The organism is Brevundimonas sp. Leaf363 (assembly GCF_001424025.1).
In the GTDB taxonomy this organism is placed as follows: Bacteria; Pseudomonadota; Alphaproteobacteria; order Caulobacterales; family Caulobacteraceae; genus Brevundimonas.
In genome coordinates, this window is sequence record NZ_LMPZ01000002.1 from 723,155 (window position 1) to 942,269 (window position 219,115).

Genomic DNA, 219,115 nt, shown 5'->3' on the forward strand with positions numbered 1-219,115 from the left:
GGGCTTCCAGACCGGCGGCGCCAACAAGCCCTCGGGCCCGCGTGAAAACTACGACCTGAACGACGATATTCCGTTCTAGGCCGGCTGACGGCCAAGCGAGCGCCACGCGTTCTGTACGGTCGCGTGCCTTGGATTGTTGTTTGACTACGCGCGCTTAGTCGCGGTTGTACGCCTCGCATACCGGTGACATAAGGACGGCGGCGGCCCCTAGGGACCGCCGCCGTTTCCTTGTGCGAAAGCGCCGTCATGGCCGACACCGACACCGCGATGGAGAAGGCCGCCCGCGCGGTCCACGAAACCTACAAGGGCAAGGGCACCTGGTCGGCCGCCACCCCCGCCGAGCGCAGCAAGGCGCGCCATGCGGTCCGGCTGGCGCAGAGTGCGCTGGGCGCTGACGGTGGTCGATCTTCTGCGGGGGCGGCGAAAAAGTATTGGTGATGCAGGAGGGCTAGACTGTTTTCTCTATAGAATGCCGCAACATAGAACGGGATGGTTTTCTAGTTTCTATAAGTCTTAAAATATGCAGATCCGTCCTGTCCGAGTGAGCGTGTAGATATGGGCTATTTTATCAAGGCGTTCGTCAATATGCCGAACTCTGCCCTTATAGTTTCAACCGAAGCTGGTTACAGCGTATCAGATTAATATTATGGACCGGGAGACAATCCAACCCAAATCGGAGATGTCTCTCCTGACTGTTTCCTTGTTTGTGCTTCGCAAAATGATTATACTTTTACCTTTTATGGCACGACGACTAACGCAGGCGGTGTCGTTGGCTAATCTGGACAATACGTCTACATATATTCTCAGTACAGTCACACTATTGGTGACACAGTCAACTTCACTGCGGGCGGCGTCTACGACATCGCCTGCTATCTGACCGGCACGGCCATCCGCACGGCCTCCGGCGACGTCGCCGTCGAGGCGCTGAGCATCGGCGACCGAGTGATCACCGCCTCGGGCCAGTCCTGCCCCATCAAGTGGATCGGCCGGCGCAGTTGCGCGGGCCGCTTCGCCAGCGGCAACGCCGACGTCCTGCCGGTCTGCTTCAAGGCCGGATCGATCAGCGATGACGTCCCCGCGCGCGACCTCCATGTCTCGCCCAAGCACGCCATGTATCTGGACGGCGTGCTGATCGCCGCCGAGCGGCTGGTCAACGGCGTGACCATCACCCAGGCGACCGAGGTGGACGAGGTCACTTACTGGCACATCGAGCTGGACAGCCACGACGTGCTGATCGCCGAGGGCGCCGCGTCCGAGAGCTTCGTCGACGACAACTCGCGCGCCATGTTCCACAACGCCGCCGAGTTCGCCGAGCTGTACCCCGACAGCGACCAGAAGCCCGCGATCTACTGCGCTCCCCGTGTCCAGGACGGCCACGACCTGCAGGCCGTCTGGACCCGCCTGGCCCAGCGCGCCGGCATCGAGGTCGTGGCGGCCGACGATTTGGGCGTGCTGACCGGTGAGGTCTCCATCCAGGACGGCCTCATCACCGGCTGGGCCCGCAACGGGACGCATCCCAAGGCGCCGGTCTGTCTCGATCTGGTCGCCGACGGCCTGCTGGTCGGGCGGGCGCTGGCGCGGGGCGCGGCCGCACATGGACAGACCTTCAGCGTGCCGGTTCCGCAGGCCGCGGCCGGGGCGTCCTGCCTCACGCTGCGGCGCTCGGCCGACGGCGCCGTGCTGGGCGAGGCGTTTCTGATCGACGTCGTCGCCGCCTGAACGACAGAGCCGGCTTGTCGATCATCCTCTAGCTTGGCGGTTGCGTGGCGTTTCGTGGGGGCATCAACAGCCTGACCCTTCAGGGGGTGACGGGCTGGGCGTGGGATGACGAACGGCCGGGCGTTCCGGTCACGCTGCTCGTCTCGGTGGACGGGGCGCTGGTCGGGCGGGTCCTGGCCAACCGGCTCCGGCAGGACCTGGTCAAGCTGGAGTTCGGCGACGGACGCCACGCGTTCGACCTGCCGTTCGCGCCGCCCCTGTCGCCGGATCGGGAGTATGTCGTCGAGGTTCTGCGCGAGAGCGACGGGCTGCCCCTGAAGAACGCGCCGATGACGTTGCGCCCCACGGCCGACTTCGACGAGGCCAAGCGGCGCCTGCTGACCGACGTGCTGGGCGCGCCCACCGACGAGGACGCGGTGCGCGACCGCCTGGTCTTTCTGGAGCGCGAGGCGGCCCGTCTGCGCCGGCTCTACGCCAACATCCGCGACGACGTCTGGGCGTCGGAGGCCGAGCGCCGGCTCAGCCGCGCGGATCCGGAGGCGATGGCCGGCGTGGCGGCGCCCCAACCGTCCGCCGACGCCCGCCGCCGCGCCCTGGTTATCGACAAGCGTCCTCCCCAGCCCGAACGCGACGGCGGCTCCAACGCCCTGCTGTCCCACATCGGCTCGCTGAAGCGGCTGGGGTACGACGTCACCTTCGCGCCTCTGACGCTGTCCGGCGACATGACGCATCTGGAGGCCGGCGGCGTCCGCACCTGTTCGGCGCCGATGTATCCGACCGTCGAGGACGTGCTGCTGGCCCATCGCAACCGGTTCGACGTCGTCTATCTGCATCGTCTGGACGCCGCGTCGCGCTACACGGCGCTGGTCCGCCATCACCAGCCGCGGGCCCGCATCGTCTTCAGCGTCGCCGACCTGGCCTTCCTGCGCATGAAGCGGCAGGCCGAGATCGAGCAACTGCCGGAACTGGAGGCGAGGGCGGGGCGCATGCGGATCAGCGAGCTGTCCGCCTGCTGGGCCGCCGACAGCGTCATCACGCACTCGCCGGCCGAGGCCGAGGTGCTGCGCACGAACATGCGGCCCGGCAAGGTTCACGTCGTCCCGCCGGCGGTCGCCGCCGCCCCGACGCATAAGCCGTTCGCCGAGCGCTCGGGCGTCGCCTTCATCGGCTCCTATGGGCATCAGCCGAATGTCGATGCGGCCCATCTGATCGCGCGGTCGCTGGCGCCGGCCTTGCGCGCCGAGGCGCCCGAAATCCGCATCTTCCTGGTCGGCAGCGACATGCCCGACAGCGTCGCCCGGCTGGAGCAGGACAATCTGAGCCCGATCGGCCACGTGCCCGAACTGTCCGGGGTGTTCGAGCGGGTGCGTCTGACCCTCGCACCCTTGGCCTACGGCGCGGGGATCAAGATCAAGGTGCTCGACAGCCTGTCCGAAGGCGTGCCGTGCGTCTGCACGCCGATGGCGGCCGAAGGCCTGGATCTGCCCCCGATCCTGCGGCGGCACACCGTGGGCGAGATCGACGACCTGCCCCGGCTGATCCGCGCCCTGCACGACGATGAAGCGCTCAACCCGAGGTCCAGCAGATGGTCCAGGCGCAGAAGTCGGCGTTCCGCCGAGACGTGGTCGACCTGTTGCCGCGCGCCGGCGTGCGGGACGACGTGGCACAGCCGATCTTCATCCTGGGCTTCCCGCGGTCCGGGACGACGCTGCTGGAGCAGACCCTGTCCGGCAGTCCATTGATCTCGGCCGGGGACGAACTGCCCCTGATCCATGTCCTGGCCGCCGTGATGCCCCAGCTGTTCGATAGCCCGACGCCCTACCCATCGGCCCTGTCGGAGCTATGGATGGGCGATCATCTGGAGGGACTGGATGAACTGCGCGACGTCTATCTGAAACGCGCCAAACAGCTGGGCGTCATGACGCCGGGCGCGCGCTGGTTCACCGACAAGATGCCGCTCAACGAGATGCATATGGGGTTGATCGGCCTGGTGTTTCCTCAGGCGCCCCTGCTGCACGTCATCCGGCATCCGCTCGACATCATGGTCTCGGCCATGTCGAACATCTTCACGCACGGCGGCTTTTGCGGATCGTCTCTGGAGACGGCGGCGAAACACCTGGCGACCTCGGCGGACATGGTCCAGCACTATCGCGACCAGATGACGCTTCACTATCGGACGGTCCGATACGAAGACATGGTCGATGATCAGGAGACGACGATACGCGGGGTGTTCCAGTTCATCGGCGCGCCGTACCAGCCCGAGGTCCTGTCTTTCCAAGACAATGCGCGATACGCGCGCACCGCCAGCTACCAACAGGTCACGGAGCGGCTGTATGATCGATCCCGCTACCGTTATCGAAACTACCTCGATCATCTGCAGCCCGCGATCCCCATTCTGGAACCGTTGATGGAAAAGCTCGGTTACTCGATCTGACGGACGTTTAACCGCGTTGCAGCCTTGCTACCGCAGCGTCGCCGCGCGAAGAATGTACTCCACATGGAGAAATCTCGCGTCGCCATGCCTGTCGCCCGCAAGCGTAAAAGCCCGCTGAGCATCGAGAACCTCCGGTTCCGGCAGGGCAGCCTTCGCGGCAAGCTGGTCAGCAGCGACGGCCCGATTCCCCGCTCGGTGACGATCCGCTTCGACGGGCACGATGTGGGATCGGTGCGTGTGCGGGGCCGCGAACCGCTGGAAGGCCCCTTCACCTGGTTCGTTCCGGCGCGGCACTACGACGGCGGGGCGCACACCTTCGAGGTTGCGGTCGCGACCGACGACGAGGTGCCGGTCGTGCTCGACAGCCTGGAACGTCAGATGGACGTTGGCGCCGCTCCGCTGCTGCACGCCGCCGCCGGCGTGAATGACAGGGGCCAGATCGAGGGCTTCGCCTGGAACTCGGTACAACCCAACGAACCTCTGGCGATCGAGCTTTGGGAGCGCGGTGCGCTGGTCCGGACGATTCGCGCCGATCAGTCCGTGCCGGCGATCCCGGCCGATACGGCGCCCGACGCCTGCGGCTTTGCCTTCGCGCCGCAGGATCTGGGCAGCTGGATCAACGGCCGTGCGAGGCTGATCGCGCCCAAGTTCGGCGAGGCGATCCCGGTCGACTTCTCCACGGTGCTGGCCGAGGTTGCGGTCGAGCAGGTGTTCGTCGATGAGGAACTGGCCGTCACCGTGACGCGACCGGCGCTGCTGGCGCCCTGCGACGTCACGGTCAGCATCGACGGCCTGGCCCGCCCGTCGCGTCTTCGCGAGCGGGCCGACAGCATTCAGTTGTTCGTCGCGCGCCCGCTGGCGGAGGACGCCGACGATCACCGGCTGCAGGTCGCCTTCGTCTTCGAGGGCGAGACCCTGGCCAGCGCGGAGCAGACCTTCCGCTGGAGCCCGCCCGGCGGCCTTCTGGCCAATCCCGACTTCCGCGACTGGCAAGGCGACCGCCTGGCCGTCTGGGCGCTGGAAGACGGGTATTCGGCCATGCCCTCGACACCCGGCGACGGTGTCTCCGCGCCCTTCGCGCCGGCCCTGGTCAGCCTGGGGGCGCTGGGTGCGGCGGGCGGCCCGCTGCGGCTGGCGCAGCCCGTCGATCTGTCCGACGCGGACGTTGTCGATCTGGAGTTCGTCGCGCGCTTCGAGGGCGCGGCCGAGGTTCAGGTCTTCGACGACGAAGGCGTGCTGGCCGGCGTCATCATAGACGGCGAGGGGGTGTGGGCCCGCCACCGGCGTACGCTGACGCTGGATCGTCCGGCCGGGCCCGGCGCGCATGTCGCCTTGCTGGCCGCCGATGCGGATGCGGTCGAGCTGGCCTATCTCGACGTCGGCCCGCCGGGGTTCCAGCGGGTTCAGTCCGACGGTCAGGACACGCTGAAGCAGGGCCTCGCCAACGGCGATTTCCAGCGCTGGTCGCGCGGCCTGACCTTCCAGTCCACGGGAGCCAGCATCGAGACAGCCGACGGCTGGCTGCTGTCGGCGCCCAAGGGCCTGAAGGGCGTTCGCGCCGCCCTGGTTCAGATCGAGAGCGACGACGGCGCGATCGATTACGGCTTTGGCCTGAGGGCGGACGCGCCAACCGGTCTGGTCACCCTGTCGACCCAGGTGCATCCGGCGGCCGTTCGCCGAGGCGGTGACTGGACGCTGGAACTGACAGTGCAGCGGCACCCGGGCAGCGGCAGGGGCGTGGCCCGTCTCGGTCGCATCCTGCTGAGCGATAGTCCGCTCGGCGGTCCAAAGGCCGCCGTCCTGGGCCGTGACGTCCTGCTGTCGCCCGACGCCCGCCGCGTTCGGTTGTCGGTTGACGCCGCCGCCTGGGGCGCCGCCGGCGTGGATGGCCGGCGCGCCATGGACGAACAGCCGGCGGTCTTCCTGGTCATAGAGTTCCAGGATCGGGCGCTGGACGCCGTCCTGACCCGAGCCGTCCTGACGCAGAACGCCGCGCCCGAGCCTCAGCGCGACGCATTCGCCGGGTTCGAGGACTTCAACCTGATGTCCCAGATCGGCCGCACCGTGGGACTGGAGGGATGGGCGCGCGAGACCGTGCCGGTCGAGGGGCCTTCGACGCTGACAGAGGCGCCGCCGGCCGCGCCGCCGGCCACCTGGTCGAACTGGGCCTATCCGGCGGTCGATATCGTGGTGCCCGTCTACAACGCCGAGATCCACACCCTGGGCTGCCTCAGGGCCCTGGTCGAGGTGACGGACATCCCCTACCGCCTGATCGTGGTCGACGACGGCTCGGCGCCCTCGACGCGCCGGGCCTTGGACGACTTCGCCGTCGAACGGCCGTGGATCGAGGTGATCCACAACGCGACCAACCTTGGCTACACGCGCGCCGCGAACGTGGGCCTGAAGGCCGGACGCGCGCCCTGGGTCGTGCTGCTGAACAGCGACACGGTGGTGACGCCGGGATGGCTGGAGGGCCTTCTGGACATCGGGTTGTCGGACAGCGCCATCGGCATGGTCGGACCGTTGTCCAACGCCGCCACCTGGCAGTCAGTCCCTGCGGTGCGCGACGCGCACGGCCAATGGGCGATCAACCGCATTCCGGGCGACCTGACGCTGGAGGCCTGGTCCGACGCCATCCGTCGCTCGTCCCAGCGCGCCCATCCGTCCGTGCCCCTGCTGAACGGGTTCTGCACCCTGATGCGCCGCGCCGCGCTTCAGGCCGTCAACTTCCTGGACGAGGAGACCTTCCCCGTCGGCTACGGCGAAGAGGTCGATCTGTGCATCCGCATCGGCAAGGCGGGATACCGGATGCACGTGGCCGACGACGTCTTCGTCTTCCATCACAAGTCCTCCAGCTTCGGGAAGGAACGCCGCGCGGTCCTGTCCAAGCAAGGCGGCGCCGCCGTGCGCAAGAAGCACCGTGACGTGAACCTGGCGGGTCTGGAGGAACAACTGGCGACGCTGGTCCCGCTGCTGCAGCTGCGCCAGGACCTGAAGACCAAGGTGCTGGAGGCCGCCCAGTGATCGCGGCGCTTTTTGTGCTGCCGACGCGCGGTGGAAACGGTGGCGCCAACTCGGTGATCCAGGAGGCTACGGCCCTGGCCCGCATGGGCTGCCACATCGGCATCACCGTTCAGAAGAAGCAGCTGGCGGACTTCCGCAGCAGCTATCCGGAGCTGGCCAGCGCCGGCATCCGCCTGCACAGCTTCGGCGACACGGCGGACCTGGCCAAGGATCTGGCCGCCTACGACATCGTCATCGCCACCATCTATACGTCCGTCGCCCTGATCGCCGAAGCCGTCGCCTCGGTGAAGTCGCCGATCAAGGTCGCCTATTATGTCCAGGACTACGAGCCGCTGTTCCATGAGGCGGACACGGACGCTTGGCGCGCGGCGCGCGACAGCTACCGCCTGATCCCCAGCGCCACCCTGTTCGCCAAGACCGAGTGGCTGCAAGACATGGTCGAGCGCAATCACGGCATACGGCCGGAAAAGGTTGCGCCCAGCATCGACCACGGCATCTATTACCCCGACATCGCCGCGCCCCGGAACGAATTGACCGTCGCGGCCATGCTGCGCCCTTCGACGCCGCGCCGGGCGCCGCACCGAACTCTGCGGGTCATGGCGCGCCTGGCCCAGCAGATCCCATCCGCCCGCTTCACCGTCTTCGGCTGCGACGACGACGCCCTGGCCGCCGCCAATCTGGAGCTGCCGGCGGGGGTGGAGAACATCGGGCGCCTGCGCCGGACCGAGGTGCCGGACCTGCTGCGCCGCGCCGACGTCTTCATCGACGCCTCGGACTATCAGGCCTTCGGCCGGACCGGACTGGAGGCGATGGCCAGCGGTTGCGTGCCGGTGCTGCCCACTTTCGGCGGCGCCCACGAATATGCGGTGCACGAACGCAACGCCTATCTGGTCGACAGCCGCTCGGATCAGTCCTTCATCGACGCCGTCGTCGCCTTCGACGACCTGCAGCCCGGCTACCGCGCCGAGATGCGCCGCGAGGCCCTGTCGACGGCCGCGACCTACAGCGTCACCGCCGCCGCGCTCAGCGAACTGGCGCTGTTCCAGCGGATGCTCGGCCAATAGGGAAGGGCAGGCTGGCCCCCGGGCCGCCCGCCCTGTAGCGAGGCGCCATGTCGCCCCGCTCGCAACGCCTGACCTCGCTGGAGATCGCCGCCATCGTGGCGGTGATCGTCATCTGGGGCGTGAACAACGCCGCGGCGAAGGCGGCCACGGAGGTCATGCCGCCGCTGATGGTCGGGGCGATCCGGTTCCTGATCGCGGCCCTGTGCCTGGCGCCCTTCGTGCGGCCGCCGTTCCCGGACTGGAAGAGCCTGCTGCTGATCGTACTGGTGGGCGGACCGATCCATTACGGCCTGCTGTATCTGGCCTTCTGGATGGCGCATGACGTCAGCCCGGTGACGGTGGCGACCCAGATGTGGGTGCCCTTCACGGCCGTCGCCGCCTTTCTGTTGCTGGGCGAGCGGCTGAACCGCATTGCGGTCGCCGGCATCGGCGTGGCCTTTCTGGGCGTGGCGTGGATGGCGCTGGACGCCCATGCGATCCAGGACTGGCGCGCGATCCTGCTGGGCGTCGCGGCCAGCGCGGCCTGGGCCCTGGTCACCGTGGTGGCGCGGCGCACCACCTCCATTCCGCCGGTCAAGATGCAGGGCCTGCTGGCCGCCTTCGCCCTGCCGGTGCTGGCGGGCGCCTCGGCGATTTTCGAGCGGGGGCAGGTCGAGGCCCTCGCCCGCGCCACGCCGTTGATCTGGCTGTGCCTGATCTGGGCGGGGCTGGTGTCGTCGGTCTTCGCGACCAGCCTGGTCTTCTGGCTGGTGCAGCGGCGCGAGGCGGGGCGGGTGACGCCCTACCTGCTGGCCACGCCGGTGGTCTCCATCGCCATCGGCTGGGGGCTGATGGGCGATGTGCTGACGGTGCAGATCCTGACCGGCGCCGCCCTGACCATGGCCGGCGTCGGGCTGGTCGCCCTGGCCGAACGCCGGCTGAGAGCCGGCGCCGGCGGGGGCGCCTAGCGGGTCTAGCCCTCGGCGACCACGCCGCAGGCCACGCGGTCGCCCGCGCCGCCGATCGGCTGGCTGGTCTGATCGTCGGCGTTGGCGTGGATGACGATGGACGAGCCGTCCGCATCCAGCAGCGGCTGGCCCGGGCCCTCGGCCGCCAGACGCACAAGCGGCGTGAATATCTGGGCCTTCACCACGCCGTCCGAGCCGGCATAGATGTTCGGCATATCCCCGTCATCCGGACCGCCGGCGTTCAGCAGGCCGTGCGGCGCCTTCGGATCGTGGTGGTTCACGTGGCCGCCGGCGGAGGTGAAGGGCGCGGCGCACTGGCCGGTCGCGTGGATGTGCACCCCGTGCCAGCCCGGCGTCAGGCCCGTGGCCTCGATCTGGACCAGCACGCCGGTCGGGCCCTGGGTGAAGGCCGCCGTGCCGATGGACGCGCCCGCCGCGTTCATCAGCCCCGCCGTCGCCGTGGCGCCGGCCGGCGCGCGCATGCCCGCCATCATGGCCGCATGGTCGTGATCCTGGGCCGTCGCGCAGGCGGCGACCGAGGCGCTGGCCAGGGCGGCGGCGGCGATGAGCAGTCGTGTGGCGATCATGGGAACGATCCTTATCTGTGAGGGCCGCCGCGGCGGGCGTTTCTTTGCCACCGCAGGCCCGGAATGCTAGAAATCGGCAGACGGGACACTGTTCCGATTCCTGGCCGCCGACCGGCCGATAGAGCCTGAATTTCTTGACCGACGACAGCGACTTCAACGCCGCAGCCTCCTCCAATGGCGGCGCCGTTCCCGGCGGCGACATCGCCACCATCACGATCGAGGACGAGCTGCGCCGCAGCTACCTCGACTACGCCATGAGCGTGATCGTCAGCCGCGCCCTGCCGGACGCGCGCGACGGCCTGAAGCCGGTTCACCGCCGCATCCTGTATTCGATGCACGACCTGAACATGACGCCCGAGCGGTCGTATTCGAAGTGCGCCCGCGTCGTCGGCGACGTTCTGGGCCGCTTCCACCCGCACGGCGACGCCTCGGTCTATATGGCCTTGGTCCGCATGGCCCAGCCCTTCTCGATGGGTCTGATGCTGGTTGACGGCCAGGGCAACTTCGGCTCGGTCGACGGCGATATGCCCGCGTCGATGCGATACACCGAGGCCAAGATGGCCCCGGCCGCCGTCGCTCTGATGGCCGATATCGACAAGGACACGGTCGATTTCCAGCCGAACTACGATGAGAAGGAGCTGGAGCCGGTCGTCCTGCCGACGCGGATTCCCAACCTGCTGGTCAACGGCGCCGGCGGCATCGCCGTCGGCATGGCCACCAACATCCCGCCGCACAATCTGGGCGAGGTGATCGACGCGGCGGTGACCCTGCTGGACGATCCCGAGGTCTCCGACGACGCCCTGCTGGACCTGGTGCCCGGCCCCGACTTCCCGACCGGCGGCGAGATCATGGGCCGCACCGCGCCCCGCAACGCCCTGCGCGACGGTCGCGGCTCGGTCATCGTGCGCGGCAAGGCCTCCATCGAGACCATCCGCAAGGACCGCGAGGCCATCGTCGTCACCGAACTGCCGTTCCAGGTGAACAAGCAGACGCTGATCGAACGCATCGCCGAAATGGTCCGCGAGAAGCGGCTGGAAGGCATCTCCGACGTCCGCGACGAGAGCGACCGCCAGGGCATGCGCATCGTGGTCGAGCTGAAGCGCGACGCGTCCGGCGATGTCATCCTGAACCAGCTGTGGCGCTATACGGCCATGCAGTCGTCGTTCGGCGTCAACATGCTGGCCCTGAACCACGGCCGCCCGGAGCAGATGGGCCTGCGCATGCTGCTGCAGGTCTTCCTCGATCACCGCGAGGAAGTCGTCGTCCGGCGCATAAAGTTCGAACTGGCCAAGGCACGCGACCGCGGCCACGTCCTGGTCGGCCTGGCCGTCGCTGTCGCCAACATCGACGAGGTCATCCACATCATCCGCTCCTCGGCCGATCCGACCGAGGCGCGCGAGCGGCTGCAGGCCAAGTCCTGGCCCGTCGGCGACATGATGGCCCTGGTCGAGCTGATCGCCGATCCGCGCAGCGTCGTGGTCGACGGCGACAAGCTGAACCTGACGGATGAACAGGCCCGCGCCATCCTGGCCCTGACCCTGTCCCGCCTGACCGGCCTGGGCCGTGACGACATCTTCGGCGAGGCGCGCGGCCTGGCCGACACCATCCAGGGCCACCTGACCCTGCTGAGCGACCGCGCCAACATCGTGAAGGTCATTCGCGACGACCTGCTGGCCGTGAAGGCTCAGTTCGCCGTGCCGCGCCGCACCGTGATCGGCGAAGGCGATCATGAGATGGAGGACGAGGACCTGATCCCGCGCGAGGACATGGTCGTCACCGTCACCCACGGCGGCTACGTCAAGCGCGTCGCGCTCAACGCCTATCGGACCCAGCATCGCGGCGGCAAGGGCAAGTCGGGCATGACGATGAAGGACGAGGACGCCATCACCGGCGTCTTTTCCGCCTCGACCCACACGCCGGTCCTGTTCTTCGCCACCAACGGCAAGGCCTACAAGCTCAAGGTCTGGCGCCTGCCGCTGGGCGCGCCCACGTCGCGCGGCAAGGCCTTCGTGAACCTGCTGCCCATCGAGCCGGGCGACAGCATCATGAACGTGCTGCCCTTGCCCGAGGACGAGGCGACCTGGGGCGACTACGACATCATGTTCGCCACCAAGTCGGGCGATGTGCGCCGCAACAAGCTCAGCGACTTCGCCACGGTCAACCGCGCCGGCAAGATCGCCATGAAGCTGGAAGGCGACGACCACATGGTCGGCGTCGCCCTGTGCACCGCCGAGGACGACGTCCTGCTGACCACGGCGCTGGGCCGCGCCATCCGCTTCAAGGCCGACGACGTCCGCGTCTTCAAGGGCCGGGATTCGACCGGGGTGCGCGGCGTTCGCCTGCAGTCCGGCGACGAGGTCATCTCCATGGCCGTCCTCGGCCGCGTCGACGCCACGCCGGAGGAACGCGCCGCCTACGTCAAACACGCCAACGCCATGCGCAAGGCGGTCTTGGGCGAGACCGAGGACGACGCGGCGGTGGTCGAGGCCGAGGACGACGGCGCGGAGGAGGGCGGCGACGCCGCACTGACCCTGGAACGCATCGCCCAGCTGGGCGCCGCCGAACAGTTCATCCTGACCGTCACGGAGACGGGCTTCGGCAAGCGGTCCTCGGCCTATGAATACCGCCGCACCGGTCGCGGCGGGCAGGGGCTGACGGCCCACGGCCTGGGCGGCCGCGCCGGCAAGGGCCTGGCGGCGGCCTTCCCGGTCGAGGAGACCGACGATCTGCTTATGGTCACCTCCAGTGGCCAGATGATCCGCACCCGCGTCGGCCAGGTCCGCATCGTTGGCCGCTCCAGCCAGGGCGTCACCATCTTCCGCACGGCGGACGGCGAGAAGGTCGTCTCGGTCGAGCGTCTGGCGGAAACGGGCGGGGATGATGGAACCGAGGTCGAGGGTGACGGCGAGGCCTAATCCCTCTTTCTCTCCCTCTCCCAGAGGGAGAGGGCTTGAGCGCACGGCGGCGCAGCCGTCGTCCTGGCGCGAAAGGGTGAGGGGTGGGCGATCAACAGGTGAGGGCGGTCCCCTCACCCTTTCGGCTTACCCAATCGCTTCGCTCTTGGAGCCTCAAGCCCTCTCCCTCTGGGAGAGGGAAGCGTGACCCTCTTCATCGACGGCGCGCCCGCCACGCCGGAGCAACTGGCCCACGCCGCCTTGGTCAACTACGGCGCCTACACCTCCTTCCGCGTCGAGGACGGCAAGGTGCGGGGACTGGACCTGCATATCGCTCGGCTCCAGGCCTCGGCCGCCGAACTGTTTGGTGTCGCGGTCGAGGAAGACCGCCTGCGCGGATGGATGCGTCAGGCGCTGGGCGAGCGCACCGACGCATGGCTGCGGGTCAGCCTGTCCTCCCCCCACATCAGCGCGCGCGACCCCAGCTGGACCGGCGCCCCCAGCGTCATGATCGCCGTCTCCGATCCGCCGTCGAGCCTGGCGGACCGGCCGTGGCGTCTCCAGCCCCAGACGCACCAGCATTTCCGTCCGCACCTGAAACATGCGGCGACCATGGACCTATTGCTGGCCCGCCGTACCGCACGGGCCGCCGGCTTCGACGACGCCCTTTTCCTGACCGACGCCGGTCTGATCTCCGAAGGCACGACCTGGAACATCGGCTTCTGGTGCGGCGACGCGGTGATCTGGCCGGAGGCGCCCATGCTGGTGGGCGTCACCCAGGCCCTTCTCGGACAAGCCGTTCCGGCGCGCACCTTGCCGATAAGGCTTGCGGACCTGCCCGACATTGAGGGCGCCTTCCTGTGCAACAGCTCGACACCGGCGGCGCCCATCGTCGCCATCGGCGACCATGTCTTCGCTCCGCGAGCCGATCTCATCGATCGACTGAACATTGCCTGGAAGGCCACGCCTGGGTTTGCGCCCTGATTCGCCCAATCGACCTGGCGCCCCTTCGACCCGTGGTATGATGCAGGCGCGTCATCGTTCGCCATGCCGGCGGACGCAGCGCTCGTCGGGAGCCGATCCGGACGGTTCGCACTGATCGGACGGTTCGGACGCATCGGACGGTTCGCACGCATCGCACGCTTCGAACGGTGTTTCTTGCATCCGACCCGTCGGGCTAGGCCGCTCCGGCCACCGCTGCTAGAGGGAGGCGACGGCGAGGGGAGACACCGCTCATGCGTATCGGCCTTTATCCAGGCACCTTCGACCCGATCACCAACGGGCACCTCGACATCATCGGCCGGGCCGTGAAGCTGGTCGACAAACTGGTCATCGGCGTCGCCCAGAACGACGACAAGGGCCCACTATTCGCCACCAGCGAGCGGGTCGAGATGCTGAAGACCGAGGTGCGCCGCTTCGGCGACCGGATCGAGGTTCGGCCCTTCTCCAGCCTGCTGATGCATTTCGCGGAAGAGCTGGAGGCCCAGATGATCATCCGGGGCCTGCGCGCCGTGGCCGACTTCGAATACGAGTTCCAGATGACGGCGATGAACCAGCGCCTCAATAGCGACATCGAAACCGTCTTCCTGATGGCCGACCCGCGCCACCAGGCGATCGCCTCGCGGCTGGTCAAGGAGATCGCCCGCCTCGGCGGCGATATCCATAGTTTTGTCAGTCCTGCGATCGCCGCGCGCGTCCAGGCCAAGGTGAAGGCGAACTGATGCGACTTGCGATCCTGGGGGCGATCGCCGCCTCCGCCCTGCTGGCGGCTTCGGTCGGCCACGGAGCCCCGGCTCAGGCGCAGGCGGCCGCCCCGTCGGCCGACTGGCGCACCGTCGCGCCGGAAAACCTGTTGGTCATCGAAACGGCCAAGGGCCGCATCCTGGTGGAGCTGTCGCCCCAGGCGGCGCCACAGCACGTCGCCCGCATCCGCACCCTGGCGGCGCGCGGCTTCTATGACGGGCTGAAGTTCCACCGCGTCATCGCCAACTTCATGGCCCAGACGGGCGATCCCCTGGGCACCGGCCTGGGAGGCAGCGACCTGCCGGACGTGCCGGGCGAGTTCAGCTTCCGCCGCGGCGCGGAGGGCTTCGCCCAGGTCGCGATCCCGGGATCGGCCGTCTACGGTCTGTACGGCTCGCTGCCGATCCAGACCCAGCCCGACGCCCAGATGATGGTCACGGCGGACTTCAAGGTCGATGCCCACGGCCTGTTCTGCCCCGGCGTGCTGGGCATGGCGCGCGCGGGCGACCCGAACAGCGCCAACAGCCAGTTCTTTCTGATGAGCGGACGCAACGCCAGCCTGGACGGCGGCTACACGGCGTTCGGCCGGATCCTGCAGGGACTGGACGTGGTCAAGACCCTGAAGACCGGCGCGGCCGGCGGCGACGGCGCCGTGACCGATCCCGATGTCATGACCCGTGTCCGCATCGCCTCGGACCTGCCGGCCGGTCAGGCGCCGGTGGTGCGGGTGGCGACGCCGCAGTCCCCGGCCTTCACGGCCGCCCTGGCGACCCTGACGCGCGACCGCGCCGCCCGACTGTCGATCTGCGACGTCGAGCCAATCGTCGAGGTGCAGGGCTGATGGTGCGGGGCGCGGTCTTCGCCCTGGCGCTGGGCCTTCTGGCCTCGCCCTGCCTCGCGCAGACGGCGCCGTCCGCCGCCGACGATTGGCGCACCGTGTCGGCCGACAACCTGCTGGTGCTCGACACATCCCGAGGGCGGGTTCTGGTCGAGATGTCGCCCGAGGCCGCGCCGCTGCACGTCGAGCGGATGCGGCTGCTGGCCGGCCGGGGCTTCTTCGACGGCCTGACCTTTCACCGCGTCATCGACTGGTTCATGGCCCAGACCGGCGATCCGCTGGGCACCGGCGAGGGCCAGAGCGCCTATCCCGATCTGACGGCGGAGTTCACATTCCGGCGCGGCCCCCAGACCCCCTTTGTGCCTGTGGCCCAGCCGCAGGGGTCCATGACCGGCTTCATGAACGCCCTGCCCATCGAGACACAGCCCGACGCCCTGATGGGCCGCACGCCGGATGGCAAGGTGCACGCCTGGGGCATCTATTGCCCCGGCGTGGCCGGCATGGCCCGGGGCGACGCGAACGACAGCGCCAACAGCCAGTTCTTCCTGATGCGCCAGGCCTATCCATCGCTGGACAAGCGCTACACCGCCTGGGGCCGCGTCATCGACGGCCTGTCCGTCATACGCGCCCTGAAGGCCAGCGGAACGCCGGACGGTCTGGTCGCCGACAGCCCCGACCGACTGACCCGGGTCCGCGTCGCCGCCGATATCCCCGAGGCCGAGCGCCCGACGGCGCAGATGCTCAGCACCGCGTCCGCCCGTTTCCAGGCGCTGGTCGCGGAAACGCGCCAGTCGCGCGGGGCCGACTTCTCGGTGTGCGACATCGACCTGCCGGTCCAGGTCTCGGGCGCTCAGGCCGCGCCGGCCGCCTGACGCCGGCCCCGCCGGGGGCGGCGTCGACGCGACGGCCTGTCCCGCTGCATCCGCTGCAGCAACAGCCCTTCGCGCAGGCCCCGGTCGGCCACCCGCACCCGCTGGCACGGCCAGGCGCGCTGGACCGCCTCCAGGATGGCGGCGCCGGCCAGGACCAGGTCGGCCCGGTCCGGCCCGATGCAGGCCTCGGCCGCCCGGCCCGCCGGCCCCATGGCCACCAGCCGGTCCACCGCAGCCTCGCACTCGCCCCGCGTCATCCATAGGCCATCCACGCGATCACGCTGGTATCGCGGCAAATTCAGGTGGATGCCGGCCAGGCTGGTGATGGCGCCGGAGGTGCCGATCATGTGGCCGCGACCCTCGGCGAACAGGGGCTTCAGGCCATGCGCCGCCTCGTCCGCCTTGTTCAGGGCCTCGGCCATGTCGCCGACCATCGCCTCGTACCAGTCGGTCAGAGCGCCGTTCGGTTCCGGGTGGCGCTCCGCCAGGGTGACGACCCCCATCGGCGCGGACATCCAGCCCACCGACCGGAACCGCCCGTTCTCGCTCCTCAGCCAGGACAGTTCCGTCGACCCGCCGCCCACGTCCACGACCAGTACCGCTTGGCTGGTCCGATCGAACAGGGTGGCGCAGCCTTGCACGGCCAGGTCCGCCTCCTCGGCGGGATCTATGATGCGCAGGACCAGACCGGTCCCGGTGCGCACCCGCGACACGAACTCGGAGCCGTTGTCCGCCATGCGGCAGGCCTGGGTCGCCACGGCCGCCAGCCGATCCGCCGCCACGCCGCGCTTGGCCAGCCGTTCGGCGCAGATGGCCAAGGCGTCGTAGGCGCGGTCCATGGCGGCGTCCTGCAGCCGCCCGGTTGCGGTCAGCCCTTCGCCCAGGCGTACGATCCGGCTGAAGCTGTCGACCACGCGGAAGCCGTCGCGCGCCGGACGGGCGATCAGCAGCCGACAGTTGTTGGTCCCGAGATCGAGCGCGGCGTACAGCGGCGCGTCGCGGCCCGACGCGTCCCGGCTGACGCCAGCGCCCCCTCCGGACCGTCCGTCGCGCCGGTGTGGCGCGGCAGGGGTCTCCGGCATGGGCCGAACATCCTAGTGAGGCGCCCAGGCGGCGCCCGTCGCAACCAGCCTAGACCGCAGGTTGAGCCAGCGCCAAGCGAAACTGTCACGAAGATGAACGGGCCGTGCCGCATCCGCTCATGCTTCACGCCGTATCTTGCTGACATGACACAGGTTTCAACAGCCCTGTTCCGCCTCGGCCAGATCGTCCGTCATCGTGACGGCGCGTTCCGCGGTGTGGTGATCGACGCCGACCCCGCCTATGCCGGGCCGCCGGCTGAGACGGGCGCCGTCGCCTCGAACCAGCCCTTCTATCAGGTCTACGCCCTGGGTCAGGACGGCGGCTTTATCGCCTATGCCGCCGAATCGGCGATCGAGGCCGACCCCCAGCAGGCGGCTCTGAGCGGGCGGGAGGAGCGCACCTGGTTCACCGTCGACGCCGGCGGCCATCACGCACCGCGCACCACGGCCCTGCATTAGGCGCGGGGTGACGGCCGGATCGCCCGCGCCTAGATAAGCGTTGAGGGAGCCGCCATGTCCGACTTCGAACACGTCTTCGACCAGCCCCCCGAGGGCGCCGCCGCCGACTGGACCATTCCCCAGTCGTGGGACGCCTACACGCCTGTCGAGCATCAGACCTGGGACACGCTTTATGCCCGCCAGACGGCGTTGCTGCCCGGCCGGGCCTGCGACGCCTTCATCCACGGGCTGAAGGCGCTGGACCTGGGCGCCGGGGGCATCCCGGACTTCGCGGTCATCAATCCCAAGCTCCAGTCCCTGACCGGCTGGACGGTGGTCTGCGTGCCGGGCCTGGTGCCGGACGAGGTCTTCTTCGACCACCTGGCCAACCGCCGCTTCGTGTCGGGCCAGTTCATCCGCAAGCCGGACCAGCTGGACTACCTGCAGGAACCGGACATCTTCCACGACGTCTTCGGCCACGTGCCGATGCTGACCGACCCGGATTTCGCCGCCTATATGGAGGCTTACGGCAAGGGCGGGCAGCGGGCGGCGAGCCTGGGCGTCCTGCCGAACCTGGCGCGGCTGTATTGGTACACGGTCGAGTTCGGCTTGGTGCGGGAGGCGGACGCCCTTCGGATCTACGGCGCCGGCATCGTCTCCTCGGCGACCGAGAGCGTCTTCGCTCTGGACGACCCCTCGCCGAACCGGCTGGGATTCGATCTGGAGCGGGTCATGAAGACGCCGTACCGGATCGACGACTTCCAGCAGGTCTATTTCGTGATCGACTCGATCGACCAGCTGAAGCGCGAGACGCTGAAGGACTTTGGCCCCGTCTATGACGCCGTGAAGGGCGCCGAGGACGTGGCGATCGAGGCGGTGCTGCCGACCGACGCCGTCTTCACGCGCGGGACGCAGGCCTATGCCGGACGCGGTGGGCGGTTCGCCGCCTAGTGCGGTTCGATCAGCGTCCGGTTCCTGGTGTCGCGCATGAACAGGACCGTCAGCAGGCTGACGCCGATCATGGCGGTGACGTACCAGAAATACAGGCTCTCCACCCCCACGTCCTTCAGCCATAGGGCCACATATTCGGCCGAGCCGCCGAACACGGCATTGGCGATGGCGTAGGGCAGGGCGACGCCCAGGGCGCGGATGTGGGCGGGGAATAGCTCGGCCTTCACCACGGCGTTGATGGCGGTGTAGCCCGAGACGATCAGCAGGGCGGCGAGGGCCAGCAGGAAGGCCACCACGGGGCTGTCGACCGCCGCCAGTGACGTCATGATCGGCACGGTGCAGATGACGCCCAGCACGCCGAAGCCGATCAGCACGGGCCTGCGCCCCACCCGGTCCGACAAGGCGCCGACCGCCGGTTGGACGGCCATGAAGACCAGCAGGGCCAGGGCGCTGATCTCGGTGGCGGCTGTCTTGGAGAAGCCGGAGGTGTTGACCAGGAACTTCTGCAGGTAGGTCGTGTAGGTATAGAAGGCGAGCGTCCCGCCGGCAGTCATTCCGATGACCATCAGGGCCTCGCGCGGGTGCTTCAGGGCCAGCAGCAGGGCGCTGGAGCGCGGCGCCTTTTCGGCGGCGATGCCGGTGAAGGCGCGGGTCTCGTCCAGCCGCCGTCGCAGCCAGAAGACGATCACCGCCAGGCCCGCGCCGACAAAGAAGGGGATGCGCCAGCCCCAGGCGGCCAGATCCGTCTCGCTGAGGGTGTTCTGCAGGAGGATCAGCAGGGCCAGGGCCAGTAGCTGGCCCGAGATCAGGGTGACGTACTGGAAGCTGGACCAGAAGCCGCGGTTCTTCGCCGTCGCCATCTCGGACAGATAGGTGGCGGAGGAGCCGTATTCGCCGCCGACGCTGAGGCCCTGCATCAGGCGGGCGAGCAGCAGCAGGGCGGGCGCCGCGACGCCGATGGTCGCGTATCCGGGCGTGACGCCGATCAGCAGGCTGCCGGCGCACATCAGGCTGACCGACAGGGTCAGGCCGGCCTTGCGGCCCTTGCGGTCGGCGTAGATGCCCATGATCCAGGCCCCGATCGGCCGCATCAGGAAGCCGACCGCGAAGATGGCGGCGGCGCTGAGCAGTTGGGCGGTGTCGTCGCCCTTGGGGAAGAAGACCGGCGCGAAATAGAGGGTGAAGGCCGCGTAGGCGTACCAGTCGAACCACTCGACCAGATTGCCGGCCGATCCGCCGACGATGTTCATCAGCCGGCGGCGCGGGGACATGGGGGAATCGGTCACGGGCGGTTCCTTGTTTCGAGGATCTTACCCGCATCAGTCATGCCTCTCCCAGAGGGACAGGGCTTGAGCGCCTGAGAGCGCAGCGATCAGTCTTGCGCGAAAGGGTGAGGGGACCGCCCCATCCTGTTGGCCGCCCACCCCTCACCCTTTCGGCATGGCCAATCGCCTTCGGCTCTTGGAGCCTCAAGCCCTCTCCCTCTGGGAGAGGGAAAGGCTGTCAGCGCTGGAACGGGTAGAAGCCCGAACCCAGGCCCAGGATGCCGGTCAGTTCGTCCAGCGCCCCCCGGCTTTCGTTTAGCAACGCCGGGTCGGCCAGGTCCGCCGGGCGTAGTTCGTCGCGATACCAGCGGGCGGCCCAGACGCCGAGGGCGCCGTGGAGATCGTCGGTGATCCGCATGCGGGGATTGGTCGCCGCCTCTTCGGTCTCGGTCAGGACGACGCGGAGGCGCAGGCAGGCGGGGCCGCCGCCGTTGCGCATCGACTGGCGGACGTCGACGTATTCGACGCGGCCGATCGGGCCGTTGGAGGCGACCAGGCCCCGGGCGACCGCATGGCTGCGCGGGTTGTCGCGGGTTTCGGTTGGGCAGATCAGGGTCAGGCGGCTCTGGCCCGGCAGTTGCACCAGCATGGAGTTGAACAGGTAGCTGGAGATGGCGTCGGCGAGCGGCAGGTCGTCGGAGGACACCTCGACGAAGATGGGGTCGAACAGGCCGTCCGCCTGCTGACGAATGGCCGCCTGGACAGCGTCGGTGTCTTCGAAGGCCAGGTCGTGGAAGAACAGGGTCTGGAGCGCGCCCACGCAGACGACGTCGTTGTGGAAGGTCCCGCCGGCGATGGCGGCCGAGCCCTGGCGGGCGTGGACGGGGCGGGCGCAAGCATGGCGGCGCTCGACGGCCTCGAACGCCTGGCGGGTCTGGCGGGCGGGAAAGGGACCGTCCCAGGCCTCGAAGGCGTCGCGGCCGTGGACGAACAGATTGACGCCCGGCGCGCCATGCTCCGCACACAGACGAATGTGGTTGGCGGCGCCCTCGTCGGCCAGGTGCGCGACCGGCGACAGGGCGTCGTGGACGGCGAACCGGGCGGTGTCGGGGAACAGGGCATCCAGCGCGCGGCGGGTCTGTTGATGTTCCAGCGAGCGGTGCAGGTTGGTGACGAGGTTGGCGGGCGTGAAGTGGACGCGGCCGTCGGCGGCGTCGGCGCTGGGGGTCACCGTGGCGGCGTTGGCGCCCCACATGGGCGAGGCCGAACAGGCGGCGGCGGCGAAGCTGGGCGCGTCCTTCCAGGCCTGTTCGAGAACGCGGGCGTCGGAGCCGGTGAAGCCCAGCGAGCGCAGGAAGGGGATGTTCGGGCGCTCATGCGGCGGCAGCACGAACTGGGGCAGGCCGAGGTCGGCCAGCCGCTTCATCTTGTCGAGGCCCTGGAGGACGGCGGCGCGGGGGTTGGACGCCTCGCCCTTGTTCAGGCTGGAGGCGAGGTTGCCGGGCGAGAGGCCGGCGTAGGAGTGGGTGGGGCCGATCAGCCCGTCGGCGTTGGCTTCGACGGCGGTCATTCTCCCTCCCCTTCAGGGGAGGGGGGCGGAGCGAAGCGGAGCCGGGTGGGGAGGGCCAGACGGCCTTGCGGGGCCGCCCCCACCCCGTCGCTGCGCGACGTCGCAGGCCGGGCGTACACGCCCGGACCAGCACCCCGGGATGGGGAGGGAGAGGCGCGGTGGATGCTCACGCCCGCAGCCCCTTGATCTCGCCCTCGATGTTGGCGACCGCATCCGCCTCAAAACTCGCGACCGGATAGGCGCAGTAGTCGGCGGCGTAGTAGGCGCTGGGGCGGTGGTTGCCGCTGGCGCCGAGGCCGCCGAAGGGCATGTCGCCGGCGGCGCCGGTGGTGGGGCGGTTGAAGTTGACCACGCCGGCGCGGATGCGGCGGATGAAGTGGTCCCAGTTCTTCGGGTCGTCGCTGACCAGACCGGCAGAGAGGCCGTAGCGGGTGTTGTTGGCGGCCTGGATCGCAACGTCGAAGGTTGGGACGCGGATGACCTGGAGGAAGGGGGCGAACATCTCTTCGTCCAAGACGTTCAGGCCGGTCACGTCGATGATGGCGGGCTTGACGAAGGCGCCCGGCAGATTGTCGACGGGCCCCGAGCGGCGGATGACGGTGGCGCCCAGATCGATGCGTTGTTGCAGGGCCTGGAGGGCGGCCTGGGCGGCGCGAGCCGAGATCAGCGGGCCGGCGTAGGGCTCCGGGTCGCTGTCCCAGGGGGCGAAGGTCAGGCGGTCGCTGAGGGCCGTGACGGCTTCTACGATGGCGTCGCCCTGCGCGCCTTCGGGCACGATCAGGCGGCGGGCGCAGGAGCAGCGCTGGCCGGTGGTGATGAAGGCGGACTGGACCACGATGCCGGCGACCGCCTCGGCGTCGGCGGCGTCCCAGACAACGAGCGGATTGTTGCCGCCCAGCTCCAGCGCCAGGATGACGTGAGGATCGTCGGCGAACTTCTTGCGGAAATAGGCCCCGGCCGCGCCCGAGCCGGTGAACATCAGGGCGTCGATGCCGGCGTCCAGCAGGGCCGCGCCGGTCTCGCGCCCGCCCTGGACGACATTGACCACGCCGGTCGGCAGGTCGGCGGCGGCGAAGGCCTCGGCCATGACCTGACCGACCAGGGGCGTCTCCTCGGACGGCTTGAAGACAACGGTGTCGCCGGCCAGCAAGGCCGGGACGATATGGCCATTGGGCAGGTGTCCAGGGAAGTTGAACGGGCCCAGCACCGCCGCCACGCCGTGCGGACGATGGCGCAGCGTCGCGCGGCCGAACGCCATGTCCGCCGTGCGCTCGCCGGTGCGTTCATCATAGGCGCGGATCGAGATGTCGACCTTGCCGATCATGGCGGCGGCTTCGGTCTTGGTCTCCCACAGGGGCTTGCCGGTCTCGCGGCTGATGGCCTCGGCGATCTGCGGCGCACGGTCCTTGAGGACGGCCTGATAGCGGCGGACGGCGTCGATCCGGTCCTGGCGCGGACGGTCCGCCCAGTCCGGGAAGGCCGCGCGAGCGGCGTCGGCGGCAGCCTGGACCTGGGCCGGGGAGGCGGCCTCGCCCTGCCAGTTTGTGGCGCCGGTGGCCGGGTCGGTGGAGGTGAAGGTGGTCATGTCAGCTATCAATATCCGCTCATCCCGGCGGAAGCCGGGATCCAGTGAGAGCGACGCGCTCCACGCTGGTTCGTCTCGCCAGATAGGCGTCGCTCGCGCTTCTGGCCAAAGAACTGGGTCCCGGCTTCCGCCGGGATGAGCGGGAATGGAGGGATCACGATTTTACCCGCACCACGCCGCCCGCCTTCACCTTCAGCGCCGCCGCCGTCTCGGCGGTCAGGCGCACGGCGTCGCCTTTGATATCCGCCTTGGCGCGGACAGCGCGGAAGGTGGCGATGCTGTCGGTGGAGATGAGCGCCGGCAGGTCGGTCTCGATGTCCTCGGCGATCTCGACGGTCAGGACGCGGGCGTCGCGGACGGTGCGGATGTCGTCGCGGCGGCAGCTGACGGTGGGGCCGGCGTCGAAGATGTCGACCAGGCCGTTGGGGCGGAAGCCTTCGCTTTCCAGCAACGCCATCGCCGGAACGCCCTGAGGGTGGACCTTGCCGATCACGGCGCGGGCGGGCTCGGGCAACAGGTCGATGTAGATGGGGTGGCGCGGAGCCAGATCGACGATGAACTGCTTGTCGGTCGAACCCGTCATGCGGTCGGCGTCGTCGAACGGCATGGGGAAGAATTTGTGCGCCACATGGTCCCAGAAAGGGCAGGCGCCGTCGGGGGTGAAGACGCCGCGCAGCTCGGCCAGCACCGTCTCGTCGAACAGGTCCGGCTGGGCGCCGATCAGCATGTAGCGGGACTGGCTGAGCAGGCGCCCGGCGCCGCCCTTGCGACGGTCGGCCTTGAGGAAGAGGGACCCGACCTCGGACCAGCCCCTGCATTCGTTGACCAGCACCAGGGTCTGGTGCTCGTGCGCGATCTTCAGTGACGGCGAGGAGACCGCGTGGCTGACGATGCGGAAGGAGAAGAAGGGCCGCTTCAGGCCCACCGCCGCCTTGACCGAGCCGACGCCGTCGATGTCGCCTGTATCGCCGTCCTCCAGCATCAGGGTGTACCAGGCCTCCTGCGGCGCGACCTGGCCCAAGAAGCTGGCGGCGCTGAGGACCAGGCGGTCCGACAGGGCATCGGGGTCCTCGGGCAGGCTGGTGAAGCCGGGGCCGGACAGGATGGCCAGCTCCAGCAGGCTGTCGAGATCGGCGGGACCGGCGGGGCGGACGACCAGCATCAGAGAGTTTCCATCCGCAGGCGTTTCAGGTGGGCCGCGTCGATCTCGCCCGAGGCGATCTTGCACAGGATGAGCGCGCTGAGCTGGGCGCGGTCGACGAAGCTGTCGGGCCAGGCGAACTCCTGGTCCGAATGAATGTCGCCGCCCAGGACGCCGAGGGTGTCGATATTGGGCAGGCCGGCGGCGTGCAGGTTGTTGCCCTCGCAGACGCCGCCCGACGGCTTCCAGGCGATGGCCTGGTTCAGCAGGGCGCCGGTCTGTTTCACCGCGTCGAACAGGGCTGTCTGGCTGGCGTCCATCGGCTTGGGCGCGCGGGTCATGCCGCCATGCAGGTCGAGGGTCATGCCGTCGAAGGGGGGCATGGCGACGATCTCGGCGATGGCGTCGGTGATCCAGGCGGCGGATTGGGCGTCCGGGACGCGGACGTTGAAGCGGACCACGGCGTTGTCAGCGACGACGTTCAGGGCGCCGCCGCCCGAGATCTTGGCGACATTGACGGTGACGCCCTCGCGCCGGCCGTTCAGGGCGTGCAGGGCGGCGGCGATGATGGCGGCGCCGGCCACGGCGTTGCGGCCTTCGTCGAAGGCGCGACCGGCGTGGGCCGCCTTGCCGGTGACGATAAGGTGGAAGTTGCCGCTGCCCTTGCGCGCCCCGGCCAGCGTGCCGTCGGAAAGGGCTGGCTCATAGGTCAGGCCGACGTGGCCGCGCGCGCCAAGCTCGGCCAGCAGCGGCGCCGAGGCGGGCGAGCCGATCTCCTCGTCGGGGCTGAGCAGGACGGTCCAGCCGACGCCGTGGCGGTCGGGGTGGGTCTCGAAGGCCTCCAGCGCGGCCAGAAGCACGCTGATGCCGCCTTTCATGTCCGCGATCCCGGGCCCGTTCAGGGCGCCGTCGGGGCGGGTGACCACGCTCTGGAAGCGGCTGTCGGCGGGGAAGACGGTGTCGTAGTGGCCGGTCAGGACGACCTGTATCGGCGCGTCCGGGCGGGCGGTGATCTTGAGGGCGTCGGCGTGGGCTTCCCCGCGCACCCGTCCGTCGTCGGCGACGGTGGTCGAGCCCTGTGTGGGGATGCGCTCGACCGTGGCGGGCAGGGCGCGCGCCGTGGCCTCCAGCGCCGCCAGGACGGCGTTCAATCCCTCGGCGTTGCGGCTGCCCGAGTTGACCTCGGCCCACGCGACCGCCCGGTCGATGATGACGTCGCGCCGGCCCCGGATGTGGTCGAGCACGGTCTGATCTGGCGCCAGAATCCGCATGCGGGCGGACCCTAGACGGGCCGGATCGAAAGGTGAAGGCGGGGGTGTCGCCACGCGTGTCGCCAAGCTAGGCTGACGGCCGAAAACAGGGAGAGCGACATGTCCGACTGGCTGAAGGCCTTCAACCCCACCGCCCCAATCCATGGCGAGGCGGAGGCCCAGTGCGCTGCGCGGGCCAGCGCGGTGTCGATCTTCATCGGCGTAGCGGTCGGCCTCGTCAGCCTGGTGTGGAGCCTGGCCAATCCCGCCGACATCCAGGCCGCGGTCGCCCAGGCCAGCGGGAACGATGCGACCGTGGCCGCGGCCGCCGAGATGGGCGTGCAGATGGGCCTGTGGATGGGGGGCGTCCTGACGGTAGTGCAGCTGGTGTTCGGCGTGGTGCAGTGGCGCGACCCGAAAAGCTTCATCGCCATTCTGTTCCTGGTGCTGCTGGGGCTGGGCATCGTCTCGGCGCTGGCCGCGCCGATGATGGGCGGCATGAGCGGCGTCATCACTCCGATCTGGCAGGTGATCCTGTCGCTGGCGATCATGGCCGTGCAGACGGTGCTGCACGTCGCGGGCCTGCGCGGGATCAAGGCGCTGGATCGCATCCAGATGGCCGCAGCGCACTAGATCGACGCGCATGACCGTCACCATCTGGCACAACCCGCGCTGCGGGACGTCTCGCAATACTTTGGCGATGATCGAGGCGGCCGGCGTCGCGCCGGTCGTGATCGAGTATCTGACGTCCGGCTGGGACGCCGAGACCCTGACCCGCCTGGCGGACGCCACGGGCGAGGGCCTGAGGGGTCTGCTGCGCGCCAAGGAGCCGGAGGCCGCGGGGCTGGCGGACGCCGGCGATGACGTGTTGCTGGCGGCGATGTTGGCCGAGCCGATTCTGGTGAACCGGCCGATCGTCGAGACATCGAAGGGCGCGCGGCTATGCCGGCCTTCGGAGCGGGTGCTCGACCTGCTAGACCGCCCGCCGCCTCGGTTCGTGAAGGAGGACGGCGAGGTGGTCGAGCGCTAGTTCCCGCGGTTCGGCCGGCTGTCAGCGTTGCGGGCGCCCGGCGGTCTCGACTGGCGGCGCCAGCGGATGGACAGGCTGGCGTCGCCCTGGCCGCCGAACTTGGAACTGATGGCCAGGTTGCGACGGACCTGCCATTCGACGTTGACCGCCGCACCGCCCTCGCCGCCGCCGATGATCTCCAGATAGACGTCGTCGGTGATGTAGCGGCCGCCGGCGACCGTCAGGCTGGACGCCTCGCCGCCGAACGACAGGCGGTCTAGCCCGGCCAGCTCGCGCAGGTTGCCGATGACGTCGAAGCCGCCGCCGCCCGCCAACGAGGCGACGCCGGCCGCCAGTTGGGCCGCCTCAAAGCCTGACAACTGGGACGCCGAGCGGCCGAACAGGACCTGGGCGAGGATCTCGTCCTGCGGCAGGGACGGCGTGGAGGTCAGGGCGATCTCAGGCCGCGCGGCCATGCCGGTGACGCGGATGGTGGCGGTCAGGGCGGGGTCCTCGCGCGTGGCCGACAGGTTGAGGCGGATCCGCGCCGGGTCGGTCGACAGGCTGACCGTGCCGCGGTCATCGAAGATGAAGCGCTTGCCCGCGAATTCGTAGTCGCCGCGCACGACACGGGCGGTGCCTGTCAGCTGGGGCTGGGCGATGGAGCCCTGCACCCGCGCATTCACGCCCATCTCGACGTTCAGGCCGCGCCCGACGATCCGAATGTCGCCGCCGGGCGAGCGGATCTGGATGTCCATGCCGATGATCGGACCCCGCGCCGGGCGGGCGACGTCTTCGGCCTCTGCGTCGTCGCCGCCGGGCTTGTTCACCTCGATCACGTCCATGCCGACGATTCCGGTGGAGCCGGGCGGGTTGGCGCGAATGGTCGCCTCGTCGATGTCGATCTGACCGACCAGGCGGATGTCGCCGGCCGCTGCGCGGGTGACGGTGATCGGGCCCGAGGCACGCGCCTCGGCCAAGTCGTTGTCGATGATGCGGAAGCGGGTCAGGTTCAGCTGGAAGCTGGAGCCCGAGCCCTGCCGCAGGCCGATGCGCCCGTCGCCGGCGATCGAGCCCCCCGCGCCGTCCTTGGCGGTAAAGGTCTGGATCAAGGCGGTGGTGTCGTCGAAGCGGCTGTTCAGCGTGACCTCGGTCAGGCGCAGCCCGGTGGCGTTGTCGCGGAACGCGCCCTGGGCGATGTTCAGCCGGCCGTTGATGCGCGGTGCGTTCAGCGTGCCGGCCAGGGTCGCCTGCCCGTCCACCTGACCCGACAGCGAGCGCTCGCCGCCCAGGAAGAGGTCCCAGATCGGCTGAACCTGCCCCTGGATCGAGACGGTCCCCGCCATGTTGCGCGTGCGGGCGATGGCCAGGCGGAAAGGCGCGGCCGAGGCTTCGACCGGCAGGGTGACGTCGGCGTTGGCCGAGGCGGCGACCGTGCCGTCCGTGTGGGTGTTGGCCTGGATGCGCAACTGGTCGCCGACGAGCATGGCGTTGATCACGCCATCGACGGCCAGGCCCTGCGGCGCGTCGACGCTGCGGACGTTTTCCAGGGTGACGTTGGCCGAACCGGACAGATCGGCGCCGGCGCCGCGCAGGGCGACCTTGCCGGTGACGCGGCCGCGAAGGTCCGGCGCGACGGAGCCCAGATCGACGCTGGTCAGGTCGGCCTGGAGCAATGTCGCGCGGCTATCCTGGCGCAGTTCCCCCAGCAGCACGCCGCCGCCGACCGCCAGGTCCAGGCGGACGACACGGCCATCGCCGCTCAGAGCCACGACTGCGGGATTGCGAGTGGAGAAGGCGACCTCGCGCACGCGGCCGGCGCCGTTCAGGGTGACGGAGTTGGCCTGACCCTGGCGCGAATAGACGCCGTCGCCGTTGAACTGGACGGGGGTGGCGCCGCCGACGTCCAGCGTCAGGTCGAAGGGCAGGCGCTCCAGCGTGCCGCGACCCTGAAGCTCGAGATTGCGCACGATGACGGTCGAGCCGGCGAAACGCAGGTTGCGGCCGTTGACGGCCAGGATGGCGGCTTCGCTGCCGCCGCCCTCGGTCAGGCGGATGCGCCCCTGCGCCGTGCCGGCCGTGAGGAAGGCGCCGGGGCGGGCCGTGAAGCTGAGATCGGCGCTGGACGGGATGCGGTCCGACAGGGCGACGGCGCCTTGGGCGGTCACGCCGCCCGCGTCCAGGTCCAGGTCGCTGATGCGGATGCGCGGTCCGCCGAGGAAGAAGTTCCCCGAGGCGCGGGCCGGCCCGTAGTTGGAGGCGCTGGTGATCGCGATGCGGCCGTCCGAGCTGTCGGCGCCCTTGCGGAAGCTAAGGACCAGATCGGCCTGGGTCAGCTGCAGGGCGGCGATGTCGATGCGGTCGAAGTTGGCCCGCAGGTCGGCGCGCGGCTGGGCCAGGGTGCCGGTCAGGGCGCCGTTGCCCTTCATATTCCCCGCGATTTCGACAGGCCCGACGGCGAACGGGCCGCGCGCATTCCAGTCGAGCGCCAGGCGAAGGCGACCTTCGGGTTCGATCAGACCCTTGGCGGACGCACGACCCTGCGCGCCGGTCAGCTCGCCGCGCTCGACTTCGATCCGACCGTTGTTCAGGGCGCCGGCGAGTTGCAGGCGAGGCGACTTGCCCAGCAGGCGGTCCAGCTCCGCCATGCCGATCTGGAGGTTTCGGCCTCTACCGTCGAGACGCAGCCGCCACGGCGCCCCGGTGCGGGCGGACGAGGCGTCGAGCGAGGCGGCGAAGGCCCCCTTGGCGCCGGGGCGAATGCGTGCGGCGTCGGTGATCTCTGCGCGGCCGCGGAAGTTCAGGCCGCCCAGCAGGGTGCGGCCGCCCGAGCCCTGAACCCGCAGCGCCTGCCCGTCGGCCTCGATGTGGCGCAACAGATAGGCGCCGTCTTTCTGGCGGCTGGCCTCGATCTGGACGCGCGGCTGGGCGCCCAGCAGCCCGCCGATGATGCCGGCCGCCGAGCCGCCCGAGGCGCGGATGTCGGCCTGCACGTCGAACCGGCCGTCCTGGGCGGCGAAGTTGAGTGGCCCGGCGATGCGGGTGGCGCGGTAGCTGGCCAGTGTGGCGTTCAGCAGCGTGACCTGGCCGTCCAGCGTCCAGACCTTCGCATCGCCCTTGAACAGGCCGGCGTAGCTGGCGGGGCCGGCAATGTCCTGGCCAGTCAGCCGGTTCAACGAGGGGGTGTTGATCTCCAGCCGGATCCCGTCGGGTGAGGTGCGGTCCTTGGTGCGGATCAGACCCTGGGCGTGGCTTTCGACATTGTCCGCGATCAGCCGCCACGCCACGCCCTGAACGTCCTTGTCCTTGGACGGCACGGTGGCGAAGCCGAAGCGGGCGGTGCGGCCGACGCGTTCGACGAAGGGCGCCAGCAGGTCCGACCCGCTGAAGTCCGCATAGCCGGTGACGCGCGAGCCTGCGTCGCTGAAGCGGCCCTTGACCGTCAGGGGGGTGAAGGATCCGGTGCGCACCACGGCGTCCACCACCTCGCCCGTAACGACGGCGCGCGCCATGAAAGGCTGGTCCGGAGAGTATCCGAGCGAGCCGGCGAGCGGTCCGCCGCGAGCTTCCTGAGCGTTCAGGTTGAGGCGCAGCGTCTCCAGCGGGCCGCCGAACTTTCCGGCGATGCGCAGGAAGTCGCCGGGGCGGCTGACGCTGTCGGCGTTCAGGGTCGCGGACTTGGGCCCGACGCGCGGGATGGACGCATCGCCGGCCAGACGCCAGTGGCCGTATTCCTTGGAGAAGCCTTCCAGCAGTTCGACCTCGGCGGCGAATTTGTCGATGTCTATCGAGAGGGGCGGAGGGCTGGGCGGCTTGCCGTCCGGCGGTTCGACCTCTGGTCGGCGCAGGACGCGGATGCGGCCCGCCTCAATCTCTGTGGCGTGGAAACGGCGGAAGACGAGGGGCAGGTAGCTCCAGTCGACGTGGACGTCGGTCGCCTCCAGCCAGACGCCCTTGGCGTCGGTGACGGTGACCCGCTCCAGCGTGAAGTCGTCGAACAGATCGCCCTTCAGTCCATAGACGTTGATTCGCCCGTATCGCCCGATCTTCTTGCCGGCGATGAAGGTGCTGACCAGGTCGCGGCCGGGGCCGGAGATCAGATACATCCGGCCGCCGACGAACAGAGTCAGGGCCAGGACAGCCAGCACCGCCGCGGTCACGCCCCCGATGAAGAGCGTCCATTGCAGGCGCGTGCGTCGCCGCTTCGCGCGCTTGGCGGGCGTATCGGGCGCGCTGCTTTCGGGCGGCGTGTCGGTCAAAACGCCTGACCGATGCTGATGTAGATCTGGAAGGCCGCATCGCCCTCGCGCGGGCTCAGCGGCACGGCGATGTCGGCGCGGACGGGTCCGAACGGCAGCTTGTAGCGGACGCCCAGGCCGGCGCCGTAGCGCATGTTCGAGAAGTTCGGCGTCTCCTGGAAGCCGATGGCGCCGGCGTCGAGGAAGGCCACGGCCTGGAAGTTACGGCCCACATCCTGGCGCGCCTCGATCGAGGTTTCGAACAGGCTGAGGCCGCCGCGCGGCGTGTTGTCGGGCAGGCGCGGGCCGACGCCCTGATATTCGTACCCGCGAACCGACCCGCCGCCGCCCGAATAGAACAGGCGATCCGACGGCACCGTCAGTTCCTCGCCGCCGATGATCGAGCCGATGCGGATGCGGCCGGCCAGGATGGTCTTGCCCTGGCGCAGGGGCAGGTAGCCGGTGGCCTGGGTCTCGGTACGCAGGAACAGGACGGTGTCTTCGCCCGCCACGGCGGTGGGCTGGATCGCCGCGGTCAGACGCCAGCCCTCGGTCGGGTTCAACGGGTCGTCCGAGCGGTCGATGTAGGCGGCCGAGCGACCGGTGGCGATGATCAGGTCGCGGTTCAGGGTGATCGGCGCCTGGGTGACCGGGTCGAAGCGACGCTCGGTATACGAACCGGCGTCCAGACCCAGGCCGTAGCTGAAGTAGCTGGTCTTGCCGATGCGCTGCTGCAGGTCGGCGCTGGAGGTCAGGGCGATCCGGTCGTAGGCGTCGGTCTCTTCGTTCACCGCCGCCAGCGACAGCTTCAGCGTCTGGCCCGGCCTGCGCCAGTGCGGCAGGCTGAGGTCCGCGCCGATGCGGCTGTCGATGTTTGCCAGGCGGGCCTGGAACCGCAGGGTGTCGGCGCGGCGCAGGCGGTTGAATAGGGTGTAGATCACATCGACACCGGCGCCCTCGGCCGTCGAATAGGTCGCGCCCGCCTCAAGGATGCGGCGCGAGCGGTCCGACAGGCTGACGATGATCGGCCGGTGGCCGTCTTCATTGCTCTGATCGGCCGGAGCCAGGGCCACGCCCACGCCGTCGTAGACGCCCGTCTCCAGCAGGCGACGTTCCAGTTCGGCCACGTCTTCGGGATCGTAGCGGTCGCCCTCTGACCAGGGCGCCAGGCCCGCGACCCAGTTCGGATTGGTCGGCCCGGCGGTCTCGACCCGTACGCCGTCCAGCAGGACCAACGGACCCGACACGATGTTGTAGGTCGGCTGAACGGTCCGGTCGGCGTGGTCCACGACGACGCGGCGCGGCTGGGCGGCTGCGTCGGCGTATCCATTGATCGACAGGCTGGCCACGACCCGGCCCTCGGCGGCGATGATCTCGACCGCCCGGCCCGGCGAGCCGGGGCTCAGGTTCATGGCGGAGATCGCCGCGGCGGCGCTGACGCCGTCCGGCTCGGGCGCGACCCACGCCACGGCGGGCGCGTCGATCAGGAAACGGGGACCGGGGGTGACCTGGACGGCGGCGACAGGCGTCTGTTCGCCCTCGACCACATCCTCGACCGTCGACTGATAGTACCCTTCGGAGCGGAGCAGGGCGGTGGCGGCCTCGACGGCGCCGCGGGCGCGTCTGCGGGCTTCGAACCGGTTGGCGGGCGCGCCGTCGACCTGGCCGACCGCGCGCTCCAGCTGGGCGCGCAGGTCGCCGTCCATGTCGCCACGAATCTGCGCGCGCGGGTCCGCATGCGCGGCAGACGCCGCAAGCGCGACGCCCGCGAAGATCGCCAGGGCGATACGTACCGTCAAACCGTCTCTCTGGAAGGATCCGCCGAAGCGAGGACAGCCTCCGTTCCCAGACCCATGTGGCGTGGAAATGGCGCCGCTCAGTAGAACAGAGTCTCGCTCTCCGGCTTCACGGATTCCTCTGAGCTGCGCTGCTCGGGCGGAAGGGCCGAGTTGTCGACCGGCGGGGCGTCCACGGCGGAGGGGGCCGAAACCGGTGCGCCGGCGTCCGGCGCGGCGGGCGCGATCGGCTCCATGGGGGCCTCAGGCAAGGGCATGGGCTCTTCCGGCGCCGGCTGGTCGCACGCGGCGAGCGCCAGCGCGAGCGAACCCGCGACGAGAATGGTGCGTATCATCATGCGATCCCCCTGTGCGGGCCATAACGGCCCGGGTGCGCCCCTGTTCCCCGTGCATAGCGGTCAAGCGGGTCGCCGTCATCATCAGCAACCTTTCATTCGCCATTTGGGCGGATGCTACCGGAGATATGGGGGGACGCATCATGCCTGCGCCCGGCTACGCGCTCGTCGCGCAAATCCGCTTTCGCGAACTGAAAACCCGCCTGGGCCTGGCCGTCATCCTGACCGCCATCGGCTGGGCTGTCGCGCCATCGCCTTGGCCGCTGGTCTGGTTCGGCGCAGTCGTGGCTACCCAGGTGATCGACTGGGCCGCATTTCGCTCCATCAGGCTGCGCCCTGACCATGTCGTCACGCGTCGCCACGAGATTCTGTATTGCGTCGTCGTGGCGCTGAATGTCGTCGTCTACTCGGCACTGGCGGCCTACCTCTGGTTCATGGGCGGTGAGGTCGGGCGGGTGTTCGCCATGATCCAGACGGCCGGCGGCCTCCTGCACGTCAGCCTGCACATGCACCACCATCGGCCGCTGCTGTTCTCGGCCGCCACGCCGCACGCCGCCTATTTCATCGGGCTGCCGGTGATGGGCGCAATAATCGATGGACGGCCGCAAGAGCTGGTGATCGCCGTGGGCGGACTGCTCTATCTGATGCACCTCGTCGTATCGGTCCGGCAAAGTGCGCGTACGACCCAGGCCATGCGCGACGCGAACAAGGCCGCCGACGAGGCCCGCCGTGCCGCCGAGGAGGCCAGCGCAGCCAAGTCGGACTTCCTGGCCGTCATCAGCCACGAGATTCGCACGCCGATGAATGCGGTGATCTCGGCCGCCAACCTGCTGCGCCGCACGCGGCTGGACCGCGACCAGCGCGAACACGTCTCAATGTTGATGGACGCGGGCGACCTGATGATGAGCCTGCTGAACGACGTGCTGGACTTCTCCAAGATCGAGGCCGGCCAGATGACGTTCGAGACGGCCGAGATGGACGTCGAGGACAAGCTGACCGCCTTGCGTCGCCTGTGGGAGCCCAAGGCGCGCAGCCAGGGCGTGCGCCTTCTGGTCATGATGGACGACCAGGGCCCGGCCTTCATCCGCACCGATCCGCTGCGCCTGCAACAGATCCTGTTCAACTTGGTCTCCAACGCCGTGAAGTTCACCGACAAGGGTCGGATCGAGGTGGAGGCCCAGTGGCGCGCCGAGACGTCCGAAATGGTCTTCGCGGTCCGCGACACCGGCGTGGGCATCCCGGCCGACCGCCTGGAGCATGTCTTTTCCAGCTTCCAGCAGGCGGATGCGGGCACCACGCGCCGGTTCGGCGGCACCGGCCTGGGCCTGACCATTAGCCGCCGCCTGGCCGAGATGATGGGCGGCTCGCTGACGGTCGTCAGCGAGCTCGGCGTCGGATCGATCTTCACCTTGACCCTGCCGGTCGAGGCAGTGGTGGACGGGTCGGCGGCGCCGCGAGCGCAGGCGGTCGAGACGCTGAGCCTGCACGGGCGCTCGATCCTCGCCGCCGACGATCACGAAGTGAACCGCCGCATCCTGGCCCTGCTGCTGGAGCCGCACGGCTGTCGCCTGACGTTCGCGGTCAACGGCGCCGAAGCGGTGGATCTGGCGGGCGTTGAACGCTTCGACGCCATCCTGATGGACATGCAGATGCCGGTCATGGACGGGCTGGAGGCGACACGCCGCATCCGCCTGGGCGGACCCAACGGCCAGACGCCGATCATCGCCCTGACCGCCAATGCGATGGATGTGCACAAGGCGGCCTGGGACGCGGCGGGCGTACACGCCTTCCTGACCAAGCCGATCGACCCCGCGCTGCTGGCCCACACCCTGGGCGAGGCGGCGGCGAGCCGGATGGAGGCTGCGGCCTAGGCCCAGCGCGCCAGCACGTCAGCCAACGCTTCTGTCGGTCTGTCCGCCGAGACATCGACGAGCGCGCCGTCGAATCGCGGGGCCGGGGCCGGCTGGCGCACGCCGCAGTTAACGAATGTCGCGCGCGCGCGATTGTGCGGATGCGCCGCCGCTTCGGTCGGGCTCAGGACAGGTGTGACGCAGGCTTCGGTTCCGCCGAAACGCTCGGCCCAGTCATCTCGGCTCCGGCTCGCGAAGATCGTTTCGAAGCGCTGATGCAGGGCCGGCCAGCCGTTCCGGGCGAACTGGGGCGCATCGGCCGGATCGATCTCAAGCCCCTTCAGCAGCGCGGCGTAGAAGCGCGGCTCCAGCGCCCCCACCGCTACGTCGCGGCCGTCCGCACAGCGATAGCAGCGGTAGAAGGGCGCCGCGCCGTCCAGCAGGTTCTCCCCTGGCTGCTCCGACCACATGCCGCGCCCCGCCAGCCCGTCGAACAGGGAGGCCAGCAGCGCCGAGCCGTCGGTCATGGCGGCGTCCACGACGCGGCCCCGGCCGGTGGTCCGCGCCTCGGTCATTGCGGCCAGCACGCCGATCACCAGCATCAGCGCCCCGCCGGCGTAGTCGCCGGCGATGTTCAGCGGCGGTCGCGGCGGCCCGTCCGGTCGGCCCAGTCGGTGCAGCAGCCCCGACAGGGCGATGTAGTTGATGTCGTGGCCGACTTGATCGGCCAGCGGCCCCGTCTGACCCCAGCCCGTGATTCGGCCGTAGACCAGTCGCGCATTGTGGGCGTGGACCACGTCCGGCCCCAGACCCAGCCGCTCCATGACGCCGGGCCGAAACCCTTCGATCAGCGCGTCTGCGCCGCCCAGCAGGTTCAGAACGCCGGCCGCATGCTCGTGCGACTTCAGATCGACGGGGACGACGGTGCGGTTCCGATGCAGCACCGCCCCGCCCACATCGGCAAAGGCCGACGCGCCATCGGCGCGCGCCAGCCGCACCACCTCTGCGCCCAGGTCGGCCAGCATCATGCCGGCGAAGGTCGCAGGCCCCAGGCCGTCGAACTCTACCACCCGAACGCCGCTCAGCGGTCCCATTCGTCCTCCTTCGTCCGTATCATGCCAAACCGCACTTGACCTCGGCTCCCCCGGGATGACAAACCCCGCCCCGCGCGTGATGCGTCCTTAGCTCAGTTGGTTAGAGCATCTGACTTTTAATCAGAGGGTCCTCGGTTCGAGCCCGAGAGGACGTACCACGCGGCCTTGCAACGCCGCGCTTGATCGCCGCATCGCTGCAACCCTGACTGGCGGCCGGCCCTGGGGATTTGCATGACGGAAGAACGGGACTCGGGGCGGATGAGGGCGATCGGCCTTCAGCGAGGCCGCCGGCTTTTCGTCCGACTTCTGCACGACGGGCGCGCTGTCGAGGACAGCGCCATTCTTCGCGTCATCCTGACGGTCAAAGGCAAGGCGACGATCAAGCCGGGCGTGGTGTCGAGCCGCCGAGCGCTGAAGGACGCTGAGACCGCCGTCCGCGCCGAGGCCAAGGGGACGCCGTGGCGTCGCCTGGACTTCGAGTACGAGATTCCAGCAGGACGCGGCGTTCGGGGCGCGGCGGTGAAGGTGCTGCTGGACGGGGCCTATGTCACGGCACCGTTCGCAGACGGCTATTCGCTGGCGACGCGGGTGCCGCAGGATGTGAACGCCTTTCGACGTCACCTCTCGTTTCGGCCCGAACGGCACGTGGACGCCGAGACCGTCTACTGGTCGGCCCTGGACGTTCTGAGCTTCTATGCCCGAGAACCAATCGCGCAGGCTCTGATCCCCTACGTTGTGAACGCCTATGTCATAGGCACCTACAAGGCGATCGAACTGGGACTGGCGGAGAGCGAGACGCGGCGGTTCGCGCCGGACGTGGCGCGGTGGCTGGACCTGCTGGCGCCCTCGCCGTCGATGCGCGACGATCGTAGTCATGCGCGCCAGTCGGTGTTCACGGCCGACTGGCACTATGCGGTGCATATGGGGGACGATGCGCTGCTTGACCGCGCGCTGGCGGGCGTGGCGGCGGCGAACGACGGGTCGTCCGAGCACCGGCTGACCATTGCTTATAACGCCTGCAAGAGCCTGATCCTGTTGGGCCTGCTGCGATCGGTGCAGGGGCGGCGGTCGGCTACGGCGGCCTTCATGCAGGTGTATCAGACCTTCCAGGCGGCGGTGGCCAGCGGGACGACCAACCCGGTCTGGTTCAAGGAGCTGAGGACACCCTTCGAGTGCAGCCTGCTGGCCCTGAATGCAATGACGGCCCTGAAGAGCGGCCCTATTCCAGGATCGATGGCGAGGACCGTCGCGCGCCTTGCGCCGCGCGTTCACACGCCGGAGTTCGAGGGCCGCCTGCTGGCGCTGATCGAGCGGCGCCTAGCAGGTCGGGACGAGGCTGGAATACCGGTCACACAGGATCAGATACCAGGCGTCGGTGGAGCCGATGGCGTGGTCCTCGACGGCCCAGCGGCCGTTCTGGCGGACCAGCAGGGCCTCGGTGTGCAGGCCGTCCATGAACTCGGCGTCCTCGCCATTGTAGGTGATCGGCGCGCCGTTGGGCCGCTGGGGCTCCAGCATGACGAAGGCGTGGTCGCCGCTGACCGCGATGTGATTGACCTTGAACTGGAGCCTGCCGCCGACCCTGGCCTGAACGATCGGGCGGACGGCGTCCATCAGGGCGCGGCGCTCGGGCGAGCCGGGGGCGGGAGCGTGGACCTGAGCCAGGGCGGCGCCGGCGACGCTGACGGTCATGGCGGCGGCGGTGAGGCCGGCGAACAGTTTGCGCATCAAGGACTTCCCCTCCCAAGGAATGATGGCTGACAGACCACCCGGCTGCGGGGCGGTCAATGGGCCTTCACCGGGACACGCGGGCGTGCTGGATAGGTGCCCATGCGTCTTCTCATCTTTCTCGCGCCCCTTTGCCTGCTCGCCGCGTGCAACGCCGGGCGGTCGGCTGCAGACGGCGCGGGGCAATTCGGTCGGGGGCTGGGGGCCGCGGCGACCGCGCCGCTGGACGACCTGAATCTGCGGCGGGAGGTGATCCCGATCGTGCTGCTGCAGGCCGAGGGCAATCCCTATGACCGGCGCAATCTGAACCAGTGCTCGACCATCGGGGCCGAGGTGGCGCGGCTGGACCAGGCGCTGGGGCCGGATACGGATGCGGCGCCGCACGGCGACGGCAGCTATCTGAGCGAACGGGCGGCGGATGCGGCGGCCCAGGCCGCGCTGGCGGCGGTGCGGGACGCCACGACCGACTTCATCCCGGGGCGCAGCTGGGTGCGGCGGCTGACCGGGGCGGAGCAGCACAGCCGCCATGTGCAGCGGGCCATCCAGGCGGGCCGGGTGCGCCGGGCCTATCTGAAGGGGCTGGGCATCAACGCCAACTGTGCGCCGCCGGCGTCGCCCGCCTGGTTCAGGCCGAGGGGGCGCTCGCAACGCTAGCGGCGCCGGTCGCTACGGTCGCCGCGGACATGGACCACGCCGTCCTTGGCGAAGGCCTGAAACGACGGCTTGTCGATGTTGCGGAACTCGCCGGTGCGGTCCCAATCCCAGTCGAACGAGATGCGCTCGCCCTTGTGCGCGAACTTGCCGGACCAGTGGGCGAAGAAGGAATATTTGTCGCCGCCGATGATGATGACGTGCCGGTGGAGGGCCGTCTCGTTGCCGTCCGGGCGGGGCGGTTCCTCGAGGTAGGTGTTGTAGGCGTGGAAGCCTGATTTCTCGATGCGCATGTCAGTTGGACGTGTGGCGGGCGTGGAATTCGCGGCGGAAGGCTTCAAACGTGTCGGCGCTGATGGCGTCGCGCATGGCGGCGGTCAGGGCCTGATAGAAGGCGATGTTGTGCCAGGAGATCAGCACCTTGCCGAGGATTTCGTCGGTGCGAACCAGGTGGTGCAGGTAGGCCTTTGAATAGAGGGACGACGCCGGGCAGGCGATGTCGGCGTCCAGCGGATCCTGGTCCTCGGCGAAGCGGGCGTTCTTCAAATTGATCGGCCCGTCCCAGGTCCAGGCCTGGCCGTGGCGGCCGGCGCGGGTGGGCAGGACGCAGTCGAACATGTCGACGCCGCGATACACCGCCTCGACCAGATCGATCGGCTTGCCAACCCCCATCAGATAGCGCGGCCGGTCTGCGGGCAGCATGGAGGGAGCGTAGTCCAGAACCTCGCACATCGCCTGGTGACCCTCGCCCACGGCCAGGCCGCCGATGGCGTAGCCGTCGAAGCCGATCTCGATCAGGCGGTCGGCGGATTCGCGGCGCAGGTTTTCAAAGGTGGAGCCCTGCTGGATGCCGAACAGGGCCTGCGCATCCCGCGTGCCGAACGCGTCCTTGGACCGTTTGGCCCAGCGCGCGGACAGCTCCATGCTCTTGCGGGCGCGCGGCTCCTCGGCGGGCCAGGCGACGCATTCGTCCAGCTGCATGACGATGTCCGAGCCGATGGCGTCGGCCTGGATCTGGATCGACCGTTCGGGCGTCAGGACGTGCTTGGAGCCGTCGACATGGCTGGAGAAGGTGACGGCCTCCTCGGTCAGCTTGGAGATGCCCGACAGGCTCATGACCTGGAAGCCGCCGGAGTCGGTCAGGATGGGTTTGTCCCATCCCATGAACCTGTGAAGGCCGCCGAGGCGCTGCATCCGTTCCGGGCCGGGGCGCAGCATCAGGTGGTAGGTGTTGCCCAGGATGATGTCGGCGCCGGTCGCCGCCACCTGATCCACCGTCAGCGCCTTGACCGTCGCGGCGGTGCCGACCGGCATGAAGGCGGGCGTACGTATGTCGCCCCGCGCGGTCTTGAGCACCCCGGTGCGGGCGCGGCCTTCCGTGGCGGTGATGTCGAAGGGCAGGGGCAAGGCGAACTCGATAAATGCAGTGCGAAGGGTCCGATCCGTCCGATCCGTCCGATCCGTCCAAAGCGTCCGATCCGTTCGATCCGTCCATCCGAACCGTCCAGTGCGTGCCGGCGGCGGGTGTGGACGGTGCGAGGCGACGCCGTCGCGCGGACAGCGGCATCGGTGATTATGGCACGGTTTCAGGGACCGTCAGGAAGATCGCTGCAGACATCAACGAAAAGGTGAATATTCAACGACTTACAGCGCGTCGATAGGAAGGCTGGCGCGACTGTCCGGCTCGTGACGAAACAGCAGGCTGCCGTCGCCGTAGGAATAGAAGCGGTATCCTGCCTCGATCGCGTGGGCGTAGGCGGTGCGCATCGTCTCCAGCCCGGCGAAGGCGCTGACCAGCATGAACAAGGTCGATTTCGGCAGGTGGAAGTTGGTCATCAGCACGTCCACGGCGCGGAAGCGGTATCCGGGCGTGATGAAGATGGCGGTGTCGCCGTGGAAGGGGCGGACGACGCCGTCCTCGGCGGTGGCGCTTTCCAGCAGGCGCAGGGAGGTGGTGCCGATGCAGACGATGCGGCCGCCGCGCGCGTGGACGGCGTTGAGCGCGTCGGCGGTCTCGGCGGAGACCTCGCCCCATTCGGAGTGCATCTTGTGATCCGCCGTGTCGTCGGCCTTGACCGGCAGGAAGGTGCCGGCGCCGACGTGCAGGGTGACGGCGTGGGTCGAAACGCCGCGCGCGGCCAGCGCCTCCAGCAAGGCGGGGGTGAAGTGCAGGCCGGCGGTGGGGGCGGCGACCGATCCGTCATGCTGGGCGAAGACGGTCTGATAGTCCGAGCGGTCGCGGTCGTCCTCGGGGCGCTTGGCGGCGATGTAGGGCGGCAGGGGCATGACGCCGACGTCGCGGATGGCCGCGTCCAGGGCGGGGCCGCCGAGGTCGAAGCGCAGGGTGATCAGGCCGTCGTCGGCCTTGGATAGGATGGTGGCCGAAAGCCTTCTCCCATCGGGGGAGACGGTGTCATGCGCAGCATGACGGATGAGGGGGTGGTCGGCGTCAGGCTGGTCGGCGGTTGTGTCGGCGGCCGGCGTCCCCCTCATCCGAGCGGCTCCGCCGCCCACCTTCTTCCCCGAGGGGAGAAGGAAGCGGACACGATCCCCAGCTTTCAGCCGCTTGCCCGGCTTCATGAAGGCGCTCCAGACGTCGGGCGCGTCGCGGTGATGCAGGGTGGCCTCGACGGCGACCGACAGGGTCTCACCCTCGGCGCCCCCGGTCACAGGGTTGGGGCGCTCGCGCACGCCCGACAGGCGGGCGGGGATGACGCGGGTGTCGTTGAAGACCAGGGCGTCGCCTGGCTGGAGGAAGTCCGGCAGATCGCGGATCACGTGGTCGCCCAGGGCGCCGCCCCGGACGACCAGCAGGCGCGCGGAATCGCGTGGCTCGGCAGGGCGCAGCGCGATGCGGTCCTCGGGCAGATGGAAGTCGAAATCGGCCGTCTTCATGGGGCGGGGGTAGGCGCATGGCGCGGCGTGGGGGTCAAGGTCTTGATCCTCCACCGTGCAGCGAAGCGAAACGGGGGAGGGGGACCGCTTGCGGTGGAGGGGGCGGAAGCGGGTGCTGCCTTGGTCCGAGGTGGCATGGATGTTCTCGCCCCCTCCACCACTTCGTGGTCCCCCTCCCCCGCCCAAGAGCGGGGGAGGATCTCAGGTCTCGCGCCCGAACCGTTCGCGCAGTTTCGCTAGCTTTGGCGCGATGTAGGTCCGGCAGAAGGGGCGGTCGGCGTCGGTGGCGTAGTAGTTCTGGAAGCGCGCGTCGGACGGCTTGAAGGCGATCAGCGGCAGGACGCGGGTGACCAGCGGCGGGTCGAAAGCGGGGCGCTGGGCGTCGAGGGCGGCCTGGACGGCGGGCGTGTCGGCGGGGTCGGAAACATAGACGGCGCTCCGGTACTTGCCGCGCATCGTGTGGTCGGACGTGGCGGAGTGGGTCAGCAGGTGGGCCTCGATCAGCACCTCCAGCGGCAGGACGGCGGGATCGAAGGTCACCCGCGCGGCCTCGGACCAGGTGTCGTCCGGCGGGGCGGAGCGGATGAAGCCCTGCTCGACGGTCTCGACCGAGCGAAAGGCCTGGAACACGGCCTCTGTGCACCAGTGACAGCCGCCGCCGAAGCCGAGGGTGATGAGAGGCATGAACCGCAGGTGGGAGCGCGGGCGGCTCGTGCAAGTCGCTGAACCAAGCCTGAGGCGCGGTGTTCGGTATGCATGACTCTGCATCGTTCCGACCTGACCCGTTTCCTGCCCTCCATCCTGATCGGCGCAGTCGCCAGCGCGCGGTCGATGACGCCGATGTTCGCCATTGCGGCGGCCCGGATGGCGGGGCGGGAGACGCCGTCTCGGCCGTGGCTGCTGGATCATCCGGTCATCAAGGCGGGCGCGCTGGCCATGGGGCCGGGCGAGCTGCTGGGCGACAAGATGAAGACGGCGCCGGACCGGACGGTGGCGCTGGGCTTGCTGGCGCGGGTGATGAGCGCGGGGATCGCCGGCGCGGCCCTGGCGCCGAAGGGGCGCGGCCGGACGGGTGCGGCGCTGGCGATCCTGACCGCCGTGCCGCTGGCCTATCTGACGCTGAAGGGCCGCAAGGCGGCGATGCGCCGGATCGGCCAGACCAAGAGCGGTCTGATCGAGGACGCCCTGATCACCTCGGCCGGCGCGGCGGTGGTGGCGATGGGGACGCGGCGGGGGCGGTAGGAGCCACCATTGACGGTGGAGCGCTGATGGCTTCAGTCTGACGCCATGTCGTCATCGGCCCGCACCTCTTCCGATTTCTTCGTCGAGGACGTGCCAGCCGCTCCTCCTGGGGACATTCGCTGTGTGTCGGACTGTTCGAACCCATTGCCTCATCTTGAGGCGGCAGTGGTCGTCGCGCCTGTATTGGGAGCTGCATTGGCGCTCTCGATCCTCGTTGGCCGCTTTGCTTGGATGAGAGCGACGCGCGCGGCGCGTTGACCGCAGCGCCTGCAGGCGGCAAAGCCCCCGCCATGCTGCAAGACCTCGAGACACTCGCCCGCGACGCGCGTTCCTGGCCGTTTGAACAGGCCCGCATTCTGCTCACGCATGTGCTGAAGAAGCGGCTTTCGGACGGTGAGCGGGATGCGGCAAGGCTTCTGATCGACGCGGGCAAGGCGGACGAGGCGCTGGCGGCGTTCGAGGCGTTGTCGCGGCCGGTGGTGCTGGAGACCGGCTATGGACCGTCCGGCCTGCCGCATATGGGCACGTTCGGCGAGGTGGCGCGCACGACCATGGTGCGTCAGGCGTTCCGCGCGCTGACCGGCGACCACTGGGCGACGCGGCTGATCGCATTCAGCGACGACATGGACGGCTTGCGAAAGGTGCCGGAGGGGGTGCCGAACCCGGAAATGCTGCGGGAAGACCTGCATCTGCCGCTGACGAAGGTGCGCGATCCGTTCGGGACGCACGAAAGCTTCGGGGCGCACAACAATGCGCGGCTGCAGGCGTTTCTGGACAGCTTCGGCTTCGACTACGAGTTCATGAGCTCGACGGCCACGTATCGGTCCGGGCGGTTCGACGCGACGCTGCTGACGCTGCTGGAGCGATACGACGCTGTCATGGCGATCATGTTGCCGACGCTGGGCGAGGAGCGGCGGGCGACCTACTCGCCCTTCCTGCCGATCAGCCCGATCACCGGCCATGTGCTGCAGGTGCCGACGCTGGAGCGGAACGTGGAGACGGGCACGATCGTCTTCGATGATCCGGCGGGCGGACGCACCGAGGTTCCGGTCACGGGCGGCCATGTAAAGCTGCAGTGGAAGCCGGACTGGGCCATGCGCTGGACCGCGCTGGACGTTGATTACGAGATGTCGGGCAAGGACCTGATCGAGAGCGTGCGCGAGAGCGGCAAGATCTGTCGGGCGCTGGGCGGCGTGGCGCCGGAGGGCTTCAACTACGAACTGTTCCTCGACATCGAGGGCAAGAAGATCTCCAAGTCCAAGGGCAACGGCCTGACGATGGACGAGTGGCTGCGGTACGGCACGCCCGAGAGCCTGAGCTGGTACATGTTCGGCTCGCCCAAGTCGGCCAAGAGCCTGCACTTCAACGTCATCCCGCGCGCCATCGACGATTATCTGAGCTTCATCGACCAGTACCGGACGCAGGAGCCGGCCAAGCGGATCGACAACGCTGTGTGGTCGATCCACGCGGGAAGTCCGCCCGAGGTGGCCAGCCCCGTGTCGTTCAGCCTGCTACTAAACCTGGTGGGCGTGGCGAACGCCTCGTCGAAGGATCAGCTGTGGGCGTACTTTGCGCGGTATCTGCCGGGCGCGAAGGCCGACAGCGAGCCGACGCTGGATCGGCTGATGGGCCATGCGCTGAACTACTACGAGGACTTCGTGAAGCCGTCCAAGTCGTACCGCCTGCCCAGCGAGCAGGAGCGGGCGGCTCTGCTGGACCTGGCAGGGCGGCTGAAGGCGCTGCCGGCGGACACGGTGGACGGCGAGTTGATCCAGGGCGAGGTCTATGCGGTGGGCAAGGAGCATGCGTTCGAGCCGCTGCGGGCGTGGTTCGGGGCGCTGTACGAGGTGCTGCTGGGCGCGTCGCAGGGGCCGCGCTTCGGCTCGTTCGCCGCGATCTACGGTCTGCCGCAGACGATCGAACTGATCGAGGCGGGGGCGAACGGACAGCTGGCGCCGGCGGCTAATATTTCGTGACTGAAATACTGCAGTAACGTGCGGTAATACTGAAGGTCTTTTCGCCTTATATTATCTTGTTGGTGAACGAAAGCAGACACGCGGCATTGGTTTTGCTTCAGACGCGCCCCGGTATTGATCGCCGGGTCGGCAGCAAAGGAGAAAACCATGTCGAAGTCGAATATCCGCCAGACCCTGAAGATGGCGGCGCTGGGCCTGATCGTCGCCGGGGCGCCCATGGCGGCCCTGGCCCAGGGTCAGGATCACGGTCAGCCGAACCGCCCCGGCCAGGAACAGTCGCGCCGCGACAGCCAGCGCCAGCCGGACCGCCAGCAACAGTCGCACGGCCCGCAACGCAACGACCGCCACGAGGCCAACCGGTCGAACCGTTACCGCGTGGTCGCCACGGTGAATCTGCGCAGCGGACCCGGCACGGGCTTCCGGCGCCTCGGCCAGCTGTATGCGGGCCGCACCATCACGGTGGATCGCGTTCAGCCCGGCTGGCTGCACATCGCGGGTCAGGGCTGGATCAGCGCCGGCTTCGCCCGCCGCGCCTGAGGCTGAAAGGCCGCGTCCGCAGGGGCGCGGCCGGCCCTTGCGCAAGATGAACGGAATATAACGTCGCGGCTCCGGGAGCCTTCAGGCAGGTCCGCGCATTCTTCGCCCCATCGACCAACTCGATAACAGGAGATGAGCCATGTCGAAGTCCATCAATTCCGCCTTTGCGGTCGCCGCCGCTCTGGCGACCCTGGTCACCGCCGCGCCGATGGCGGCCAATGCTCAAGCCAACGGCGTGACCAACTGTGACGCCCCGGGCGGGCGCCAGCGTGCCGGCGCCCTGATCGGCGCGGTTCTGGGCGGCGTCGTCGGGTCGAACCTGGCGCGCAACGAGCGTACGGCCGGCACCATCGTCGGCGCGGGCGCCGGCGCCGCCGCCGGATCGTACATCGGCTGCAACCAGCAGCGCGCCCGTGCGGCCTCGGTCTCTTCGGGCGGCGCCTACCGCGCCACGGCCAATCTGAACGTCCGTTCGGGCCCGGGCACCGGCTATCGCACCGTGTCGCGCCTGTCGGCCGGCCAGCCCTTCAGCGCCGTGAGCTCGCAGGGCGAGTGGGTCCAGATCGCCGGCGGCGGTTGGGTCAACGCCAACTATGTTGCTGCGAACTGATCAGTGGCGCCGGGGTTCGCCCCGGCAGGGTTCGCGGGTCACCGCTTGAGCCAAGAAGGCCCCGTCCGGTTAACTGGGCGGGGCTTTCCTTATGCGGCTACCCTCTCCTAGAGGGAGAGGGCTTGAGGCTCGCAGAGCGAAGCGATGCGCCAAGCCGAAAGGGTGAGGGGTTGCGCCTTGTCCGGTGAGGTCTGACCCCTCACCCTTTCGCGCAAGGACTGATCGCTACACTCTCAGGCGCTCAAGCCCTCTCCCTCTGGGAGAGGCAGCGGCCAATCTTACTGGCTGACCCACTGGATCCGCGCCAACCAGTCGATGTCGCGGCGGGGCAGGGTGCGCGGCGGGTAGGCGGGGTTGATCGAGCCGAGGGTGGCGGCGCGGGCGGTCAGGGACAGCAGCTCCTTGGCCACCGTCTCGCCGCCGGTGGTGCAGACGACGACGCGATCGCCCCGGCGCGGCTCGGGCCCCTCGCGGTCGACCAGCACGCGGTCGCCCTCGCGATAGAGCGGCGCCATGGAGTCGCCCTGGATCGTCAGGCCGAACAGGCCGGGCGTCGGGGCCGGCAGGTCGACGGCGTCCCACCCGTCGCCGGTTGGAAAACCCGAGGCGTCGAAGAAGCCGTCCAGCCCTGCCTGCGCCAGACCCAGCATGGGGACGCTGCGCTTTGGCCGCGGCGCGTCCTCGGCCAGTTCGGCGAACTCGGCCAACGACAGGCCGGTGACTTCCAGAACGCGCGTCAGGCTCTCGGTCGAGGGCCAGCGTGGGCGCGGAGGATCGCCGGGGCCGAACCGCTTGGACGGATTGAACGCCGTGGCGTCCAGGCCCGCGCGCTTGGCCAGGCCTGACGCGGACAGTCCCTCTCGACGCGCGGCGGCGTCGAGTGCTTTCCACAGGCGGGGGTGGGTGAGGGGCAAGGAGAAAAAGCCGCGTTGATTCGCGACGAAGGTATCAGGCTAGGAATAAATTCTCCAGGCTCGCCTATTCCAGGCCCGCCGCCTTGCGTTCTTGCCAGGCGTAGAAGGTGCCGACCGCGATGGCGACGAGGATGCCGTAGCCGGCCAGATTGATGACGGTGAAGAACGACTGCATCGGCGGACGGATGTCGAGCATCAGCATGATGTGCGTCATCACAGACAGGGCCTGAAGACCGCAGGCCCAGACAGGCCAGTTGCGCCGGGATTTCCAGACCAGGGCGCCGAAAACGATCAGGCAGATCGTATCAATGGCGAACATCCCCCATTGGACGCCGTACAGCTGGCCATCCCGCTGGACCAGCAGGGACGCAAACCAGCCGAGCAGAACCGTGCCCGCGCCGACGCGCTCGGGCTCATCGCCTTTCACGAAGGCGAACACGCCGATCAACACGACGAAGACGGCGCCGATCTGCGCTGGGAGGGTGTCGAACATGAAATCGCCCCCGGATCTCAACGATCCGAGGGCGAACATGCAACGAGTCTGACCAATCAGGAACGTGCGCTAGCGCACGTTACCGAGAATTCACGGTCTGCGACTTCAGGCGATGCGCAGACGGGCGACTTTGGACTCTTCCGTGGTGACGCCATCGTCCGGCTTGTTGACGGGACCGATGGCGTAGGTGCCCCAGCCCATCTTGCGATGGTCCTTCTGCATTTCGTTGTGGCAGGCGACGATGGCCTCGCGCGCGACGCCCAGAGCGGCCAGCGCTTCCATGGCCTTGGCCTGCGAACCGGTGCCGGCGACGGCCGACACGTTCAGGGCGGTGCGGCCGCTGATCATGGACTGGATAAGGGTGGCGGCCTGGGTGATGGCCGCGTCGACCGCGACTTCGGTGGCGTAGAGATCGCTGGCGACGCCGGCGACGATTTCAGTCCGTTCCATGGAAAGCCCTCTCCAACAAATGGTGAAGAAAGCGTTAACACGAGAGCGCGGACTCGAACAGCGGATTTGCGAGCGCTACCTCTCCTACAACGCGAATGTGGTTGAGCGCTTCGCCTGAGCTTCCCGACCGTGCGGTGGATCGTCGTCAGGCTTGTCGACAGGACCTATCGCGAGCGCGCCGATGCCCAAATCGTGGGCCACCGCTGTGATCGCCGAATGCGCGCGGGCGAGGCGGGTGCGGGCCTCGGTGGCGGCGGCCAGGGCCGCGGCCGCTTCTTCGAAGACGGATTGGCCCAGAGCCGCCGGCACGCCGGCGTCCATCCGGGCCTGGGGCGCCAGGGCGTTGAGCGCGGCCGTCTCGATGATGGCGCGGTCGAGCGCCTGTTCCGCCGCGTCCAGCTGTGCGGCGAGGGTTTCGGCGATGGCCTGCAACGTCATGTCGATCTTCTCGGGGTTGGTCAGTCGCCGTCCAGCAGGAAGTGGGCGGTCAGCGAAGCGATGGGCTGGTCGCGTTCTTCCTGCCAGGCCTCGGCCAGGACGTGGGCGACGCGGCGGCCGGCGCGGTTGATGCGGGCCCGGGCGTAGACGTCGCGCGCGCGGCCGGAGCGCAGATAGGCGACCGTGACGTTGATCGGCCGCGGCAGGCGGACCTGGGGCTGCCACAGGGCGACCTGGGCGATGGCCGTCATCTCCAGCAGGGCCGCCGTCGAGCCGCCGTGCAGGGCCGGGATCATCGGGTTGCCGATCAGCCGGTCGGCGTAGGGCATCACCACGGTCAGTTCATCGCCGGCGATCAGGGTCTGCAGACCCAGGAAGCGGGCATAGGGCAGGCGATCCAGGACGTTTTCGGTCATGCCGCGTCCTTTCTCGGACGGGCCGCGGTCAGGACATAGGCCGCCTGCGCGGCCGCCACCGGATCCTGGGGATCGTCCTCGAAGGCCCAGGCGCGGACGAAGGCGATGGAGGACGTCAGCTTGAAGCAGCGCGCCTCGGCCAGCAGGTCGGTCTTCACACGGGCGGCGCGCATGTAATCGACGCGCAGGTCCAAGGTGGCGATGGGCTGGTAGGTCCCCATCTTCAGCCAGACGGCCAGGCCGCCGACGTGATCCAGCAGGGTGGTGACCAGGCCGCCGGCGATGACGCCGGTGTCGGGATCGCCGACCAGATCGGGGCGCCACGGCACGCGGATGCGCGCGCGGTCGCCGTCCACGCCTTCGAAGGCGAAGCCCAGCGCATGGGTGTGCGAGGCGCCGGAGGCCAGCTGCGGCAGCAGGTCGAGGATGGGCGAATCCGTCATCGGCGGCGAGGTTAGCGTGTTTTGACTGAGCGTCTCTACAGCCCGTCATTCCGGGGCGCTGGCAGAGCGAACCCGGAACCCAGGGGATCATGCCTAACATTGGCGGCGTCCACCCTGGCGCCCTGTCCCCTGGGTCCCGTGTTCTGCTGCGCAGCCCCGGGATGACGAAGTGGCGGGTTCATGCGTTCATGCCGCATGATCCGTTTCGACGACCTGCTGCGGCCCGAGGCGGCCGGTCTGTATTGCCCGCCGGGGGATTTCTACATCGACCCGGTGCGGCCGGTGGACCGGGCGGTGATCACGCACGGGCATGCGGATCATGCGCGAACGGGCCACGGCCATGTGCTGGCCACGCCGCAGACGCTGGCCATCATGGTCGAGCGGTATGGGGCGGACTTCATCGGCGTGCAGCAGCCGTTGCCTTACGGCCAGACCATCGATCACCACGGCGTCGAGATCCGCCTAGTCCCGGCCGGCCATGTGCTGGGGTCGGCCCAGGTGGTGGTGAAGTGGAAGGGCATGACCATGGTGGTGTCCGGCGACTACAAGCGCCGCGCCGACCCGACCTGCGCGCCGTTCGAGCCAGTTGCGTGCGACGTCTTCATTTCCGAGGCCACGTTCGGATTGCCGGTCTTCGTCCACCCGCCGGCCGAGGAAGAGGTGGCGCGGCTGGTGCGGTCCTTGGGCCAGTTTCCAGAGCGGGCGCATCTGGTCGGCGCCTATGCGCTGGGGAAGGCGCAGCGGGTCATCGCCCTGTTGCGGCAGGCCGGCTGGGACCGGCCGATCTATGTGCACGGGGCGCTGGAGAAGCTGAACGCGCTTTATCAACGTGAGGGCGTGGATCTGGGCGAGCTGCGGCCCAGCCGTGACCTGCCGAAGAACTCACTGGGCGGCGAGGTGGCGGTGGCGCCGCCGTCGGCCACCCAGGACCGCTGGGCGCGGCGGTTCGCCGATCCGGTGCCGGCCTTCGCATCGGGCTGGATGGGCGTGAAGGCGCGGGCGCGGCAGCGGGGCGTGGAGCTGCCGCTGGTGATCTCGGATCACGCGGACTGGCAGGAGCTGACGGACACCTTCCTGGAGCTGAAGCCGCAGGAGGTGTGGATCACGCACGGCCGCGAGGAGGGGCTGCTGCGCTGGGCCGAGATCAACGGGCAGAAGGCGCGGGCGCTTCGGCTGGTCGGCTATGAGGAAGAGGACGACGAGGCGGTGGCCGCCTAGGCGACCGCGCGGGCGCTCGCGCTGTCGCCGGCCTCGTCGGACTGGCTGAGGGCCGCGTTCATGGCCATGCGCAGGCGTTCCGGCTTGATCGGCTTTTCGACCACCGCGGCCATGCCGATCGACATGTAGCGCTTGGCGTCGTCGGGGTCGGCGTTGGCGGTCAGGGCGATGATTGGAATGTCGCGGCTGGGGCCGGCCAGGGCGCGGATCGCCTGGGTCGCCTGGACGCCGTCCATGCGCGGCATCTTGATGTCCATCAACACCATGTCGAAGGCGCGCTCGGTGACCGCCTCAAGCGCCTCGACACCGTCCTCGGCCAGTTCGGAGGTGCAGCCGAACATCTCGCAAAGCGCCTGGGCGACCACGCGGTTGGTGGCGTTGTCGTCGACGATCAGGATGTGCGGGCGCGACTGCAGCTGCAGTTCAGCCAGGTCCGAGACATTGGAGGCGGCCTCCGTCGGGATGATGGCGATCGGCGCGGCGAGGTCGAAGGCGAAGGTGGCCCCACGGCCCTGGTTGTTCTCGGCCCAGATGCGGCCGCCCATGCGGTCCACCACCTGCCGGCAGATGGCCAGGCCCAGGCCGGCGCCGTCGCGGCCCGACCCGTGGACGAAGGGTTCGAAGATGTCGCCGGAAGCATCGGCCTGAACCCCCGGGCCGTCGTCGCGAACGCGCGCCTCCATCTGGATCAGGCCGTGTTCGGACCAGGCCTTGAGGCTGGCCTCGACGACGCCGTCGCGGGCGAATTTCAGGGCATTGCCGACCAGATTGTTGAACACCTGACGCAGGCGGGCGCCATCGATCTGGGCCGCCAGTTCGGTGTCGCCTTCGTAGCTGACGTGCAGGGTGACGCCGTTCTCGCCGGCGCGGGCGACCCAGGTGTTCTGGATTTCGTCCATCATGGCGCGCAGCGGTGTGACGCCGGGCGTCAGCTCCAGCTCGCCGGCCTCGGCCTTGGCCAGGTCGACGGCGTCCGACAGGATGCGCAGCAGGCTTTCCGATGAATCGACGATGGTCTGGACGTGCGCCTGGGCGGCGGCGTTCAACGGTTGGCGGCGCAGCAGTTCGGCGACGGCCAGGACGCCGTTCATCGGCGTGCGCAGCTCATGGCTCATGACGCCCAGGAACTGGCTCTTGGCGCGGGCGGCGGCGGCGTTCTGGGCGTCGCTGTCCGACAGGATGCGCAGTTGTTCGGCCAGTTCGTCGTTGCGCAGACGCTGACGCTCGTTGATCGCCTGAAGCATCGAGACCGAGGTGCCGACACCGCGATAGCGGCCCATGTGGGTGACGATGAAGCCGCGCATCATGGAGCCGGCCCCGCCGCGCATCAGCATGTCGCCGAAGACGTCGATCTTGACGCCCGCCTCGACGACCGCAGGCTCGGGGTCCATCAGCAGGGAGATCGGGCGACCGAGCGACTGGGCCGAGCCCATGGCGCCGGCGATCTTGAGCAGGAAGGCGTCGCGCTCGACCAGGCCGACCGGGCGGCCATCCGCTTCCACGACCGGCACGACCAGCACGTCGGGCGCCTGCACGAAACGGGCGAACACCTCCGAGGACGGCGTCGTCGGCAGGACCGGCTCGGCCCGCTGGCTCAGCATTTCGATCGTCGGCATGCGACAAGGAACTCCTGTACCTGTGGACAATGCAGGAAAACCGTTTTCCGATTGGTTAAGCGCGGATCGGGTTTGGTAGCGGTCCCACGCTTTTTGCGGCGGCGGGCTCCACTTCGCGCCTTCGGCGGTTTTGCGCCTTGAGCCGGGCGGGTGTAGAAGGCCGGCAACCAGACATTCCCTGACCCTTTCGCATGCGCGCGGCCCTCGGCCGACCGCAGGTTCATCATGAGCGCTTTCGACCCCTCTCCGCAGACTTCGGCTCTCGTCCTGTTCTCGGGCGGGCAGGACAGCGCGACGTGCCTGGCCTGGGCGCTTCAGCGGTTCGCGCGCGTGGAGACGGTCGGCTTTGACTACGGCCAGCGTCATCGGGTGGAGATGGCGCAGCGGCCCCTGCTGCGGGACGCCATCGCTGGCGCCCTGCCGCATCTGGCCGCGCGGCTGGGCCGGGATCACGTCGTCGACCTGACCGGATACGGCCGCATCGCCGAGAGCGCCCTGACGGCGGACCGCGCCATCGAGATGGACGCGCGCGGCCTGCCGACCACCTTCGTGCCGGGGCGCAACCTGATCTTCCTGACCGCCGCCGCCGCCCTGGCGGATCGGCGTGGGCTGGAAGTGCTGGTCGGCGGCATGTGCGAGACGGATTACTCGGGCTACCCGGACTGTCGGCGCGAGACGCTGGACGCGATGGCGAAGGCGCTGTCGCTGGGGCTGGACAAGCCGGTGATCATCGAGACGCCGCTGATGTGGCTGACGAAGGCCGAGACCTGGGATTTGGCGCAGCGGATCGGCGGCGAGCCGCTGGTCGAGGCGATCATCGAAGACAGCCACACCTGCTATCAGGGCGACCGGTCCCACCGACACGCCTGGGGCTACGGCTGCGGCGAATGCCCGGCGTGCGAATTGCGGGCGGCGGGCTACGTCGGATGGCGGGCGCCATGAGCTACGCCGTGAAAGAGACGTTCCTGACGATTCAGGGCGAGGGCGGTCAGGCCGGGCGTCCGGCGGTCTTTCTGCGCTTTGCCGGATGCAATCTGTGGAGCGGGCGCGAGCAGGACCGGGCGACCGCAGCCTGCGATTTCTGCGACACCGACTTCGTCGGGATGGACGGCGACGGCGGGGGGCGGTTCGCGGATGCCCATGCGCTGGCCGACCACGTCGCGGCGATGTGGCGGGGCGGGGAGGGCGATCCGCGACTGGTCGTGTGCACCGGTGGAGAACCCTTGCTGCAGCTGGATGCGCCTCTGATCGCGGCCCTGAAGGCGCGCGGCTTCGAGATCGCCATAGAGAGCAACGGCACCATCACGGCCCCGGACGGGATCGACTGGATCTGCGTCAGCCCCAAGGGCACGGCGCCGGTGGTGCAGACGTCGGGGCAGGAGCTGAAGCTGGTCTATCCGCAGGCGACGGCGGGGCCTGAACTGTTCGCGGACATGGCGTTCGAGCGCTTCTGGCTGCAGCCCATGGACGGCCCGGACCAGGCGGCCAACACCGCCGCCGCCATAGACTACTGCCTCAACCATCCGAAGTGGCGCCTCAGCGTCCAGACCCACAAATACATCGGCGTGCGTTGATGCTTTTCGAGATCACCAAACAGGCGACGTTCGACGCCGCCCACCACTTCCCGAACGAGCCGGAGGGCAGCATCTATCGCCGCGTCCACGGCCATTCGTTCACCGTGGAGGCGACGGTGCGGGCCGAGACGCTGGACGCCGAGCACGGCTGGGTCGCGGACCTGGGCGCGCTGGACCGCGCGCTGAAGGCGGCGGCCGAGGAGCTGGACCACGGCATGCTGAACGAGAAGCCGGGTCTGGAGCTGCCGAGTCTGGAGCACCTGTGCCTGTGGTTCGTGAACCGGCTGAGGCCCGAGTGGCCGGGCCTGTGCCGGGTTCAGGTGGCGCGGCCGACGATAAACGAGCGGTGCGTGCTGACGCTGTGAGTTTCGCGACCCAAGGCCGTCATCCTCGGACTTGATCCGGGGATCAGCTTGTCCGGTCGGCCATCGGGGCAGGCTGAAGCGCCGCGCCATGAGCCATCGAAAATGAGCAAGATCGGTGCCTGATCCTCGGATCAAGTCCGAGGATGACGAGAGGGTGTCTAGCAGCCGCGCCCGCGACGCTGGCGTTCCTCGCAGCGGCGCTGCTGGCGTTCGTAGTCGCGCTGCTCGCGCTCACGCTTCAGCTTGGTCTCCTCGTCCGAGGTGGTGACGGCGTCGAAGCCGGCGCCGACGGCCGCGCCGGTCAGCTTCACGCCCGTGCCGACCACGGCCGCGCCTGTGCCCACGACGGCGCCGACCAGGCAGCCCTGCAACAGCAACGATCCGGCCAGAACGGCGGCCAGCGGCGCCAGGCGACGATAGACAGACATGAAACGCATCCTCGAAGACGCGTCATCCTTAACCGAGTCGCAGTGAACCGTTTCTGACCAATCATCGACGGGCGTCAGCGTCTCTGCGGGATCAGCTTGCGTCGTTGCCGCGACAGCGCCAGCGGCGTGCCGTCCACGCCCCAGGCGGCGGCTTCGTCGACCGTCCAGCCGGCGCCCAGATCCAGCATCCGAAACTCGAAGAAGGCCCAGCCGTCCGGGGCCGTCGCGGGCGTAGGATCGGTCAGGATGTCGATGCGGTAGTCGACCGTCGTCATGGCGGGCGGGGTGGCGCTGGTCGTCCAGGCGGGCGGGTAGAGCGCGTCGAGCAGGAAGCACAGCCCCGCTTCGTCCAGCGGTCTGGCGTCGACCATGCGCATCCAGGTCCGCTCGGCCACCTCGGTCTTGCCGATGTTGCCGCCCAGGATGTTGGGCCCGCCGTCAAAGCGGTATTCGACGTGGCGTGCGAAGTGCGGCGCGAGCGGACCTTCGACCGTGCCCTTGGGACGAAGGCTGTCGATCGGCGGCGGGGGCCTGTGCAGCGGCCGGTTCGGCGGGGTGTCGCTGTCGCGGCCATAGATGGCGGCGGCGTGATGGGTCAGGCGGCCGGCCTCTTCGGCCTCCAGCCCCGCGTAGAGGACATTGCGGCCGCCACGCAGCAGGCGGGGGCGAAAGACGATCGGCGCGCCGAACGGCGCCGCCGCCAGATACTGGATCGACAACGAGCGCAGCGGCGCCTCGATGGCCAGACCTTGCCGCAGCGCGCGCGCCGCCATGGCCGCCAGCAGGCCGCCGAACGGAAAGCCCTTCTCGGGCGGCAGACTGCGCGGCCCGTTCGAGAAGGCCGGCGCGACGGACCCCGCCAGGCCGCCCTCCTCCGTCGCCTTCAACATCAGGGCTGTGTCGAGCGGGATGAGGGCGGTCATGGCGTCTCGGGAAGTCGGTAAGAACGGCGGGAGACCGCGTCTCCCGCCTCAGTCGCGGGGATGCAAGGGCTCGATCGGCAAGTGATCCGTTGCGTTTCAAGACTGACCGACTGGGTTCGGATTGGCAACCCACTTGCCAAATGCCTGACGCAGGGTCACTTTCCAGGGATGGGACGCACCGCAGACTATAGCCGCCAGAGCTGCTCGATCGCCGGGACGCTGGAAGTCATCGGCGATCCGTGGACCCTGCTGGTCATCCGCGACGCCTTCAACGGTCTGAGCCGGTTCGAGCAGTGGCAGGAGCGGCTGGGCATCGCCCGCAATGTGCTGGCCGCGCGTCTGAAGACCCTGGTGCAGCACGGGGTGCTGGAACAGAAGCTGTATTCCGAACGTCCGCCGCGCAACGAGTATCTGCTGACCGCCAAGGGCAAGGATCTGTATGGCGTGCTGGTGACGCTGCATGCCTGGGGCGACAAGCACGTGTTCGGCGAAGGGGGATCGGGCGTCCTGCTGACACACACCACCTGCGGATCAAAGCTGCAGCCTCGCATCGCCTGCAACTGCTGCGGAGAGATGGTGAAGCCGCGCGACATCAAGCTGAGCCGCGCGGAGAACCGGCCGACTGTGGCGGAAATGATGCCCAAGGAAGCGGCGTAGGGCGTCGACGGCGGCTGTCCCTACAGTCGGCTAGTCGTCGTTACGTCGTCCTCCTCGGCGCGGCCGGCGCCCATGCCCGTGCCGCCACCCATGCCCATTCCGCCACCGCCTCCACCACCGCCACCGCCGCCGCCGGGGCCGCCGCCCTTGTCACGCTCGCCGCCGCCCTTACCGCCGCCCCCAGAGGGTCGGGTGGGCCCTTGCTGGGGAATGGCCAGGTCGCGGGGGACAGGCGCGAGATCCAGCGCCTGACGGATGAAGTCCCGCAGCGAAACCACCAGATCGTTCACGCGCACGGGTCGTCCTTCGACCAGGTCGCGGGCGGCCCGCTCGGCCAGACGCACCTGGGGTTCGGTGCCCAGCAGGATGATGTCGGACAGGGCCGCCTCGACCGCATCGCGGATGCGGCGGCTGCGGTCTGACGCGTCTAGTGGGACGTCGCCGGCCGCCTTTCGCAGATCACGCAGGTGACGGGGATCGACCGCCAGGTCGCCCGTGAAGGAGCCGCCTAGGGTCTTGTAAGCGGCCATCAACGTGCGCAGCCGCTCGTTGATCTGGCGATTGGCGCGCTCGCGGCGCTGCTGGATCGTGAACATCATGATCAGGCGCACGCCCATCCCGATCAGGGTGAACAGGGCCAGGCCGATCAGGGTGGTCAGCAGGCTGTGCCACGATGTGAAGTCCAGTCCACGCATTCGGATCTCCCCGCCCGCCCGGCCCGGGCGAGCGGGAGATCAACGCACGGCGGCCCCTTATTGGCGCACGTATTTGTCCAGGAAGGCCAGATAGGCTTCCTGGGCTGTGATGCGGTTGTCGCGGCGGGTGAAGCCGTGGCCTTCGTTGGGGAAGACGACGTATTCGACCGGGACGTTGTTGGCGCGCACGGCGGCGACCAGTTCGTCGCTTTCGACCTGAAGCACGCGCGGATCGTTGGCGCCCTGGACGACCAGCAGCGGCTTGTTGATGCCGTCGGTGTGGAACAGGGGCGAGATGGCGCGGTGACGGTCGGCGTCGGTGGCCGGATCGCCCATCTCGTCGAACAGGGCGATGCGCTGGGCGCCCCACCAAGCGGGGATGGACTGAAGGGTGCGGACCCAGTTGGTGACGCCGAAGATATCGACACCCGCCGCGAACGCATCGGGGTGGAAGGCCAGGGCGGCGGCGGTGATGTAACCGCCATAGCTGCCGCCCATCACCGCGACCTGATCGTCGGCGACCCAGTCCTGTTGCCGCAGCCATTCGCCGCCGGCGACGATATCGCGCAGATCCGCCTCGCCGTGCTTCTTGTCGTCCATGTGGAAGAAGGTCTTGCCGTAGCCGGACGAGCCCCGGTTGTTGGCGCCCAGCACCGCATAGCCGTGGTTCACCAGATGCTGGATCATGGCCGAATAGCCGCGACGCGTCTGACCGCCCGGGCCGCCGTGGACCAGGACGATGGCCGGGGCCGGGTTGGCCGCCGAGGCGCCGCGCGGCTTGTAGAGCACCGCCGGGACCATGACGCCGCCTTCGCCCGGGTAGCGGACGATGGTGGCCTCGACCAGCACGTCCTCGTCGATGGCCGGGTTCAGGGCGTGGGTCAGGCGCGTGGTCTGTCCAGTCGTCAGGTCGGCGGTGAAGATATCGGACGGCGACGTGTCGGACGCGACGGTGAAGCCCAGGCGGGTCTCGTCGTCGTTGAAGCGGATGCCGCCGATGTCGCCCTGGGGCAGGCCGGTCAGGGGCACGGCCGCGTTGGTCGTGGTATCCAGCAGGGTCAGCTCGGTCTTGGCGTCGGCGTTCAGGGCCGAGACGCGGTAGCGGCCGCTGGGCGAATAGAAGACGTACTGAACGTCCCAGTCCGCCTGAATCACCGGGGTGACCGCGCCGCTCTCCAGATCGTGGCGATAGGCCTGGGTGAACTCCCCATGCTCGTCGGTGCCGATCAGCAGCGCCTTGCTGTCGCGCGTGAAGTCATAGGCGGTGTAGGCGACGTCGCCGGTGTGCGGGGTCAGCAGGCGCGGCTCGCCCGGCTGGGTCAGGTCGGCGATGTAGAGGTCGTTGTTGGCGCTGGTCAGGGCCTTGTCGAGCACCAGCCAGCGGCCGTCCGGCGACAGGGCGGCGGGCTGGAAGCCGCCGGTGTTCTCGAACACCGTGCGGTGTTCGTAGGTGGCGGCGTCCACGGCGATCAGGTCGAAGGCCGCCGGATCGCGGCCGTTGGTGATGACGTAGAAGGTCTTGCCGTCGCGGTTCCAGCCGACGAACTCGGCCTTCAGGTTCTCGCCCGGCGTGACGTCGGTGATCACGCCGTCTTCGGCGCGCGCGAAGATGTGCGTCAGCTCGTCGCCGCCGCCGTCCTGGCTGAACAGCACGCGGCCGTCGTGGGGGAAGAAGCTGACGGCGGAGGCGGAACTGGTGGTCGAGGTGGTCAGGGGGACCGGCGCGCCGCCCGCGACGGGCTGGGCGTAGGTGTTGAAGACGCCGGTCGCGTCCGAGCTGATCAGGATGGAGCGGCCGTCCGGCGAGAAGGCGCGGCCGGCCGAGTTGGCCATGCCGTAGCTGGTGGTCTCGAAGAACTGGGCGGCGGTGTAGGTCGGGGCGGCCGTCTGGACGGCGGCCGGCGGCTCGGCGGCGAGGGCGAGCGCGGGGACGGCGGCCATAAGGGCCAGGGCTGAAACGAAACCGGCGAGGCGCATGGCGCGATCCTTCGTGAGACTGTGATGCTCGGTAGAGGCGCAAGCTGCGCCATTCAGATGCAGCTGTCTCGCGACATTTCGCCGGTCGGTCAGCGGACCCCGTGCAGAGTGATCAGGGGAATGACGATATCCTCCTCGTCATCCAGGTGCCGGATCAGCGGCGCCGCGGCGGCGTCCAGGGCGTCGTTCAGGCGGCTGGCGTGATCGCCGGCCGGGTCGCCGGAGCGGACCGCCTGATGCAGCGCATTGCCGCCGGCGGCCAGAGCCTCGAGATGGGCGTGGACGGCCTCGTGGTCGCGGTCCAGCAGATCGATGCCGGCGGCGATCCGTGGCTCGATCCGGCGGAACTGCGGGAAGTAATGGCCGGTCTCGATGTTGTGGTGGCCGTCCAGGTGCTGGAGGAACTGCGCCAGGGTGGGCAGCAAACGGTCGTGATAGGCGCGGGTGTCGATGGCGCCGGCGCGGTGGTCGGCGACGACGCGGGCCATGGCGGCGGAGGCCTGACGGAAGCCGCCGTGCATCTGGAGCCAGAAGGCGGCCATCTGGGGAATGGCGTGACCCTGCCAGCGGTCGCGGGGCAGGGCCTCGCGCAGGTACAGCATCTCGGCCGGCAGACCCGTGCGGGCCGCCAGGGCGTGGGGATCAGACAACCGGCGTCGTCTCGCGGATGAAGCCGCCGCCCAGCAGGCGGTCGGGGTCGGCGGGGTCGTAGAGGGCGCAGGCCTGGCCGGGGGCGACGCCTTCCTCGCCCAAGTCGAAGACCACGCGCACGCCGTCGTCGCCGCGCGCGAGGCGGGCGGGGGACGGCTGGCGGGTCGAGCGGACGCGGGCCAGCACGGGGGCTTGAGCGTCGGCAGCGGCCTCCATGGAGGCTTCGTCGCCCAGCCAGTTGGTCTCTTCCAGCACCAGCGACGCGGTCAGCAGCGCCTCGCGCGGCCCGACGACGACACGGCGGGTCTCGGGCTCCAGCTTCGTCACGAACAGCGGCTCGCCCACGGCGACATTCAGGCCCCGGCGCTGGCCGATGGTGTAGTCGGTGACGCCTTCGTGGGCGCCCAGGACGCGGCCGTCCATGTGCACGATCTGACCCGCCTGACGCCCTTGCGGCCGCAGCTTGTCGATCAGGGTGCGATAGTCGCCCGAGGGGACGAAACAGATGTCCTGGCTGTCCGGCTTGGCGGCGATGCGCAGGCCCAGTTCGGCGGCGACGCCGCGCACCTGGGGCTTTTCCAGATCGGCCAGGGGAAAGCGCAGGTAGTCGAGCTGTGCTGGCGTGGTCGCGAACAGGAAGTAGGACTGGTCGCGCGAGTGATCGATGGCCTTGCGCATCTGAACCCGGCCGCCCGCCTCGGCGCGGCGGACGTAGTGGCCGGTCGCCATGGCGGCGGCGCCCAGGTCGCGGGCGACGTCCAGCAGGTCGCGGAACTTCACCGTCTGATTGCAGCGGATGCACGGCACCGGCGTGTGGCCGCGCAGGTAGCTGTCGGCGAACTGGTCGATGACGGCGTCGCGGAAGCGGCTTTCGTAGTCGAGAACGTAGTGGGGAATGCCGAGGGTTTCGGCGGCCAGGCGGGCGTCGTGAATGTCCTGACCGGCGCAGCAGGCGCCCTTCTTCTTCAGCGCCGCGCCGTGGTCGTAAAGTTGCAGGGTCACGCCGACGACGTCGTAGCCCGCCTTGTGCAGCAGTCCGGCGACGACCGTGGAGTCCACCCCGCCCGACATGGCCGCCACCACCCGCGATCCGACGGGCAGACCGACCGCGGCGCGCGCGGCGGCGATCGCGCCATCCATGTCGGCGGGCGCGATGTCGGGGATCGGACAGGCGATCTCGGCGAGGCTCATCCGCGCCATATAGCGACTGGAGGCGGCGGTTTCGAGACCGCCCGCGACACAACGAGAACTTGAGCGAGCAGCGTCTATTCAGCTAATAAGTCGTTGAGCGATATGGGGGGAACGTGCCGTGGCCGCCGACTCCGCCGCGACCGTGCCGGTTGTGGCTGATGACAGAATGACCGCGCGGGGGGCGCTGAAGGTCGTCGGTTTTCGTCCCGACGGACTGGGCATTCGCCTGCAGTGCCTGCTGGAAGCGATGCACCTCTCCGACCTGCTGGGCGCCGGGTTCGCGGTGGTGTGGCCCGATCCGGTCGAGGGGGTGGAACACCACGCCGTCAGGCCGGCGATCGAGACCTTCACCCAGGCCTATTGCGACGCCCATGTCGTGGAGCGCCCGGACGCGGGCGCATACGCCGAAGTCCCGCAGTCCATCACGGATCTGTCGGACCTGGCAGCGGTCGCGGATGGAACGGGCGGCTGGATGGTCCGGCGAGCCAATGTGCTAGGCAACCTGCCGGAGACGCTGCGCAAGCCGGCCGGCGGCGGCTTTCGGCGACTGTTCGACAGCATCCAGTTCCAGCCGCACCTGTCGGCCGCCATCGCGCAGGCCGACGACGTGCCTCTGCCCGAGACGCCCGTCGCCCTGCATCTGCGCGCGGGCGACATCATTTATGGCAAGCACCGGTTCGGGGCGCGCTTCACCCGCAAGGTCATCAGCCTGCCGATCGCCCGCCAGCTGATCGAGAGGCTGAAAGAGCAGGGGCGATCCGTCGTGCTGTTCAGCCAGGACCCGGCCGTCGCTCAACTGTTCCGCGAAGAATACGGCGTGATCGTCGCGGCCGACACGGCGCCGCAGGGCGATCCGGTGGCTCAGGCGTTGTTCGAGATCGCCCTGATGGCTCGATGCGGCGAGGTCTACGCGGGCAACAGCGTCTTCGCCCAGATCGCCGCGCTGATCGGCGAGAGCGCCCTGATCGACCCGGAGGCCGTGTTCGATCGCGCGCGGCAGGCCAAGCTGATCGAGTTCGACCTGTTCAGGCATCGCCGACAGAAGGCCTATCCGGCGCTGCACACCGCCTTCGCCGCTTGGTCGGGCGCCGAGCCGCAGTTCCGCAGGGCGCCCGAGCGGGCGATGCGGCTGGTGGAGGTGGCGCTGAAGTATGATCCCGACAACGTCTGCTACGTCCTCAAGCTGGCGTCATTGCGGTGCCGGACGGGTCGCGTGGCGGAGGCGAACGCCCTGATCGACGCCGAACTTGCCGACCGGGCGGACGGACGGCAGATGCGCCTGCGGGCCCTGGGCCTGCTGCACCGGGCGGGCCTGGTCGGGGCCGGGTCCGTGCTGGTCAGGGATCGCAAGGTGCTGGAAAACGCGGCCGAGACCGACGGCGGGGCTATCGCGCAGCTGATGCAGGATGTCCGGGCGCTGGAGGGCCGGCTAAGGCGCCGGGACCATGAACGCGAAAGGCCGCGCCCGTAAGGACGCGGCCCTCGAGGTTCTCCGGGGAGAGACCGTTAGGAGCGGTAGCTCTGGATCCGCGTCGTGCGCAGGCCCTGCATGCCCCATTTGTCGATCGCCTTCTGCCAGGCGAGGAATTCCTCGGCCGTCAGACGATAGGTCGAAAGAGCGTCGTCCAGGCTGAGCAGGCCGCCGCGAACGGCCGCGACCACTTCCGCCTTGCGACGGATGACCCAGCGGTCGGTGGTCGGCGGCGGCAGGTCGCGCACCGTGAGAGGCGCACCCGTCGGGCCAACCACATATTGCTCGCCTTTGCTGTTAAGGCGTCGTTGTTCTTGCAGCATGGGCTTGTGCCTCATTCACCACCACCATTGAGTGTGAATGTAGCCAGCCGCCGCTAAGGGCCGTTTAAGCGTCGTGGTGAAGGAAGCAATAAACTGCTCCGACCCCGGCAACGCTTTGGCTGTTCTGATTACCCGTCGATTCATCGTGGTGAACGATCAGTTACTGAATGATCAGCGTTTGATGCTGATGAGTTCGGCCAGCATTTCATCGGCCGTGGTGATGATCTTCGACGAGGCGGAATAGGCCCGCTGCGTGGTGATCAGGCCGGTGAACTCGGTCGAGAGGTCGACGGTGGAGGCCTCCAGTTGCGAGGCGCCGATCATGCCCGCGCCGCCCGTGCCGGCGCCCTTCAGGTTGAAGGTGCCGGAGCCCTGGCTGACCCGGTAGGCGTTGCCCGACACTTCCGACAGGCTGTCGGGCGAGGGGAAGGTGGCCAGGGCGATTTGGGCGATCTGGCGGGTCACGCCGTTGTCGAAGATGGCGGTGACGAACCCCTTCTCGTCGATCTGGACCTCGGACAGATTGCCGAAGGCGGTGCCGTTGGTCAGCGTGGCCTGGACGACGGAGGCGCTGTCGTACTGGGTCAGGCCGCCGGCCGCGGCGGTCAGGTCGAAGCTGACGGTCTGCTCGGCGATGCCGAGACCCGCCGCCCAGTTGGCGCCGCCCGCCGCCGGAGCGGCGTCGTCCGAGGCCCCGAAGTTGAGCGTCGCATTGGCCGGATCGGCGAACAGGGCGTCGGCGCCCAGGGCCGCCATGGCGTCGACGTCGAGACGGCCGTCCTGGGTGAAGGCGACAATGCCGGTCTTCAGCTGGCCGTTCGCCAGGCCCGCGCCGGTGGTGACGTCATCGGCCGGGATGGCGCGGATTTCGGCGTACCACTGGTTCGGCTCCGAGCTCTTCAGGAAGGAGATGGCCATGGTGCGCTGGCCGCCCTTGGAGTCGGAGACCGGCACGGTGACTTCGAAGTCCGGCTTCACGCCGGTGCCCGCCTCAGGGTCGTACATGGCCATGGAGTTGGTGGCCGGATCGTAGGCGCCCGTGCCGACCGGGGTGGTCGAGGCGGCGGTGGCGGCGGCCGAGACGTTCTGGCTGGACTGCAGGTTGGCGTTCAGCTGGACGCGCGTCGTGGCCTCGGCGGTGCCGCCGACGGAACCGACGTTGATGGTCGACAGGCGCGTCAGGTCGGACGGGTCGGTGGTGATGTTGCCCGCCGCATCGACCGGCCAGCCCTGCAGATACAGGCCGGCGGTGTTCTTCAGATAGCCCATGTTGTCGACGCTGAACGAGCCGGCGCGGGTGAAGAGGCGAGCGTCGGTCGGGTTCAGGTTCTCGGCCTTCTCGGTCACGACGAAGAAGCCCTGGCCCGAGATGCCCAGGTCGGTGCCCGAGGTGGTCCGCTGAAGCTGGCCGGCCTGACTGGTGTAGTGGCGGGCCGTGGCCAGGACGCCGCCGGCGGAATAGCCCGCGCCGGTGGTCTGGCTGTTCACCACGGTCGAGAACTCGCCCTGCGTGCGCTTGTAGCCGATGGTGTTCACGTTCGCGATGTTCTGCGAGATCGCGGCCAGGGCGGCGGAGTTGGCGGTCAGACCGGAAACCCCGGCCAGAAGGGCGCTGTTGATGCTCATGGTCGGGCTCCTAGGAGAAGAGGTTCAGGGGATTGAGAGCGGAGGCGACCTTGGACACCAGGCTCTCGCTCTCGGCGGTTTCGGTCGGGGTGGCGGTTGACGCTTCGTCCAGCGCGATCAGGCTGGTGAGCGGCAGGATCGAGGCGCCGATCGTGGCGTAGGGCTGCCCGTCGTAGAGCTCGACGCCGCTGATGCGGCCCCGGATGAGGACCTGGCTGTCAACGGCGGCGCCGGCGGTGTCGGTGGCGGTGATCTTCAGCGTGTAGACGCCGCCGTCGGCGACCTGGCCGCCCGCCGTGGTCTTGCCGTCCCAGGTGAAGTCGTGGACGCCCTGCTTCAGCTCGGTGGCGTCGCCGGTCCAGACCACCTTGCCGGCGCTATCCAGCACCTGCAGCTTGGCGGCCTTGGCGTCCTCGCCCAGCTCGTAGCTCCAGGTCGCCTTGCCGTCCTCGACCTTGTTGGCGGACCAGACGGCGGTGGCTTCCTTGCCGATATAGTTGGCGGCGCCGGTCAGGCCCGCGCCCTGTTGGGCCGACAGCAGGCTGGTCAGCAGGTCGTTGGTCAGCAGCTGCTGCTCGACGCCCGCCATCTGGGTCAGCTGGGCTGTGAACTGGTTGCTGTCGACCGGCGACAGCGGATCCTGGTTCTTCAGCTGCGAGGTCAGCAGGCTGAGGAAGGTCTCGAAGTTCGAGGCCAGCATGGCGCCGCCGGTGTTGATCCGGCTGGCGGCGTTTGTGGTGCTGACGGCGTCGACCATGGTCAGACCCTCACATCGACGCGGTCAGGCGTCAGGTTCATGGACATCCAGCGGACCGGCGACGCGACGGCGTCTGCGTCAGCGCCCACGCGCGCAGCCGAGGCGAAGCGGCGGGCGGCGCCGTCCTGGCGCTGGTCGCCGGAGCGGCCGCTGTCGCGGTCGGTGAAGTTGAGGCTGTCGTCGGAGACCCGGAAGCCGGCGTCCTCCAGCTGACGGCGCAGTTCGTCGGCGCGACCGCGCATTTCCGTCGCGGCGGCCGGGTTGTCGAAGGCCAGACGGGCGGCCAGCTGGCCGTCGGAATCGATATCGACGCTGACCTCCACGCGGCCCAGGGCGTCGGGCGTCAGCACCATGTCGAAGTGGGTCGAGCGCCCCTCGAGGCGGCGCAGGATCTGGGCCGACAGATGGGCGGTCGTCTCCACGGTGGCGCGCGACAGGGTCGAGGCCAGGGCGGCGGGCGTCGTCTGGGGCTGGGCTGCTTCGCGTGCGGCTGCGGGGGCGGCGTTGGCCGGAGCGTCGCTGCGCAGGGGCTCGGCGGCGTCGGCCGGGGCGTCCATGTCGGCGGCGGTCGGCTCGGCGGCCTTTTCGGCGGGCGCGGGCGTGGTGGAGACGTCCGCTGTCTGGGACCGAGCCGGGACGGGCGCGGCCGTGGCGGTCGAAGGATCGCCCGTGTGGGTGCTCGCTGGGCTCGCCGGCGGCGCGGCGGTCTCGCCGGAGCGGGTAGCGGCGCTGGTGCTGTCCTTGAGCGCGGGCGGGGCGGGTGCGGCGGGCTCCTTGGCGTCCGGTGCGATCACGTCGGCCGGGATGGTCAGGGCGGCGGCCGCTGCAGCCTTGGCCGAGGCCTCGACGGGCGCGGGGGCCGCGATGGCCGGCGCGATGTCGGGTGTCGCCCCTTGAGCGGCCACGGGGGTCGTAGCCTTCGGATCGATGGCGACATCGTTCGCGACGACCGGCGCCGCCTGTTCAGGCGCCGGGGCCTGCGGAGCCTGGGCCTGTGGAGCCTGGGCGGCGCCGGTCGGGGCCGGAGCAGCGGCGGCGGGCGTCGCGGCGACCGGCGGGGCCGGGGCCGCGATGGTGAGTGCGGGGATGGCGACAGGCGGGGACGGTGCGTCCGCCTTCGCATCGGCAGGCGCGGCGTCGACCTCGGCGGGGGCGTCAGATGTTTGGCCCTCGGCGACCAGTGCGGTCTCGACCGCGTCCTTGACGAGGGCGACGGGCGTGTCGGCCGGCAGGCCGACCGGGGCCACGATGGCCGCGTCGGCGTCGTTGGCTGCGAGGCCGGCGGCCTTGGGCGCGGGCTTCAGAAAGCCGGGTCGAGGATCGGCCGGCGTTTGAGCGACGACACCATTCAGCAGGCCGGCGAAGGCCGTCTTGTCCGCGCCGCCTTCAGCATCGGCCGCGGGAGCGCCGGACGCAAAAGCGCTGCTTCCGGCGACAGGAGCCGGGGCAGGGGCGACGGAGAGTGAAGCGGCGAGGGACACGGGCGAGCAGGCTCGGGACTGAAAGACGGCGGCGCCTGCTGCGCCCAATGTTCGCAGCCCACTGCGCAAGCTCCGGGCCAAGTGCAAAAGGGCGGCTATGCACCTGTAAGATAGCGGGTTTTGCTAGCGGGCAGACATGTAGCGCCCCGGGGCTGCGGTCGCTTTCTGCCGTGCCGGGCGCCGCTTTTTGCCGCCCGGTGCGGGTGGCCCGCCCATTGGCCCGGCCCTTGCGCCGCAAGTTGACGATGATCGTCTCGCGCACAAAAAACCTGAGCAATCGCAGCATCTTGGCTATCAGCCCTGTCGTGCGCGCCGGGCAAATTATGCCGCGATCCGGGCAGTGTGCGCCTAGCGAGGGAGCCGCGGCATGTCGCTGAACTCCATTCTCAACATCGCCAACTCGGGCCTGGCGGCGGCTCAGACGCAGCTGCGCGTCGTCTCGGACAACGTCTCGAACGTCAACACGCCTGGCTATGTCCGAAAGATCGCCGATCAGGTGTCGGTCACCAGCCAGGGCGCCGGCGCCGGCGTCGAGGTGGCGCGCATCCGCTTGGCGACCGACCGCTTCCTGCAGGCGGCCAGCCTGAACGCCGGATCTGAAGCCAGCCGCCAGGGCGTGCGTTACGAACTTTACGACCGCATCCAGAGCCTGTTCGGCGACCCCAGCGGCGATGACAGCTTCTTCGCCTCGGTGGACGGCGTCTTCGCGGCCTTCGCCTCGGCGGCCGAGGATCCGACGTCGTCGCCCTATCGCCAGGAGGCGCTGTACAAGACCCAGGCGCTGTTCGACGAAGCCGGGCGGATCCAGACCCAGATCCAGGCCGTGCGCGAAGACGCCGACGGGCGCATCCAGAGCGCGGTCGACAGCGCCAACAGTCTGCTCGAGCAAATCGAGGGGCTGAACAAGGAGATCGCGCGCGGCGTGGCCGTGGGCGGCGACAGCTCCGGCGCCGAGACTGCCCAGGCCACCCTGATCGGTCAATTGGCCGAGCTGATGGACATCCAGATCCAGCCGCGCACCGCCGGCGGCGTGTCCATCCGCACCACGGGCGGCGCCCTGCTGGCCGGCAACGGATACGCCAAGCTGGATTATGCGCGGGCCGGGACGGTCAACGCCGAAAGCGCGTTCAGCGACATCTACATCACCGAGCCCGGCGGCCAGAAGCGCGCGCTGATGGACACGATATCGTCGGGCGAGATCAAGGGCCTGGTCGAGCTGCGCGACACCGAGGCGCCTGCGGCGTCCCAGCGTCTGGGCGAGCTGATGGCGCGGGTCGCGGACCAACTGAACCGCGCGCACAACGCCAACAGCTCTGTGCCGGCGCCCTCGACGCTGACCGGGCGCAATGTCGGTCAGAGCCTGGAGACGGCCATCGCCGGCTTCACCGGCGGCACGACGGTGGCCGTGACCAGCAGCGCCGGCGTGATCCAGACATCCGCGCACATCGATTTCAGCGCCGGCACGATCAACGGAACGGCCTTCACGGCGAACACCTTCCTGAGCGTGTTGAACACCCAACTGGGCGGGCAGGCGACGGCCAGCTTCGACGGCGGCGTCCTGAGCTTCAGCGCCACGGCGCCGAACGGCGTGGCCATCGCCGACGACGCCGCCAATCCGAGCGGCATGCCGGCCACGGCGCCCAGCCTGAAGACGGGCCGCGGCTTCTCGCACTTCTTCGGTCTGAACGATCTGGTGAGCACCGATCGGACGGCCATCTACGAGACGGGTCTAACGCCCGGGGCCAGCCTGGGCTTTGCGGCCGGCCAGAGCCTGACCTTCCGCTTTACCGACAACACCGGCTCGCGCCTGCGCGACGTCACCGTGGCCGTGCCGTCGGGCGGCACGGTGCAGAACATGCTGGACGCGCTGAACAGCACGTCGGGCGGGGTGGGCGCCTATGGTTCGTTCGCTCTGGACGCCAATGGGGCGCTCAGCTTCACCGCATCGGGCAGTCCGGCGCCGACGATGTCGGTGCTGGAGGATACGACCTCCCAGAATCCGTCCGGCGTCTCGCTGACCGAACTGTTCGGGATCGGCGGCGGGGTGCGGGCGTCGCGGGCGGACGGCTTTTCGATCCGCACCGACATCCGGCAGACCCCGACCAATCTGGCGCTGGCGAAGCTGAACCTGTCGGCCGCCGCGGGGGCATCGGCGCTGAGCACCGGCGATGGTCGGGGGGCGCAGGGTCTGGCCAACGCCGGCCAGCTGTCGTCGCGCTTCGCAGCGGCGGGCGGGGCGATGGGCGGCAGCATGTCGGTCTCGCGCTATGCGTCCGAACTGGCGGGCGACATCGGCGCCAAGGCCACGGTGGCGTCAAACCGCAACGACACGGCCCAGGCGCTCTATTCCGAAGCCAGCGCGCGTCAGACCTCATACGAGGGGGTCAATCTGGACGAGGAACTGGTGCTGATGACGACCTATCAGCAAGCCTTCAACGCCTCGGCGCGCCTGATCCAGGCGGCCAAGGACATGTACGACACCCTGCTCGGGATGATCTGATGACGACGCGCGTCTCCACCGCCGGCAACTACCAGACCGCGCTGCTGAACCTCATGACGGCGCAGAACCGTTCGCTGGACGCCCAGAACCGGATTTCGACCGAGAAGGTCGCGACCGACCTGGCCGGCTATGGACGCGGGTCCGAGACGCTGGCCGCCATGCGTGGATCGCAGGCGCGCATCCAGGGATTCATCGACACCAACGACACCGTTTCGGCCCGCCTGTCGGCTCAGGACCTGGCGCTGAACCGCGTCGCCGACGGGGCGGGCGACGCGCGGCAGGCGATCGCCGATGCGCTGGCGGCCGGCTCGCTGGACGGCCTGATGCTGGAGCTGCAGGGTCAGTTCCAGATCGTGCAGAACGGCCTGAACGCCCAGCACCAGGGTCGCTATCTGTTCGGCGGCGGCAATGTCGACAATCCGCCGGTCACCGTTGCGACCATGGCCGAGCTGAACGCGGCGCCCAGCGTCGCCGGCGTCTTCGCCAACGACACGCTGAAGCAGAGCTCGCGCATCGACGAGGGGCAGAGCGTCCAGACCGGCTTCCTGGCCAGCGATATCGGCGAGAGCCTGTTCTCGATCTTCAAGGACATCCAGGCCTTCAACGCGACCACGCCGATCACGGGCAAGATCGACGACGCGACGCGTGACTTCCTGACCGCACAACTGACGCGGCTGGATGCGTCGCGCAGTCATGTGACCGATCTGGCGGCTCAGAACGGATCTTTGCAGAACCGGGTCGAAGCGACCCTGGGGTCGCTGGACTCGCAGAAGACCCAGCTGGACGAGCTGATCGGCAAGCGCACTGACGTGGACATGGCGCAGGCGGTGACCGACTTGCAGCTGTCACAGGTGGCGATCCAGGCCTCGGCCCAGCTCATCAGCCAATTGCGCGACGTCTCACTGCTCAACTTCCTGACCTGACGCAGAAATCCTACGGCCACGCTGGACCGGACGCGCCGGGGAACATAGAGTGAACGCATGGCCCAACTCGACCTGCGTCGCAAGCTGTCCGTCCTGGCCGACGCCGCGAAATACGATGCGTCGTGCTCGTCGTCCGGCGCTTCCAAGAGAAACTCGGTGGGGGGCAAGGGCATCGGCTCGACCGAGGGCATGGGAATCTGCCACGCCTATACGCCGGACGGGCGGTGCGTCAGCCTGCTCAAGATCCTGCTGACGAACTTCTGCATCTACGACTGCGCCTACTGCATCAACCGCGCGTCCTCGAACGTCGAGCGGGCGCGGTTCAGCGTGCAGGAGGTCGTCGATCTGACGCTGAACTTCTACAAGCGGAACTATATCGAGGGCCTGTTCCTGTCGTCCGGCATCATCCGCAACGGCGACTATACGATGGAGCAGCTGGTGCGGGTGGCGCGGTCGCTGCGCGAAGATCACGACTTTCGCGGCTACATCCATCTGAAGCTGATCCCCGAGGCGGATCCGCGTCTGGTGGAGGAGGCGGGCCTTTACGCCGACCGGCTGTCCGCCAACATCGAGCTGCCGCGCGACGAGGCGCTGGCGCGGCTGGCGCCGCAGAAGGACGTCAGCGTCATCAAGCGGGCGATGGGGCAGGTGCGGATGAAGGTCGAGGCGGCGCGCCCGTCGAAGAAGGATCGCGCCAAGCCGCCGCGCTTCGCGCCCGCCGGGCAAAGCACACAGCTGATCGTCGGCGCGGACGGCGCGCCCGACAGCGAGATCATCGATCGCTCGGCGTCGCTATACGGCGGCTACGGGCTGAGGCGCGTGTACTATTCCGCCTTCAGCCCCATCCCGGATTCGTCCTCGGCGCTGCCCTTGTCGAAGCCGCCGCTGATGCGCGAGCACCGGCTTTATCAGGCCGACTGGCTGATGCGGTTTTATGGGTTCTCGGCGCCGGAGATCGGATCGGCGACGACGGACGGAATGCTGGACCTGGCGGTCGATCCCAAGCTGGCCTGGGCGCTGAAGAACCGGGACCAGTTTCCGGTCGATGTGAACACGGCGGCGCGCGAGATGCTGCTGCGGGTGCCGGGGCTGGGCGTGAAGTCGGTCGACCGGATCATCAGCGTGCGGCGCTGGCGGACTCTGCGACTGGACGATGTGGGGCGGATGACGCGCTCTCTGGGCTCGGTGCGCGCCTTCATCACCACGCTGGACTGGACGCCGGGCGGACTGACCGATGCGGCGGACCTGCGCGCGCGCCTGGCCCCGCCGGCGGAGCAGTTGAGCCTGTTCTGATGCGGGTCGTGACGCTGCAGTCCGAAATCGACTTCGACGGGTGGCGTAAGGCTGCGCGAGACTTTCGGCTTGCGGGCGTAGAGCCGGGCAGCGCGCGGTTCCGGGTGGCGGGGGCGGACCAGCAGACGGGGCTTTTCGATACACCCGCTCATCCCGGCTTCCGCGGGGATGAGCGGAAAAAGGAAGAGAGTTTTTCGGTTCCCAAGCCGTTCGTGGATCTGGCGGAAGGCGTGATCCTGCATCGCTCGGACGATCGGTTCGATCTGATGTACCGCTTGCTGTGGCGGCTGCGGGACGAGCCGAACCTGATCAAGGTCACGTCCGACATCGACGTCGCCGATGCGCTGGAGCGGGCCAAGAACGTCTCGCGGGCCAGCCACAAGATGAAGGCCTTCGTGCGCTTTCGCGAGGTGGAGGACGATCAGGGTCAGGCGTGGGTCGCCTGGTTCGAGCCGGCGCATCGCGTGGTCGAGCGGACGGCGCCCTTCTTCATGCGGCGGTTCACCACCATGCGCTGGGCAATCCTGACGCCGGACGGCAGCGCGGCTTGGGATGGCCACGACCTGGCCTTCGGTCCACCCGCGACGCGAGACATGGCGCCGCAGGACGACGAAATCGAGGAGTTCTGGAAGACCTACTACGCCTCGACCTTCAACCCCGCGCGGCTGCGGACCAAGGCGATGCAGGGCGAGATGGCCAAGCGGTATTGGGCGAATCTGCCGGAGGCGTCCCTGATCCCCGAACTGATCGCGGCCTCCGCGGTCCGCACCGAGACCATGGTCGCCGCGCCCGCGCCGGCCCCGAACGAACGCTTCGCCCGCGTCGTGCCTGCCGCGAGGACGCTCGTCGAGGACGCCGCGCCGCCTCTGGATCTGGCCGTGCTGAACAAGGGTGTCCAGGCGTGCCGGCGCTGTCCGCTATGGCGAGATGCGACGCAAGGGGTGTGTGGAGAGGGACCGCGCCAGGCGAAGCTGATGATCGTGGGCGAACAACCCGGCGACCATGAGGATCTGTCCGGCCAGCCCTTCGTCGGCCCGGCGGGGCAGGTGCTGGACGCGGCGCTGGCCGAGGCCGGGATCGACCGGTCGGACGTCTATGTCACCAATGCGGTGAAGCACTTCAAGCATGAGCCGCGCGGCAAGCGGCGCCTGCACAAAACGCCGGACACGCCCGAGATCGTCGCCTGCCGCTGGTGGCTGGATAATGAGCGGCGGCTGGTGAAGCCGCAGGTGGTGGTGGCGCTGGGCGCGACGGCGGGCCTGTCGCTGCTTCACCGCCGCCCGGCCGTGACGAAGGAGCGGGGGCAGCCCATGCCGCTGGACGACGGATCGACGGCGATCTTGACGGTTCACCCTTCGTATTTGCTGCGAATTCCGGACGAGGATGGTCGGGCGCGGGAACGCGCGGCCCTGGTCAGGGATTTGAGGGCGGTACGCGAAAGGCTCGCGTGACGAACCTTCGCCGATTGCCCGTAGGCATTGCGCGCCGGTCGGCTATGCTGGGGACCATGAGCGGGGCGGATTTTCAGATCGACACGGAGCGCGGCGGCGCAGCCGTCCTGCGCCTGAGTGGCGACTGGACGACGACCGGGCTTGGCCGCATCGGCTCACGGCTGACGCGCGAGCTCGAGGGCCGCGAGGTGAAGTCGGTCGAGCTGTCGGACCTCGGGCGGTTCGACACGGCGGGCGCCCTGACCCTCTATCAGGCGTCCCAACTGAAATCGTCGGCCTCGGCGTGGTCGGCGCGTCCCGAGGCCGGGCGCATCTACGCCATGGTCGAGAAGCTGGAACGCGAAGTCGGCCAACCGCTGAAGCGGCCCGATCCGTTCACGCGCAGCTTCGCCAAGATCGGGCACGGCGTCTACGACATCGGCACAGAGGCCATGCTGTCGCTGGCCTTCCTGGGTCGGCTGATCGTGGCCGCGGGATCGGCGCTGAAGCATCCCAGCCGCATCCGCTGGGCCGCCTGGATCAGTCAGGCCGAGCGGGCGGGCCTGGACGCCATGCCCATCGTGGCGGTGACCAGCTTCTTCATCGGCGCCGTCATCGCCTTCCTGGGCGCGGACCTGCTGAGCCAGTTCGGCGCCGGGGTTTTCACAGTCCAGCTGATCGCCGTGTCGGTCTTCCGCGAGTTCGCCGTCGTCATCACCTCGGTCCTGCTGGCCGGTCGCTCGGCCTCGTCGTTCGCGGCGGAGATCGGGTCGATGCGGATGAACCAGGAGGTCGACGCCATGCAGGTGATGGGGGTGAACCCGTTCCAGGCGCTGGTCATCCCGCGTCTGGCGGCGCTGCTGGTCATGCTGCCGCTGCTGACCTTCGTGGCCATGCTGGCCGGCCTGTTCGGCGGGATCCTGGTCAGCTGGAGCCAGCTGGGCCTGGGTCCGGCCTTCTTCATCCAGCGCATCAGCGAGGATGGAACGATGGCCCAGCACATGCTGGTGGGCCTGTCCAAGGCCCCCGTGTTCGCCATCGTCGTCGCGGCCATCGGCTGCCGCCAGGGCATGGCGGTGGCGGGCGATGTCGAATCGCTGGGTCGCCGCGTGACGGCGGCTGTGGTTCAGGCCATCTTCGCCATCATCTTCCTCGATGCGGTCTTCGCCCTGATCTATCTGGAGCTGAACCTGTGAGCGCGCCCGACACCGCGCAGGACACCCAGCCCAAGGCCGCAAACGGCGAGGGCGAAAACCTGATCGAGGTGCGCGGCCTGCTGAGCCAGTTCGGCGACCGCACCATTCACGAGGATCTGGACCTCGACCTGGAGCGCGGCGAGGTCATGGGCGTGGTCGGCGGGTCCGGCACCGGCAAGACCGTTCTGCTGAACTCGATCATCGGCCTGAAGCAGCCCGAGGGCGGCTCGATCAAGATCTTCGGGCACGACATCAGCGAGATGACCTCGGCGCAGGCCGCCGACATCGAGCGGCGCACTGGCGTGCTGTTTCAGCAAGGCGCGCTGTTCTCGTCGCTCAGCGTGCTTGAGAATGTCTCATCGCCCCTGGTGGAGCATACGGAGCTGCCGCGGTCGGTCATCAACGAGCTGGCCGAGATGAAGATCGCCATGGTCGGGCTGAAACCGGAATCACATCACCTGAAGCCGGCCGAACTGTCGGGCGGCATGAGGAAGCGGGTGGGGCTGGCGCGCGCGCTGGCGCTGGACCCCGAGCTGCTGTTCCTGGACGAGCCGACCGCGGGCCTGGATCCGATCGGCGCCGCCGCCTTCGACGACCTGATCCGGCAGCTGTCCGACGACCTGGGGCTGACGGTCTTCATGATCACCCACGACTTGGACAGCCTTTACGCCATCTGCGACAAGGTCGCGGTGCTCGCCGACAAGCGGGTCGTGGCCAAGGCGCCCGTTCAGGAACTTGAGAAGTCAGACCACCCGTGGATCCAGGAGTATTTCCTGGGTCCGCGCGGACGCGCCGCCACGAAGGCGGCCTGAGGAAACAATGGAACGAGACGCCCATTACGCCGCCGTCGGCATCGCCACAGTCGCCCTTTTGGCGGCCCTGGCTGTGTTCGTCATCTGGCTGGCCCGCCTGCAGTTCAACAAGGACTACGACGTCTATGACATCGTGTTCTACGGACCGGTGCGTGGGTTGTCGGAGGGCGGCGAGGTTCACTTCAACGGTATCCGCGTGGGCGAGGTCACCGACCTGAACCTGGACCCGGCCAAGGGCGACCAGGTGATCGCGCGCGTCCGTCTGAACGGCACGACGCCGGTGCGCGTCACCTCGCGCGCCCAGCTGGAGCCGCAAGGCATCACGGGCCTGAACTACATCCAGATCACGGCGGGCGAGCCCTCCAGCGCGCTGCTGAAAGAGCAGTATCCCGAGAATGTCGTGCCGGTGATCCAGAGCCAGCCGTCGCCGATCGCCGAACTGCTGAGCGGATCGGGCACGGTGCTGGCCCAGACCGTGGATGCGCTGAACCGCATCAACCGCGTGCTGAGCGACGACAACATCCGCTCCTTCTCGACCAGCGTGAAGAACGTCGAGGCCCTGACCACCGAGCTGGAAGCCCGCAAGGGCATGCTGAAGCAGCTGGAAGAGGCGATCACCAGCGCCAACTCGGCCATCAAGGAATGGGAAGGCCTGGCGACCGACTCGCGCGGCCTGGTCAACGGCGACGCCCGCGAGGCCATCGCCAACATCAACGAGGCGACCAACGACGCCAAGACGGCGGTGGCCTCGATCAACCGGTCGGTGTCTGGGCTCGAGCGTCCGCTGGACGAGTTCGGCCGCGAGGGCCTGCCGCAACTGAACAACACGATCGAGGAGCTGAACGAGGCGACCCGGTCCCTGCAGAGCCTGATCGACGATGTGCGCGCCAGCCCGCGCGATTTCATCGGCCGGCCGCAATCACGCGAGATGGAGGTCCAGCCGTGATCCGCATCATCAAGGGCGTCGCCCTGGCCGCCGTAGCGGCGACCGCCCTGGGCGCCTGTTCGCTGTTGTCCACGCCCGATCCGGTGCAGCTGTATCGCTTCGGCGATCCGGCGGTGACGCGCGCCGATGCGCCCGTCAGCCAGCCGGTGGCCATCGCCCTGCGCCGCGTCGAGTTCCCCGAGGCGGTGCGCGACGACCGCATCCTGGGCGTCACCGGCGCGGAGACGGCCTATATCGCCGGCGCGCGATGGGTGTCCGATGCGGCGACGCTGTACACCGACAGCGTCGAGCAGGCGTTCGAGACACAAGGCCAGCGGGTCCGCCTGCTGGGCCGCCGCGAGGGCGGGATGCGCGGGCGGGCGCTGGACCTGGATGTCCGCACGTTCGAGGCGCGCTATGCGGCGCCGGGCGCGGCTCCGGCGGCGACCATCGTGGTGCGCGCGCGACTGATCGATCCGGACAACCGCGCCGTCGCGGCCGAGCGCACCTTCAGCATCACCCAGCCAGCAACCGAGAACCGCATAGCTGCCATCGTCGCCGCGTTCGACGTCGCGGTTCGGGACGTGAACAGCCAGCTGGTCGCCTGGACGGAAGCCAACGCCGGTTCGTGACCCGCGCCGTTCTTTGGGGCGCAGGTCAGCCGGCCCGGCGGATCGCCTCGATGGCCGCCGCCATGCGGGCGCCCGCTTGGCCATGACGCGCGCGGGCGGCGGTGAGGTATCGCTCGGTCCGCTCCAGCGCATCTTCCAGCGCCTTCTTGGCCTCATTCAGCGCCGCCTGTTCGGGTCGCACCCGGCGCGGGCGGCGCCGGTCGAGCCCCAGGCGCTGGCGCCAGTCGGCGGCCCAGGTTCTCAGCGCCTCGCTGACCGCCTTGAGTGTCTCCGGTCCCTCATGCTGGGCGTTCTGCGACATCCGGGTGAGTGGCAGTTGCGCCAGGGCGGCGCCGGCGGCGCCGGCTAGGACGGCCACGCGGGCATGAAGCGGGGACGGCGTCTCATCCTCGACCGGCGGACGGGCGTGCTCGGCGGCCGCCGCGACATGCGCCTCGGCCTCCAAAATGCAGCCACGCAAGTCATTGGCGAAGCCGTCGAGGTTGACGATGCGGCGGGCGATCGAACGGGCGCGATCTTCCAAGGTGTCGGCCACGTCCAGCAGGCTGTTCGCCGTCGCCTCGAACTTGCGGCGGAACATCTTCAGGCGACGGCCGCGGCTGTCGAACATGCCGGCGAGGCCGCCGCGCGGCTGGATCTGGCGCGGGTCCAGAGCGTCTAGCAGGGCGCGAACGTGCAAAAGCAAATCCTGGCAATCGCCCAGATCGCGTGAGCGTGCTTCGGACGCCAGGCGGTCGGCGGCGGCGACCAGAGCGGTACGGGCGCTCTCTCCGAACCCGTCCGCGGGCTCGTCGCCCAACGTGGCGCGCAGGTCGTCGGCGCGTGCGCGGTCGGGCGCCGGCGTGATGGGACGAAAGGCGTCCTGGACCATGCTCCCCTCCCCTAAAGCACCCAAACGTTAACGACGTCCAGACAGCCTGTGCGCGCCGCGGAAATCAAGCGGCTTCCAGCGGGAGGCGAACGTCACACGGCGTTGAAGGCCTGGGCCGCTTCCGTCAGCACGCCGCGCGTGCCGCTGTCCGCCCCCCAGACATTGTACCAGCCGGGCGGTTCGTGGTGGGCGTTCGGGTCGGCCGCCTGGCGACGGGGGCGGAAGATGGTCCGGTTCCAGCCGGCGTCCTCGCTGCCGACCCAGGTCCAGAAGTTGGAGCCGGAGATGACGCCCGGGGAGGCGGCGACCTGTTCAAGCAGGCCGCGGTAGAAGCGGTCGCGGTAGGTGGTCGGGGTGCCCGGGCCGTACTCGGGGCCGTCGCGCGGGAAGCCGAATTCCTCGACCACCATCGGCTTGCGCAACAGGCCGGCGAAGGCCGCGTGCTGGCGGATGTAGTCGGCCGATCGCTCCCAGCCGGCGTCATAGGTGCGAGCCATGTCGCGGTAGTCCAGCCAGCCCCAGTTATGGGGCCAGACGTGGATGGTCAGATAGTCGATGGAGCGCGGCGCGTGGGCCTTGGCCACGCAGTCGGCCCGCTCCAGGCAGCCCACCAGGCCCTCGCTGCCGGACGAGACCAGGTGGTTGTGGTCGAGCGACTTGATCAGGTCCGCCGTCGTCTCGATCCAGCCGTAGTAGGCCGGCAGGCGCGCGGCGCCCGCGACGACATCGCCGCCGGGGCGGGGTTCATTAGCCAACTGCCAGCTCATGATGGTCGGGTCGTCGGTGTAGCGGACGCCGCTGATCGAGTTGGTGCGCCCGACGATGGTGCGGATGTAGGCGTGATACCGGGCGATGGCGGGCGGCGTGGTGTAGAAGCCGGCGACGTATTCGGGGAAGGCGGGCCAGGGCGCAGACGGGTCGTTCATGACCATGGTCCGCCCGTCGTTGAGCCACGACAGATAGGCCATCATGCCGCCGGACCAGTCCCAGAAGTTGGTCAGGTAGACGACCGCCTTCATGCCGCGCGCGGCCATCTCGACCATAAGGAAATCGAGACCGGCCATCAGGTCCGCGTCCTGCGTCCCGTCGGGCCGGTTGAAGGCGCGTTGCAGGCCGCCGTCGGCGCTGAGCTCCGAACCGCCCATGACCCGCAGATTGGTCACGCCCATGGCGCGCAGGTCGTCCAGCTCCCGCTTCAACCGATCGCGGTCGCCGATCCCTTCGGCGCCCATGTAGGCGTAGAAGGCGGCGTTGGCGCCGACGAACCGATAGGGCGCGCCGCCCAGCATCAGGCCCTGCGGCGTCGCGCTGACGAACCGGCCTCGGTCCAGCACGGCGGGCAGGGCGATGGGGAGGTTTGCCGGCAATGTCTGGCACGCGGCCAGGCCGAGAGGGGCGATCATCAGGGCGCGACGCGAGATCATGGGGAAGGCGTCGCAAGCGGGTGGGGGAGCGTCAAGGCACCACGCCTCTCACGCGCTTTCCTCTTTTCCTTTCGTATGGCCCGACTTGATCGGGCCACGAGGCGGCGCGCGAGAGCGCGAAGCTGTTCAGCCGTAATTGATGCAAGATCGCCTTCGGCGCCGCCTTGTCCCCCGATCAAGTCGGGGGATGACGAAAGAAGGTGGGTATCAGGCGGGCAGCCCGACCCCTGGCGCGACGGTGTACTGCGCCTCGGTCTTGGCGGCGACCTCGTCCAGGCTGACGCCTTCGGCCAGCTCGATCAGCTCCAGCCCCACGCCGTCCGGCTTGACGTCGAAGACGGCCAGGTCGGTGATGATGCGGCTGACCACGCCCATGCCCGTCAGGGGCAGGGTGCAGGCCTTCAGCACCTTGGACTGGCCGTGCTTGTTGGCGTGATCCATGACCACCACCACGCGCTTGACGCCGGCGACCAGATCCATGGCGCCGCCCATGCCCTTCACCAGCTTGCCGGGGATCATCCAGTTGGCGATGTCGCCGTTCTCGGCCACTTCCATGGCGCCCAGGATGGACAGGTTGATGTGGCCGCCGCGGATCATGGCGAAGCTGTCGGAGGAGCTGAAATAGCTGCTCTCGGGGATTTCGGTGATGGTCTGTTTGCCGGCGTTGATCAGGTCGGCGTCGACGTCCTCGTCATAGGGAAATGGGCCCATGCCCAGCATCCCGTTCTCGGACTGCAGCGTCACCTCCATCCCCTCGGGAATGTAGTTGGCCACCAGGGTCGGAATGCCGATGCCCAGGTTCACATAGAAGCCGTCCTGCAGCTCCTGCGCGGCGCGTTCGGCCAGCTGTTCGCGAGTGCGGGGCATTATGCGGTCTCCCGGGTGCGGATAGTCCGCTGCTCGATCCGCTTCTCGGACACCGTCTTGACGATGCGGTCGATGTAGATGCCGGGCGTGTGGATCTGGTCCGGGTCGATGGAGCCGACGGGGACGATTTCCTCGACCTCGACGACGGTGACCTTGCCGGCCGTGGCCATCATCGGGTTGAAGTTGCGGGCCGTCTTGCGGAATACCAGATTGCCGCGCTCGTCGGCCTTCCAAGCCTTCACGATGGCCAGGTCGGCGACCAGGCCGGTCTCCATGACGTAGTCGCGGCCGCCGAAGTCGCGCACTTCCTTGCCGTCGGCGACCAGGGTGCCGACGCCGGTGGCGGTGAAGAAGGCCGGGATGCCGGCGCCGCCCGCCCGGATGCGCTCGGCAAGGGTGCCCTGCGGGTTGAACTCGAGCTGCAGCTCGCCGGCCAGATACTGGCGCTCGAACTCCTTGTTCTCGCCGACGTAGGACGAGATCATCTTGGCGATCTGGCGCGTCTCCAAGAGCTGGCCCAGGCCGAAGCCGTCCACGCCCGCGTTGTTGGAGATGACGGTCAGGCCCTTGGCGCCGCTGTCGCGCAGGGCCGCGATCAGCTTTTCCGGGATGCCGCACAGGCCGAAGCCGCCGGACATGACGGTCATCCCGTCGAACGTCAGGCCCTCCAGCGCGGCGTTCGCGTCGGGGAAGATCTTGCGCATCGGCTCCCTTATTTCATTCTACGATGAATATTCGGCGGTTCTTACGGCGTCGCGCGCAACGGGGCAAGCCGAGGCCTCTTCGATAGCGTCTACGCTGTAAGCGAGCCAGACCTAGCGCGAACGGCCCGTCGTCACCGCATGGGCGGGCGGGGCGCCGCGGTCGCGGTAGCGGGCGCCCTTCAGCATGACCTTGATGGCTTCCCAGTGGATGCCGCCGGTGACCTTCCAGGTCAGCAGCGGGTGGGTCCAGAAGGCGCGCCAGAGCGAGGCGTCGGTCAGAGGCTGGCGGCGGCCGATGAAGCTGGCGGTCAGGATCGGCGTGTCGCCCCGGCGGACGGCGACGACGACGGACAGCACCTCGCCGGTGCGGACCGTGAAGTCGTAGGTCATGCCCATGTCCATGAAGGGCGAGACGAACAGGGCCTTTTCGGCGGTCTGGCGGATCGGGCCGTCGGCCGGGGCCGCGATCAGGTAGCTGTGCCGCTCGTGGAAGGTGTTTGTCACCTCATAGAGCAGGGCGCCGACCGTGCCGTTCGCCCGGTGGCAGAAGAGGACGCTGATCGGATTGAAGCCGTAGCCAAGGATGCGCGGCATGGTCAGCAGGCGGATGCTGTGGGCGCTGTCGGTTATACCGGCCTCGGCCAGCCGCGCTTCGACCTGGCCGCGCAGGGGTGCGCCCGACCGATCGCCGTGGTCCTCGGGACGGAAGCTGATCAGCCCGAACGCCTTGCGCGGCAGACGCTTGAGCCGCGTCTGCAGGGCGTCAAGCGCGTCCAAGTCCAACAGCACCATCCAGGTGCGGTAGCGCAGGCGGTGATCGAACGTGCGGACCCGCTGGTGGACGACTTCGCCGACATAGAGGGCCGAGCGATCGGTCACGGGCTTCAGGCGGCCCGGGCCAGGTCCGCGGCGCCCAGGCGGATGCGGCCGCTCTCGTTGGCGACGGTCCACGGCCGACGCACGCCGCCCAACTGTTCGGCCACAGCGAGGCCGGCCTGCAAGCCGTCCTCGTGGAAGCCGGACCCGAACCAGGCGCCGGCGAACCAGACGCCGCCTTCGCCCTGGAGGGACCAGAGGTGATCCTGAGCCGCCACGGCGGCCTGGTCGAAGACCGGATGCTCATAGTCCCATTCGCCCAGCACCAAGGCGGGATCCGGCTCGTGCGCGGGGTTCAGGCTGACGAACAGGGGCTCGCCGGGCAGGGATTGGAGCTCGTTCATCCAGTAGGTGACGCCGCCTTCGCCCGCGCGATCCGAGCGGCCCATGTGCGTCCAGGCGGCCCAGGCCTTTCTGCGGCGCGGCATCAGGGCGACGTCGCGGTGCAGGACCGCGCGGTTGGGACGGTAGGCGATGGCGCCCAGCAGGGCGCGCTCCTGATCGGTCGGCTGATCGAGCAGCCGCAGCGCCTGATCTGAGTGAGTCGCCAGGACGACGGCGTCGTAACCCTGCATCGACCCATCCGCCATTCGCAGGAAGGGACCGACAGGGCCGCGGCCGACGCCGTCGATCCGCGCGTCCGTGACGATGCGGCCCTGAAGCGGCCGCGTCAGGTGCGAGATGTATTGTCGGGCGCCGCCGTCGACCGTGCGCCACGTCGGCCGCAGGTCATAGGCCAGCAGGTTGTGGTTCATGTAGAACCGCACGAAGGCGGCGGCCGGATAGTCGCGCATCTGCTCCAGCGTGCAGGACCAGATCGCCGCGGCCTGGGGCAGCAGATACGCGTCGCGGAACAGGGCGCTGTAGCCCGCGCGGCCCAGCCAGGCGTCCAGCGTCTCGCCCGATCGCTCCAACTCCGCCAGTTCCCTCGGCGCCTCCTTCTGGAAGCGCAGAATGTCGCCGACCATCCGCCAGAACTTGGGCCGGGCCCAGTTACGCTTCTGGGCGAAGATGGCGGACAGGCCCTGGGTGCAATACTCCAGCGCGCCCTCGTCGATGGACACGGCGAAGGACATCATGGCCGGCTTGGTGGCGACGCCCAGATGCGCCAGCATCGCCGTCAGATTGGGGTAGTTGGCCTCGTTATAGACGATGAAGCCGGTGTCGACGGCGACGGGCTGGTCCACGCCCAGGACCGTCACGGTGTTGGTGTGCCCGCCGATGCGGTTCTCACGTTCGTACAGGGTGACGTCGTGGCTCTGGCTGAGCAGCCAGGCGCAGGAAAGGCCGCTGACGCCCGAGCCGATCACGGCGACACGCAGGCGTTTGTCGAGGGCGGTCAGGGTCGTCATGCAGGCTCCGGCCGGTGTTTCGCCAAGCTACGTTTTCCGCATCGCGACGGATGACATCCGGGTCGGCGTGCGTCTCGTATATCGTATTGCCTGACAAGCGGAGCCGTTACGCGCGGCCGTGCGTTGGGTTGCATCATCGCCTCGCCCACATCCCGTTTCCCGGAGCCGCCATGACCTTCGCCAACGCCGCGATCCGCCAGTTGCAGGACGCGCCCTTTCCAGACTTCGTGACCAAGCCGGCCATCGACAGTCTGGTCACCGAGGCGCGGCGGCGACTGGATCGCGAGCGTCCGCACGACGAAGCCGCCTTTGCGCGCGACATGGCGGTGCGACCGATCGCCGAGCATACGGAGGCGGCGAACGAGCAGCACTACGAACTGCCGCCCGAGTTCTTCAAAATCTGCCTCGGCGCGCGGCTGAAGTATTCCTGCTGCCTCTATCCCGACGCCGACACCACGCTGGACGAGGCGGAGGAGCTGGCGCTGGCTCAGACGTGCGAGCACGCGGACCTGCGGGACGGGCAGAGCGTCCTGGAGCTGGGCTGCGGCTGGGGTTCGCTGAGCCTGTGGATGGCCGAGCAATATCCGAATGCACGCATCACGGCCGTGTCCAACAGCCACGGCCAGCGTGGTCACATCGAGGCCGAGGCGGCGGCGCGCGGGCTGATGAACCTGACGGTCGTCACGCGCGACATGAATGTCTTCGACACCGACGCCCGCTTTGACCGGATCGTTTCGGTGGAGATGTTCGAGCACATGGCCAACTGGCGCGCGCTGCTGACGAAGGCGCAGGCCTGGCTGAAGCCTGACGGGCGGGCCTTCATCCACGTCTTCACGCACCGCGACGCGCCTTACCGGTTCGATCACAACGACAGCGAGGACTTCATCGCCCAGCACTTCTTCACGGGCGGCGTCATGCCCAGCAAGGGCTTGATCCGGCAGTTTCCGGACCTGTTCCGCGTCGAGGAGGAATGGACGTGGAACGGCGTCAACTATCAGCGCACGGCGCTGGACTGGTTGGCCAACATGGACCGGAACGTTGATCGCGTGACCGAGCTTATGGAAGAGACCTACGGCGCCAAGGCCAAGCTGTGGCGACGGCGCTGGCGGCGGTTCTATCTGGCCACCGCCGGTCTGTTTGGAAACGACGAGGGCCGCACCTGGGCGGTCAGCCACTATCGGCTGGCGCCCGTCGCCGCCGCAACCGAAGCCTGATCCGGAGACGACCTTTGATGCGCTATTTGATCGCCTATGTCGCCACGGGCCTGGCCTTTGCCGTCATCGACGCCGTCTGGCTGACCACCATGACGAACAAGCTCTACAAGCCCGTGCTGGGCCCGATCATGCTGGCCAAGCCGAACATGGTCGCGGCGGTCGCTTTTTACCTGATCATGATCGGCGGCATCGTCTTCTTCGCCGTTGCGCCGGCCCTGCGAGAGGGCGGCTGGACGCGCGCGCTGCTGAACGGTGCGGTGCTGGGGCTTGTCGCCTACGCGACCTATGACCTGACCAACCAGGCGACGCTGGCGGTCTGGCAGACCAAGCTGACGATCCTGGATCTGTGCTGGGGCACGTTCGTGACGGGAACGGCGGCGACGGTCGGCTATCTGGCGACGCGCTGGTTCGAGGCCCGCTGATCGCGGCAGGCGGGTCCCGTCTTAACCTTTTTCTTCGCGCGACGCGGGCAGGGCGTGGCAGGCGCGCTGCGTTAGGGTAAAAGAAGGGTCGGTGAGAAAGCTCGCCTTGGGGGGCGGTTTTGCGCGCAGGCATCAACCTGTTGACGGCGGCGGTGGGCGTGGGCGTGGTGCTCGGCCTGTTGCTGACGCACGACGGTCGGACCTGGCTGCGCCATCCGACGCTGATGCTGGGCGGCCAGGCCAATGCCTCGGCCGTGGCGCCGGCTCAGCGCGCGCCGCCCGCCCCTGATCCGATCAAGCCGGCCATGACGCCCGCGGCCGCGCCGGCGGCCTTTATGGTCACCCCCATCGCCGATCGCCTGAAGGCAGGTCGCCTGCGCGTCGGCGTGTTCGGCGACTCGATGGGCGACGGCCTCTATACCGCCCTTTATCGCGATCTGCGGGGCGCCTCGGGCGTCACCGTGACCAAGTACAGCGAGGTCTCCACGGGGCTCAGCCGCTACGACTACGTCGACATCCAGGCCAAGACCGAGCGCCAACTGCGCGAGGATCCGGTCGATGTGGCGGTCGTCCTGTTCGGCACAAATGACGCCCAGGGCATCAGCCTGGACGGGCAGGTCCACGACTTTGGTACGCCGGGGTGGAAGGCCGCCTATGCGAGACGGGTGACGGATCTGGTGACCCTGCTGCGCGCCAACGACGTCGCCGTCTACTGGGTCGGCCTGCCGCGCATGAAGCGGGCCTCGTTCGACGAGAAGATGACCCTGATCAACAGTGTGGTCGAGGAGCGGATGCATGCGCTGAGCGTCCCCTATCTGCCGACCGTGGCCGTTACCTCGAACAGCGAAGGCGATTACGAGGCCTATCTGCCGGCCGGCGACAGCGACCGTCCGACCCTCATGCGGGCCAACGACGGCATCCACCTGTCGATGGCCGGATACCTGCGGATCGCCGCCCCCGTCGCCGAGCGGCTGAAGCGCGATGCCGGGGTCAGATCTGGCGCCGTCGCGACGGCCGCCGCGGCCGCGCCCGCTGCCTGAGGATGCGTCGGTTCGCCCCGTGGGGCGTGCTCGCCGCCCTGTTCGCCGCGCCGGTTCAGGCCCAGATTCCCTATGAGGCGTTGCAGGCGCCCGCCGCCGGTCTGACGGTCTGTCCCGGCGGGCTGTGCCAGCCCGGCGCGCTGAGCGGCTTCTTCCAAGCGCTGCAGGCGACCGAGCAGGGGGCGCGGACCCGGCCCGTCCACATCGTCCAGCTGGGCGACAGCCACACCGCCGGCGACCGCATTCCCGGCGCCCTGCGCGCCCGGCTTCAGGCGCGCTTCGGATCGGCCGGGCGGGGCGTGGTGGCGCCCGGCGTGCCCTATGCCGGATACGGGCCGTTGCAGCTTCAGGTGCAGGCGCAGGACTGGTCGATCGCGACCGCGCCCCTGACGCCCGCCAGCGGGGTGAGCAGCGCGGAGATCGGTCTGGCCGGGGTGACGCGCCCCGCCTACGGCCCGGCGCCGCGCCTGTCGCTGACGCTGGAACCCGGCGCGGAGGCGCAGGTCGTCACCCTGTGCGGACGTGGCGGTCCGAATGCGGGCGGTTTTCGGCTCGATGCCGACGGGGCGAGGCAGACGGTGGAACTGTCGACCACCGCGTCCGGCCCTGCCTGCCGCCGCCTGCGGCTGGACCGCGCCGCGACCCGGCTGGAGCTGACGCCCCTGTCGGCTGACGCCGAGCTTTATGACATCGAGACCGAGACAGGGCGGCCGGGCGTCATCGTGTCCAGCCTGGGCGTCGTGGGGGCCACGCTGCGCGAGCTGGCCGCGCGCGACGAGAGCATCGCCGGGCTGGAGCTGGCGGTCTGGCGGCCCAGCCTGATCGTGGTGGCCTTCGGGACAAATGAGGGGTTCGATCCCGGCTTCGATCCGGTGTCTTACGCCTCCAGCCTGCGCGCCCAGATCGGCCGCCTGCGCCGGTTGTCGCCGCAGGCGTCCCTGCTGATTCTCGGCGCGCCCGACGCCCTGCGGTCCGGCTCGCCCGGCGGGTGCAGCGCGGACGGCGATCGCGCGCCGCCGCCGCAACTGGCCATGGTGCGGAATGTGCAGCGGGCCATCGCGTCGGAAATGGGCGTCGCTTTCTGGGACTGGCAGGGACGGATGGGGGGAGAGTGTTCGGCGGACCGGCTGGCCCTGCAGGCGGACCCCTTTGTGCGCGGCGACCGCGTCCACTTCACCTCCGCCGGGGCCGACTGGATCGGCGGCCTGCTGAACGACGACCTGATGGCGGCCTATGAGGCCTGGAAGCAGGGGCAGGGCTGATGCTGTTCCCCACGCTCGCCTTCGGCGTCTTCTTCCTGTTCGTCTATTTCATCACCTGGTCGCTGGATCGGGAGAACGGGCGGCGCAAGGTCTTCCTGCTGCTGGCCAGCTGGTTCTTCTACGCCCAGTGGGACTGGCGCTTCGTCCTGCTTCTGATCGCCTCGGCGGTGCTGAACTGGGGGATCGCGGCCCTGATCGTGCGGCGCGAGCCGGATGGGCGGAAATGGCTGGTCGGTCTGGGCGTCGCGGCCAACCTGCTGATCCTGGGCTTCTTCAAATACTACGGCTTCTTCGTCGAGCAGATGGTCGACCTGCTGGCCCGCTTTGGCTGGGAGCGGGACCTGCCGCTGCTGCAGATCGTGCTGCCGGTGGGGATCTCCTTCTTCACCTTCCAGGGCATCAGCTACGTCGTCGACGTGCACCGCGGGAAGACGCCGCCGGCCAAGAGCCTGCTGGATGTCCTGCTGCTGATGAGCTTCTTCCCGCATCTGGTCGCCGGGCCGATCGTGCGGGCGTCGGACCTGCTGCCCCAGTTCGACCGCGCGCCGCGCATCAATCGCGAGATGGCGACGCACGGCCTGTTGCTGATCGTCTGGGGCCTGTTCAAGAAGACGGTGATCGCGTCGGAGCTGGCGACGCGGCTGGTCGATCCGGTCTTCTTCGACCCCGCCGCCCATTCGGCGCTGGATATCGCGGCGGCCGTCTATGGCTATGCGGTCCAGATCTACTGCGACTTCTCGGCCTATTCGGACATGGCCATCGGGATCGCCGCGCTGCTGGGCTATTCCTTCCCGCGGAACTTCGATCAGCCGTATCGGGCCAGCTCCATGCAGGCCTTCTGGCGACGGTGGCACATCAGCCTGTCCAGCTGGCTGCGCGACTATCTTTATGTGCCGCTGGGCGGGGGCAAGAAGGGGCTGGCCTCGTCGTGCCTGAACGTGATGATCACCATGCTGCTGGGCGGCTTGTGGCACGGGGCGGCCTGGACCTTCATCGCCTGGGGCGCGCTGCACGGCTTCGTGCAGGTGGTCGAGCGACTGGGCCGCGCGGCGCTGGGCAAGACGGCCGAGGGGGCTGATCGCCGCATCATACCCGGCTGGCTGGGCGTCATCATCACCTTCCACATCGTCTGCCTGGGCTGGATCCTGTTCCGCGCCGAGACCTTCAGCATGGCGCTGCAGATGCTGGAGGGCCTGGGCCGGGCCGGTCCGGCGCTGCTGGTCACGCCCTTCGTTCTGACGTTGATCGTCGGTGGCCTGGCCATGCATTTCCTGCCGCCGCGCGCGGTGGAGGGCGTGGCCGCCTGGATGAAGCCGGCGCCCTCGCTGACGCTGGGCGTCCTGATCGGCATCGCCATTCTGCTGGTCGAGGCGATGCGGCCCGAGGGCGTGGCGCCCTTCATCTACTTCCAGTTCTGAGGCGTTGAGAGAATGAGGCCGCGCCGATGACCGACGACCGCAACGATCCGCCCGACCCGTTCCCGACGGGCTTCGGCTCGCCGCCGCCCTCGCGCTTTCCGCCGATCGAGGAGACGGTGGTCGCGGCGACCGCCGATCCGCCCAGCGACTGGAACCAGGGCGCCGACGCCCACGACCTGCCGACCGCCGAGAACCGGCTGATGCGTCTAGGGCGCTTCGCCTTTCCGCCCGGCGAGCCGCCGGACGATGAGGGTCTGGCCGCCCGCGACCAGCGCTGGACCAGCCGGGTCATCGTCTTCGCCGCCCTGATGCTGGTGATCTTCAACGCCCGCTCGGCCCAGGAATGGTCGCGCCAGCAGGCGCCCGGCTGGGTGTCGACCACGGTGCAGCAGCTGTCCGATGTCTGGGGAGCGCAGGTGGCGCAACTGGGCGCCGATCAGCCGGTGCAGGGCGTGCGTGAGGCCTACCACGGCGTGCGCGACGCGCGTTTCCCCGGTCAGCCGCCCGCGACTTGACGCCGATCACATTGTTCCGAAGCCGTCATCCGACTATCTTGCGCCCATGAAGACCCGTTGGAGCCCCCAGTCCTGGCGTAACCGGCCCGTGGTGCAGATGCCCACGGACTATCCGGATGCGCGCGCCCTGCAAGCCGTCGAAGACGAGCTGGCCGCAATGCCGCCGCTCGTATTCGCGGGCGAGGCCCGTCGCCTGACCGAGCGTCTGGCCCAGGTGGAAGCCGGCGACGCCTTCCTGCTGCAGGGCGGGGACTGCGCCGAGAGCTTCAAGGAGTTCTCGACCGACAACATCCGCGACACCTTCCGCCTGATCCTGCAGATGGCGGTGGTCCTGACCTTCGCCGGCCGCAAGCCGGTCGTGAAAGTGGGCCGCATCGCCGGTCAGTTCGCCAAGCCGCGCAGCTCCGGCGTCGAGAAGATCGGCGACGTCGAGCTGCCCAGCTATCGCGGCGACATCATCAACGGCATGGCCTTCACGCCCGAAGAGCGCGTGCCCGATCCGCAGCGCCTGCTGAAGGCCTACAACCAGTCGGCCTCGACGCTGAACCTGATCCGCGCCTTCGCCAGCGGCGGCTACGCGGACCTGTACAGCATCCACCGCTGGACACTGGGCTTTGCCGGCGACTCGGCCGCGGGCGCGCAGTACCGCGAGCTGGCCGACAAGATCACCGAGGCGCTGGCCTTCATGGAAGCGGTCGGCGTCACGCCCGAAACGCACCCGGACCTGAGCCGCGTCGAGGTCTTCACCAGCCACGAGGCCCTGCTGCTGAACGTCGAGAGCGCCCTGACGCGACTGGACGGCGGCACCGGCGAATGGTTCGACACCAGCGCCCACATGCTGTGGATCGGCGAGCGTACGCGTCAGCTGGACGGGGCCCACGTCGAGTTCATGCGCGGCATCAACAATCCGATCGGCGTGAAGTGCGGCCCGACGATGGAGCCGGACGACCTGCTGCCGCTGATCGACGCGCTGAACCCGAACAACATCCCGGGCCGCCTGACCGTCATCGGCCGCTTCGGCCACGACAAGGTCGGCGACCGTCTGCCGCGCCTGATGGCGGCGGTGAAGGCGCACGGCAAGAAGGTGATCTGGTCGATCGACCCAATGCACGGCAACACGCTGAAGGCCGACAACGGCTACAAGACCCGGCCGTTCGACCGCATCCTGGGCGAGGTTCGCACCTTCATCGACGTGGCCGAGGCCGAGGGCGTTCACCCCGGCGGCGTGCACCTGGAGATGACCGGCCAGAACGTCACCGAATGCCTGGGCGGCGCCCAGGCGGTGACCGAGGACGACCTGTCCAGCCGCTACCACACCCACTGCGACCCGCGCCTGAACGCCGACCAGGCGCTGGAGCTGGCCTTCCTGGTGGCGGAGCGCCTGAAGGCGGGACGGCTGAAGCGGTCGGAAGCGGCCTAGGCCGCGAACCCCGACCGGCGATACAGGGCCGCGACGATCTCGACGCCTTTCTCGGCGAATGTGCGGTCCGGCGTTTCGCTGTCATCGCCGTAGCCGTCCATGTCGCCGCGGCCGAGCGTCTGCACGCCCACGCCGTCCGGCCGCGTGATGACCGAAACGCCCTTATGATAGAGGCTGTAGCGGACCTCGGGCTGGGGCGGCAGCCAGGCGATCTGGCCGCGCACCGGCACGATGCTGTCGTCGCTAAAGAGGGCGCGAGCGCCGTAGCCGGTGCAGTTGACGATGACCGCCTCGGGCAGGGTCGACAGCTCCGACCGCGCGTTGAAGGTCCGCTGCTCCATGCGGCCGCCCTCCAGCAGGAAGTCGCTCATCAGCCGGTGGCCCAGTTCGGCGATGTTGAACTGCATCCAGCTGCCCATCCGGACGCGCGAGCCGACGAAGGGCGTGTCCTCCGGCCGCAGGTCGTGGCTGTGCGGGGTTAGGTCGCCGATAGCGCCGGCGTATTCGGCGAAGCGGATGTCGTTGGGGTCGGCCGGGCTGCGCGAGCCGCCGCCGGTGTCGGTGATGCTGTAGCGATCCAGGAAGCCGACCGGCTCGCCGGGCTGACCGACATAGGTCTGGTGCTCGGCCCAGGACAGGCGCGCCATCCGCTCCCAAAGGGCGGCGAAGGCGGGCCCGACCTTGTCGGCGTCGGCTATGCGCGAATCCGGCGTCCACTGGCCCGACGCCCGCGCCGAACGCGTGTGCGGCAGCCGCTCCGCCGCATAGATGGTCACCGGCGCACCGGCCCGCTTCAGCGTCAGGGCCGTGGTCAGGCCGATGGCGCCACAGCCGATCACCGCCACGGGCCGCACGTCGCCCTCCAGCGCCATCCCCGCTGCCACCGCCGCCGAGCCCCACGACAGCGACCAGCCGCTGCCGCCATGGCCGTAATTGTGAACCAGCCGCTTGTCGCCGAACGCCTCGGCCTCGATGCGCGGGCCCATCGCCCGGAAGGGGCGGGTGCAGACGGTGATCCGCGTGATCCGGTCGGCCCGCATGATCAGTGGCGCCAGCGGCGGCGGCGCAAAGGACGGCCGGACGATCGTGGGCGCCGGCGTCGCCCGGGGCGCGGTTGCGCAGGCGCTCAGACTCGACACGCCGAGCCCCGCCAGCATCGCTCGCCGCCCGATCATGCCATCCGCCATCACGCCACTCCTGCTGCCACTTCTGATTAGCAAGCAACCATCGGGACGTCAGCGGCGCTCGGCGGTCGACGCTGAAGCAGCGGTCCACGAAACGCTGTTATGCCGCACTTGACGGGAGCCGAGGTTTCGTTTCCTCCTAGGCGCGAAACTCCGGGAGGCGACGCAGTCTGGGGAGTGGCGGGGGCCTATGACGATCGACCATGGAACGACGGGCGATGTGACGCCGCATGGCCGGGGATACATCCTGCCGTTCCGGCTGGCCGGACGCCGAAAACGCCACGCGGCGGCTATGGGCCAGTTTGCGCCTGTCGCCGGTGTGCAGCCGCTCAAGGTCTATGTCGGTTACGACAGCCGCGAGGACATCGCTTGGCAGGTCTGCCGCCACTCCATCGAACGGCACATGTCGAGCAACGTGGCGATCCATTCGCTGCGTCAGCCAGAGCTGCGGAACCTGGGCCTCTACACGCGGCCCGGCGACAGCACGGCCTCGACCGAGTTTTCGCTGACGCGATTTCTGACGCCCTACATCGCAGGGCATGACGGGTGGTCGCTGTTCGTCGACTGCGATTTTCTGTTCACGCGCGACATCACGGAGTTGCTGAAAGGGTTGGACCCCCGAAAGGCGGTCTATGTCGTCAAGCACGACTACGTGCCCGCCAGCGCCATGAAGATGGATGGCAAGGTCCAGACCACATATCCGCGCAAGAACTGGTCGTCGTTCATGCTGTTCAACGGCGCTCACTCGCACGTCAAAAAGCTGACGCCGGATTTCGTGAACCAGTCCAGTCCGCAGCACCTTCACCGCTTCGAGTGGCTGCCGGACGAGGACATGATCGGCGCCCTGGACGTGTCGTGGAACTTTTTGGTCGGCGAGTATCCGATCCCGGATGAGAAGCCTGCGGCCATCCATTTCACCAACGGCGGGCCATGGTTCAGCGAGTGCGGGGGCGTCGAGTTCTCGGATCTATGGCTGGAGGAGCAGGCTCTGTATTTCAAGAGCCATCATGCCCTGTCGCGATAGAAGGGCGGCCCCGTCCGGGCCGGGGCCGAGGCGACGTCGTGCAGGTTGAGATTCTGATCGACGATCCGACGCACGCCAAGAACGGCTTGCTGCGCGCCCTGCAGCGCACGGCGGCGGCGGCCGGGTTCGGCGAGGCGTTCGAGACGCCCGTCTATCGTGGCGGCAGCGAGGTGCTGGTCATGTGGGGCGCCGGGCGCAAGGATCACTTTCCAGCCTGGCAGCAGCAACGGAAGGCGGGCGGGCGCTGCATCGGCTTCGATCCCGGCTACTGGGGCCGCTCGGCGCCGGTCGGCAACGCGCGCCTGCATATCGACACCATGCATCCGACGCCGGAGCAGGTGTGGCGCACGCCGTCGGCCCACCGTCTGGGGCAGACGTTCACCCTGCGGGAGGACGCCGATCCCGCCGGACCGATCATGATCGTCGGCATGGGGAGAAAGGCGGCCCTGATGCGTGGCGAAAGGCCCGGTCAGTGGGAACGAGAGAAATACGAGGCGCTGCGCATCGAGTTTCCGGATCGTCGGATCGAGTACCGCCCGAAGAAGGTCAGTCAAGCCGCTGAAAGCCTGTCCGATATCCCCCATGCGGCCGAGGCTCCGATCGAGCAGGGGCTGGTGGGTTGCTCCCTAGTGGTCTGCGCCAGTTCCAACGTGTCTCTGGATGCCTGTGTGGCGGGCGTCCCGGTTCGCTGCGACGGCGGATTTGCGCATGTGCTGTATTCGGGCTGTGAAGACCCGACGCCGGAACAGCGTCTGGACCTTCTGAACCGGTCGACATGGTGGAATTGGCATGCGTCGGAGGCCGCAGAGATCTGGGCCTTCGCCAAAACCATGATGTAAGTCGCCGGAGCGATGAGCGCCCAGCCTGAGGGTCGGGCCGTGGCGCCCGCCATCTCGCCTCTCGACCGCCGCCCGCGTCGCCCCTATGTGCAGGCCTCAAGACCCAGGAGCCGGCCATGACCGACAGCGCGCCCGCAACGCCACAGGATGACACGCCGCCCGGCCGCGTCGCCTATCAGGGCGCGCCCGGCGCGTTCAGCCACGAGGCTTGCACCGCGCTGCGGCCCTGGGACACGGCCGTGGCGTTCGAAACCTTCGAGGGCGCGCTGGACGCTGTGCGGTCAGGCAATTGCGGCTGTGCGCTCATCCCGGTCGAGAACTCGTCCATCGGCCCGGTCGAACCGGCCGCGACCCTGGTGCGCGACAGCGGGCTGGATGTGGTCGCCGAGGTCTGGCGGCCGATCCGACATGCCCTGATGGCGCCCCTCGGCGCCACCCTGCACGGCGTTCGCACAGTCGAGAGCCACCCCATCGCCCTGGCCCAATGCGCCGGCACGCTGAAGTCGATGGGACTGACCGCGACGGAGGCGTTCGACACCGCCGGCGCCGCGCGCGACGTGGCCGAAGCGGGTGATCTGAGTCGCGCCGCCATCGCCGCCGTCAATGCGGCCGAGGTCTACGGCCTGTCGATTCTGCGCCACGACCTTCAGGATTCCAGCGATAACCGCACGCGTTTTGTCCTGGTCTGCACGCCGCAGGGTTGACGGCGCACGGTTGTTGCGTGTCTTGGGAGAACGGATCGCAAAGATCCGCAATGATCGGACCCGGACCTATGTCCCCGCTGCGCGCCTCGCTTCAACGTCTTGACCGTTCGCGCACGGCTGTCCGCTCGTATCTCGGCTACGGCTTTTACGGCTTTCGATACGCCGGCTGAGGCGTCGGGCTTCTTCGCTCCTGACAGTCTCGCCGGCGACCGCTCCTGACCCGAGCGGCGGCCTTTCCGCACATCCAATCGAAACCGTTTCCGTTGAAAGTCCTATTCCGTGTCCCATTCCAACATTCAGCAGGTGTGGCCTGAAGTGGCTGAGCTGACCCCCGAACAACAGGCCCTGGCCGCCCTCCGCGCCGAGATCGACGGCATCGACGACCAGATCCTGGCGCTGTTCGAACAGCGTCTGGCCGTCGCCGCCACCGTCGGCCGCGCCAAGGACGCCCCGTCCGGCCCGCACACCAAGCTGCGCCCCGATCGCGAGCAACAGGTCCTGGGCCGCATGCTGGTCCGCGCCAAGCCCGAGAACCACGAGGCCGTCGAGCATCTGTGGCGCGAGATCGTCGGCTGGGGCCTGGCCCGCCAGGGCCGGCTTCAGGTCCAGGTCTGGGCCCCGATCGATCCGACCCGCGCTTTCGACGGCGCCCGCCTGCGCTTCGGCGCGGCCGCCGACATCAAGATGGTGCTGGATCCGCAGAAGGCCCTCGCGTTCGCGGCCGAGGGCCACGGCATCGCCGTCCTGGCCATCAACACCGAGGACGCCTGGTGGATGGGCCTGCGCCGCGAATGGTCGATGCTGAGCGTGTTCGACGGATACGGCGGCGATACGCCGACGTCTCTGGCCGTGGGCAAGATCGATCCGCCGGCCCTGCCGCGCGGACGCCGTGTTGTCGTCACCGCCGGCGGTGACGCGGGCGACGGCGGCGGCGCGCGTCGCTGGGGGCTGAACACCCACCACGGCTGGACCATCGCCCTGACCGACGCCGAGCTGACGCCCGGCGAGGCCGAGGGTTGCGTCGGCGCGATCGGCTAGCGCCGGGGAGCTGTTCGACCTAGGGTCGCGGCATGATCAACATGCTCGCGGCCCTGGCCCTCGTCGGACAAACGCAGGCCGCCGCGCCAGCCGACACGTGGCGTGTTTGGCCGTGGCTTGAGGTCGCCGAAAGCAGCGCTTTCAGCGGCTATTCGCGGATCACTTCTGTTCTGCCTGGATTGGAGACCGCAGAGGGCCGTCGCCGCGTCTCTTGGGTCTGGCTCTATCGCATAACCTCTGCGCGGGGCGGAGTGCACGTCGAATGGATCGACAGCCGGGCGTGCCCGGAGGCGAAAACCGCAGTCGATGAATTTTCTCGTCTACCGTCGATTTTCGCCCAGCCAATCGAGGAAAGCTACGAGGTCGAGGACACCGGTCCGCCGGCAACAACGGACAGCGACGCCCCCATTCACATTCGGTGGTCCACCGCCTACGGACAAGGTGGGTCCAGCGCCCGGCTGCAAGTCGGGGGCGATACGCCCATCGGCGCCTGGACATATAGACTCACGTCTCTCCCGTGCTGGACGACCGACCCTGCTCAGCGGCCACCCTTCTGGCCCCCTCTACGAGAGATCGAGAACTTCTGAAGCGCGGGGTCTCGACGTAGCGCTGGTCAGCCGTGGATGACCTCAGATCGCCATATTGTCGATCAGGCGCGTCTTCCCGATCCAGGCTGCGGCCAGGATGCGGGCGGGCGCGTCGGCGACCTGGTTCCGGAAGACAGCCAGGTCCTCGGCGCGGCGGACGGCGACGTAGTCGATGCGGTCGAAACCGGTTTTCAGCAGGGCGGCGTAGGCGTCCTTTTCGACGCCGGGCAGGGGACGGCCCGAGGCGGCGGCGACGCCGGCCTCGGCCAGGACGCCGTTCAGCCGGCGCGCGATCTCCAGCTGCTCTGGTGACAGGTAGGCGTTGCGCGATGACAGGGCGAGGCCCCAGCCGTCACGCTCGGTCGGCGAGGCCACGATCTCGACCGGCAGGTCCAGGTCGGCGGTGAAGCGGCGCACGACCATCAGCTGCTGGAAGTCCTTCTCGCCGAAGATCGCCAGGTCTGGTTGAATCAGATTGAACAGCTTGGTGACGACCAGGGCGACGCCGCCGAACATCTGGGGGCGGAAGTCGCCCTCGAGGCCCAGCGCCGGGCCGGCCATGGCGATCGTGGTCGCGGCGCCGGGCGGGTACATGGTCTCGACGTCAGGCGCGAACAGCAGATGGCAGCCCGCGCCGGCCAGCATAGCGGCGTCCTCGGCTTCCTGACGCGGATAGCGGCCCAGATCCTCATGCGGGGCGAACTGGGTCGGGTTGACGAAGACGCTGGCCACGACGCGGTCCGCGCGCGATGCGGCCTCGCGGATCAGACCCATGTGCCCGTCATGCAGGGCGCCCATGGTCGGGACGAAGCCGATGCGCAGGCCCTGACGGCGCCACTCGCCGATCTGCGCGCGCAGATCGGCTACGGATCGCACGATCGGCAGGGGCGGCGCGCTGTGCATCATGCTGAAAACATTAACCCTGATCGTTTGCGGGGTTGAAAACCCTTGTCGCTAGGGTGGCGCTTATGAGCCCCGCCGCTGCGCTTCGTCCAGCCGTCCTCGCCAGCCTCAGCCTCGCGCTGAGCGCTTGCGGCATGGTCGAGGGGGACCCGAACCGCTTCCAGAAGTTCGGCGAGCAGGTGGCGTCCCTCGACATCCCGATGAACCCGGGCGAAGCGGGCCGCGCGATCGTCGCCATGCCGGATGCGGCGGCCGGCGGATTGCGCGCGGCGATCCCGGCGCCCCGACAATCGACGGGCCCGCGAGAGGCGCTGAAGGTTCAGGTCATGGACCCGCACGATCTGTGGGATGCGCGCGACGACGGTCTGCGCGGGGCGCTGGCGCACGCCGCCGTCGCCGAGGCCGCGCCGCGCGTGGCGCAGGCGGCGGTGCAGCAGGTCGCTATGCGCACCCAGAGTGCGGTCCAAGGCGCGGTGCGCCGCACGACGATCCAGCTCGGCGCCTATTCGTCCGCCGAGGCGGCGCAGACGGCGTGGACGACGGCGCGACGCAGCTTCAGAGGCGCGGCGCTGAACAGCCTGAGCCCGACGTTCGAGGCGGTGACGGTCAACGGCCGTAACCTGACCCGACTGAAGGTGGGGCCGGTGCCGATCGAGACGGCGGCGGCCCTGTGCCGCGCGGCCGAGGTCGCCGACCCCTGGTGCGCCCGCGCCGTCTGACGGCGCATTCGGCAGGGTGGTCCACAGACCGTCTTTAAGGTTTCGTTGACGTTTGTCGCCGGGGCGACGACTCTCATGCTCTGGAGGTGCGCGGCTTGAGTCGCGCCCGGCAAGGCGAGGCGGACGATGGCCAAGGCTCATGTGATCGTGATCGGCAATGAAAAGGGCGGGGCGGGCAAGTCCACCCTGGCCATTCATATCGTGTCCGCGCTGCTGCATGCGGGGAACCGGGTCGCGATCCTGGACCTGGACCTGCGCCAGCGTTCGCTGGCGCGCTTCTTCGCCAATCGCGCGGCCTGGATGGCCGCCAACGGCGCTGCGCTGCCGATGCCGACGGAGCCTGACCTCGGCGACGGCAAGGCGCTGGCCAAGGCCGATGACGCTGAGCAGATGGCCCGCTTCGAAGCGGCCTTCGCCGAGGCGCAAACGGCCGAGGTCATCGTCATCGACACGCCTGGTGGCGATACCGTTCTGTCGCGCGCCGCGCACGCTCGCGCCGACCAGATCGTCACGCCGATGAACGACAGCTTCGTCGATTTCGACCTGCTGGGTCAGGTCGATCCGGTGACGCTGGAGCTGCTGAAGCCCTCGATCTATTCCGAGAGCGTCTGGGAGGCGCGCAAGGTCCGCGCCGTCACCGAGGGCCGCCATGCCGCCATCGACTGGGTGGTGCTGACCAACCGCCTCGCCGTGGCCGAGGCCCGCAACCGCCGCCGTCTGGAAGAGAAGATGCAGAAGCTGGCGCGCCGGGTCGGGTTCCGTGTCGGACCGGGTCTGCGGGACCGGGTCATCTATCGCGAGCTGTTCCCGTTCGGCCTGACGGTCGCGGACCTGTCACCCGACGTGCGGCCGGTCGCGGTGTCTCTGGCCCACGTGGCGGCGCGGCAGGAACTACGGGCGCTGATGCAGGCGCTGGGGCTTGGCGAGGTCGCAGAGCGACTGCCGGACGCGGCCTGACGCCTTGGGTCTGATCTGGCTGGCGCTGGGCGCCATCGCGCTGTGGGCGTTGGTCCGCCTGGGTCGGCAAACCGAGCGGCGCGGCCGGCGTGACTGGCGCGTCGCCGCGACCCTGCTCGGCGCGGCCGCGTTGGGCGGAGGCGTCCTGGCGATCTCGAGGGGCTCCTGGATCCTGGCGGTCGGCCTGGTCGCGGCCGGCGTCTGGCTGGTGCTCAGCTCGCGGATGCCGGGGCCTGCGCGCCAGACGTCCGCGACGGGCGAGCTGTCGCAGGCCGAGGCGCGCTCAATCCTTGGCGTGGGTCCAGGCGCGAACGCCGAGGAGATCAACGCCGCGTGGCGCAAGGCCATGGCGCGCGTCCATCCCGATCAGGGTGGCACCGAAGGCCTGGCGGCCCGCGCCAATGCGGCGCGGGACCGGCTGCTGAAGCGCTAGTCCGGACGGACGACTATGCAGGTGACGCGGCGCTCGGCCAGGGCTTCGCAGGCCGACGTGGCGGCTTCCTGGGTCAGGCCGGTGAAGCGCGAGCGGTACCAGTCGCCGGCGGTGATCACGTTGCGCTCGGCGCTGGCGAACTGGCTGCGGAAGCGGCGGTTCACTTCCGCCAACCAGTTGCGGGCCACGGCCTCGTCGCGGAACGCTCCGACCTGAACGGCCCAGCGACCGGCGGGGGCGCGGGCCGGCGTTGCGGCGGCACGTGCGGGGGCGGCCGCTGGACGCCGAGGCGCGGGCGCTGCGGCCGTGGCGGCGGTTCCGCCATTCAGCGATGCGGTCAGGTTGGGCGACGGCCGGGACGGCGGCGGCGTTGCGGCCGCGCGCTGCTCGGACGGTGAGGGCGTGACGTGCGGAGGCGGCGGCGTCGTGGCGCGCGCGGCGGTGTAGGTGACTTCGGTCGAACCGACGCCCGTCTCCTCCTCGCCGGCCGAGGCATAGGCGACGGGCGCGGCGGGTTCGGCGCTGACGCCAAAGCCGCGTTGCTCGAAGAAGGTCTGGGCCACTTGAATGGTTTCGCCGCCGGCGCGGCGCCGCTCGACCTCGAAGCCGACGCCCATCAACTCGTCCAGGTGCGCGTTGCGGCTGGCGCTGGAGCGCCCCCCCAGCACGACCGTGATCAGCCGCCGTCCGTCCTGCACCGCCGAGGCGGCCAGGTTATAGCCCGAGGCGTTGGTGAAGCCCGTCTTGATGCCGTCATAGCCCTTGCCGGCGGCCAGCAGCCCGTTGGTGTTGCGATAGTCGCGGCCGTTGTACGACCAGTCGTGCAGGCCGAAATAGCTGTAGTATTGGGGGTAATCGCGCATGACGGCGCGGGCCAGGATCGCCAGGTCGCGCGCGCTGGTCAGTTGGCGTCCATCCGGCAGGCCGTTGGCGTTGACGTAGCGCGTCTGGCTCATGCCCAGTTCCTGCGCTTTCAGCGTCATCAGGGCGGTGAAGCGGGCCTCGGAGCCGCCGATGTGTTCGGCGATGGCGACCGCCATGTCATTGGCCGACCGGACCGCCGTGGCGCGCATGGCGTCGTCCAGCCGGATCGTCTGGCCGGCGGCCAGGCCCAGCTTGGACGGCGGCTGCGAGGCGGCGCGCGGGGAGACGGTGATGGTGTCGTTCAGGCTGGCGCGACCCTCGGCCAGCGCCTCGAACGTCAGATACAGGGTCATCACCTTGGTGATCGACGCCGGGTAGCGCGGGCTGTCGGCGCGGCGCGCGAACAGGACTTCCCCGGACGTGGCGTCGACCACGATGGCGGCGTAGCGCGCGTTGTCGGAAGACTGGGCGACCGGGGCGGACGGCGCGGTCGTCGCGCCGATGGTCAGCACGAGCCCAGCAAGTAGAACGGACAGGCCACGGCGGGCGAAGGCTATCATCGTCAGGGTGCTGCCTTACAACTTATGGACATGCCGCGGCCCCCTGGCGCGACGGTAGGACCCTAGCATGCCTGCCTCGAGTTTCGCGGTGGTTAACCGGTCGTCAACGCAGATTTGACCGGGAGAACGGCGTCACGATGCGGGGATGGTCGAAAATATTGTGCACCGCACAAAACTATCTTGACGCTCCTTCGCACTTGCACCATATGGCCTCTCAAGCGCGGTGGAATCGCCTACTGCGAGACTTTACCAGGCGGCTCCAGGCCGCGTCCTGAATCAGGAGATCGACCATGGCCGACAGCGCCGAGACCGTCAAAAAGACCATCGAAGACACCACCGCCAAGGCCAATGTTCAGGCCGAACGCGTCCAGGCCGCCGGCACGCAAGCGTTCCGCGAAGGCATGGACAAGTCGGTCGCCTCGCTGAGCGAACTGAACGCGCACGGCAAGAAGAACCTGGACGCCGTGGTCGAGTCGGCCACCGCCGCCCAGAAGGGCGCCGAAGCCATCTCGCAAGAAGCGATCGGCTTCGCCAAGAAGAGCTGGGAAGACGGCGTCGCCGCCGCCCAGACCTTCTCGAGCGCGCGCTCGGTGCAGGAACTGATGGAACTGCAGACCAGCTGGGCCAAGTCGTCGATGGAGACCTACATGTCGCAGGTCACCAAGATGACCGAGCTCTTCACCGCCTCGATGAAGGACAGCGTCAAGCCGATCAACGAGCGCGTCTCCGCCTCGGTCGAACGCTTCCAGGCCGCTCGCTAAGCGTCCTCTTCCTTACAAGCGCGTACCAGAGGGCCCCGGCGGAAACGCCGGGGCCCTTTTGCGTTTGAGCGTTCGACGGACCCGGCGTTTTGTCACGCAAGCTGTGACTGGACGGGCGCCTTCAAATCCGCCCATCATTCCCTATCTGGATCCTGTTCCCCCAAGACCGGACGACGCATGCCAACCAAGAGGCCCGGTGAGATCGGCAACGGCCAAGACGCCGCGACGATCACCGAAACCAGACCCAAGCTTCAGAAGCCCTCGCTGTATCGGGTGCTGATCCTGAACGACGACTACACGCCGATGGAATTCGTCGTCTACGTGCTGGAGCGGTTCTTCCAGAAGAGCCGCGAGGACGCGACGCGCATCATGCTGCATGTGCATCAGCATGGCGTCGGGGTGTGCGGCGTCTTCACCTACGAGGTGGCCGAAACCAAGGTCGCCCAGGTGGTCGAGACGGCGCGCCGTCACCAGCACCCGCTGCAATGCACTATGGAAAAAGACTGAGAGGATCTCCCCATGCCCTCGTTTTCACGTCCTCTCGAAGAGACCCTGCACCGCGCCGTGCACTACGCCAACGAGCGTCGTCATGAGTACGCCACGCTGGAACATCTGCTGCTGTCGCTGATCGACGACACCGACGCCGGCGCCGTGATGCGCGCCTGCAATGTCGATCTCGAATCGCTGAAGACCGCGCTGACCCAGTACGTCGACAACGACCTGGCCGCCCTGGCCACGGCCGACGGCGAGGACGCCAAGCCGACCGCCGGCTTCCAGCGCGTGATCCAGCGCGCCGTCATTCACGTTCAGTCGTCGGGCCGCGAGGAAGTGACCGGCGCCAACGTCCTGGTCGCCATCTTCTCCGAGCGCGAGAGCCATGCCGCCTATTTCCTGCAGGAACAGGACATGACGCGGTACGACGCTGTGAACTTCATCGCCCACGGCATCGCCAAGAAGGCGGGCTCCGGCGAGACGCGCCCGGCCAAGGGCTCGAGCCCCGAGGAGGCCGAGGACGCCGCCGCGGTGAAGTCGGGCGGCGAGGCGCTGGAGACCTATTGCGTCGACCTGAACGAAAAGGCCCGCAAGGGCCGGATCGACCCGCTGATCGGCCGCCACGCCGAGGTCGAACGCTCGATCCAGATCCTGTGCCGCCGCACCAAGAACAATCCGCTGCTGGTCGGCGATCCCGGCGTCGGCAAGACCGCCATCGCCGAGGGGCTGGCCCGCAAGATCGTCAACGGCGAAGTGCCGGACGTCCTGAAGGACGCGACCATCTACTCGCTCGACATGGGCGCGCTGCTGGCCGGCACCCGCTATCGCGGCGACTTCGAGGAGCGGCTGAAGCAGGTCGTCAAGGAACTGGAGAACCACGAGAACGCGGTCCTCTTCATCGACGAGATCCACACGGTGATCGGCGCCGGCGCGACGTCGGGCGGAGCGATGGACGCCTCCAACCTGCTGAAGCCCGCCCTGGCCTCCGGCACGCTGAAGTGCATGGGCTCGACGACCTACAAGGAATACCGCCAGCACTTCGAGAAGGATCGCGCCCTGGTGCGGCGCTTCCAGAAGATCGACGTCAACGAGCCGACACTGGAGGACACGATCAAGATCCTTAAAGGTCTGAAGTCGACGTACGAGCAGCACCACAAGCTGCGCTACACCGACAGCGCCATCCGCACCGCCGTCGAGCTGTCGGCCCGCTACATGACGGACCGCAAGCTGCCGGACAAGGCGATCGACGTGATCGACGAGGCGGGCGCCAGCCAGATGCTGCTGCCGGAATCCAAGCGCAAGAAGGTCATCGGCCAGAAGGAGGTCGAGGCCGTCATCGCCAAGATGGCGCGCATTCCGGCCAAGTCGGTGTCCAAGTCGGACACCGAGAGCCTGAAGGAACTGCAGACCGATCTGAACCGCGTCGTCTTCGGCCAGGAGCAGGCGATCGAGCAGGTCTCGGCGGCGATGAAGCTGGCCCGCGCGGGTCTGCGTGATCCCCAGAAGCCGATCGGCAGCTTCCTGTTCTCGGGTCCGACCGGCGTCGGCAAGACGGAGGTCGCCAAGCAACTGGCCGCCACCCTGGGCATCGAGATGCAACGCTTCGACATGAGCGAGTACATGGAGCGGCATACCGTCAGCCGCCTGATCGGCGCGCCTCCGGGCTATGTCGGTCACGACCAGGGCGGCCTGCTGACGGACGCCGTCGATCAGCATCCGCACAGCGTCGTCCTGCTGGACGAGATCGAGAAGGCGCACCCGGACGTCTACAACATCCTGTTGCAGGTGATGGACAACGGCATGCTGACCGATGCGGTCGGCAAGAAGGTCGACTTCAGGAACGTCATCCTGATCATGACCACCAACGCCGGGGCCGCCGACAACGCCCGCGCCTCCATCGGCTTCGGCCGGGGCAAGGTCGAGGGCGAGGACGACAAGGCCATCCAGCGCCTGTTCGCGCCGGAATTCCGCAACCGTCTGGACGCCATCGTGGCCTTCAAGCCGCTGGGCGCCGAGACCATCAAGTCGGTGGTGACCAAGTTCATCCTGCAGCTGGAAATGCAGCTTCAGGACCGCAACATCACGATCGAGCTGACCGACGAGGCGACCGACTGGCTGGCCAAGAACGGCTTCGACGAACTGTACGGCGCCCGCCCGCTGGCGCGCGTCATCCAGGACTCGATCAAGAAGCCGCTGGCCGATGACATCCTGTTCGGACGTCTGGTTCGCGGCGGCCACGTCAAGGTGCAGCTGAAGGACGGCAAGATCGACTTCGACATCGCCGGATCAACGACTGCCCCGGCGTCGACCGAGGCCGAAGAGACCGCCTGAGGATGATCGCGTCCGGGGTCGCCGCCGCGCTATAGCGGTCCGATGTCGGACGCCATTCCCGCCGAAACGCCAGAGGCCCTCTGTGCTGACGCCGGCCGCCGCATGGCGGCGGGGGACGCGCAGGGCGCCTTTCGCGCGCTGAAGGCCTCGGTCGAGCGGCACCCGGAGCATGCCGCCGCCTACGCCCCGTTGGCGTCGCTGCTGGCGGGCGCGGGGCATCGCGGTCAGGCGATGGAAGTGGCCAGCCGGGGACTGTCGCTAACGGGGGATGCGGCGGCGCGATCGCCCTTGGCGCGGGTGCTGGCCGACAGCCTGTCGTCGCTGGCGCCGATCGCCTGGCATCCGCGGCTGGAAGCCGACCTGCTGGCCTGCCTCGCCGATCCGGCGGTGGATGCGCAGCGCCTGGCGCGGGTGACGGCGCGCACGCTGCGGCTGAAGGTGGACAGCCCGGTGGTGGGCGATGAGTTGTGGCTGGCCTTCCTAGGCGACTGCATCAACGTCGATGCGGAGATGGAGCTGCGGCTTGCGACGCTGCGGGCTGAAGCGACCGATCCCGATCTGATCTGCGCGCTCGCGCTTCAGGCCTTCGCCAACGAATATCTGCTTGAGCCTGTGGGCCGGGCCGGCCTGGCCGCCGCGCTCGACCGTCCGTTGACCGCTCCAGAGATCGCCGCGCTTTTGCCAGAACACGGCGATAGGCCATTGTTCAGGACGCTGCTCCAAAGAAGCGTCAATGAGCCGGCGGAGGAGCGGGCGATCAAGGTCTCGCTGCGGCGTTTTGAGGGTCCTACAGATGCCGTGTCGGTCGCGGTGCGGGAGCAGTATGAGGCCAATCCCTACCCGCGCTGGCGCGTCCCTCCGCCAATTGGACCCGGTCTGCGGCCCTCGCTGGAACGCTTCGGCGCCCGGGGGCGGACCGTGCTGGTCGCCGGCTGCGGGACGGGGTTCGAGCCCATCGATCTGGCGCAGTCGAATCCGGCGCTGGAGATCACCGCGCTGGATCTCAGCGAGGCCAGCCTGGCCTATGCCCAGCGCATGGCGTGCGGACTGGGCCTGGACCGCATCGACTTCGTTCAGGGCGACATTCTGGGCGTCGCCGCGCTGGGTCGGACCTTTGATGTCATCACCTCGACCGGCGTGCTGCATCACATGGACGATCCGGCCGAAGGGCTGGCGCGGCTCGCGGCCGTGCTGGAGCCCGGCGGGATCATGCGGCTGGCGCTGTACAGCCGCCGGGCGCGCGGTCCGGTTCGATTGGCCCGGGACGCCATCGCCGCCGCGGGCTGGACCGCGACGCCGGACGGCGTCCGCGCGCTGCGCCGCGAGGTGCTTGGCCGTCCGCCGGGCGACGCGAGGACCCAGCTCGCGCTCAGCGACGATTTCTACAGCCTCAGCGGCTGCCGTGATCTGGTCTTCCACGCCTGCGAGCATGGCTATGGTCCGCTGGGCCTGCCGCGGATGGCGGCCGGGGCGGGGCTGGTCTGGCGCGGTTTCGATCTGACGCCGCCGATGGTTCAGGCTTTTCGCGCCCGGTTCGGCGCGGCGGCGGACATCAGCGATCCCGGTCTTTGGGACCGACTGGAAGCGGCGGAAACGACGCTCTTTTCTGAAATGATGCACTTCTGGCTGCAGAAGCCGGCAGGCGGAGCGGACGCCGCTTGCGTCCCGCCAGTCCGAGCTTAGAAGGCCCAGATGAATTCGAGCCTTCACCATGGCTAAAGCGCCAGCGATCCAGGACTTCGCGCCGATCGCCATGGGCATCCAGCGCGGGGGCGCGCTGATGGTGCGCCTGTTCCACGACGGCTCGGTCAACGCCGAGGACTGCGTGTTGCGGCTGGTCTACATGAACGGTCGTTTCGGCAATATCCCGGCGGGCGGAAACGCCAAGGCGGCCGCCGCCCTGGCCGATCCCGAGGCGCTGCTGCGGGGGCACAAGCGCGGGTCCGGCCTGGGGCCGGAACACATCGACTTCGTCTTCACGCCAAGGCCAGGCAAGCTGGTTCAGGCCGCCTTCGTGAAGATCAAGACCGACGCCGGCGCGGAGGTGGTGCCCTGGGCCAAGGGCTTCCGCTTCGACGCCCGCATTCCGCGCGACGGGCAGGAGTTTCGCAACAACCTGACCTTCAAACGAAGCCGCCACGCCGATGAAGAGACGGTGCTGGCGTCGAGCTTCGATGTGCTGAACGCCTTCGTCGGTACGCCGGAGGCGGAGCAGCTGGCGCCGTATCTGGTCAACGCCTTCGTCATCTGCACCTACAAGACGGTGTCGACCGGAGCGGTGGTCAATCCCGCGATGATCTACGCGCAACAGATCGATGCGCTGATCGACGGCATGAGCCCCTCGCATTCGATGCGCATCGACCGCGAGATCGCACGGCTGTCTGTGCACACGGCGCTTTGGCACTACGCCGTGCACATCGGCGATCGTGCGCTGTTCGAGGCGTCGATGGACGGCATCGAGGCCGTCAGCCGGATGGATCGCGAGCAGCACCCGACCTTCGCCTACAACGCCTGCAAGAGCCTGCTGCTGCGGGCGTTGCTGATGAGCTTCAGCGACCCGGCGGCGTCCCGGTACGCCTTCGCGTTAGTCTACGCCCGATTCCGCGCCGCCGCCGCGATCCGTACAGGCAATCCGGTGTGGCTGCAGGAGCTTTCGGTTGGGCTGCAGGCCAGCATCCTGGCGGTGGGCGCCATCAAGACGCTGAAGACCGAGATCGAACTTTCGCGCGGCGTCATCCGGTCGATGCTGGAGCTGGCGCCGCGGGTCGGCACGCCGGCGTTCGAGCGCAAGCTCAAGGCGCTGGCCGTCGCCTACAAGACCGAAGGCGAGGCCAGGCTGAAGGCGGGTCCGGCGCAGGTGGCCGCAGACGACGATCTGGATCTGGACGAAGACGGCGGGCACGAGTCCTAGGCGCGCGCCTTTCGACGGTAGTGGTCAGCCAGGACGGCGAAGGCCTGTTTTCGCTCTCCGGTTTCCGAGATCAGGCCCTTGCGGTTCCAGCCTTGCTGGAAGACCGGATGCTGGCGGCGCGGTGAGCGGAAGTCCTTCAGGATCCAGGGCGACAGACCGCGCAGGAACGGGATCCGATCGGCCATCGCCAGGGTCTGGCGGAAATATTCGGCCTGAAACTCCTCGGAGAATTTCCGCATTGTTTCCGTGTCGTGGAAGCCGATCTTCGCGTCGGCGCCGAACTCCGAGAAGATCAGCGGCTTGTGGATTTCGGACGTCCAACGAATGTCGGGCAGGCGGCTCAGCGGGTCCTCGGAATACCAGCCGTTGTAGGTGTTCACCGCCATCACATCGAGGTCGGCAGCCAGCGGATCGTCGGCATGCTGGGTCGGGACCCCGTCCACGTCCGAACGGCCGAACAGCAGGGCGGCGGTGACCAGACGGCTGTCGTCCAGGGCGCGGACGTCCGCGATCAGGGCGCGCAGGAAGGCGTTGCGCGGCGGGCTGACCGGCGTCTCATTGCCCACGCTCCACAGCGCGATGGAGCAGCGGTTTCGGTCGCGCCGGATGTTCTCGGCCAGCATGTTGCGCGCCGTCGCCAGGCTCTTGGGATTGTCGAACGCGACGCGCCAGTAGACGGGGATCTCGCTCCAGACGATCAGTCCCAGTTCGTCGCAGAGGCGGGTCATGACTTCGGAGTGCGGATAGTGGGCCAGGCGCACAAAGTTGCAGTTCAGCCCCTCCTTGGCCTCGACCAGCAGGGCGCGGGCGGTCTCCTCGGTGATGATCCGGGCAGGGTTCGCGCCGATCTCCTCTTCATGCAGGCAGATGCCGCGCAGGAAGACTGACTGGCCGTTCAGCAGGATGTCCTCGCCGCGCACCTCCAGGGTGCGGAAGCCGATTCGGTCGGTCAGGCGGTCCTCGCCGGCGGTGAAGGCGACGTCGTAGAGGGTCGGCCGTTCGGGCGACCAGCGCTGCAGACGGCGCGGCGCGGGCGCCGTGGCGGTCCAGCGGCCGGCGGCGTCGGTCTGGCCGTTCAGGGCCAGGTTCAGGGCTTTGATATCGACACGGACGGCGGCGTTGGCGGCGGCCGGGCCGTTCAGATGGACGGTGACGGCGACGCGGCCCTGTTTGTCCAGCCTAATCCAGGCGTCGTCGATGAAGGTGTGGGCCGTCCGCACCAGGGTGACGGCGCGCGTGACGCCGCCATAGGTCTCCCAGTCGGTGATCGGCGGCGGGACACTGTCGTCCTTATGGAGGGAATCGACGCCCAGGGTGACGTGGTTGAGCCCGTCCTTGATGAGGTGCGTGACCTCGAAAGCGAAGGGGGTGAAGCCACCCTCGTGATCGCCCAGATGCGTGCCGTTGAACCATACGCCGGTCTGGTACTCGGCGGCGCCGACGCGGATGAAGGTGCGGCCCGATCCGCGCGTCGTCTCGACGCCGCGCCGATACCACATCAGACCCTGGTAGTGGCGAAGCTCCGGCTCGGCGGCTAGCCAGGCGCCGGGCAGGGGGCTCTCGGGCGCCTGATCCATGTCGTATTCGTAGAGGACGCGCGGATTGGCCCGCATGACCTGCTCGACGTTGACCTCGTCATAGCGGCGGTGGCCCAGCCCGGCCTCGGCGCCGTGGAAGCCTTCGGCGCCGTCGCGGTAGGGATCGACGGACCACCGCCATTGACCCGACAGGTCGCTGAGATCGCGACGGTCGGCGGCGACGAGGGTCAGGGGCGGGGCGGCCGGGGTCTCGGCGGCGGCCTTGACCGGCAGGGCGGAAGCGGCGACGGCGCCCGCGCTCAGCCCCAGATAGCCGCGTCGTGTGGCGTTGAACCCGGTCATTCCATTCCTCCGTTTTTATGTTCGTTGGGTGGGACGGTAGCGCAAACAAACGGGATGGGTGGGGTTCTTCGTCGCCCGAACGACTTCCTCTTCCAGAGGAAGAGGGCCGAGACGGTCTAGCGCTCTCGATACGGCGACATCGCCTCGGTCATCGCCGCGATCTCCGCCTCCACCGCTGGCCTCTCGCCGTCGAGGTAGCGTTTGACCGGGTCGCGCAGGGCGCGGTCGGCGATGTGGTGTGCGCTGTAGACGGGGCTGGGGAGGTAGCCTCGGGCGATCTTGTGCTCGCCTTGGGCGCCGGCCTCGACGCGGCTCAGGCCGCGCGAGATCGCGAAGTCGATGGCCTGGTAGTAGCAGAGCTCGAAATGCAGGAAGGGGTGCTCGATTAAGGTGCCCCACTGGCGGCCGTAGAGGGCGTCGCGGCCGATGAAGTTGAGGGCGCCGGCGACGGGCTGGCCGTCCTGGAAGGCCATGACGAGGGCGATGCGGTCGACCATGGTCTCGCCGACCCGGGCGAAGAAGTCGCGGGTCAGATAGGGGCGGCCCCACTTTCGGGAGCCGGTGTCGATGTAGCAGGCGAAGAAGGCGTCCCAATGGTGCGGTTCGATCTCGGCGCCCGTCAGGACGCGGATGTCCAGGCCTGTCTGGGCGTCGCGGCGTTCGCGCCGGATGGTCTTGCGGCGGTTTGACGACAGGGCGGCGAGGAAGTCGTCGAAGGTCTGGTAGCCGCCATTGCGCCAGATGAATTGCATGTCCTGGCGCAGCAGCATCCCGGCGTCGCCCATGCGGGGCCACTGGCGTTCTTCGGGGAAGAGGATGTGCAGGGACGACAGGTCCAGCTGATCGGTCAGGGTAACGGCGCCGTGGACCAAGGCGTCCTCGACCGCGTCGCGGTCGGCGTTCGGGTGGACCAGCAGACGCGGACCGGTGGCGGGGGTGAAGGGCACGGCGCCGACGAGCTTGGGATAGTAGGCGCCGCCCGCCCGTTCATAGGCGTCGGCCCAGTTGTGGTCGAAGACGTATTCGCCCTGGCTATGGCCCTTCAGATAGAGGGGCATGAGGCCGAGGACGGCGTCCCCGTCGCGGGCGACGAGGTGACGCGGGCCCCAGCCCTGGCGCGGGGCGGCGCTGCCGGACGTCTCGCAGGCGTGCAGGAAGGCGTAGGTGACGAAAGGGTCGCCGGTAGGACCGGCGCAGGCGTCCCAGACGTCCGCGCCGATCTCCTGGATCGATCCGTGAACCGTGAGGTCGAGCGTCACTTCACCTCGACGATGGCGTCGACTTCGACCGCGAAGCCGAGCGGCAGCTGATAGACGCCGACGGCCGACCGCGCGTGGCGGCCGGCGTCGCCGAACACCTCGACCATCAGGTCCGAGCAGCCGTTGATGACGGCGGGGATGGCGGTGAAGCCCGGCCCGGCCTGGACGAAGCCGCCCAGCTTGACGATGCGGACGACGCGGTCGAGGTCGCCGTCCAGGGCGGCGTTGAGTTGGGCGATCAGGTTGATCCCGCACAGGCGGGCACCCTTGGCGGCGTCCTCTGCTGTGACGTCCACGCCGACAGTGCCCTTGAGGCCGCCAGAGGCGTCGTTCGAGAGCTGGCCGGAGATGTGCAACAGCTCGCCCGTGCGGACGTAGGGCACGTAGTTGGCCACCGCCTTGGCGGGCTCGGGCAGGGTGACGCCGAGTTCGGCGAGGCGGGCGTGGATGCTCATGCGGGGTCCTTCGAGGCTTTGGGGCGGATGTAGACCGCCGCCGGGCGCGCTTCAACGCCATGAACGCTCTCCGCTCCTCGGGCGGAGAGCGTTCCGCGCCGGTTGCGCGAACGGCGGTCTCTGTCATGGTGGCGGCCGGAGGGCCTCGCCATGCGGATACTGAAGCTGATCGGTCTGGGCGTGGCGATCCTGCTGATCGTGGCGGTTGGCAGCGTTTATGGGGCCAGCGAATACGCCGCGCGGCGAACGCATGCCTATACGCCCAGCGCGGTCCGGGCGGCCGTGGGGCCGGAGGCGGTGGCGCGGGATGGGCGTCTGGCGGTGGTCTATGGCTGCACCGGCTGTCACGGCCCGCAACTGCACGGGCAGGAGTGGCAGGACGACGCGATGCACGGGCGGCTGTGGACCGCAAATCTGACGCGGGCGATGCCGAACTATACCGACGCCCAGCTGGTCGCCGCGATTCGCGAGGGCGTGCGGCATGACGGGCGCGGCCTGTGGGGCATGCCGTCCGAGGGCTATATCGAGGTGACGGACGCCGAGATGGCCGACTTGCTGGCGTGGTTGCGGACGCATCAGCCTGCCGGCGCCGAGACGCCGACGACAAGGTTCGGGCCGCTGGGGCGGCTGAACATCTTCCGGCGCGAGTCGAAGACCTCGCCCGCCTGGGTGACCGAGGCGCGGGCCAATCCGGCGTTCGACGCGGGGCCGGCGTTCGCGCATGGGCGGCATTTGGCGGCGACGCTCTGTTCGGAGTGCCACGGGTCGAACCTGAAAGGGCAGCCGGGCTTCACGCCGGACCTGCTGATGGCGGCGTCGTATGACGCGGCGGGCTTCTCCAGCTTCATGCGGACGGGCGTGGCGGCGGACGGCAAGGAGAAGGGGCTGATGACCGAGGTGGCGCGGGAGCGGCTGGTGCACCTGAGCGATCAGGAGGTGGCGGACCTTTACGCCTATCTGCGGAAGCGCGCGGAAGAGGCGCCGTGAGATCGCTCTCCGCCCCCTGGGCGGAGACAGGCGACGAAGTCGCCAGAGGCGGGCCCGAAGACGCCAGCCCTGAACTTGCCCGCCTCTGCTCGCTACGCTCGCTGTCTCCGCCCAGGGGGCGGAGAGCGTCCCGCGCTTTATTTTTCAGACCTGAGCGCCCGGCCCGCCACCACGGCGCCCTGGCCGAAGCGGTCGCGGAGCTTGTCGATGGCGGTTTCGGTCTTGAGGCGGCGGGTCTCGGGGGTTTCGAACAGGGCGGGGGCGGCGTCTTCGGCGTCGACGATCTCGGCCATGCCGATGCCGATCAGGCGGTAGGGACGGCCCAGCTCGGGCTTCATCAGATCGCGGCCGGCGGCGAACAGGGCGCGGGCGGTCTGGACCGGCTCGGGCAGGCTGATGCGGCGTGTGACGATCTTGAAGTCGGTGCGGCGCAGCTTCAGCACGATGACGCGGCTGGCGACGCCGTCGCGGCGGGCCTTGGACGCCAGCTTCTCGCACAGGGGCCAGAGTTCGGCCTCCAGCGCCTCGGCGGTGGTGAGATCCTCGTTGAAGGTGTTTTCGGCGCTCATGCCCTTGCGGTCGTGGTCGGGATTGACCCGGCGGGCGTCGCGGCCGTGGGCGAGGTCGTGCAGGCGCAGGCCGCTCTCGCCATACTTCTTGACCAGATCGCGGACTTCGGCGCGAGCCAGGTCGCCAATAGTGTTGAAGCCGTCGCTGCGCAGGGCCTTGCCGAAGACGGGGCCGACGCCGGGCAGGGCGGTGACGGGGCGGGGGGCGAGAAGGGCTTGCGCGCCCGCGCGGTCGATGACGGAGAAGCCGCGCGGCTTGTCCATTTCGGACGCCATCTTGGCCAGGAAGCGGTTGGGGGCCAGGCCGATGGAGACGGTCAGGCCGGTCTCGCGCTCGATGCGGTTCTGGACGCGGACCAGTTGCAGCGCCGGCGGGCCGCCGTTCAGGCGCTCTGTGCCTGACAGATCGACCCAGGCCTCGTCCAGCGACAGGGTCTGGATCAGCGGCGTCAGCTGAGCCAGAGCGCCGAGGATGCGGCCGGACTCGAAGACGTATTTGCTGAAGTCCGGCTTGATGATCACGGCGTCGGGACAGGCCTTCAGCGCCTTGAACATCGGCATGGCCGAGCCGACGCCATACTGGCGCGCGACGTAGCAGGCGGTGGAGACGACGCCGCGCTTGCCGCCGCCGACGATCACCGGCTTGTCCCGCAGCTCGGGGCGGTCGCGCTTCTCCACCGAGGCGTAGAAGGCGTCGCAGTCCAGGTGGGCGATGGTCAGCTGGTCCAGCTCGCCGTTGGCGATGACCCGCCGCGAACTGCACGCTGGACAGCGCGTGACCGGCGTCGGCTGGGTCGTCTCACAGTCGCGGCAGATGGCCTGGATGGCCAAGGCGAAAGCCTCCGGTACGGCGATGGCCGCCGCTTCACGCCAACTTAAGACTGGATGCCCATATTGCCATCCGAGATGGCGAAAAGCCTCCAGGCGCACCGCGCCATAAGCGAGGCAACAGGCCGAAGGTGATGATGTCGAAGAAGGTCCTCATCGTCGAGGATAACGAGCTGAACATGAAGCTTTTTCATGATCTGCTCGATTCCCAGGGCTACGAGACCCTGCAGACCCGCGAAGGGCTGCAGGCGATGGCCTTGGCGCGTCAGCATCGTCCCGACCTGATCCTGATGGACATCCAGCTGCCCGAGATCAGCGGCCTGGAGGTCACCAAGTGGCTGAAGGACGACGAGGAGCTGAACCACATCCCGGTGGTGGCCGTGACCGCCTTCGCCATGAAGGGCGACGAGGAGCGGATCCGCCAGGGCGGCTGCGAGGCCTATATCTCCAAGCCGATCTCGGTGATGCATTTCCTCGACGTCGTTCGGAAGCATCTGGGCTGATCCGGAAATGAGTGCGCGCGTCCTTGTCGTCGATGACGTCGAAGCCAACGTCCGGCTTCTCGAAGCCAAGCTGACCATCGAATATTTCGACGTCCTGACCTGCAACGACGGGGCCAGCGCGATCGAGCTGGCCGGGGCGGAACAGCCGGACATCATCCTGCTGGACGTCATGATGCCCGGCATGGACGGGTTCGAGACGTGCCGCAGGCTGAAGGCCGATGCGACGACGCGGCATATTCCTGTCGTGCTGGTGACCGCGCTGGACGGGCGCGAGGACCGCATCCGGGGGCTGGACGCGGGCGCCGACGATTTCATCACCAAGCCGCTGGACGACGTGATCCTGTTCGCGCGCGTGCGCAGCCTGATCCGGCTGAAGCAGGTGACCGACGAACTGCGCGAACGCGAGGCCAGCGGTCAGCGGCTGGGCGTAGACGCCTCGGGCGGCGGGCGTCTGCGAGCGTCGGGCGCGCGGATCCTGGTGGTGGACGACAATCCGCGCCAGCTGGAAAAGATCGCCGTCGAGCTGGCCAAGGAGCATCGCCCCTTGATCGAGGCGGACGCCGAAAAGGGGCTGGCGGCGGCGTCCGGTCCGATCGACCTGATGATCGTCAATACGATGGCGCAGGGCTTCGACGGGCTGCGCCTGATCGCCCAGGCGCGGTCCAATGCGTCGACGCGCAAACTGCCGATACTGGCCATCGTCGATCAGGGCGACCGACCGCGTCTGGTCAAGGCGCTGGAGCTGGGCGCCAACGACGTGCTGTCAAAGCCGGTCGACGCCGAGGAACTGGCCGCCCGGGTCCGCACCCAGATCCGGCGCAAGCGCTATGCCGACGTGCTGAAGGAACGGCTGGACTACAGCCTGGAGATGGCGGTCACCGATGCCCTGACCGGCCTGCACAACCGCCGCTACATGGTCGGTCAACTGGACGCCCTGATGAACCGCGCGAAGCAGGGCGGTGAGCCCGTGTCTGTGCTGGTTCTGGACATCGACCACTTCAAGGCGGTCAACGACGGCTTCGGCCACGACGCCGGGGACGAGGTGTTGCGTGAGTTTTCCGTGCGTCTGGCCACCAACGTCCGCGCGATCGATCTGCCGTGCAGGATGGGCGGCGAGGAGTTCGTGGTGGTCATGCCGGGCGCCGAACTGGACGCCGCGCACCGCATCGCCGACCGCATCCGCCGCGACGTCGGCTCCACGCCCTTCCCGGTGATGGACGGCGCCGAGCACCTGAACATCACCATCTCCATCGGCGTTGCCACCAGCCACGGCGGCGACGACACGCCGGCCGCCCTGCTGAAGCGGGCGGACGAGGGGGTGTATGAGGCGAAGGCCGGTGGGCGGAACCAGGTCGTGGCGCGGGCGGCCTAGAGGCGCCCCATTTCTTTCGTCATCCCCCGACTTGATCGGGGGGCGAAGCGGCGCCGAAGGCGATCTTTCAGCAGGCAGCGCTCTCGACAGGTTCGCGCTCTCGCGCGCCGCCTTGTCCCCCGGTCTCCGCTGCGCTCCGCCGGAGGATGACGAAAGAGGAGGGGCAATTGAAAACGCCCGGCCTTTCGACCGGGCGCCTGAAATCCAGTGAGGCGTGACGCCTTACTTGATCTTGCCTTCCTTGAACTCGACGTGCTTGCGCACGACGGGGTCGTACTTCTTGACGATCATTTTCTCGGTCATGGTGCGGGCGTTCTTCTTGGTGACGTAGAAGAAGCCGGTGTCCGCCGTGGAGTTCAGGCGGATCTTGATGGAAGCCGGTTTGGCCATCGGAATTACCTCTGCGACGGCCGTGAGCCGCTGAAATGGAAGGCGCGGAACATACTCAGGGCGGCCCGGAAGTCAACCGGACCAGAAGGCGCGTTGAACAGGCGTATCCGAGCGGTCACGCTGACGCTCATGCGAACCCTGATCCTGACCGCTGCATCCGCCCTTCTGATGGCCGCCTGCGCCACGACGCCCAAGGCGGCGAACCCGCAGGATATCTTCCTGGCGCGGCTGAACGCCCTGTGCGGACAGCGGTTCGAGGGGCGGGTCGTGACGACCGACGCGGCCGACGCCGACTTCGCCTCCAGCCGGTTGGTCATGCATGTGCGCGACTGCGCGCCGGACGAGGTGGGGATACCCTTCGCCGTGGGTGAGGACCGCTCGCGGCGCTGGGTGGTGACGCGGACGGATGCCGGACTGCGACTGAAGCACGATCACCGCGATCCGGCGGGAGAGATTCACGGCTATCACATGTACGGCGGCGACACGGCTGGGCCGGGAACGGCCGAGCGGCAGGAATTCCCGGTGGATTCCGAATCGATCGCGCAGTTCGTCGCCGGCGGGGCCGAGGTCTCGACCACCAACGTCTGGGCCGTCGAAGTCCATCCGGGGCGCATGTTCGCCTATGAGCTGCGGCGGCCCAGCGGGCGCTTCCTGCGGGTGGAGTTCGACCTGACGCGGCCGGTGGCGGAGTAGCCCCTTCTTTCGTCATCCTCGGGCGCAGCGAAGCGGAGACCGGGCGGTCCGGCTGAAAGATCGCCTACGCTTCGCGCCGCCGCCGCCTTGTCCCCCGATCAAGTCGGGGGATGACGAAAGATAGCGAGAGGCGCGGCTAGTGCGCCGTCCAGCCCGTTAGAGAGCGCACCGTTGCGCAGGCGGGCGTGCCGTCCTTGCCGCGGCCGGGCAGGCGGATCTCCAGCGTCCGGCCCTGACGCGCCTGATCCAGCAAGGCAGGCGGGATGTCGTGGATGTCAATCTTGGCGCGGCGGTTCAGGTCCGTGCCGTGCTGGCCGGCGGACTGGCCGATGCGGATGTAGACGAAGCGGCGCTTCGGCCCCTCCCGGCGCACGAACGGCCCGAGGAAGCGGCCGTCGTCGGTCAGTCGGACCGGCACGTCGAAAGAAAGGGGCGCGTCGGTCGCCGTGACGGGCTCGAAGACGGCGTCGTCCTGCTGCAGGCCGTAGCGCACGCCTGGAACGGGGTCGTCGATGGTCAGGCGCAGCGTGATGACGGTCTCGGTCATGCTCACTCCCGATGCTCCACGACGTGGCGGCCGCGCACCATGCGGACCAGCGGCAGGGGGCGGCGGGGGCTGTCCAGCCGCTCGGCCACCTCATCGAGAATATAGCGTGTGATGGCCGGCAAGTCCTGGCCGCGCGCCTCGACCAAGGTCAGCCAGGCGATCTCGTCCAGCTCGCGCGAGACGGCGGCGGCGTCCGGATTCAGCAGTCGGTCCGCGTCAGCCATGAAGAACCGGGCGTCGAAGCGGCGCACGCGGCCCGGCGGGGTGATGGCGCGGGCAACGTAACTGAGGGCTTCGAGGTCGGGCAGGGCGCCCGCGGCCCGGAAGTCCCGCCACGGGCCGGCGACGGCGCGCGGCGCGGCCGGGCGGGCCAGCATCAGGCCGGTCTCCTCGAAGGTTTCACGCACCGCGGCCAGGGCCAAGGCGCGGGCGCGGTGCGGCGGCAGTTCACGGTTCAGGCGGATCGCGGCGTCATCCGCCAGATCGGTGGCCGAGGCGGCGGTGAAATCGGACCGGTCGATCCGCCCGCCCGGAAACACCCATTTGGCGCCCATGAAGACATGGCCCGGCGCGCGGCGGCCCATCAGCACGGCAGCGCCGGAGCCCTGGCCTCGCACGAGGATCAGGGTGGCGGCGTCCTTGGGACGCTGGGCCACGCCGGGCCTGCGCGGGGCGTCGGCGAGATCCTGGGCGGCGTCGAAGGGTTGAGGGGCTGCCATCCTCGACGCCATGAACCCCGGGACCTAGACAGGCAAGTCGGTCTTGCGGCGGGCCGCGCGAAGCCGCCCTTAGACAGCCACGTCGGACGGGCCGCGCCTGCTGGCGATCGACTTGGCGGCATGGGCCTGGCTGAGCAGGCGCAGGATGTTCTCTTCCGAAGGGCTGAGGGCGTCAGGAATGAGTGCTGTGGCGATCACCGGCGCTTGCCCTTGCGGACGCCTTTGGGCGTTCCGCCACGTGGCGGTTTGGGTCCGCCAGGTCGGTTGGAGCCGCGTTTCGGCGGACCGTTGCCGCCGGCGCCCGCACTTCGGCCGTCATTACGGCCACGCATGCCCAGGCGCGGAGCTTGAGCGTTCGGGTCGCGGGGGTCGGGGTCGCTGAGCATCTCGAAGATCAGGCCGCCCGTGACGGGGGTGGCCTCCATCAGCTTGACCTCGACCCGCTTGCCCAGGGGCCAGCGGCGGCCGGTGCGTTCGCCGACCAGGGCGTGGGTGCGGTCGTCGTGGCCGAAGTATTCGCCGCCCAGTGAGGACACGGGGACCAGGCCGTCGGCGCCCGTCTCGTCCAGCCGCACGAACAGGCCGAAGCGGGTGACGCCGGTGATGCGGCCGGTGAAGGCGCCGCCGACGCGGTCCTGAAGGAAGGCGGCGATGTAGCGGTCCATGGCGTCACGCTCGGCGGCCATGGAGCGCCGCTCGGTCATGACGACGTGGTCGGCGATGGCGGGCAGTTCGGCGATCTCTCGGTCGGTCAGGCCATCCTTGCCCAGACCCAAGGCGCGGATCAGGCCGCGGTGGACGATCAGGTCGGAGTAGCGCCGGATCGGCGAGGTGAAGTGGGCGTAGCGGTCCAGGTTCAGGCCGAAGTGGCCGACGTTCTCGGCGCTGTAGATGGCCTGCATCTGGCTGCGCAGGACCACCTCGTTGACGACCTCGGCGTGTTCGGTTTCGCGCGTCTCGTCCAGCAGCTTGTTGAAGCGTTTGGTCGTGGCCGGTTCGCCCTTGGTCCAGGGCTTGCCGATGGTCTGGAGAAAGTCGCCCAGGTTGAACAGCTTCTCCTGGCTGGGCGTGTCGTGGATGCGGTAGAGCAGGGGCGTCTTCTTCTGCTCCAGCGTCTCAGCGGCGCAGACATTGGCCTGGATCATCATCTCCTCGATCAGGCGGTGGGCCTCGAGCGAGGTGCGCTTTTCGATCGAGGTGATCTCGCCGTTCGTCATGTGGATGCGGCGCTCGGCAGACTCGATCTGGAGGGGGCTGCGCTTCAGCCGGCCCTTGAGCATGGCGTCGTAGGCGTTCCACAGCGGGTGGACGATGGCCTCCATGATGGGGCCGGTCGCATCGTCCGGCTGGCCGTCGATAGCGGCCTGTGCCTGTTCGTAGCTGAGCTTGGCATGCGATCGCATCAGGCCGCGCACGAACTTGTGGCCGGTCTTCCGGCCCTCCTTGTCGAACACCATCCGCACGGCCAGGCAGGCGCGGTTCTCGCCCTCCCGAAGGCTGCACAGGCCGGCCGACAGCACCTCCGGCAGCATCGGTTCGACGCGGTCGGGGAAGTAGGTCGAGTTGCCCTTCTCCCGCGCCTCGCGGTCCAGCGCCGTGCCGGGCCGGACGTAGGCGGCGACATCGGCGATGGCGACCCAGACAATCCAGCCGCCCTCGTTTCTGGCGTCCTCGTCGCGGTGGGCGAAGACGGCGTCGTCGTGGTCGCGGGCGTCGGCGGGGTCGATGGTGATCAGCGGCAGGTCGCGCAGGTCCTCGCGGCCCTTCAGCGACGGCAGTTCCTGATGCTCGGCCTCGGCCTCGACCGCCTGGGAGAAGCCGGTCGGGACGCTGTGGGTGTGGATGGCGATCAGGGATGCGGCGCGGGGGTCGTCCTCCTTGCCGATGGTCTCCAAGATCTTGCCGCGCTTGGGCCCATAGCGTTGGTCGCCCTTTTCGATGGCGGCCACGACCAGGTCGCCGTCTCTCAAGCCCTCGGCCTGGGCGGCGGGGACCAGCAGAACGTCCTTGGACCGCTTGTCGACGGGCTCGACCCGGACCTCGCGGGCGGACTTGCGGATGACGCCGAGCACGCGGCTGCGTTCTGAGTCCAGCTTCTTGATCAGGCGGGCTTCCCAGCCGTCGACGCCCTGCTGGAACTTGACCAGCAGGCGGTCGCCCATGCCGGGGGCGGGGCCGGGCTTGGAGCGGTCGGGGACCAGCAGGGCGCGCGGCGCGTCGGCCGAGGCCTCGACCAGGCGGACGAAGAAGTCGCCGTCCACGTCGCGCTCGACTACATCGGCCACGCCGACAGGCGGCAGGGCGCCGGCCTCACTGAAGCCCTTCTTGCCGCGCGTGCCGAGTTTGCCTTCGGCCTCCAGCTCGCGGATCATTTCGCGCAGGGCTCGGCGGTCGCCGCCTTTCAGGCCAAAGTGGCGGGCGATGTCGGTTTTCTCGGCCGAGCCCTGCTCGCGCAGGAAGGCCAGAAGCGTGTCTTTGTCAGGCAGGCCGGCGGGCGGCCGTTTCGGTGATTTGTTCATTGCGTCCTTTGGTAGCGCGGAACCGCGCGGTTGGGTCAAATCTTGCGTGAGTTGACCGTGTGAAGTGTGGGCGTCAGCTTCCGCCCGAAAACGGATTGGAGTCGTCCATGAGCCTGTCATCCCCCGCGCTGAGCGCTCCGGTGTCCTCGCCGCTGTCGCTGATCGGCAAGACGCCGATGGTGGAGGTGACGCGGATCGACACCGGGCCTTGCCGGCTGTTCCTCAAGCTGGAGAGCCAGAACCCCGGCGGGTCGATCAAGGACCGGATCGCCGTGTCCATGCTGGATGCGGCGGAGGCCGAGGGCTTCCTGAAGCCGGGCGGGACCATCGTCGAGGCCACCGCCGGCAACACCGGCCTGGCCCTGACGCTGGTGGGCCGGTCGCGCGGATATAAGGTGCTGCTGGTCATCCCGGACAAGATGTCCAAGGAAAAGATCCAGCATCTCAGGGCCATGGGCGCGGATGTTCGCCTGACCCGCTCGGACGTGCCGCACGGGCACCCGGACTATTACACCGATATGGCCGAGCGTCTGGCGCAGGGCATTCCGGGCGGCTTCTACGTCAATCAGTTCGCCAATGCCGCCAACGCCGAGGCGCATGTGAAGACGACGGGGCCTGAGATCTGGGAACAGATGGGGGGTCATCTGGACGCCTTCGTGGCCGGCATCGGCTCGGGCGGGACGATCACGGGCACAGCCCAGTTCCTGAAAAGCGTGGGGTCGAAGGCCGAGATCATCCTGGCCGACCCGGTGGGATCGACGCTGGCGGGTATCGTCAACGAGGGCGTACCGGGGCCGGAGGGCAGCTATTCGGTCGAGGGCATCGGCCAGAACTTCGTGCCCGACACGGCGGACATGAGCCTGATCGACAAGGCCTATTCGATCCCGGACTCGGAAGCGATCGCAACGGCGCGCGACCTGCTGTTGAAGGAAGGCATCCTGGGCGGGTCGTCATCCGGCACCCTGATCGCGGCGGCGCTTCGCTGGTGCCGAGAACAGACCGAGCCGAAGGTGTGCGTTACCTTCGTCTGCGACACGGGGGCGAAGTATCTGTCCAAGGTATACAACGACGCCTGGCTGGCCGAGCAGGGTCTGTCTGACCGGCCGTTGCATGGCGACCTGTCCGACCTGATCACGCGCAAATACGCGTCAGGCGACATGGTCGTCAGCGGCCCGGACGACAGTCTGGACAGCGCCTTCAAGCGGATGAAGAGCGCGGATGTCAGCCAGCTGCCCGTGATCCAGGAGGGTCGCCTGGTCGGGATCCTGGACGACAGCGACATCGTGCACATCATGAACACCGACGAGATCACCCGGCAGGCGCGCTTCGCCAAGCCGGTGTCGTCTGCCATGTCGCGCGATCTGGACACCCTGCAGGTATCGGAACCGCTGGACGCCCTGATCCCCATCTTCGACCGCGACCGCGTGGCCTTGGTCTTCGAAGGTGATGCCTTCGTCGGCCTGATCACGCGCACCGACCTGATCAACCACCTCAGCCTGAACCGGTAAGCGCATGGCCGACCTGAAGAACAGCCAGGGTTTCTCCACCCGCGCCATCCATGCCGGGCAGCGGCCGGACCCGACGACGGGGGCGGTGATGACGCCCATCTACGCCACCTCGACCTACGCCCAGGAAAGCCCGGGGGTGAACAAGGGCTATGAGTATGCGCGGGGCAAGAACCCGACGCGCGAGGCGTTCGAGGCCTGCATCGCCGATCTGGAAGGCGGGGTTCAGGCGTTCGGGTTCGGGTCCGGAATGGCCGCGACATCGACCGCGCTGGAGCTGCTGGACGCGGGGTCGCACATCGTCACCGGCGATGACCTGTACGGTGGATCCTGGCGATTGTTCGAACGGGTTCGGCGGCGGTCGATGGGGCTGGATTTCGCCTATGTCGACATGGCCGACCTGAGCGCGGTCGAGGCCGCGATCACGCCAAAGACGAAGATGATCTGGGCGGAGACTCCGACCAATCCGATGATGAAGCTGACCGACATCGCGGGGCTGTCGGCGATCGCCAGGGCGCACGGCCTGCTGCTGGTGGTGGACAACACCTTCGCCACGCCGTGGAGCCAGAGGCCGCTTTCGCTGGGCGCCGACGTGGTCATGCATTCGGCCACGAAATATCTGAACGGCCACTCCGACATCATCGGCGGCGTTCTGGTGGCGGGTTCGGACGCGGTCGCCAAGGAACTGAAGTTCCTTCAGAATTCCATCGGTGGGGTGATGGGGCCGTTCGACGCCTTCCTGGCCAACCGGGGGCTGAAGACGCTGGGCCTGCGAATGAAGGCGCATAACGAAAACGCCCTGGCCATCGCGCGCTGGCTGGAGGCGCGGGCGGGAAGGCCGGGCGGCGGCGTGGCCAAGGTCATCTATCCCGGTTTGATCAGCCACCCGCAGCACGCGTTGGCGACGCGGCAGATGAATGGTCGGTACGGCGGCATGGTCACGGTTCTGATCGACGGCGACCTGGCGCGCACGAAGCGGTTTCTGGAGCGGGTCCAGGTCTTCACCCTGGCCGAGTCGCTGGGCGGCGTCGAAAGCCTTGTCAATCACCCGGCCATCATGACCCACGCCTCGGTGCCAAAGGAGGTACGAGAGGCGGGCGGGGTGACGGAAAACCTGATCCGCCTGTCGGTCGGCGTCGAGGATCTGGACGACCTGATCGCTGATCTGGATCAGGCGCTGAGCTAAAGAGAGATCAGGAGGGAGGCTGACGCCTCCCTCCTGATGACCTTTAGTTAGGCATCGAAACGGCGTCGGTGACGTGGATCACGCCATTCGACTGGAAGACGTCGGCTTGCGTCACTCGGGCGGTTCCGCCCTTCTCGTCGGTCAGCACGACGGTCGAGCCGTCCAGGCTGGCGGTCAGAATGCCGCCCTCGACGGTCGTGAGCGCGGCGCTGCCGCCGCCGGCCTCGATCAGGGCGACGACGTCGGCCGCGGTCACCCGGCCGGCGACGACGTGGTAGGTCAGGATCTTGGTCAGGGTCGCCTTGTTCTCAGGCATGACAAGGGTTTCAACCGTACCGGCGGGCAGTGCGGCGAAGGCGTCGTCGGTTGGGGCGAAGACGGTGAAGGGACCGGTCCCCGACAGGGTCTCGACCAGGCCGGCCGCCTTGACTGCGGCGACCAGCGTCGTGTGGATGGGGGACGCGATCGCATTCTCGACGATGGTCTTGGTCGGGTACATGGCGGCGCCGCCCACGGTGACTTCCGCATGTCCCATGGCGGCATGGTCCTGGGCGGTCATGGACTGAGCGAGGGCGGCGGGGGCGGCGGAGAGCAAGGCCGCTACGGAAACGGCGCCGGCGAGGGTTGTGAACTTCATGGGAGGTCTTCCTGTGACGGCCGCATCAAGGCGACGGGTACAGGGACGAGTCCGGCGTCGACCCGGATGCCTAAAGACCGATCGCGCGGCAACCGGCCGCAGGCCGCAGCGCCGACCGCCGCCGGCTAAAAGCCGAAAGCGATCCCGGCGACCAGGGCGTCTTCATACTGACGACCGGCGAGGTCGGCGTCGGCGTCGGTGCTGTAATAAGTCAGGGAGACCGACGCCTGGCGGCTGACGGCGTATTCGACGCCCACGTTCCAGCCCACGTAGTCCGGCGCGTTTTCCTGGCTGCGGTGTCCAATCTCGGCCTGGGCCTTCAGCTTCGGCGCCAGCGTCACGCCGGCGCGGGCCGCCACCCACGTCCAGGCGCCGGTCGATCCCGTCCCGTCCGGCGAGTGCTGCAGGCGGACACGCCCCTTCACGGGGCCGATCGCGCGCGCCGCGTCGGCGGTGAACTCCCAGGCGTCGTGGTCATAACCGGGGTCGGCGTCGACGCGATATTTGTAGGCGACGTTGGCGTCCCACTCGAAGCCCAGGCGCTCGGTGCGGAAGCCGGCGCTGGGCGAAAGCTCCAGCCGCGAGCCGCCCGCGTCGATCGTCTCGAAGGCCGGGCCCGCGTAGAGGCCCGAAGCGGCGCCCCATTCCGCTTCACCCCAGACATAGGCGCCCAGGTCGGATTTGGAGACGTCCTTGGACCGATTGTCGGACGCCGCACCAAAGGCAAAGCTCCACGGTTGGTCCTGAGCCGCCGCCGGCATGCCGACGGCGGCGAGCGCGCAGATGATGGTCAGGCAACGGATCATGAGGGGTCCCGGCGAATGCCGTACGCCCTAACCCGTTTTCGACAGTTTTGCGACAGTGCGACGACAGCATCCGTGGCGACGCGTCAGGCCGCGTTATCGCGCAGGCAGCGCGGTCTGGTGACCGGTGACGGGCGGGACCTTCTTCTTGGCCGGCGCGCGCTTCTTGGGGGCGGCGGTCGAGGGCAGGGCGGCGCGGCGAGCGACCTCTGCGTTGATCAGCGGCAGGATTTCGTCGGCCGCCGTGACCTGAGAGACCGAGCCGGTTTCGACCAGGCGCGTGGCGTTGGCATGCAGGGTGACGAGGTCGGGATCGGTCATCGTCGGCAGTTTTTCGGCAAGCGGGGTCATCGTGGGCCTCTTTCGAAGGAGGCTTCAGGGCCGGCGCGCGAGGCGCCAGCCCTTCAGCTGATTGAAGTCGATCTCGACCATCACGCGATCTCCGATCAGGGAGACATCCATCGGTCGGCCGAGCTTCGGCAAGACCGTGATGAGGTGGCCGTTCGCAAGCCGGACGCGACGGACGCCCAGTGGCAGCAGCTTCACCACTTCACCTTCAAAGGCGATGGCGGCTGGCTCATGAGCCTTTGGGATCGTCCGAGCGATCCTACTCCACCGCCTGAAGGCGGCCGGCGGATTCCTTGCCGCTGCGGGCGTCGCGTTCGACCTCAAAGCCGACCTTCTGGCCTTCGCCGAGCGAGCCCAGGCTGGACGCCTCGACAGCAGAGGCGTGGACGAAGACGTCCTTGCCGCCGTCGTCAGGGGCGATGAAGCCATAACCCTTGGTGGGATTGTACCATTTCACTGTGCCGGTAGCCATTTTCGGACCTCCGTTAGGCATGGGCGCCGGGAGAAATCCCAATGCGCCTGTCGGGTGTCTGAATGGGATCGGCTAGGGACCTAGGCGAACGTGCGAAGGGCAGCGGCGTTACGCAGAAAGAGGTCGACGATCCCTAGATGGGGCGGCGCAGTCGTATTGCAAGGCTTGGCGCGGGATCAGGCCGCGAAGATCGACCGTGCGGCCATGAAGGCGTCGGCCGCGGCATCGAACTCGGAGCGCATTCGGTCGACCAGATCGGCGACCGGGAGGATGTCGCCGATGGCGCCCGCGCCCTGGCCGGCGGACCAGACGGTCTTCCAGGCCTTGGCCTCCTCGCCCATGTCCAGTTTGTGCTCGGGCAGGGACTTGGGATCGATGTTGTTCTCGAGCAGGGACGGCGTCAGGAAGTTGGCCGGGATGCCAGAGACCGCGGGTGTGTAGGTGATGTCCATCGACCCGGCCTCGACGATCATGTCCTTGTAGTGCGGCTGGGCGCGGCTCTCGGTCGTGGCGATGAAGCGCGTGCCCAGATAGGCGAAGTCGGCGCCCATCATGCGGGCGGCGGCGACGTCGCGGCCGGTGGATAGGCAGCCCGACAGGATGATGGTCCCGTCGAAGAAGCCGCGCACCTCCTCGACCAGGGCGAAGGGATTGACCACGCCCGCATGGCCGCCGGCGCCGTTGGCGACCAGGATCAGGCCGTCGACCCCGGCCTGAGCGGCCTTCTTCGCGTGGCGGACATTGGCGATGTCGTGGAAGACCGCGCCGCCGTAGCCGTGGACCGCCTCGACCAGATCGCGCACGGCGCCCAGCGATGTGATGACCAGCGGCACCTTCTCGGCGACCGTGACCTCGAGGTCGGCCATCAGGCGGGTGTTGGTGGGGTGGACGATGTGGTTCACGCCGAAGGCGGCGGCGCCCGGTTGGCTCTCGGCCTTGATCTGCTGGAGCCACTCCCGATAGCCCTCGGTGGTCCGCTGGTTCAGCGACGGGAAGGTGCCGATGACGCCGGCGTTGCAGCAGGCGATGACCAGCTCCGGCCCCGAGACCAGGAACATCGGCGCGGCGATGACGGGCAGCGTCAGCCCCGACTGCAGCGAAGCGGGAATGGCCATGGGGTCGCCTCCGTTTTGTTTCGCTACGCTTAGCGGGGCGACGCGGGGGAAGGCAAATGGGGAGACGGATACCCTCTCCCAGAGCAAGAGGGCTTGAGGCTCCAAGAGCCGAAGGCGATTGGGTAAGCCGAAAGGGTGAGGGGTGGGCGGCTAACAGGTGAGGGCATACCCCTCACCTTTTCGCGCAAGACTGATCGCTGCGCTCCCAGGCGCTCAAGCCCTCTCCCTCTGGGAGAGGGACTTTAGTTCGCGATCCTCACCAGCTCATCCGCCAGGTCGGCGGTCAGATAGCCGTCAGCCAAGCGGTTGTTGGCGACCTGCCAGCGGCGCAGGGCGGCGCGGGTGTTGGCGCCGACGACGCCGTCCACGCCGCCGGTGTCGAAGCCGAGGCGGGTCAGGGCCGACTGGGCGCCGATCCGCTGGTCGCGGGACAGGGGTGCGTCATTGGGCCAGGTCCCCGTCAGCGCCGGCTTGCCCACGATGCCGTCGGCGGTCAGGCCGATGGCCAGGGCGTAGCTGACCGAGTTGTTGTATTTGCGGATGACGTAGTGGTTCGGCAGGGCCAGGAAGGCCGGGCCGCGCGCCCCTTGGGGCAGTAGGATGGCCGCGCCCTCGGCGGCCTCGTCGGACGTCGGCGCGCCGCCGGCGGCCAGGCGGACGCCGCGCTGGGCCCAATAGCTCCACGGATGCTTTGGACCCTCCGCCTCGGCGTAGTCGAAGCCGGCGGGCAGGATGACTTCGTAGCCCCACGTCTGGCCGCGCTTCCAGCCTTCGGTGGCCAGCAGATTGGCGGCGGAGGCCAGGGCGTCGGCGTCCGTGGACCAGATGTCGACCTTGCCGTCGCCGTCCTGATCCACGCCGAGGCGCAGATAGCTGTCCGGCATGAACTGGGTCTGGCCCATGGCGCCGGCCCAGCTGCCCTTGAGGCCCGCGCGCGAGCGGCGGCCGTCGATGACGATGTCGAGCGCGTTCTTCAGCTGGCCCTCGGCCCATTCGCGGCGGCGGCCGTCGTAGGCGAGGGTGGCGAGGGAGCGGATCACGTCATAGTCGCCCTGGACCTGACCGAAGGCGCTTTCCTGGGCCCAGACGCCAACCAGGATCTCGCTGGGCACGCCATAGCGCTGGACGACCGGCCACGGCACGCGATCGACGCGTTGTTTGGCCTGGGCGATGCGGACGGCGGTGACGGCGTTCTGGACATAGGCGCCGGCGGGGCGCGAGAACTCGGGCTGGTTGCGGTCCAGGCGGATGACGCTGGCGTCGGGCGTCACGCCGGCCAGTTCCTGTTCATAGGCCGCGCGGCGGGCCCCGCCCTGACGCGAGAGGAAGCCCTGTTTCCAGCCTTCGAAACCGGCGGCGTCGGCCGCCGTCTGCTCGGCCGTCTGGTTGGACGGCGCGGGCACGGGGGCAGGGGCGGGGCCCTGGGGCGCGGGCGGCGACGGCAGGATCGGCGGGGCCTCGGGCAGCATGGGCGCGCAGGCCGCCACCGCGCCGATCAGCAGAAGTCGAAAGCTGGCTCGCATGATGATGGCGTTTTCCCCGATTAGCCCCGGACGGTAAAGCGCGCGGACGGACAAAGCGTTGCCGCACAATGTGGGTCGCGACGCTTAGGAACGCCTAACCACGTCTGGAAACCTGACCGTAATCCCGTGGCGGCATGATGGCGTCGACCTCGGAACACGGCCTGGTGGCGGAGGGGCGACGCGGCGGGGGTGCAACCCCGCAAACCCTCCGTTCAACTCGGAGGCCAGGCCTCCATCCTTTCCTTCGTTTGTGCGCTATCGCTCGCCGCGCGGCGGCTCGCTGCTTGAGCGCGGGTGTGGTCAACTTGATCGGGTCGTTGTTTTGAAAAGCGTCGTGGCGGCGGCAGCGTTTCTGTTGACGTTTCCGACTCGCCTCTCTATACGCACCGCTCCGCCGCAGGCTCGTCCCGCGGCTTTTCTATTTCGCTTTGCCTCAGGACGACGACCATGAAGGTCCGTAGCTCGCTCAAGTCGCTGAAGACCCGCCACCGCGACTGCAAGGTCGTGCGCCGCAAGGGCGTCGTCTATGTGATCAACAAGACGGACCCGCGCTTCAAGGCGAAGCAGGGCTAAAAGGGCGCAAGCAGCGCGCGATTGAGTCGCGCGCGCCAGCCTATCTTTAAGCCTATCCACAGGTCGCGGGCGTTCGTCCGCGGCCTTTTTCGTGCGCGACGTTGAGCCGGCCTTCCCGGCATGGTTAGCAGTCCGCGACTGTCCCTTTACGCCTGACCGGAGTTTCCCGTGGCCGACGACGCATCCTTTGACGCCAGCCCGGACGTCCTGAACTCTTCTGCGCAAGGCCGCCTTCGCTCGATCGTCGAGCGTCTCGAGCGCCTCGAGGAGGACAAGCAGGCGGTGATGGCCGACCAGAAGGAGGTCTTCGCCGAGGCCAAGGGCGAGGGCTACGACGTCAAGACGCTGCGCAAGGTCCTGCGCATCCGCAAGCAGGACAAGGCCAAGCGGCAGGAGGAAGAGGCCATTCTGGACCTCTATCTCTCGGCGCTCGGCGAGGTCTGACTTCCATATCCGCTCATCCCGGCGGAAGCCGGACCCAGTGAGAGCCGCATCAGGCGCGTTTGGTGTTCGAAACCCGACGTGTCAGCGTGATCGCGCCGCTCGGACTGGGTCCCGGCTTCCGCCGGGTTGAACGGACAAAGGATGCAGCGAAAACCGCCCGAAAATCCCTTCGAGGCCGAGCGCAAGGCGGCGCAGCGCAAGGCGTTGAACGCCCTGAAGCGGGCCAAGCGCGCGGCCGACAAGGCCGGGATCGCCCTGTCGGAATGGGAGGGCGAGTTCATCGAATCGGTCGGAGACCGGATCAAGGAACATGGCCGCGCCTTCGCCGATCCGGAGAAGGGCGCGCCGGGTCAGGCGCTGTCGGCCATGCAGGGCCGCAAGCTGAAAGAGATCACGGCCAAGGCGAAGGGTGAGACGCCCAAACCGCGCTGGGGACAGCGCAGGGCGCCGCCGAAGACTCAGATCGACTGAACCTCGTCGGTGTGGACCTCGAAGCGCGTCAGACGCGCCTGGCCGAACGCCGTGGTCAGGGCGGCGTCGGTGGCGTCGCGGCCGCGCGCCATCGGGATGCGGCCGATGCGGGGCTTGTTATGGCGGGCGTCGAAGGTGTGCCAGGCGCCGCCCAGATAGACTTCGAACCAGGCGGAGAAGTCCATCGGCGCGTCCACGGGCGGGATGCCGATGTCGCCCAGATAGCCGGTGCAGTACCGCGCCGGGATATTCATGCAGCGCGACAGGGTGATAGCGAGGTGGGCGAAGTCGCGGCAGACGCCGGCACGCTCGTTGTGGGCGTCCCAGGCGGTCTTGGACGCGCGGGCGTGGTGATAGCCGAACTCAATGCGGTCATGCGTGTAGTCGCAGATGGCCTGGACCCGTTTCCAGCCGGGCTCGACGCCGCCGAAAAGACTCCAGGCGGTCTCCAGCAGCCGGTCAGTCTCGCAGTACCGGCTGCCGAGGAGGAAGATCAGCACCTCCTCCGGCAGGTCTTCGACGCGGTGCTGGACGGCGTCCGCGTTGACTGGGTCCGGCAGGCCGCTGTCCTGGACCACGATATCGCACGACAGGTTCAGCCCGCCGGGCGGGACGGTGAAACGCGTGACCGTATTTCCGAAGCTGTCCTGATAGTCGAACATCGGGACGTCGGGGGTGGCGACGATGCGGTGGGTGGTGCGCAGGTCATGGTGGCGCGAGGGATGGATGCTGAGCAACGCCATCATCGGCGTCGGCGTCTCGGTCTCGAAGCGTATGTCGTAGCCGGTGCGGATCAGCATGGTCAGTGCAACTCTTTGGAAGACTTGGGCAACACCCTGGAAGGCTTGGAGATCCCGGCCTGCGGCTCTTGGTCCGCGTGGACCGATATGTCCACGGCTACGTCCATGTCGATGAAACTGCCCGGGAAGCCGCGATAGGTGCCGTACAGCGGCGTCGCCTGATAGGGGTCGCGGGCGATGGCGACGCGGATCAGGCCGCGATTTCCAATGATGCCGTTGGTCGGATCAAACTCGACCCAGCCGGAGCCGGGGACGAAGATGCGGACCCAGGCGTGGGTGTTTCCGCCGCCCACGCGTCCCTCGGTCACGCTGGGCGAATAGACGTAGCCGGAGACGAACCGGGCGGCGAAGCCCAGGGCGCGCACCGCCTCGATCATCAGGACGGCGAAGTCACGGCAGGTGCCCTCGCGCTTCATCAGCGTGTCCAGCGGGCTCTGCACGCCCTTCTCGGGCCGGGGGATGTAGGTGAAGTCGCGCTTGATGGCGCGGGTCATGTCGCTGAGCAGACGCAGGGTGCCGGTGCGACTGTCCTTGTCCAGGAAGGTCCGGGCCCAGTGGTCGATCTGGCGGAAGGGGTCGTGATGCTGACGCTCGATGGAGCGCAGCAGGTCGGGCATGTCTTCGGACGAATAGGTGAAGGGATAGTCGCGGGCGTAGGCCTCGATGTCGATGCGCTCAGGCTCGACCGGCGTGTGCTCCATGCTCACGCGGCTGTCGAAGCGCAGTTCGGTGGCGCGGCGGTCGAAGCGGGCGATGCCGACGGCGTTGCCGAAGACGTCCTGAACCCAACGCAGCTCGTTCGGTTCGGGGGTGATGACCAGTTCAGCGTCGATCAGGCGCTGGTCATAGCTCTCCAGCGGACGCACCATGATGCGATGCTCGTCGAAGGACACCGGCTGGCGATACCGGTAGGTCGTGACGTGAGAAATGGAGAGGACAGGCATGGCGGAGAGTTCGGTCGAGGCGCGCGCAGGATTGCTCGGCCCCAATGACCCCCCTCCAACGCGGATTTACAATGCCGATGGAGCGTCACCGTTCCTGTTGCTGGGCGATCATGCCGGCAACCGTGTCCCAAATGCCCTAGGTGATCTCGGCGTCAGCGACGCCGAACGGGCGCGCCACATCGGCTGGGACATCGGCATCCAGGCTCTGGGCGAGGCGCTGGCGGACCGGCTGGACGCCGCCTTCATCAGCCAGACCTATTCGCGGCTGGTGATAGACTGCAACCGCGATCCGAACCGGGCGGACGCCTGCCCTGAGGTCAGCGACGGGACGCCCATCCCGGCCAATGTCGGGCTGTCAGCAGCGGATCGGCAGGCGCGGGTGGCGGCGATCCATGCCCCCTATCAGACGGCGATCACCGAGGTTCTGGCCACACGAGACATGGCCGGGCGGGCGACGGTGCTCGTGTCGCTGCACAGCTTCACGCCGCGGATGAACGAGTTCGACCGGCCGTGGCAGGCCGGCGTGCTTCACGACGGGTCGAACGACGCCTTCGCGCGCCTTTTGCTTGAGGTGATGCAAGAGGATCGGGCTCTAACCATTGGAGACAATGAGCCTTACGCCATGAACGGGACCGACCACACGGTGCCTCGCCACGCCTTTGAGGATGGGCGGCCGTATGTCGAGCTGGAGATCCGGCAGGACCTGCTGGCGGCGTCAGATGGGCCCGAGGCCTGGTCCGCGCGTCTCGATCAATGGTTGACGGGGACGCTTAACGTGCTCAGCCGGCATCCTTGAGGTGCTCTTCCAGTCCCTGTTCGCGGACCTTGCGATACAGGGTTGAGCGACCGATGCCGAGGCGACGGGCGATCTCGCTCATGTGGCCGGCGTAGACCTCGATGGCGTGCTGGATCAGGTCGCGCTCGATCTCCTCCAGCGTCCGCAGATGGCCACGGTCGTCCAGGATGCGGATGGGCGCTTCGGGCGGCGGGGGCAGAGTGACGGTGGCGACGCTGGGCGCCGACGGGGCTGAGGCGGCCTCCAGCTCCGGGGCGAAGACGCCCGAGATGGCGGGAAAGTCGTGCGGCTGCAGGAAGGGCGCGTCGGCCAGGACGATGGCGCGATAGACGGCGTTCTCCAGCTGGCGGACGTTGCCGGGCCAGTCGTGGGCGGCCAGGAGCGCCAGGGTCTCGGGCGAGCAGCCCGCGACGCGCTTGCCCTCCTCGGCGTTGAAGCGGGTGATGAAGTGGTCGATCAAGGCCGGGATGTCCTCGCGCCGCTCGCGCAGGGCCGGGGCTTCGATCGGGAAGACGTTCAGGCGATAGAACAGGTCCTCGCGGAACAGGCCGGCTTGGACCTGGCGGCTGAGCTCGCGGTTGGTGGCGGACAGGACGCGCACGTCGACGCGGACGGGGCGCTTGCCGCCGACCGGATCAATCTCGCTCTCCTGAAGCGCGCGCAGCAGCTTGACCTGCATGTCCAGCGGCAGCTCGCCGATCTCGTCCAGAAACAGGGTGCCGCCGTCCGCCTCGCGGAACTTGCCCAGGGTTTTGTCTACGGCGCCGGTGAAGGCGCCCTTCTCGTGCCCAAACAGGATGGACTCGACCAGATTGACGGGCAGGGCGCCGCAGTTGACGGCGACGAAGGGCTTGCCGGCGCGGTCGCTGGCGCCGTGCAGGGCGCGGGCGATGACCTCCTTGCCGACGCCGCTTTCGCCGGTGATCAACACCGGAATGGAGGACCTGGCGGCGCGGGCGCCCAGCGACTTGACCATCCGCATCGCGGGGCTTGAGCCGACCAGGTCGTCGAAGGAGAAGCGGCCCTGGACGCGCTTGGTCAAGCGGCCGACCTCGGCGGTCAGCTGGGTCATCTGAAGTGCGTTGCGGACGCCGACGATCAGCCGCTCGGGCGAGACCGGCTTGACGAAGAAGTCGTTGGCGCCCGCCTGCATGGCCTTGACCACCGTGTCGACGCCGGCGTTGGCGGTCAGGACGATGACGGGCGTCGTGACGCCCGCGCTGCGCAGCTCGGCCAGGGTCTCCATGCCGGACAGGCCGGGCATGACCATGTCCAGCAGGATGACGTCGGCGCCGTCGCCACGCACCATACGGTCGATGGCGTCGCCGCCGTTCTCTGCCTGGGCCACCTGATAGCCGTCACGCTCCAGCGCCGCCTGCAACAGGCGTCGTTGGGTCGGATCGTCGTCCACCACCAGCACGGTCTTGGCCATCGGACAGCCCCTTCATCACCGGCCGTCGTCTTGGCGCGACTGGCTCGTTTCGGGACGGTTTGTACGGTCCTGAGGTGAAGGTCGGGTTCGGAGGCGTGGTGAGCGGAGGGTTAAGGCGCGACCTCTGGCGGCCGCGCGCAATCGACGTTCTCCATCAGCGGAAGCGCCCGCGAACCGGCGGATATCTGCGGCCAGGGCGCTGGCGTGGTTCTGAGCGCGCCATCCCTCATTGCGGCGCGCGGATCCACTTTGCGGTCGGTCGCGCAAGCCTGGGGGACATATGAGCCTTGGTGCTCCCAGACGGCGTCGGTGGTTTTCGCGAACAAGGCGACGGCCTGGCCGGTGGCCAGCAGCACCTCGACACGACCGTCGCCGTTCAGATCGAGGGTGGTCGCCAGGCATTCCTTGGCCATCTGGCAGTTGTTGCGAGGGTCGGTGTTCGGCACAGGAGTGACGAAGCCGCGTGGCAGCATGACGCCTTCCGGCCACTCGTCGATTATCGGCAGTGATCGAGGCTGCCTCGCCTCGCGTAGTTCGTAGGGTTGTTCGGTCGCCTGAGCTTCCTTGGCGCGGCGGGCGATCTCGGGGTTGGACGAGGCGACCAGACGCTTCAGCGCCGCTTCGCCGGTGCGGCCGCTTTCGAAGCGGAGGAAGGCGTAGTCGAATTTGTCCGGCGCGACCGCGCTCCGCTCCAGCCGGGCCATCTGGTCCTGCACCGACAGGCGGGCCGGATCGGCCAGGGGCGTGAACAGGGCCAGGATGGTCAGGACCGTCAGGACGGCGGCGACGATGTTGGTGCGCTCCAGCGGCTTCATCCAGGGGATCGGCCGAAGGAGGGGTATGAGGGCCGCGAAGCCGTATCCGGCGGCGTATGCGACGCCGACCACCACGCAGGCGGCGGCGATGATCCGGTCGGGCGTCAGGCCGTGCTGGCCGATCCGAAGGCTCAGGCCCCAGATCGAGATGACGATCAGCGGGGTCAGTAGCACCGAGGCGACCCGCACGGCGCCGCGCAGGACGGCGGGCGGGACATTGTCGGGCTGGCCGTCCTGGTAGGCGGTGTTGATCAGGATGACGAGCACGCCCGCCGCCGCCAGCACCAGAGCGGTGGCGCTGCCGGTCTCCCAGAGGCCCTCCATGCCCGTGAAGGGCAAGGCGGCCAGGAAGCCGGCGACCAGCACGGTGATGACCAGCAGCAGCCACGACAGCAGCATCAGGGCGATGGAGCGCACGCCCCGGATCAAGCCGGGCCGCACGTCCGTCAGCTGGACCGCCAGGGCGAAGGCCACGCCCATGACGGGGACGGTGAACCAGGCTTTCTGCAACAGGTCGCCGAGGAAGCTAAGGCCGATGACGTTGAACAGGGCCGCGCCCAGGAACAGCAGGAGCAGGAACGCCAGGGTGAAGCCGATCGACAGGGCCAGCTGGACCCCCGCCATCCAGGCGGTGTCGAAATAGGCGGGGTAGGACGCCAGCAGGGTCCGCTCCCGGTCTGCTGGGGCGATCAGGTGGTGGCTGATGAACAGCGCCGCCGCCGCGAAGGGGAAGAGGGGCGGCGCCAGGAAGGGCGGCGAGGCGCCGTCGGCGATGACCCGACCGGTCACGTCGCTGAGCCCCAGCACCACCAGTATGGCGGCGGCGATCGCGCCCCAGACCAGCAGGGTCATCAATCGCAGGCGCCCGGCGCCGGCCAGAAGCACGGCCGGAAGATAGGCGGCGACCAGGAACAGGGGTGCAAAAAGCAGCGGCTGCGTGGAGGGCCACGCGCGAGGCTCCACGCTGTGGATCAGCCAGGCGAGCACAAGGCCCTGGACCAGGCCGATGAGGATGCGGGCCGTGCCCGTGTCGCGCCAACCGCCTTCGGACAGTCCGCTGCGGCCGTTGGGGTCAGGCGAGGTCATGAGCGTTCCCGGCATTTGGCGTGAGAATGCCCGAGCCGGCGCGTGTGGCAAGGCGGCTCTGGTTGCGCCGGGCGGGCTGCGTCCCCAGAACAGAAGCATGAACGCTCTCGTCAAAAACCCCGCCGCCGAAGCTCCCCTCTGGGATCTGACCGACCTCTACGCCGCGCCGGATTTGGCGGCGGTGTCCGGCGATCTGGAGAAGGCCCGGGCCGGTGTGGCCGAGCTGGGCGCCCTGCAGGGCCGGATGATCGGCGAGCGGGCGGCGCCGCAGGCGCTGGGCGCCGTGCTGGACCATGCGATCCTGCTGTACGAACAGATCAACGAGCGGCTGGGGGCGGTGGGCGCCTACGCATTCTTGTCCGCCTCGACCAAGCGGGACGATCCGAAGGCGCAGGGCTTCGAGGCCGATGTGCGGGCGAAGATCAGCGAGATCGCGACGCCGACCGTCTGGCTGACGCTGGAGATCAATGCGCTGGAGGACGGCGAGGTCGAGGCGGCGCTGGCGGCGCATGCAGGCGCCGCGCGCTGGCGGCCGTGGCTGCGGCGGGTGCGGGCGATGAAGCCGCATGAGCTGTCGCAAGAGCTGGAGACCTTCATCGCCGAGCATGGCCCCATCGCGGCGCAGTGGTCCCGCCTGTTCGACGAGACGCTGGCGGCGCTGCGGGTCGAGGCCGGCAAGGAGCGGCTGACGCTGGCCGAAGGGCTGAACCGGCTGTCGCATCCGAAGCCGGCGGTGCGGAAACAGGCGGCCGAGGGCCTGTCGTCGGCGCTTGCCGAACGCAGCCAGACGCTGGCGCTGGTGCTGAACACGGTGGCGGCCGACAAGGCGATGGAGGATCGGTGGCGCGGCTTCAAGCGGCCGGCCGACGCGCGCCACCTGGCCAATGAGGTCGACGGCGAGGCGGTGGACGCCATGGCCGAGGCGGTGGCCGCCGCCTATCCGCGCCTGTCGCACCGCTACTATGCGCTGAAGGCCAAGGTGCTGGGCAAGGCCAAGCTGGATCAGTGGGATCGCAATGCCCCCATCGAGACGGGCCGGCCGCGCCGGTTCGACTGGCTGGAAGGCCGCGAACTGGTGCTGAGCAGCTTCGGCGATCTGGGCGGGGAGTTCGCGGATCGGGCCGGGCGGTTCTTCGACCAGCCGTGGATCGATGGACAGGCGCGGCCGGGCAAGCAGTCCGGCGCCTATTGCCACCCGGTGACCGCGAACCGGCATCCCTATGTTTTCCTGAACTACATGGGCGAGCGGCGCGACGTGCTGACGCTGGCGCACGAACTGGGCCATGCCGTGCATAACACCCTGGCCGCCGATCAGGGGACGTTGCTGGCCGATACGCCGCTGACGCTGGCGGAGACGGCGTCGATCTTCGCCGAGGGGCTGACGTTCGACCGGCTGCTGACAGCGGCGCCGAAGAAGGAGCGGCTGGGCTTGCTGGCCGGGCGGATTGAGGACGGGCTGAACACCGTCGTGCGCCAGATCGCGTTCCACCGCTTCGAGACCCGCTTCCATGACGAGCGGGTCACGGGCGAGGTGTCGGCCGAACGGATCGGGCAGATCTGGCTGGAGGAGATGGGGGCCAGCCTGGGCCCGGCGGTCGAGCTGAACGCCGGCTACGAGCACTGGTGGAGCTACGTCAGCCACTTCGTCCACTCGCCCTTCTATGTGTACGCCTATGCCTTCGGGGATCTGCTGGTGGCGGCGCTGATGGAGGCGCGGCGGGCCGATCCGGAAGGGTTCACGCCCCTGTATCGCCAGCTTCTGGCCGGGGGCGGGACGCGGACCTACGTCGAGGCGCTGAAGCCTTTCGGCCTGAACCCGCGCGACCCGGCCTTCTGGCGCGCGGGCTGTGGGCGGCTCGAGCGGCTGATCGACGAGTTCGAGGCGGCCTTCGCATCTTGAGCGCAGCGCGCGCCGGGCTATAAGAGCGCGACTCCACCCCCCAGACGGAAGCCGACATGGCCGATCCTCACGCCACCACCGACCATGCCGACCACGACGCCGCTGCGTATCAGCACGGCGAGATGGAGATCACCGAGCAGGCCGCGACCTATTCGGCCTTCATGGTGTTGTCGAAGTGGGGCGCGCTGGCCATCGCCTGCGCCCTTCTGTTCCTGGTGCTGTGGTTCCAGCCGGGCGGCAGCTTCATCGCCGGCCTGGGCGCTGCGGTCGTCCTGGCCGTCGTCGGCTTCTTCGCGCTGAAGTCCAAGCGCGCGCACTGAGCCTGTGCGACAGCGCGTGTTTTGACGCGCGCGCCAAAACGCCTAACGTCGGCCCGGTCCAACGGACGGGGAGATTCGATTGGCCATCGCCATCGCAGCCACGCGCGAGCGCCGTGAAGGCGAGACCCGCTGCGCGGTCACGCCGGAAACCGTCAGGAAACTGATCGCGCTGGGCGCGACGGTCTCGGTCGAGGCCGGGGTCGGCGCCGGCTCGTCCATTCCCGACAACGATTACATCGAGGCCGGCGCGGCCGTGAAGCCGGACACGCGCGCGGTGCTGGAGGGCGCCGATATCCTGCTGAAGGTGCGCGGACCCGCCGGGCCGGAGATCAGCGCACTCAAGCCCGGCGCCATCGTTGTGGCCATGCTGGACGCCCATCGCGAGAAGGACACGGTCGGGGCGCTGAAGGGCGCCGGCGCCACCGCCTTCGCCATGGAGTTCGTGCCCCGGATCACGCGGGCGCAGGTGATGGACGTGCTGTCGTCGCAGGCCAATCTGGCCGGCTATCGCGCCGTGATCGAGGCGGCCAACGCCTATGGCAAGGGCTTCCCGATGATGATGACGGCGGCCGGCACGGTGGCCGCCGCGAAGTGCTTCATCATGGGCGTGGGCGTGGCGGGGCTGCAGGCCATCGCCACGGCGCGGCGGCTGGGGGCGGTGGTCACCGCCACCGACGTGCGCCCGGCCACCAAGGAACAGGTCGAGAGCCTGGGCGCCAAATTCCTGGCCGTCGAGGACGAGGAGTTCAAGAACGCCCAGACGGCCGGCGGCTACGCCAAGCCGATGTCGCCGGAGTATCAGGCCAAACAGGCCGAACTGACCGCGACGCACATCCTGAAGCAGGACATCGTCATCACCACGGCCCTGATCCCCGGTCGCCCGGCGCCCAAGCTGCTGAGCGCCGAGCACGTCGCCTCGATGAAGCCGGGGTCCGTGATCGTCGACCTGGCGGTAGAGGCCGGGGGCAACGTGGAAGGCTCGAAGCTGAACGAGGTCGTGACGACCGCGAACGGCGTCACAATCGTCGGCTGGTCCAATCTGCCGGGCCGGATCGCGGCGGACGCATCTGCCCTGTACGCCCGCAACCTATTCGCCTTCGTCGGCTTGCTGATCAAGGACGGAGCGCTGGCCGTCGATCTGGAGGACGAAATCCTGAAGGCGGCGATCGTCACGCACGGCGGCGCTATCGTGCACGAGGGACTGAAGAGCTGATGGAACACGTCGATCCCACCGTCTTTCGTCTGGCCATCTTCGTGCTGGCGATCTTCGTCGGCTACTACGTCGTCTGGTCGGTGACGCCGGCGCTGCACACGCCGCTGATGGCGGTGACCAACGCCATTTCGTCTGTGATCATCGTCGGCGGTCTGATCGCGGCCGCGGCGGCGTCAAGCGACGGCGGCTGGGTCGCCAAGGCGGCGGGCGTGGCGGCCGTGACCCTGGCCAGCGTCAACATCTTCGGCGGCTTCATGGTCACGCGACGGATGCTGGCCATGTACAAGAAGAAGGAACGGCCCAAGCCAGCAGCCGACGCCAAGGCATGATGCTGGCGGCGCCCGAAATCGCCGTGCTGGGGTCCTGGGCCGCGACCGGCCTGGGGCTGGGGCTGTGGATGTGGGGCTGGGTCGCCGAGCGCCACCCGATCCGCAAGCAGCGTCTGCAGGACAGCGGCATCGTGCTGCTGTTCGCCGGAATCCTGACCCGCGTGGTGACAAAGGATCAGGCGTTCGGCGTCTGGGACTGGTTCCTGCTGTTCGTCAGCCCGCTCTTCATGGCCGCCGCCCTGTGGCGCCTGACGCGCACCGAGACGCCCAAGCCGTGATGATGGCCAAGGGGGAGACTGCCCAATGAACGCATCGATCGCGGCCCTGGCCTATCTGGCGTCGGGGGTGTTGTTCATCCTCAGCCTGCGCGGCCTGTCCAGCCCGGAGACCAGCCGGCAGGGCAACACCTTCGGCATGATCGGCATGGCCATCGCGGTGGGCGTGACCCTGCTGACGCTGTGGGGATCCGGCACGCTGGACCTGATGACGGCCGGCCTGATCGTGGGCGGTGTGGTCGTGGGCGGCGGGGCCGGCGCCCTGATCGCCGGGCGGGTGCAGATGACGCAGATGCCGCAGCTGGTCGCCGCCTTCCACAGCCTGGTCGGCCTGGCCGCCTGCCTGGTGGCCGTGGGCGCCGTCTACGCGCCGGGCGCGTTCGGCATCGCGGACGGCGCCGGCGGCATCAAAGTCCAGTCGATCATCGAACTGGCGCTGGGCGTCGCCATCGGCGCCATCACCTTCACCGGCTCGGTGATCGCCTTCGCCAAGCTGAACGGCAACATGAGCGGTGCGCCGATCCTCCTGCCGGCGCGCCACCTGATCAATATCGGTCTGGCGCTGGCGCTGGTGCTGCTGATCGGCATTCTGGTCGGGTCGGGCGGAACGGCGACCTGGGCCTTCTGGGGCGTGTTCGCGCTCAGCCTGGTCCTCGGCGCGACCCTGATCATCCCCATCGGCGGGGCGGACATGCCGGTCGTGGTGTCCATGCTGAACAGCTATTCCGGCTGGGCCGCGGCGGCGCTGGGCTTCACACTTGAGAATGTGGCCCTGATCATCACCGGGGCGCTGGTCGGCTCGTCCGGCGCGATCCTCAGCTACATCATGTGCAAGGCGATGAACCGCAGCTTCATCTCCGTGATCCTGGGCGGCTTCGGCGGCGACGCTGCGGCGGCGGGCGGCGGCGGGACGGTCGAGACGCGGCCGGTCAAGCAGGGCTCGGCCGAGGACGCGGCCTTCATCATGAAGAACGCCTCCAAGGTCATCATCGTCCCCGGCTACGGCATGGCGGTGGCCCAAGCCCAGCACGCGTTGCGGGAGATGGCCGACAAGCTGAAGGAAGAGGGCGTGGAGGTGAAATACGCCATCCATCCCGTCGCCGGCCGCATGCCCGGCCACATGAACGTGCTGCTGGCCGAGGCCAACGTTCCCTATGACGAGGTGTTCGAGCTGGAGGACATCAACGCCGAGTTCGCCGCCTGCGACGTCGCCTTCGTCATCGGCGCCAACGACGTCACCAACCCCGCCGCCAAGACCGACCCGCAGTCGCCCATCTACGGCATGCCGGTGCTGGACGTGGAAAAGGCCGGCACGGTGCTGTTCATCAAGCGCGGCATGGCGGCGGGCTATGCCGGGGTCGAGAACGAGCTGTTCTTCCGCGACAACACCATGATGCTGTTCGCCGACGCCAAGAAGATGGTCGAGGGGATCGTGAAGGGGCTGTGAGCGACCGTCTCACTGCCGCCGAAGTCATCCGCGTTCTCGAGCTCAAGCCTCACCCCGAGGGCGGCCACTACCGTGAGACGTTCCGCGATCCGCGCGAGGTGGATGGGCGGTCGGTCGGGACGGCGATCTACTATCTGCTGACGGCGGATGAGCGATCGCACTGGCATCATGTGGACGCGGCCGAGCTCTGGCATTTCTACGACGGAGCGCCGCTGGAGCTGGAGATCGCCGATGCGGCGGGGCGGCGATGCGTGATGCTGGGGCCGGACCTTAAAACGGGGCAGAGACCGCAGGCGGTGGTGCCGACGGGCGCCTGGCAGGCGGCGCGGAGTCTGGGGGACTGGACGCTGGTAGGATGCACCGTGGCGCCGGGGTTCGACTTCGCCGGCTTCGCGATGGCGCCCGCCGGATGGTCGCCGAAGGACAGCTAGATGGCCGAACCCAAGACCCGCCCGACCGACGCCTCGGTTGAGGACTTCCTCGCCGCCGTCGAACCGGCCGGACGGCGAATGGATGCGCAGACGGTGTGCGCGGTGATGGGCGAGGTTTCGGGTTTGAAACCCGTGATGTGGGGGCCGTCGATCGTGGGGTTCGGCGCGACGATGATGTCAGGCAACGACTGGCCCGAGATCGCCTTCTCGCCGCGCAAGGCGAACCTGGTGCTCTATCTCGGCGACTTCGAGGGCCGAGAGTCGGCGGTGGCCAAGTTTGCCAAGGCCACGGCCAGCGTTGGCTGCGTCTACCTGACTCGCCTGTCGCCCGACGACGGTCTGGTGCTGCGCGAGGCGTGCGAGAAGGCGCTGGCGGCGACGCGGGCGGGCAAGCTCGACGGCTAGCGCCCCTTTTCACAGCCGCGTGATGCGCCCCGTATCCGGATTGAAATGAACGCGCTAAGGCGTCGCGCATGACGGTCGCGACGCATCGGTTTCAGGCGCTGGACAGCCTTCGGGGCTTGTGCGCGCTGATGGTGGTTCTGTTCCACCTGCCGATCGCCAGCCATTTCCGGCATTGGGGCGTGGTCCAGCACGGCTATCTGTTCGTGGACTTCTTTTTTGTGCTGTCAGGCTTCGTCATGGCGCACAGCTATGGCGGGCGGATCGCCACAATCGGCGATGCCCTGCGCTTCTTCGGGCGGCGGTGGGGGCGGGTGTGGCCGCTGCACGTCGTGATCCTGCTTGCCTTTGTGGCGATCGAACTGACGCGGGTCTGGCTGGACTTCGACACGGTGACGCCGTTCACGCGCGACCGCATCCCTGAGGCCATCGTCAGCAACCTGTTCCTTGTCCAGGCCTTGGGCCTGCACGACAGCCTGACGTGGAACGGGCCGGCGTGGTCGATCTCGGTGGAGCTGGCGGCCTATGCGGTGTTCGCCGCCATCCTGCTGTTCGCGCCGAAGCGGTTCGGATGGATCGCGGCGGCCATCGCCGTTGTAGGGGCGGTGGTCGTGGTCAGCCTCGCGCCGCGCTGGATGAACACCACCTACAATTACGGCCTGGCGCGGGCCCTGTGCGGCTTCTTCATCGGGACGCTGACATACCGCGCGTGGAAGGCCTGGCCGGCACCTCATGCGCCGTGGATCCAGGGCGCGGCGGCGCTGGCGGCGTTGATCTTCGTCGGCTTCGTGACCGGACCGGCGACGGTGCTGGCGCCGGCGGTGTTCGCACTGTCGGTCTGGGCGTTCGCGCAGGAGAAAGGGCCTGTGACGCGCGCGCTGAAGATCAGGCCGCTGCTGGCGCTGGGGACGTGGTCCTATTCGATCTACATGAACCACATGCTGGTGATCATCCTGATGATGATATGGGCGCGCAAGCAGGACGGGCTGATCGACGGGCGCGCGATCGACCTGGGCTCGGTTTGGCTGAATGATCTGGCCGCGATCGGTGTTCTGGCGACCATCGTGGGGCTGTCGGCCCTGACGTTCCGCTTCATCGAGACGCCGGGACGCCGGGCGTTCAACCGTTGGATCGACCGCTTCCCCCCGCGCGGACGCGTCGAGACCTTGGCGGTGGTCTAGGTCTCCGACCAGACCGCCAGTTCGGTGCCGTCGGGGTCCTTGAAATGAAAGCGTCGGCCGCCGGGGAATGTGAAGATCGGCCGGACGATCAGCCCGCCGGCCGCCTCGACCGACTTCAGCATGGCCTCGAGGTCGTGGGCGTAGAGGACAGGCAGGGGCGCGCGGGGACGCTCGGCCGGATCGGCGTCGAAGCCGCCGTCCAGACCTTGGTTGAAGGCAGCGTAGGTCGGGCCGTAGTCGACGAAGGTCCAGCCGAATGCGTCGCCGTAGAAACGCTTGGACGCCTCGGTCGCGCCGGAGGGCAGCTCCAGATAGTCCAGCTTTCCGTCCTCGCGCATGCATCCCTCCGTCGTGCGTCCACGCAACGCTTGCACAGGGCGCCGGATCGCGCAAACCTGCGACTGGTTCGCATTTGCGAGGTTGGTGATGATTGTGCTGTGTTCGGCCGCCTGTCTGCTGGCGGCCCTACGTCAAAACGCGTCAGTCGGCGACGGGCGGCAGGATGCGGTTGACGTGCGCCATCTTGCGGCCCCGCCGTGCTTCAACCTTGCCGTAGAGATGCAGGCGCGTGTCGGCGCGCCCCGCCAGTCGCGACCACCGGTCGACCTCTGATCCCAGCAGGTTCGTCATTTCGATTCGGGCGTGAGCAGCGGTGGGGCCCAGCGGCCAACCGGCGATGGCGCGAACGTGCTGTTCGAACTGGTCGCAGACGCAGCCGTCCTGGGTCCAGTGGCCGGTGTTGTGGACGCGCGGGGCGATCTCATTGACCAGCAGGCGGTCGCCCAGGTCGAACAGCTCGACACCCAGGACGCCGACGTAGTCCAGGCCGTCCAGGATGGCGCGGGCGATGCGCTTGGCCCGGCGCTGGGTTGCGGCGTCGGTGACGGCGGGGGCGACGGTGGTGCGCAGGATCCCGCCCGCATGGGTGTTCTCGCCCAGCGGATAGACGGCGACCTTTCCGTCCCACCCACGCGCGCAGATGACCGACAACTCGCGTTGGAATGGGGCGCGGGCTTCCAGGATGGCGGGACGCTCGCCGATGGCGGCGAAGGCGTGCGCGGCCTCGGACGCCTTGCGGACCCAGACCTGGCCCTTGCCGTCATAGCCGTCGCGGCGGGTCTTCAGCAGGGCGGGGGCGCCCAGACGCTCCAAGCCGGCGACGATGTCGCCCGCGCTCTCGACAGCGACGAAATCGACCGTTCGGGCGCCGACGGCGTTGAGGAAGGTCTTCTCGTCGACACGGTCCTGGGCGATGGCCAGGGCTGTCGGGCCGGGCGCCACCAGCGCGCCGCCGGCGGCCAGAGCCTCGACGGCGGCGGCGGGCACGTTCTCGAACTCGAAGGTGACGACGTCGCAGACGCGGCCCATGACATTCAGCGCCGTCGGGTCGTCATAGGCGGCGACGATCTGGCCACGTGAGACACGTCCGGCCGGGCTGTTCTCCTCAGGATCGAGGACGACGACGTCGAAGCCGAGGCGCGATGCGGCCTGGCTGATCATGCGACCCAGCTGGCCGCCGCCCATGACGCCGATGGTGGCGCCTGGCTGAAGGGGCAGGCGCTCGTCCGCCATCAGTCCTCGACCGTGTCGGAGACGGCGTCGGTCTGCGCCTGGCGGTAGGCGTCCAGCCGCTCGGCGACGCCAGTATCGCTCAAGGCCAGGATCTGGGCGGCCAGGATGCCGGCGTTCTTGGCCCCGGCCTCGCCGATGGCGACGGTGGCGACCGGCACGCCGCCGGGCATCTGGACAATCGACAGAAGGCTGTCGAGGCCGCTGAGGGCCTTGGACTGGACCGGCACGCCGATCACCGGCAGCGGCGTCATGGATGCGGCCATGCCCGGCAGGTGCGCTGCGCCGCCTGCGCCCGCGATGACGACCTTGAAGCCCTTCGTCTTGGCCGAGGCGGCGAATTCGTAGAGGCGGGCGGGCGTGCGGTGGGCGCTGACGACCTGGGCGGACCAGGCCACGCCCAAGGCGTCGAGGGCCTCGGCGGCCAGTTTCATGGTCGGCCAGTCGGATCGACTGCCCATGATGATCGCCACTGGCGGCGTAGACGTCGCCATGTCGGCTCCCCCGTCGAAAGCGGCCGGTTACAGCAGGCGCGTTGCGCCCGCAACCAACGGCGTTAGCATCAGGCAAATCAGAGTCGCTCATCCCCGCTGCCGGAGACCCCAACGCCGTGAGCCTTTCGGCCGATCCAGAGCTGCGGGCCCCGGCGTTGCTGGCCGAGATCGAGCGCCTGCGCGCCGAGGTCGAGACCCTGCGCGCGCGCGCCGAGGCGGCGGAGGCGGCGGCCGATCACGACGTGCTGACGCCGGCGTTGAACCGCCGCGGCTTCGTCGCCGTGATGACGCGGACGATGGCCTATTGCGATCGCTACAAGGCGCCGGCCAGCCTGCTGTACCTAGACCTGGACGGGTTCAAGGCGGTCAACGACGGCCTTGGGCATGCGGCCGGGGACGCCGCACTGGTCCATGTCGCCCGGCTGCTGCTCGACAATGTGCGCGCCGCCGATGCGGTCGGCCGTCTGGGAGGTGACGAGTTCGCGTTGCTGTTGCAGAACGCCGGGCCGGATGAGGGGCGCGAAAAGGCGCGGCGGCTGACTGAGGCGCTGAAGGCCGAGCCCTTCGAATGGCAGGGTCAGCCGACCTCGCTGGCCGGCTCGTTCGGCGTCAGGGGCTATGTCGGCCAGACGGATCCCGAGGCCTGGCTGGCGGAGGCGGACGCGGCGATGTGGGTGCGAAAGCGGGGCCGCTAGCGTCGCTGTCCGCCCAAGCGGCGGTGCGATGATCAGGCGATGATGTCCGGCAGGATGCGGCCCTCGATCTTCACGATTTCGTCCTTGAGGGTCAGCTTCTTGCGTTTCAGGCGCGCGATCATCAGCTGATCCGGGATCGGCATGTGGCCCAGGGCTTCGATCGAGGCATCCAGGTCGGCGTGCTCCATGCGCAATGCGGTCAGCCGCTGTTGCAGGGCGCGGTCCTGATCTTCGGCGTGGGGATCGTCGTCATTCATGGGCGTATCGACCATAGCTCAGCCGGAATCAGGCCGGAAGACGCTGGGCCAGCGAAACCAGCGTCGGGCGCGGTGTCGTTTCGCCCCACAGCCGGGCGGCGCGGACCATCAGGGCGACGCTGTCGGTGGCCGGACCCGGCGTGGGCGCAGCCTCCGTGGCCAGGGCGTCCAGAAGGGCGCGCTCGGCGGCCAGTTCAACACCCTTGATGCGGTCACGCACGGACAGACGCGGTTCGTCCGCCATGTCAGGCACGGGTTTCTTCAGCGTGCGCCTGACCGCGCGCAGAGGCGACAGTGTTGCGGTCTCCCAGGCGCGAGCGATGTCGACGGCCGCCTCGACTGTCTCGTCATCGACGTAGCCTCTCCCGGCGGCCCACGCCGCCCAGAGGGTCAGGCAGACCTGCTGACCGTGGCGCTCCTGAAGCTCCAGGCACAGGCGCGCCGTCTCCTCGTCGCGGTAGGCGGCGATGGCCCAATCCCACAGAGCGGTCACGATGGCTGCAATCCGCTCCAGCGCTTCACCGGCCGCCAGTCCAGGCCGAACAGGTCCAGCGCCCGACCGACCGATTGGTCGATGATTTCCTCGACCGATCCCGGGCGAGCGTAAAGCGCGGGCAGGGGCGGGGCGATGACGGCGCCCATCTCCGCCAGGGCGGTCATGGTGCGCAGGTGGCCCAGGTGCAGCGGCGTCTCCCGCACCATCAGCACCAGCGGGCGCCTCTCCTTCAGCGTAACGTCGGCGGCTCGGGTCAGCAGGGACGAGGTCACGCCGGTGGCGATCTCGCTCATCGTGCGAACCGAGCAGGGCGCGACGATCATCCCGCGCGTGCGGAAGGATCCGGAGGCGATGGTGGCGCCCACATCGGCCAGCTTGTGAACCACCGAAGCCTTGGCCGAGAGCTGGTCGGGTGTGAAATCCGTCTCCTGCGACAATGTGAGCAGGGCGGCCTTTGTCACGACGAGGTGGGTCTCAAGCCCCAGCTCGCTGAGCGCCTCAAGTGCGCGCACGCCATAGGCCACGCCGGAAGCGCCTGAAATCCCGACGATGATGCGGTTATCGGAAATGGATACGGCTCCGTTCACATCTTCGGCCATTTTGGGCGTCAGCCTCTCGGGGTTCGGACGATCGGATGCGTCACGCGCTTGTGATTATTCAGCCGATCCATCCGGGCGTCTGACTACTGATCCCACAGCCATGGAGGCGCAAGCCATGACCATCGATGCTCGTATCCGCGAACTGGGAAATCGCCATCGTCAGCTCGACGAGGCCATTCAGCGGGAGACTGGCAGGCCCAGTGTGGATTCACTTCAGGTCAGGGAACTGAAGCAGCGCAAGTTGCGGCTGAAGGAGCAGATCAACAGCCTCGAGGCCGGCGCACGCTAGACAGGACAACGGCCCCGGATCGCTCCGGGGCCGTTTTCACTTTCAGCGGTTGCCGAAGACCGATGCCGCCGTGGGCTCGGCGCCCGGGCGGACCGGTTCGTCCGGCACGAACTCGGGCTCGACCGCTTCCGGCTCGATCGGCTGGAGGGCAGGGCCGCCGCGCTTGGCGTCGTCCTTGGCCTTCTTCTCGGCCGCCTTCTTGACGATCTCGTCCAGCTCCAGCTGACCGACCAGGCCCAGGGTCACCGGATCGACCGGCTTGATGTTGGCCGCGTTCCAGTGGGTCCGGCTGCGCACGCCCTCGATGGTGGACTTGGTGGTGCCCAGCAGCTTGGCGATCTGGGCGTCGGTGACTTCCGGGTGGTTGCGGACGAACCAGGCGATGGCGTCCGGGCGATCCTGGCGGCGCGACACCGGGGTGTATTTGGGGCCGCCCTTGGTGGTCTTCAGCAGTTCGGCATGGCGGCTGACGACGGCCTTCATGCGGTAGCTGTCGTTGGTCTGGGCCTTGTCCAGCTCTTCGCGGGTCAGCTGGCCGTTGACCAGCGGATCGGCGCCGCGAATGTCGCGCGCTACGTCGCCGTCAGCGATGCCGCGCACTTCCAGCGGATGCAGGCCGCAGAAATCGGCGATCTGCTCGAAGGTCAGCGAGGTGTTGTCGACCAGCCAGACCGCGGTGGCCTTGGGCATCAGGATGTCGGTCATCGGCTTCTGTTCCGGTTCATGAGCCACGCCCTCAGGCAGGCTCTGGATACGACGGCGCCCGGCCTTTCGACCGGGCGCTGAATGAAACCGATATAGGGCCAATCGGATCAAAAGAAAACGCTGTCCGACAGTCTCATACAGCCAAGGTTCATCCACGCGCCTGCACCCTGCATCTCGTCGGCGCCGTTCGGCGTTTCACGATCAGGTGGAGGAGGGAAACCCCAATGATGATGTCCAGTCTCGCTGCGGCCGCTCTTATGGCGTCCGCCCAGTTGTCGGCGCCCGCGCCGGGCCAATCCGGCGGCCCGCAACGCGTTGCCCCCCGCGGCGGCTACGCCCAGACCTGTTCGGGCGCCTATGTGAATCAGGGTCGCCTGTACGCCGACTGCCGCGACCGTCGCGGCGAGATCCGCGGGACGTCGATCCAGCTGAACCAATGCGGCGACTACGAAATCCAGAACACTGACGGGCGCCTGACCTGCGGGCGGTTCCAGGGGGATTACGAAGGCGGTCGTCCTGGCAACGGCCAAGGACACGGCGGGGGATGGGGCAATGGGCCCGGCAACGGCGGCGGCTGGAACCCCGGCAACGGCAACGGGCCGGGCCGTCCGGGCGGCGGCTGGGGTAACGGAGGCTGGGGCAATGGTGGCTGGGGCAACGGCGGCAGGGGTCGCGACCGGATCGTCGTGTACCGCGACAGCCAGTTCCGGGGCGAATCGCGCGAACTGCGCGGCGAGGTCGCCGACCTGAACCGAGAGGGCTTCAACGACGCCATCAGCTCGATGCGCTTCGTCGGAACCTGGGAGGCGTGCACGGACGCCTACTTCCGCGGCTACTGCCAGACGTTCACAGACAGCGTGTCGAACCTGGCTTCCTACGGGGTCAACGACCGCATCTCGTCGATCCGCCCGGTGCGCCGCGGCTGGTAGTCAGACCGTAAGCACCACCTTGCCGACATGGTCCGCCTCCATCCAGCGATGGGCGGAGGCGGCCTCGGCCAAGGGGAAGACGGCGCCGACCGGCGGCCGCACGGCGCCTGATGCGATCCACGGCCATGCGACGCGCTCGACCTCGGCGATCAGCCGCGCCTTCTCGTCCGCCGATCGCGGCCGCAGCGTCGAACCGGTCAGGACGATGCGCTTGACCATCAGACGGCCCAGGTCGACCTCGGCCCTGGGGCCCGATTGCACGGCGATGACGACCCATCGGCCGCCGTCCTTGAGCGCCGCCTGATTGATGGCGGCGTACGCGCTTCCCACCATGTCCAGCACGACGTCGGCGCCGCCCCCGGTCCGAATGGCCTCGGCCAGATCAGCGGCATTGGCGTCCAGACTGACGTCCGCGCCCAGGCCACGGGCGGCCTCGGCCTTGTCCGCGCCGCGCGATGTGGCGATCACGCGCGCGCCGGCCGCTCGCGCCATCTGGATGGCGGTGACGCCGATGCCGCTTGTGGCGCCGTGAACCAACAAGGTCTCGCCGGCCTTAAGCGACCCGGCCTCGAACACATTGGCGAAGACGGTACAGACCGTCTCAGGCAGAGCCGCAGCCTGAACCCAGTCGATGCCGCCCGGGATGGGCAGGGCGTGCCGGGCGTCGACCACGACGGACTCCGCGTAACCGCCGCCGCCCAGCAGGGCGCAGACCCGGTCCCCGGTGCGCCAGCGCGCGACGCCGTCGCCCACAGCATCGATCTCGCCCGCCGCTTCCAGCCCGAGCGTGGCCGGCGCGCCGGGCGGCGGCGGATATCGCCCCTCGCGCTGCAGGACATCAGGCCGGTTCACACCGGCGGCGCGGACGCGGATGCGGATCTGCCCCGGTCCCGGCGTGGGGTCGGGGGCGTCGGTCAGAATCAGAGCCTCTGCCGGGCCTGAACCGCCCTGGATGTCGATGGTGCGCATGGACGGCTCCGGTGGTTGGGTATGCGTGCGGCTTGCAATCGCTGTGCGAGAGGCGTTGTCATAGGGGTTCGCGCCGACCGACGCCAAGGAGGCCAAGGATGACGTTCGAAGATCTGGAACCCCGGCCCAGCCGTGGGGGCTTGCTGACCACCCTCTCGCTGGAGGATCTGGAGGTCTATGCCGTCGATGAGCTGGAAGAGCGCATCGAGGCGCTGGAAGGCGAGATCGCGCGCACCCGCGCCGCCGTCGAGGCCAAGCGGTCCAAGAAGAACGCGGCTGACGCCCTGTTCAATTTCCGAACATGATCCGGCGCTTGGCCCGTTCGACTGGCACGGCTGTTGCACGCGCTTGCCATGCGGCGCCGAACCGGGCCGCGTTCGTAACGGACCTGCGTCGTCTTGATGGCCATGACTGAGATGCTTCTCGCCGACGATCCCGCCGCCGGCGGCCGCCCGCGCCACGTCGTGGTGCAGGATTTCGCGCGCTCCGAACTGTTCGACCGCATCTTCAAAGAGGGCATGGAGCTGGTCGAGGAGACCGCTTCGTACCTCGACGGCGACGGCCGCCGCGAATCGCGCCTGCTGTCGCGCTCCGCCGCGCTGGCCTATGCGGCCGAGAGCATGAAGCTGACCACGCGGCTGATGCAGATCGCGTCCTGGCTGCTGGTGCAGCGCGCCGTCCGTGAGGGCGACATGACCCCGCAGACGGCTTGCGAGCCGCGCTATCGCCTCACCGAGCGCAAGCCCGAGATCGAGCCGACGCATGGCGACCTGCCGATCGCCCTGATCGAGTATCTGGTTCGCGCGGAGAAGCTGCACGACCGCACGATCTATCTCGATCGCCGCATGTACCTGGATGCACCGGCCGAGGAGCCGGAGAACCCCGTGCTGAGCCAGATGGGCCGGTTGGAAGCGGCGTTCCGGGTTTAGAACGGCAGACCCTCTTCCAGAGGGAGAGGGTGAAGACCCCTACGGCCCGACGTCGTTGGCGTCGGTGCGGCCGTCATTGACCGCACGCGGCAGGCTGACGGCGATGCCCAGCGCCTGGGCCAGTTTGGCGTCGCGCTGATAGACATCCTCGCGGAACGCCACGCGGCCCTGACCATCCACGAACGCGGTCCAGTAGAGCAGGCGCACCGTGATCTCCCGCCCGGTCTGGATCCGCTGGGTGTTGCGGGTGACCTGGGCGTCGTCGAATTCGGCCAGTTTCGTCGGGTCGGGCGACAGCAGGATGCGGGCGAATTCGACCGCGTTCTGGACGCGAACGCAGCCGTGCGACCGCTGCCGCATCGACAGGTTGAAGGCCGCCTTGGACGGGGTGTCGTGCAGGAAGATGGCGTAGCTGTCCCGCAGCTCGAACTTCACATAGCCCAGAGCCGCCGTGGGACCGGCGCGCTGAATGACCGTGCCGTTCGAGATGTACATGTTCTGGCTGGCCAGATAGCCGGGGCCCTTGGGCAGGATCTCGTTGCGAGCGATGCCGGCCGGGACGTACCAGGGCGGATTGGCCACGACCGAGGCGAACTGCTTCTCAAGGCTGGGCGTCTGGTTGGTCGGCGAGCCGCATACCACGCGGTTGGAGTGAACCGGGCGGCCGTCCTTCCAGTAGACCATGATGGCGGCGGCGGTGTTCACCTCGATCCGCTCGGGCGCAAGCTCGCGCTTCAGCCAGCGACGACGCTCCAGGTTCAGGGCGATCTGGCGAGCGCGGTCCTGGGTCGAGGCCGACAGGGACTGCTGGGTCCCGGCCCCGATGCGGCCGTCGGCGCCCAGGCCGTGGCGCGCCTGGAAGCTCTGCACCGCGGCCTGCAGTTCGGGGCCATAGACCAAGCCCTGAGCCGTCAGACGGGCGCCGTCGGCGGCGCTCAGGTCCCCCTCGGCGACCAGGCGCTGGATCAGGATCGGGATGCGGTTGTCGCTCGCGCCCGGCTCGATCGAGGCGCCGATGCGGAAAGCGGGCCAGCCGCCCTGCTGGATCAGGCGGCGATAGCGCACGTAGCCGGCCGACAGGTTGGAATAACCGATATCCGTCGGGGCCAGCCCCTCGAACCAGTCGACCAGCACGTCGCGCGTGAGGGCGTCGTTCAGGCCGGCGGCCAGATCGACGCGGTTCTTCTGCATCTCCCACAGGTCTTCGACGGTCTCGGGACGCACACGGCCCTCGGCCAGGACGCGGCCGTATCCCAGCGCGGCGGCCGTGGTGCGCATCTCGCGTGACGCCGGATCGGCGGCCAGGCCGACGAAGTCGAAGAAGTCCGACGAGGCCAGGCCATGGCGCTCGGCGCGGCCGGCGGCCTCCTGCAACTTGGCCATCGGGCCGGCTGACCAGACCGGACGCCAGCCGTTCAGCTCATAAAAGGCGCGGACGTCTGACTGGATGGTCGCGGGCAGGCGCGCCAACTGGTCATTGAAGCCGTTGTAGAAGGCGACAGCCTCGGGACTGCGAACCGAAGCCGGCGGCTGACCTTGCACAGCCTGAGCGGCGGCGCGGCCGGCTGCAGCGACAGCCAGGGCCGTGGAGGCGGCGCCCAGGGCGAGTTCCCGTCGGTTCATCGTCAAAGCTCTGCCGTAACTGCAAGGGTGGCGGTTCGCCCACGGCCTTAACGAACCAGCGCGATCTTATCGACCTCGCGCGCAAACAAAAAGCGCCGGCCCAAGGACCGGCGCCGATTGTGTCGCATCCGCCGCAGGCCCGAATACAGGCTGGGCGTGTTGCGGGGTCTACTTCTTGATGAAGCCGGCGAACTTGTTGTTGAAGCGCGAGACGCGGCCGCCGCGGTCCAGCATCTGCTGGTTGCCGCCGGTCCAGGCCGGGTGGGTCGACGGATCGATGTCGAGGTTCAGCGTGTCGCCTTCCTTCCCGTAGGTCGAACGGGTCTGGTAGGTGCTGCCATCGGTCATCACCACGGTGATGAAATGGTAGTCGGGGTGGGTTTCCGCCTTCATGATCGTCTCGGCCTCTGGCGCGATGACGATGCCGACCGTCGTTGCGCATAAAAAGAGAAACCCGCCGATGAGCCCGGCGGGAAAGGCGCGGCGTTTACACCGGGGCCGGTTCCGGGGCAAGAGGCGCGGACATGACCGACGCTTCCGCCTCTCCCGCCGCCGCCGATCCCAGAGGGCGGCCCGGCGCCGGCGCCCAACTCGCCGAACGAATGGAGGAAGCGGCCGGCAAGCGGGCCAAGACGCGCGACATCCGGCCGTTGATGCGGCTTTGGCCCTATCTGGTTCGGCATCGGGTCGATGCGCTGATCGCCGGCTTCTGGTTGATCATGTCCACTGTGGCGTCGCTCAGCCTGACGGCGGCGGCGCGAGGGGCGATCGACGGGGGCTTTCAGGACCGGGGCGCCCAGATCGACATCTGGTTCCTGGTGCTCGGCGCCAACGCGCTATTCCTAGGGGCCGCGACGGCGGTTCGCTATCTGTATGTCACCAAGACGGGCGAGCGAATCATCGCCGATCTGCGAAAGGGTCTGTTCGAGCGGATCCTGACGCTGGACCCCGCCTTCTTCTTCAAGATGCGGACAGGCGAGGTTTTGTCGCGCCTGACCACGGACATCCAGCTGGTCGAGACGCTGCTGACGACTTCGGTGTCCTATGCGCTGCGCAACTTTTTCATGCTGCTGGGCGGGGTGGTCATGCTGTTCGTGGTCAGCCCCAAGCTGACCGGTTTCGTGCTGCTGGTCGTGCCGCTGCTGCTGGGGCCTTTGTTCCTGTTCGGACGAAAGGTGCGCAGCCTGACCGTGAAGACCCAGGACCAGTTCGCTGGGGCCGTCGGCTTTGCGGGCGAAAGCGTTGATGCGCTGGAGACGGTCCAGGCCTTCGGGCGTGAAGCCGACAGCGCCGCGCGATTCGGAAAGTCGGTCGAGGAGGCGTTCGGCGTCTCGCTGGTTCGTATCCGCGCGCGCGCCCTGATGACCGCCATGATCATCGTGGTCATGTTCGGCGGCGTGACCCTGGTGTTGTGGCTGGGCGCGCAGGACGTTATCGCCGGGACGATGAGCCCGGGGGCCTTGCTTCAGTTCGTGCTGCTGTCGGTCTTCGCGGCGGGCGCCGTGGGCGCCCTGGGCGAAAGTTGGGGCGACGTGCAGAAGGCCGCTGGCGCCATGGAGCGGATCGACGAACTGATGCGCAGCCAGCCCGCGATCGCGCCGCCGGCGGCCCCGCGCGTCCTGCCCCCGCCGCTGGGCGAGGTGTCGATGTCGGCCATCGACTTCGCCTATCCGGGTCGCCCGGACCTGCCGGCGCTGCGCGGCTTTAGCCTGACGGTACGGCCAGGCGAGACCGTGGCCCTGGTCGGGCCCTCGGGGGCGGGCAAGTCGACCGTTTTCCGCCTGCTGCTGCGCTTCTACGATCCGCAGGGCGGGGTGGTGTCGGTGGACGGCGTCGATGTGCGCGAGGTCGATCCGGTGGCCGTGCGCGGTCGCTTCGCCTGGGTGTCGCAGGAGGCGCCGCTGTTCTCGGGCTCGGCCTTGGAGAATATCCGCTTCGGGCGCGAGGCCGCGACCGAGGACGAGGCGCGCGCAGTGGCGGCGCGCGCGCAGGCCCTGGCGTTCGTCGACGCCCTGCCGGAGGGGTTCGCGACACCGCTGGGCGAACGCGGCAAGAGCCTGTCGGGCGGTCAGCGTCAGCGGCTGGCCATCGCCCGGGCGTTGGTCCGCGAGGCGCCGATCCTGTTGCTTGACGAGGCGACCAGCGCGCTGGACGCCGAAAACGAGCGGCTGGTGCAGGTTGCGCTGGATCAGGCGATGGAAGAGCGCACGACGATTGTCATCGCCCACCGCCTGGCGACCGTGCTGCGGGCCGACCGCATCGTGGTGATGGAGGAGGGGCGCGTGGTCGAGGAAGGCACGCACCACGACCTGATCGCGCGCGGCGGCCTCTATGCGCGCCTGGCCGAATTGCAGTTCCGGTCGGAGTGACCGATCCTCGCGTCATGAAGCCGATCGCCATCCTGGAGACGGGCCAGCCGCCCGAAGCGCTGGCCGACCGGTACGACGATTACCCGGCGCGGTTTCGGGCGCTGCTGGGCGACGATGCGGCGACCGTGCGGTTCGACGTGCAGGCGGGCAAGCTGCCAGAGGACCCGGGTGCGTTTCAGGGCGCCATCGTCACCGGCTCCGCGGCGGGGGTCTGTGACGACCTGCCTTGGATTCCGCCGCTTATGGATTGGCTGAGGGCGGCGCGCGGCAAGACGCGGCTGGTCGGCATCTGCTTCGGCCATCAGGCGATGGCGCAGGCGTTCGGCGGCGTGGTCGAGAAGTCGGACAAGGGATGGGGCGTCGGCCTGCATCGCTATGACGTCACCGGGATCGAGAGCTGGATGCACCCGCGTGCGGGCTCTATCGGCATCCCCGTGTCGCATCAGGACCAGGTGACGGCCCCGCCGCCCGACGCGCGGGTCATCGCGGCCAGCGATTTCACGCCCTATGCCGGACTGGCGTGGGACGATGCGATCTCGTTCCAGTGCCACCCGGAGTTCCAGCCGGCTTATGCTGCGGCGCTGATCGAACTGCGGCGGGGCGAGCGGATCGATCCCGAGACCGCCGACAAGGCGCTGGCGACCCTGTACCGGGGCGACGACCGCGCCATCCTGACAGCCTGGATACGCGCGTTCCTGCTGCTGACCCCGCCGCCCGTCGAAGAGGCCGGCAGCGGCATATGACCGGAAACCGACGCTAAAGGTTATTCAACCAGTCGCGCCCTAAGGATGCTCCGTGTCTTTGGGGTGAGCGCGTTTGGTTCGGCTGATTTGTCTCGGCATCTGCCTTTGGTTCGGTCTGGCGGGGACGGCATTCGCGTCGGCCGCGACCTCGCTGCCCTTCGGTCAGCCGCAGGAAGCTCTGGCGCTTTCCGTCGAGCAGCGCGCGTCTGAAACGAGCTTCGCCGCCCTGGAAGCCTTTGGCGACGATGCGGAAAAGCGCGGCGACCGCGAAGGTCTGAACCGCCTGTACCACGTCACCTGGACCATCCAGAATCAAGGCGAGATCGATCGCGCCCGCGCCTGGAACACGCGTCTGGCCAATGCTGCGCGGGTGCAGCGGGACGCGCGCTATGAGGATATCGCGGCGATCAACGCGCTATCGATGCGCTACGACGGCGGCGACTCAAGCGTGGTCGGCGCCATCGACGTGTTCGCCCGCCGCGGGCGTGACTGGTTCGTGCGGGCCCATGCGGCGCGTGTGGAGGCCCTGGCCCTGATCGATCAGGGGCGGCTGGGCGAGGGCCTGAAGCTGCTGACCCAGGCCCAGGCGGACATCCCCGATCACGACCCTTACGCCGCGACGGCCCAGGCCGGGGTCTGGGAAATGGTCGGTATGGGCCTGAAGGACGTCGGCGACATCGACGGCGCCACCGACGCCTTCCGAAAGTTCGAGGTCGACTATTCCAACCCCGCCTATCCCCGCCCTGATTTCGACAGCCTGTACAATCTGACGAAAATGGCCGTCCGGGTGGGCGCGCTGAATGTCGCCCAGCGCATCTATGAGGCGCACCACAGGGCGGTCCAGCGCTCGGATCTCAGGAACCTGGCCATCTACGACGCCTCGCTCTGTGCGCTGGTGTCGGACGCGATGCAGACGCCGCAGCGCACGCTGAACTGCTTCGCCTCGTTTGGAGAAGACCTCGGGGACGCCGCCTATCTGGCGATGGACATCTTGCCGCTGCGCGCCGTGGCGCGCGCGCGACTGGGACAGACGGCGGCCGCTCGGCGCGACCTGGCCGCGCTGCAACGCCTCGAGGTCCAATCCGGTGTGAAGAACGACACCGGCGCGGTCGAGGCGGAAATTCTGTTCGCGGAAGGCAATCCCACGCGAGCGTTCCAGCTGCTGCGGCGCCACACGGCCGAGCGTCAACTCAGCGACGCGAAAGCGTTCAGCGCCGGCGTCCACCAGGTGACGGGCGATATGCAGCTGCAGCTGAAGGAGCGGCGGGTGCAGTTGGAGACCGTGCGATCGAACGGACGGCTGCAGGCGGGCCTGCTGGTGTTCGGCGTCATCTTCCTGATCTGCATGGTCGCGGTGATGATCTGGCAGCTGCGCCAAGGCAGGCGGTTGAAGCAGGCGCAGGCGCATGCAGAGGCCGCCAACCGCGCCAAGAGCGAGTTCCTGGCCAATATGAGCCACGAGATCCGCACGCCGCTGAACGGCGTCGTCTCCATGGCCGACACCCTGTCACGCCGCCCGCTGGACCCGGCCGAGCATGAGATGGTCGACCTGATCCGCTCGTCCGGCCACACGCTGGAACGGCTGCTGAGCGACATTCTTGATAGCGCCAAGATCGAGGCGGGCCAGGCCGAGCTGGAGACCGCGCCGTTCGACCTGCATCGCACGGTCAACGACGTCGCCCTGCTGTGGCGCGCCAAGGCCGAGGACAAGGGCGTGGCGCTGGATCTGCAGCTGGACGCAACGACCCCGGCCTGGGTCGACGGCGACGCGGTGCGCCTGCGCCAAATCCTGACCAATCTGGTCTCCAACGCCCTGAAATTCACCGAGAAGGGCGCTGTCACCTTGGCGGTCACGGCGCGCGCCGACGGCCGCATCGGCTTCGAGGTGCGCGACACCGGCGTGGGCTTCGACGCGGCCCAGAAGAGCCGCATCTTCCAGCGCTTCCAGCAGGCCGACGGCTCGATCACGCGCCGGTTCGGCGGCACGGGCCTTGGGTTGTCCATCTCGACGGCGCTGGTCGGGCTGATGGGCGGTACGCTGGACTGTGACAGCGAGCCGGGCGTGGGCTCGGTCTTCTTCTTCGACCTGGCGATGCAATCGGTAGAGGCGGTCGAGCCCGCCATCGCGGCGGCCAGCCATGAGATGGCCGAGCACGGCCTGCGTGTCCTGCTGGCCGACGATCACCCGGCCAACCGCAAGGTCATCGAGATCATGCTGGCGGCGACCGATATGGAGCTGACCGTGGTCGAGGACGGCGCACAGGCGGTGACGGCGTTCCAGTCCGGCGGCTTCGATCTGGTGCTGATGGACATGCAGATGCCCGTCATGGACGGCCTGACCGCGACGCGCACCATCCGCGCTTTCGAGGCCCAGCACGCCCTGGCCCGCACGCCACTGCTGATGCTGACCGCCAACGCCATGGCCGAACACGTCGAGGCGGGCCGTCAGGCCGGCGCCGACGGCCATCTGACCAAGCCCATCACCCTGGCGGCCCTGTTCGCCGCCATCGCCGAGGCGACCGCGCCGACGGTCATGGAAGAGGCGGCGTAGCCGAGAGCGCCATCGCTTGGTAGCTTGCGCAAAGCGCGCGGGAATCCTCGTGCGCCTCACCAGCAAGCGTGAACTCAAGCTATGGCAGAGCCTGTCACATTCTTTGGCTGTCAGTTGGAGGCCGGATGGGGCGGGCGTTCTGACAAAGCGGATCTGCTTGCAATCTTCGAGCATCTGAAGCCCAAGGCCTCGGCTCGTCCGATTATTAGGATCGGCGGCGATGGTGACGGCGCCTACCTGATCCCGGACGACCTCGAAGGTATCGTCGCTTGCTTCTCGCCTGGCGTCGCCAATACCAAGTCGTTTGAAGATACGATGGTCGATGACTACGGTATCCGCTGTCACATGTGTGATCTTTCCAGTGACGTGGAGCGTTTTCGTACTCCGCTGAAGGTTGGATCGCAGACGTTCGAAAAAAAGTGGCTGGACTTGGCGATCGACGAAAACTCGGTCACCTTAGAAGACTGGATTCGGCGTCATGAGCCCCATGGCGACCTCCTCCTGCAAATGGATATCGAAGGCGCCGAATACAGGAACGTCATCGCAGCAGACGACAGCGTTCTATCCAGATTCCGCATCATCATCATAGAGCTTCATGGTCTGGGGCGGATGCTCCGCGATGGGGCGATGCGGGCGATCTACAAGCCCTTCTTTGAGAAGCTCGATAAAAATTTCACGTCGGTTCACGTCCACCCGAACAACAATGGCGGCATATTCAGCATCCCCGAGACGGACGTGGAGATTCCCCATACCTTGGAGATCACCTACGTCCGGAAGGACCGTATCGATGTCGGTCGGTTCGAACCGATGTTGCCGCATCCGCTAGACGTCAATTTCAACGTCCGCCGATGCCCACCTCTGTTCCTAAGTGACAATTGGCTCTCAGGGGATCGACCGCCGGCTTCCCGCATGAAGATGCTGGAAGCAGAGCTATCTTATAAAGACTGGTTGCTCGAAGACCGCGAAAATGTGTCGCGTGAAACAGGCGCGATGATGCTGCGGGCAATCGAGACCGCTGGGCGGCTGGATACCCAGATGAGCCGCCACGAGGATATCGAAATTGCTCACGGCCGCCCTTACTTCGGCAAAACGGGGAGCGTCTCTGGGATCCTGGCCCCGGATCCGCGCTATTTCTTCCATTCGCGTGATGCGGTCGGCGAATACATTGGCATCGATCTGGGTGCGGAGAACCCGGTCAATAGGGTTCGCATAACAAACAGGCTGGACGGATACTTTGGCCGTGCCAAGTCGTTGTTCGTGGTAATATCGAACACCAGAAGCCCTGAAGACGGCCATGTGGTCGCTATCCCTGACATCGACGACTTCACACAGGGCAGGCTGAAGAGCCTCGACGTGGACACCGGTGGCTTGAGGGGGCGCTATGTCTTCGTGAAATCGACCGAGCGGACCATTCTGCATCTGGCGAATGTCGAGGTGTTCGCGCGCGTGAAAGCGGGTCCGGCCGCCTAAGGCCACTTCACCTCTGGCGGCATGCTGCTGAGGATCGATTCGACGTTGCCGCCGGTCTTCAGGCCAAAGGTGGTGCCGCGGTCGTAGAGCAGGTTGAACTCGACGTAGCGGCCGCGGCGGATCAGCTGTTCCTTGCGTTCCCCGGCGGTCCAGGGCTCGTTCATGCGACCGCGGACGATCTGGGGATAGACGTCGAGGAAGGCCTTTCCCACGTCCTGAGTGAAGGCGAAGTCGGCCGCCCAGTCGCCGGTATCGTGGTGGTCGTAGAATATGCCGCCCGTGCCGCGCGGCTCGTTTCGATGGGCAAGCCAGAAGTATTCGTCGCACCACTGTTTGTAGCGGTCGTAGCGGTCCCCGTGGGCGTCGCAGGTGGCCTTCATCGCGCCGTGGAAGGCGATGGTGTCGGGATGATCTTGCCGCCGGTCGGCGTCCAGCACCGGCGTCAGGTCGCCGCCGCCGCCAAACCAGCCCTGGGTGGTGGCGATGAAGCGGGTGTTGAAGTGCACCGCCGGCACGTGCGGGCTGCGCGGGTGGACGATCAGGCTGATGCCGGTGGCGAAGAAGCGCGGATCCTCGGCGGCGCCCGGCACGTTCCTGGCGTAGTCGGCGGGAAAGGTCCCGTGAACGGTCGAGCAGTGGACGCCGGCCTTTTCGAACAGCCGGCCGTGCAGCATGCCCATGACGCCGCCGCCGCCCTCGGGCCGGGACCAGGCGGTGCGCTCGAAGCGGCCGGGCTCGCCAGGGAAGAGGGCCGGATCGGCCGCGTCCTCCAGCGCCTCCAAGGCGACGTGAAGCTGGTCGCGCAGGCTTTCGAACCAGGCCTTCGCCTCGGCGCGGTGGTCTTCAATGGCGGTGGGGGCGGTCATCAGCGCTTGATACATGGCGGGCTCTCCAAGGGAAGGCCGCTGTGCGCCCGAATGGGGCAGGGGGCTTTGATCTGGATCAGAGGGCGAGGCGGATCGCCGCCTTGCGCGGGGTGGTGACACCGCAGAGGGTAGGCGGTCGTTGCAGGAGTTTTTCGATGGTGCGCACCGCCCTGGTGACATTGGCCGCTCTGGCGCTGGCCGGAGAGGCCGCTGCGCAGACCGCCTCCGAGGCGCGGGTGCGGCGCATCCTGGAGCGGACGCCGCTGATCGACGGGCACAACGATCTGCCGTGGGCGCTGCATGGCGAGTGGGGCAACGATCCCGTCGCGGTCGATCTGCGCCAAAATCAGGTCGCCAATCCCGTGCTGCTGCACACCGACATTCCGCGCCTGCGGGCCGGCGGTGTCGGAGCGCAGTTCTGGTCGGTCTATGTGCCGGCGGCGCTGACGCCCGTGCAGGCCGCCAAGCAGACCTTCGAGCAGATCGACACCGTCCGGCGCCTCGTAGCGGCCTACCCCGACACCTTCGAACTGGCCACGACGGCGGCCGATATCGAACGCGTCCACCGGGCGGGCCGGATCGCCAGCCTGATGGGAATGGAGGGCGGCTATTCGATCGACGATTCGCTGGGTTTGCTGCGCCAGTTCCATGCGGCGGGCGCGCGCTACATGACGCTGACGCATTCGAAGACGACGACCTGGGCGGACAGCGCAACCGACGCGCCCAGGTGGGACGGGCTCAATCCGTTCGGCGAGGCGGTGGTGCGCGAGATGAACCGGCTGGGGATGATGGTGGACCTCAGCCACGTCTCCGAAGCGACGATGATGGACGCCATGCGGGTGTCGGACGCGCCGGTGATCTTCTCCCACTCCTCGGCCCGGGCCGTGACGGGCCATGCGCGCAATGTGCCCGACAGCGTGCTGCGGATGATGCCGGAGGACGGCGGGGTGGTGATGGTCACCTTCGTGCCAGGCTTCATCAATGAGGACGTGCGGGCCTGGAACGCGGCCAAGGCTGCGGAGGAGGCGCGGCTGAAGACGCTGAACCCCGGCGACCCGGCGGCGGTCACGGGCGGGCTGGAGGCGTGGACGGCGGCCCATCCGGTCCCGCACGCGACGATCGCGGACATCGTGGCCCACATCCAGCATGTGCTGGACGTGGCGGGGATCGACCACGTCGGGCTGGGCGGCGACTTTGACGGCATCACCTCGACGCCCGACGGCGCCAGCGGGGTGGACGCCTACCCGGCCATCCTGGCGGCGCTGATGGAGGCGGGTTGGAACGAGGCGGACATCCGCAAGATCGCCGGCCAGAACGTGCTGCGGGTCATGCGGGCGGTGGAGGCGGTGGCCGAGGCCAAGCGGGATGAGCCGCCGGGGATGGCGACGAACGCGGCGATCGCGCCCTAAAACGCGTTCGTCTGCCGCAATCCCTCCCACAGAGCGATGCCGGCGCTGACCGACAGGTTCAGCGAGCGGGCGTCGGGGCGAATCGGGATGACGACGCGGGCGTCGGCGGCGGCGTGGACGTGGTCAGGCGCGCCGGAGGTCTCCTTGCCGAAGAGCAGGGTGTCGTCCGACTCGAATCGGAAATCCGCCAGCGATGTCGCGCCCTTGGTGGTGAACAGCACAAGCCGTCCGGCGTGGCGGCTGGCCTGGAACGCGTCCCAGTCCTGGTGCCGCGTCATATGCGCGAGCGGGCCGTAGTCGAGCGCGGCGCGCTTCATGGCGCGGTCGTCGAAGCGGAAGCCGACGGGCTCGATTACGTCCAGTCCGACGCCGAAGCAGGCCGACAGACGGATGCAGGCTCCGACATTCTGCGGGATGTCCGGTTGAAAAAGGGCGAGGCGCATTCTAAGGCCCTCATACGCGCGGCCAGGGGGTCTGTCGCGGTCTGAATTGCGAGCGTTTCGCAAGAAGCGTCAGCAGGTTGCGGCCAAAGGCCGGGATTTCGGACCGAGGGCTTTCCCAAGGGCTTCGCGCCCAGTTTTGTGCCGACTTTCGGACGCCGCTTCCCCGGCGCCCTGCGGCCTTCGAGAGGTGAAACGTGACCGAATCGGTCGTGCATGCCGAAGACCCGCACGGGCCTGAGGGCGGCGATCCCAATCGCCGGGACTTCATCCACATCGCGGCGGGCGCCGCGGCGGTCGGCGCCGGCGTGATGATCGCCTGGCCGCTGATCAACCAGATGAACCCGGCCGCCGACACCCTGGCGCTGGCGTCCATCGAGTTCGACATGGCCAAGGTCCAGGAAGGCCAGCAGGTCGTCATCAAGTGGCAGGGCAAGCCGGTGTTCGTGCGCTATCGCACCCCGGCCGAGCTGACCCGGGTCAAGGCGGACGATCACGCCGCCGGCCTGAAGGAGCCGCAGACGGACGCCGAGCGCACCAAGCCGGGCCACGAGAAATACCTGGTGGTGCTGGGCAACTGTACGCACCTGGGCTGCATCCCGACCTTCGGCGCCGGTGATTACGGCGGCTGGTTCTGCCCGTGCCACGGCTCGCACTACGACGCGTCGGGCCGGATCCGTAAGGGGCCGGCGCCCAAGAACCTGATCGTTCCGGAATACGCATTCCTGACCGACGCCCGCATCAAGATCGGCTGAGGACGAACCGAGATATGAGCGAGCACGAAAGCACCTACGTCCCCAAGACCGGCATCGAGAAGTGGCTGGACAGCCGCCTTCCGATCATCCGGTTCGGCGCCGACTACATGTCGCTGCCGACGCCGCGGAACCTGAACTACTGGTGGACCTTCGGCGGCATCCTGGCCCTTTGCCTGATGACGCAGATCGCCACCGGCATCGTTCTGGCGATGCACTACACGCCCAACACGGCGATGGCCTTCGAGTCGGTCGAGCGCATCATGCGTGACGTTAACGGCGGCTGGCTGATCCGTTACGTGCACGCCAACGGCGCGTCGATGTTCTTCATCGCCGTCTACCTGCACATGCTGCGGGGCCTGTACTACGGGTCCTACAAGGCGCCGCGCGAGATGATCTGGATCATCGGCTGCCTGATCTTCTTCCTGATGATCGCGACGGCCTTCCTCGGCTACGTCCTTCCGTGGGGCCAGATGTCCTACTGGGGCGCCGAGGTCATCACCAACCTGATCGGGGCCATCCCGGGCATCGGCGAGCCGATCCTGATCTGGCTGCGCGGCGGTCCGGCGATCGACAACGCGACGCTGAACCGGTTCTTCTCGCTGCACTATCTGCTGCCCTTCGTGATCCTCGGCTGCGTGGTGCTGCACCTGTGGGCGCTGCACTCGGCGGGCCAGAACAACCCCGTCGGCATCCTGATCCCCAAGGATCGGGAGAAGAAGGATCTGCTGCCCTTCCACCCGTATTTCACGGTCAAGGACGGCTTCGCGATCATCCTGTTCCTGATGCTGTTCGCCCTGTTCGTCTTCTTCATGCCGAACGCCCTGGGTCACGCCGACAACTACATCCCGGCCAACCCGCTGCAGACGCCGGCGCACATCGTGCCCGAGTGGTACATGCTGCCCTTCTACGCGATCCTGCGGGCGGTCCCCGACAAGTTCGGTGGCGTGGTCGCCATGTTCGGCGCCATCGGCGTGCTGTTCGTCCTGCCTTGGCTGGACACGTCGCGGGTGCGCTCGATGCGCTATCGCCCGACCATGAAGGTCTTCTTCCTGATCTTCCTGGTGGTGGGCGTCGGTCTGGGCTGGTGCGGCGGGCAACTGCCTGACGCGCAGGTCATCCCGGGCATGCCCAGCTTCAACGTCTTCGACGGCCAGCTGAACAGCTATCTGTGGCTGACGCGCCTGTTCACCGCCTACTATTTCGCCTTCTTCTTCATCATCATGCCGGTGGTGGGTCTGAAGGAGACGCCGTTGCCGATCCCGGCGACGATCGCCGAACCGGTGCTGACGGGCGCACACGCTCACGACGCCGCCGTCTACGCCTCGCCCGAGAAGAAGGGCTGAGACGCATGACCCTGACCTGGAAAGCTCCCGTGGCCGTCAAGACCCTCGTCGCCGCCATCGCCTCGCTCGGCCTGATCGCCTCGGCCGCTCCGGCCCTGGCGGCCGGCGGCGCGCATGAACTGAAGTCGGGCGGTTTCTCGTTCGAGGGGCCGTTCGGCGCCTTCGATCAGGGCCAGCTGCAGCGCGGCTACAAGGTCTACCGCGAGGTCTGCGCCTCGTGCCACTCCATGAACCTGATGCACTTCAGGAACCTGGGGGACGCGACGGGCCCGTTCTACGATTCGCACTATCCGAACCCGAACGAGAACCCGGTGATCAAGGCGCTGGCCGCCGAGATCCAGGTGCCGGACATCGACAGCGAGACCGGCGAGCCGATGCAGCGCAACGCCACGACCGCCGACAAATTCCCGTCGCCGTATCCCAACGCCACGGCCGCCGCCGCGGCCAACGGCGGCGCGGCGCCGCCGGACCTGTCGGTCATGGCCAAGGCTCGCCATGGCGGGGCCGACTACATCTACTCGCTGCTGACGGGCTATCACACGCCGCCGGCCGGCCTGCAGATCCATGCCGGCCAGAACTACAACGCCTATATGGCGGGCGACCTGACGCCGTTCTGGAGCGGTGACAAGGCTCACGTTCCGCCCGGCGGCTTCATCGCCATGCCGCCGCCGCTGCGCCAGGCCGGCCAGGTCACCTATGACGATGGCACCAACGCCAGCGTCGATCAGATGGCCAAGGACGTCGCCGCCTTCATCGCCTGGTCCTCGGACCCGCACGCCACGGCGCGCAAACAGGCCGGCGTCGGCGTGATGATCTTCCTGCTGCTGTTCGCGGGCCTGACCTACGCCAGCTACCGTCGGATCTGGAAGGGCATTGCCCACTAAGGGCGGCGCCTTCCGACAAAGCTTCAAGCCCGCCGCGATCGTCGCGGCGGGCTTTTTGCTGGCCGAGGCGCCGCATCGACATGGGGCGGCCGGGCGCCTAGGGTCCGGCCTTCGCTTCAGTTCGGGTATGCCATGCGTCTGATCTCCTCGCTCGCCGTCCTTGCCGCCGTCGCCTTGAGCGCCTGCGCCACGACCTCGGGGGGCGACGCGGCCACGCCCGTCTTCGACGCCGCGCGGCTGTCCGAGCATATTCGCGTCCTGTCGGATGACGGCTTCGAGGGTCGGGGCATCGCCACGCCGGCCGAGGCCAAGGTGATCGAATATCTGTCGGCCCAGTATGCGGCGGCCGGCTTCCAGCCCGGCGGCACGGACGGCGGCTGGACACAGGCGGTGACGCTGAACCGCTTCGCGGCGTCCAACATCCACGCGTCGCTGGGCCTGGGCGACTGGAGCCTGCCGATGACGCAGGGCCGCGAGGTCGCCATCTCGACCCGCCGCCCGGCCGAGCACGTCAGCCTGAAGGACGCGCCGCTGGTCTTCGTCGGCTACGGCGTCAAGGCGCCCGAGCGTCACTGGGACGACTTCAAGGGTCAGGACCTGCGCGGCAAGATTCTGGTGGTGCTGATCAACGACGCGGACTTCGAAGACCCGTCGCTGGACACCTTTGGCGGCCGGGCCATGACCTACTACGGCCGATGGACCTACAAGTATGAAGAGGCGGCGCGGCAGGGTGCGGCGGGGGTGCTGATCGTCCATGAGACGGCGCCGGCGTCGTACGGCTGGACCACGGTCGCCAACTCCTGGGGCGGGCCGCAGTTCGACATCGTGCGCGCCGACGCGGCAAGCGAGCGCGTGCCGGTCGAGGCGTGGATCCAGCGCGACGTGGCGGTGGACCTGTTCCACCGCGCGGGGCTCGATTTCGAGGCGTTGAAGGTTCAGGCGCGCAGCCGCGACTTCCAGCCTGTGGCCCTTCCGGGCGCGTCGTTCAGCACCGAGTTCGACGTGGCGACCACGGCGTCGACCACCCACAACGTCATCGCGCGCCTTCCGGGCGCGGTCCATCCGGACGAGACCATCCTCTACACGGGCCACTGGGACCACATCGGCACGGGCGAGCCGGACGCGACCGGCGACCGCATCTTCAACGGCGCCGTCGACAACGCGTCGGGCCAGGCCGGCCTGATCGAGCTGGCCCGTGCCTTCGGCCGCGGCCCGCGTCCGGCACGCTCGATCGTCATGATCAGCTTCACCGCCGAGGAAAGCGGGCTGCTGGGCTCGGAGTTCTACGCCGCCAATCCGGTCTATCCGCTGGAGACGACGGTCGCCGGCTTCAACATCGACTCGATGAATGTCGCCGGGCGCATGAGCAAGGTCGGCATCGTCGGCGCGGGCCAGTCCGATCTGGACGCCCTGGTTACAGCCGCTGCGGCGGCCCAGGGTCGTGAGGCCGAAGGCGAGGCCAACCCGGCGGGCGGCTCATACTATCGTTCGGACCACTTCCCCCTGGCCAAGCGCGGCGTGCCGATGGCCTATCTCAAGCCGGCCGGCGATTTTCTGGACGAGCCGATCGCGGAGCGCGCGGCCATGGTCGCCGAGTACAGCCGTAGCCGTTACCACCAGGCGGCGGACGAGTGGTCGCCCGATTGGGACTACACCGGCATGATCCAGGACCTGTCGCTGATCTATGGCGTCGGCCGCGACCTGGCGAACAGCCGCGACTGGCCGGGCTGGCGCACAGGTTCAGAGTTCGGCCCGGTGCGGGCGCGCACAGCCTCGGCGCGCGACTGAGCCGATGACGCGCTCGACCTCGCTGCGGGGCGCCTTGGTCGCTCTGGCGCTGGCGGTGCAGGCCTGCGCCTCGGTTCCGGGGACGCCTGACGCGTCAGCGGATCGTGCGGCGGCGGAGATATCGGCGCAGCGTCTTTCGGACCACATCCGCTATCTGGCGGATGATCGGCTGGAGGGCCGCTATCCGGGCAAGGTGGGCGAAACGCTGACCCTGGCCTATCTGCAGGCGCAGTACGAAGCGATGGGATACGAGCCCGGCGGGCCGGACGGTCAGTGGCTTCAGCCGGTCGAGCTGAGCATCATGCGACCGTTGCGGGCGCCGGACATCGCCTGGAGCGGCGCGGACGGAGCGGAGCACGCGCTGGACCCGGTGACGCAGATGACCCTGCGCCCCCCGGCGGAGCATCCGCTCGTGCAGATCGCCGCGGCGCCCGTCGTGTTTGCCGGGTTCGGCATCAGCGCGCCGCAGCGCGGATGGGACGACTATGGCGACCTCGACGTGCGGGGCGCCATGGTCGCGGTGCTGGAGGGCGAGCCGGCATCGTTCGGCTCCGACCCGGACTTCTACGGATCAAGCCGGCACAAGTACCTGGAGGCGGCGCGGCGTGGCGCGGCCGGCGTGATGTTCGTCGCGCCGTCCGCATCGACCCTGCGCTACTACCTCAGACAAGGCGCGACCGAACGAGACACGATCGTCGGCAACGAGGAGGGTCTGCTGACCGGATGGATCGGCACAGCCTTGCTGAACGACTGGCTGGCCGAATCGGAGCGGACCTTCGCGCAGCTTGAAGCCGAGGCGCGGGGCGGCGGTTTCAGGGCGACGCCGGTGAGCGCGATGTTGCGGATCGATCTGGCGGAACAGGCGACGCCCGTCGTCTCCCACAACCTGCTGGCCCGGCTGCCGGGGACGACGCGGCCCGACGAGACGGTGATCTATTCGGCGCACTGGGATCATGTGGGAACGGCGACCACGCCCGACGCCCAGGGCGACGTGATCTACAACGGCGCGTGGGACAACGCCTCGGGCACGGCAGGCCTTCTGGAGATCGCCCGCGCCTTCAAGGCCGGCCCGACCCCGGACCGAACGGTCGTGTTCCTTCATGTCACGGCCGAAGAGATGGGGTTGCTTGGCTCGGCCTGGTACGTTCGTCACCCGGTCTATCCGCTGGCGACGACGGCGGCGGACATCAATATCGACATGCTGCCGTTCAGCCCGCAGACGCGAGATGTCGCGCTTTTCGGGGTCGGCAAGTCGACGCTGGAGGACGCCCTGGCGAGCCTGGCGGCTGAGCAGGATCGCGTGGTGACAGGCGAGGGCTATCCGCAGGAAGGGTTTTACTATCGCTCCGACCACTTCAACTTCGCCGTCGCGGGCGTGCCGGCGATCATGCCGTGGACCGGGCGCGATCTGCGCGTGGGCGGGATGGCGGCGGGCGCGGCCCTCTACGAAGGCCTGATGGCGGCTTACTATCACCGGCGCTCGGACGAGTGGCGGGCGGACTACGACTTCACGGCCGCCCTGCAGAACCTTCAGCTTTTCTACCGGTTGGGGCTGGGCGTGGCCGACAGCGCGGAATGGCCGCAGTGGCGCACGACGGTGGAGTTCGGCGACGTTCGCCCCAGGACCGCAGCGGCCCGGCGCTGAACCGTCGGGCGCCTTCGCGCATTGCCCTTGCCATGAAGCCGTTCCTGCCCGCTCTCTGCGCCGTCCTGGGCCTTGCCGCCTGTGGCCAGCAGGCCGACGTCAATCCGCCGACGGAGCCCGCCGCCGCGCTGACGACGCCCGAGGCGCTGCAGCCCGTGGAGAACGCCGGGCCGAGCGTGTCCCTGCCGGGCACGGGTCCGTCTAGTTTCGTCGGTCGCTGGGCGGCCGATCCGCGCCAGTGCCCGGACGGCCAGATCCCCGATCAGGCGGTCGCGATCACGCCCTACGCTTTCCAGGGTTACGAGAACCGCTGCGATCTGCTGCGGATCGACGAGCTGCCGGGCGGATATGAAGTCGCGTTGCGCTGTCAATCCGAAGGGCGGGTTACGCAGGAGCGCGCGCGGTTCGCTTCGACCGGTCCGACGCTGGATATCCTGTGGCTGGACCGACCGGGGCGGCCGGCGACCAAGCTGCTGCGCTGCACGACCCTGGCGGATACGACCAAGGCCGCAGGCGGCTAGGCTGCGTCGAGCCGGCTCAATTCGCTGGCGCCGTAGAAGCGCGGTTCGAACCCACGCATCCATAGCACCTTGCCCAGGCCGCGCGCGGCGCGGTCCATGGCCTCGGCGCGGCGCGGGTCGCGCATGGCGGTCAGGGCGGCGGCGCGCGCGCCATGCACGGCCAACTGAGCGGCTCCCACGACCATCCAGCGCACCAGAGCGGGCCAACGCCGCTGGGCGACGGCGGTCTGGCTGGGCCCTTGGCCATAGGCGAAGGCGCGAGCCAGGGTATAGGACAAGGTGGCGCGATGTGCGGGCGCGAACTCCTCGACCCAGGCCTCGGCGGCCCAGGCGAAGCGGCCGCCGCGCTGGCTCAGGCCTGCGAACAGCACGTCGTCCTCTCCGCCGATCTGGTCGGCGGCGGGATCGAAGGGCGCGGCGCCGGGCAGGGCGGTTGCGCGCACCAGCAGGGAGTTTCCGCAACCGAAGGCGTGATCCAGCGGGCCGCTGTCCGCTGGACCGGACCGCCCAAAGAAGCGCTCGAGGTAAGGCTTCAACCAGGCCGATGCGTCAGGCGCGCGCCCCTGGATCGGGCCGAAGACGGCGTCCGCGCCGGTCACGACCTGCGTGGAAGACAGCGCCTGAAGCCAGCCGGGAGAGGCGACCTCGTCGTCGTCGAGGAAGGCGATCAGGGGCGCGTCGGTGGCGGCGACGCCGGCGTTTCGCGCCGTGGCCACGCCCGGCTTTGGCGCGTGGACGTAGATCAGAGGCAGGGCGTTCCCGAATCCCGCCGCCGTCCCTTCGGCCGAGCGGGCGGGGTCGTTGTCCACGACCACGACGACCGTGGGTTTGAGCGTCTGCGTCGTCAGCGATTCAAGCGCGCGCGACAGGCTGTCGGGCCGTCGCAGGGTCGGGATGACGACGGCGATATCGCTCATGCCGCCAGCACGTCCGAGACCGTGCGGATGGCGAACCCACGGTTCAGGGCGCTGTCGGCCAGCCGGACGAGGGCGCCGGGCGTGCAGCCGAAGGGGGAGTGGCCCTCGCGCACGTCGTGGGTGAACAGAATCAGCCAGCCGCCGCTGTGAGCCAGCTTACTCAGCCAGGCGTGACCTTCCGCTTCGCCCGTAGGCCCTTGCACGCCCACGGAGGGCAGCTGGTTGCGGTCGCCGCCGTTGCGCACGATGCCCGACTGGACGCCGCGGAGCGACCCGTACCGGTCGCCCAGCACACCTTTGGCGCGGCTGGACAGCTCGCCATAGGGGAAGGCGAAATGGGTCGGCTCGGCGCCGAGACTGCGCAGGATGTCATCGTTGCGCTCGACGTCGGCGATGAGGTCGTCCTCATGCGCGCGGGCGCAGTCGATGTGCTTGTAGGTGTGGCAGCCGACCTCGTGGCCGCGCTCGATCAGGCCGCCCACCTCGCCGGCGTCGGCGAAGCGGCCCATGTGGCCGTCCTGTCCGAACAGGCCCGCGCAGACGTACCAGGAGCCGCGCGCGCCCCGTTCCTCCAGGATCGGCGCGGCGTTGTGGATGGCGCTGGCGGGCACGTCGTCGAAGGTGAAGCTGACGGTCGGGCGGTCCAGCTTCAGCCGGGCCGGATCGCGGTGGGTCAGTTTGGCGAGGCGACGGCGCAGCTTTCCCTTCAGGCTGCGGTCGGCGGCGTAGGGCGTCATCACACGGCCTCCGCATAAAGCGCGGCGCGATATAGCCGCAGCGAAAAGGCGCGGGCCTTGACCGGCAGCCAGTCCTGGGCGGCCGCCTGTTTCAGAAGCGGGCGCACCTGGCCGAGGCCTGGCGCGGCCTTGAGCAGGCGCGCGGCCTTATAGCTGGGATAGGCCGAAACGATGTCGTGGTGGCGGGCGACGACGCGGGCGAAGTTGGGGGCCGACTGCTCGTACTTCTTCGCCAGCGCCTCGACCGTATCCAGCCCCATGTGGGTCGCCGGGTTGTCGACGTGGACGACACGGAAACGGCGCGCGACGCGCATGGCCCACTCCACGTCCTCCCAGCCCCACCCGGTGAAGCCGGGGTCGAAGGTCTCGGCCTCGAAGACGTCGCGGCGCACCAGCAGGTTGGAGGTGTAGACGTACTTTTCGGGCTGGCGGGCGCGTTCGGTATAGGGAACGCACTCCGATTGGGCGGCCATGGCGCGATGCACGGCGAACCTGCGCTCGACCGGCGCCTGCAGCAGGGAGAAGCCGCCGAACGCCACAGCGGGATCCTCGCGCGCCACCAGATCGGCCCAGGTCTTCAGGAATGTACGATGGTCGGGCCGCATGTCGCTGTCGAGGAACAGCAGGCTGCCGCCTCGCGCAGCGGTGGCGAGCCGATTGCGACCGCGCGATCGGCCCTCGTTCGAGGGCAGGGTGATGAGGCGCGTCGGCAGGCTCATGCGGTCGATCAGACGCTTGAGCCGCTCCGTCAGGTCTACGTCGGCGGTCCCATCGTCCAGCACCACGATCTCGACGGCGCCGGCGACCGAGGCGCCTTCCTCGTCGAGCAGGGCCAGCAGGTCGCTCGGATCGTCGCGCAGGAACGGGATCAGCACCGAGATGGCCGGCTTGCGGCGTGTCTTGCGGTGCGTGTTGTCGTGGATCTGGGCGCGCTTCATGCTGTGGCCAATCGTGCGCGGAAGGATTTCAGCAGGCGGCGCGCCACGTCGCGGACCCCGGCGGCGTTCAGCAACAGGGCGGCGACTCCGTAGACGGCGCCCCCGATGGCGGCATCCATCATGACTTCGGGGAAGCCGCCGATGGGCGGCAGCATCCAGACCACGGCCGCCATCGCCCCGGTCGCAACGCCGCAGCGCACCAGCGCCTTCCACGGCATCGGCAGCGGCATGGCGGCACGACCCAGGGCGATGGAGCCCAGCAGGCCGACGCCGAAGCTGATCAGGGTCGCCCAGGCGGCGCCCGCCACCCCAAAGTGCGGGATCAGCAGGGCGTTGAGGATGACGTTGGCGATCGCCGGAACCGACATGGCGATTAGCAAGCGGCGGGTGCGGCGGCCAAGCGTGAAGGCCTGGTGGAAATAGTAGGTCGTCAGGCCCGAAAGCAGCGCCGAGAAGGCGACGATGGGGGTCACGCCGGCAGCGGCCTGGCGCAGGTCCTCGCCGATCATGAACTCGGCCAGCGGCCGGGCGACCAGCGCCACGCCGGCGGCGGCGGGCAGAGCGATCAGGATGAAGGCAGAGGCCTGTTCGCGCGCCGCCTCGATCAACCGTTCGCGGCCGCCACGCTCCAGCGCCATGACCAGAGCGGGCGTTCCGGCGGCGCCCAGCCAGATGAACAGTACGTCCAGCGTCCGGTTCGCGATGCTGTAGCTGGCGTGATAGGCGCCGACCGCAGCCTCGTTCATGAACAGGGCCAGCAGGAAGCGGTCGGTCGACGACAGTACCAGCGCCAGGGCCAGCGACGCCGCGATGGGGTAGCCGTAGGCGGCGTATTCCCGCAGGCGTGCCGGGTCGGCCGGCGCGCGGCGCGCCTGGCGCAGCTCTCCCGGCAGGATGAAGGGCAGGGCGAACAGCGGCGCGATGGCCAGACCCAGAAGGGGCGAGGCCCCGCCCGCGCCGGCCCAGGCGAACAGGGCGCCGACGCCGAAGCCGGTCAGGGCGACGTAGATGTCCAGACCGGCGGCGCGAGACACTTCGCCGGCGGCGCGGAACCGCTCCTGCGCCAGCTTGGCCAGGCAGCGAATCGGCGAGCCCATCAGTCCGGCGGCGACCGCCAGCTTGAACGGCAGCTCCCACGGGGCCAGCCAAATGGCCAGACCGACCACAGGCACATAGACCGCCATGAGGGTGAAGGCGGCGCGGTACAGGCTGCCGAAATGGCTTTCCAGCGACGTTGCGTCGGACTGCGCGGCCCAGAACCGGGCCATCGACGCTTCCAGCCAGGTGAAGACCGCGACGTGCGCCAGGGTCATGACCGAGTAGGCCAGGGCGTAACGGCCGAAGTCCTCGGCGCTCAGCAGCCGCGTGAACACCATGATGGCCAGGAAGCCTGTGACTCCCTGGATGATGTTGGCGGGCAGATAGCCCCAGACGCCACGCCAAAACATCAGCGCACCCCCTGCCGGTCGCCCAGCAGCACAGGCAGGGTGACGAGCATGATCCAGAGGTCGAGCCACAGCGACTGGCGCTCGACGTAATCGATGTCCAGCTGAACCCGGCGGCGCACGTCCTGGGCGCAGTGTAGGGGGCCGCGGGAGCCCTTGATGGCGGCCCAGCCGGTCATGCCGGGCTTGATGCGGTGGCGGTGGGCGTACTCGGCGACCAGACGGGCGGATTCGGTTTCGCCGGTCTTCATGCCGATGGCGTGGGGGCGAGGGCCGACCAGCGACATCTCGCCGGTGACGACGTTCCACAGCTGTGGCAGCTCATCCAGGCTGGTGGCGCGTAGAATCTTGCCCAGCGCCGTGACGCGGTCGTCGTCGACGGTGACCTGGCGGCTGGCCGTCGCGTCGGCGGCGGCGTGCTTCATGGTGCGGAACTTCCACACCACGATCTCTTCCTGATTGAAGCCGTGGCGGCGCTGGCGGAAGAAGATCGGGCCGGGGCTGTCCAGACGGATCAGCAGGGCGGTGACCGCCATGACCGGCGCGAGGGCGACCAGGGCGACGGCGCCCAGCACCACGTCCTGCGCCCGCTTGTTGAAGGCGCGGCGGTCGGCGTCGGCACCGTCCAAGCTGGCCAGCGGCGACAGGGCCAGACGCTCCAGCGCTTCGCCGCGCTGGGTCTCGCCCTCCATGTCGACCAGCAGGCTGACCTCATTCGGCAGGACGCTGAGGCGGCGGGTCAGCTCGCTGATGCGGGCCCCTGCGCGCGGATCGATCGCGACGACGATGTGATCGACATAGGGCAGGATGCGGTGGCTCAGCAGCGCCTCTGCGTCGCCCAGTACGGGGGCGCCGGCGACCGAGTTGGGACTGCGCGCCAGTCGGTCGTCGAAGACGCCGAGGATGTTCAGGTCGCGGCGGTTCAGCGCCTCGCGGACCAGCCGTTCCGCGTGACGGGTGGCGCCGACCAGCACCACGTTCGGCGTCAGGGCGCCGGACGCGCGCCAGTGGGCGACGAGCGTGAACCAGACGGCGTGCAGCCCGATCAGGCTGGCCAGTGCGCCAATGATCCAAAGGCTGTAGGCGCCTACCGGGTCGCCAAAGGCCAGGCCGCTGACGATCAACACCGCCGCGCCTGCCAGCACGCAGGTCAGCAGTGCGGCGAAGTGACGGGCCGGACGGGCGGTGCGGGCGAACCGGTACAGGCCGGCTGAGCGAACCAGTGACAGGGTGCAGACGGCGGCCAGCACGAAGGGCAGGACGCTGGAAAGGGGGGCGTGGACCAGGGCGACCGGCGCCGCCGCCCATGCGACGGCCACGGTCACCGCGCCGACGGTCAGCACGTCGGCCAGCCGGAACAGGTGTGAGGCCAGGCGGGCCGACTGGCGCTGGCGCGTATTCAGCCAGGCGGCCGGGCGGAACGGACCGCGCCGGGCCTGTGCGCCGACGGCGTCCGGTCCCGCCTGGGTGGCGGCCGGAGACGAAACGTAGGCGGCGCAGTCGGGCATGAGGGCTCGGCAGTCGAAACGGCCCACATCCTCGCCCACCTGCTCTCTATGTCGCGTTAACGCGGGTCGCCAAAGCCGATTGCGCCCAGCCGCGCCGTCCGCTAATCACGCCGCCTGCCGGAGACGTGGCCGAGTGGCTGAAGGCAACGGTTTGCTAAATCGTCGTACCCTGTAAGGGGTACCGAGGGTTCGAATCCCTCCGTCTCCGCCAGGCCTTTTTCGGACAAGCGATCGAATGATCCAGCCCCGGTCCGTTCTCGAAATCGCTGCGATCGACCGCACCCGCTTTGAGGCCGAGGTGGTCGAGGGCGGGCGGCCCGTCGTGATGCGGGGGCTGGTCGAGGACTGGGCGGTGGTTCAGGCGGCGCGGGCGGGCGACGCCGCGCTGGCGGACTATCTGCGCGGGCTGGATGCGGGGCAGCCCGTGGGAGTGTTCGAGGCCGACGCGGCCTTGAAGGGGCGGTTCTTCTATTCGGACGATCTGAAGGGCTTCAACTTCGAGCGGCGGTCGATGCCGCTGGGGGAGTTGCTGGATCGTCTGCTGGCGCTAAGACACGAGGGCTCGCCGCCGGGACTTTATGCAGGAGCGATTCCAGCGCCGAGCCACCTGCCGGGTTTGCTGGAGGCGGCGCCCATGCCGCTGCTGGACCCGGGGGTCGAGCGGCTGACGTCGCTGTGGGTCGGCAATCGGACGCGGACCGCGGCGCACTGGGATTTGTCGCGCAACCTGGCCTGCTGCGTGGCGGGGCGGCGACGGTTCACCCTGTTTCCGCCAGACCAGGTGGCGAACCTGTACGTCGGGCCGCTGGACTTCACGCTGGCCGGTCAACCGATCAGCCTGGTCGACTTTGCGGAACCGGATCTGGCGCGTTTCCCGCGGTTCGAAGAGGCGATGGCCCATGCCCAGGTCGTCGAGCTTGAGCCGGGGGATGTGCTGTTCATGCCCGGGCTGTGGTTTCACCACGTCGAGGGACTGACCCCATTCGGCGCGCTGGTGAACTTCTGGTGGCGGGAGGCGCCGCCTTGGGCCTTCACCCCAAGCCACACCATGCTTCACGCGCTCATGACGCTGCGCGATCTGCCGGACGACGAGCGGATGGCGTGGCGGTCCTTCTTCGACCACTACATCTTCCGGCCCGACGCCGAAGCGGGCGATCCGATGGCGCATATCCCAGAGGACGCGCGCGGCCTGTATGGCCCGATGACGCCGCAGATCATGGCCCGGCTGCGCGCCACCCTGGTCCGCCCACTGTCGCGATGACGCAGTTTCCCCGACGTGATCTTGGCGCCGCCCGCCCGGCGCGATAGGCCAACGGCTCAAATCGTCTGGAGGAGACGCATCATGGCCGACCTGGCTTCCGTGACCGAACACATCCGAGGCGCCGTGGGCTCCGACTCGGGCCTGGGCAAGACCGTCAAGCTGGACCTGGGCGATGCGGGCAAGATCTACATCGATGGCGCCTCGTCGCCGAACTCGGTCAGCAACGACGACAAGCCGGCCGACGCCACCGTGTCCATGAGCTGGGACGACTTCATCGCCCTGTCGGACGGCAAGCTGGATCCAATGATGGCCTTCATGCAGGGCAAGCTGAAGATCGCCGGCGACATGATGATCGCCCAGAAGCTGGCCCCGCTGTTGAAGCGCTGAGCTGACGTAGATCAATGAGCTCAAACGGCGCGAAGCGAACTGCTTCGCGCCGTTCTGTTTTTCGGAGGTAGGCCCATGGACTTCCAACACAGCGACCGCGCCCTGCATTGGCAGGAACGCGTGCAGCGGTTTCTCGACGACAAGGTGACGCCGCGCGCGGCCGAGTATCACGCCCAAGTGCGCGAGAACCCGGACCGTCAGCCGCCGATCATGGAGACCATGAAGGCCGAGGCGCGGGACGCAGGCCTATGGAACATGTTCTTGCCCGGCGAGCACGGCGCCGGCCTGACCAATCTGGAATACGCGCCCCTCGCCGAGGCGATGGGCCGCGCGGGCCTGTGGGCGCCGGAGGTATTCAACTGCAACGCGCCCGACACCGGCAATATGGAAGTGCTCCATATGTACGGGAATGCGGCCCAGCAGGACCGCTGGCTGACGCCGTTGATGGCCGGCGAGATCCGCTCCGCCTTTTTGATGACTGAGCCGGACGTGGCCTCGTCAGACGCCACCAACATCCAGACTCGGATCGACCGCGACGGCGATCATTACGTCATCAACGGCCGCAAATGGTGGTCGACCAACATGGCGCACCCGAACGTCGCGGTGACCATCGTCATGGGCAAGACCGACACCGACGCCGCTGTCCACGCCCAGCAGTCGCAGGTCATCGTGCCGGTGGACACGCCCGGGTTCCGCGTCGAGCGGATGCTGTCGGTGTTCGGCTATGACGAGCGGCCGATCGGCCACGCCGAGGTGGTGCTGGAGAATGTCCGGGTGCCGGCCTCGAACCTGATCGCGGGCGAGGGGCGGGGCTTCGAGATCGCGCAGGGGCGCCTCGGCCCCGGCCGCATCCACCATTGCATGCGCGTGATCGGATGTGCGGAGCGCGCACTGGAGCTAATGGTGCAGCGGCTGCTAAGCCGCACCGCCTTTCGCAAGAGCCTGGCCGAGCACTCGGTCTGGGAGCAGCGCGTCGGCGAAGCGCGCGCCGAGATCGAGATGTGCCGCCTGATGGTGCTGAAGGCGGCCTGGATGATCGACCAGTCGGGCGCGAAGAACGCCAAGTCCGAGATAGCCCAGATCAAGGTGGCCGCGCCGCGCATGGCGCTGAAGATCATCGACGACGCCATCCAGGCGTTCGGCGGCGCGGGCGTCTCGGCCGACACGCCGCTGGCCGAGATGTACGCCACGGTTCGCACCCTGCGGATCGCCGACGGTCCGGACGAAGTCCACAACCGCACAATCGCGCGGCTGGAGTACGCCAAGCACGGCGGGCGGCCGGTTCGCTGACAACAGCCGTCAGGCGTCGCCGCGCGGCATGTCCATCAGTTCGGCCAAGCGATTGCGGGCCCGGTTGACGCGGCTCTTTATGGTGCCAAGCGCGCAGCCGGCGATCTCGGCCGCTTCCTCGTAGGACAGGCCAGCGGCGCCGACCATGACGATGGCTTCGCGGTGCTCGGGCGGCAGTTTGTCGAGGGCGGCGCGCAGGTCGTCCATTTCGATCGCCCAGTCCTGGGAGGGCTCGGCCGACAGGCCTGCGGCGTGCTTGCCGTCCTCGTCCGCGACTTCGCGCCGGCGCTTGGCCACGGCCGAGTACCAGGTGTTTCGCAGGATGGTGAAAAGCCATGCCCGAAGGTTGGTGCCGGCCTCGAACCGCTCGCGATTGGCCCACGCCTTGACCAGGGTGTCCTGCACCAGATCGTCAGCGTCCGTGGCGTTGCGACTGAGCGTCCAGGCGAAGGCGCGCAGGGCGGCCGCCTGTCCCAGAATGGCGTCTCGCCACTCGTCTTCGCTCAGCCGGGCGACGGGTATCGCCTTGTTGTCGGCCTGCCTGAGATAGTCGTGAGCCTCGGTCATTCATGCTCGCGGACTGGACCCGGGAGAGCTCTCGGGGTGGAGCTCAGGAGCCATCGGCCCTTGAAACGTCGCCTCGAACACCGACGTTCCGTATGGCCAAGCCGGAACCAGGGGTCGCCACTGACGTTTCGCGAGAGGGTCAGGGGCGCCCGAACACGCGGAAAACATGGAATGAACGCACCTGTGCAGGTGTCCACGCCGGCCGATGCGGACCTGGCGCGATATCGCGAAGTCCGCGCCGCCATGCCGGCGCTGGCGGCGGGCCTGAGCGCCGAGGATCTTCAGGTCCAGTCGATGCCCGACGCCAGTCCGGGCAAGTGGCATCTGGCCCATACGAGCTGGTTCTTCGAAGCCCTGATGCTTGACGGCCGAGACGGCCAGGCGCCGAACGAGGACGCGCGCCGGATGTTCAACTCCTACTATGAGGCGCTGGGCGAACGGGTCGCGCGGCATGAGCGCGGGCTGATGACGCGGCCGTCTCTGGAAGAGGCGATGGCCTATCGTCGCGAGATCGACCGGCGGATGGCGGCGCTGCTCTCCGAAGGGCTGACCAGCGGGCGGGATCGCTATCTACTGGAGCTTGGCCTGCACCATGACCAGCAGCATCAGGAGCTGCTCCTGATGGACGTGCTTCACCTCATGTCGCGCTCGCCGCTGAAGCCGGCGGCCTATGAGGCCGAGCCTCGGGCGGGCAGGCCGGTGCGGGTGATGCGCGCTGGTCAGGTGCGGCTCGGCGGAGGCGCCGTCCGGATCGGCGCCGACGAACCCGGCTTCACCTTCGACAACGAGCGGCCGGCGCACGACCGGCTTATCCAGCCGTTCCGCATGGCGGAGGATCTGGTCAGCTGCGGCGACTGGGTGCGGTTCATCGAGGATGACGGATATCAGCGGCCTGAGTTCTGGCTGTCGGACGGCTGGGCGACCGTGCAGCGCGAGGGCTGGACGGCCCCGCTTTACTGGTCACGGGGCGAGGGCGGCTGGCGCGTCATGAGCCTGGCGGGCGAACAGCCGATTGTCGCCGACGCGCCCGTGCGCCACGTCAGCTTCTACGAGGCAGACGCCTATGCGCGCTGGGCCGGCGCGCGCCTGCCCAGCGAAGCGGAGTGGGAGCATGCCGCGCGGACGCGCTCGGACCAGATGGCCCATCTGTTCGATGAGGTCTGGCAATGGACGCACGACGCTTACCAACCCTATCCCGGCTTCCGCACGACCGAGGGGGTGGCGGCCGAGTACAACGGCAAGTTCATGGCCAATCAGATCGTCCTGCGCGGTGGGTCGTTCGCCACACCGCCGGGCCACGGCCGGCTGACCTACCGCAACTTCTATTACCCGCATCAGCGCTGGATGTTCTCCGGCGTGCGCTTGGCCTGGGATGACCGCATGGAGGCGACGGCGCCGGACGATGGCTTTGAGGCCGATCTGATCGAAGGGCTGTCGCGGCCGCAAAAGTCGGTGTCGCCCAAATATTTTTACGACGCCGAAGGTTCGCGCCTGTTCGAGGACATCACGCGCGTGCCGGAATACTATCCGACGCGGCAGGAGGCGTCGCTGCTGTCGGCCGAGGCGGATCGGCTGGCGGCATTCATCGGCGCTGACGCCGCCCTGGTCGAGTTCGGCTCGGGTGCGAGCGCCAAGACGCGGATCGTGCTGGATGCAGCGACCGGGCTGGTCGCCTATCAGCCTATCGACATCAGCGCGACGGCGCTGGAAGAAGCGGCCACCGCCATTCGTCGCGACTATCCGAGACTGCGGGTCGAGGCGGTCGAGGGCGACTTCTTGGCGCTGGAGACCCTGACGGCCGTGCAGGGCGTCATGCGTCGCGTCGGTTTCTTCCCGGGCTCCACGATCGGCAATCTGTCAGAAGCGCAGGCCTTGACGCTCCTGAAGGGCGCGCATGCACTGCTGGGCGAAGGCGCGCGGTTCATCCTCGGGGTGGATCTGGTGAAGGCGCCGGAGATACTGCTGGCGGCCTATGACGACGCCGATGGCGTGACCGCAGCGTTCAATCGCAATCTTCTGGTGCGGGCCAATCGTGAACTGGGTGCGGACTTCGACCTGGACGCCTTCGAGCACCGGGCGATCTGGCGCGCTGACGTCAATCAGATCGAGATGCATCTGCAGGCGACACGCGACCTGTCCGTTCACATCAAGGGGTTGCGGTTCGACTTCATGCGGGGCGAAACCCTGCATACGGAGACGTGCCGGAAGTTCACCGAAGCGAGCGTGACGACGCTGTGTGAGCGCGCGGGTTGGAATGTCGACGCCGTCCTGACGTCGGATTCGCCCAAGGTCGCCCTGGTCCTCATGACCGCCTGATCTCACGCGCAAAAAGAAACGGCGGCGGATCGCTCCGCCGCCGCTTTTTCATCAGGCCTGCGGATCGCCGGGGCGCCGCGAGGTGTGGGACGCTTCCCCGCCTTTTCGGCCGGCCTGTGCGGCGAGGCTGCGATCTTGCGAGAAGCTGCGTTTTTCGCTGGGGACGCTGGCGCCCCCCTTGCGTGCGATCTCGCGCTGACGCTCCGGATCCATGGAGGCGAAGCCTCTCTTGGAGACGCCGGAGACGCGGGTCGGTTGCCCTTCTGCCATTTCAGAATCCTTTCTTACGGCGGCTGGCTTGGCTGTCTGAACCCTGGAATTCCCGAGTGGTTCCCGAGACCTGCCGATCGGGACTGCAGGCGATTTGGCTTGCTCCATGGTGCGACTCATGAAGCGTCGAATGGACGTGAGTCGCCTGGATCGCCGCCGCCGGGCTCAAGCGGAGGCAGTTCGTCAGGCGTGTCGCCGGGCGCGATATCGGGCCCGGGGGTCTGGGGCGGAGTAATCTCGGGGGCGGGGCCGTCGGGCTCGATGTAGGTCATGATTTGACTCCTTCGCAGAAGCCAACGCGAGCCGGCCGCGAAGTTTCCGGCCAAGTTCGGAACCGCGACATCAAGGCCGTGTTCAGACCCCGAAGCAGACCTTCAACTTCAGGGACGACCCATGACCGAGACCTATACCCCCGCCGCCAGCCCGGAAGACATCATCGACGATCTCGACCGGCCGTCCGCCGACCTGGATCGCCAGGCCGACCAGATCCTGGCCGAAGGGCGCAGCTACCGTCCGGTGAGCTCGGTGCGAGCCGCCGTGCGCGAGGATGCGCGGATGGGCCGCGACTGGCTGCGCGAACAGCGCGACGTCGCTGTGGCCAAGATCGAGGACAAGCCCGTCAAGGCGACGCTCTACGCCCTCGGCATCGGCGTGCTCGTAGGCCTGCTGGTCGCGCGCTAAGGCGGGATTTCTTCGGGATCAGGCCGGACCAGACGCGGGGCGTTCCAGTGGGACGCCCCGCAGCGCTTCATCCGATACGAACGGGTTGCTGCGCCGCTCGGAGCCGAAGGTCGAGATCGGCCCGTGGCCCGGGACGAAGGTCACATCGTCCCCCAGTGGCCATAGCTGGGTGACGATCGAGCTGATCAGAGCCTGATGGTCGCTTTGCGGGAAGTCCGTGCGGCCAACCGAACCCTGGAATAGCACGTCGCCGACCTGCGCGAAGCGCGACGCCTCGTGGAAGAAGATCACGTGCCCAGGCGTGTGGCCGGGGCAGTGGCGGACCTGCCAGTCGGTTTGGCCCAGCGTCAGAACGTCGCCGCCGTCCAGCCATCGCGTCGGCGTGAAACTGCGAGCGTCCGGCAGACCGTACATCTTACCCTGCTGGGGGATGCCGTCGATCCAGAACTGGTCGGCCGGGTGGGGCCCGATGATGGGCGCGCCCGATCGCTCCTGCAGATCCGCAGCGCCGCCCGCGTGATCCAGGTGGCCGTGGGTGATCCAGATCTGGTCCAGCGTCAGGCCGCGCCGACCGATTTCGCCCAGGATAGCCTCGGCGGAGGCGCCCGGGTCTATGACCGCCGCCTTGTTTGTGGCGGTGCACCAGACGGTGGTGCAGTTCTGCTGAAGCGGCGTCACCGGCGTTACGAAGACGCCGATGGGGGAGGGGGCGCTGGACATCCGCGTGACATAGGACGCCTGGCGGCGGCGGGAAACAGTCGCGCGTTGACCTTTCGGGTGCGTCTCGACATAAGGGCGGGCTTCGAGGCGCCGCTCCGCAAGGGCGGCCCTTTCTGCTTTGTCCATTGCGCGCGGAGTGCCACGGCCCCGCGCCCCAGAACGTCAGATCCCGACCATGCAAGTCGTCGAAAAGTCCGCCGAAGGCCTGAGCCGCACCCTGGCGGTCACCATCCCCGCCGCCGAGCTGAACGAGAAGCTCGAAGCCCGGATCAAGGAAGTGGCCCCGCAGGTGAAGCTGAAGGGCTTCCGCCCCGGCAAGGTGCCGGTCTCGCACGTCCGCAAGACCTTCGGCCGCGAGTTCATGGGCGAAATCGTCAACGCCTCGATCAATGAATCCAGCCAGAAGGCCCTGGACGACGCCAAGCTGCGTCCCGCCGCCCCGGCCGAGATGAAGCTGACGTCCGACATGGACAAGGTGGTCGCCGGTCAGGAAGACCTGGCCTACGAAATGTCGCTGGAAGTCATGCCCCACTTCGAGCCGGTCGACCCCAAGACCCTGAAGCTGGACCGCCCGACCTATTCGGCCTCGGACGAGGATCTGGACGAGGCGCTGAAAGAGCTGGCCGGTCAGGCCAAGTCCTACGAGGACAAGAAGGGCAAGGCCGTGAAGGCCGCCGAGGGCGACCAGTTGACCATCGACTTCGTTGGCAAGATCGACGGCGAGGCCTTTGAAGGCGGTTCGGCCGAAGACGCCGATCTGGTCATCGGATCGGGCCGCTTCATCCCCGGCTTCGAAGAGCAGCTGAAGGGCGCCAAGGTCGGCGAAGAAAAGGTTGTCAACGTCACCTTCCCCGAGGATTACCAGGCCAAGCACCTGGCCGGTAAGGCCGCCGCCTTCGACGTCACCGTCAAGGCCATCAAGGCCGAGGCCGAGAGCGTCGTCGACGACGCTTTCGCAACCCGCCTGGGTCTGGAATCGCTGGACAAGCTCAAGGAACTGATGCGCCAGAACCTGGACCAGCAGTTCGCCGGCGCCGCCCGCTTCAAGCTGAAGCGCGCCCTGCTGGACCAACTGGACGAGAAGCACGCCTTCGACCTGCCGCCGAAGATGGTCGAGGCCGAGTTCCAGGGTATCTGGCAACAGGTCGAGGCCGACAAGGCCGCCGGCCGTCTGCCGGAAGAAGACACCAAGAAGTCGGACGACGATCTGAAGGCCGAGTACAAGAAGATCGCCGAGCGCCGCGTGCGCCTGGGCCTGGTGCTGGCCGAGATCGGCCGCGCCAACAACGTCCAGATCACCGAGCAAGAGCTGAACGCCGCCGTGATGCAGGAAGCCCGCAACTATCCGGGCCAGGAGCGTCAGGTGCTGGACTTCTACCGCCAGAACCCGAACGCAGCCGCCCAGCTGCGCGCGCCCATCTACGAAGAGAAGGTCGTCGACCTGATCGTTGGCCAGGCGGCCGTCACCGACACGCCGATCAGCAAGGAAGAGCTGCTGAAGGAAGAGGAAGAGGCCTGATCACGGCCTCAACCCTGTCGGGGTTGTAACTTGCCGCCGGGTTCGCCCGGCCGATAATCGCCCCCGGGGACGCACCGTCTCCGGGGGCTTTTTCGTATGAAGATCGCGTCGTGGCTGGCCGCCGGCCTGCTGATCCTGTCCGCCCCCGCCGCCTTGGCCCAAGGCGCAGACGAGCTGCCGGAGGCGGACCTGGGCACCATCACCGTGACCAGTGACGGTCGGTCCGAGCGGACCGTCATCGACGACTTCGTGGCCGACATCACTTCGATCCACGAGCGGAACGGCCAGGTCGCGACCTTCGACGAGCGTATCTGTCCCGCCGTCATCAACCTGCCGCCGGCGCAGGCCCAGATCATCAACGACCGCATCGCCCGCGCCGCCCTGATATCCGGTCTGCAGGTCGGCCGTCCGGGGTGCGAAGGCAACGTTCTCATCATCTTCACCGAGGATTCGGACCGCTTCGTCCCCGCGATGATGAGCCGCTACGGCCGGGTCTTCCGCTGGCACGTCGCGGATCAGGAGCGCGGCCAGCAACTGCTCAACGAGTTCGCGCGCGACGGGCGCACCGTGCGCTGGTGGCACCTGACGGAGCGCGACACGCTCGGCCACGACGGCGGATCGCGCCTGCGTGCGGCCTTCGAGACCGACATCTATCGCGTCATTCAGGTGGTCGACATCAAGCGGGTCGGACGGGTCAATCTGACGGCGCTAGGCGACTATCTGGCCATGACGGCTCTCACGCGCATGAGCCCCGATGCGGACCTGGCCGGCCTGGATTCGGTGCTGAACCTATTCACGCCCGGCGATACGCCCGAGGGCCAGGCCCCGGCGCAGATGACCGATTGGGACCAGGCCTATCTCGAGGCCGTCTACGCGGCGCGCGGCGACACCCGTTCGCAGTTTCTGGCGCAGCACGACATCGCCCAGCGCATGCAGCGCCGGATCAACCAGCGCCGCGACGGCCGGTCGATCCGCTGAACCATCGCGCGCGGCGGCCTTGCGGGTCGCCGCCGGGAACGCGATATGCTTGGGACAAGGCGCGCGAACGTGAGTCGCCCGCCGCCAGCACTCGAGAAGGCCTGATGCGCGATCCGATCGACTACATCCAATCGAACCTCGTCCCCATGGTGGTGGAGCAATCCAGCCGCGGCGAACGCTCGTTCGACATCTTCTCGCGCCTCCTGCGCGAGCGGATCATCTTCCTGACCGGCCCGTTCGAGGACGGCATGGCGTCGCTGATCTGCGCCCAGCTGCTGTTCCTGGAATCGGAGAACCCGAAGAAGGAAATCAGCATGTATATCAACAGCCCCGGCGGTCAGGTGACCTCGGCGCTCGCGATCTACGACACCATGCAATACATCAAGAGCCCCGTTTCGACGGTGGTCATGGGCATGGCCGCCTCGGCCGGCTCCCTGATCCTTACGGCCGGCGAGGCGGGCCAGCGCATCGCACTTCCGAACGCGCGGGTCATGGTGCACCAGCCCTCGGGCGGCTTCCGCGGCACGGCCTCGGACATCGAGCGTCACGCCGAGGACATCATCGCCACCAAGCGCCGCCTGAACGAAATCTACGTCCACCACACCGGCCGGACGTACGAAGAGGTCGAGCGCACCCTGGATCGCGATCACTTCATGACCGCCGATGAAGCCAAGGCCTGGGGCATCGTGGACCACGTCTATGACCGCCGCGAGCAGGCCGAAGGCGACGGCATCAAGACGGTCTGATCTCGGTCTAGGGCCGCCCCTTGAACACCCTGAACCCGGCCTCTCCGGCGATCGCCAGCATTTCGGTGTCGCCGGAGGTGTCGCCATAGGCGGCGGCCAAGGTCAGGTCTTCGCCATACGCGGCGCGCAGGCGGCGCACCTTCTCTTCGGCCCGGCAGTTGGGTCCGGAGAAGTCGCCCGTGACGCGGTCATCCGAACCAAAGGTCAGGGGCGTGCCCAGCAGGCCCTCGGCGCCCAGGCGGGCGGCGAAGGGCGCCACGGTCTCTTCGGGTGAGGCTGTCACGATTACGCGATGGGCGCCGCGCGCACCCCAGTCGTTCCAGACCTTGAGCGCATCCGGCCGCATGAACCGCGGCCAGACCTCGTCGGCGAAGCGGGTGGCGAGCTCGGCCAGTTCGCTGCGCGTGACGCCGGCCAAAAACTCGCGCGTCGCGGCGGCCTTTAGCCGGCCCCGATCGCGGTCACCCGCGTAACCGGCCAGGGCCGGCGCCAGTTTGACCAGGCCCAGCGCCCACCCTCCGGGTCCCACGCGCCACTTCAGGAAGGCGTTGTAACTGTCGCGAATCGTCAGGGTGCCGTCGAAATCGAAGGCGACCACGGGCTGGCCGGGCGATAGGGCAGGCGCGGTCTGGCGTGAAGGGGCTGTCATCCCCATGTCATGCATCCGCCGTGATCCCAAACCAAGCTGACATACCGATCGTCCGACCCCTCCGCCGCACTTTGGCGGGGTTGTCGCGGCGGCTGGGATGGGTGATTGTCATTTTTTGAAGACCTTTGCGCCCAGACTCACCGTCTAAACGCGAAGGAAGCGCGTTCCGCCCCTGGTGGACGCGAGATTGAGAAGGGTCGATGACCAAAGCTGCCGGCACAGACGCCAAGAGCACCCTCTACTGCTCCTTCTGCGGGAAGAGCCAGCATGAGGTGCGTAAGCTCATCGCCGGACCGACCGTGTTCATCTGCGACGAATGCGTCGAGCTGTGCATGGATATCATCCGGGAAGAGCACAAGATTTCCTTCAAGACGACGAAGGACGGGGTCCCGACTCCGAAGGAAATCCGCAACGTCCTCGACGACTATGTGATCGGCCAGAGCCACGCCAAGAAGGTGCTCTCGGTCGCGGTCCACAACCACTACAAGCGCCTGAACCACGCGACGAAGAACAACGACGTCGAGCTGGCCAAGTCGAACATCATGCTGATCGGGCCGACCGGCTCGGGCAAGACGCTGCTGGCGCAGACGCTGGCGCGCATCATCGACGTGCCCTTCACCATGGCCGACGCCACGACCCTGACCGAGGCCGGTTATGTCGGTGAGGACGTCGAGAACATCATCCTGAAGCTGCTCCAGGCATCCGACTACAACGTCGAGCGGGCCCAGCGCGGCATCGTCTACATCGATGAAATCGACAAGATTTCGCGCAAGTCGGACAACCCCTCGATCACCCGTGACGTCTCGGGTGAGGGCGTACAGCAGGCCCTGCTGAAGATCATGGAAGGCACCGTCGCTTCCGTGCCCCCGCAGGGCGGCCGCAAGCATCCGCAGCAGGAGTTCCTGCAGGTAGATACCGCCAACATCCTGTTCATCGTCGGCGGCGCCTTCGCCGGCCTCGAGAAGGTGATCTCGGCGCGTGGCGAAGGGGCTTCGATCGGCTTCGGCGCCAAGGTCAAGGACGTGGACGAGCGCCGCACCGGCGATATCCTGAAGGGCGTCGAGCCCGACGACCTGATGCGCTTTGGTCTGATCCCCGAGTTCATCGGCCGTCTGCCTGTTCTGGCGACGCTGGAAGACCTCGACGAGAAGGCGCTGGTCACCATCCTGACCGAGCCGAAGAACGCCCTGGTCAAGCAGTACAAGCGCCTGTTCGAGATGGAGAATGTGGGACTGACCTTTACCGATGACGCCCTGAGCGCCGTCGCCAAGAAGGCCATTACCCGCAAGACCGGCGCTCGCGGTCTACGCTCGATCATGGAAGGCATCCTGCTGGAGACCATGTTCGAACTGCCGACCTTCGAGGGCGTGGAGGAAGTGGTCGTCAACGCCGAGGTGATCGAGGGCAAGGCCCAGCCTCTGCTGATCTACTCCGAGGCGCCGAAGAAGAAGGCCGACGGCGCGGCCTGATCGGCGGCTTCAAACGGCTAGAATGAGGCACGGGCGCCACACAAAGCTGTGGCGCCCGTTTCCATGTCCGGCAGTGGTCGCGCACGTTTCGTCCGCACCCTTATCGCACCGCGCATGACCTGCCCAGCTTGGCCGCCAGATCACGCTTGTGTGGGCCGTTGTTCGGTCACGCTTGAACCGCGATCCACTGGGGCCACATACTCATCCGAACGCCGTCGGAATCGACGGGCCGCGACGAGACTGTCCCCGCATCTTGCAGGGGGCGGCCGTAGCGGCGGGCCGGCGATCATCAAGGGCCCAGGAGTGCGCATCATGTCTGAGTCAAAAATCCTGCCTGTTCTGCCTCTGCGGGACATCGTCGTCTTCCCGCACATGGTCGTGCCGCTGTTCGTGGGGCGCGAGAAGTCGGTCAAGGCGCTCGACGAGATCATGAAGGGCGAGAAGCTGATCCTTCTCGCGACCCAGAAGAACTCGGTCGACGACGATCCGTCGCCGGACGCTATCTATGAGACCGGCGTGCTGGCCACGGTGCTGCAACTGCTGAAGCTGCCGGACGGCACGGTGAAGGTGCTGGTCGAGGGCAAGAGCCGCGCCCGGCTGATCCGCTTCACCGACCGCGAAGAATATTTCGAGGCCGAGGCCGAATCTCTCGCCGACGAGCCGGGCGAACCCGCCCAGGCCGAGGCGCTGTCGCGCGCGGTCATCGAGCAGTTCGAGAACTATGTGAAGCTCAACAAGAAGGTGCCGCCCGAGGCCCTGAGCTCCATCCCCCAGATCACCGATCCGTCCAAGCTGGCGGACAGCGTCGCCGCGCACCTGTCGGTCAAGATCACCGACAAGCAGGCGCTGCTGGAGATGATCGAAACGCCGCGCCGTCTGGAGCGGGTCTACGGCCTGATGGAAGGCGAGATTTCCGTCCTTCAGGTCGAGAAGAAGATCCGCTCGCGCGTGAAGCGCCAGATGGAGAAGACCCAGCGCGAGTACTATCTCAACGAGCAGATGAAGGCGATCCAGCGCGAGCTGGGCGAGACCGACGATCAGCGCGACGAGATCATGGAGCTCGAGAAGCGCATCCGGAAGGTCAAGCTGTCCAAGGAAGCGCGGGCCAAGGCGGACGCCGAGGTCAAGAAGCTGCGCAACATGAGCCCGATGTCGGCGGAATCGACGGTGGTGCGCAACTACCTTGACTGGCTGCTGTCGATCCCGTGGGGCAAGGCCAAGCAGAAGCCCATCGACCTGCAGAAGGCCGAGGACATCCTCGAGGAGGATCACTTCGGCCTGGAGAAGGTCAAGGAACGGATCGTCGAGTATCTGGCCGTCCAGGCTCGCACCGGCTCGCTGAAGGGGCCGATCCTGTGCCTGGTCGGACCTCCGGGCGTCGGCAAGACCTCGCTGGCCAAGTCGATCGCCAAGGCGACCGGGCGTGAATACGTCCGCATGTCGCTGGGCGGCGTACGCGACGAGGCCGAGATCCGTGGGCACCGCCGCACCTACATCGGCTCCATGCCCGGCAAGATCATCCAGTCGATGAAGAAGGCGAAAACCACCAACGCCTTCGTCCTGCTGGACGAAATCGACAAGCTGGGCGCCGACTGGCGCGGCGATCCTTCGTCGGCCCTGCTGGAGGTGCTGGACCCGGCTCAGAACTCGACCTTCGGTGACCACTATCTGGAGGTCGACTACGATCTGTCGCAGGTCATGTTCGTCACCACGGCGAACAGCCTGAACATGCCTCAGCCCCTGATGGACCGGATGGAGATCATCCGGGTCAGCGGATACACCGAGGACGAAAAGGTCGAGATCGCCAAGCGCCACGTCCTGCCCAAGCAGCTGACCGACCACGGCCTGAAGGCCGAGGAGCTGGTCATCCCGGAAGACACCATCCGCGACCTGATCCGCTACTACACGCGCGAAGCCGGCGTGCGGTCGCTGGAGCGGGCCTTGGGCGGTCTGGCGCGCAAGGCGGTGCGGGAAATGGCCAAGACCAAGGTCAAGACCATCACCGTCGACGCGGCCAAGCTGGCCGATTACGCGGGCGTGAAAAAGTATCGCTATGGCGAGACGGACGAGGTGGATCAGGTCGGCATCGTCACCGGTCTGGCCTGGACCGAGTTTGGCGGCGATATCCTGACCATTGAGGCGATCAAGATGCCGGGGCGCGGTCGCATGACCGTCACGGGCAATCTGAAGGAGGTGATGAAGGAATCGATCTCCGCCGCCGCCTCCTACGTCCGGGCCCGCTCGCTGGCCTTTGGGGTGAAGCCTCCCGTGTTCGAGAAGACCGACATCCACGTGCACGTGCCGGACGGCGCGACGCCCAAGGATGGTCCCTCGGCCGGTGTGGCCATGACGGTCGCAATGGTCTCGGTGCTGACCGGCATCCCGATCCGCAAAGACATCGCCATGACCGGCGAGATCACCCTGCGGGGCCGTGTCACCGCCATCGGCGGCCTGAAGGAGAAGCTGCTGGCGGCTCTGCGCAGCGGCGTGAAAACGGTGCTGATCCCGCAGGAGAACGAGAAGGATCTCGCCGACGTGCCCGACAATGTGAAGGGCGCGCTGGAGATCGTGCCGATCTCGACGGCGGACGAGGCGCTGAAGTGGGCCCTCACCGGCTCGCTGACGCCGGTGGAATGGGACGAGGCGACCGAGCCGTTGCCGGCCCCGCCGCCCGCCGCCGACGGCGGCGCGGTGGTCGCGCACTAGGCAAGGACAGGGCCGGGGCGATGCTCCGGCCCTTTTCTTCGGAGCCTTTTCCATTGATCGGGCGGGGCAGGGCGGGCAGAACCCGCCTGCACGCATGGATGGGCGGCTAGCTCAGCTGGTCAGAGCATCTCGTTTACACCGAGAGGGTCGGCGGTTCGAACCCGTCGCCGCCTACCACGTATCACTGGGTTTGCTGGCCGGATGGCCTGTCTGCTTCCCAGTTTACTACCCGGAAACGCCATTCTGGGGACTGTTTCCTGCACTGTGTTCCGTTTTTGTTCACGCGAGCGTAACCCTCTCGCCGGGTCGGGCAACCCAGCGACACGATGACCAGACTTCGCACCATCGTCACCCAGGCTGACCTCGATCAGCTGAAGGCGGCCCACAAGACGCTGACAGATATCTGCGTCGGGCTGCACCCGGCCTGTAACTTCCATCCGCCGCTGTATGCAGCCATCGCGACGGTGAAGGCCTGCGCGGTCGACTGGTCGGGCCGGCCGGACATCTGGAGTTCAAGCACAGGCAAGCTGGACGGCCGGGCCACGCCGGACGGCCAGTCCTGACGTGGGCGGCAACCCGCGCTATCGCCTTTGGACCCGCGACAACTGGCAGGGGTACTGCCCGACGATTGGGCGCATGCTGGACCGGGGCTGGTCTTTCACCATCACCTGCGGGGCCTGCCGCCTAGAGATGCGCGTCGACACCGACAAGATCATCAAGGCGAAGGGCCGTGACTGGTCGCCTTGGGGCAAGTCGGCCGCGTGCCGGCGGATCGGCTGCCTGGGGCGGATGAGACTGCGGGCCTACGCGCCGGGGCCGAACGAGTTCATCGGGATCTGATCTCGCGCGTTCCCTCGCCATGACCATAGACGACATGGACGAAGCGCTGAGGGCCGATCCCTCCATCGTCGCCTTCACCCTGACCGGCGAAGACTGGTGGGCGCTCGAGGCGCATCAACGCGCGACGCCGAACAACGAGCCCGGCTGGGGCAAAGGCGGGCTGACGCACCAGGGCGTCATCGTGGGCGTGATGCCCGGCCCGTCGCGCACCTGGACCGAGGCGGAGTGGCGCGAGACCTGGGGCGTGCTCCCAACGGAATTTGAGATGCATCTGCCGAGGGGTCTCTGAGAGTTAAGGCAGACGCGCGCCCATCGAGAACGCGTACAGCGCAGCGGCGATCAGCACCACGATCGCACCGATCATCACTAGCCGGTTCTTGTTCATCGTCAGACTCCCTTACCTGAGGTCTCAGCCCTCGCGCCGTACTTCAGTCGGTGCCTTGTCGTCGCGCAAGCCCTTAAAGCTCGCCTGCCGCAGACGCCCGCTGGCCGTCCATTCGGCGATGTCCGCCTGAACCACCACCTCTGGCTCGATGAAGTGCAGGCTGTCGCCGCCGGTCGCCCTCGGCTGTTCGCCTGCGAACGGCGTGCGCGCCCGCGCCAGCGCCTTCAGCCGGGGCCGCAGCTCCTTCAGGTGCTCGTCTCGGAACCCGTTCTTGATCGACCCGGCGTAGCGCAGCTGGCCCCGATCATAGACGCCGGTCAGCACGCCCTTGAACCGTCCGTCGGGCCCGGCCTTCCAGCCGCCCACCACGACCTCCTGACCCGGCCGGCACTTGGATTTGATCCAGACGGCGGTGCGGCCGGAGCGATAGTTCTCGTCCGACCGCTTCGAGACGATGCCTTCCAGCCGCATGGTGCATGCAGCCTTCAGCAGCGCGCTCGGCTCCGCATCCGGGAAGTGGTCGACGAAGCGAAAGCGCTTGGCCACGGCCGGTCCCGCATCAGCCAGCAGCTTCTCCAAGCTCTTCTTGCGGGTCGCCAGCGCATAGGGGCGCAGGTCCGAGTCGCCACGCCACAGGATGTCGAACACGAAATAGACCAGCCGCCCCGACGTCCGCCGGTTCAGGTCGCTGCGCAGTTGGCTGAACGCAGGCATACCCTCGGCGTCCACGGCGCACAGCTCGCCATCCAGGATGCAGTCCTCGAACGCGGCCGCGTCGGCCGAGTGCGCCGCCAACTTGTCGGTCCAGTCATGACCATTGCGCGTGAACCAGGTCGCGACGCCCCTCTCGACCCGCAGCTGGAAGCGGAAACCGTCGTACTTGATCTCGTGAATCCACCCGCGCCCCGCCGGCGGCTTCGCCTCGAGGGTCGGATGGGAGAGCGCCTGAAAGCCCACTGGCATCTTCAGCGTGCGCTCGATGTCCTGCTTTCTGCGGGCCATGGCGGCGAGTCGAACACCAAGCTTGGCGATTCGATCCGCTTAGTTCGTAGAGCGCTCCAAACCGCGAGGCCCGAGCTTCGAATTTCGATAGTAGCTTAGCCGATAAGAGCGTAGTGCAGCACAGCGGATGACCAGCGCATTTGCGCTGTGACGTCTTCTCAGGCTCACCGCAAATGCACCAAGAGTCCGACCGCATCCAGAACTGGACGTGGAAAGCCATGAGCGAGCCGGATAAAGCCGCGCTTAGGCCACACACATACGAGCGCCTGTTGGCGCAAGGCGACATCCTCATGCGGACAGATGACCACGTCGACGTGGTCTATTTCCCGATATCGGCCGACTTAGCCAGTATTGTTCGGTTGGAGGACGGCAGCGCCGGGATGGTGACGACCGTCGGGCGGGAGGGTCTGACCGGGCTCGCCGCGTTCCTGGCCAATGAACGGCTAGGCTGGGACATCCAGGTGCAGATTGGCGGTCACGCGTGGGGCCTTCCGGCCGACGTCCTCCGCCATCAGGCCAAAGTCAGCCCGGACCTCGCGGAGCAGCTGCTTCAGCTTACCCACACGAGCCAGGTCCAGGCCGCCAGAACCGCGATCTGCAATCTCCGCCACTCGGTGAAGCATCGCCTCGCTCGCTGGCTCCTGTCGACGCAGGACCGCACGGGCCAGAGCCAGTTCCGGACGACTCAGGAAGAAGTGGCACTTCTCCTCGGCGTCCAGCGCACGACTTTGAACGCCGCCTTCCAAACGCTCGAAAGCATAGGCGGCGTCAGGATTGGCCGCGGAAACATCCGCGTGGTGGACCGGAATGCCCTGCGTGTCGCGGCGTGTGAATGCTACTGCGCTAGACACGTATCGGCATAACCCGCGCGTTGCTCTGCGCTGCGCTCCGCCGGTTACCAAACGGAGGAACGGCCATCTCTGCAGAGAGTTGTTGAGCGCGAAGGGAGACAGCGCATGTCCGACGACAAATCCAAGACCGGCGGCCAGGACCGCGAGCGGATCAGCCTAAGCGAGGACTACGAGGTCCGCGACTGGACGGCCAAGTTCGGCGTCACCGAAGAAGAGTTGAGGGCGGCCGTCGCGAAAGTCGGGAACGGCGTCGACGCCGTTCTGAAAGAGCTGCGCGGCCAATGACCATGAAGCTGTTCCGCATCGTGGTGCATGGCCCCGGCGGTGACCGGACGATCCGCGTGCCGTCACCCACTGAGGTGCAGGCTGGGGACGCCGCCGCTCCGCTGATGGCCGAAGGCGACGCGATCGTTTCGGTCGAGGAAGAGCTCGACGCCAGTCAGGTCGCGGACGCCGCGCCACCCAAAACCCAGGCCGAGGAACTAACGCCCGTCACGCCCGGCGCCGCCGCCGCCGACTAGCGCCTCAACTCCCGCCGTAGACATGGCGCAACCGCCCATGCCAGCGTCGAGCAGGGCGTTCAGTAGTGGCNGCGGACGCCGCGCCACCCAAAACCCAGGCCGAGGAACTAACGCCCGTCACGCCCGGCGCCGCCGCCGCCGACTAGCGCCTCAACTCCCGCCGTAGACATGGCGCAACCGCCCATGCCAGCGTCGGGGGATGTGCAACCTCTACACCATCCGCAAAGGCCCGGCCTCGATCCTCGATCTGGCGCGGGCCTTTGCATCTGAGGTCGGCAACCTCGAGCCGCGCGACATTTATCCGGATTANGCAACCTCTACACCATCCGCAAAGGCCCGGCCTCGATCCTCGATCTGGCGCGGGCCTTTGCATCTGAGGTCGGCAACCTCGAGCCGCGCGACATTTATCCGGATTAGGCCGCGCCCATCGTCCGCGCCGATGCGAACGGCGAGCGAGTTCTCGTTATGGCGCGCTGGGGCCTGCCGTCGTCCAAGAAGGCGATTTTCGATGCCGCGACCAAGCGGGCCGACAAGGCGCGCGCCAAGGGCAAGGACGTCGACTTCCCCAAGATGCTTGAGCTGGAGCCCGACGCCGGCACGACGAACGTACGCAACACTGCGTCCAGCCACTGGCGGCCGTGGCTTTCCCCGGCCAACCGATGCCTGGTCCCCTTCACGGCCTTCAGCGAGCCGGGGCGCGACGCCGCCGGCAAATACACGCCGATCTGGTTCCGGCTGCGTGATCCGGATCCGGAGCCGCTGGCCTTCTTCGCCGGCGTCCACGTCCAAAGCCACACCTGCGTCCGCAAGATGAAGACCGGTCTGGAGACGTGCGACCTGTTCGCCTTCCTCACCACGGAGCCGTCGGAGCCGGTGGCGTCGATCCACCCCAAGGCCATGCCGGTGATCCTGACGACCGAGGAAGAGCGGGATGTTTGGATGCGCGCGCCGTGGGATGAGGCGAAGGGCCTGCAGCGGGCCCTGCCGGACGGGAGGCTGGAGATTTTTGATCGGAGCACCGTAAGCGGATGACCTGGACGACACGTAGAGACGGCAGCCTCGATCTTGCGATCGTCGTTGGATATGAGCTGATCGCCCTCGACAACGACGCCTTGGCGATCCGGATCGAGTACGCGGAGAACCAGGAGCAGCTACTGGGTCAGACGGCACCCGCGACCAAGCAGTTGGTGTTGACCCGAGAGCGGGCCACAGAACTTGGCATGGACCTCACGCACGGTGTGGCAGTCAGCGGTGACACCAAAGGCAAGGCCTGAAACGACGAAAGCCCGGCCACCCCGCGAAGGGCGACCGGGCCTGAATGCGGAGCCGCTAAGGCTCGACGCTAATGGACGGTAATGGGGCCTAATGAACTAGCCCGGCCGGGGAGGGGCGCTGGGCGGCGTCTCGCACGTCTGACCTGCGACGGAGGCCCTCTCCCACCCACGACGCCCCCAGGACCGCGCATCAGCATCGGACGTCAGATGCTCGCGTGTCGCCTCGCGCTCTTCGGCGGTCACAGGCACCACGATAGTCCCGGCGACGGGCGGCTCGGCCTCCAGCGGCGCGCACAGGCGTGGATCGGCCGCGACCGGAGCGGGCTGGGCGATGGGCTCAACCGGCAGGCTGGAGGGCTTCGCGCACGCTCCGAGGATCGACAAGCTCACGCACAGGGCAGCGGGACGGATCATAGGTCGGCTCCTTCGTGACGATGCGTTCGATGACGCGGGCGGACTGGCGGGCTTCGGCGACGCGAGCAGCGCATTGCTCGATCAGGGATGTCGCGGCGGCCTGGGAGGTCTGGCGCTCTTCGCCCCGGCGGCTCTCCGACACGCGGTAGGAGGCCATCCACCCAAGGGCGTGGCGCTTCCACTCGTTGGTGCCGGCAATCGCCACGTCGTGGCGGGCCTCTTGGCGGGCGTGGGAGGCGGCTGGCCCAATGAAGGGCGTCCAGTGCCAGAGAAGCGCGCCGATGACGGCGGCTAGGGCGTACGGGGCCAGCAGGCGGGCGAGGGCGGTCAATGCGCCAGCTCGAAGTGCGGGCTGTCGCTCTCACCGCGTTCCCGGGGCTTGCCATCCTGGTCCCAGTCAGCGCCCCAGCGGATCTTCACGCCCAACTGCTTGGCCGCCTCGAACATCGCCCGCGACACCTGGTCGAACGGCCCGGTCGCCTTCCAGTCGTAGGGCGAGGGCAGCAGATCGACGGCGTGGCCGAACCCGTCCGCCTTGACGAAGTGGTTGCTGTTTACCGTCCAGGTGACGACCGGGCCCGGCTTCGTGCGGCCTTGGGCGTATAGCTCTTTCTGCCGCGCCGGGGTGCGGACGCCCTCGATGACCTTGAAGTCGACGGGGCTGATTTCGATGGCTCGTTCGACCACTCGGACCAGCTGGGGATGCACCCCCGACAGGCGCCCACGCGAGGTAGCGCCCAAGGCGAACTTGGCCATCGTCAGTCTCCAGTTTGTGATGGGAAATCTGCGGCGCAGCTCGCGGCGAAGCTGAAACCTGCGCCGCCGTTTGCGACTTGCTCTCGCATGACCATGACGCCGAGAACCGTCGAACAATGCCTGGACGAAGCCCGCAAGCTGATTGCCGAGGCCGTGCCGGAGCAGGACGAGATGCGGCGAACCGCCCTCTTGGCGTTGGCCGACCACTGGATCGCGCTGCACGCGTCGCGGAAGTCGGAGGCCTAGGTCAGCGGAAGATCGACCAGATGGCGAGCGCGAAGCTGGCCACAGTCGCCAGGACCATGAGGGCCAACAGCAGGATGTCGCCGCGCTTCACATTGGAATAATACCAGCCTTGAATGCGCCCGGGAACGAACGGGCCGAATCGTTGGATCGCGGCTAAGATCAACGCCTCTGAGACTGCGCGTGTATGCCTCACAGCGCGCAATCGAGCTTAAGGATTCGCCACCGTGCTGAAGACGTCGAAAGCTTTCGATCTTCACGACTATGCCGATGCACTTCCTCGGGGAAAAACGCGAACGAAGCTTCTTTCTGCGATACGGGGCTACCTTGGCATCAAATCAGTTATACGCGATCTGACCCATGCTCGCGAGGTAATGCGTATCCTTGGTGAGCACCAGGCGAAGGAGACCCCTGGCAGACAAACGCTGGATTCGGCCCTGCTGGGTCGAGCCCTTTTTAATCAAGCGCTGCTCTTATACGTCGGTGCGACAAAGACAGTATCGCATTCGAGACCCCCATTTGATGGCTGGCGAATGTATAGCGAGAATGATCGGAAGAGGCATAAGGTCATATGCGATCTCAGAGACAACGCTATTGCGCATTATGGGCCTGGGGGTGAGCTGCTGCGCCAGCCGTGGGTAGAGGATCGTTTAGCCTTAGTCGTAAACTCGCAAACAGATATGCTTCACCTCAAACCATGCTACAAAATATCTGCCACCAAAGGTGTCCTGTCTGATGATCTTCGGGCCCTTATCGAACTGGCTTTGTCCTTAGCCGAGTTACGAGTTAACCCAAAAGCTGAAGACCTCTTCAATCTGCTGCGCACGGAACACGGGGCGGGTCAGGATCTACTCGAAAAATCGCCGTTCGACCCCATGAAGTTCTTTGACAACGAACCCGCAGCAGCGGCCTTTTGGGAGACCGGCCCAAGCGAAACGAATATGATTAGTATAAGCGCCGATAGGCGGCAGGTCGTGCGCGACGACAGTCTCAACCGGACGGGGGAAAGCTAAAGCGCGAATCCGGTTCGTCAACCGCCGCCATTGACCATCACCGTCAGGCCGACGCCGATCAGCACGAAGACCGCGGCGCCGACGAAGATCCATCGGTTCCACCCCGGCGGGGTCTCCATCGCAGGCCGGTCCAGCATGGCTGCCGGCGGCAGATGCATCCCCGCCTCCACCATCCATTTGTCGCGGCCCAGCACGGCCAGCAAGCGCATCACCATGACGCTCCACGGCGGCGGCGACCGCTCCCGCTGCACCAGGTCCAGGATCAGCAGCGACATGACCAGCGCGACCAGCGCGCCCGCCGGCAGCAGCGGACTCATGTGATCGACGCGGACCAGCCGCCCGGGCCAGATCAGGGTCGCGCCGCGCACCACAAAGAAGGCGGCCATCGCGAACACGACGCCCCGGTGCAGCCAACTCGCGCTGATCCGCGTGTGGTAGGTCGGCCCCAGGATGCGGAACACGACGGTCATCACTCCTGCCGCACCCAGGAACAGCAACCCGGTCAGCGTCACCCATGCGCCATGGCTCATGACGGCTTTTCCTTCTCGTCGATCGCGGCTTTCAGGGCGGCCTTGAAGATCCGGCCCAGGAAGTTGAAGAAGGCGCGCGGATCGTTCGCGGCCAGATAGCCGGCGACCAGGGCGACGGCCGGCTTGGCCATCACCGGCACGGCCGCCGCGACAGCAGACGCCAGCGCCTCGGCCGCCACCGGCCCGGCGAACACGCCGATACCCAGGCTCAACCACGCCTTCGTGCGCGCCTCGGCGGTCGCCCCCTTGGACGCATAGGCCGGCAGCATGCCGATGGCGCCCGCGATCAGGCCGCCGCACAGGCCCCAGAACGCGGACAGGTCACGCGGGTCGTACATCCGCCCCTCCAAGGCTTCAGATGGGCGGGTCAGACGTCTCGGGTCGTCTGGGCCTGGCAACGCACGCCGGCCCACATGATCCAGCGGCGCAGCGGCGGCACATCCAGCACCGCCATCGCCTCCCGATAGATGCGGTCGATCTCGCGCCGGGCGCGGGTCCGCGGCTTCGGCTGAGACCACAGGAAGTCGTGCAGCACCGCCGCCTTGGCGCCCCGATCGAACGTCGAGACGAACCCGCGCGCCCAGCGAGGCACGGAACAGAAGTCGGTCTCGAACCCGATCGGCACTTCGATCGTCTCGCCGGAGCCCAGATGCCCGACGTCATAGGCGAAGGGGCTGATCAGCCGGACCGTCCCGCGCCCCCGTTCCTCCCGCTGCTGCACCTCCACCCGCAGAGGCAGAGTGAAGCGGCTACGCGGGCCAGCCGGCATTGATGTCGATGGCGTCGAGGGCAGCCCGATCGGGCGCGGCGTCGATTTGGTCTTTCAGCACCCAGGACCGCCCCATGATCTGCTGGCCCCAGGTCGCCATGCCGACCACGATCACCTGCAGTCCTTCGGCGAACGACGCGACCACGGTCTCGTTGTCTGCCGTCCTGAACGTCGCGCCCATGACGGCGCCGTGGCCGCCCATGACGGCCGCCGAGTAAGAGGCCTGCGACGTCAGCCAGTTGATCTTGTCGGTCTCGTTGCGGACCTGCAGCGTGTGCCCCGCCAACGCCCCGGTGCTGGGTGTGAACCCGGCGGCGAACACCGCCTCACGACGTGCAGTGACGGCCGCGTTCTTGGCGGCCTTGGCCTCTTCAAAGGTTGGCGCCGGATAGTGCTCGGCGCGCCATGCCGCGATGAATTCCGGCGTCCAGACGGCCTCGATCTCTGCCGCGACTTCTCGCGGCAAATCGCTCAGGTCATGGCCCGGCTCGCGCGACCCACGGTGCGGGCCGTTCTCGGTGTCCCACTTCAGGAACAATAGGCCGTCAGCGGCCAGGACGTGCTCGATCAACTGCATCAGTTGGCTCCCACGAAGACGCCGGCGAAGACGAAATTGAAGCCGTCGGTGATGCTCGACCAGGGCAGGTTCGAGTAACCGCTGGCGCCGCTCTGCTCCATTCGGAACTGGTTGGACGAAACGGTGGCCGTCAGGATGTTGGAGGCTGTCAGCGTCAGTCCGGTGGCGCGCGAGACGGTCACGGCGGCGTCAGCGGCCGAGGCTGCCGGCAGGCCGCCGATCCGCACGTTCCCCGTCCCTCCGGTGCCCTTGCTGGTCAGAGCGACGCGCCCCCAGTAGATCCAAAGCTTGCCGACCTTGATGTAGCCTCCGGCGTTCGCTGCCGCATAAACGGCGTCCGTCGGGGTCGTGCCGTCTGTTACGATGGAAGGCGTCCACGCGCCCTCTTCGTAGTCGTCGAGGGTATTCGGATCTGTCGATGCCAGTTGGGCGGCCGGGAATGCGATCTGGCCCGTCCGGCCCGCTCCAGCCCAGCCACTCGCACGAAACAGGTGGTTCAGCCGCCAGTTGCCGCCGCCGAGATACTCGAAGAGGGCGAAGTCGCCGACCTCGAGCGTCAGATCCTTGCCGCCGGGCAGGATCAGGCTGGTCGCATTGTGGGTCAGGGTGTGACCGGAGTTGAACCGGGCGAAGTAGAACGGCTCGGCCAGCGAAGCCGAGGATCCCAGCGCAGCTATGGTGGCGGTCGAGCCTCCGATCACCACGAAGTGCGAGGGGTACAAGCCCAGGTCTACCGTTGCGCCGATACTGGCGAACGGTCCCACCCCGCCCGCCATGAGGCTCGCTGCCCGCGTCCAGCTGACCAGCCGCCAGTTGCCCGAGGCGTTGGATTCGAAGATGGCGATATCGCCCGCCGCCGTCAGCAGGTTCGCACCGCCCGGCAGAATCAGGGATGTGCCGTTATGAGTGAGCGTCAGCGCCGAGGCGAAGCGCACCCGCTTGCGCAGGTTGGCGCCCGCCCCCAGCGACGTGATCGTGGTCGTGCCGGTGATGCGGACCTTGTTCGAGGCCGCCGCGCCGATGTCCGTGGTCGCGGCGCTCGCGACATCGACTTCGGTCGCCTCTTCGCCGGCCAGGCCCAGGGCGGCCAGGATCGCACGGGCCGCGACGGCGCCGGCCGTGCTCAACAGCGACCGGCCATAGTTGCTCTCGCTGACCGACTGATACTTGCGCATCCGCCAGACGCCCGAGCCGTCAGACGAGAACTCCGCCAGGTCGCCGGCCGCCATCTGCATGTCCGCCGCGCCGGGCAGGATCAGGTTGGCGCCGTGGGTCAGAAGGGGCGTGCCGGTGAAGCGCAGCAGCTTGCGGCGGTTAGCCACGCTGTCGAACGCCGTGATGGTGACGTTGCCCGACACCACGACCTTGTTGCTGTTGGCCGCGCCGATGTTGGTCGTGGCGGCCGAGGCGACCGTGACCTCAGGCGCGTCGCCCAGGTCGCCGGTCAGCGTGCCGCCGCTGATCCCACCCGTCGCCCCGCCGGGGCCGGACAGTGCGATGTTCCAGGCAGTCTTCGTACCGGAGCCCCCGACCGACACCACATCGACGACCAGCGACGTGCCCGAATAGCTGGAGACCTGCCCCAGCATGTAGTTGGCCGGGTTCGCCTGATCCGACACCTGCACGAACTGGCCAGCGACGAACGCCTTGCCCGATTGCGTCGTAAAGGTCTTCTGGCCCGTGCCGATGGCGTTGCTGGTCGTGGACGAGGCCAGGAACAGGGCGGCGTTGGCCGCGCTCGATCCGGCTTCCAGCAGATCCAGTCGAGCGAGCAGGGGCAGCAGTCGCTGGGCGACGAAGGTCTTGACGCTCATCGGATCATCCCAGGGTGATGCTGCGGCGGACGCACCAGGCCGCGACATCGGCGGCGAAGGCGTCCTTGAGGGCGATGGAGGGCGTTTCGTATTCGCCCAGGCCCTTCACGAAGAAGACGGCGGCGATGTCGACGGCGTCGCGGAAGGTGGCGGAGTAGTCGTCACCGATGCGGAACTTGCGGGCTGCTGGTCGGCGAACGCCGGGGCCATTGGCCAGGTTCGGCGCGAGCACGCCTGGAGCCGCGCCATATCCGCGCTGGTTGATCACCGTACGGTCAGCCGGCGCAGGCTCGTAGATCGCCGAGAAGAGGTTGATCCACCATTCGGAATAGCTGGTCGTCAGGACGCGGCTGGAACTGAGCAGGCCGCCGGCCGTGTCCGCGCTGACCCGCAGCGATTTGCCCGACGTGTAATAGACCGACGTCCCGGGCGAGGTGTTGTTCAGGTAGGTGCCGGCGACGATGGCGCCGTTGACCGGCTCGGCCACCATTCGCGAGACGCTGACGATGCAGACCTCTTCGGTGTCGAAGATCTCCGTCTCGAGGCACGCGCCGCCGCTGAACCGCAGAGCGTTGGCCTGCGGGACCGGCACACCGATCACCCGCGCCGGCGCGCCGCCCGCGTGGTTGATTACGGCGCGCTCCAGTCCCTGCGACAGATCGAAGGCCCCGACCAGTTCGAGACACAGCTCCGGGCGCGGCGTCACGCCCCACGCGGAATCAATCCCTGCAAAGGGGTCTTTGGCTTTGATCATGGGGGCGCCTCAGATCAGGGGACGAGGTCGAGCAGGTTCGCGCCAACCGCAGCGGCGAAGTCGGAGCCGCCTTCGCTGTTGAAGTGCAAATCGTCCTTCCAGCGCCCCTCGGCGTTGCCGACAGACCAGACGGGGAAGTCGTCGTGCGCGTTGTAGAAGGGCAGGTCTTCGGCCTGCGTGTAGGCCCACATCGCGTCGCGATAGGTGTCCTGCGGCTGGTAGGCCAAGGCGTTGGATTGCGCCGGCGCCACGATGATCGGCGGCACGGCCAGACAAGACCGGATCGCCTTCAGCCCCTCGATGGTCTTCGATGGCGGCGACCAGACGAGCGTCGTGGGCAGGCCGCGATAGTCGTTGGTCGAGATGATCAGCATGGCCGCATCCAGACCGATGTCCGCTGCGATGGCGGTCATGGCGTTCTTCGCGGTCGTCGTCAGGACGGTCCAGTCGTAACCCGTCAGGCCGGAGTTTCCGAACTTGATGAGCTCGGCGCCCGACTTGGCGGTGATCGTGGCGTACACGCCAAGGATCTTGATCGTCCCGGCGGACCAGGCCAGCGACAGGGTATGCGCCGTCTCGGTCAGGCCTGCGGTGATGGTCAGGATGCCGAGGCCGCCGGACCCGTCCGTCGCCACGGTGTTCACCGCGCCGCCGTCGACCTGCCAGGTGAAGGTGCCGGTCTTCTCATAATAGACGCGGAACTCGGTCGCGATGCAGTTGGCCCAGGTCACGCTCGCGGTGGCCGAAGCGGAAAGGCTATGACCATCGATGCCGCACAGGCCGGCCGGCGGCTGGTCGGCCGACAGGTCGAAGGTGGACCATGCGCCCGACTTGGCGAAGGTCACGCCGTTCAAGGGTGGGCTGTCGGTCGTCGCGTTGACGCTTAGCCAGCCTTCGCCGCCCTTGCCGAACTCGTCGTACAGCTTGTTCCCGAGCGCCTGTGGGATGGCCAGGTTGTCACCCCAGCTGTCGCCGCCCACGCCCAGCTTCAGCTTGACGACGGAGCCGGTCCCCGCGTCCAGACGCCGTTCCAGCTTGCCCTTCTGCGCCCGCCACTTCCGCAGCGCGCGGCGGTTGGCGAAGATCGGCAGACCCGACGACATCTTGGCCAGCTTGGCCTGCATCTCGGCGCGCTGGACGTGCGCGGGCTTCTCGCCTGGGCGTATCATGTCCAGCATCTGGCCGCCGGCCGTCTGGACGAACGACCCGCCGTAAGAGTTGGAGACCTCGAGCACCTGGCCAATCAGCGCGTAGATCGCGTCGATCTGGGCTTTCGTCTCCAAGGATTGAGCGTAGATCGCCGCGACCACGCTCGCGCCGTCAATGCGGACGACGATCTGGCCGTTGACGACGGAAACGACAGCGTCAGCCATTAGCGAGCATCCAGCAGATAGGTTTTCAGCTTGCCGATGCCGTCGAGCGCGCCCTTCGCATTCGGGTGCTCGAAGTCGGTGAAGTTGCCGGCGTCGTTTTCGACGGCCCAGGTGTCCCAGAGCCGGAGCCAGCTGAACTTCTCGATCCCGATGGACGCGACGGTCGTGTCCATCGCCGTGTCGTAGGCGCTGAGCGGATTGACCGGGGTGCCGTTGGTGTCAGGCGGCAGGATGAACAAGTAGCTGGCGCCCGAGTTGAGGTTGCGCAGCGTGCCGACGAACGTCGCGATCTCCGATGCGAAGGTCGAGGGCGGGGAGTCGGGCCGCTGGTAATCGTTCGTGCCCAGGATGATGATGATCAGCTTGGGCGCCAGCAGCGACATGCAGTCGCCGGCGGGGTCCGCATACTTGATCAGGTCGCTGGCCTGCAGGCTCGAGTTGCCGGCCTTCAGGAACTCGATGCCGGGGCCGTCACGGGTCGAGTAGACCCCCAGCAGGACGACGTTGCCGCCGGTGCTGACCGAGGTGTCGACCTCCAGGGTGTGGGCTGCCAGGGGGAGGGGGCCGATGTCCACGAACGTGGTGCCGGGGGAGCCGGTCGGGGTAACGGTCGTCCAGGCGCCGCCATCGACCCGCCACTGGAACTTGCCCGTCTGCCCACGGTCGTAGAACAGCTTCAGGCGCGTGGCGATCGTGCCCTCGACCTTGAACGATCCGCCGGTGCCGGATCGCACGATGTAATGGCCATCGATGCCGGCCTTATAGGTCGCGGCCGTGTTGTCCGAGGCGTCCCAGAGGGTGAAGCCGGGGCGGGTGACGGTGACGCCGGTCGGCTCTGTGATGCCCCTGACGTTAATCCAGCCGTCGCCCGCGATGGTGAGACCGTCGTCGGCGTACAGCTGGCGGAAGGCGTCCCAGATCTTCGTTTGCTCGGCATAGCTGTCGCCCAGGATCGCGACCGTGACCTTGCCGGAAGGCGAACTGGCCTGCAGCGCGGCGATGGCGTTCTGGAAGGCACCGAGGGTCAGGCCCGACGTGAAGGTGTTTGAGGGGATGATGTTCTGCGTCGCGCCGGGCTCGATGATGAAGCTGCCCTGTAGCCAACGGTGCTTCGGATAGGCGGGCGCCTTCGTGACGTGCATGTCCCAGCAGAGCGCGACGGACTGGCCGACCTTCACCCCGGAGTCGGGGAAGGGCAGCAGGTCTTCTAGGGTCCGCTCGTTGATGCGGATCGTCACCGTGGACGTGACCCGGCCCGCCACTGTCGCCACGCTGACCGACAGACCTTGCGCCGGCGCGACACTGTTCTGCAGCGTCAGCACAGCCGAAGGCGCGTCGCGGTAGGGCCGCACCTGCATCACCAGCGCGGCGCCGGTGAAGTCCAGGTCTTCGAAAGCGATGGTCGCCACGAAACCCTCCCAGCGCAGAGCCGTGAGGTCGAGCGTGCCCGTACCGATGCCAGGGATCATCGGGCCTCCAGTTCAGATTGAGGGGGTCGTCAGACTTCGATGACGGTGATGCGGACGGTCGCCCCGACCAGCAGCGACAGAACGCCGGTGACGAGCGCCGCCTGCTTGGCCTGGATCTTCACGCCGGTTGCGGTGCGAGACCCGGCGACCTCTTCCACCGACACCGGACCGCCAGTCACAGGCGCGTTGCCGGTCGGGATGACGATGGGTGGATTGGCGAAGGCCGGCGTCGCGTTGAAACTGAAGGTCGCGACGCCTTGCGCGTTCGTGACGGCCTGCAGCTCCATCACCCGCTTGATGGCGTTGAAGTTGAAGCCGTCCGCCTTGGCCGAGGCCAGCGAGCCCGAGGCCGTCAGGTAGCCGGTCGCGGGTTTCGCACCCGCGCCGCCCGACCAGTCGTAGAGCTCGATCAGCGTGCGCGCGCTGTCCTGCACACCCCGGAACATCGGGGTCCAGCCTGACGCGCCGGTGTCGCCCTTGGGGCCCGGGTCGTCCTGCTGAAGGATCGGCACGACCGACCCGTCCGCCATCCGGCTCGCGCCGCCGTTCACAACCACCTTCGGGCTCATACGGTCACCCCCGTCTGCACCCAGGCCGATTGCGCCCCCGTGTCAGAGACGGCCCGCGCCCAATACCGGATCACCCCCGACCCCGGCGTGTCGGTCACCGTGAAGGTCTGGCTTGGGGCGCCCATGATCGGCGGGACCAGGTTCGTCCCCGGCATGGTCGTCGAGTTCACCGACCGGCGGACCTCGATGTAGTCGAACGACAGGTCGGACGGCGCGCGCACCGTCAGGGTGACTGTGCCGCTCGACACCGTGGGCGTGTAGATGGCAGGCGCGTTGATGAAGGCCGAGGGCGGGGCCGTCGATCCCGGCACAGGGCTTGTCACCCCCACCTGCGCCATCGCGGCGTCGTGCTTGGCGTCCGTTTCTTCGCGGAACGTGATCCGGACGACCGCGGTCATCGGGTCAAAGTTGCGCTGCAGGCACTTCGCCTTGACCCCGTCGAGCTGGAAGCCCGGAGCGTCGAAGGTGAAGCAGTCGCCGGGCTTGATCCGGCGCATATAAGCCTTCAGGGGGACAGTTCCGGACAGGCGCTCGCGACGGTCGGCCAAGTCGTAATAGATCAGCTGGGCGGCTTGGTTCTTATCGGGGACGTAGGGATAGTCGCCTCGCGTGGGACGCTCGGATCCCCGATCCTGCGTCACCCAGGCGGCGTTGCCGATGGGATCGATCGGTGTGAGATCGCCCCAGGTATGCGCGCCCGAGAGGAAGTAGGCGGTCCCTGAGTTCTTTCGGTCTAGACGCGACGGCCCCAGCGAGAGCTCAACCTCGCCAGCCGTATCGGCCGGCGTGATCGTCAGCAGGCTCGCTTGTTCGGCGCCTCGCGAGACGCAGCTGATCTTGCCTGCGACCCGGGACCGATACGCCCCGGCGGCCTGCAGCGCCTGGTCGAGCACCGTGCTCTCGTCCATCGAAGAGTCGGGGACGCCGGCCATCTTCCAGCCGTTCGCGTCCGCGACGTTCGCGGCATAGACGAAGGCCCCGACATCGATCCCGTCCAGGCTGGACCCGATGCCGCCCACGAGGGAGGACTGATAGGGCACGCCGTACAGGCCGCCGCCGCTGTCGCCCTCCCATCGACCAATCGACCAGTTGAGGCCGTAGATCGCACCGTTGCTCATCAGAACCCAGGTCGCCGGGTTGTTGAGCCGGCATGTGCCGGCACCACCCGGCCAGGTGCTATCTATCCGGGGATCCCACCCTCGGAGACCGTCTAGGATGATGAGCGGCTTCTCTTCGTTGCCCTCGAACTCGCTGAGCTTGGAGTTCTCCGACAGCGTCAGCATGTAGGCCGCCGCGCCGCTCATCTTGTAGGCGGATGTCCAGTCCGGGATCGTGGCCCCGCTGGTCAGGCCGCTAGGAGAGGTGAGCGCCGTCTCGGGCTGGGTGCCGAGGGTCGTCTGAAGCCACATCCAGCCGCTGTGCGGCCCGTTGGTTGCCTTCTCGTCCGACCCGAAGGTGGTGACGACGTCGTTGAACGCCGTGCTGACGATGCCTTGGATCGGGCCAGAGCGCGCCAGGGTCGCGACGATGGACTGGTACTGGTTATTCGGGCCGTACGCGACGCGGTAGTTGATCTTGCCGGCCATGCCGACGCGGCCGGCGGGGAAGGGGAGCGGGGTGTCGTTGCTGGCGACCCAGTCCGTGGGCTGGCGACCCTGGCCGGTCGCCATGCCCGACATCGTCGATCCGACAAGGTTCAGCGCGAGGCCGGCCGTGACATACTGGCCCGCCGTGATGCCGAAGGCCGCAGTCCCGAAGGCCCCCGTCAGACCGCCGCCGGCGAGAGTCGGGATCAGAGAGGCGCCGGCAGTCGCCAGGGCCAGACCGCCGATGACGATGGCCGTTCCAACCGTGGCCAGCGCCTTTCCCATCAGAGCGTCCTCCAGGCAGCGACAAAGGCGTGGGGCTGCATGATCACCGCGCCCTTCTCGCCTTCGAGGAAGCCGATCACCCGGCCATTGCCGACCGCCACCGCGAGGGCGCCCAGAGGATGCTCAGTTGGGAGCGCCATCAGGTCGCCGGGTAGGGTCATGGCAGGCGCAATCCGCTGTAGGCCGACACCGTCGAGCGCCTCGACAAGCGAGTTGAAGCCCAACCGCTTGAGCGCCTTCAGACCCCCGATCTCCGTCGAGTAGGCCGGGAGCTTGCCTTGCCCCACCCGGCGGCCGAGGTGGTGCAGGCAGTGCTTGGCCAATTGGACGCAGTCGGCTTTGCCCGGCTCGTAAGCGCGCCCCCGGAAGCGATCGATGCAAGCTTGGGCTGCTAGAGCCCGCTTCCTCATCGGGGTCATGAGATGGCGTTGTTTGGCGCCGTGGTGCGCCAGTAGATTTTCTTGGTCAGCCCATCCACATGCGACAGACCGAGCTCACCCGGCCAGACTGATTGGTGGAAGGAGTTGGTCAGGCGGCGCTCATCATTTGCCTCGAGCATCCTCGCCTCTTCGGTGATCAGGTCGTAGGACAACTCGCCGCCGGTGCCTGATAGCCGGGGCTCATCCAGCTCGGCCCGGAGCAGCAGATCGGGCTCCCCGACGAGGCGGCCGGTTTCGAAGTCGACCGCCCCAAAATGGATAAGCACCTCGGCGCCCTGGACCTCTGGTGCGACGAGGTCTGCGAACGCGTCGTCTGACGACGGCATGAGCGAGAGGGTGCAGCTCGTCACCTCGGCGTCCACGCCGTCCGAGATTTCACCGACCTCTGAGACCGTCCCCCAAGCCGTCAGCGCCCGGTAGACCTCGCCGCCCCATCTGACGAAGCCGCCATCCGTCCAGCGGATCGTCGTCGAGCCGTCGAGCTTGATGGTGACTAGGATGACCGTGAAGGGCGCCTTGGACGCCAGTTCGGCGATCAGGTCCGCGTCCATCACTCGCGCTCTTTGATCGTGAAGCCCGGCGCGATCAGGTGATTGCCGTCGATGGCCCAGCAGCCCTCGTCAGGCGTGCAGAACCCCTCCATTTCGGGCTGTCCCAGCAGGACGGCGTCGTTGTCCGCCGGAGGAACGCGGAGCATGGTCCGCAGCGGCAGGGCCAGCACGCCTGTCGGGCTTGCGATGGCGTCCGACCGGGCGCGGTAGCAGTAGCGCTGACCCGCTGTGATGATCGTCAGCCACTGGTTCTTGCGGACGGCATAGCTCGGCGTCACGCCGTCCATGACGATATTGGCGCCTGCCTGGCCGCCGCCCCGAACTCTGGGCAGGCCGGGCGTGCCCGTGTCGAGACCGGGTTGAGGGATGGCGAAGATGCAGGTCTCGGCCTCGTCATCGATGTCCGCCCACTCGTAGGCGTCGTCGATCTCCATCGGCTCCAACTTGACCTTCAGCTGGTAGCGCGAGCCCATCCGGTTACGGCGTTGCTCGGGACCGCCGAAAGCAGGGACCAAGGCATTCCGGGCGGTGATCAGCGTCGGCTCGATGGAGACGCCTTCGAACACTGTCGGCAGGACCAGCGTCACGCGCGGCGGCCCGTCTTCAATGTGCGGGCAGCGCGGCGGCTCTGATCAACCGGGACCGTGCTGCGCGAGACGGTAACGCTGCCCTCATAGGCGGCGGCCGACATTGGCGTGGCAACGTCACTGGCTGTTCTCATCACGTAGGCGTTCAAGCCATCGCGGTCGGCCGTGACCATGACCTCGACGGGCTCGCGACGACGGGCGGCTTCCTGTTGGGCTTGATAGCCCTGCGACGCCGTTCGGATGCCCGTCGTGGCCGATCCGCCTGGCATGTTGTCGTTGCTGGCGTAAGAGGCGGACCCGCCGCCGCTGCTCCCCCGCAGGCCCAGACTGGCCAGCACCGCGACCATCGCAGCGACTAATGGAAAGGCGAACGGGCCGAGAGCTGCGAACATCTTGGCCGCGCCCTCAACCATGTAGGAAGCCCCGCGCGCCAACGATCCGGCAACAGCAGAGGCGGTCTCTGTCTGGCCAGTCGTCATAGCCATCAGCATCCCAGCCAACTGCTGCGCGCGATATACCTGCTCGATGGCCAGCAAGACGCGGTAGCCGTCCGAACCTTCCTCGAAGAAGCCCCGAGCCGCAGCGGCCATGTCGCCGTAGTTTTGCATCTGCGCCTGGGCGCGCTCGCGGTCAGCCTGGACCGAAGAGAGCCGGTGCTCCTTCTGTGCGAGGTCAATGTCAGCGAGGCGAGCCTCATAGCTGGTCATCGTGGTCAGGAGGTCGCCAAGCGCTCGGCCGGGCTCGCCGAAAGCCGACGAAAGACCCCGCGCCATGTCGTCTGCCAGGCCGTTGATCAGCCTCATCTCGTCAGCCAGCAGCTTGAGCGGGTCGATGAGTTCCGGCAGTCGGTAATCGAGCGGCCGCAGGTTGGGCACGTCGAAATCCGTAAGGCGCTGGGTCGCCAGCGCGTCGGGCCTGTCGCGACCGCCGCGGGTTGCGCGCGCATCGCCGGCAGCAGCCCGGTTCCGAGCCCGAGCGGTTGCTTCGGTGTTGGCCATCCATCTCTCATAGGCCGCAGTCAGGCCCGCCAGCGTTTGGTCAAAGGCGGTGATGTACTCGCTGCCCGCCCGCCCGATGAGGTTAGCCGCGGCGCCGGCGAATGGGTTGCCGATGCCTGAGAAGCGCACCTCGTCGACGTAGCCGATCGAGCCGGCCAGGCTGAACGCCGGGTTCACGGCGGCAAGTCCCTTGGCTCCGGCAATCAGACGATTGATGCCGGCGATGCCGGCGTTGACCATGCCTTCCACCGCACGAATGGTGATGTTGGCTGCCGAGATCGCGGCATCGCCGAGGACTGCCGGTATGGCGCGCCAGTTGTTCCGAATGACGTTGTAGGTGCCGATGAATGCTGCACCGATGGCGCCAGCGGCGTTGATCGCGACCTTGCCGGCCAGGTCCAGAAACTCGTTCCAGCGCTCTCCGACCCAGTCCAATTGCTCGCCGAAGGTTTCGACAAACATCTCTTTGATCGTGGTCCCCAGGGCCTTGAAAGCGTCGCCGGCCGTGGCGGTCGAGGACACGCCCTCTTCCTTGAGGCGCTCCATCTGCTCCCGCGTGAGCCCCATGCCGTCCGTCACGTCACCGATGTCCGAAGAGAGGGATCGCGTCGCCAGGCCCCAAGCGCCGGCAACGACCGCAGCGCCTGCAGCAAGGGCGGCGATAATGGGCAGGAGCGGGGCAAGGGCGGTCCAAACGACCGCGCCGGTGGCGATCATCGCGGCGCGGATGCCGGTACCGGCCCGGATTGCCGCAGTCTGGAAGATGTCGAAGAGCTGAGGCCCCTGCATGATTGCGATCATCAGCGGGTTGGTGCCCATCGCGGCCTGGACGAACACGTCGGACATCTGGCGGCTGAAGTTCAGGCCCTCCTGGGCCGTGAGGCCCATGCCGCGTTGCACCGAGGCGAGCGCCCGCTGCTGCTGCATGATGCCGGCGTTCATGGCCTGAAGCGGACCTGAGGTGCCGCGTGCAGCAGCCGCTAGGCCGTCGACGCTCGCCTCGGCCCGGTCCGCCGATGCCGACAGTCCGTCCAGGCGGTCCTCAGCGAGCTCGGCCTGCTGGCTTTCGACAACAACGGCAAGTCGGGCGATGTCGGTCATGCGATCGCACCTCTATCGCTTCGCCCGGTCGGCTGCGGCGCGCTCGCGCAGCATCTGAACAAGGGAGGCCTTCTGTTCGCTTGGGTCTGGGACGCCGGAAGCGATGCGGATGAACTGCTGGTCGAGGCGCCGGATCAGCGCGACGTCTGCGGCAGACAAGTCAGAGAGGGTGGTGCGTCTGAAGGCTTCAATCTCAAAAAACGAGATGGGCGCCGGGATAGGGACGCCACCGTTCACGCCGACGATCACCTGCGTGGTGCGGGTCTCGGACAGGCGACTAAAGCACTCCCAGACGAAGGCTAGGTCCTCGGGGAAGGCGGGCAGTGCTCGATCGCCGCGCTGAACAGCCCCCGCGAAAGCTGTTAGCTCTCCGCAGAGGCCTTCGTAAAACGGGCGCGGTCGAAGATGAACGCTCGGGCTTGGTCGCGCACCCAGGCATGGCCGTAGAGGGTCCGCGCGGCGTCATCCGAGAAGGCCGTCTCGTCTTCCCCAAGGCCAATGCCGTCCCAGCCGACAGACGCCGCCACCAGATAGTCGATATCCGCCTTCTGGCCTTGCTCGACAGTCATCGTGACCGGCCCCCTGGCACGCATGTGCCGGTTGCCGCGAGCGTTCATAATGCGGGTCAGCTTGTCGCTGTCCTGGCCCAGCAGCGTAATCGTCACCGGGGTTTCGCCATCCACCTTGAAGAGCGGCACGCCATCCGGCCCGTGCAAGTGCATCGCGACGCCGGCGTTCGCCTGGTCTGTCACGTCGAGACTGAGAAGATCCATGATTAAGTCCTTGGGAAAAGGACGCCGGGCGCGACCCTGGCGTTAAAGTTGGGGCGGAGGATCAGGGGACGGCAGTCGCAGCCACTTCGTGGATGGCCGTGTCGATCAGGATGGAGAACGTCCGTTTGTTGACCGAGTTGGACTGGCCGACATTGATCTTGTTCGAGTTGACCAGGCCGGCGAAGTAAAAGGCGCTGTCCGTGTCGTTCGCGTCGCCACCGTCGTCGGCTTGGATCTTGATGGCGTAGCGGAACTTGGTCTTCTCGGCCGCGATCATCGCCACCTGACCAGGATCATCCGGAATGTTGGCGAAGGTGACCGCGAGGTCGCCGGCGTCGCGCACACCCTTGCGCTTGCGCACACGGCCATCGCTAAGGGAGTTGAAGGTGGTCGTGGCGGCGCTGTCGCCGAAGTCGGGAATGGCTTCGCATTCCTTGATCTCGACGTAGGTCAGCGCCGTCATCGTGGACGGATCGTAGGACGACGTGACCGGCCCGATGAAAATCTTCGTGCCGATACCATCGGAGAGGGGCAGCGCCATGTGGAGCTCCTATGGGTGTGGAAGGACCGGCGCCCATCTCGGCAACAGGGCGGACCAGGCGCTTAAGCGGCGCGCCAAGGAATGGTGACAGCGATCAGGGTTTCGGTGTCGTCGGGGACCGGCGCACCGTGCCAGGCATCGCCGCTGATCTTCACGCGGGTGGCGCCTTCGGAAAGGACAAGGCCCTTCGGAAAGTGAGCGATGACCTGGCCAGCAGCCGCGATCGGCTTGATGTTGCCCTTGAGCTTGGGCCAGACGACCGTGACCTGCAGTAGGCCCTGATCGACCCGACCGACCGCCAAGGCGGCCCAGAAAGGCGCATTGGGAAACAGCGAGACCCTGAGGTAGGGTTTCGGCTTGCCCTTGCCGTCCACCGGAGGCGTGAAGCTCACGTCTGGCATCGCGACAGGCATAGCCGGCGAACCGACCGACAGGCTTTCGCATCGGGCCAGCAGGAGCTTGGCCACCACGGCGGGGTCGGACATAGCTTTCCCCTAAGCGCGGGCTTTGACGGTGCTCTCCGCTCGTGCGGCCGATGCCTCGATCAGTTGCGGCCACCGCTGCGTCGCGAGCCGAACGAAGGCGTATTTCTCTTCCATCTTGCGGGCGTAGACGGCGCCGTACGCGATGGTCAGCGGCGTCTCGAACTCAGCGCCCTGGATGGTGAGATTGATCTCTGCCGCGTCGTAGCTGAACGCACCCTCGGGGTTGGGATTGGGCAGTGCGGGGGGTAGATCGTAGCCGGGGCTCGCCGTCAGAGACGCGCGGAGGAAGCCGGTGTCGACAGGCAACGCGCCTCCGAAGCCTCCCGCCGGGTTTGCCACGCTTGGCCCTGGCGTCTGCATGATCCCCACCAGTTCCTGGACCGCGTCGGCTCGGACGGCGTGCATCCGCTCCTTGGTTTCGATCGCCCACCCCCGGATCTTCGCGGAAAAGGCGCCGGCCATCTGATCACCTCAGGTTGACGAAGAAGTCGATCCGGTATTCCGCGTCACAGCGGCAATTCACCGTCTCCTCAGGCCCAGCGCCGAGGGCCGTATCCATCGGAAACCGGAGGCGGGCGCCAGAGGGGCTAGTGAAGGCTCCGGAGAACGGCACGCTCTCCCTGTTCAGGCCGCGGTGTGTGTGGCGGACCCGGCTGTCGCCTGCCGACCGCCAGACCTTCGTGACGGTGTTCTCAGCGACCTTCCCGGAAGCGATGGCCTGGCGATAGGCCTCGTACTTTGAAAGTTGGAGGGCGGTCATGGCCTCGACCCGGCCGATGGTCTCGCCCCGCAGCTTCAGCAGGCGGACTTCATAGGCCTTCAGCGCCTTCGCTGCGATGGCTGGATCGACGACCGATCCCTCCCAGATCGCCTTTGTCACCGATCGGTCGAACCGCTTGTCCCTGCGCCCGCGCGTCAGATAGGCCCTGAGGGCTGCCGGGTCGCTGGAAGCGAGTTGATCCCGCGCCGCCCTGACATAGGCCTCCTGCGCCATCGTGAGCCCGAGGACGCCCCCTTCGCGCCTACCCGTGACCCGATTGACCCGACCGACGATATCCAGCGCGGCCTGACGCGGGTTCACGCCCCGCTGCATGGCCTCCGACAGGCTGGTCCGAACGACCTGGCGCTGCTCCTGCGTCAGCCGTGTGATCAGGTCCGAGGAGTGCTGTGAGAGCCAAGCCTCAGCTTCAAGGTTGCGGCCATCGAAGCGGATGACCAGCGCGGTCCCGTCCGGGCGGCGGCGCGGCATGTTCTCAGCGGCGGTGCGCCCGCCTTCCTCATGCGCCGCACGAAGTTCGCTGGCGACCTCGTTGAAAGCCTCAGGGTCGATGTGGAGCGCATCCAGCGCCGCCTCGATGTCGCCCGCCTCAACCGCTGCCGTGACCCGCTGAACCTCAGCTAACGACCGGAGGGCCTGGAGGGCTCGCAGGAAGGCGTCAGCCACCCTTCGGCCATAGCGATCCGCCAGCTCCTCGTAGAGCTTGGCCTGCGACCGCGATGTGGGCATCGACTAGCGCTTGAGGAGGGTCATCTGAGCGCGGGCAGCTTCCGCGTTCATGTCGAAGCAGGTGTCCAGCATGTCGTGGGCCTCCTGCCGAACCTTCTCGGCCGCGTCTCGGTCGCCGGTCACTTCGGCGCGAAGCACCGCCGCCTGATACTCGGACTGCTTGGCGTTCAGGTCTTTCCAAGCCGCTTGGGCGAGCATCGCAGCGTTGATGTAGTCGCTCATGCCCGGCCCTGGACCCAGTAGAAGAGGTCGATCCCCGCCGGCGAAAGCGGCTGGACGTCCATGACACTGTAGGCCTGGCCCGCCGCATCGAGCAAATGGTGATCGGTCGCGGGCTTGAGAGGCAGGGTTCCGACCGCCAGCAGGATCTTCTTGTCGGTGCGCAGGACGCGTGTGCCGTCGATGTCCTTCTGGTCGTACTCCAGCACCGCGAAGACCGCGTCGTGCTCGTCGGGGTCGCTCTCATCCGGGTCGTAGGAAGGCCCCGTAGCATCGGCCGGCACGCTCAGCTTGCCCTGCTGACCGTAGCGGGTGATCAGCCGGTTGGCCGTAGCCAAGGCGCGGGAATAGTCGAAGCTGGGCATCAGACGACGAAGATCGCGGGCTCGTACACCGTCAGGAAGGGTGCGAGCAGGCCCTCGACCGCCTGAAGGCGAACCGTCGCATCGATCAGGGCATCGCCCGAGGCAGTGACGTACTCGGTCTCGATCGGGCCGATCTTCTCGCGCTTGATGGCGCCGCCCGTGCTGGCAGCGACATGCAGCGAGCCGGGGGCCGTGGCCTCCTGCCAAGCCGCCGCATAGCTGGCCTGAACGACCGCCACGGGGATGATTTCAGAGGGAATGTCCGAGCCATAAGCCGAAGCGCCGGTGCGCGGCCATGCGCGCTCCTGGGCAAACCCGCCGGTCGGCTGGCCGGAGAACTTGGGCCCGTACAGCCCGTCGATGTACCCGCCGCCCCGCTGACGCAGCACAGCCGAAGCCGGTGCGCCAACGGGGAGCGTGTAGCCGTTGGCGGCGAGGTAGGCAGCCAGGCCCGCGTCGTCGCCATAGCCGGCCATGGTCAGGCCTGGGCCCTGTCGGCCACGAACGCGGCCTTCTCTTCAGCCGACATCGCGTTGAAGGCGTCCGCATCGGCCTTGGGCAGATCGGTCAGCAAGACCTTCTCTCCCTCGGTGATGTTGAACTTGCCGCCGCCGTGATGTTCGGCCTTCAGGCCGTCCGGGCCCTTCTTGCCCCTCCCGGCCGTGACCTTGACGTTGTCGGCCTCCAGCGCGGCGACCTGCTCTTCGGTCAGGGGCAGGGCCGTGTCGACCTCGCCTTTGCTGCCGGCGGCGATGATCGAGTAGCCGGCGTCCGAGCGGAACGCCTTGTCGACCGGGGACTGATTGTCGATCGAATAGACCGTCATGATCAGGTCCTCCGGCCGGTGCGCAGGACGTCCGGGCGTTGGCAGAAGTACAGCGGGTAGCTGTACAGCTCGCCCCGGGTCCACGCCTGGCGATCCCGGTCGGGGATGTTCATGGCGTAGGTGTCCTGGCCCAGCGTGTTGACGTACGGCCCGAACTCGGCCGGCGCCATCGCCTTCTTGAAGATGTCCTTCGCGCCCACCGGGAAGAATTTGGCCTTGTCAGTCGGGACCGCCACGGTCGAGTTGTCGTCGGTGCCCTGGTAGTTGTGGTAGGTGATGCCGGCGTAGGTGAAGGCCGTGAACGACTTGTCGGTGCGCAGGTCCGCAGCGGCCGCCCAATTCAGGTAGGACTTCTCGACTTCGGCGCTGGTGACGAGCGCGTCGAAGAACGCATCGCCGGCCAGGGCGTGGATCGTGGTGCCCGGGGTGAACGAACCGCCCGCCGAGCGGCGCATCGACCGGATCAGCGCAGCCGACTTCAGGCGGATCGCGCCTTGGGCCGGGGAGGCGTTGTCCAGGTCGAAGTCGATCTCAGTCGGGGCCGTGACGCCGAACTCGTCGAAGTAGTTGTAGATGACCGACGAGCCGTCCGCGTCCAGCAGCAGTCCCTGCAGAGCGCCCAGACGATGGTTCTCATGAGTGAGCTCCATGTCGTTGCGGACCGAAGCCATGCGCTTCAGGTACTCGGTCTGGACCTGGGCGAACTCGCTGTCGGAGCCAAAGGCACGGATGCCTTGGATTTCCTCGGCGTAGAGGGTGAAGCCCTCGGCCAGGCGAACCGTCTTCAGCGGGACGGCGTTGCGCGGATCAACGATCAGCTCCTTCGGCGGTGCGCCGATGGGGCTGGACGGGATCAGCGTCAGGCGGTCGTTCTGACGGTCGACGAAGACCGTGCGGGTGCGGACGGGCATGGGCTCGAAGATGCCCAGCTCACCCAGCAGTTGCGGCTTGTATCCGACCTTCGAAACCGCGCCCGTGAGCGAGGTCATCGAGAAGGCCGACGAGTTGAAGATATCCATGCCAGCCATGGTGTCAGCCCTCCTTAGCGAACGATGATGCCGAGGGCCTTCAGCGCCGCGTTGGCCGTGGCCTTCGCGGTGGCATCAGCCCCGGATTGGTAGATGAGGTGCGCGCCGTTCACTTCGGCGTCGCGGGTGACGACGGTCTTGCGGACGGTGCCGACCGCGGCTTCCCAAAGGATGCCGGCGATGGTCTGCGAACCGTCCGAGCCGCCCGGCGCATAGGCGACGTAGTTGCCGCCCGACGTCAGCTTGCCGAGGATCGTGCCGGCGGTCAGGCCCGGCGCGGCGCCAGCGGCGACGGTCACAGCATCGCGGCTGCGATACATGCCGTTGGCCTCGGAGACGAGGAAGTTCGCGGTGCCCCGCGTTTCGTTGAGAATGGCCATGTCTTAGGCACCCTTCTTCAGCTGGGCGACGCCGGCCGCGGCGAAGACGCCGTCGTTCCACGCGTCGTTCGCGTTCATGGAGTGGTCCTGGGTACGGATGGCGTCGCGCACGCTGTCGTTTGCGGCGTCGACGGTCTTCATGTCCCAGGCAGCGTTGACGTAGTCGTCCGACTGGCCGTTCGCGGCGTCACCGATGATGGCGCGCTTGATCTCGGCGTTGGACTTACCGTCCGTGACGACCTTCGGATCCAGGGCCTTCGCCTTGGTCACGACGGCGGCGCGATCGGCCACCAGTTTGTCGAGGGCCGCACCGTCGACGACCTTCTTCTTCAGGTCCTCGTTCTCGACGTCCTTCTTGGCCTTCTCGGCGTCGGCTTCCGCCTTGGTCTTGGCGTGGGCCGCCTTCTCGTCGGACAGAGCCTTGTCCGCGACAGTGAGCAGTCCGCGCATCTTCTCGATGGCGGCGATGCCTGCATCCGTGGTTTCGACCGGCAGGCCGTCCACGGTGATGGTCTTGAGCGTCATGTGACGATCTCCTTGGTGGACGGGCGCTTGCGATTGGCCGTTCTCGGGAGCGCCCATGTCCCCGATGCGGCATTCTGATCCGGCCCGACCCCGCCCAACGATGGCGAGGTGGTTGCCGCGGATGTTCTTCTGGATGGCGTCGTAGGCCTGGCCATCGGCGGTCACGCCGGGCTCGAACGCGAGGTCGCAGGTGTAACCGCAGGACAGTTCCCGCTTGCCGGCCTTCCAGGCGTCGATGGCGGCCTTGTCCATCACGACCATCGGCACGCGGATGAACGCGCCGTCACGGGCGATCTCGTTGCCGGTGATGCCGACGCTGTGATCTTTCCAGTTCGTCGCCGAGACCGACTCCGCCGGGTGGTCGTTCGTCACCGGGCGGTGCGCGAAGCTGGCCATGGCGTCGGTGGAGAAGACCTCGCTCTCGGGACGCAGAACCCGCACGACGGCCTGGTCGCGGAAGCCGTGCCTGTTCTCGGGGTCGGCCTCCTTGCCGCGATAAAGCTGTATGCCGGTGCGCGCGATCTTGGCGTCGGCCACGAGGTATCCGTCCCGCGTGAGCCTGGGCTCGCCGAGGGCGACGGCGTCGAAGATCTGCATCTACGACCCTTTCTTCGGATGTGGACTCAGCGTCTGGTTGCGCGCGACCTGTTGGAGGGCACCTTGGAAGCTGAACAAGAACAGGTGGCGAGCTTCACCCTCGCAGACGGCACCGAGTGGCGCCTCTTGGGGTGGCAGCGCATAATCGCGTGGATCGACGAGTTTCGTGCCGCTTGGGAATGGACCGAGCGGGAGCCTACTCTAAACGACCCAAGCGGTGGATACACTGGGTACTTAACCAGTCGCCTAGACCAACTCAGGTCGCAGGCGGAGGCGAGACGTCAACAAGGCCAACAACCAGCATCTTTTACGCAGGACGTCCCTGCTACCATGGACATCTACGCACCGTTTCACCCCAGCAGTGAGAACGGAACGCTGGTGGCGGATATTCGGAGAGCTGCCGGGGCTGACGCTGCAATCTTCGCTGTCCACCTGCTGCGTGGTCTTGTGAACCCCGTCAATGCAGTAGCGCTCCCCTTTCTTCGTGGTGCGCTTTTCGTAGCTCAGCCGAGTCTTCTGGCGGGGGATGATGCCGCTCAGGCAATGAGGGACGAAAGAACTCGGTTCAAACGGTCCGTGAACGAATTCCGCGAGCGCCAGGATTTAGCCGAATCGGATCGGCAAGCGGCCTGGGCCTCAGCTCTGGAGGAAGCGGGATCAACGGCGCGAACATGGGCCCGAACACTTACTAAGCGATGGCTTCGCTATTCCACGCATGCTCGCCGCAAAGAGCGTGCTTCGATGGAAAAGCTTCACGCGACCGATAAGGCTTTCACTGAGCAAATGGGTTTGAGGGGGCCAGTGAAGTATTGGAAGGATAAGGCAGAAGCACACGAAGGTTCGGAGGCGTTGCTACGCCTCTTCGTGATTGCCTTCTTTGTTATAGCAATGGGCGCGATTGTCTGGGCGTTCTGGTCAGTGGGGTGGACGCTGATCAACTTAGCCCTGAGGCCTGACGCACCAGCCATTCCTTCTGGCGTATATGTGGTTGCCTCTGCCGGGTTGGGTTCGGCAGCAGCCGTTTTGTTCTGGGCCGGTCGCCTGCTTACGAAGCTCTACCTCAGCCAACACCACCTGAGGCAGGATGCGCAAGAAAGGGCCACGATGGCCGAGACCTACCTAGCCCTGATCGAGAACCAGGCTGCGGACCCGGAAGACCGCCAAGTCATCCTGACCGCCCTTTTCCGCACCACTACGGATGGCATTGTGAAAGAGGAGGGCGGGCTAGATCCCAGCATCGCCGCTGCGTTGGGCAAGTACCTCGCCAAGTGATCCAGACGTGTCAGGCGCGCCCATGGCCGCTCCCTGATCCAAGTCGTCTTCGTCGTCGGGTAGCGCGCCGAACTCTTCGACCGCCCCTTCCAGTCCGGCCAGTGAGCCATCCTCGATGAACTCGTTGACCAAAGCCGTCGACAGGGCGTCTGGCGAGATCAGGGGTTCGGAGGTGCCGCCGTTGCCGCGCAGGGTGCGGGCGGCATCAGACTTGGTCTTGAAGATGTCCGCCTTTTCCTTCTCCGACATCTGCCAGAGCGGGTTCCAGACGTAGTGGATGGCCGGGTCGCGGGCTCCGATGGCGGAGCGGATCGTAGCCTCGTCCAGCCGCATCATGGCGGGCGTCATCTCCAGCTCTTGGCCGGCCGAAATGCGGTCGTAGTAGTTCCGGAGGTCGCTCTCTCCGGTGCTGTTCATCCCGCCTGGCGACATGCCCATGAACCGGGTCATCGGGATGTCTGCGGCACCCGCCGCGTGCTGGTCGAAGCGGTCCATCAGGTCAGGCAGGGTGCCGAAACTGACGGCCTTGCGGTCGTAGGTGTTCTTGGCGTCCAGCACGAGGGCGCGGAGGTTGGATTTGGCGTCCAGGTTCATCCGCAACAGCTCGCGGACCTTGTCCTCGCCGCCGTTCATCTTGAGGATCTCAGCCAGGCCCTCGATCGACACCACGTCGACGTTGGCCTCGTAGATCAGGCTGTTGATGTTGGCCGCGGCGCTCTCGGCCTGCTTCACCGCGTCGATGACCGACACGAGCACGCTGTCGCCCCAGCCATAGGCGGTGCTGGTGATGTCGCGGTCCGGCAGTTCGTTGCCGGCGAAGATGGTCAGGCGCGAGGGGTGGATCGAGACCTGGCCCGTCGTTCCGCCTGAGATGTTCCAGACCTTCGGCGTCCCGTAGAACTCCGACATAGGGTCGGTGTCGATCTCGCCAGGCACCAGCTGTCGAGGCGTGAAGATCGATAGGAAGCGGATGCCACCCTTCTTCACCTTGGACACGTCCAGCGGCTTCGAAGCGTCGTCGCCGAGGTCGGTGTAGATGGCCGCGCCACCGAACAGTCGGCCCTTCTTGCGGGCGTCCAGCACCTTGCCCCGGACGTTGAGGCGCTTCTCTTCCGCCTCGATCAGCTCGATCTGATCCTGCTTCGCCTGCCACGCGCGCCAGTTCCGGCAGCTATCCAGCGCCGGAATGTCCACGACCTTCCGGGCCATCCATGAGCCACGGTAGGCGTTGACCAGCTGCAGGTGGTCGAGAGTGGGCTCGGCGTAGTAGGTCGAGGCCGCCTTGTCGCGCTCCGTGCCAAGGCCCGACAGCACGTTGGCCAGGCCGTCTTGGACGAGGGTCTCGCTCATCAAAGCAGCGCGTCGATGTCGAGCCGGGCCGAGGCCGGCGGGTCAACAAACGTCAGCATCAGGGCATCCGCGTAGTCAGGCGATGCAATGCCGCGACGGGCGAGGGCCTTTTTCTGCTCGATCACGATCTTGCCCCGCTCATTCCGCTCCCACTTCACCAGCGAGAGCTGGAGGCAGAGGGCGTCGCTGTCCTTGTCACCGCTGGGCAGGGCCAGCAGATCGGTAAGCGGGTGCTCCACGCCCGTTTCCTTCCCGTCGAGGAAAGCGACGTGCTCGTGGGAGCGCTGAAGGGCTGTCCGACAGAGCCACCAGACCTCGGCCTTGGAGTTGCCGAACATTTCTTCGGACGTCCGCCCGTCAGGCCAGCGCCGCTGCGTCGGGGGGAGGCCGGTGTTGACCGCCGTAACCGTGAGGCCAGGGGCGGGGTTGTGCTTCAGCGTGGATGCGACGCCGGCTCCAACGCCCGGAGCATCGAAGTTCAGGAACGCCGAGCCCTGTTCCTGGGCAATCTCCAGGCCCCAATGTGCTGTCTCGGTCGTATCGGGCGCGCCGCGTGACTGCGGCTTGACTACGACGGGGCCGCGCCGCGTGATGGCGACCGACTTAGACTTTCCGGCGCCTACATCCAGCCCCGTAACGCCCTGGTTCGCGGGGAGCAGCCGAGGCTCCAGGGCCAGCAGCCGCTTGGCGCTCTCGACCCAGATTGCCGGGATGCAGATGCCCTCGACCGAAGCGCTGTAGTCGATGTCGTACTCGGAAGCCCAGGTCGTCGGGTCCGAGAAGCTGGCCTGCTTGGCGATGGCCCATTCCTCGGTCTTCCGAGGGTCGTCGCGCCAGTGCAGGCGGAAGATCTGGCGGGGCTTGAGGATCGAGTGGCGCTTGCGGGCGAACAGGTTGCCCATGCCGTTGACCGACGAGACCCAGATCACGCAGTCGGTGTTGCCGGACAGGGCCTTCTCGACCGTCTCGGCGTTGGCGACGAAGGCCGCCTCATCGACCACATACATGGAGGAGCGACCGCCCCGGCCCATGTCCTCGCCGCCTTCACCCGTGATGACC

General features: G+C 68.0%; 229 protein-coding genes and 3 tRNA genes (2 of these 232 cut by a window edge). 117 read left to right on the plus strand and 115 right to left on the minus strand.

Translation table 11 applies throughout. The annotated features are described in order from the left end of the window. The 8 genes from ssb to ASG17_RS06545 form a co-directional block, all read left to right on the plus strand. A protein-coding gene (gene ssb / locus ASG17_RS06515; RefSeq protein WP_056100777.1) for a single-stranded DNA-binding protein crosses the window boundary here: on the plus strand, positions 1 to 79 show its end. The gene continues 398 nt to the left of window position 1, outside the view; only the last 79 of its 477 coding nucleotides appear in the window; the start codon falls outside the window, past its left edge; it ends in the stop codon at positions 77 to 79. A 167-nt stretch (positions 80 to 246) separates the two neighbouring features. Then, positions 247 to 438 carry a hypothetical protein gene (locus tag ASG17_RS06520; protein ID WP_056100780.1) on the plus strand — a complete coding sequence of 64 codons (192 nt, stop codon included), beginning with the start codon at positions 247 to 249 and terminating at the stop codon, positions 436 to 438. Between the two features lie 435 nt (positions 439 to 873). Further along, on the plus strand, positions 874 to 1,719 hold the full coding sequence (locus ASG17_RS15665; protein WP_255354026.1) for a Hint domain-containing protein: 846 nt from the start codon (positions 874 to 876) through the stop codon (positions 1,717 to 1,719). A 44-nt stretch (positions 1,720 to 1,763) separates the two neighbouring features. Further along, complete coding sequence (locus tag ASG17_RS06530) at positions 1,764 to 3,461, plus strand: glycosyltransferase (protein ID WP_056100785.1); 1,698 nt, start codon at positions 1,764 to 1,766, stop codon at positions 3,459 to 3,461. Continuing rightward, positions 3,380 to 4,153, plus strand: coding sequence for a sulfotransferase (locus ASG17_RS15150; protein WP_200935035.1), 774 nt, complete (start codon positions 3,380 to 3,382; stop codon positions 4,151 to 4,153). Before ASG17_RS06530 ends, ASG17_RS15150 begins: the two co-directional genes overlap by 82 nt. A gap of 63 nt (positions 4,154 to 4,216) precedes the next feature. Next, on the plus strand, positions 4,217 to 7,177 hold the full coding sequence (locus ASG17_RS06535; protein WP_056100788.1) for a glycosyltransferase family 2 protein: 2,961 nt from the start codon (positions 4,217 to 4,219) through the stop codon (positions 7,175 to 7,177). Further along, on the plus strand, positions 7,174 to 8,241 hold the full coding sequence (locus tag ASG17_RS06540; protein ID WP_056100791.1) for a glycosyltransferase family 4 protein: 1,068 nt from the start codon (positions 7,174 to 7,176) through the stop codon (positions 8,239 to 8,241). The genes ASG17_RS06535 and ASG17_RS06540 overlap by 4 nt, the downstream gene beginning before the upstream one ends. A gap of 47 nt (positions 8,242 to 8,288) precedes the next feature. After that, positions 8,289 to 9,188, plus strand: coding sequence for a DMT family transporter (locus ASG17_RS06545; protein WP_056100794.1), 900 nt, complete (start codon positions 8,289 to 8,291; stop codon positions 9,186 to 9,188). Positions 9,189 to 9,193: 5 nt separating this feature from the next. Here the strand turns inward: ASG17_RS06545 and ASG17_RS06550 are convergent, their stop codons facing one another. Then, positions 9,194 to 9,682, minus strand: coding sequence for a superoxide dismutase family protein (locus ASG17_RS06550; protein WP_369796694.1), 489 nt, complete (start codon positions 9,680 to 9,682; stop codon positions 9,194 to 9,196). Positions 9,683 to 9,909: 227 nt separating this feature from the next. Between ASG17_RS06550 and gyrA the strand changes: the two genes are divergently transcribed. The 5 genes from gyrA to ASG17_RS06575 all read left to right on the plus strand — a co-directional run bounded on the left by gyrA (position 9,910) and on the right by ASG17_RS06575 (position 16,122). Next, the gene (gene gyrA, locus ASG17_RS06555) at positions 9,910 to 12,690 is read left to right on the plus strand and encodes a DNA gyrase subunit A (RefSeq protein ID WP_056100801.1); all 2,781 of its coding nucleotides are present in this window, start codon (positions 9,910 to 9,912) and stop codon (positions 12,688 to 12,690) included. A gap of 183 nt (positions 12,691 to 12,873) precedes the next feature. Beyond that, positions 12,874 to 13,653 carry an aminotransferase class IV gene (locus tag ASG17_RS06560; protein ID WP_056100805.1) on the plus strand — a complete coding sequence of 260 codons (780 nt, stop codon included), beginning with the start codon at positions 12,874 to 12,876 and terminating at the stop codon, positions 13,651 to 13,653. Between the two features lie 251 nt (positions 13,654 to 13,904). After that, positions 13,905 to 14,390: a pantetheine-phosphate adenylyltransferase gene (gene coaD, locus ASG17_RS06565; RefSeq protein ID WP_056100808.1), complete on the plus strand. Its 486-nt coding sequence runs from the start codon at positions 13,905 to 13,907 to the stop codon at positions 14,388 to 14,390. After that, a complete protein-coding gene (locus ASG17_RS06570; RefSeq protein ID WP_056100811.1) occupies positions 14,390 to 15,253 on the plus strand; it encodes a peptidylprolyl isomerase in 864 nt (287 codons plus the stop codon). The genes coaD and ASG17_RS06570 overlap by 1 nt, the downstream gene beginning before the upstream one ends. Next, on the plus strand, positions 15,253 to 16,122 hold the full coding sequence (locus ASG17_RS06575) for a peptidylprolyl isomerase (RefSeq protein WP_056100814.1): 870 nt from the start codon (positions 15,253 to 15,255) through the stop codon (positions 16,120 to 16,122). The genes ASG17_RS06570 and ASG17_RS06575 overlap by 1 nt, the downstream gene beginning before the upstream one ends. On the opposite strand, the gene ASG17_RS06580 is transcribed toward ASG17_RS06575, so the two are convergent. Further along, complete coding sequence (locus ASG17_RS06580; RefSeq protein ID WP_056100817.1) at positions 16,101 to 17,204, minus strand: Ppx/GppA phosphatase family protein; 1,104 nt, start codon at positions 17,202 to 17,204, stop codon at positions 16,101 to 16,103. The two genes, ASG17_RS06575 and ASG17_RS06580, sit on opposite strands and share 22 nt — an antisense overlap. Before the next feature lie 144 nt (positions 17,205 to 17,348). Between ASG17_RS06580 and hspQ the strand changes: the two genes are divergently transcribed. Together hspQ and phhA are read left to right on the plus strand one after the other, a co-directional pair. Further along, positions 17,349 to 17,663 (plus strand): heat shock protein HspQ, encoded by a 315-nt coding sequence (gene hspQ / locus ASG17_RS06585; RefSeq protein WP_056100819.1) that lies wholly within the window; start codon positions 17,349 to 17,351, stop codon positions 17,661 to 17,663. A 54-nt stretch (positions 17,664 to 17,717) separates the two neighbouring features. Further along, entirely contained in the window at positions 17,718 to 18,593 is an 876-nt protein-coding gene (gene phhA, locus ASG17_RS06590) for a phenylalanine 4-monooxygenase (RefSeq protein ID WP_056100822.1), read from the plus strand. On the opposite strand, the gene ASG17_RS06595 is transcribed toward phhA, so the two are convergent. The 5 genes from ASG17_RS06595 to ASG17_RS06615 form a co-directional block, all read right to left on the minus strand. Then, positions 18,590 to 19,864: an MFS transporter gene (locus tag ASG17_RS06595; protein WP_156367824.1), complete on the minus strand. Its 1,275-nt coding sequence runs from the start codon at positions 19,862 to 19,864 to the stop codon at positions 18,590 to 18,592. The two genes, phhA and ASG17_RS06595, sit on opposite strands and share 4 nt — an antisense overlap. A gap of 232 nt (positions 19,865 to 20,096) precedes the next feature. Next, on the minus strand, positions 20,097 to 21,428 hold the full coding sequence (gene astB, locus ASG17_RS06600) for an N-succinylarginine dihydrolase (RefSeq protein ID WP_056100829.1): 1,332 nt from the start codon (positions 21,426 to 21,428) through the stop codon (positions 20,097 to 20,099). A 166-nt stretch (positions 21,429 to 21,594) separates the two neighbouring features. After that, on the minus strand, positions 21,595 to 23,013 hold the full coding sequence (gene astD / locus ASG17_RS06605) for a succinylglutamate-semialdehyde dehydrogenase (protein WP_056100833.1): 1,419 nt from the start codon (positions 23,011 to 23,013) through the stop codon (positions 21,595 to 21,597). Positions 23,014 to 23,167: 154 nt separating this feature from the next. Continuing rightward, complete coding sequence (locus tag ASG17_RS06610; RefSeq protein ID WP_056100835.1) at positions 23,168 to 24,175, minus strand: arginine N-succinyltransferase; 1,008 nt, start codon at positions 24,173 to 24,175, stop codon at positions 23,168 to 23,170. Beyond that, positions 24,175 to 25,425: a hydrolase gene (locus tag ASG17_RS06615; protein WP_056100838.1), complete on the minus strand. Its 1,251-nt coding sequence runs from the start codon at positions 25,423 to 25,425 to the stop codon at positions 24,175 to 24,177. Before ASG17_RS06615 ends, ASG17_RS06610 begins: the two co-directional genes overlap by 1 nt. A gap of 99 nt (positions 25,426 to 25,524) precedes the next feature. Here ASG17_RS06615 and ASG17_RS06620 point away from each other — a divergent pair, with 99 nt between their 5' ends. Both ASG17_RS06620 and ASG17_RS06625 read left to right on the plus strand, forming a co-directional pair. Next, complete coding sequence (locus tag ASG17_RS06620) at positions 25,525 to 26,037, plus strand: hypothetical protein (protein WP_056100840.1); 513 nt, start codon at positions 25,525 to 25,527, stop codon at positions 26,035 to 26,037. Positions 26,038 to 26,047: 10 nt separating this feature from the next. Beyond that, positions 26,048 to 26,434, plus strand: coding sequence for an arsenate reductase family protein (locus tag ASG17_RS06625; protein WP_056100845.1), 387 nt, complete (start codon positions 26,048 to 26,050; stop codon positions 26,432 to 26,434). On the opposite strand, the gene ASG17_RS06630 is transcribed toward ASG17_RS06625, so the two are convergent. From ASG17_RS06630 to ASG17_RS06640, 3 genes are all read right to left on the minus strand, one after another. Beyond that, positions 26,431 to 30,672 (minus strand): translocation/assembly module TamB domain-containing protein, encoded by a 4,242-nt coding sequence (locus tag ASG17_RS06630; protein ID WP_056100847.1) that lies wholly within the window; start codon positions 30,670 to 30,672, stop codon positions 26,431 to 26,433. The genes ASG17_RS06625 and ASG17_RS06630 overlap by 4 nt on opposite strands. Continuing rightward, on the minus strand, positions 30,669 to 32,450 hold the full coding sequence (locus ASG17_RS06635) for an autotransporter assembly complex family protein (RefSeq protein WP_056100852.1): 1,782 nt from the start codon (positions 32,448 to 32,450) through the stop codon (positions 30,669 to 30,671). The genes ASG17_RS06630 and ASG17_RS06635 overlap by 4 nt, the downstream gene beginning before the upstream one ends. A gap of 77 nt (positions 32,451 to 32,527) precedes the next feature. Continuing rightward, positions 32,528 to 32,785, minus strand: coding sequence for a hypothetical protein (locus tag ASG17_RS06640; RefSeq protein WP_056100855.1), 258 nt, complete (start codon positions 32,783 to 32,785; stop codon positions 32,528 to 32,530). Between the two features lie 125 nt (positions 32,786 to 32,910). Here ASG17_RS06640 and ASG17_RS06645 point away from each other — a divergent pair, with 125 nt between their 5' ends. Continuing rightward, positions 32,911 to 34,653: an ATP-binding protein gene (locus ASG17_RS06645; protein WP_056100857.1), complete on the plus strand. Its 1,743-nt coding sequence runs from the start codon at positions 32,911 to 32,913 to the stop codon at positions 34,651 to 34,653. Here the strand turns inward: ASG17_RS06645 and ASG17_RS06650 are convergent. After that, positions 34,650 to 35,726, minus strand: a complete 1,077-nt coding sequence (locus tag ASG17_RS06650) for a CaiB/BaiF CoA-transferase family protein (protein ID WP_056100860.1) — start codon at positions 35,724 to 35,726, stop codon at positions 34,650 to 34,652. The two genes, ASG17_RS06645 and ASG17_RS06650, sit on opposite strands and share 4 nt — an antisense overlap. An 81-nt stretch (positions 35,727 to 35,807) precedes the next feature. Here ASG17_RS06650 and ASG17_RS06655 point away from each other — a divergent pair. The 3 genes from ASG17_RS06655 to ASG17_RS06665 all read left to right on the plus strand — a co-directional run bounded on the left by ASG17_RS06655 (position 35,808) and on the right by ASG17_RS06665 (position 38,108). Continuing rightward, positions 35,808 to 35,884, plus strand: a tRNA-Lys gene (locus ASG17_RS06655). Positions 35,885 to 35,957: 73 nt separating this feature from the next. Beyond that, a complete protein-coding gene (locus ASG17_RS06660; protein ID WP_162238775.1) occupies positions 35,958 to 37,487 on the plus strand; it encodes a hypothetical protein in 1,530 nt (509 codons plus the stop codon). A 69-nt stretch (positions 37,488 to 37,556) separates the two neighbouring features. Beyond that, positions 37,557 to 38,108 (plus strand): hypothetical protein, encoded by a 552-nt coding sequence (locus ASG17_RS06665; protein ID WP_056100866.1) that lies wholly within the window; start codon positions 37,557 to 37,559, stop codon positions 38,106 to 38,108. Here ASG17_RS06665 and ASG17_RS06670 read toward each other — a convergent pair. From ASG17_RS06670 to ASG17_RS06685, 4 genes are all read right to left on the minus strand, one after another. Continuing rightward, complete coding sequence (locus ASG17_RS06670) at positions 38,105 to 38,398, minus strand: hypothetical protein (RefSeq protein ID WP_056100868.1); 294 nt, start codon at positions 38,396 to 38,398, stop codon at positions 38,105 to 38,107. The genes ASG17_RS06665 and ASG17_RS06670 overlap by 4 nt on opposite strands. A 1-nt stretch (position 38,399) precedes the next feature. Next, positions 38,400 to 39,512 (minus strand): tRNA guanosine(34) transglycosylase Tgt, encoded by a 1,113-nt coding sequence (gene tgt / locus ASG17_RS06675; RefSeq protein WP_056100871.1) that lies wholly within the window; start codon positions 39,510 to 39,512, stop codon positions 38,400 to 38,402. A gap of 237 nt (positions 39,513 to 39,749) precedes the next feature. Next, positions 39,750 to 41,000 (minus strand): tRNA preQ1(34) S-adenosylmethionine ribosyltransferase-isomerase QueA, encoded by a 1,251-nt coding sequence (queA, locus tag ASG17_RS06680; protein ID WP_056100874.1) that lies wholly within the window; start codon positions 40,998 to 41,000, stop codon positions 39,750 to 39,752. 201 nt (positions 41,001 to 41,201) lie between these two features. Then, positions 41,202 to 41,684, minus strand: a complete 483-nt coding sequence (locus ASG17_RS06685) for a peptide-methionine (S)-S-oxide reductase (RefSeq protein WP_056100877.1) — start codon at positions 41,682 to 41,684, stop codon at positions 41,202 to 41,204. Positions 41,685 to 41,756: 72 nt separating this feature from the next. Between ASG17_RS06685 and ASG17_RS06690 the strand changes: the two genes are divergently transcribed. The 4 genes from ASG17_RS06690 to ASG17_RS06705 all read left to right on the plus strand — a co-directional run bounded on the left by ASG17_RS06690 (position 41,757) and on the right by ASG17_RS06705 (position 45,365). Then, the gene (locus ASG17_RS06690; RefSeq protein ID WP_056100880.1) at positions 41,757 to 42,242 is read left to right on the plus strand and encodes a hypothetical protein; all 486 of its coding nucleotides are present in this window, start codon (positions 41,757 to 41,759) and stop codon (positions 42,240 to 42,242) included. A gap of 290 nt (positions 42,243 to 42,532) precedes the next feature. Further along, entirely contained in the window at positions 42,533 to 44,218 is a 1,686-nt protein-coding gene (locus ASG17_RS06695) for a lysine--tRNA ligase (protein WP_056100883.1), read from the plus strand. 147 nt (positions 44,219 to 44,365) lie between these two features. Beyond that, the gene (locus tag ASG17_RS06700) at positions 44,366 to 44,755 is read left to right on the plus strand and encodes an SH3 domain-containing protein (protein ID WP_056100885.1); all 390 of its coding nucleotides are present in this window, start codon (positions 44,366 to 44,368) and stop codon (positions 44,753 to 44,755) included. 139 nt (positions 44,756 to 44,894) lie between these two features. After that, the gene (locus tag ASG17_RS06705; protein WP_056100887.1) at positions 44,895 to 45,365 is read left to right on the plus strand and encodes an SH3 domain-containing protein; all 471 of its coding nucleotides are present in this window, start codon (positions 44,895 to 44,897) and stop codon (positions 45,363 to 45,365) included. Positions 45,366 to 45,643: 278 nt separating this feature from the next. On the opposite strand, the gene ASG17_RS06710 is transcribed toward ASG17_RS06705, so the two are convergent. The 6 genes from ASG17_RS06710 to ASG17_RS06735 form a co-directional block, all read right to left on the minus strand. Further along, on the minus strand, positions 45,644 to 46,279 hold the full coding sequence (locus ASG17_RS06710) for a helix-turn-helix transcriptional regulator (protein ID WP_056100889.1): 636 nt from the start codon (positions 46,277 to 46,279) through the stop codon (positions 45,644 to 45,646). 64 nt (positions 46,280 to 46,343) lie between these two features. Further along, a complete protein-coding gene (locus tag ASG17_RS06715) occupies positions 46,344 to 46,772 on the minus strand; it encodes a hypothetical protein (protein ID WP_056100892.1) in 429 nt (142 codons plus the stop codon). A 105-nt stretch (positions 46,773 to 46,877) separates the two neighbouring features. Beyond that, positions 46,878 to 47,222, minus strand: coding sequence for a hypothetical protein (locus ASG17_RS06720; RefSeq protein WP_056100895.1), 345 nt, complete (start codon positions 47,220 to 47,222; stop codon positions 46,878 to 46,880). Positions 47,223 to 47,306: 84 nt separating this feature from the next. Further along, positions 47,307 to 47,660 carry a hypothetical protein gene (locus ASG17_RS06725; protein WP_056100897.1) on the minus strand — a complete coding sequence of 118 codons (354 nt, stop codon included), beginning with the start codon at positions 47,658 to 47,660 and terminating at the stop codon, positions 47,307 to 47,309. Positions 47,661 to 47,680: 20 nt separating this feature from the next. Beyond that, positions 47,681 to 48,076: a PaaI family thioesterase gene (locus tag ASG17_RS06730; protein ID WP_056100900.1), complete on the minus strand. Its 396-nt coding sequence runs from the start codon at positions 48,074 to 48,076 to the stop codon at positions 47,681 to 47,683. Then, on the minus strand, positions 48,073 to 48,519 hold the full coding sequence (locus tag ASG17_RS06735) for a PaaI family thioesterase (protein WP_056100902.1): 447 nt from the start codon (positions 48,517 to 48,519) through the stop codon (positions 48,073 to 48,075). Before ASG17_RS06735 ends, ASG17_RS06730 begins: the two co-directional genes overlap by 4 nt. 195 nt (positions 48,520 to 48,714) lie before the next feature. Here ASG17_RS06735 and ASG17_RS06740 point away from each other — a divergent pair, with 195 nt between their 5' ends. Beyond that, complete coding sequence (locus ASG17_RS06740) at positions 48,715 to 49,737, plus strand: ligase-associated DNA damage response exonuclease (protein WP_056100905.1); 1,023 nt, start codon at positions 48,715 to 48,717, stop codon at positions 49,735 to 49,737. On the opposite strand, the gene ASG17_RS06745 is transcribed toward ASG17_RS06740, so the two are convergent. Continuing rightward, a complete protein-coding gene (locus ASG17_RS06745; protein WP_056100909.1) occupies positions 49,734 to 51,353 on the minus strand; it encodes a response regulator in 1,620 nt (539 codons plus the stop codon). The two genes, ASG17_RS06740 and ASG17_RS06745, sit on opposite strands and share 4 nt — an antisense overlap. Before the next feature lie 225 nt (positions 51,354 to 51,578). Between ASG17_RS06745 and queC the strand changes: the two genes are divergently transcribed. Genes queC through ASG17_RS06760 form a run of 3 tightly spaced genes read left to right on the plus strand, consistent with a single transcriptional unit; the run spans position 51,579 to position 53,292 of the window. Beyond that, positions 51,579 to 52,295 (plus strand): 7-cyano-7-deazaguanine synthase QueC, encoded by a 717-nt coding sequence (queC, locus tag ASG17_RS06750; RefSeq protein WP_056100912.1) that lies wholly within the window; start codon positions 51,579 to 51,581, stop codon positions 52,293 to 52,295. After that, positions 52,292 to 52,927, plus strand: a complete 636-nt coding sequence (gene queE, locus ASG17_RS06755; RefSeq protein ID WP_056103209.1) for a 7-carboxy-7-deazaguanine synthase — start codon at positions 52,292 to 52,294, stop codon at positions 52,925 to 52,927. Before queC ends, queE begins: the two co-directional genes overlap by 4 nt. Next, complete coding sequence (locus ASG17_RS06760) at positions 52,927 to 53,292, plus strand: 6-carboxytetrahydropterin synthase (protein ID WP_056100915.1); 366 nt, start codon at positions 52,927 to 52,929, stop codon at positions 53,290 to 53,292. The genes queE and ASG17_RS06760 overlap by 1 nt, the downstream gene beginning before the upstream one ends. A gap of 158 nt (positions 53,293 to 53,450) precedes the next feature. Here the strand turns inward: ASG17_RS06760 and ASG17_RS06765 are convergent, their stop codons facing one another. Both ASG17_RS06765 and ASG17_RS06770 read right to left on the minus strand, forming a co-directional pair. Then, positions 53,451 to 53,720, minus strand: coding sequence for a hypothetical protein (locus tag ASG17_RS06765; protein ID WP_056103211.1), 270 nt, complete (start codon positions 53,718 to 53,720; stop codon positions 53,451 to 53,453). Positions 53,721 to 53,794: 74 nt separating this feature from the next. Continuing rightward, positions 53,795 to 54,643: a thioesterase family protein gene (locus tag ASG17_RS06770; RefSeq protein ID WP_056100918.1), complete on the minus strand. Its 849-nt coding sequence runs from the start codon at positions 54,641 to 54,643 to the stop codon at positions 53,795 to 53,797. Positions 54,644 to 54,811: 168 nt separating this feature from the next. On the opposite strand from ASG17_RS06770, the gene ASG17_RS06775 reads away from it, so the two are divergent. Further along, positions 54,812 to 55,300: a helix-turn-helix domain-containing protein gene (locus tag ASG17_RS06775; protein ID WP_056100920.1), complete on the plus strand. Its 489-nt coding sequence runs from the start codon at positions 54,812 to 54,814 to the stop codon at positions 55,298 to 55,300. A gap of 20 nt (positions 55,301 to 55,320) precedes the next feature. Here ASG17_RS06775 and ASG17_RS15670 read toward each other — a convergent pair whose 3' ends face one another. From ASG17_RS15670 to mnmA, 4 genes are all read right to left on the minus strand, one after another. Further along, the gene (locus ASG17_RS15670) at positions 55,321 to 55,995 is read right to left on the minus strand and encodes a hypothetical protein (RefSeq protein ID WP_056100923.1); all 675 of its coding nucleotides are present in this window, start codon (positions 55,993 to 55,995) and stop codon (positions 55,321 to 55,323) included. A gap of 57 nt (positions 55,996 to 56,052) precedes the next feature. Further along, on the minus strand, positions 56,053 to 57,972 hold the full coding sequence (locus ASG17_RS06785; RefSeq protein ID WP_056100926.1) for a S9 family peptidase: 1,920 nt from the start codon (positions 57,970 to 57,972) through the stop codon (positions 56,053 to 56,055). An 89-nt stretch (positions 57,973 to 58,061) separates the two neighbouring features. Beyond that, a complete protein-coding gene (locus ASG17_RS06790; protein WP_056100929.1) occupies positions 58,062 to 58,622 on the minus strand; it encodes a hemerythrin domain-containing protein in 561 nt (186 codons plus the stop codon). Further along, on the minus strand, positions 58,615 to 59,814 hold the full coding sequence (mnmA, locus tag ASG17_RS06795; protein ID WP_369796670.1) for a tRNA 2-thiouridine(34) synthase MnmA: 1,200 nt from the start codon (positions 59,812 to 59,814) through the stop codon (positions 58,615 to 58,617). Before mnmA ends, ASG17_RS06790 begins: the two co-directional genes overlap by 8 nt. A 166-nt stretch (positions 59,815 to 59,980) precedes the next feature. On the opposite strand from mnmA, the gene ASG17_RS06800 reads away from it, so the two are divergent. Beyond that, positions 59,981 to 61,285 (plus strand): hypothetical protein, encoded by a 1,305-nt coding sequence (locus ASG17_RS06800; RefSeq protein WP_162238777.1) that lies wholly within the window; start codon positions 59,981 to 59,983, stop codon positions 61,283 to 61,285. 35 nt (positions 61,286 to 61,320) lie between these two features. Here ASG17_RS06800 and ASG17_RS06805 read toward each other — a convergent pair whose 3' ends face one another. From ASG17_RS06805 to ASG17_RS15930, 4 genes are all read right to left on the minus strand, one after another. Further along, positions 61,321 to 61,605 carry a DUF1153 domain-containing protein gene (locus ASG17_RS06805; protein WP_369796695.1) on the minus strand — a complete coding sequence of 95 codons (285 nt, stop codon included), beginning with the start codon at positions 61,603 to 61,605 and terminating at the stop codon, positions 61,321 to 61,323. A gap of 174 nt (positions 61,606 to 61,779) precedes the next feature. Next, positions 61,780 to 63,234 (minus strand): flagellar hook protein FlgE, encoded by a 1,455-nt coding sequence (gene flgE, locus ASG17_RS06810; RefSeq protein WP_056100940.1) that lies wholly within the window; start codon positions 63,232 to 63,234, stop codon positions 61,780 to 61,782. 10 nt (positions 63,235 to 63,244) lie between these two features. Then, positions 63,245 to 63,991 carry a flagellar hook assembly protein FlgD gene (locus ASG17_RS06815; protein WP_056100942.1) on the minus strand — a complete coding sequence of 249 codons (747 nt, stop codon included), beginning with the start codon at positions 63,989 to 63,991 and terminating at the stop codon, positions 63,245 to 63,247. A 2-nt stretch (positions 63,992 to 63,993) separates the two neighbouring features. Further along, positions 63,994 to 65,472 carry a flagellar hook-length control protein FliK gene (locus ASG17_RS15930; RefSeq protein ID WP_255354003.1) on the minus strand — a complete coding sequence of 493 codons (1,479 nt, stop codon included), beginning with the start codon at positions 65,470 to 65,472 and terminating at the stop codon, positions 63,994 to 63,996. Positions 65,473 to 65,839: 367 nt separating this feature from the next. Here ASG17_RS15930 and flgK point away from each other — a divergent pair, with 367 nt between their 5' ends. The 8 genes from flgK to ASG17_RS06860 are packed head-to-tail and all read left to right on the plus strand — an operon-like array spanning position 65,840 to position 75,183. Continuing rightward, positions 65,840 to 67,972 (plus strand): flagellar hook-associated protein FlgK, encoded by a 2,133-nt coding sequence (flgK, locus tag ASG17_RS06825; protein WP_056100944.1) that lies wholly within the window; start codon positions 65,840 to 65,842, stop codon positions 67,970 to 67,972. Continuing rightward, complete coding sequence (locus tag ASG17_RS06830; RefSeq protein WP_056100946.1) at positions 67,972 to 68,895, plus strand: flagellin; 924 nt, start codon at positions 67,972 to 67,974, stop codon at positions 68,893 to 68,895. The genes flgK and ASG17_RS06830 overlap by 1 nt, the downstream gene beginning before the upstream one ends. Before the next feature lie 57 nt (positions 68,896 to 68,952). After that, on the plus strand, positions 68,953 to 70,188 hold the full coding sequence (locus ASG17_RS06835; RefSeq protein WP_056100949.1) for a putative DNA modification/repair radical SAM protein: 1,236 nt from the start codon (positions 68,953 to 68,955) through the stop codon (positions 70,186 to 70,188). Then, a complete protein-coding gene (locus ASG17_RS06840) occupies positions 70,188 to 71,639 on the plus strand; it encodes a UdgX family uracil-DNA binding protein (protein ID WP_056100952.1) in 1,452 nt (483 codons plus the stop codon). Before ASG17_RS06835 ends, ASG17_RS06840 begins: the two co-directional genes overlap by 1 nt. A gap of 56 nt (positions 71,640 to 71,695) precedes the next feature. Continuing rightward, positions 71,696 to 72,814, plus strand: coding sequence for an ABC transporter permease (locus ASG17_RS06845; protein ID WP_056103216.1), 1,119 nt, complete (start codon positions 71,696 to 71,698; stop codon positions 72,812 to 72,814). After that, positions 72,811 to 73,626 carry an ABC transporter ATP-binding protein gene (locus tag ASG17_RS06850; RefSeq protein ID WP_056100956.1) on the plus strand — a complete coding sequence of 272 codons (816 nt, stop codon included), beginning with the start codon at positions 72,811 to 72,813 and terminating at the stop codon, positions 73,624 to 73,626. Before ASG17_RS06845 ends, ASG17_RS06850 begins: the two co-directional genes overlap by 4 nt. 7 nt (positions 73,627 to 73,633) lie before the next feature. Next, complete coding sequence (locus tag ASG17_RS06855; protein WP_056100959.1) at positions 73,634 to 74,572, plus strand: MlaD family protein; 939 nt, start codon at positions 73,634 to 73,636, stop codon at positions 74,570 to 74,572. After that, a complete protein-coding gene (locus tag ASG17_RS06860; protein WP_056100963.1) occupies positions 74,569 to 75,183 on the plus strand; it encodes an ABC-type transport auxiliary lipoprotein family protein in 615 nt (204 codons plus the stop codon). Before ASG17_RS06855 ends, ASG17_RS06860 begins: the two co-directional genes overlap by 4 nt. Positions 75,184 to 75,208: 25 nt before the next feature. Here the strand turns inward: ASG17_RS06860 and ASG17_RS06865 are convergent, their stop codons facing one another. The 6 genes from ASG17_RS06865 to ASG17_RS06890 all read right to left on the minus strand — a co-directional run bounded on the left by ASG17_RS06865 (position 75,209) and on the right by ASG17_RS06890 (position 81,277). After that, positions 75,209 to 76,054: a toxic anion resistance protein gene (locus tag ASG17_RS06865; RefSeq protein ID WP_056100965.1), complete on the minus strand. Its 846-nt coding sequence runs from the start codon at positions 76,052 to 76,054 to the stop codon at positions 75,209 to 75,211. 92 nt (positions 76,055 to 76,146) lie between these two features. Beyond that, positions 76,147 to 77,478 (minus strand): hypothetical protein, encoded by a 1,332-nt coding sequence (locus ASG17_RS06870; RefSeq protein ID WP_056100968.1) that lies wholly within the window; start codon positions 77,476 to 77,478, stop codon positions 76,147 to 76,149. 207 nt (positions 77,479 to 77,685) lie between these two features. Then, positions 77,686 to 78,345, minus strand: coding sequence for a 3-oxoacid CoA-transferase subunit B (locus ASG17_RS06875; RefSeq protein ID WP_056100969.1), 660 nt, complete (start codon positions 78,343 to 78,345; stop codon positions 77,686 to 77,688). Beyond that, positions 78,345 to 79,049, minus strand: coding sequence for a CoA transferase subunit A (locus ASG17_RS06880; RefSeq protein ID WP_056100971.1), 705 nt, complete (start codon positions 79,047 to 79,049; stop codon positions 78,345 to 78,347). Before ASG17_RS06880 ends, ASG17_RS06875 begins: the two co-directional genes overlap by 1 nt. A gap of 111 nt (positions 79,050 to 79,160) precedes the next feature. Further along, positions 79,161 to 79,928, minus strand: coding sequence for a DUF1365 domain-containing protein (locus ASG17_RS06885; protein ID WP_056100973.1), 768 nt, complete (start codon positions 79,926 to 79,928; stop codon positions 79,161 to 79,163). Between the two features lie 5 nt (positions 79,929 to 79,933). Next, positions 79,934 to 81,277 (minus strand): NAD(P)/FAD-dependent oxidoreductase, encoded by a 1,344-nt coding sequence (locus ASG17_RS06890; protein ID WP_056100975.1) that lies wholly within the window; start codon positions 81,275 to 81,277, stop codon positions 79,934 to 79,936. Positions 81,278 to 81,447: 170 nt separating this feature from the next. On the opposite strand from ASG17_RS06890, the gene ASG17_RS06895 reads away from it, so the two are divergent. The 7 genes from ASG17_RS06895 to ASG17_RS06925 all read left to right on the plus strand — a co-directional run bounded on the left by ASG17_RS06895 (position 81,448) and on the right by ASG17_RS06925 (position 88,568). Continuing rightward, the gene (locus ASG17_RS06895; RefSeq protein ID WP_056100978.1) at positions 81,448 to 82,491 is read left to right on the plus strand and encodes a cyclopropane-fatty-acyl-phospholipid synthase family protein; all 1,044 of its coding nucleotides are present in this window, start codon (positions 81,448 to 81,450) and stop codon (positions 82,489 to 82,491) included. A gap of 17 nt (positions 82,492 to 82,508) precedes the next feature. Continuing rightward, complete coding sequence (locus ASG17_RS06900; RefSeq protein ID WP_369796671.1) at positions 82,509 to 82,913, plus strand: DUF2177 family protein; 405 nt, start codon at positions 82,509 to 82,511, stop codon at positions 82,911 to 82,913. Between the two features lie 119 nt (positions 82,914 to 83,032). Next, a complete protein-coding gene (locus ASG17_RS06905) occupies positions 83,033 to 83,953 on the plus strand; it encodes a DUF459 domain-containing protein (RefSeq protein WP_056100984.1) in 921 nt (306 codons plus the stop codon). Positions 83,954 to 83,955: 2 nt separating this feature from the next. After that, positions 83,956 to 85,215 carry a GDSL-type esterase/lipase family protein gene (locus ASG17_RS06910; RefSeq protein WP_056100988.1) on the plus strand — a complete coding sequence of 420 codons (1,260 nt, stop codon included), beginning with the start codon at positions 83,956 to 83,958 and terminating at the stop codon, positions 85,213 to 85,215. After that, positions 85,215 to 86,633, plus strand: a complete 1,419-nt coding sequence (locus ASG17_RS06915; RefSeq protein ID WP_056100990.1) for an MBOAT family protein — start codon at positions 85,215 to 85,217, stop codon at positions 86,631 to 86,633. The genes ASG17_RS06910 and ASG17_RS06915 overlap by 1 nt, the downstream gene beginning before the upstream one ends. Positions 86,634 to 86,659: 26 nt before the next feature. Beyond that, positions 86,660 to 87,148, plus strand: a complete 489-nt coding sequence (locus ASG17_RS06920; RefSeq protein ID WP_056100993.1) for a hypothetical protein — start codon at positions 86,660 to 86,662, stop codon at positions 87,146 to 87,148. 46 nt (positions 87,149 to 87,194) lie between these two features. Continuing rightward, the gene (locus ASG17_RS06925) at positions 87,195 to 88,568 is read left to right on the plus strand and encodes a class II 3-deoxy-7-phosphoheptulonate synthase (protein WP_056100996.1); all 1,374 of its coding nucleotides are present in this window, start codon (positions 87,195 to 87,197) and stop codon (positions 88,566 to 88,568) included. Here ASG17_RS06925 and ASG17_RS06930 read toward each other — a convergent pair. After that, positions 88,565 to 89,755: an FAD-dependent oxidoreductase gene (locus ASG17_RS06930; protein ID WP_056100999.1), complete on the minus strand. Its 1,191-nt coding sequence runs from the start codon at positions 89,753 to 89,755 to the stop codon at positions 88,565 to 88,567. The genes ASG17_RS06925 and ASG17_RS06930 overlap by 4 nt on opposite strands. A gap of 187 nt (positions 89,756 to 89,942) precedes the next feature. Between ASG17_RS06930 and ASG17_RS06935 the strand changes: the two genes are divergently transcribed. From ASG17_RS06935 to ASG17_RS15435, 5 genes are all read left to right on the plus strand, one after another. Next, a complete protein-coding gene (locus ASG17_RS06935; protein ID WP_200935037.1) occupies positions 89,943 to 90,776 on the plus strand; it encodes a hypothetical protein in 834 nt (277 codons plus the stop codon). Between the two features lie 38 nt (positions 90,777 to 90,814). Further along, complete coding sequence (locus ASG17_RS06940) at positions 90,815 to 91,615, plus strand: hypothetical protein (RefSeq protein ID WP_056101001.1); 801 nt, start codon at positions 90,815 to 90,817, stop codon at positions 91,613 to 91,615. Between the two features lie 116 nt (positions 91,616 to 91,731). After that, entirely contained in the window at positions 91,732 to 92,319 is a 588-nt protein-coding gene (locus ASG17_RS06945; RefSeq protein ID WP_056101004.1) for a prephenate dehydratase domain-containing protein, read from the plus strand. Between the two features lie 315 nt (positions 92,320 to 92,634). After that, positions 92,635 to 93,357 carry a chorismate mutase gene (locus tag ASG17_RS06950; RefSeq protein ID WP_235560375.1) on the plus strand — a complete coding sequence of 241 codons (723 nt, stop codon included), beginning with the start codon at positions 92,635 to 92,637 and terminating at the stop codon, positions 93,355 to 93,357. A 32-nt stretch (positions 93,358 to 93,389) separates the two neighbouring features. Further along, entirely contained in the window at positions 93,390 to 93,944 is a 555-nt protein-coding gene (locus tag ASG17_RS15435; protein WP_156367754.1) for a hypothetical protein, read from the plus strand. A 42-nt stretch (positions 93,945 to 93,986) separates the two neighbouring features. Here ASG17_RS15435 and panC read toward each other — a convergent pair whose 3' ends face one another. Then, a complete protein-coding gene (gene panC / locus ASG17_RS06955) occupies positions 93,987 to 94,850 on the minus strand; it encodes a pantoate--beta-alanine ligase (protein ID WP_056101009.1) in 864 nt (287 codons plus the stop codon). Between the two features lie 62 nt (positions 94,851 to 94,912). Here panC and ASG17_RS06960 point away from each other — a divergent pair, with 62 nt between their 5' ends. The 3 genes from ASG17_RS06960 (at position 94,913) to ASG17_RS06970 (ending at position 96,956) form a co-directional block, all read left to right on the plus strand. Then, a complete protein-coding gene (locus ASG17_RS06960; protein WP_156367755.1) occupies positions 94,913 to 95,566 on the plus strand; it encodes an SPOR domain-containing protein in 654 nt (217 codons plus the stop codon). Between the two features lie 126 nt (positions 95,567 to 95,692). Beyond that, the gene (locus tag ASG17_RS06965; protein WP_056101015.1) at positions 95,693 to 96,523 is read left to right on the plus strand and encodes a division plane positioning ATPase MipZ; all 831 of its coding nucleotides are present in this window, start codon (positions 95,693 to 95,695) and stop codon (positions 96,521 to 96,523) included. A gap of 4 nt (positions 96,524 to 96,527) precedes the next feature. Beyond that, the gene (locus ASG17_RS06970; protein WP_056101016.1) at positions 96,528 to 96,956 is read left to right on the plus strand and encodes a J domain-containing protein; all 429 of its coding nucleotides are present in this window, start codon (positions 96,528 to 96,530) and stop codon (positions 96,954 to 96,956) included. Here the strand turns inward: ASG17_RS06970 and ASG17_RS06975 are convergent. After that, positions 96,953 to 98,380, minus strand: a complete 1,428-nt coding sequence (locus tag ASG17_RS06975; protein ID WP_056101018.1) for a D-alanyl-D-alanine carboxypeptidase — start codon at positions 98,378 to 98,380, stop codon at positions 96,953 to 96,955. The two genes, ASG17_RS06970 and ASG17_RS06975, sit on opposite strands and share 4 nt — an antisense overlap. A gap of 290 nt (positions 98,381 to 98,670) precedes the next feature. On the opposite strand from ASG17_RS06975, the gene ASG17_RS06980 reads away from it, so the two are divergent. The 5 genes from ASG17_RS06980 to ASG17_RS07000 all read left to right on the plus strand — a co-directional run bounded on the left by ASG17_RS06980 (position 98,671) and on the right by ASG17_RS07000 (position 104,875). Then, complete coding sequence (locus tag ASG17_RS06980; RefSeq protein ID WP_056101020.1) at positions 98,671 to 99,141, plus strand: phasin family protein; 471 nt, start codon at positions 98,671 to 98,673, stop codon at positions 99,139 to 99,141. A 177-nt stretch (positions 99,142 to 99,318) separates the two neighbouring features. After that, a complete protein-coding gene (gene clpS, locus ASG17_RS06985) occupies positions 99,319 to 99,648 on the plus strand; it encodes an ATP-dependent Clp protease adapter ClpS (RefSeq protein WP_056101022.1) in 330 nt (109 codons plus the stop codon). Between the two features lie 12 nt (positions 99,649 to 99,660). Further along, positions 99,661 to 101,964 (plus strand): ATP-dependent Clp protease ATP-binding subunit ClpA, encoded by a 2,304-nt coding sequence (gene clpA, locus ASG17_RS06990; protein WP_056101025.1) that lies wholly within the window; start codon positions 99,661 to 99,663, stop codon positions 101,962 to 101,964. Positions 101,965 to 102,006: 42 nt separating this feature from the next. Beyond that, positions 102,007 to 103,647, plus strand: a complete 1,641-nt coding sequence (locus ASG17_RS06995) for a bifunctional 2-polyprenyl-6-hydroxyphenol methylase/3-demethylubiquinol 3-O-methyltransferase UbiG (RefSeq protein WP_156367756.1) — start codon at positions 102,007 to 102,009, stop codon at positions 103,645 to 103,647. 28 nt (positions 103,648 to 103,675) lie between these two features. Next, entirely contained in the window at positions 103,676 to 104,875 is a 1,200-nt protein-coding gene (locus ASG17_RS07000; protein ID WP_056101031.1) for a hypothetical protein, read from the plus strand. Here the strand turns inward: ASG17_RS07000 and ASG17_RS07005 are convergent. The 3 genes from ASG17_RS07005 to ASG17_RS07015 form a co-directional block, all read right to left on the minus strand. After that, positions 104,872 to 106,755, minus strand: a complete 1,884-nt coding sequence (locus tag ASG17_RS07005; RefSeq protein ID WP_056101033.1) for a glycoside hydrolase family 2 protein — start codon at positions 106,753 to 106,755, stop codon at positions 104,872 to 104,874. The two genes, ASG17_RS07000 and ASG17_RS07005, sit on opposite strands and share 4 nt — an antisense overlap. A 116-nt stretch (positions 106,756 to 106,871) precedes the next feature. Next, positions 106,872 to 108,014: a GNAT family N-acetyltransferase gene (locus ASG17_RS07010; RefSeq protein WP_056101035.1), complete on the minus strand. Its 1,143-nt coding sequence runs from the start codon at positions 108,012 to 108,014 to the stop codon at positions 106,872 to 106,874. Next, positions 108,011 to 108,469, minus strand: coding sequence for a RidA family protein (locus ASG17_RS07015; protein ID WP_056101037.1), 459 nt, complete (start codon positions 108,467 to 108,469; stop codon positions 108,011 to 108,013). Before ASG17_RS07015 ends, ASG17_RS07010 begins: the two co-directional genes overlap by 4 nt. A gap of 150 nt (positions 108,470 to 108,619) precedes the next feature. On the opposite strand from ASG17_RS07015, the gene ASG17_RS07020 reads away from it, so the two are divergent. Beyond that, on the plus strand, positions 108,620 to 109,456 hold the full coding sequence (locus ASG17_RS07020) for a cytochrome c (RefSeq protein WP_056101040.1): 837 nt from the start codon (positions 108,620 to 108,622) through the stop codon (positions 109,454 to 109,456). A 137-nt stretch (positions 109,457 to 109,593) separates the two neighbouring features. On the opposite strand, the gene ASG17_RS07025 is transcribed toward ASG17_RS07020, so the two are convergent. Further along, positions 109,594 to 110,856, minus strand: a complete 1,263-nt coding sequence (locus ASG17_RS07025) for a DNA polymerase IV (RefSeq protein ID WP_082496144.1) — start codon at positions 110,854 to 110,856, stop codon at positions 109,594 to 109,596. Positions 110,857 to 110,990: 134 nt separating this feature from the next. Here ASG17_RS07025 and ASG17_RS07030 point away from each other — a divergent pair, with 134 nt between their 5' ends. After that, entirely contained in the window at positions 110,991 to 111,356 is a 366-nt protein-coding gene (locus tag ASG17_RS07030; protein WP_162238778.1) for a response regulator, read from the plus strand. A 7-nt stretch (positions 111,357 to 111,363) separates the two neighbouring features. Beyond that, on the plus strand, positions 111,364 to 112,728 hold the full coding sequence (locus ASG17_RS07035; protein WP_056101045.1) for a PleD family two-component system response regulator: 1,365 nt from the start codon (positions 111,364 to 111,366) through the stop codon (positions 112,726 to 112,728). Between the two features lie 222 nt (positions 112,729 to 112,950). Here the strand turns inward: ASG17_RS07035 and rpmG are convergent, their stop codons facing one another. Beyond that, on the minus strand, positions 112,951 to 113,118 hold the full coding sequence (rpmG, locus tag ASG17_RS07040; RefSeq protein ID WP_056101047.1) for a 50S ribosomal protein L33: 168 nt from the start codon (positions 113,116 to 113,118) through the stop codon (positions 112,951 to 112,953). Positions 113,119 to 113,247: 129 nt separating this feature from the next. On the opposite strand from rpmG, the gene ASG17_RS07045 reads away from it, so the two are divergent. Then, positions 113,248 to 113,811 carry a hypothetical protein gene (locus ASG17_RS07045; RefSeq protein WP_056101050.1) on the plus strand — a complete coding sequence of 188 codons (564 nt, stop codon included), beginning with the start codon at positions 113,248 to 113,250 and terminating at the stop codon, positions 113,809 to 113,811. A gap of 136 nt (positions 113,812 to 113,947) precedes the next feature. Here ASG17_RS07045 and ASG17_RS07050 read toward each other — a convergent pair whose 3' ends face one another. From ASG17_RS07050 to rnr, 4 genes are all read right to left on the minus strand, one after another. After that, positions 113,948 to 114,358 (minus strand): DUF5990 family protein, encoded by a 411-nt coding sequence (locus tag ASG17_RS07050; RefSeq protein ID WP_056101054.1) that lies wholly within the window; start codon positions 114,356 to 114,358, stop codon positions 113,948 to 113,950. A 2-nt stretch (positions 114,359 to 114,360) separates the two neighbouring features. Then, positions 114,361 to 115,077 carry an NUDIX domain-containing protein gene (locus tag ASG17_RS07055; protein WP_056103226.1) on the minus strand — a complete coding sequence of 239 codons (717 nt, stop codon included), beginning with the start codon at positions 115,075 to 115,077 and terminating at the stop codon, positions 114,361 to 114,363. 69 nt (positions 115,078 to 115,146) lie between these two features. Beyond that, entirely contained in the window at positions 115,147 to 115,275 is a 129-nt protein-coding gene (locus ASG17_RS15935; protein WP_255354004.1) for a hypothetical protein, read from the minus strand. Beyond that, the gene (rnr, locus tag ASG17_RS07060) at positions 115,272 to 117,596 is read right to left on the minus strand and encodes a ribonuclease R (protein WP_056101057.1); all 2,325 of its coding nucleotides are present in this window, start codon (positions 117,594 to 117,596) and stop codon (positions 115,272 to 115,274) included. Before rnr ends, ASG17_RS15935 begins: the two co-directional genes overlap by 4 nt. A 107-nt stretch (positions 117,597 to 117,703) precedes the next feature. Here rnr and ASG17_RS07065 point away from each other — a divergent pair, with 107 nt between their 5' ends. Beyond that, positions 117,704 to 119,104: a pyridoxal-phosphate dependent enzyme gene (locus tag ASG17_RS07065; protein ID WP_056101059.1), complete on the plus strand. Its 1,401-nt coding sequence runs from the start codon at positions 117,704 to 117,706 to the stop codon at positions 119,102 to 119,104. A 4-nt stretch (positions 119,105 to 119,108) separates the two neighbouring features. Beyond that, a complete protein-coding gene (locus ASG17_RS07070; RefSeq protein WP_056101061.1) occupies positions 119,109 to 120,287 on the plus strand; it encodes a PLP-dependent aspartate aminotransferase family protein in 1,179 nt (392 codons plus the stop codon). Positions 120,288 to 120,330: 43 nt separating this feature from the next. Here ASG17_RS07070 and ASG17_RS07075 read toward each other — a convergent pair whose 3' ends face one another. The 7 genes from ASG17_RS07075 to ASG17_RS07100 form a co-directional block, all read right to left on the minus strand. Beyond that, positions 120,331 to 120,924 (minus strand): fasciclin domain-containing protein, encoded by a 594-nt coding sequence (locus ASG17_RS07075; RefSeq protein ID WP_056101064.1) that lies wholly within the window; start codon positions 120,922 to 120,924, stop codon positions 120,331 to 120,333. 125 nt (positions 120,925 to 121,049) lie between these two features. Further along, positions 121,050 to 121,730 carry a TorF family putative porin gene (locus tag ASG17_RS07080; RefSeq protein WP_082496145.1) on the minus strand — a complete coding sequence of 227 codons (681 nt, stop codon included), beginning with the start codon at positions 121,728 to 121,730 and terminating at the stop codon, positions 121,050 to 121,052. Positions 121,731 to 121,823: 93 nt separating this feature from the next. Further along, positions 121,824 to 122,078: a hypothetical protein gene (locus ASG17_RS07085; RefSeq protein ID WP_056101068.1), complete on the minus strand. Its 255-nt coding sequence runs from the start codon at positions 122,076 to 122,078 to the stop codon at positions 121,824 to 121,826. 24 nt (positions 122,079 to 122,102) lie between these two features. Beyond that, positions 122,103 to 122,276 (minus strand): hypothetical protein, encoded by a 174-nt coding sequence (locus ASG17_RS15440; protein WP_156367757.1) that lies wholly within the window; start codon positions 122,274 to 122,276, stop codon positions 122,103 to 122,105. A gap of 58 nt (positions 122,277 to 122,334) precedes the next feature. After that, positions 122,335 to 122,547 carry a cold-shock protein gene (locus ASG17_RS07090; protein WP_056101072.1) on the minus strand — a complete coding sequence of 71 codons (213 nt, stop codon included), beginning with the start codon at positions 122,545 to 122,547 and terminating at the stop codon, positions 122,335 to 122,337. A gap of 176 nt (positions 122,548 to 122,723) precedes the next feature. Next, the gene (locus tag ASG17_RS07095; protein ID WP_056101075.1) at positions 122,724 to 123,662 is read right to left on the minus strand and encodes a nitronate monooxygenase family protein; all 939 of its coding nucleotides are present in this window, start codon (positions 123,660 to 123,662) and stop codon (positions 122,724 to 122,726) included. 242 nt (positions 123,663 to 123,904) lie between these two features. After that, on the minus strand, positions 123,905 to 125,185 hold the full coding sequence (locus ASG17_RS07100) for a lytic murein transglycosylase (RefSeq protein WP_056101077.1): 1,281 nt from the start codon (positions 125,183 to 125,185) through the stop codon (positions 123,905 to 123,907). A gap of 447 nt (positions 125,186 to 125,632) precedes the next feature. Here ASG17_RS07100 and ykgO point away from each other — a divergent pair, with 447 nt between their 5' ends. From ykgO to ASG17_RS07115, 3 genes are all read left to right on the plus strand, one after another. Beyond that, positions 125,633 to 125,758, plus strand: coding sequence for a type B 50S ribosomal protein L36 (gene ykgO, locus ASG17_RS07105; RefSeq protein ID WP_055832286.1), 126 nt, complete (start codon positions 125,633 to 125,635; stop codon positions 125,756 to 125,758). A gap of 168 nt (positions 125,759 to 125,926) precedes the next feature. Continuing rightward, positions 125,927 to 126,202: a DUF2312 domain-containing protein gene (locus ASG17_RS07110; RefSeq protein ID WP_056101079.1), complete on the plus strand. Its 276-nt coding sequence runs from the start codon at positions 125,927 to 125,929 to the stop codon at positions 126,200 to 126,202. Between the two features lie 141 nt (positions 126,203 to 126,343). Further along, the gene (locus ASG17_RS07115; protein WP_056101082.1) at positions 126,344 to 126,673 is read left to right on the plus strand and encodes a hypothetical protein; all 330 of its coding nucleotides are present in this window, start codon (positions 126,344 to 126,346) and stop codon (positions 126,671 to 126,673) included. Here the strand turns inward: ASG17_RS07115 and ASG17_RS07120 are convergent. Continuing rightward, positions 126,661 to 127,473: a transglutaminase family protein gene (locus ASG17_RS07120; RefSeq protein ID WP_056101085.1), complete on the minus strand. Its 813-nt coding sequence runs from the start codon at positions 127,471 to 127,473 to the stop codon at positions 126,661 to 126,663. The genes ASG17_RS07115 and ASG17_RS07120 overlap by 13 nt on opposite strands. Positions 127,474 to 127,475: 2 nt before the next feature. Then, entirely contained in the window at positions 127,476 to 128,417 is a 942-nt protein-coding gene (locus ASG17_RS07125) for a transglutaminase family protein (RefSeq protein ID WP_056101088.1), read from the minus strand. On the opposite strand from ASG17_RS07125, the gene ASG17_RS07130 reads away from it, so the two are divergent. Next, complete coding sequence (locus ASG17_RS07130; RefSeq protein WP_056101092.1) at positions 128,416 to 129,213, plus strand: N-formylglutamate amidohydrolase; 798 nt, start codon at positions 128,416 to 128,418, stop codon at positions 129,211 to 129,213. The two genes, ASG17_RS07125 and ASG17_RS07130, sit on opposite strands and share 2 nt — an antisense overlap. Here ASG17_RS07130 and ASG17_RS07135 read toward each other — a convergent pair. Both ASG17_RS07135 and ASG17_RS07140 read right to left on the minus strand, forming a co-directional pair. After that, positions 129,197 to 130,645: a sigma-54 dependent transcriptional regulator gene (locus ASG17_RS07135; RefSeq protein WP_056101096.1), complete on the minus strand. Its 1,449-nt coding sequence runs from the start codon at positions 130,643 to 130,645 to the stop codon at positions 129,197 to 129,199. The two genes, ASG17_RS07130 and ASG17_RS07135, sit on opposite strands and share 17 nt — an antisense overlap. Positions 130,646 to 130,755: 110 nt before the next feature. After that, positions 130,756 to 132,546: a DUF4153 domain-containing protein gene (locus ASG17_RS07140; protein ID WP_056101100.1), complete on the minus strand. Its 1,791-nt coding sequence runs from the start codon at positions 132,544 to 132,546 to the stop codon at positions 130,756 to 130,758. Positions 132,547 to 132,643: 97 nt separating this feature from the next. Between ASG17_RS07140 and ASG17_RS07145 the strand changes: the two genes are divergently transcribed. From ASG17_RS07145 to ASG17_RS07185, 9 genes are all read left to right on the plus strand, one after another. Then, the gene (locus ASG17_RS07145) at positions 132,644 to 134,446 is read left to right on the plus strand and encodes a M3 family oligoendopeptidase (RefSeq protein ID WP_056101102.1); all 1,803 of its coding nucleotides are present in this window, start codon (positions 132,644 to 132,646) and stop codon (positions 134,444 to 134,446) included. A 56-nt stretch (positions 134,447 to 134,502) separates the two neighbouring features. After that, on the plus strand, positions 134,503 to 134,766 hold the full coding sequence (locus ASG17_RS07150; protein ID WP_056101105.1) for an aa3-type cytochrome c oxidase subunit IV: 264 nt from the start codon (positions 134,503 to 134,505) through the stop codon (positions 134,764 to 134,766). 79 nt (positions 134,767 to 134,845) lie between these two features. Then, the gene (locus ASG17_RS07155; protein WP_056101108.1) at positions 134,846 to 135,979 is read left to right on the plus strand and encodes a Re/Si-specific NAD(P)(+) transhydrogenase subunit alpha; all 1,134 of its coding nucleotides are present in this window, start codon (positions 134,846 to 134,848) and stop codon (positions 135,977 to 135,979) included. Further along, on the plus strand, positions 135,979 to 136,308 hold the full coding sequence (locus tag ASG17_RS07160; RefSeq protein ID WP_056101111.1) for a proton-translocating transhydrogenase family protein: 330 nt from the start codon (positions 135,979 to 135,981) through the stop codon (positions 136,306 to 136,308). Before ASG17_RS07155 ends, ASG17_RS07160 begins: the two co-directional genes overlap by 1 nt. After that, positions 136,305 to 136,586, plus strand: a complete 282-nt coding sequence (locus tag ASG17_RS07165; RefSeq protein ID WP_200935038.1) for a hypothetical protein — start codon at positions 136,305 to 136,307, stop codon at positions 136,584 to 136,586. Before ASG17_RS07160 ends, ASG17_RS07165 begins: the two co-directional genes overlap by 4 nt. 25 nt (positions 136,587 to 136,611) lie before the next feature. Next, the gene (locus ASG17_RS07170) at positions 136,612 to 138,030 is read left to right on the plus strand and encodes an NAD(P)(+) transhydrogenase (Re/Si-specific) subunit beta (RefSeq protein WP_056101113.1); all 1,419 of its coding nucleotides are present in this window, start codon (positions 136,612 to 136,614) and stop codon (positions 138,028 to 138,030) included. After that, positions 138,027 to 138,461, plus strand: coding sequence for a cupin domain-containing protein (locus tag ASG17_RS07175; protein WP_056101116.1), 435 nt, complete (start codon positions 138,027 to 138,029; stop codon positions 138,459 to 138,461). Before ASG17_RS07170 ends, ASG17_RS07175 begins: the two co-directional genes overlap by 4 nt. Further along, positions 138,462 to 138,866 (plus strand): DUF1801 domain-containing protein, encoded by a 405-nt coding sequence (locus ASG17_RS07180; protein ID WP_056101118.1) that lies wholly within the window; start codon positions 138,462 to 138,464, stop codon positions 138,864 to 138,866. It abuts the gene before it with no gap. A gap of 68 nt (positions 138,867 to 138,934) precedes the next feature. Beyond that, positions 138,935 to 140,044: an acyltransferase gene (locus tag ASG17_RS07185; RefSeq protein ID WP_056101121.1), complete on the plus strand. Its 1,110-nt coding sequence runs from the start codon at positions 138,935 to 138,937 to the stop codon at positions 140,042 to 140,044. Here ASG17_RS07185 and ASG17_RS07190 read toward each other — a convergent pair. The 3 genes from ASG17_RS07190 to purE all read right to left on the minus strand — a co-directional run bounded on the left by ASG17_RS07190 (position 140,041) and on the right by purE (position 142,107). Next, complete coding sequence (locus tag ASG17_RS07190) at positions 140,041 to 140,382, minus strand: VOC family protein (protein ID WP_056101124.1); 342 nt, start codon at positions 140,380 to 140,382, stop codon at positions 140,041 to 140,043. The genes ASG17_RS07185 and ASG17_RS07190 overlap by 4 nt on opposite strands. Positions 140,383 to 140,524: 142 nt before the next feature. Beyond that, the gene (locus tag ASG17_RS07195) at positions 140,525 to 141,616 is read right to left on the minus strand and encodes a 5-(carboxyamino)imidazole ribonucleotide synthase (protein WP_056101127.1); all 1,092 of its coding nucleotides are present in this window, start codon (positions 141,614 to 141,616) and stop codon (positions 140,525 to 140,527) included. After that, complete coding sequence (gene purE, locus ASG17_RS07200) at positions 141,616 to 142,107, minus strand: 5-(carboxyamino)imidazole ribonucleotide mutase (protein WP_056101130.1); 492 nt, start codon at positions 142,105 to 142,107, stop codon at positions 141,616 to 141,618. The genes ASG17_RS07195 and purE overlap by 1 nt, the downstream gene beginning before the upstream one ends. Positions 142,108 to 142,223: 116 nt before the next feature. Here purE and ASG17_RS07205 point away from each other — a divergent pair, with 116 nt between their 5' ends. Then, entirely contained in the window at positions 142,224 to 142,802 is a 579-nt protein-coding gene (locus ASG17_RS07205) for a GGDEF domain-containing protein (RefSeq protein ID WP_056101133.1), read from the plus strand. A gap of 32 nt (positions 142,803 to 142,834) precedes the next feature. On the opposite strand, the gene ASG17_RS07210 is transcribed toward ASG17_RS07205, so the two are convergent. The 3 genes from ASG17_RS07210 to ASG17_RS07220 are packed head-to-tail and all read right to left on the minus strand — an operon-like array spanning position 142,835 to position 144,154. Then, positions 142,835 to 143,059 carry a YdcH family protein gene (locus tag ASG17_RS07210; RefSeq protein WP_056103233.1) on the minus strand — a complete coding sequence of 75 codons (225 nt, stop codon included), beginning with the start codon at positions 143,057 to 143,059 and terminating at the stop codon, positions 142,835 to 142,837. Positions 143,060 to 143,087: 28 nt separating this feature from the next. Beyond that, positions 143,088 to 143,552, minus strand: coding sequence for a TIGR02444 family protein (locus ASG17_RS07215; protein WP_235560376.1), 465 nt, complete (start codon positions 143,550 to 143,552; stop codon positions 143,088 to 143,090). Next, complete coding sequence (locus ASG17_RS07220; protein ID WP_056101138.1) at positions 143,549 to 144,154, minus strand: UbiX family flavin prenyltransferase; 606 nt, start codon at positions 144,152 to 144,154, stop codon at positions 143,549 to 143,551. Before ASG17_RS07220 ends, ASG17_RS07215 begins: the two co-directional genes overlap by 4 nt. Positions 144,155 to 144,269: 115 nt before the next feature. On the opposite strand from ASG17_RS07220, the gene ASG17_RS07225 reads away from it, so the two are divergent. Then, entirely contained in the window at positions 144,270 to 144,443 is a 174-nt protein-coding gene (locus tag ASG17_RS07225) for a YdcH family protein (protein ID WP_056101142.1), read from the plus strand. Between the two features lie 42 nt (positions 144,444 to 144,485). Here ASG17_RS07225 and ASG17_RS07230 read toward each other — a convergent pair whose 3' ends face one another. Beyond that, positions 144,486 to 145,148 carry a DUF1013 domain-containing protein gene (locus ASG17_RS07230; protein WP_056101146.1) on the minus strand — a complete coding sequence of 221 codons (663 nt, stop codon included), beginning with the start codon at positions 145,146 to 145,148 and terminating at the stop codon, positions 144,486 to 144,488. A 224-nt stretch (positions 145,149 to 145,372) separates the two neighbouring features. On the opposite strand from ASG17_RS07230, the gene ASG17_RS07235 reads away from it, so the two are divergent. Further along, positions 145,373 to 146,077: a beta/gamma crystallin-related protein gene (locus tag ASG17_RS07235; RefSeq protein WP_082496147.1), complete on the plus strand. Its 705-nt coding sequence runs from the start codon at positions 145,373 to 145,375 to the stop codon at positions 146,075 to 146,077. Here ASG17_RS07235 and ASG17_RS07240 read toward each other — a convergent pair whose 3' ends face one another. Then, on the minus strand, positions 146,078 to 147,046 hold the full coding sequence (locus ASG17_RS07240) for an NAD(P)H-quinone oxidoreductase (RefSeq protein WP_056101149.1): 969 nt from the start codon (positions 147,044 to 147,046) through the stop codon (positions 146,078 to 146,080). A gap of 98 nt (positions 147,047 to 147,144) precedes the next feature. Between ASG17_RS07240 and ASG17_RS07245 the strand changes: the two genes are divergently transcribed. Further along, positions 147,145 to 147,351 (plus strand): DUF1192 domain-containing protein, encoded by a 207-nt coding sequence (locus tag ASG17_RS07245; RefSeq protein WP_056101152.1) that lies wholly within the window; start codon positions 147,145 to 147,147, stop codon positions 147,349 to 147,351. 102 nt (positions 147,352 to 147,453) lie between these two features. Then, complete coding sequence (locus tag ASG17_RS07250; protein WP_056103239.1) at positions 147,454 to 147,975, plus strand: DUF1465 family protein; 522 nt, start codon at positions 147,454 to 147,456, stop codon at positions 147,973 to 147,975. A 39-nt stretch (positions 147,976 to 148,014) separates the two neighbouring features. Here the strand turns inward: ASG17_RS07250 and ASG17_RS07255 are convergent, their stop codons facing one another. Beyond that, entirely contained in the window at positions 148,015 to 149,598 is a 1,584-nt protein-coding gene (locus ASG17_RS07255) for a murein L,D-transpeptidase (protein WP_056101155.1), read from the minus strand. Between the two features lie 168 nt (positions 149,599 to 149,766). Beyond that, on the minus strand, positions 149,767 to 149,991 hold the full coding sequence (rpmE, locus tag ASG17_RS07260; protein ID WP_056101159.1) for a 50S ribosomal protein L31: 225 nt from the start codon (positions 149,989 to 149,991) through the stop codon (positions 149,767 to 149,769). Positions 149,992 to 150,122: 131 nt separating this feature from the next. On the opposite strand from rpmE, the gene ASG17_RS07265 reads away from it, so the two are divergent. The 4 genes from ASG17_RS07265 to ASG17_RS07280 all read left to right on the plus strand — a co-directional run bounded on the left by ASG17_RS07265 (position 150,123) and on the right by ASG17_RS07280 (position 156,731). Next, on the plus strand, positions 150,123 to 151,967 hold the full coding sequence (locus ASG17_RS07265; RefSeq protein WP_056101162.1) for an ABC transporter transmembrane domain-containing protein: 1,845 nt from the start codon (positions 150,123 to 150,125) through the stop codon (positions 151,965 to 151,967). Positions 151,968 to 151,981: 14 nt separating this feature from the next. Further along, positions 151,982 to 152,710, plus strand: a complete 729-nt coding sequence (locus ASG17_RS07270; RefSeq protein WP_056101164.1) for a type 1 glutamine amidotransferase — start codon at positions 151,982 to 151,984, stop codon at positions 152,708 to 152,710. A 73-nt stretch (positions 152,711 to 152,783) separates the two neighbouring features. Next, positions 152,784 to 155,261, plus strand: a complete 2,478-nt coding sequence (locus ASG17_RS07275) for an ATP-binding protein (protein ID WP_056101166.1) — start codon at positions 152,784 to 152,786, stop codon at positions 155,259 to 155,261. Positions 155,262 to 155,342: 81 nt separating this feature from the next. Beyond that, positions 155,343 to 156,731 carry an FkbM family methyltransferase gene (locus ASG17_RS07280; protein ID WP_056101168.1) on the plus strand — a complete coding sequence of 463 codons (1,389 nt, stop codon included), beginning with the start codon at positions 155,343 to 155,345 and terminating at the stop codon, positions 156,729 to 156,731. Here the strand turns inward: ASG17_RS07280 and hemF are convergent. Further along, positions 156,728 to 157,597 (minus strand): oxygen-dependent coproporphyrinogen oxidase, encoded by an 870-nt coding sequence (hemF, locus tag ASG17_RS07285; RefSeq protein WP_056103242.1) that lies wholly within the window; start codon positions 157,595 to 157,597, stop codon positions 156,728 to 156,730. The genes ASG17_RS07280 and hemF overlap by 4 nt on opposite strands. 155 nt (positions 157,598 to 157,752) lie before the next feature. On the opposite strand from hemF, the gene ASG17_RS07290 reads away from it, so the two are divergent. After that, positions 157,753 to 159,006 (plus strand): dipeptidase, encoded by a 1,254-nt coding sequence (locus tag ASG17_RS07290; RefSeq protein WP_056101171.1) that lies wholly within the window; start codon positions 157,753 to 157,755, stop codon positions 159,004 to 159,006. Here the strand turns inward: ASG17_RS07290 and ASG17_RS07295 are convergent. Further along, positions 159,003 to 159,449, minus strand: a complete 447-nt coding sequence (locus tag ASG17_RS07295; protein ID WP_056101174.1) for a tRNA (cytidine(34)-2'-O)-methyltransferase — start codon at positions 159,447 to 159,449, stop codon at positions 159,003 to 159,005. The genes ASG17_RS07290 and ASG17_RS07295 overlap by 4 nt on opposite strands. Positions 159,450 to 159,643: 194 nt before the next feature. Here ASG17_RS07295 and petA point away from each other — a divergent pair, with 194 nt between their 5' ends. The 6 genes from petA (at position 159,644) to ASG17_RS07325 (ending at position 166,382) form a co-directional block, all read left to right on the plus strand. Further along, positions 159,644 to 160,201, plus strand: coding sequence for a ubiquinol-cytochrome c reductase iron-sulfur subunit (gene petA / locus ASG17_RS07300; protein ID WP_056101176.1), 558 nt, complete (start codon positions 159,644 to 159,646; stop codon positions 160,199 to 160,201). Positions 160,202 to 160,215: 14 nt separating this feature from the next. After that, positions 160,216 to 161,544 carry a cytochrome b/b6 gene (locus tag ASG17_RS07305; protein ID WP_056101177.1) on the plus strand — a complete coding sequence of 443 codons (1,329 nt, stop codon included), beginning with the start codon at positions 160,216 to 160,218 and terminating at the stop codon, positions 161,542 to 161,544. Positions 161,545 to 161,549: 5 nt separating this feature from the next. Further along, positions 161,550 to 162,428, plus strand: coding sequence for a cytochrome c1 (locus ASG17_RS07310; protein ID WP_056101181.1), 879 nt, complete (start codon positions 161,550 to 161,552; stop codon positions 162,426 to 162,428). A 132-nt stretch (positions 162,429 to 162,560) separates the two neighbouring features. Then, on the plus strand, positions 162,561 to 164,216 hold the full coding sequence (locus ASG17_RS07315; protein ID WP_056101184.1) for a M28 family metallopeptidase: 1,656 nt from the start codon (positions 162,561 to 162,563) through the stop codon (positions 164,214 to 164,216). A 4-nt stretch (positions 164,217 to 164,220) separates the two neighbouring features. Beyond that, positions 164,221 to 165,861, plus strand: a complete 1,641-nt coding sequence (locus ASG17_RS07320; protein WP_056101186.1) for a M28 family peptidase — start codon at positions 164,221 to 164,223, stop codon at positions 165,859 to 165,861. A 32-nt stretch (positions 165,862 to 165,893) separates the two neighbouring features. Then, on the plus strand, positions 165,894 to 166,382 hold the full coding sequence (locus ASG17_RS07325) for a hypothetical protein (protein WP_056101189.1): 489 nt from the start codon (positions 165,894 to 165,896) through the stop codon (positions 166,380 to 166,382). On the opposite strand, the gene ASG17_RS07330 is transcribed toward ASG17_RS07325, so the two are convergent. The 5 genes from ASG17_RS07330 to ASG17_RS07350 are packed head-to-tail and all read right to left on the minus strand — an operon-like array spanning position 166,379 to position 171,927. Next, the gene (locus ASG17_RS07330; RefSeq protein WP_056101192.1) at positions 166,379 to 167,299 is read right to left on the minus strand and encodes a glycosyltransferase family 2 protein; all 921 of its coding nucleotides are present in this window, start codon (positions 167,297 to 167,299) and stop codon (positions 166,379 to 166,381) included. The genes ASG17_RS07325 and ASG17_RS07330 overlap by 4 nt on opposite strands. After that, positions 167,296 to 168,036, minus strand: coding sequence for a polysaccharide deacetylase family protein (locus tag ASG17_RS07335; protein WP_056101195.1), 741 nt, complete (start codon positions 168,034 to 168,036; stop codon positions 167,296 to 167,298). The genes ASG17_RS07330 and ASG17_RS07335 overlap by 4 nt, the downstream gene beginning before the upstream one ends. Beyond that, entirely contained in the window at positions 168,036 to 168,974 is a 939-nt protein-coding gene (locus ASG17_RS07340) for a glycosyltransferase family 2 protein (protein ID WP_056101197.1), read from the minus strand. The genes ASG17_RS07335 and ASG17_RS07340 overlap by 1 nt, the downstream gene beginning before the upstream one ends. Further along, a complete protein-coding gene (locus ASG17_RS07345; RefSeq protein WP_056101200.1) occupies positions 168,971 to 170,422 on the minus strand; it encodes a lipopolysaccharide biosynthesis protein in 1,452 nt (483 codons plus the stop codon). Before ASG17_RS07345 ends, ASG17_RS07340 begins: the two co-directional genes overlap by 4 nt. Continuing rightward, positions 170,422 to 171,927, minus strand: coding sequence for an exopolysaccharide biosynthesis polyprenyl glycosylphosphotransferase (locus ASG17_RS07350; RefSeq protein ID WP_056103245.1), 1,506 nt, complete (start codon positions 171,925 to 171,927; stop codon positions 170,422 to 170,424). Before ASG17_RS07350 ends, ASG17_RS07345 begins: the two co-directional genes overlap by 1 nt. Before the next feature lie 119 nt (positions 171,928 to 172,046). On the opposite strand from ASG17_RS07350, the gene ASG17_RS07355 reads away from it, so the two are divergent. The 4 genes from ASG17_RS07355 to ASG17_RS07370 all read left to right on the plus strand — a co-directional run bounded on the left by ASG17_RS07355 (position 172,047) and on the right by ASG17_RS07370 (position 174,865). Beyond that, a tRNA-Ser gene (locus tag ASG17_RS07355) sits at positions 172,047 to 172,138 on the plus strand. Positions 172,139 to 172,162: 24 nt separating this feature from the next. Then, a complete protein-coding gene (locus ASG17_RS07360) occupies positions 172,163 to 173,188 on the plus strand; it encodes a cupin-like domain-containing protein (protein WP_056101203.1) in 1,026 nt (341 codons plus the stop codon). An 81-nt stretch (positions 173,189 to 173,269) separates the two neighbouring features. Further along, a complete protein-coding gene (locus ASG17_RS07365; RefSeq protein ID WP_056101206.1) occupies positions 173,270 to 173,575 on the plus strand; it encodes an SCP2 sterol-binding domain-containing protein in 306 nt (101 codons plus the stop codon). A 75-nt stretch (positions 173,576 to 173,650) separates the two neighbouring features. Further along, positions 173,651 to 174,865, plus strand: a complete 1,215-nt coding sequence (locus ASG17_RS07370) for an acyl-CoA dehydrogenase family protein (RefSeq protein ID WP_056101210.1) — start codon at positions 173,651 to 173,653, stop codon at positions 174,863 to 174,865. A 9-nt stretch (positions 174,866 to 174,874) separates the two neighbouring features. On the opposite strand, the gene ASG17_RS07375 is transcribed toward ASG17_RS07370, so the two are convergent. Beyond that, positions 174,875 to 175,432 (minus strand): sigma-70 family RNA polymerase sigma factor, encoded by a 558-nt coding sequence (locus ASG17_RS07375; RefSeq protein ID WP_082496148.1) that lies wholly within the window; start codon positions 175,430 to 175,432, stop codon positions 174,875 to 174,877. 171 nt (positions 175,433 to 175,603) lie between these two features. Between ASG17_RS07375 and egtB the strand changes: the two genes are divergently transcribed. Then, a complete protein-coding gene (egtB, locus tag ASG17_RS07380) occupies positions 175,604 to 177,748 on the plus strand; it encodes an ergothioneine biosynthesis protein EgtB (protein WP_056101214.1) in 2,145 nt (714 codons plus the stop codon). A 51-nt stretch (positions 177,749 to 177,799) separates the two neighbouring features. Here the strand turns inward: egtB and ASG17_RS07385 are convergent, their stop codons facing one another. Next, positions 177,800 to 178,018, minus strand: a complete 219-nt coding sequence (locus ASG17_RS07385; RefSeq protein WP_056101217.1) for a general stress protein — start codon at positions 178,016 to 178,018, stop codon at positions 177,800 to 177,802. Positions 178,019 to 178,134: 116 nt separating this feature from the next. Further along, entirely contained in the window at positions 178,135 to 178,290 is a 156-nt protein-coding gene (locus tag ASG17_RS15675; protein ID WP_200935039.1) for a hypothetical protein, read from the minus strand. Between the two features lie 121 nt (positions 178,291 to 178,411). Between ASG17_RS15675 and ASG17_RS07390 the strand changes: the two genes are divergently transcribed. Next, the gene (locus ASG17_RS07390; RefSeq protein ID WP_056101220.1) at positions 178,412 to 178,699 is read left to right on the plus strand and encodes a hypothetical protein; all 288 of its coding nucleotides are present in this window, start codon (positions 178,412 to 178,414) and stop codon (positions 178,697 to 178,699) included. A gap of 18 nt (positions 178,700 to 178,717) precedes the next feature. On the opposite strand, the gene ASG17_RS07395 is transcribed toward ASG17_RS07390, so the two are convergent. Continuing rightward, positions 178,718 to 179,419 carry an MBL fold metallo-hydrolase gene (locus ASG17_RS07395; protein WP_056101223.1) on the minus strand — a complete coding sequence of 234 codons (702 nt, stop codon included), beginning with the start codon at positions 179,417 to 179,419 and terminating at the stop codon, positions 178,718 to 178,720. Positions 179,420 to 179,594: 175 nt separating this feature from the next. Between ASG17_RS07395 and tig the strand changes: the two genes are divergently transcribed. The 3 genes from tig to ASG17_RS07410 all read left to right on the plus strand — a co-directional run bounded on the left by tig (position 179,595) and on the right by ASG17_RS07410 (position 182,662). After that, the gene (tig, locus tag ASG17_RS07400; protein WP_056101226.1) at positions 179,595 to 180,938 is read left to right on the plus strand and encodes a trigger factor; all 1,344 of its coding nucleotides are present in this window, start codon (positions 179,595 to 179,597) and stop codon (positions 180,936 to 180,938) included. A gap of 96 nt (positions 180,939 to 181,034) precedes the next feature. Continuing rightward, positions 181,035 to 181,916, plus strand: coding sequence for a hypothetical protein (locus tag ASG17_RS07405; protein WP_056101229.1), 882 nt, complete (start codon positions 181,035 to 181,037; stop codon positions 181,914 to 181,916). A 104-nt stretch (positions 181,917 to 182,020) separates the two neighbouring features. Then, on the plus strand, positions 182,021 to 182,662 hold the full coding sequence (locus ASG17_RS07410; RefSeq protein WP_056101232.1) for an ATP-dependent Clp protease proteolytic subunit: 642 nt from the start codon (positions 182,021 to 182,023) through the stop codon (positions 182,660 to 182,662). 7 nt (positions 182,663 to 182,669) lie between these two features. On the opposite strand, the gene ASG17_RS07415 is transcribed toward ASG17_RS07410, so the two are convergent. Then, positions 182,670 to 183,311, minus strand: a complete 642-nt coding sequence (locus ASG17_RS07415; protein ID WP_235560377.1) for an HAD-IB family hydrolase — start codon at positions 183,309 to 183,311, stop codon at positions 182,670 to 182,672. A 200-nt stretch (positions 183,312 to 183,511) separates the two neighbouring features. Here ASG17_RS07415 and clpX point away from each other — a divergent pair, with 200 nt between their 5' ends. From clpX to ASG17_RS07445, 6 genes are all read left to right on the plus strand, one after another. Next, positions 183,512 to 184,780 (plus strand): ATP-dependent Clp protease ATP-binding subunit ClpX, encoded by a 1,269-nt coding sequence (gene clpX, locus ASG17_RS07420; RefSeq protein WP_056101233.1) that lies wholly within the window; start codon positions 183,512 to 183,514, stop codon positions 184,778 to 184,780. A 312-nt stretch (positions 184,781 to 185,092) separates the two neighbouring features. Then, entirely contained in the window at positions 185,093 to 187,486 is a 2,394-nt protein-coding gene (gene lon, locus ASG17_RS07425) for an endopeptidase La (protein ID WP_056103255.1), read from the plus strand. Between the two features lie 100 nt (positions 187,487 to 187,586). Further along, positions 187,587 to 187,663: transfer RNA gene (locus tag ASG17_RS07430), tRNA-Val, on the plus strand. A 149-nt stretch (positions 187,664 to 187,812) separates the two neighbouring features. Next, complete coding sequence (locus ASG17_RS07435) at positions 187,813 to 188,049, plus strand: hypothetical protein (protein WP_056101236.1); 237 nt, start codon at positions 187,813 to 187,815, stop codon at positions 188,047 to 188,049. A 1-nt stretch (position 188,050) separates the two neighbouring features. Next, positions 188,051 to 188,326 carry a hypothetical protein gene (locus ASG17_RS07440; protein ID WP_156367760.1) on the plus strand — a complete coding sequence of 92 codons (276 nt, stop codon included), beginning with the start codon at positions 188,051 to 188,053 and terminating at the stop codon, positions 188,324 to 188,326. A 19-nt stretch (positions 188,327 to 188,345) separates the two neighbouring features. After that, the gene (locus ASG17_RS07445; RefSeq protein WP_056101242.1) at positions 188,346 to 188,615 is read left to right on the plus strand and encodes a hypothetical protein; all 270 of its coding nucleotides are present in this window, start codon (positions 188,346 to 188,348) and stop codon (positions 188,613 to 188,615) included. A gap of 120 nt (positions 188,616 to 188,735) precedes the next feature. Here ASG17_RS07445 and ligD read toward each other — a convergent pair whose 3' ends face one another. Continuing rightward, positions 188,736 to 189,713: a non-homologous end-joining DNA ligase gene (gene ligD, locus ASG17_RS07450; protein ID WP_056101245.1), complete on the minus strand. Its 978-nt coding sequence runs from the start codon at positions 189,711 to 189,713 to the stop codon at positions 188,736 to 188,738. Between the two features lie 173 nt (positions 189,714 to 189,886). Here ligD and ASG17_RS07455 point away from each other — a divergent pair, with 173 nt between their 5' ends. The 5 genes from ASG17_RS07455 to ASG17_RS07475 all read left to right on the plus strand — a co-directional run bounded on the left by ASG17_RS07455 (position 189,887) and on the right by ASG17_RS07475 (position 192,359). Then, entirely contained in the window at positions 189,887 to 190,576 is a 690-nt protein-coding gene (locus ASG17_RS07455) for a Crp/Fnr family transcriptional regulator (RefSeq protein ID WP_056101248.1), read from the plus strand. Between the two features lie 93 nt (positions 190,577 to 190,669). After that, the gene (locus tag ASG17_RS07460) at positions 190,670 to 190,849 is read left to right on the plus strand and encodes a DUF3606 domain-containing protein (RefSeq protein ID WP_056101251.1); all 180 of its coding nucleotides are present in this window, start codon (positions 190,670 to 190,672) and stop codon (positions 190,847 to 190,849) included. Continuing rightward, positions 190,846 to 191,085, plus strand: a complete 240-nt coding sequence (locus ASG17_RS07465; protein WP_235560378.1) for a hypothetical protein — start codon at positions 190,846 to 190,848, stop codon at positions 191,083 to 191,085. The genes ASG17_RS07460 and ASG17_RS07465 overlap by 4 nt, the downstream gene beginning before the upstream one ends. A gap of 426 nt (positions 191,086 to 191,511) precedes the next feature. After that, complete coding sequence (locus tag ASG17_RS07470; RefSeq protein WP_369796696.1) at positions 191,512 to 192,117, plus strand: SOS response-associated peptidase family protein; 606 nt, start codon at positions 191,512 to 191,514, stop codon at positions 192,115 to 192,117. Then, a complete protein-coding gene (locus ASG17_RS07475) occupies positions 192,114 to 192,359 on the plus strand; it encodes a hypothetical protein (RefSeq protein ID WP_056101254.1) in 246 nt (81 codons plus the stop codon). Before ASG17_RS07470 ends, ASG17_RS07475 begins: the two co-directional genes overlap by 4 nt. Positions 192,360 to 192,696: 337 nt before the next feature. Here ASG17_RS07475 and ASG17_RS07480 read toward each other — a convergent pair whose 3' ends face one another. Beyond that, positions 192,697 to 193,104 (minus strand): hypothetical protein, encoded by a 408-nt coding sequence (locus ASG17_RS07480; protein ID WP_056101257.1) that lies wholly within the window; start codon positions 193,102 to 193,104, stop codon positions 192,697 to 192,699. Beyond that, the gene (locus ASG17_RS07485) at positions 193,101 to 193,529 is read right to left on the minus strand and encodes a M15 family metallopeptidase (protein WP_056101260.1); all 429 of its coding nucleotides are present in this window, start codon (positions 193,527 to 193,529) and stop codon (positions 193,101 to 193,103) included. Before ASG17_RS07485 ends, ASG17_RS07480 begins: the two co-directional genes overlap by 4 nt. A 93-nt stretch (positions 193,530 to 193,622) precedes the next feature. Here ASG17_RS07485 and ASG17_RS15445 point away from each other — a divergent pair, with 93 nt between their 5' ends. Then, the gene (locus ASG17_RS15445) at positions 193,623 to 193,775 is read left to right on the plus strand and encodes a hypothetical protein (RefSeq protein ID WP_156367761.1); all 153 of its coding nucleotides are present in this window, start codon (positions 193,623 to 193,625) and stop codon (positions 193,773 to 193,775) included. 224 nt (positions 193,776 to 193,999) lie between these two features. Beyond that, complete coding sequence (locus ASG17_RS15450; RefSeq protein WP_156367762.1) at positions 194,000 to 194,785, plus strand: hypothetical protein; 786 nt, start codon at positions 194,000 to 194,002, stop codon at positions 194,783 to 194,785. A 17-nt stretch (positions 194,786 to 194,802) separates the two neighbouring features. Here ASG17_RS15450 and ASG17_RS07490 read toward each other — a convergent pair whose 3' ends face one another. The 27 genes from ASG17_RS07490 to ASG17_RS07620 all read right to left on the minus strand — a co-directional run bounded on the left by ASG17_RS07490 (position 194,803) and on the right by ASG17_RS07620 (position 215,434). Beyond that, complete coding sequence (locus ASG17_RS07490; protein ID WP_056101263.1) at positions 194,803 to 195,315, minus strand: hypothetical protein; 513 nt, start codon at positions 195,313 to 195,315, stop codon at positions 194,803 to 194,805. Continuing rightward, entirely contained in the window at positions 195,312 to 195,653 is a 342-nt protein-coding gene (locus ASG17_RS07495; protein WP_056101266.1) for a hypothetical protein, read from the minus strand. Before ASG17_RS07495 ends, ASG17_RS07490 begins: the two co-directional genes overlap by 4 nt. Before the next feature lie 29 nt (positions 195,654 to 195,682). Then, positions 195,683 to 196,084, minus strand: coding sequence for a DUF1353 domain-containing protein (locus tag ASG17_RS07500; protein WP_056101270.1), 402 nt, complete (start codon positions 196,082 to 196,084; stop codon positions 195,683 to 195,685). Continuing rightward, positions 196,065 to 196,661, minus strand: a complete 597-nt coding sequence (locus ASG17_RS07505; RefSeq protein ID WP_056101273.1) for a hypothetical protein — start codon at positions 196,659 to 196,661, stop codon at positions 196,065 to 196,067. The genes ASG17_RS07500 and ASG17_RS07505 overlap by 20 nt, the downstream gene beginning before the upstream one ends. Next, positions 196,661 to 198,475, minus strand: a complete 1,815-nt coding sequence (locus ASG17_RS07510; RefSeq protein ID WP_056101276.1) for a hypothetical protein — start codon at positions 198,473 to 198,475, stop codon at positions 196,661 to 196,663. The genes ASG17_RS07505 and ASG17_RS07510 overlap by 1 nt, the downstream gene beginning before the upstream one ends. Before the next feature lie 4 nt (positions 198,476 to 198,479). After that, positions 198,480 to 199,229, minus strand: coding sequence for a hypothetical protein (locus ASG17_RS07515; RefSeq protein WP_156367763.1), 750 nt, complete (start codon positions 199,227 to 199,229; stop codon positions 198,480 to 198,482). 14 nt (positions 199,230 to 199,243) lie between these two features. Beyond that, positions 199,244 to 200,602 carry an SGNH/GDSL hydrolase family protein gene (locus ASG17_RS07520; RefSeq protein ID WP_056101281.1) on the minus strand — a complete coding sequence of 453 codons (1,359 nt, stop codon included), beginning with the start codon at positions 200,600 to 200,602 and terminating at the stop codon, positions 199,244 to 199,246. Beyond that, complete coding sequence (locus ASG17_RS07525) at positions 200,602 to 202,071, minus strand: SGNH/GDSL hydrolase family protein (RefSeq protein WP_056101284.1); 1,470 nt, start codon at positions 202,069 to 202,071, stop codon at positions 200,602 to 200,604. The genes ASG17_RS07520 and ASG17_RS07525 overlap by 1 nt, the downstream gene beginning before the upstream one ends. Before the next feature lie 29 nt (positions 202,072 to 202,100). After that, positions 202,101 to 202,640, minus strand: coding sequence for a hypothetical protein (locus ASG17_RS07530; RefSeq protein WP_056101287.1), 540 nt, complete (start codon positions 202,638 to 202,640; stop codon positions 202,101 to 202,103). Further along, positions 202,637 to 204,511 carry a hypothetical protein gene (locus tag ASG17_RS07535; RefSeq protein ID WP_056101290.1) on the minus strand — a complete coding sequence of 625 codons (1,875 nt, stop codon included), beginning with the start codon at positions 204,509 to 204,511 and terminating at the stop codon, positions 202,637 to 202,639. Before ASG17_RS07535 ends, ASG17_RS07530 begins: the two co-directional genes overlap by 4 nt. Continuing rightward, positions 204,511 to 204,834 (minus strand): hypothetical protein, encoded by a 324-nt coding sequence (locus ASG17_RS07540; protein ID WP_200935040.1) that lies wholly within the window; start codon positions 204,832 to 204,834, stop codon positions 204,511 to 204,513. The genes ASG17_RS07535 and ASG17_RS07540 overlap by 1 nt, the downstream gene beginning before the upstream one ends. A gap of 92 nt (positions 204,835 to 204,926) precedes the next feature. Then, a complete protein-coding gene (locus tag ASG17_RS07545; protein ID WP_056101296.1) occupies positions 204,927 to 205,502 on the minus strand; it encodes a DUF2163 domain-containing protein in 576 nt (191 codons plus the stop codon). After that, positions 205,502 to 206,089: a hypothetical protein gene (locus ASG17_RS07550; RefSeq protein WP_056101299.1), complete on the minus strand. Its 588-nt coding sequence runs from the start codon at positions 206,087 to 206,089 to the stop codon at positions 205,502 to 205,504. The genes ASG17_RS07545 and ASG17_RS07550 overlap by 1 nt, the downstream gene beginning before the upstream one ends. Beyond that, a complete protein-coding gene (locus ASG17_RS07555; protein WP_056101302.1) occupies positions 206,086 to 208,188 on the minus strand; it encodes a phage tail length tape measure family protein in 2,103 nt (700 codons plus the stop codon). The genes ASG17_RS07550 and ASG17_RS07555 overlap by 4 nt, the downstream gene beginning before the upstream one ends. 12 nt (positions 208,189 to 208,200) lie before the next feature. Then, the gene (locus ASG17_RS07560; protein WP_056101304.1) at positions 208,201 to 208,437 is read right to left on the minus strand and encodes a hypothetical protein; all 237 of its coding nucleotides are present in this window, start codon (positions 208,435 to 208,437) and stop codon (positions 208,201 to 208,203) included. 113 nt (positions 208,438 to 208,550) lie between these two features. Beyond that, complete coding sequence (locus ASG17_RS07565; protein ID WP_056101308.1) at positions 208,551 to 208,961, minus strand: hypothetical protein; 411 nt, start codon at positions 208,959 to 208,961, stop codon at positions 208,551 to 208,553. Positions 208,962 to 209,022: 61 nt separating this feature from the next. Next, positions 209,023 to 209,502 (minus strand): hypothetical protein, encoded by a 480-nt coding sequence (locus ASG17_RS07570; protein WP_056101310.1) that lies wholly within the window; start codon positions 209,500 to 209,502, stop codon positions 209,023 to 209,025. 62 nt (positions 209,503 to 209,564) lie between these two features. Further along, entirely contained in the window at positions 209,565 to 209,987 is a 423-nt protein-coding gene (locus tag ASG17_RS07575; protein WP_056101311.1) for a phage tail terminator-like protein, read from the minus strand. Between the two features lie 9 nt (positions 209,988 to 209,996). Next, positions 209,997 to 210,449, minus strand: coding sequence for a hypothetical protein (locus ASG17_RS07580; RefSeq protein ID WP_056101313.1), 453 nt, complete (start codon positions 210,447 to 210,449; stop codon positions 209,997 to 209,999). A gap of 4 nt (positions 210,450 to 210,453) precedes the next feature. Next, a complete protein-coding gene (locus ASG17_RS07585) occupies positions 210,454 to 211,494 on the minus strand; it encodes a hypothetical protein (protein ID WP_056101317.1) in 1,041 nt (346 codons plus the stop codon). Between the two features lie 3 nt (positions 211,495 to 211,497). Further along, on the minus strand, positions 211,498 to 211,716 hold the full coding sequence (locus ASG17_RS07590; protein ID WP_056101321.1) for a hypothetical protein: 219 nt from the start codon (positions 211,714 to 211,716) through the stop codon (positions 211,498 to 211,500). Next, a complete protein-coding gene (locus ASG17_RS07595; RefSeq protein WP_056101325.1) occupies positions 211,713 to 212,078 on the minus strand; it encodes a hypothetical protein in 366 nt (121 codons plus the stop codon). Before ASG17_RS07595 ends, ASG17_RS07590 begins: the two co-directional genes overlap by 4 nt. Then, complete coding sequence (locus ASG17_RS07600) at positions 212,078 to 212,554, minus strand: DnaT-like ssDNA-binding protein (protein ID WP_056101328.1); 477 nt, start codon at positions 212,552 to 212,554, stop codon at positions 212,078 to 212,080. The genes ASG17_RS07595 and ASG17_RS07600 overlap by 1 nt, the downstream gene beginning before the upstream one ends. Positions 212,555 to 212,556: 2 nt before the next feature. Further along, a complete protein-coding gene (locus ASG17_RS07605; protein ID WP_056101331.1) occupies positions 212,557 to 212,904 on the minus strand; it encodes a hypothetical protein in 348 nt (115 codons plus the stop codon). Positions 212,905 to 212,906: 2 nt separating this feature from the next. Then, entirely contained in the window at positions 212,907 to 213,932 is a 1,026-nt protein-coding gene (locus tag ASG17_RS07610) for a major capsid protein (RefSeq protein WP_056101333.1), read from the minus strand. A gap of 14 nt (positions 213,933 to 213,946) precedes the next feature. Beyond that, the gene (locus tag ASG17_RS07615; RefSeq protein ID WP_056101336.1) at positions 213,947 to 214,312 is read right to left on the minus strand and encodes a head decoration protein; all 366 of its coding nucleotides are present in this window, start codon (positions 214,310 to 214,312) and stop codon (positions 213,947 to 213,949) included. A gap of 3 nt (positions 214,313 to 214,315) precedes the next feature. After that, complete coding sequence (locus ASG17_RS07620) at positions 214,316 to 215,434, minus strand: DUF2213 domain-containing protein (RefSeq protein WP_056101337.1); 1,119 nt, start codon at positions 215,432 to 215,434, stop codon at positions 214,316 to 214,318. Between the two features lie 330 nt (positions 215,435 to 215,764). Here ASG17_RS07620 and ASG17_RS15455 point away from each other — a divergent pair, with 330 nt between their 5' ends. Next, a complete protein-coding gene (locus ASG17_RS15455; RefSeq protein WP_156367764.1) occupies positions 215,765 to 216,706 on the plus strand; it encodes a DUF6161 domain-containing protein in 942 nt (313 codons plus the stop codon). Here the strand turns inward: ASG17_RS15455 and ASG17_RS07630 are convergent. Together ASG17_RS07630 and ASG17_RS07635 are read right to left on the minus strand one after the other, a co-directional pair. Further along, positions 216,659 to 218,056, minus strand: coding sequence for a DUF1073 domain-containing protein (locus ASG17_RS07630; RefSeq protein WP_056101343.1), 1,398 nt, complete (start codon positions 218,054 to 218,056; stop codon positions 216,659 to 216,661). The genes ASG17_RS15455 and ASG17_RS07630 overlap by 48 nt on opposite strands. Next, on the minus strand, positions 218,056 to 219,115 hold the 3' portion of the coding sequence (locus tag ASG17_RS07635; protein ID WP_156367765.1) for a hypothetical protein. It continues 590 nt past the right edge of the window; only the last 1,060 of its 1,650 coding nucleotides appear in the window; its start codon lies beyond the right edge, outside the window; it ends in the stop codon at positions 218,056 to 218,058. The genes ASG17_RS07630 and ASG17_RS07635 overlap by 1 nt, the downstream gene beginning before the upstream one ends.

Coding starts and splice junctions, on each gene's coding strand:
- ASG17_RS07460 (WP_056101251.1), top strand. CDS start 190,670: ATGTCCGACGACAAATCCAAGACCGGCGGCCAGGACCGCGAGCGGATC.
- ASG17_RS07490 (WP_056101263.1), bottom strand. CDS start 195,315: ATGAGCCATGGCGCATGGGTGACGCTGACCGGGTTGCTGTTCCTGGGT.
- ASG17_RS07230 (WP_056101146.1), bottom strand. CDS start 145,148: ATGACCGACATCCTGATGCCCAAGGCCACCGCGGTCTGGCTGGTCGAC.
- ASG17_RS07590 (WP_056101321.1), bottom strand. CDS start 211,716: ATGAGCGACTACATCAACGCTGCGATGCTCGCCCAAGCGGCTTGGAAA.
- flgE (WP_056100940.1), bottom strand. CDS start 63,234: ATGAGCATCAACAGCGCCCTTCTGGCCGGGGTTTCCGGTCTGACCGCC.
- ASG17_RS06610 (WP_056100835.1), bottom strand. CDS start 24,175: ATGCTGGTCGTCCGCCCCGCCGGTCCCGCCGATCTCGACAGCCTGCTG.
- ASG17_RS07245 (WP_056101152.1), top strand. CDS start 147,145: ATGACGTTCGAAGATCTGGAACCCCGGCCCAGCCGTGGGGGCTTGCTG.
- ASG17_RS07350 (WP_056103245.1), bottom strand. CDS start 171,927: ATGCCCGACTGCGCCGCCTACGTTTCGTCTCCGGCCGCCACCCAGGCG.
- ASG17_RS06775 (WP_056100920.1), top strand. CDS start 54,812: ATGGGACGCACCGCAGACTATAGCCGCCAGAGCTGCTCGATCGCCGGG.
- ASG17_RS07080 (WP_082496145.1), bottom strand. CDS start 121,730: ATGATCCGTTGCCTGACCATCATCTGCGCGCTCGCCGCCGTCGGCATG.
- ASG17_RS06685 (WP_056100877.1), bottom strand. CDS start 41,684: ATGCCTCTCATCACCCTCGGCTTCGGCGGCGGCTGTCACTGGTGCACA.
- ASG17_RS07265 (WP_056101162.1), top strand. CDS start 150,123: ATGACCGACGCTTCCGCCTCTCCCGCCGCCGCCGATCCCAGAGGGCGG.
- ASG17_RS07280 (WP_056101168.1), top strand. CDS start 155,343: ATGGCAGAGCCTGTCACATTCTTTGGCTGTCAGTTGGAGGCCGGATGG.
- ASG17_RS07345 (WP_056101200.1), bottom strand. CDS start 170,422: ATGTTTTGGCGTGGCGTCTGGGGCTATCTGCCCGCCAACATCATCCAG.
- ASG17_RS15670 (WP_056100923.1), bottom strand. CDS start 55,995: ATGCGTGGACTGGACTTCACATCGTGGCACAGCCTGCTGACCACCCTG.
- ASG17_RS07495 (WP_056101266.1), bottom strand. CDS start 195,653: ATGTACGACCCGCGTGACCTGTCCGCGTTCTGGGGCCTGTGCGGCGGC.
- ASG17_RS07545 (WP_056101296.1), bottom strand. CDS start 205,502: ATGGACGCGGACCTGATCGCCGAACTGGCGTCCAAGGCGCCCTTCACG.
- ASG17_RS06700 (WP_056100885.1), top strand. CDS start 44,366: ATGTCGAAGTCGAATATCCGCCAGACCCTGAAGATGGCGGCGCTGGGC.
- ASG17_RS06815 (WP_056100942.1), bottom strand. CDS start 63,991: ATGGTCGACGCCGTCAGCACCACAAACGCCGCCAGCCGGATCAACACC.
- ASG17_RS07045 (WP_056101050.1), top strand. CDS start 113,248: ATGCGAACCCTGATCCTGACCGCTGCATCCGCCCTTCTGATGGCCGCC.
- ASG17_RS07225 (WP_056101142.1), top strand. CDS start 144,270: ATGACCATCGATGCTCGTATCCGCGAACTGGGAAATCGCCATCGTCAG.
- ASG17_RS06960 (WP_156367755.1), top strand. CDS start 94,913: ATGAGCCCCGCCGCTGCGCTTCGTCCAGCCGTCCTCGCCAGCCTCAGC.
- hspQ (WP_056100819.1), top strand. CDS start 17,349: ATGACACAGGTTTCAACAGCCCTGTTCCGCCTCGGCCAGATCGTCCGT.
- ASG17_RS06715 (WP_056100892.1), bottom strand. CDS start 46,772: ATGTTCGACACCCTCCCAGCGCAGATCGGCGCCGTCTTCGTCGTGTTG.
- ASG17_RS06830 (WP_056100946.1), top strand. CDS start 67,972: ATGACGACGCGCGTCTCCACCGCCGGCAACTACCAGACCGCGCTGCTG.
- clpA (WP_056101025.1), top strand. CDS start 99,661: ATGCCCTCGTTTTCACGTCCTCTCGAAGAGACCCTGCACCGCGCCGTG.
- ASG17_RS07585 (WP_056101317.1), bottom strand. CDS start 211,494: ATGCCCACATCGCGGTCGCAGGCCAAGCTCTACGAGGAGCTGGCGGAT.
- ASG17_RS07535 (WP_056101290.1), bottom strand. CDS start 204,511: ATGGGAAAGGCGCTGGCCACGGTTGGAACGGCCATCGTCATCGGCGGT.
- ASG17_RS07325 (WP_056101189.1), top strand. CDS start 165,894: ATGAAGCCGTTCCTGCCCGCTCTCTGCGCCGTCCTGGGCCTTGCCGCC.
- ASG17_RS06650 (WP_056100860.1), bottom strand. CDS start 35,726: ATGGGACCGCTGAGCGGCGTTCGGGTGGTAGAGTTCGACGGCCTGGGG.
- ASG17_RS07290 (WP_056101171.1), top strand. CDS start 157,753: ATGGTGCGCACCGCCCTGGTGACATTGGCCGCTCTGGCGCTGGCCGGA.
- ASG17_RS06770 (WP_056100918.1), bottom strand. CDS start 54,643: ATGACCGCCCTCATCCCGCTCGACACAGCCCTGATGTTGAAGGCGACG.
- ykgO (WP_055832286.1), top strand. CDS start 125,633: ATGAAGGTCCGTAGCTCGCTCAAGTCGCTGAAGACCCGCCACCGCGAC.
- ASG17_RS07070 (WP_056101061.1), top strand. CDS start 119,109: ATGGCCGACCTGAAGAACAGCCAGGGTTTCTCCACCCGCGCCATCCAT.
- ASG17_RS06690 (WP_056100880.1), top strand. CDS start 41,757: ATGACTCTGCATCGTTCCGACCTGACCCGTTTCCTGCCCTCCATCCTG.
- ASG17_RS06945 (WP_056101004.1), top strand. CDS start 91,732: ATGACCGACAGCGCGCCCGCAACGCCACAGGATGACACGCCGCCCGGC.
- ASG17_RS15675 (WP_200935039.1), bottom strand. CDS start 178,290: ATGACCTACATCGAGCCCGACGGCCCCGCCCCCGAGATTACTCCGCCC.
- ASG17_RS06765 (WP_056103211.1), bottom strand. CDS start 53,720: ATGTCTGTCTATCGTCGCCTGGCGCCGCTGGCCGCCGTTCTGGCCGGA.
- ASG17_RS06980 (WP_056101020.1), top strand. CDS start 98,671: ATGGCCGACAGCGCCGAGACCGTCAAAAAGACCATCGAAGACACCACC.
- ASG17_RS07145 (WP_056101102.1), top strand. CDS start 132,644: ATGAACGCTCTCGTCAAAAACCCCGCCGCCGAAGCTCCCCTCTGGGAT.
- ASG17_RS06670 (WP_056100868.1), bottom strand. CDS start 38,398: ATGCGCATCGAGAAATCAGGCTTCCACGCCTACAACACCTACCTCGAG.
- ASG17_RS07610 (WP_056101333.1), bottom strand. CDS start 213,932: ATGGCTGGCATGGATATCTTCAACTCGTCGGCCTTCTCGATGACCTCG.
- ASG17_RS07055 (WP_056103226.1), bottom strand. CDS start 115,077: ATGGCAGCCCCTCAACCCTTCGACGCCGCCCAGGATCTCGCCGACGCC.
- ASG17_RS06645 (WP_056100857.1), top strand. CDS start 32,911: ATGGGGGGACGCATCATGCCTGCGCCCGGCTACGCGCTCGTCGCGCAA.
- rpmE (WP_056101159.1), bottom strand. CDS start 149,991: ATGAAGGCGGAAACCCACCCCGACTACCATTTCATCACCGTGGTGATG.
- ASG17_RS07365 (WP_056101206.1), top strand. CDS start 173,270: ATGGCCGACCTGGCTTCCGTGACCGAACACATCCGAGGCGCCGTGGGC.
- ASG17_RS06745 (WP_056100909.1), bottom strand. CDS start 51,353: ATGCCGACGATCGAAATGCTGAGCCAGCGGGCCGAGCCGGTCCTGCCG.
- ASG17_RS07405 (WP_056101229.1), top strand. CDS start 181,035: ATGAAGATCGCGTCGTGGCTGGCCGCCGGCCTGCTGATCCTGTCCGCC.
- ASG17_RS07620 (WP_056101337.1), bottom strand. CDS start 215,434: ATGCAGATCTTCGACGCCGTCGCCCTCGGCGAGCCCAGGCTCACGCGG.
- ASG17_RS07310 (WP_056101181.1), top strand. CDS start 161,550: ATGACCCTGACCTGGAAAGCTCCCGTGGCCGTCAAGACCCTCGTCGCC.
- ASG17_RS06845 (WP_056103216.1), top strand. CDS start 71,696: ATGAGCGGGGCGGATTTTCAGATCGACACGGAGCGCGGCGGCGCAGCC.
- ASG17_RS06880 (WP_056100971.1), bottom strand. CDS start 79,049: ATGCGCAAGATCTTCCCCGACGCGAACGCCGCGCTGGAGGGCCTGACG.
- ASG17_RS07575 (WP_056101311.1), bottom strand. CDS start 209,987: ATGTCCGACCCCGCCGTGGTGGCCAAGCTCCTGCTGGCCCGATGCGAA.
- ASG17_RS07135 (WP_056101096.1), bottom strand. CDS start 130,645: ATGGCCAAGACCGTGCTGGTGGTGGACGACGATCCGACCCAACGACGC.
- rnr (WP_056101057.1), bottom strand. CDS start 117,596: ATGAACAAATCACCGAAACGGCCGCCCGCCGGCCTGCCTGACAAAGAC.
- ASG17_RS06835 (WP_056100949.1), top strand. CDS start 68,953: ATGGCCCAACTCGACCTGCGTCGCAAGCTGTCCGTCCTGGCCGACGCC.
- ASG17_RS07030 (WP_162238778.1), top strand. CDS start 110,991: ATGTCGAAGAAGGTCCTCATCGTCGAGGATAACGAGCTGAACATGAAG.
- ASG17_RS07410 (WP_056101232.1), top strand. CDS start 182,021: ATGCGCGATCCGATCGACTACATCCAATCGAACCTCGTCCCCATGGTG.
- ASG17_RS07115 (WP_056101082.1), top strand. CDS start 126,344: ATGCAGCGAAAACCGCCCGAAAATCCCTTCGAGGCCGAGCGCAAGGCG.
- ASG17_RS07015 (WP_056101037.1), bottom strand. CDS start 108,469: ATGAGCATCCACGCCCGCCTCGCCGAACTCGGCGTCACCCTGCCCGAG.
- ASG17_RS07600 (WP_056101328.1), bottom strand. CDS start 212,554: ATGGCCGGCTATGGCGACGACGCGGGCCTGGCTGCCTACCTCGCCGCC.
- ASG17_RS06580 (WP_056100817.1), bottom strand. CDS start 17,204: ATGCCGGAGACCCCTGCCGCGCCACACCGGCGCGACGGACGGTCCGGA.
- ASG17_RS06660 (WP_162238775.1), top strand. CDS start 35,958: ATGACGGAAGAACGGGACTCGGGGCGGATGAGGGCGATCGGCCTTCAG.
- ASG17_RS07050 (WP_056101054.1), bottom strand. CDS start 114,358: ATGACCGAGACCGTCATCACGCTGCGCCTGACCATCGACGACCCCGTT.
- ASG17_RS07095 (WP_056101075.1), bottom strand. CDS start 123,662: ATGGCCATTCCCGCTTCGCTGCAGTCGGGGCTGACGCTGCCCGTCATC.
- ASG17_RS06665 (WP_056100866.1), top strand. CDS start 37,557: ATGCGTCTTCTCATCTTTCTCGCGCCCCTTTGCCTGCTCGCCGCGTGC.
- ASG17_RS07615 (WP_056101336.1), bottom strand. CDS start 214,312: ATGGCCATTCTCAACGAAACGCGGGGCACCGCGAACTTCCTCGTCTCC.
- ASG17_RS07165 (WP_200935038.1), top strand. CDS start 136,305: ATGATGCTGGCGGCGCCCGAAATCGCCGTGCTGGGGTCCTGGGCCGCG.
- ASG17_RS06785 (WP_056100926.1), bottom strand. CDS start 57,972: ATGCGCCTCGCCGGTTTCGTTTCAGCCCTGGCCCTTATGGCCGCCGTC.
- lon (WP_056103255.1), top strand. CDS start 185,093: ATGTCTGAGTCAAAAATCCTGCCTGTTCTGCCTCTGCGGGACATCGTC.
- rpmG (WP_056101047.1), bottom strand. CDS start 113,118: ATGGCCAAACCGGCTTCCATCAAGATCCGCCTGAACTCCACGGCGGAC.
- ASG17_RS07630 (WP_056101343.1), bottom strand. CDS start 218,056: ATGAGCGAGACCCTCGTCCAAGACGGCCTGGCCAACGTGCTGTCGGGC.
- ASG17_RS06760 (WP_056100915.1), top strand. CDS start 52,927: ATGCTTTTCGAGATCACCAAACAGGCGACGTTCGACGCCGCCCACCAC.
- ASG17_RS06640 (WP_056100855.1), bottom strand. CDS start 32,785: ATGATGATACGCACCATTCTCGTCGCGGGTTCGCTCGCGCTGGCGCTC.
- ASG17_RS06890 (WP_056100975.1), bottom strand. CDS start 81,277: ATGACGACCCTGACCGCCCTCGACAAACGCCTGCGTGTCGCCGTGATC.
- flgK (WP_056100944.1), top strand. CDS start 65,840: ATGTCGCTGAACTCCATTCTCAACATCGCCAACTCGGGCCTGGCGGCG.
- astD (WP_056100833.1), bottom strand. CDS start 23,013: ATGACCACCTTCACCTCCACCGACCCGGCCACCGGCGCCACAAACTGG.
- ASG17_RS07445 (WP_056101242.1), top strand. CDS start 188,346: ATGACCATAGACGACATGGACGAAGCGCTGAGGGCCGATCCCTCCATC.
- ASG17_RS06625 (WP_056100845.1), top strand. CDS start 26,048: ATGACCGTCACCATCTGGCACAACCCGCGCTGCGGGACGTCTCGCAAT.
- tig (WP_056101226.1), top strand. CDS start 179,595: ATGCAAGTCGTCGAAAAGTCCGCCGAAGGCCTGAGCCGCACCCTGGCG.
- ASG17_RS07240 (WP_056101149.1), bottom strand. CDS start 147,046: ATGCGCACCATCGACATCCAGGGCGGTTCAGGCCCGGCAGAGGCTCTG.
- ASG17_RS07320 (WP_056101186.1), top strand. CDS start 164,221: ATGACGCGCTCGACCTCGCTGCGGGGCGCCTTGGTCGCTCTGGCGCTG.
- ASG17_RS06545 (WP_056100794.1), top strand. CDS start 8,289: ATGTCGCCCCGCTCGCAACGCCTGACCTCGCTGGAGATCGCCGCCATC.
- ASG17_RS07335 (WP_056101195.1), bottom strand. CDS start 168,036: ATGACGCCCTACGCCGCCGACCGCAGCCTGAAGGGAAAGCTGCGCCGT.
- ASG17_RS06720 (WP_056100895.1), bottom strand. CDS start 47,222: ATGGAACGGACTGAAATCGTCGCCGGCGTCGCCAGCGATCTCTACGCC.
- ASG17_RS06910 (WP_056100988.1), top strand. CDS start 83,956: ATGCGTCGGTTCGCCCCGTGGGGCGTGCTCGCCGCCCTGTTCGCCGCG.
- ASG17_RS07465 (WP_235560378.1), top strand. CDS start 190,846: ATGACCATGAAGCTGTTCCGCATCGTGGTGCATGGCCCCGGCGGTGAC.
- ASG17_RS06740 (WP_056100905.1), top strand. CDS start 48,715: ATGATCCGTTTCGACGACCTGCTGCGGCCCGAGGCGGCCGGTCTGTAT.
- ASG17_RS07330 (WP_056101192.1), bottom strand. CDS start 167,299: ATGAGCGATATCGCCGTCGTCATCCCGACCCTGCGACGGCCCGACAGC.
- ASG17_RS06920 (WP_056100993.1), top strand. CDS start 86,660: ATGACCGACGACCGCAACGATCCGCCCGACCCGTTCCCGACGGGCTTC.
- ASG17_RS07295 (WP_056101174.1), bottom strand. CDS start 159,449: ATGCGCCTCGCCCTTTTTCAACCGGACATCCCGCAGAATGTCGGAGCC.
- ASG17_RS06550 (WP_369796694.1), bottom strand. CDS start 9,682: ATGATGGCGGGCATGCGCGCGCCGGCCGGCGCCACGGCGACGGCGGGG.
- ASG17_RS07485 (WP_056101260.1), bottom strand. CDS start 193,529: ATGGCCAAGTTCGCCTTGGGCGCTACCTCGCGTGGGCGCCTGTCGGGG.
- ASG17_RS06620 (WP_056100840.1), top strand. CDS start 25,525: ATGTCCGACTGGCTGAAGGCCTTCAACCCCACCGCCCCAATCCATGGC.
- clpX (WP_056101233.1), top strand. CDS start 183,512: ATGACCAAAGCTGCCGGCACAGACGCCAAGAGCACCCTCTACTGCTCC.
- coaD (WP_056100808.1), top strand. CDS start 13,905: ATGCGTATCGGCCTTTATCCAGGCACCTTCGACCCGATCACCAACGGG.
- ASG17_RS07315 (WP_056101184.1), top strand. CDS start 162,561: ATGCGTCTGATCTCCTCGCTCGCCGTCCTTGCCGCCGTCGCCTTGAGC.
- ASG17_RS06995 (WP_156367756.1), top strand. CDS start 102,007: ATGTCGGACGCCATTCCCGCCGAAACGCCAGAGGCCCTCTGTGCTGAC.
- ASG17_RS06725 (WP_056100897.1), bottom strand. CDS start 47,660: ATGACGTTGCAGGCCATCGCCGAAACCCTCGCCGCACAGCTGGACGCG.
- clpS (WP_056101022.1), top strand. CDS start 99,319: ATGCCAACCAAGAGGCCCGGTGAGATCGGCAACGGCCAAGACGCCGCG.
- ASG17_RS06520 (WP_056100780.1), top strand. CDS start 247: ATGGCCGACACCGACACCGCGATGGAGAAGGCCGCCCGCGCGGTCCAC.
- ligD (WP_056101245.1), bottom strand. CDS start 189,713: ATGGCCCGCAGAAAGCAGGACATCGAGCGCACGCTGAAGATGCCAGTG.
- ASG17_RS07005 (WP_056101033.1), bottom strand. CDS start 106,755: ATGACCGGGTTCAACGCCACACGACGCGGCTATCTGGGGCTGAGCGCG.
- ASG17_RS07270 (WP_056101164.1), top strand. CDS start 151,982: ATGAAGCCGATCGCCATCCTGGAGACGGGCCAGCCGCCCGAAGCGCTG.
- ASG17_RS07455 (WP_056101248.1), top strand. CDS start 189,887: ATGCACCAAGAGTCCGACCGCATCCAGAACTGGACGTGGAAAGCCATG.
- astB (WP_056100829.1), bottom strand. CDS start 21,428: ATGACCGCCGTCGAAGCCAACGCCGACGGGCTGATCGGCCCCACCCAC.
- ASG17_RS07075 (WP_056101064.1), bottom strand. CDS start 120,924: ATGAAGTTCACAACCCTCGCCGGCGCCGTTTCCGTAGCGGCCTTGCTC.
- ASG17_RS06975 (WP_056101018.1), bottom strand. CDS start 98,380: ATGATAGCCTTCGCCCGCCGTGGCCTGTCCGTTCTACTTGCTGGGCTC.
- ASG17_RS07210 (WP_056103233.1), bottom strand. CDS start 143,059: ATGAATGACGACGATCCCCACGCCGAAGATCAGGACCGCGCCCTGCAA.
- ASG17_RS06870 (WP_056100968.1), bottom strand. CDS start 77,478: ATGATCTCGCGTCGCGCCCTGATGATCGCCCCTCTCGGCCTGGCCGCG.
- ASG17_RS07170 (WP_056101113.1), top strand. CDS start 136,612: ATGAACGCATCGATCGCGGCCCTGGCCTATCTGGCGTCGGGGGTGTTG.
- ASG17_RS07555 (WP_056101302.1), bottom strand. CDS start 208,188: ATGACCGACATCGCCCGACTTGCCGTTGTTGTCGAAAGCCAGCAGGCC.
- ASG17_RS06575 (WP_056100814.1), top strand. CDS start 15,253: ATGGTGCGGGGCGCGGTCTTCGCCCTGGCGCTGGGCCTTCTGGCCTCG.
- ASG17_RS07525 (WP_056101284.1), bottom strand. CDS start 202,071: ATGATCCCTGGCATCGGTACGGGCACGCTCGACCTCACGGCTCTGCGC.
- ASG17_RS06930 (WP_056100999.1), bottom strand. CDS start 89,755: ATGGCGGATGGCATGATCGGGCGGCGAGCGATGCTGGCGGGGCTCGGC.
- ASG17_RS07235 (WP_082496147.1), top strand. CDS start 145,373: ATGATGATGTCCAGTCTCGCTGCGGCCGCTCTTATGGCGTCCGCCCAG.
- ASG17_RS07340 (WP_056101197.1), bottom strand. CDS start 168,974: ATGAAGCGCGCCCAGATCCACGACAACACGCACCGCAAGACACGCCGC.
- ASG17_RS07085 (WP_056101068.1), bottom strand. CDS start 122,078: ATGACCCCGCTTGCCGAAAAACTGCCGACGATGACCGATCCCGACCTC.
- ASG17_RS06535 (WP_056100788.1), top strand. CDS start 4,217: ATGGAGAAATCTCGCGTCGCCATGCCTGTCGCCCGCAAGCGTAAAAGC.
- ASG17_RS06915 (WP_056100990.1), top strand. CDS start 85,215: ATGCTGTTCCCCACGCTCGCCTTCGGCGTCTTCTTCCTGTTCGTCTAT.
- ASG17_RS07255 (WP_056101155.1), bottom strand. CDS start 149,598: ATGAACCGACGGGAACTCGCCCTGGGCGCCGCCTCCACGGCCCTGGCT.
- ASG17_RS07370 (WP_056101210.1), top strand. CDS start 173,651: ATGGACTTCCAACACAGCGACCGCGCCCTGCATTGGCAGGAACGCGTG.
- ASG17_RS06965 (WP_056101015.1), top strand. CDS start 95,693: ATGGCCAAGGCTCATGTGATCGTGATCGGCAATGAAAAGGGCGGGGCG.
- ASG17_RS06800 (WP_162238777.1), top strand. CDS start 59,981: ATGACCGCGCGGGGGGCGCTGAAGGTCGTCGGTTTTCGTCCCGACGGA.
- ASG17_RS06695 (WP_056100883.1), top strand. CDS start 42,533: ATGCTGCAAGACCTCGAGACACTCGCCCGCGACGCGCGTTCCTGGCCG.
- ASG17_RS06925 (WP_056100996.1), top strand. CDS start 87,195: ATGAAGACCCGTTGGAGCCCCCAGTCCTGGCGTAACCGGCCCGTGGTG.
- ASG17_RS07160 (WP_056101111.1), top strand. CDS start 135,979: ATGGAACACGTCGATCCCACCGTCTTTCGTCTGGCCATCTTCGTGCTG.
- ASG17_RS07195 (WP_056101127.1), bottom strand. CDS start 141,616: ATGGCGGACGAGCGCCTGCCCCTTCAGCCAGGCGCCACCATCGGCGTC.
- ASG17_RS07130 (WP_056101092.1), top strand. CDS start 128,416: ATGGCGGAGAGTTCGGTCGAGGCGCGCGCAGGATTGCTCGGCCCCAAT.
- ASG17_RS06900 (WP_369796671.1), top strand. CDS start 82,509: ATGCGCTATTTGATCGCCTATGTCGCCACGGGCCTGGCCTTTGCCGTC.
- ASG17_RS07530 (WP_056101287.1), bottom strand. CDS start 202,640: ATGAGCCCGAAGGTGGTTGTGAACGGCGGCGCGAGCCGGATGGCGGAC.
- ASG17_RS07020 (WP_056101040.1), top strand. CDS start 108,620: ATGCGGATACTGAAGCTGATCGGTCTGGGCGTGGCGATCCTGCTGATC.
- purE (WP_056101130.1), bottom strand. CDS start 142,107: ATGGCGACGTCTACGCCGCCAGTGGCGATCATCATGGGCAGTCGATCC.
- ASG17_RS07190 (WP_056101124.1), bottom strand. CDS start 140,382: ATGCGCGAGGACGGAAAGCTGGACTATCTGGAGCTGCCCTCCGGCGCG.
- ASG17_RS06570 (WP_056100811.1), top strand. CDS start 14,390: ATGCGACTTGCGATCCTGGGGGCGATCGCCGCCTCCGCCCTGCTGGCG.
- ASG17_RS07475 (WP_056101254.1), top strand. CDS start 192,114: ATGACCTGGACGACACGTAGAGACGGCAGCCTCGATCTTGCGATCGTC.
- ASG17_RS07500 (WP_056101270.1), bottom strand. CDS start 196,084: ATGCCGGCTGGCCCGCGTAGCCGCTTCACTCTGCCTCTGCGGGTGGAG.
- ASG17_RS07510 (WP_056101276.1), bottom strand. CDS start 198,475: ATGAGCGTCAAGACCTTCGTCGCCCAGCGACTGCTGCCCCTGCTCGCT.
- ASG17_RS15445 (WP_156367761.1), top strand. CDS start 193,623: ATGACGCCGAGAACCGTCGAACAATGCCTGGACGAAGCCCGCAAGCTG.
- ASG17_RS07375 (WP_082496148.1), bottom strand. CDS start 175,432: ATGACCGAGGCTCACGACTATCTCAGGCAGGCCGACAACAAGGCGATA.
- ASG17_RS07595 (WP_056101325.1), bottom strand. CDS start 212,078: ATGCCCAGCTTCGACTATTCCCGCGCCTTGGCTACGGCCAACCGGCTG.
- ASG17_RS06895 (WP_056100978.1), top strand. CDS start 81,448: ATGACCTTCGCCAACGCCGCGATCCGCCAGTTGCAGGACGCGCCCTTT.
- ASG17_RS07100 (WP_056101077.1), bottom strand. CDS start 125,185: ATGCGAGCCAGCTTTCGACTTCTGCTGATCGGCGCGGTGGCGGCCTGC.
- ASG17_RS07580 (WP_056101313.1), bottom strand. CDS start 210,449: ATGGCCGGCGCCTTTTCCGCGAAGATCCGGGGGTGGGCGATCGAAACC.
- ASG17_RS07605 (WP_056101331.1), bottom strand. CDS start 212,904: ATGACGGTCTATTCGATCGACAATCAGTCCCCGGTCGACAAGGCGTTC.
- ASG17_RS07515 (WP_156367763.1), bottom strand. CDS start 199,229: ATGATCAAAGCCAAAGACCCCTTTGCAGGGATTGATTCCGCGTGGGGC.
- ASG17_RS06855 (WP_056100959.1), top strand. CDS start 73,634: ATGGAACGAGACGCCCATTACGCCGCCGTCGGCATCGCCACAGTCGCC.
- ASG17_RS07125 (WP_056101088.1), bottom strand. CDS start 128,417: ATGCCTGTCCTCTCCATTTCTCACGTCACGACCTACCGGTATCGCCAG.
- ASG17_RS07140 (WP_056101100.1), bottom strand. CDS start 132,546: ATGACCTCGCCTGACCCCAACGGCCGCAGCGGACTGTCCGAAGGCGGT.
- queE (WP_056103209.1), top strand. CDS start 52,292: ATGAGCTACGCCGTGAAAGAGACGTTCCTGACGATTCAGGGCGAGGGC.
- ASG17_RS15455 (WP_156367764.1), top strand. CDS start 215,765: ATGGACATCTACGCACCGTTTCACCCCAGCAGTGAGAACGGAACGCTG.
- ASG17_RS07065 (WP_056101059.1), top strand. CDS start 117,704: ATGAGCCTGTCATCCCCCGCGCTGAGCGCTCCGGTGTCCTCGCCGCTG.
- ASG17_RS07220 (WP_056101138.1), bottom strand. CDS start 144,154: ATGGCCGAAGATGTGAACGGAGCCGTATCCATTTCCGATAACCGCATC.
- ASG17_RS07390 (WP_056101220.1), top strand. CDS start 178,412: ATGACCGAGACCTATACCCCCGCCGCCAGCCCGGAAGACATCATCGAC.
- ASG17_RS07505 (WP_056101273.1), bottom strand. CDS start 196,661: ATGCAGTTGATCGAGCACGTCCTGGCCGCTGACGGCCTATTGTTCCTG.
- ASG17_RS06875 (WP_056100969.1), bottom strand. CDS start 78,345: ATGCCCCGCACTCGCGAACAGCTGGCCGAACGCGCCGCGCAGGAGCTG.
- ASG17_RS07120 (WP_056101085.1), bottom strand. CDS start 127,473: ATGCTGATCCGCACCGGCTACGACATACGCTTCGAGACCGAGACGCCG.
- ASG17_RS07360 (WP_056101203.1), top strand. CDS start 172,163: ATGATCCAGCCCCGGTCCGTTCTCGAAATCGCTGCGATCGACCGCACC.
- ASG17_RS06935 (WP_200935037.1), top strand. CDS start 89,943: ATGACGATCGACCATGGAACGACGGGCGATGTGACGCCGCATGGCCGG.
- ASG17_RS07000 (WP_056101031.1), top strand. CDS start 103,676: ATGGCTAAAGCGCCAGCGATCCAGGACTTCGCGCCGATCGCCATGGGC.
- ASG17_RS07385 (WP_056101217.1), bottom strand. CDS start 178,018: ATGGCAGAAGGGCAACCGACCCGCGTCTCCGGCGTCTCCAAGAGAGGC.
- ASG17_RS07565 (WP_056101308.1), bottom strand. CDS start 208,961: ATGGATCTTCTCAGTCTCGACGTGACAGACCAGGCGAACGCCGGCGTC.
- egtB (WP_056101214.1), top strand. CDS start 175,604: ATGAACGCACCTGTGCAGGTGTCCACGCCGGCCGATGCGGACCTGGCG.
- ASG17_RS15435 (WP_156367754.1), top strand. CDS start 93,390: ATGATCAACATGCTCGCGGCCCTGGCCCTCGTCGGACAAACGCAGGCC.
- ASG17_RS07570 (WP_056101310.1), bottom strand. CDS start 209,502: ATGGCGCTGCCCCTCTCCGATGGTATCGGCACGAAGATTTTCATCGGG.
- queA (WP_056100874.1), bottom strand. CDS start 41,000: ATGAAGACGGCCGATTTCGACTTCCATCTGCCCGAGGACCGCATCGCG.
- ASG17_RS07150 (WP_056101105.1), top strand. CDS start 134,503: ATGGCCGATCCTCACGCCACCACCGACCATGCCGACCACGACGCCGCT.
- ASG17_RS06840 (WP_056100952.1), top strand. CDS start 70,188: ATGCGGGTCGTGACGCTGCAGTCCGAAATCGACTTCGACGGGTGGCGT.
- ASG17_RS06735 (WP_056100902.1), bottom strand. CDS start 48,519: ATGACGGATTCGCCCATCCTCGACCTGCTGCCGCAGCTGGCCTCCGGC.
- phhA (WP_056100822.1), top strand. CDS start 17,718: ATGTCCGACTTCGAACACGTCTTCGACCAGCCCCCCGAGGGCGCCGCC.
- mnmA (WP_369796670.1), bottom strand. CDS start 59,814: ATGAGCCTCGCCGAGATCGCCTGTCCGATCCCCGACATCGCGCCCGCC.
- ASG17_RS06705 (WP_056100887.1), top strand. CDS start 44,895: ATGTCGAAGTCCATCAATTCCGCCTTTGCGGTCGCCGCCGCTCTGGCG.
- ASG17_RS07250 (WP_056103239.1), top strand. CDS start 147,454: ATGACTGAGATGCTTCTCGCCGACGATCCCGCCGCCGGCGGCCGCCCG.
- ASG17_RS06730 (WP_056100900.1), bottom strand. CDS start 48,076: ATGACCGAAAACGTCCTGGATCGCCTGCCCTATGCCCGCTTCCTGGGT.
- ASG17_RS07395 (WP_056101223.1), bottom strand. CDS start 179,419: ATGTCCAGCGCCCCCTCCCCCATCGGCGTCTTCGTAACGCCGGTGACG.
- ASG17_RS07185 (WP_056101121.1), top strand. CDS start 138,935: ATGACGGTCGCGACGCATCGGTTTCAGGCGCTGGACAGCCTTCGGGGC.
- ASG17_RS07090 (WP_056101072.1), bottom strand. CDS start 122,547: ATGGCTACCGGCACAGTGAAATGGTACAATCCCACCAAGGGTTATGGC.
- ASG17_RS06595 (WP_156367824.1), bottom strand. CDS start 19,864: ATGTCCCCGCGCCGCCGGCTGATGAACATCGTCGGCGGATCGGCCGGC.
- ASG17_RS07305 (WP_056101177.1), top strand. CDS start 160,216: ATGAGCGAGCACGAAAGCACCTACGTCCCCAAGACCGGCATCGAGAAG.
- panC (WP_056101009.1), bottom strand. CDS start 94,850: ATGATGCACAGCGCGCCGCCCCTGCCGATCGTGCGATCCGTAGCCGAT.
- ASG17_RS07035 (WP_056101045.1), top strand. CDS start 111,364: ATGAGTGCGCGCGTCCTTGTCGTCGATGACGTCGAAGCCAACGTCCGG.
- hemF (WP_056103242.1), bottom strand. CDS start 157,597: ATGACCGCCCCCACCGCCATTGAAGACCACCGCGCCGAGGCGAAGGCC.
- ASG17_RS06865 (WP_056100965.1), bottom strand. CDS start 76,054: ATGGTCCAGGACGCCTTTCGTCCCATCACGCCGGCGCCCGACCGCGCA.
- ASG17_RS06615 (WP_056100838.1), bottom strand. CDS start 25,425: ATGCGGATTCTGGCGCCAGATCAGACCGTGCTCGACCACATCCGGGGC.
- ASG17_RS07520 (WP_056101281.1), bottom strand. CDS start 200,602: ATGGCTGACGCTGTCGTTTCCGTCGTCAACGGCCAGATCGTCGTCCGC.
- ASG17_RS07180 (WP_056101118.1), top strand. CDS start 138,462: ATGGCCGAACCCAAGACCCGCCCGACCGACGCCTCGGTTGAGGACTTC.
- ASG17_RS07415 (WP_235560377.1), bottom strand. CDS start 183,311: ATGACAGCCCCTTCACGCCAGACCGCGCCTGCCCTATCGCCCGGCCAG.
- queC (WP_056100912.1), top strand. CDS start 51,579: ATGAGCGCTTTCGACCCCTCTCCGCAGACTTCGGCTCTCGTCCTGTTC.
- ASG17_RS07435 (WP_056101236.1), top strand. CDS start 187,813: ATGACCAGACTTCGCACCATCGTCACCCAGGCTGACCTCGATCAGCTG.